Source organism: Rhodovulum kholense, assembly GCF_003053725.1.
Lineage (GTDB): Bacteria > Pseudomonadota > Alphaproteobacteria > Rhodobacterales > Rhodobacteraceae > Rhodovulum > Rhodovulum kholense.
On the sequence record NZ_QAYC01000004.1, the window covers coordinates 55307 to 281980 of the forward strand.

The window sequence follows — 226674 nt, forward strand, 5'->3', positions numbered from 1 at the left end:
GCATAAAGCAGGATCACCAGCAGGTAGGCCATGGCTGCGGCGGTGCCGTCGAACCGTTCGGCCATCGCGCCGAAGATGCCCGAGGACACGCCCTGTTCCTCGGCAGCGAGCGCCTGATCGTCGACATCGCCGATGTTCAGGCCCAGCGGGTCCGCGAGGCTTCCGGCCGCATCGGCGATATTGGCAGGGATCGAGGCCAGCGCCTCGCCGATCCCGGCCATCACGCTGAATGGTTCGTCCTCGGCGCCCGCGTCTTCGGCCATCTGGCCGTAAAGCGCGTTCAGCGTGCCGACCACGGCCTCCTTGGCGAAGATCCCGGTGAACAGACCGACCGTGGCGGGCCAGTTTTCCTCATGGATGCCCATGGGCTCGACCACCGGGGTGATCGCCTTGCCGATCGAGGACAGCACGGACTGGTCGCTGTCCTCGTTGCCAAAGCTGCCATCCGTCCCCAGCGAATTGAGGAAGCCCAGCACCACGACGACCGCGACGATCATCTTGCCCGCCTTGAACAGGAACGCCTTGAGCCGATCCCAACTGGTGCGCAGCACCGATTTCAGGGTCGGGATGTGATAGGGCGGCAGTTCCATGATCAGCGGCGAGGTCGTGCCGCGCAGCAACGTGTTCTTCAGCACCAGCCCGGTCAGGATCGCGGCGAGGATGCCGATGACATACAGCAGGAACACGATGTTCTGCCCGCCCACCGGGAAGAAGGCCGCCGCGAACAGCGCATAGACCGGCAGCCGCGCGCCGCAGGACATGAAGGGCGCCATCATCACCGTCATCAGGCGGTCGCGCCGGTTGTCGAGCGTGCGTGTTGCCATCACCGCAGGCACGGTGCAGCCAAAGCCCAGGATCATCGGAATGAAGGACTTGCCCGGCAGGCCGATGGCCCGCATCGAGCGGTCCATCACGAAGGCAGCCCGCGCCATGTAGCCCGAATCCTCGAGGAAGGTCAGGAACAGGAAGAGGAACCCGATCACCGGAATGAAGGTCGCGACGGTCTGGATCCCGGCGCCGACCCCGCCCGGCAGGACCGCGATCAGCCAGTCGGGCGCGCCGATGGTCGCCATGACCTCGGAGGGCCAGTCGACCAGCAGCGTGCCCGCCAGAATGTCGAAGAAGTCGATGAACGCGCTCGCGAAATTGATCGCGAAGAGGAACATCACATACATGATCAAGAGGAAGATCGGGATGCCCAGCACCCGGTTCAGCACCACGCCGTCGATCCGGTCCGACAGGCTGCGAGAAATCCGGCTGGTGCGGCGGACCCCGCTGCGCGCCAGCCCGTTGGCAAAGCCATAGCGGGAATCGGCCAGCAGGATGTCGATATCCTCGTCCAGCAGGTCCTCGACCTTCAGCCGGGCCTCTTCGGCCTCGGCCGCCAGCGCGGGCGGCACCATCGCCAGAGCGGCGGCATCGCCGTCCAGCAGCTTGACCGCCAGCCAGCGCGCATCGACACCCTTGTCGGCCGCAGCCTGCGCGGTCGCGGGAACAAGCTCGGCCAAGGCCTCCTCGACCGCGGGCGGATGGGTGACCGTGGCTTTCGGCGGCTCGGGGGCTGCGGCAGCCGCGACGATGGCATCCTTCAGCGCCTCGACGCCCTTCTTCCGGGCCGCGACCAGCGGGATCACCGGACAGCCCAGCCGCTTGGCCAGCGCTTCGGGGTCGATCCTCAGGCCGTTTTCCTCGGCCATGTCCATCATGTTCAGCGCGATGATCATCGGCACCCGCATCTCGACCAGCTGGGCGGTCAGATAGAGGTTCCGTTCCAGGTTCGAGGCATCGACGATGTTGATGACCAGATCGGGCTCGCCCGACAGGATATAGTCGCGGGCGATGGATTCATCGAGCCCGGTATCCGAGATGCTGCCCAGCGAATAGGTGCCTGGCAGGTCGACCACGGTGACATCGGCGCCCTTGTGCGAGAAGGCGCCTTCCTTGCGGTCGACGGTGACACCCGCCCAGTTGCCGACGCGCTGGCGCGACCCGGTCAGGGCATTGAACAGCGTGGTCTTGCCGCAGTTCGGGTTGCCCGCAGTGGCGATGGTAAAGGATTTCATCAGTCAACGGCCTCCAGCGTGAGCAGCGCGAATTCGTCCCTGCGCAGCGACAGAGCGAAGCCGCGGACGCGGATCTCGATCGGATCGCCCATCGGGGCCACCCGGGTCACGGTCAGTTCGGTGCCGGGGGTCAGGCCCATGGTCAGCAGCCGCTCGCGCCCCGCCCGGTCGCCCCGCGCGAAGCTTTTGACGCGAACCGTCGTACCCATCTTCGGCAGTGTGTTTTCCATTCGCCCGTGTCTTTCGTTTTAGTGGTCGTCATTGGCCGGTTCGACCAGGATCTTCCCGGCAAGGCCCTGCCCCAGCGCCAGACGCGTCTCGCCCACCCCGATCAGCATCGGGCAGCCGCCGCCCCGCTGCAGGATGCGCACCCGCGCGCCTACCGTCAGGCCAAGATCGATCAGCCGGTGATGCACGCCGCGCCCGGGGCGCAGCGCCACGACGCGCAGCCAGACGCCCTCGTCGGCCAGCGCCAGCGGACAGGCATTCGGCCCCAGGACGCAATCGGCGGCCCGGGCCTCCGGCGAGGTGCAGGGCTGCCCGGTCGCGTGGCAGCATTCGCCCGTCCCGAGACCGTCATGCCCATGCCGGTGCCGATGCCCGCCGCGATGCCGATGCTCATGCCCGTGTCCGTTCATCAGTCCCTCGTCCGCCAGACCGGGTGCCTCGGAAGATTGCAGGTCGCCGGAGTCCCGGTCGTCAAAAGCGTCTTGATCGTGTATGGCTGGCGACATGTCCTGAGACCTTTCCTGAGGCAAGCGGCATAGCCGAGTATTATCGTCGGGAATTCCGCGGTTCCAGTTTCGTTTCGTTGATCTGAATCAAGAGACACGGATTCTTGAGGGAATTTCTCAAGAAAACAGGGCAAAACCGGGAAACCCCGTGGCGGAATGCCGCAAAATCGGAAGGCTGGAAAGCCTGAAAAGACGGCGTTTTGCAGAGACAGGCCAGTTGATGCCGGTCGCGTGGCTCAGGTGGGCGCAGGGCCCCGGGCCGGGGCCACCGACCCGCGCTCGACCAGATCGACCGCGATGGCCCGGTGCGAGACAGCCGCATCCGCCGGGCTTAGAATCGCCTCGAGCGTCGCCGCAGTCAGCGCCCGAAGCGACTGGCGCACCGTGGTCAGCCGATGCGAGGACCAGCCTGAGATCGGCGCGTCGTCGAACCCGATCACCGACAGGCGTTCCGGCACCGCCAGCCCCAGCTCGTGCCGCGCCGTGTTCATCGCGCCCAGTGCGATTTCGTCGGTGACGCCGAAGATCCCGTCGATCCGGGCCGGATCGCCTTCCGCCAGAAGGCTCCGCGCCGCCGCGACGCCGGTCTCGTAGCTGTTGGGGCCCTGCGTCCAGCGCCGGACCGTCAGGCCCGCGCGCGCGGCCTCGGCGCAAAAGGCATCGGCCCGCGCCAGCTTGGCGCTGGTGCGCGACTCCGACAGCACCACCGCCAGCTGACGGCAGCCCGCCGCGATCAGCCGCCGCGCGGCCAGCCGCCCGCCGCCCGCCGCATCCGAGTCGATCACATCGGCCAGCGCCCCGGCGGCCGGTGCGGGCCGGTTGATCAGCACCATCCGCACCCCGTTCGCCGCACAGAGTCGCACCAGCTCGTCGGGCGCCGCGCCCGACAGCAACACCACAGTGCGCACCCGGTATTCCAGCAACCGCTCGACCGCGCGGCCGAGGTCGGGCGCCTCGGCGCCGGGGCGCGGATCGGGGCGGAGATTGACCAGAAGCGTCTGCAGCCCCTCGGCCTGAAGTGCTGCGGACAGCGCGTCGAACTGCGCCGAGATATAGGGATTGCCCAGATTGGCGCCGATGATGCCGACCAGATCGGACCGGTCGCGATGCAGCGTCCGCGCCAGCCGGTTGACGCGGTAGCCCAGCGCCTCGGCCGCCTCCAGAACCCGCGCGCGGGTTTCCGGCGCGACGCTTGCCCCCGGTGTGAAGGCGCGCGACACCGCCGAGCGCGAGACGCCCGCGCGCCGCGCCACATCGGCCGCTGTGACGAATCTAGGCTCCATGCGCGCGCCCTGCCAGATCGCGCGCGATCACCTCGCGCGCCAGATCCAGCATCGGCGGCAAGGGATGCGTCGTGTCGAGCCCCCGCAGCCGCCGCAGATGCGCCAGCGCCGCGTCGAGGTCCGGGAACGCCTGCGGATGGCAAAGCGTCAGCCAGACCGCCAGCACCGTGACCGACCGTGACCGCCCGCCCCGGCAATGCACCAGAAGATGGCCCGGACGGTGGGGCGGATAATGCGGCTTGCCCGGACCATAGGCCCCCATCAGACCCCTGACCGTCACGACTGCGGCGGCCAGCAGATGCGGGTCGTTGCCGGGGCCGTCGATCAGCCCGATCTGATAGCGCCGCACCTGCGTGCCGTCGCCCAGGGCCAGCGGCCCGGGACAGAGGTTGAGCCCCAGATTGAGCGTCTCGGTGATACCCGCCGCCGTCAGCGCCGCCGCATCCTCGGCCCCTGCCAGATTGCCCAGAAAGACCCGCTTGCCGGGCTGCGCCGAGGCAGAAGCGACCGGGCCGAGCACGTCGATCAGCAGCGGCCGGGCGTCCTCGCGGGCCTCTGCGGCGGGCACATCCTTCGGGATAGCGTGACGGCCGGGGGCATCCATGTCTCAGATCTCCGTTTCGGGATGGGTCCAGAGCCGCGCGCCCAGCCCCTCTGCCAGACGCGGGGCGGTTGCGATGTCAAGAAAGGCGGGCAGAACCCGGCGCGCGCGGGTCGTTCGCACCAGCGCCAGAAGGTCGGGCAGGGTCGGATGCACGTTCCAGGGCAGCCAGACCGCCTGACCCGCGTCCAGCATGCGCCGCGCGGGCGTGCCTTCGGGCACATGGCTGGAAAAGACGAAACGGAACCCCTCACGCGCCAGAAGCTCGGCCGCCAGCCCGCGTTCGGCATTCGAGCTGACGCAGACGATGGCCCGGTCGGGACGGGCGGTTTCGGCATCGACGATCTCGGGCGGGGTGCCGGTGGCCGCGGCCACTTCGCGCCCGATCGCGGCATCGGTGGCCACGCCAAGCCCGGCCCCGGCCAGGGCCGCCACCATGTCGGCCCCGCGCCCCGCCGCCGGGCAGCACAGCACAGCACCCGCCTCGGCCGCTTGCGCCATGGCGGCGATCTGATCGCCAAGCCTGCCCTCGCGGTCGCCATAAGAGGCGTCAAGCACCAGCGTCGCGGCCTCAGGCAGCGGATCGACCGGCAGGCGCGGCGCCTCTGGGCAGATATCGCCGGTATAGATCAGCCCGCCCGCGGGCGTGGCCAGATGCAGCCAGATCCCGCCCGGCGCATGGCCCGTGCGTCCCAGGGTCAGCTCAAGCCCCAAGAGGTCGACGCGGCCCTGTTCGGGCAGCACCCGCGCCCGGCCGGGCCGCAGCCGTTCGGGCAGAAAGCCCAGTGTGCGCGCGGTCGCCAGAACCGGCGGGTCGCCGACCTCGTCTAGCCGGTCGAGCGCGCCCGCATGGTCCTCATGGGCATGGCTGAGCACGACCGCATCGACCCGGCCGATGCCGGTCAGGTCGGGATGATCGCCCGGTTCCAGCCCGTCGCCCAGATCGAACAGGACCCGCCGCCCGGCGATCTCGATCAGGAAGATCGCGGCGCTTTTCCGGCCGAGCCCGCTGATCGCGGTCAGTCGCGCCATGGCAGCACCCCCTCTGGCAGGCGGCTGCCGAAGGCAAGGCTTGCCAGCATCAGCCCCAGCACGACCGCCACCATCAGGCAGCCCACCGCGGCGGCCAGCGTCGAGGACCCGGCCTCGTCGAGAAAGATGATGGTGGGCCCGATGGTCTGCGCCCGCGACGACACCAGCAGGACCGAGGTCTGGATTTCGTTGATCGCCGACATGAAGACCAGGATCGCCGAGGCCGCGGCGGCGGGCGCCAGCGACGGCAGCACGATGTCCCTGAGCCGCGCGATCAGCCCCGCCCCCGCGACCTGTCCCGCCTCGTCCAGCGCCCGGTCGATCTGGGCATAACCGCCAAGGTTCGGCCGCAGCGCCAGCGCCAGGTAGTTCGCCAGATAGGCCGCAAGGATCACCCAGACGGTGCCGTAAAGGCTGGTGCCGATCAGCGGCATCGGGCGCAGGAAGAACAGGATCATCGCCACGCCGATGATGATGCCGGGCAAGGCATAGGCCAGTTCCGAGGCCAGTTGCAGAAGGCGCGCCACCGGCCCGCTGCGCCAGCTCAGCACATAGCCCAGCGCGACCGAGACCGGCACCAGAACCGCGACCGCCAGAGCCGTCAGCCAGAGGCTGGTCAGGAACGCCTTGCGGATGCCCTCATGGTGAAACAGCGCATTGGCGAAATTCTCAAAGGTGATCGTGTCGGGCCCCAGCGGCTGGCCGTAGCCGCGCACCAGCGCCGTGCCCAGCAAGGCCGACAGCGGCAGCAGCAGGCAGGCCACGAGATAACCCCAGGCCAGCAGCCCGACCGGTCCGTGCCAGCGCCCCAGCGGCAGGCGCAGCCGCCGCGCGGCCCCTTCGACGCGCTGGTCGCCCCGGCGGCCCAGCCAGCCGGTCAGCCCCATGCCGACCACCGTCAGCCCGGCCAGCATCAGCGCCATCAGCGCCATGTCATTCAGCGCCGAGGGACCGTAGGCGTTGAGGCGGCGATAGATCAGGGTGATCAGCGTCGGCACCCGGGCCGGGATACCCAGCATCGCCTGGATCCCGAAATTCCCGATCGACGAGACGAAGGCCAGCGCGGCCCCGGCAAAGACCGCCCCGCGCACCAGCGGCAAAACGATGTCCCGGCTGAGCGCCAGAGGCCCGGCCCCGGCCGCCTGCGCCGCCTCGACCAGATCGGCGGGCAACCGGCGCAGTCCGGCACGCACCGACAGGAAGACCAGCGGCGCGTTGCAGAACCCCAGCAGCAGAACGATGCCCCAGGCGGAATACAGCGGATGCCGCATCCCCGGCGGCAGCGACAGGCCCAAGGGCCCCAACAGGGGGCTGGTCGGCGAAAACGCCTGTACCCAGGCCAGCGCGGTCACCTGCGGCGGGATCATCAGCGGCAGCACGAAGCAGAAGACCCAGAGCGTGCGCCCGCGCAGGTCGGTCAGCCCCGCCAGCAGGGCCGCCAGCGTCCCCATCACCGTGGCCAGCGCCGTCGCGGCACAGGAAATCCAGATGGTGTTGACCGTCGCCTCGGCGACCCGGCGGCCGCCCAGTACCTCGGCGATCCGGGCGGCATCGAACGTGCCTCCCGGGAACAGCGCCGCCTGCACCAGCCGCGCCAGCGGCAGGATCGACAGCGCCCCCACGAACAGGACGAGCCCGGCCAGCACCAGCCACTCCCCCGGCACCCGGGGCAGGAGCGCCCGTCGCGGGCGCGCCCCGGTCTCGACCGAAAGGCTCACGCGGTCAAAGCCCGAAGATCTCGGCGAATTTCGCGCGGACCGCCGCGTCGGTCCGGACCGCCTCGTCGGCATTCAGCGGCAAAAGCGTCATCGAGGCGAGATCGGGGAACCCCTTGGGCCCCGCGACGCCCGGCAGGATCGGCAGGTTGCCCTGTTTCGCCACCAGTTCTTGGCCCTCTTCGGACAGCAGGAAATCGACGAAGGTCTTCGCGGCCTCGGGCTGGTCGGTGGTCGACAGGATCGCCACCGGTTCGGTGATGACCGAGACGCCATCCTTCGGCACGATATAGTCGATGGGCGAGCCGTCGGCCTTGGCGCGCAGCGCGTTCGCATCGACCAGGATCGCGTATTTCGCCATCCCCGAGGCCACCGCCTTGGTCGCCGGGCCGTTGCCGCCCTCGGGAACGATGTCCAGATCGTTGAGGCCCTCGTAGAAGGCCCAGCCAATCCCGGGGGCGTCGATCAGCGTGTGCAGATGGCAAAGTGCGGCCCCCGAATACAGCGGGCTCGGCACCGCGATCTGGCCGCGGTTTTCCTCTTTCAGCAGATCGGCCCAGGTCTCGACCGGCTCGGCGATCTCGGTGTTCCAGGCGATGCCGGTGGTGATCGCCTTGGTGCCGAAGAAGGTCATGTCGGGGTCGTACATGGTCGCGTCATAGGCCGCGACCGGAGCATCGGTGTAGGGCAGCAGGTGACCGCCCGCCTTCAGTTCGCCCAGGTTGATGACATCGGCCACCAGCAGCACGTCGGGCTGGACCTGACCGGCCTCGATTTCCGCGCGCAGCACGTTCATCAGCGCCGAGGTGCCGTTGCGGGTCCATTCGACCTTGATGTCGGGATGCGCGGCCTCGAAGGCATCGACGGTTTCCTGCGCCTGTTCGGGCGCCTGGCTGGTGTAAAGCGTGATCGTGGTTTCGGCCGAGGCGGCGGTCGCCATCAGACCGGCGGTGGCAAGGGCAAGAAGACGCATCGTTACAGTCCTTGAGTGGGGAGGGAGGAGAGAGAGGGATCGGGAAGCACCCAGCCGTCGGTCAGCGCGACGGTCACGCGCTGGCCCCGCTCGATCCGGGCGGGGGCGGCGACGTTGAGGCACAGCGAGACGCCGCCATCGGGCCCCGCCGCCAGTTCGGCGCGCAGGTGATGGCCGCGAAAGGTGGCGCGGGTGACGGTGGCGGGGACGCCCTCGCCCTCGGTCAGACGCAGATCTCCGGGATGAAGCGCGATCCGGGCGCGCGGCCGGGGCCGTTCGCCGGGATCGCAGCGCAGACGCACCGGCGCGCCCAGCAGCCGCGCCTCGGCCCGGCCATCGCCCAGGGGCGCAAGGTCGGTCACCTCGACCACCCGGCCGTCGCCGATGAAGCCCGCGACCATGGCGCAGGCCGGTTCGCGAAACAGCCGCTCGGGCGGGGCGAATTGCACGATCCGGCCCGCCTCCATCACCGCGACGCGGTCGGCCAGCGCCAGCGCCTCGGCCTGATCGTGGGTGACATAGACCATCGTCGCGCCGGAGCGGCGGTGGAAATCGGCGAATTCAGCTTCCAGCGTGTCGCGCAGATGCACGTCGAGATTGGCCAGCGGCTCGTCCAGCAGCACGACGCGGGCCTCCATCGCCAGACAGCGCGCCAGCGCGACCCGCTGACGTTGCCCGCCCGACAGATCGGCGGGCCGCCGCGCGGCCATCTCGCCCAGTCCGACCGTTTCCAGCACCGCCCGGGTGCGCGCCTCGCGCGGGGCCCGGCCCATGCCGCCGACCTTCAGCCCATAGGACACGTTGCCCGCCACGCTCATATGCGGCCAGAGCGCATAGGTCTGGAACACCACGCCGACGCCCCGGCCTTCGGGCGGCAGATGCACACCCGGCCCCGAAACCAGCCGCCCGCCCATCCGGATGCTGCCCGCATCCGGCCGCTCGAATCCGGCCAGCAGCCGCAGCAACGTCGTCTTGCCGCAGCCCGAGGGACCGAGGATCGCCACGAATTCGCCCGCCCCGACCGCCAGGGACACCCCGCCCAGAACTTCGGTCCGGCCGAAGGACTTGCCGAGGTTCTGGATGTCGATGGCACTCATCACGGGCTCCGGACGCGGGATTGCACAGCATTGCAACCACGCGCCCTTCCTGCCGCCCGAATGAAACGGTTTTGTGTATCCGCCCTGACAGACCGATGAAATCTGCCCGGATCGGCCGCCGCGCCTGCAACCGCGCGTTGCGAATTGCAGTTTGCGAACGCCTTCGCGCCCCATTAAGATCGCACTCGAATACCGGGCACAAAACGTGCCGGGCTGAAGGAAACAGCCTTGCGGATCTACCTGATCGCCCCCGCCCCGGACGATGCGTCCGACACCACTGCCGAGATCAGCATGGCTGGCGTCAAGACGCCCTACACGCTGTCGGCCGCTGCCGGGATCGTGTCGGTGGCAGCCCTCCTGCCGCAGGAGGCCCGGATCCGGCTGTGCGACGAGGTCGTGCAGGAGGTCGATCTGGAGGCCGAGGCCGATCTGGTGGGGCTGTCGATCAATGTCTCGCAGGTCGCGCGCGGGCTCGAACTGGCCGCCGCCTTCCGCCGCCGCGGCATTCCGGTGGTGCTGGGCGGAGCGCATGTGTCGCTGGCGCCCGAGCTTTTCCGCGGCAAGGCAGATGCCATCGTGATCGGCGAGTTCGAGACCGCCGCGCCGCGCTTTGCCGCCGATCTGAAGGCGGGCGGATTGCAGCCCGAATACCGCTGCGGCCAGGCCGACATGGCCGACACGCCGCTGCCGCGCTGGGATCTTTACCCCAATGACCGGGCGATTTCGGGCGTGGTGCAGACCTCGCGCGGCTGCCCGTTCGATTGCACCTTCTGCGACGTCATCCAGTATGTCGGCCGCAAGCAGCGTCACAAGCCGCCCGAACGCGTGCTGGCCGAGCTGCGGCAGCTTTACGATCTGGGCTATCGCGAAATCTCGCTGAGCGACGACAATTTCACCGTCTACCGCCAGCGGACCCGCGCGCTTCTTGAGGCGCTGATCGCCTGGAACGGGACCGACGGGCGCGACCCGGTGCGGTTCTCGACCCAGATCTCGATCGACGCGGCGCGCGATCCGGACCTTCTCGCGATGTGCAACCGGGCCGGGCTGCGCCAGGTCTTCGTCGGGATCGAGACCGGCAACCCCGAATCGCTGGCCGAGGCCAACAAGCGGCAGAACCTCAGGATCGACCTCGGCGACGCCTGCCGGACGGTGGTCGGGGCGGGCCTGACGATCCGGGCCGGGCTGATCGTCGGCTTCGACCATGACGGGCTCGACTGTTTCGAGCGGCAGTTCGCCTTTGCCCAGAGCCTGCCCATCGTGGGCTTCAATGTCAGCGCGCTGGTCGCGCCCTACGCCACGCCGCTTTATGCCGAGATGAAACGCGCGGGCCGGATCGTCGATGAAGACACCCACCGGCTGGCGGCAGGCACCCGGATGACCAACCTGATCCCCGCCCGGATGACCCGCGAACAGCTGACCGAGGGGCGCGACTGGCTGAAGGCCGCGCTGCTGGCCCCCGACGCCGCGATGGCGCGGTTCGAAAACTATGCCCGCACGCTTGGCAGCCCCTGCCAGGACATGAGCCGGTCCGCCTGGGCTAAGGCCTCGGCGCGCCGCCATCCGCTGCACGAGCTGGTGCCGCTGATGATGAAGGACAAGGGCGCGCGCCGGGTGATCGAGGGCGTGCGCGACCTGATCGCCGCGCGCCCCGAGATCGGCTATGACCTGACCTCGATCCTGACCCTGCACCTGTCGGAATGCGCCCGCGCGGCGGGGCACCGGCCGAGGATCGGCCGGCAACTCGAGGCCGTTCCATGACCGGCGCCGCCGGAAATTCCCCCGAAACCGGTCTGGCCCGGGCGCTGGTCCGGACCTTTGCCGACCGCCCCGGGCGCGAACGGATCGTGATCCGGTCCCGGCAGGGCGCGCGCGATGTCTTCACCGGGGACCGGCTTGCCGCCGAGGCCGGGGCGGTCGCCGCCGCGCTCAGGGGCTGGCTGGGGCCGGGGGCGCACAGTCTGGTGCTGGCGCTGCCCGCCGGGGCCGAGTTCGTCGTGACCCTTCTGGGCGGGCTTCTGGCCGGCGTGACCCTGGTGCCCGTGCCCGTGCCGCGCCCGGGCAGCCATTCCGACCGCTTCCGCCATATCGCCGCCGACAGCAGGGCCGCCGCCGTGCTATGCCCGCCCGCCCATGCCGAGGCGGTCGCGGCCGCGCTGGCGCTGGACGGGACGCCGCCCTGCCCGGTCGCGACCCTGCCGCTCGACCCCGCCCGGCTGCCCGACCCGGTGCGGCCCGCCGCCGCGCCGGATCTGCCGGTGGCGGTGATCCAGTATACCTCGGGCTCAACCCGGCTGCCGCGCGGGGTGCGGGTGACCCCGGACAACATCCTGGCCAATGCCGCGCTGGTCGCCCGCTGCTGGGGCATGGACGAGCAGGCCCGGTTCGTGAACTGGCTGCCGCACTATCACGACATGGGGCTGATGGGGGGCATCCTCTATCCGCTGCTCTGTGGCGGGTTCTCGGCGCAGATGTCGCCTCTGGACTTCATCCGCCGCCCCGCCCTGTGGCTCGAGGCCATCGCAGCCGAGCGCGCCGGTTTCAGCGGCGGACCGGCCTTCGCCTTCGCCGACTGCCTGCGCCGGATCTCGCCCGACGCCGCCGCCGCGCTGGACCTGACCTGCTGGCGCCGCGCCTTCATCGGGGCCGAGCCCGTGCCCGCCGGGCTGCCCGCGGCCTTCCACGCCCATTTCGCCGCCGCCGGGCTGGCCCACGAGGCGGTCTTTGCCTGCTACGGCATGGCCGAGATGACCCTCTTCGCGGCCGGGCTGCCGGGCGCCGACCGCCCGCCGCCCGCGCCCCCCGCCGCGCGGGCCGTGGCGCCCTGCCGCCTGACGCCCGAACTTGGCGCGGGCCTCGCCATCGTCGACCCCATCGCCCGGACCCGCCGCCCGGAGGGTGCCGAGGGCGAAATCTGGCTGCGCGGCCCGTCCCTGGGCGCGGGCTATCTGGGCCTGCCCGGCGACACCGCCGAAACCTTCGGCGCGGCGCTGGACGACCCGTCCGACGGCTCGGGCTGGCTCCGCACCGGCGATCTGGGCGTGATCGCGGAGGATGCGCTTTATGTGACCGGGCGGATCAAGGATGTGGTCTTCTGCAATGGCCGCACCCTCGCAGCACCGGAAATCGAGTGGCTGGCCTGCGGCAGCTCGGACGTCCTGAACCCGATGGCCGCCGCGGTCTTCATGCCCGACCCGGCCCGGGGCGGGCAGGCGGTGCTGCTTGCCGAACTGCGCCTCGGCGAGACCCCGCCCGACCCCGACACGCTGCGCCAGACGATCCGGCGGGCCGTGACCGGGGAATGGGGGCTCGATCTGGTCGAGATCCTGTTCCTGCCGCGCGGACGGCTGCCACGCACCAGCAGCGGCAAGATCCGCCGCCGCGCCGCGGCCGAGCTGTGGCGGGACGGCGCCTGGCCCCCCGAGACTGTCCCATCCGTGAAGGAAATGCCCGAATGCCCGTCGTGAACAGTTCTGCCTGGGACACCCCCGACCGGTTCGTGACCGACCCCGATGACGTCGCCGCGCTGTTGCGCGACCCGCGCTTTACCGTGGGCCAGCTGGCCACCCATCTGGACCAGATCGCGGCACGCGGCGGGCCGCGCTTTCCGCATCTGACCGAGATGGCGCGCCACGCCTTCGCCTTCCAGACGGGCGAGGCCCATCTGGCAGCGCGCCGCGCCACCGCCGCCTTCTTCGCGGCCCCCGCCCTGACCGCCTGGGCACCGGTCGCCGACCGCGCCTTCGCTAGTGCCCTCGACCGGCTGGAGGCCGCCGAGGCGCCCGACGTCATGCGCGACTATTGCGAGGCGGCGTTTCTCGACTTCGTCCGCGCCTTCGCCGGGTGTCCGGGCGGCGACGACGAGCGGGTGCTGGAGCTGATCCGGCTGGCCAACAACACCACCCAGCCGATGCTGTCGCTGAAGACGCTGGGCCGGATCGACGCCGCGCTGGGCGAATTGCTGGGCTATCTTTCGACCGATCCGATGCCGGGGGTCGACCCTTCTCTCGAAGGCTTCCCCGCCTTTCTTGCACGCCGCAAGGACCGGCTGTCCGATCCCGCGGCCGCGCCCTATATCGCGCTGTCCGCGCTGGTCGGCAGCCACACCGTCGCCCAGTCGCTGGCGCTGGCGCTGTACGGCCTGCTGCTGGGCGATGCCGAGCACTGGCGCGCCGCGGCCGAACCGGGCTGGACCGACACCGCGCTCGACCGGGTGATGTCGCTGTACCCCTCGACGCTGACCCTGGTCAGGATGGCCGAGGACGAGGTCAACCTCGGCGGCTGTCCGTTCCACAAGGGCGAGGCTGCGGTGATGGACGTGGTCGCAGCCAATGCCGAACTGCGCCGCCGGGTCCCCGACGGATCGGCCCATCTGTCCTTCGGCGCGGGGCCGCATAAATGCCCCGGCGCGCCGCTTTCGCAGCTTTTCCTCGGCCGGGCGATCCCGGCGCTGGCGCGGCGCTTCCCGCAGCTTGCGCTGCATCGGGACGGCGTGCGGTTCCACGTGACGCCGCTGGTGCAGTATCCCGTGGCACTGCCGGTGACGCGTGACGCGCAGTCGCGGCGGCTGACCGGGCGGATGGTCGAGATCCGCGATCTGGACGAGGCCCGCGCCATCGTCAACGACGACGAGACCTGGTCGCCGCCCCGGATGGAGCCCTATCTGACCGCCCTGGCAGACCGCAGCGGCCGCGACTTCGGGCCGGCCCGACTGGTGGCCCGGAACGCGATGTTCTTCATGTCGGGCGAACGCCATGCCGCGATCCGCCGCGCGGTGGCCGACAGCCTCGGCGGCAACCGGCTGGCGCGCTGGCAACCGCTGATCGAGGCCGAGACCCAGGCCGCGCTGGCCCGGCTGGCCGCGGCCCCCGAACCCGACCTGATCGCCGATTATGCCGATCCGATCTTTCGCGGCATCGCCGGGCCGGTCCTTGGCATTGCCCCGGCCGATCCCGAACGGTTCGACGTGCTCGCGCCGATCCTGCAGGACGTGCTGGAACCCTGGCTGCCGATCCGCGAACTCGACCGGCTGCAGGCGGTGATCGCCGAGATCCTCGACGGGCTGCGCCCGCCCGCGACCGACGGCCTGCCCGGCACGCCGCTCTTGACCCGGCTGATGGACGAGGACCTGCCCGACACCGACGAGACCGACATCAAGGCGCTGGTGCTGGTGATGTATGGCGCAAGTTTCAACATGGCCCATACGCTGGGCAACATCCTGCACCATCTGCTGACCCTGCCGCCCGAAGACCGCAAGGGCGCCGCCGATCCGGCCTGGATCGATGCCGAGCTTGAACGCCTGATCTCGCTCTGCGCCTCGCCCAAATACATCTATCGCATGGCCCGCGGCCCGGCCCGGATCGGCGAGATCGAAATCCGGCCGGACGAGACGCTGCGGCTGCAACTGCTGTCGATCGACCGGGGCGTCGGCACCGGCAATCTGGCCTTCGGCCACGGGCTGCACCGCTGCGTTGGCGCGGCGCTGTCCAAGCGGATGCTGCGGACCGCCCTGCCCGCGCTTTTCGCGCGCTTTCCGGGGCTTGCGCTCAAGCCCCAGCGCCATCGCTATTTCGAGATGACCCAGACCGTGGCACTGGCAACGCTGCCTTGCCGGCTGGGCTCCACAGGAAAGGACCGACCGTGACCAGAACCCTGACGCCCCCCGCCCCGGAAGTCGTCGACTTCCTGACCGCCGGCATCGCCCGCTTTACCAAGCAGGACCCGGCCGCGATCCGCCCGGATTCGGTGCTGGTCGATCTGGGGCTGCAATCCATCGACGCGGTGCTTCTGTCGGGCGAGGTCGAGGATCATTTCCAGATCGAGCTCGATCCCGCCACGATCTTCTCGCACGAAACGGTCGGCAGTTTCGCCTCGGACATCACCAAGCGCCTCGGGGCGCGATGACGACCTGGTATCTGGGCCTCTCGACCTCGGGCCACGATCCGGCGCTGGCGCTTGTCGACGAGACCGGGCGCGTGGTCTTCGCCGAGGCGACCGAGCGCTTCTTGCAGGACAAGCGCGCCTGGGGCGTGGTACCCGACCATGTGCCGCATCTGGCGGCGGCGCTGGCGGCCGTGGGCGCCGCGCCGGGCGACCGGATCGTTCCCGCCACCAGCTGGGCCTCGGTCAAGGCCGATCTGGGGCTCAAGGTGCATGACGCGCTGCTGCCCGCCTCGGACACGATCTGGATGCAGGGATTGCAGGCGCAGATGCAGCAAAACGCGGGTGCCTCGCTTCTGCGGCTGGGCCTTGCCCGCGAGCGGCCCGAGCCCATGCGGTTCGATCATCACCTCTGCCATGCCGTCGCCGCCTGCCATTTCGCACCGGTCGCGGACGCCGTCTGTCTGGTGATCGACGGCGAGGGCGATGTCGGTGCGGTGTCGCATTTCCGGCTGACCGACCGGCGGCTGTCACGCGGCTGGCGGTCCTGGGGGCCGGGCAGCCTGGGCACTTTCTATGGCTGGCTCACCGGGCTGTGCGGCTTCGACTGGCGCGAGGGCGAAGAGTGGAAGGTGATGGGCCTTGCCGCCTGCGGCCGCGCCGATCCGGCGCTGGTCGAGACCCTGACCGGACTGCTGTCGGCCGATCGCGGGCGGTTGCGCTTTGCCGACGACGCCGCCATCGCGGCAATCCGCGCCGCGGTCGAGCCGCTGGCCCGCCGCCCGGACGCGCCGGTGACCGACGCGGCCGATCTGGCGGCAGCCGGGCAGGCTGCCTATGCGCGTCTGGCCGATCAGGTGCTTGAGGCCATCGCCGAAGACGGCCCGACGCTGATCCTGTCGGGCGGCTGCGCGCTGAACTCGTCCTACAACGGCACCATCGCGGGCCGGACCGGGTTCGAGAGGGTTTTCGTGCCGCCCTGCCCGGCCGATGACGGCAATGCCATCGGCGCGGCCCTTCTGGCCTGGATGGCCGATACCGGGGCCGAGCGCATCGCCTTCGGCGGCGGCACGCCCTTCCTCGGATCGGCGCCCCGTGCGAAGACGCTGGAGGCCGCCCGCCGCGCCGCCGCCGCGGGCCACGCGGTGACCGATGTCGCCGGGCGGTCCGCCGAGGTAGTGGCCGGGCTCCTGGCACAGGGCCGCATCCTGGGCGTAATGCGCGGCCGGGCCGAATTCGGGCCGCGCGCGCTGGGCAACCGATCCATCCTGGCCGATCCGAGGCCCGCGGGCATGAAGGACGCGATCAATGCGCGGGTGAAGGGGCGCGAGCCCTACCGGCCCTTCGCCCCGGTTCTGGCCGAGGCCGATCTGGCCGACTGGTTCGACCGCCCGCAACCCTCGCCCTACATGTCGATGACGCTGCCCTGGCGGGCCGGGGTCCGCGACCGGGTGCCCGCTGTCGTCCATGACGACGGCACCGGGCGGGTGCAGACGGTCGGCCCCGACAGCGCGCCGTGGATGGCCGATCTGGTCGCGGCCTTCGGGCGCGAGACCGGCGTGCCGGTGGTGCTGAACACCAGCTTCAACATCATGGGCAAGCCGATCCTGCATTCGGTCGAGGATGCACTGGGGATGCTGGCGACGACCGGGCTCGACGCGGTGCTGATCGAGGATGTCCTGATCGAGAAGCCCGCGCACCCCTGAGCGGGGGCCCCCTCAGTGCCGCACCGCCACGATCAATCCGTCGGGCTGGTGCGCGGGCGCCGGGTCGCTGTGCACCACCTGCCAGTGCTGACCCATGAGTGCGCAGCACTCGGCGAAGAGATCGTCGCCATGGGTGCCGACGATCCAGCGCCGCACCCTCTCGGCCTGCCCGGCCTCGACGATCCGGCGCAACAGCGCCAGTTCGGCGCCCTGCACGTCGAGCTTGGCCAGATCGACCGGCCGGGCCTCGGCCGCGATCAGCGCCGCGATGTCGTGGGCCGCAACCCGCAAGCCCCCTTCGTCCGCCACATGGGACGAGAAATCGGCCGCCTCGAAGCAGACGTCGCCCTCGGCGACATGGGCGGCCGCCTCGATCAGCCGCACCCGGTCGGGCGCGATGCCGTTCAGCGCCAGATTCTCGCGGATCGCGGCGACATGCTCGGGCAGCGGCTCGAAGGCCACCGCCTCGGCGCCGGGCCGCTCATGCAGCAACAGCAATGTGTAATATCCGATGCCGCAGCCGATATCGTAGACCAGCGGATCGGCGGCCGGGATCTCGCCCAGAAGCGTCAGGAACCAGTGTTCCTCGACCGGCTCGTGCAGATTGCCCGCATTCGCCTTGACGTAGCGGTTGACCTGATGATCGAGCACATGGTGCCGGTGGACCCGCACGCCATTGCCGAAGCGGTAGATGTCGTCCTGCATGCGGATCTTCCTCGCGGTTCGGGCCCGGTCCGGGGTCAGAGCGGCGGCAGCGAAAACGTCACGACCTCGGAATGCGGCCAGTGAAAGGCGTTGTAGATCGTGACGTTCTCTGCCCCCACTGCGTCGAGGAAAGTCTCGTCGAAGCTGTGCAGATGTGCCGGGATCCGGGTTTCGGGATTTTCCCGGAACGGGGTCGAGATCACCACATGCTCGCGCGCCAGACGGCGCAGCTGCGTCAGGAAGGGTTCGGGTTCGGGCACATGCTCGATGCAATGCGAACAGATGACGATGTCCCATTGCCGGTCGTCGATCTCGAAGATGTCGGCGACGAGGTATTCCATCTCGGGGCGCAGGACATGCGAGATCCTGGCCATCGCCGGATCGATGTCGAGCGCGGTCACCGTGCATTTCAGCCGCGCATAGCTCGCGGGGTTCAGCACCGTCGCAAGAAAGGCGCTGCCCGACCCGGTCCGCGCGCCGACATCGAGCACCGTCTTGGTGTGGTAGCGGGCGGGGTAAAGCCTTTCCAGAAGCGGTAGCAGCTCGGCCATGAAGGCGATGCTCTGCGGGTTCTGCTTCTTGCTGTAGAAGTCGTAATCGATGCCGGCTTCCGCAAACAGCCGCTCGAGCTCGGTTCTTTCAAGGGTCTCTTCCATGTCGGTCATTTCCTTTCCAATGTCGGCCGGGCGCCACATCCGGGACGGGGCATGCGGCCAGGCCCGTGATCTGGAATCTAGGCAGGGTCAGGCGGTCGATGGTGCGCGGGTCTCCTCCTTGGCGACGGGCCGCGAGCGGTGGGCCTCCAGCGCCGCCAGTTCGTGATAGGCCCCGACGATGTGATAAAGGCTGCTGGTGCGCGCCGGTTCGGATCGTGGCGCGCCGCCGGGGGCGAGGTTCTCCCACCAGCTGCCGCGCAGCGGATGCACGAAGAAGCGCATCAGCCCCTGGCAGGCCTCGACCGCCTTCGCCTCGGCAAGGGTCGCGTCGGCAGGCCCGGTCGCCAGCCGCGCCCGAAGCGCCCAGGCCTTGATCCGCTCGGTCTGCGGCCAGAGCCGGGCGGTCGCATCGTCGATGGCAAGCGCGGGTGTCAGGAGGCTGGCCGCCAGCCCGTCAGCAGTCAGGCCATGCGCCTCGGCAAGGTCGATCAGCCGCCGCCCCGCAGCCTGCGCCAGAGCATTGTCGCGAAGCACGCCCCAGCGCAGGAGCAGCCAGCCCCATTCGTACTGGTGGCCCGGTTCGACCGCGTTGCCGGGACCGGCCGCGATCCGCCAGTCGCTGTCGAAAAGCTCGCGCTGCGCGCCGGTCCCGGGGTCGATGAAGCGCGCCAGGCAAAGCTCGGCAATCTCGTCGGCAAGCGCCTGAAAGCGCGGATCGCAGGGGCCCGAGACGATCCATTCGAGACAGGCCTCCAGCAGATGCATATGGGGGTTTGCGCGCAGCGGCAGCCGACGCGGCCGGGCCTCCTCGAACCCCGCCTCGGGGTGGCGATATAGCACGTCGAGCCGGGTCAGGATCCGGTCTGCCAGCGTCTCGGCGCGGGCGCGCGGCAAGACCGCTTCCGGGGCGGCGGCCAGCGCAAAGAGGCAGAAGGCGACGTCGTAAAGGCTGAACGCGGAGCCTCCCCCGGCAATGGGCAGCACCGCGCCATCGGGAGCCAGATGTTCGGCCAGAAGGACATCGCGGGCGTGGTTGGCAAGAAGCTCGGGCCAGGCGCCGCCCAGACCCGCCCCCATCAGGCGGGAAAAGGCGAAAAGCTGGCGTGCGGCCACCATCGCCCGGCGTGGCAGATCGACCGGGTCGCCCTCCGGTGAAAGACGTTCGCAGAACCCCGCCTCGTCGCGCACCAGCGCGGCCTGGACCGGCAGAACCTCCACCTCCAGCCAGAGCCGGAAGGCAGCCGTCGTCTCGGACAGATCTGTCATGGCACTCCTCTCCGTTCCCGCAAAAGTCGTTGCACCAGCGCATCGAGATCGCCGCCCTGAAACAGCACGGCCTCCAGACCCGCTGCGCGGGCCGCTTCGATGTCGCTTGGCTTGTCGCCGATCATCACGCTCTGCGCCCAGTCGATCGGCCAGCGGTCTTTCAGTTCCAGCAACATGCCCGGGCCGGGCTTGCGCCGGTCCGACACCTGGCGCAACTCGGGATGCACCGCCTCGGGATGGGTCGGGCAATAGCGTTCGTCGTCGATATGCGCGCCCGCCGCCGCCAGATCGCGCGCCATATGCGCCCGAAGCGCCAGATAGTCGGCCTCGGTGTAATAGCCCTTGGCGATGCCTGCCTGATTGGTGGCGACAAAGGCGTACCAGCCCGCCTCGTTCACTCGCCGGACGGCGGCAATGGCGCCCTCTGTCCATTCCAGCCGGTCGGGATGGCCGACATGGCCGTGGTCGAGATTGAGCACGCCGTCGCGGTCGAAGACGATGGCCGGACGCCGCCGTTGCGCCGGAACGAGGTCCTGCGCCGCCCCGAAATCCTCGGGCACGCCGATATCGAGGAAGAAGCCCGCGCGCTCGACCCCCGCGAGCCGCCCCTCGGCCGCAAGCCGCGGCAGCACCTCGGCCTCGAGCGAACCGTCCTCGACCAGATGGGGAACGATCCCGCGCGACAGGCAATAGACGCCGCCATTGATCAGCGCCGGGCCGGTCTCTGCCCCACGCGGCTCGAAGGCCGTCAGCAAACCGCCCGCGACCCTGACCGTGCCAAAGCGGCCGCCGTCGGGCACCCGGCGGAGCGCCAATGCGCCCAGAAGCTCTGGCCGGGCGAGCTGCGCCGCCGCCACATCGGCCAGCAGGATATCGAACCAGCTGTCGCCATTGAGCAACAGGAACCGCTCGTCCAGCCTATCGCGCGCCTGCCAGAGCGCGCCCGAGGTCCCGGCGGGCCGGGCCTCGCGCGCGACCTCGATCCCGACCGGACGGGGCAGCGTCGCGGGCAGGTCGCGGGCGAAGGCCTCGATTTGATCGGCCTCGAAGGCGGCCAGCAAGAGGATGCGCTCGATCCCCTGCCGCGCCAGTTCGCCGATCAGTACCGACAGGAACGGCGCACCGCCGACCGGCAGCAGGGGCTTGGGACAGCGCGCGGTCAGCGGGCCGAGCCGGGTGCCCAGCCCGCCGCAGAGGATCACTGCCTGACGCGGCAGCAGGGGCTTTGCCCGGGCGGTGGCCGCCTCCGGCCCGGAGAGCGTCAGCGCGGACATGGCAGCCGCCAGCTCTGGCACCCGGACTCGGCGAAGACGACCGGCTCGGCATCGCCGCCGATCGCGCGCAGCGCCTCGATCAGCGCGAACCGGCGCGGCGGGTCGACGAGGAAGAACATGAACCCGCCGCCGCCCGCGCCCGACACCTTGCCCGCCTCGGCGCCATGGGCCAGCGCATGGGCGAACATCTCTTCGATATGGGGCGAGCTGACGGTCGCGGCGGTGGCCTTCTTGGCTGCCCAGGAATGGTGCAGGATCGCCGCGAGCCCGTCGAAATCGCCGGTCATCAGCGCGCGCTTCATCTCGATGCTGTCGGATTTCAGGCTGTGCATCGCCTCGACCGCGGCGCGGTCCGACCCGCGCACGCTGGCGGTCTGCCGCTCGATGATGTCGGCGGAATGGCGCGAGACGCCGGAAAAGCAGGTCACCAGACGGCATTCCATCTCGTTCAGGATGTCGCGCGGGATGCGCAGAGGGTTCACGATCACCCGGTCGCCCGCGAGGAATTCGATGAAGTTTACACCGCCGAAGGCCGCCGCGTACTGGTCCTGCTTGCCGCCCGCGAGGCCCAGATCGAGGCGCTCGATCTCGTAGGCCAGATGCGCCACGTCATAGGGACCGAGCGGCGCGCCCAGATGCGTGCGGAACGCATCGACCAGCGCCACCACCAGCGCCGAGGAAGACCCGAGCCCCGACCCCGCCGGCGCCTCGACATTGGTTTGGATGGTGGCGCCGAAGCGGTTGCCGCCGTTGAACTCGGCCACCATGCGGTCATAGACGCCCCGGTGCAGCGCCAGCGCCGCGCCCGACAAATCGTCGTCGATGCCGAAGCTTTCGGTCCGGTCCAGATCGTTGGCGGCAAAGACGATGCGGCCGTCGTCGCGGGCCTCGATCGAGGCAAAGGCGAAACGGTTGATCGTCACGTTCAGCACCGCGCCGCCGTAAAGGTCGCAATAGGGCGACAGATCGGTGCCGCCCCCGGCAAGGCCGAGGCGCAGCGGCGCCCGTGCCCGGGTCGTCAGGCGCCGGTCGGACATGAGGCCTGCTCCTGGAAAGCGGCGAAGATCGGATGCGCGCGCACGCGCGGCAGGCTGTCGAGCGCGCCGAGGATCTGGCCCAGATCGGCCGCGAAGCCGGGGCTTTCGAAGGGCAGCGCTCCGGCCGAGAGGTCGGTCAGACCGACCTCGCCCACCAGTGCCTCAAGCGTCGCGTTATAGTCGCGCCGGGCGCGCAGATCCGCCTGCCGCTCGGGGCCGATGCGCCAGGGCGCCCGGAAGGCGGGGCGGCTTGCGGCCAGCGGGTCCAGCGCGCGCGCCAGCGGCAGAGAATGCAGCCCCGCCCCGTTCGCCATCAGCTTGAAGCCCAGCAGGCTGCCGCCGAGCCGCGGGTTTTCGCTTTGAAACCGGTCGCCGCCAAAATCGGGCAGATCGGCCGTCGTCAGGAAATCCTGCACCACATCGCCCTCGGCCAGCCGGGTGCGGTCGTAAAGCCGCCAGTGGCACCGATTGGCGAATTCCTCCCAGCGGGTGACGAACCGCGCCAGTTGCGGATTGAACCCGCGCTCGAACTCGAAGAAGCCCGAATAAAGCCCGACTTTCTTGACCTCCTGCGCATAGGCGCTGAGCGCATAGTCGAGATATTCGCGCAGGTAGCAGACGACCTCGACATAATGGTCGCGGCAAAGCGCGCGAAGCGCCCCGAAATCGGAACAGTTCTGGAACGCCTCGCTGGACAGGACCAGCGTATGCCCGCCCTCGGCCGCCTCGGCCAGCCGGGCGTGCCAGTCCGCCCGCGTTTCGGGCGGGGCGGCGGGCCCCGATCCGCAGTCGAGCGCGATCCGGTGATGCGCAGCGCGGTCGGCGGGCTCGGCCTCGGGATCGTCATATCCGCCGAAATCGGGCACCACGATCCCGGCCGCGGCGTAAGAGGCGCGATGCGCCGCCAGATAGCGCTGGACCGCCGAGGTCCCGGTCTTGTGCCGACCGATATGAAGGATCAGGCGCCGGATCATCGCGCTTTCCGGAACCACATCATGGTGCGTTTCATACCTGTGCCCGCAAGCACGCCGACCTCGAAACTGTCGACCTCCTGGCCCTCGGTGCAGCCGAATTCGGCGAACATGTAGCGGATCGTCTCGGGGCTCAGCGCCCAGAAATTGTTGTACCCCTTGGCGTGCCAGTTCATGAACTTGCAGTCGAACTTGTCGGCGCCCTCGTAGGTCGTCGTCTCCAGCAGCACCTCGCCGCCGGGCTTCAGCGACAGGCAGGTGTTGCGCACCGAACTCCAGACATCGGGCAGGTGATAAAGCAGGCCGCAATGCAGGATCACGTCATAGGTGGCGGGCGCCGAGAAGGTGTTGGCATCGGCGGTCCAGAAATTGCAGGGCGCGCCGCAGAATTCGGCGATGGCCGACGTCCGTTTGACCGCAGCATCGTAGAACTCGATCCCGTCGACCTTGCAGCCCAGGTATTTCGACAGGAAGATCGAGTTGTAGCCCTCGTTGAACCCCAGATCGAGCACGCGCTTTCCGGCCAGCCGGGACAGGTCGATCTTGGCGTGGAACCGCCGCAGCTTGGCCAGGCAGCGCGCATTGGGCACGTTCTCCGAGCGCTCGAAGCTTTCGGTCGTGACCCCGTTCGAGAAGCGGTAGACCGACCGCCAGGGCGCATGCAGGGCGCAGAAGGACTCGGTCTCTTCGACCGAGCGGTCCGTCTCGATATAGAGAACATCGTTCTTCAACCGTTCAGAGATCTCGTCGGCAAGGGTGTCGGCCAGGTCTGTCATGTCGTCCAATGCTCCAAAAGGCGCCGGGGGCGGCACGGGGAAAATCAACGATAACGGTCGTAAAGTGCGTAATCCGACGCGTTCGCCATCACGGCGCGCGCCAGCAGATCGGCCGGAAGCGAGCGTTCGAGCGCGGCCAGCTCGTCCTGCCAGCTGTCCACCTGCTTGGTCTGGTTGGCCACCGCGCCGGACAGGCGGAAGCCGGGGACGTAGCGGCCGACGGCGGCCTCGATCCGGCGGGCGGAGCGGTCGAACTGTTCGACGATGCCGACCCCGGTCAGGCTGTTCACCTCGTCCAGCCGTTCCGCCGCGACGCGGATGTCGCCGATATGGCGGGGATGGCCGTTGGTGAAGGGGCTGTGGGAACCGTCCTCCATCATCGACAGTACGCAGGTCTGATAGTTCTTGCCGTTATGCGACGTCAGGAAAGCATCGAGCCATTCGGGAAAGGGCAAACTTGCGGCCAGCCGACCCATTGGCGTGTCCCGGTGCGCTTTCGATGTCGGTTCGTAGCGGTAGATCGAGGCCAGCCGCAGCAACGGGTGGCGCAGGAAGACGATAGGCAGCACGGAAAAATCGCCGGCCCGGTGCGCCGTCGCGACGAAGGTGTGGCAGGAAAAGCCGCGCATGCCGGGATGGGCGCGCAGGATCTGCCTGATCAGCGCGGTGTTGAATGCAGGAGCCCTGCGAAACCGGCGATCCTTGTCGAGTTCAATGAAATTGTCGGCACCCACCGCTTCGCGGATCGCCCGGTCGACGCTGCTGCCTGCATTCTTGTAGAGGTGGTAATGGGCCAGGATAACCGGTTTAGGGTCGGTCCTGTTGCGGCCGGACCGAAGTGGGACCGACCAGGGTTGCCCCGCGCGCGTCATACCGCCATCCTGACGGAATCTAACTGCCCTCGTGCCAAGGAAGCAATGAACGGATGGCTGATGACCCGTTCGAATGCAGAGAATTCCGACAGAATCGTCTTCATGTCTTGCTCCAGAGAGGCCGGATCGAATATCCGGTTCCCTGCCTCGAAGTCGAATTCCGAAACATCGCTGAACAGCTCTGTCAAAACTCGGTTGCAGGAATTGCGGCTTCGCAGTTTCTGTTGCGTTGCGCTGTCCAGGAAGATCGGACCGCCGAAACCCGGATGCGCCAGAACCAAGGCGTTCATCGGAGGCCCGAATTCCGGCTGGTGCAGACCCAGCATGTTCAGAAGCAGCTTGAAGCCGAGCAAATTGCCCGAGATCGACAAGTTTGAATCGACCACGGCCCGCGAAGGCGCCAGTGGCAAACCTGCCGTGCTGACGAAATCCGCGATCACATTGCCATCGACCAATCTCCTGCGGTCGTAGAGTCGCCAGTGGCAGCGCTTTGCCATATGTCTCCAGCGCGCAATGAAATCCGGTAAATTGAGACCAAAGCGCTCCTCGAAGAAAAAGAAATCCGAAGCCAGCCGCGACCCCTTGATTTCCTGAGCATAGGCGCTGGTCACATAGGCCAGATACTCGCGCAGATAGCCGACCACCTCGATCTCGAACCCGTCGAGAAACTCGGCAAGCAGGTCGAGATGCAGCACATTCTGGAACCCTTCGCTGCTGAGGATCACGGTATGGGCGTCCTTGACCTCATCAAGAAACAAAGGGCGCAATGCACTCAACCTCTGGCGCACGACGTCGCGCGGTCCGATCAGGGCACGGGCAAACCCATGATGCGCGGCGCGGTCTTCGCGGGACTGCCCCGGCGACTGGTCGCGCCCTGCCAAGGGATAGCAGAACCCTGACTTGGCCAGTTCCAAGCTCCCGCTTTCCAGAAAGAGCTGAAGACCTGTGGTCCCGGTCTTGTGCCGCCCGATATGCAGAATGACTTTTTTCGCCACGTTCCCAATCTCCCTACTTACCGCACCAGCCGGACCGCGCCGTCGGCGACGCGGCCGCGCCAGTAGTCCAGGAGGTCGCGCATCGTCGTCTCGAAAGGTATTTCGGGCGCCCAGCCGGTATGGGCGCGGAACTTCGACGTGTCCGGTACCTGCAGATCGGCGTCGATGGGGCGCAGGCGGTCGGGGTCGGTCTCGACCCGGATGCTGTCGCGTGCCGGAGACAGCCCGATCAGATGGTCCAGCATCTCGCGGATGGTGCAGGTATGCTCGCCCCCGATATTGTAATAGGCGGCGGGCTGGGGGTTCACCGTCACCAGCATGTAATAGGCCCGCACCGCGTCGCGCACATCGGCGAAGGTGCGCAGGCTGTCGAGATTGCCGACCCGGATCACCGGCGGAATGGCATTGGCCTCGATCAGCGCGATCTGCTTGGCGAAGGAGGATTCCGCGAAGACGTCGCCCCGGCGCGGGCCGGTATGGGTGAACATCCGCGTGGTCATGACCTTCATGCCATAGGCCTCGCCGTAGAACCGGCCGATGAGATCGGTGCCGACCTTCGAGATCGCGTAGGGCGAAGCGGGGTGGAAGGTGCATTCCTCGTCGATGGGCAGCTTGTCGCGCGGGACCCGGCCGAAGACCTCGGAGGAGGCGCAGACATGCACGACGGCCTCGGGCACCGTGCGCTTGATCGCCTCCAGCAGGCGCGAGGTGCCCTCGACATTGGTGTCGTAGGTTTCCAGCGGCGCCTCGAACGAGGTCTTGGGATAGGATTGCGCGGCGAGGTGAAAGACGTAGTCGGGCCGGGCCTCTTCGACCGCGTGCAGCAGCGACAGGGAATCGCGCAGGTCGCCATGCACCAGCCGCAGCCGGTCGCGCTGGTTGATGCGGTCGGTCAGGTGAGCGATGTTGTCCATCGGGCTGCGCCAGCGGGCCATGCCGACGATATCCCAGTCGGTCCGGTCCAGCAGGAAATCGGTCAGGTGAGAGCCGACCATTCCGGTGATCCCGGTTATCAGGGCGCGTTTGGGCATTCAGGGCAACCTTCTTTCGACTGGTTCGGGAACGGAACGGGTGGCGGCGTCGAGCATCCAGCCCAGCGTGTCGGCCAGATCGTGGCGCGGCACATGGCCGAGACTTCTGGCGCGGGCGGTGTCGCAGGCCTGAAACCGCATGTCGCCCGCGCGGATGAACCGTTCGTCGCGACGGATCTCGGGGGCGTGGCCGCTGATGCGGGTCAGGGTGTCGAGGATCTCGGCAATGGGCGTGGCGCGGCCGCTGGAGACATTGATGGCCTCAAGGCTCCGGGCAGGCGCCTCCAGCGCGCGGGCAAGGATGTCGGCGGCATCGCGGATATCGACGAAATCGCGGGCGATGGCGGTGTCGCCCATGGCGATCTCGGGGGCGCGCTCGGCAAAGGCCCGGACCAGTTTCGGCACCAGATAGCGCGGGTTCTGCCCCGCCCCCATGCAGTTCGAGGGCCGCGCGATCGTGATGTCGAGCCGGTCGCGATACCAGCCCGCGATCACCTCGGCCAGAAGCTTGGAGGCCCCGTAATGGTTGGGCGGGCGTTTCGGGTCGTCCTCGCGCTGGGGCGCGGGCCCGCTGTCGCCATAGACGCTGGTGGCGCTGACCAGCAGGAACCGCCCCGGCAGACCGGCCGTCGCGGCGGCCTGCAGCAGCCGTTCGGTCAGGAAGGCGTTGGTTTCGTAGAAGGCGCGGGTGTCGCCGCCGGCGGGGTTCGATTCCGCGGCCAGATGCACGATGTCGGTGACGCCATGGCGGGCAAGCCATCCGGCCAGCGCCTCGGGGTCCGAGAAATCGGCATCGGCGCGGCCCATCGGCAAGGTCTGCCAGCCCCGCGCCGCCAGAACCGGCATGAGATAGCCGCCGACGAACCCGCCGGGGCCGGTCACGGCACAGACCCGCTTGCCCTCCGCCCCGCTCATCTGGGCTTTTCGGCCACGAAGAGGGCCTGACCGGGCCCGAAATAGCCGAACTCGCGCGACCAGTAATGGAACAGGAAGGGCCGCTGGAACCCGGCCTCGCGCAGCATGTCCATGAGGTCCCAACCGAAATAGCGGAAGCACAACGCCCCGCCTTCCGGATCGACCGGGTTGCCATGGTATTCGGCGGGCAGGTTATGGATGATCCGGCCATCGGGCGCGAGCTCGGCGCGGATCGTGCTGGGGTAGCGGTCGAGATGGGCGGGCACGCTGAACATCAGGCGGCCGCCCGGTTCGAGCACCCGGAAAGCCTCGGCGAAGGCCCGCTCGGGATGGGGGACGTGTTCAAGCACGTCGAAGCTGAGCAGGAATTCGAAGCTCTCCGACTGGAAGCTCAGGTCTTCGAAATTCTCGTTGCGGACACCCTCGAACAGGCCGCCTTTCGGCACGCGGTTGCCGAAATATTCCGATCCGGTCAGGTTCGGGAAGCGGCCCGAGAGCCAGCCGAACAGCCGTGTCTTCTGTTCGGTGATATAGATCCGGCTGTCGGGCCTTGGCTCGAATTCCTGCAAGAACAGATGCATCGACGCGCGCACCCGGTTCGGCAGGCCGCAGGACATGCAGGCGACATGCTCGCGCCAGTTCGGAACCGGGGTGCCGTCGGGATAGGCCTCGCCGCTGTAGAGGAAACTGGTCACCATCGAATGGCGGCCGCCGCAGACGGCGCAATAGGCGGTGAACTCGAAGCCGTTGCGACCGTCCTCGCCCCTCGGCACCAGCGCGGCCTCGGTCGCGCGCCGGTTCTCGATCTCGCTCGCCTCGGCCGTCAGGAAGCCCAGATACTGCTCCATGGTGAAGGCCTGCCGGGCCAGCAGGAAGGTTTCGGGCCGACTCCAGGCGGTTTCGGCCTCGGCGCCCGGGCTGTGCGCGTTCTTGCCCCGCGCGCCGTTCCAGAAAAAGGCATAGGGCAGGCTTCGAAGCCGCCGGTTCTCGGGCGCGGTCAGACGCGCGCGATAGCGCTGCACCAGCGGTCCGTAGCCGAACGAGTTTGACACGTGGAACACGCCGCTATGCCGTGACAGCTGGTCGGTATCCTCGAGGATGATGCCGCTGTAGTGGACGAAGCGCAGCGGCTGGCCGTTGCATTGCAGCGCGCCTTCGGGACCGTGGATGCGCCGTTCGTGGAGGTTCCAGTAGGCGATATTGTAGCCCGGATGCCGGAGCACATGCACATCGTCCAGAAACGCCGGCAGCAGGTCCATCCATTTCTGGTCGACGAAGATCCCGCGCGGCAGGTCGATGATGCACTGATCGACCAGACGCCGCCCCCACCAGCGCATGACCTCGGCCACTTCCGGCGTGTTGCGAAGCGCGATGAAGCCCAGATTGTAGGCGCCGAAGCGCAGGAAATGGTCGTCCTCGAATTCCGCGCGTTCTGCCGGATGCAGGACATGCGGGGTCAGCACCGCCTGGGCGCCCGCATCCAGCGCCTCGGCGACCTCGTTCAGCGGGCTGAACACCTCGATATCGGGATCGAGATAGATCACATGCGGCGTCGGATCCTCGCCCCCCGCCTGCGCGAATTCCCGCAGGAAGCAGTAGGGTTTGATCGCGGTGCACAGCTCGGTGATGTTGTAGCTGCGGATCATCCGCTCGAGCGCGGGGATACCGAGCGCCTCGAGCGGTTCGATGCGCATCCCGAGCGGCACCGGATCGTACCCCATGTCCCGGTCGCAGAGATAGACGGTGAAGACCGCGTCGGGATGGGCCTGGCGCAGGCTTTCGCAAAGAAGCCGGGCGCTTGGCAGGAAGTTCCGGGCGCAGATGGTGAAAAAGCGCAGGGCGGTCGCCTTGCCCGCGACGACACGCAGATGCGAGGCGGGAGCGGTCTCGTGTTTCATGCCGGCACCCCGTCGAGGAGCGCGTTCAGCCGGGCGGCAACCGCCCGGCGGGAATAGCGGGCCTCGCAGAACTCGTACCCTGCCCGGCTCATCCGGGTCCAGAGCACCTCGTCGTCATGCAGTCTCAGAACCGCATCGGCAAAGGCCTCGGGGCCGTCGGCGACCAGCAGGTCGCGGCCGTCCACAAGCCCCATGCCCTCGGCGGCGAGCGGGGTCGCGACGCAGGGCACGCCATGGGCGAGGCTGGTGCCGATCTTGCCCTTGATCCCCGCGCCATAGCGCAAGGGCGCCACGGTCAGGCGCACCCCTTCGAGTGCCGCGCCCAGATCGGGCACGAAGCCCAGCGCCTCGACCCCTTCGGGCAGCCGCGCCCGCAGCCGGTCGGGAAAGTGCGGTCCGACGATTTTCAGCACCATGTCCGGCGCCCGCGCCCGGATCGGCGCCCAAAGCTCGTCGATGATGTATTCGACCGCGTCGATATTGGGGGTGTGGCCGAAGCCGCCCACGAACATCAGTCCGGTACGTTCCGTAAAACCCGCGCGCGGTGGGCGGAACTCGTTGACCATCGGAATCAGGCGCAGGTCGGCATGGCCGAGCGTCGGCGACAACACCGCAATCTCGGCCTCGGAAAGCAGGATCGTCGAGTCGCAGCGCTGGATGATGTCGCGTTCGCGGGCGAAGGTCGCATGCGCCGAAAACTCGCGCGCGGCGCTGCCCGCTCTCCGCGCCTCGCGCAGTTCGCGCAGGCCGTGCAGATCGACGGTGTTGAAGACCAGCCGGGCCCGGGGAAAGCGCGCGCGGGTGCGCTCTACAAAGGCACCCCCGGCATAGACCCGTGTCAGCAGGAAGGTCAGCCGGTCGTATCCGGCCGAGGCGATCCGGTCGCAGGCGCTGTCGTAGCCCTGCACCGCAGGATCGGCCAGGCACACCACGCCCCGCGCGGCCAGCGCCAGGGCATAGGGATCGGTCCAGGCACGCCGGGTGGTGCTGTAGAACAGAACCTCGGCGCCACGTTCAAGAAAGATATCGATGAAGTTCGACGCGGTGACCGAGCCGGCATCCTGGTCGGGCATCGGCGGCACGCTGTCGACGAAGACCACGGCCTCGACCGGGCCCGGATGGGCGGGAAGGCCCGCATCCTCGGGGGCGGCGGCCTGCGGCGGCTGGGCGGGCTCGCTCTCCGACAGGACCACCGCGCACCCCTGCGTGGCAAAGACCGGCTGGCCGTCGCCGGCCAGAAGCGGCGCGAGCCCGGCCAGCGCCGCGACCAGATCCGGCGCACCGGTCGGCCGGGCCCGGGAGGCGGCCGCAGCCGCGCGCAAGGGCGCGACGCGCGCCAGACCGAAGACCGGGTCCAGAGCGACCGACGGCTTCAGGCGGAACTGGAAGGGATCGAGAAAATGGACGTCGCGGCCGATCTCGGCCAGGGTCGTCTCGCCCGCGCGGTGGCGCCAGCCCGACCGCCAGAGCCGTCCGTCGGGCCGCGCGAGCGCCGCGCCGACATGGGCGAGACCGGGATCGCGGACCATCGCCGCCTCGAGAAACAGCCAGGCCGACAGTGCAGGAGACAGCGAGACCTCCCAGAACCCCGCCAGTTCGGCGTCTAGCCCCTTGAGCAAGGCCCTGAGATCGTCCAGAGCCGTTTCGCCCTCCGCAGGCCAGACCCGCACCCGATCGTTGGCCGGGGCGGACCGCCGCGCACGGCCGCGACCGTCCCAACCCAGAACATGCACCTCGCCAGAGGTCATGGCCAGCGCCTGCTCGACACGCGCGACCGGAACCGCGCCCCCGCCATCCCGGAACAGAACGATCGGAAAGTCGACCGGCCCGGCCCGCATGCCATAGGGAAAACCGCGCCCAAGAACCGTGTCTGGCAAAGCCGCAAGGTCGAGCCGCCCCAGGACCGGCGCAGGAAGGTGATCCAGAGGCGTAAAGATCCCCGAAAAATCCATCACCGGCGGCGTGACGGCGCCAGAGCCCACCCCTCCCGCGCCGGCATCGCGCGCCGAAACGCAGATCCGGCCTTCGGCGCGGCCGAAACGGATCCAGTGATAGAACGGGTTCATTCCGGCGGCGCGGACATCCGGATTGATCTCGAGATAGCTCACGCCATCAAAGTCGGACCGCGGGTTTCGGCCCTCTTGCGCCCCATAGCGAATGTAATGGGTCAGCGGGTCCACACCGGCCTGGGCGACATCGGTGTAATGCGACAGATACCACCCCGCATCGAAGGCGGGCGCGATGACACGCTTTATGTGAAGACCACGGATCTCCGCTGCGACGCGGCCGAATAATGACGCCATCCTTCGTTCCCAGACGGCAGACGTCGCACTCCCGTGCCCCCGTCCCTGCCACCCCCGGCACACCGGCCGCGGATAAACCAAATAGACTTCTGAAAAGCAGGGTGAACTGTCTGCATTTTTACCATCTTCTTCAACTCTCGTACACCTTGATGTTCACAAGTTCAACCTCTAGGTGCCCACGCCCCAGGCCTTTGCGATCTTCCGCCATCTCATTGATGAAACAGGCTGAAACCCGACGCCTTCCGGTTCTGAAATCGGATATGGGCCAGGGTCGGCGCAACGGCGTCCGCCGCCATACGGGGCTTGCCAGGGTCGCTGCAACGCATGACATTATACCCGAAGGGCCAGTACGGCCCAGACGTGGAACAGACGAACAGGATGCAGAACGCAGACGCAGAGATCGCGACGACCGCCGCCGCCCGCGAGGCGTCCGGCCAGGCGCTGACCCGCCCGCCGCAGGATAGGGCGCTGCGGCTACGAGAGGGCGTTCTGCTGCGCGAGGCGGGCAGGATCGAGGAGAGCCTCGCCCATCTTCTCAGGCTTGCCGCCGACGCGCCCGGGGCCCCATGGGTCGCCATCGAACTGGCCGCGACCCAGCGGCGCGCCTGGGCCTATGACGCGGCGGCCGAAACCCTTGCCGGGTTGCTTGCGACCGATCCCCGCCAGCGTCAGGCGCTTTTGGCCCGGATCGACGCGGCGGCGCAGGAGTTGCGTCTCGACCTGGCGCTCGAGGCGGTCGAGGCCGCGCTGGACGTGCTGCCCGGCGATGCGGGTCTTGCGCTGCGCCGCTGCAACCTGACCCTTCAGCGCGGCCATGTGCGCGCGGCGCGGGACCTTCTGGACGCGCTGGCCGCCGACCGGCCCGACGATCCGGGCGTAGATCTGGCCCGCGGCCAGAGCTTGCTGGCCGAAGACCCCGAAACCGCGCTGGCGCTAGCCGGGGACGTGGTGGCCCGCGCGCCCGGCCTCGTCTGGGCCTGGCCCCTGCGGATCGCTGCGGCGCGCACCCTGTGGCGGTTCGACGACGCCGAGGCGTGGGGCCGCGAGGCCGAAACCCGCTTTCCCGGTCAGGCGCCGGTGCTGCAAGCCCGCGTCGCCACCCGGATGGCCCTGGAGGACCCTCAGGGGGCGCTGGCGCTGCTGCCCATGGCCACCGACACCCCGGCAATCTGGATCCTGCGCGGCACGACGCTGCTGGCCTTGGGTCGCCCCGAAGAGGCCGATGCCGCCTTCGCCACAGCGCTGGACACCGGCGGGCTGCTGCCCGGGGCCGCCATCGGCCGGATCGGCGCCGCGCTCGAGCTGGACCGGGTCGACGAGACCCGCGCCGGGCTGAGCGCGCTGATTGCCTGGCACGAGGCCCGCGGACACCGGAACGGCGACCGCATCCGGGCCGAGATCGCCGGCAGGCTTGGCGACTGGCCCGAGGCCGAGCGGCTTTCGACCCGGCTTCTGGACCGGCAGGGCCCCGACAGGGCGCTGCTTTATCTGCAGGCGCGCGCCCGGTTCGGCCTTGGCCGGATCGAAGGCGCCGAGACCGCGCTGGACACGCTTGGCGCGCTCGACCCCGACCATTCCGCGAGTGCGGAGCTGCGGGGCGAGCTGCATCTCGCCGCCGGACGCCCGGACGCCTATGTCGCCCACCGCCGCGCCCTGTCCCTGCGCCCCGAAAGTGCCCGCGCCCGGACCGATATCGACTTCGGGCGCGATCTCGATGCGCTGGGCCTGCACGACGAGGCCTCGGCGCGGCTGCAACACCTGCTGGACCGGAACGGCAGCGCGCCGAACCTTTTCCTGTCTCAGGCGCTGATGACCCGGGGCCGGGTCGAGGAGGCAACCGCGATCCTGCCCCGCTTTGTGCGCGGACGGCGCAATATCGCCGGCGGGGCCGACGAGGCGATCACCCGCGCGGCGGACCTGGAGCGGCTTTTCGATTTCGAGACGGCCCGGCCGATCCCGACGATGAGCATCTCACCGGCCGCATCGCTGGCCTGGCGGATGGCCCGCGACCGCAGTCTTGGTCAGGCCGAATGGACGCGGCGGGCGGAACGCGCCAGTGCCATCCGGCGCTGGCTGACCGCCGCCCCGGCAGAGCCCGAGGCGCTGCTGCCCTGGCTGCATCCGGGCGAGGCCGACAAGCTGCGCGCCCTGCCCCGGCCCTGCATCGTGGCGACGACCCATTTCGGCCCGCTGGTCTATTCGGTCCTGAGCGGGCTGAATGTCGGCTATCACTACCTGGCCGCCCGGTCGGCGGCCAATCCGGCCGCACGCGGGCTCGGCCCGATGATCGCCGCCGCGACCGCCCCGCGCGAGGCGGCGGCCGAGGCCTTCCGCGTGCTGCGCGGCAACGGCATCCTGATGGCCACGCATGACTCTCCGGCGCGGGTGATGCGGCAAGGCGGCCCCGGCGATGTCGCGCGCGGGCGGCTTTTCGGACGGCCGTTCGAGCTGATCGACACCCTGCCCAAGCTGGCAGCCGGGCTGCGCGTGCCCAGCCTGACGCTGCAGGCGCATTGGCGCGACGGGCGCATCGCCTTCGAGATCGCGCCGCTTCCCACGCCCGAGGATGGCGAGCCGACGCAGCTTTGGCTCGACCGCTGGGCGCAGGCCTATCTCGACCGGATCGAATGGATCATGAGCGGGCCGCCCGAGAACCAGAACCTCGACGCCTTGAACTGGCGCGTGCTGCTGCTGGACCCGCCGCCCGCCTGACCGGACGACTGGCGCTCAGGCCTTGCCCGCGTGCGTATCGAGATAGATCCGCACGGCTTCCTGCACATGGCGGAACCGGTCGCCGCCAAGCGGCTTGCCGCCATACCAGCGGGTGACTACCACGATATGGTCGCGCAGATCGGCCCGTTCGAGCATGCGCAGGATGATCGCCCCCGCCCCGGCCTCGCCACCGTCGGTCTTCACCGGCCCTCCGGCGCCGAGAAAGGCCCAGCTGTGATGGGTGGCGCGGGCGAATTTCTTGCCGCGTCGCAGCTCGGCCAGAAAGGCCCGGGCCTCTGCCGCGCTGTGGCAGGGCCCGCCCGAGACCGCATAGCGCGAGCCCCGGTCGGTTAGGATATTTTCGAGAATGCGCATGGCGCACCCTGGGCCGGGCGGGACGCGGGCGCAAGCCCGGCCGCGCTCAGGCCAATGCGCAAAGCGCGTCGGGGTCCCGGACCGGAGCCCCGAGCCAGTCCAAAACCGCGCCCGCATCGGGAACAAGCGGCCGGGCGAGCCCCCCGGCGAACGTCTCGAAGGCCGCGAGGTTCAGGCCGTTGACGCCGGTCAGAACCGGCAGCCCCCGGTCGAGCGACTCGGCGATCAGCGGCACGAAGCCGTGGCCCGCCGCCTCGAGCTTGCCGAACTTGTTCACGATCAAGACCGACGCGCCGTCGAGATGGCGCGCGGCCTCGGCCGCTGCGGCCTCGACCGCGCCCGACTCCATCCGGCAGCCGCGCGAGCCCGAGCCCAGCGCCTGCGATATTCGCAGCACCGGCCCGTCGGGCAGGACTTGCAGATCGGTATCGCAGGGATGGGCGTTGGGTGCGGCGGCGGCGCAGGGCACCACACCGGCTGGGCGCAGACCCTGCCCCTGAAGCAGCCGCGCCACCTCGGCCAGCACCGTGCTGGCCGCGCTGCGGTCCTCGGAAAGAAGATAGCCAAATCGCATGGGCTGGCCTCCGCAAGAAAAAGGGAGGACAGGCCCGTCGGGGGGAGTGGGTGACGGACCTGTCCATCCGCCCGGACCCGGATCAGGGTCTGGGTCAGGCGGGCTGGCTGAAGACCGTCACCGGCGGCAACGGACCTTCGAAACGTTCGACATCGGCCATCGCCGTCTGGCCGCAATTGCCCTGCGCCAGCCGCGAGGTCGCGATGCCGGTGGTCAGGTTGTTGACGTCGCCATAGGCACAGAGGCTGCCGATCTGGCGCGGATCGACCGGGTCGAACCAGCCGCCCTCGCTGACCCGGATCACCCCGGGCCGGATCACGTCGGTGATGACGAGCCCGGCAAGGATCTGTCCCCGGTCATTGAAGACACGCACCACATCGCCTTCCGACAGGCCGCGCGCGGCCGCATCGGCGGGGTTCATCCAGCAGGGCTCGCGCCCCTTGACCTCGTAGCCCTCGCGGATCTTGGTGCCGCAAAGCTGCGAGTGCAGCCGCATGTCCGGGTGGTTGGCGGCAATCGCCAGCGGATAGGTCGTGGTCGCCCCGCCCAGACGCTCGATCGGTTCCATCCAGGTGGCATGGGGCGGACAGTCGTCATAGCCGTATTTCTCGATGGCGTTCGAATAAAGCTCGAACTTGCCCGAGGCCGTGCCCAGCGCGTTCAACAGCGGATCGGCCCGGAAATCGGCATGGCGCACCCAGTCCTTCTGGACGTCGCTCAGCGGGAATGCCAGCGGCTCGTCGCTGTCCCAGAAGGACTCGAACACCGGCATTTCCATGCCCTTGCCTCGCGCCTCGATCCGGGCGCCTTCGTAAAAGCCGCGGATCCAGTCCATTTCCGACAGGCCCTGGGTGAACTCGTGGCCCTTGCCCAGACTGGCGGCGATGTCGGCGAAGATGTCGTAATCGCTGCGCGCCTCGAAGACCGGATCGACGATCTTCTTCATCGGCAGGATGTGGCTGAGAGCATAGTCGCCCACCTGCGCGATGTCGTTTCGTTCATAGGAGGTCGTCGCGGGCAGCACGATATCGGCATGGCGCGCCGAGGCGGTCCACTGGATGTCATGCACGATGAAGGTGTCGAGCTGGCGCCAGGCGCGCAGCATCTCGTTGCGGTCCTGATGGTGCGAGAACGGATTGCCGCCGACCCAGTAGGCCAGCTTGATCTCGGGCAGTTCGATCTCGTGGCCGTTGAACTGCATGGTCTTGCCGGGGTTCAGCAGGGTTTCGACCAGCCGCGAGACCGGGATCGACACCGCGCCGCTTTTGGCAAGCCAGGCCGCGCCCTCGACCACCACGCCGGAGGCATCGTCGATGGCCTTCAGGATCGGCGAGGTATGGGTCGGCGCGCCGCCCGAGGCATAGTGATAGCTGAGCCCGTAGCCGCCGCCCGGCAGACCGATCTGGCCCAGCATCGAGGCCAGCGTGATCAGCGCCCAGTGGATCTGTTCGCCATGGTGCTGGCGCTGGGTCGAATAGCCAAGCGCCAGCATCGTCCGTTTCGACGAGAAGCGCCGGGCCAGGTCGCGCAGCTTGTCGGCCGGAACCCCGCAGATTTCGGCAGCCCATTCCGGCGTCTTCGGCGTGCCGTCGCTGTCGCCCAGCAGATAGGGCAGGAACTTGTCGAAGCCGACCGTGTAGCGGTCGAGGAAGGCCTGGTCGTGCAGCCCTTCGTCATAAAGCGCATGCATGATGCCCAGCATCATCGCCACGTCGGTCTGCGGTGCGGGGGCGATCCATTCGCTGTCCAGCGCCTGCGCCGTCTCGGTGCGGATCGGGTCGATGCAGATCGACTCGGTGCCCGCCTCCTTCAGCAGATCGACGCCCCGGAACGACCCGTGATCGGCCACCGACCAGCAGATTTCCGAGTTGTTCAGCGGGTTCGCGCCCCAGAACACCATCAGCTCGCAATTGGCAGCGAGGTTGTCCCAGGTGGTGCACTGTTCGTAGACCTCGATGGACCCGGAAACGTAAGGCAGGATCACCTGCGCCGCGCCGGTGGAATAGTCGCCGGTCGAGTTGGTGTAACTGCCCGTCAGGTTCAGCATCCGCCGCAGAAGGGTCTGGCAGTTATGCAGGTTGCCCGGACTCTTCCAGCCATAGGACCCGGCAAAGACCGCCGGATGGCCATAGGTGTCGCGCACCCGGGTGATCTCGTTCGCGACCAGTTCGATGGCCTGTTCCCAGCTCACGCGGACGAAGTCGCCCGAGCCGCGGCCGTCGGGATCGGCGCCGGGACCCTGTTCCAGCCAGGCGCGGCGCACCATCGGGTAGCGGATGCGCGATTCGGAATAGAGCGAGTCGAGCACGCCCGGCAGCTGCGGCGAGGGCGCGGGGTCGCCGGCCCAGGGCTTGAACTCGACGGCGCGGCCGTCCTCGACGATGCCGTGGAAGACGCCCCAGTGGCAGCCGGAAAGGATGCCGCCGCTCGCGCCTTCGGCTGCGGCCCCGCGGCCCAGCAGGGGCAGCCCGGCAAGGCCGAGCCCGGCGGCGATGGACCCCTTGAGGAAGCTGCGCTTGGACAGGGTCGGAGTGGTCATGGAATTCGCGGTCATAGCCTGTCCTTTCAGATCTGAGCCGTCACGGCACGTGTCAGGGGTTCGGGACCGGGGTCCGTGGCGGCGGCCGCATCGGCCGCCAGCCGGGTTCTCAGCGCCAGCACCAGCCGGGCCAGCGCGCCGTAAAAGCCGGTGCGGTCCGCCCCGGTCAGGGCCGCCGCGAACCGGTCGGTCCAGCGCAATTCGTCCAGCACCCGCGCCGCGATGTCGGACCGGTCCTGGCGCAAGGCCTCGGCCAGCGCCGCCAGTTGCACCGCCAGGTGGTCGGCGGGTTCGCCGGTGACGTCCAGATGGACGTCGAGATCGCGCAGGATGGCCTGGGCGCGGCCCGCCGCGGGGCCGCAGAGCCGGCCGGTCCCGTCCCAGGCACTGGCATAGGGCGGCAGGCTCCGCTGCCGGAAGATCCCCTCGAAGAGCGCGGTATGCCGACGCCCGAGGGCGGTGACGACCTCCTCGGCGGGGCCATCCGCCAGGATCTGGCGCAGGGCATCTACCTCGGATCCGGCACCAAGGATCTCTCCGATCCGGCCCAGCGCCACCTGACCCGGCATGCTGCGCAGGGCCTGCACCGTTTCAAGGTCCGGCGGGGCGAGGAAGAGGGAGGCCAGAGCCTCGGCCGTCTGGGCCAGATCGGCCATCTCGGCGGCGGTCAGTCTTTGGGAAAAGCTGCTCACTCGACCACTCCCGCGCTGGTGTTGAGATCCTTCGAATGGTTCTGCAGATAGGCGAGGATCAGGCGGTACTGGTCGTCGGTGAAGGACGTGAAGCGCCGCATCGCCTTCAGCGTGCCGATCCACTGGTTCGCGGTGAAATGGGTCTGCTGCGGCAGCACGTGGCAGGCGGCGCAAGCCTTCTGGAAGGTGTCTTGCCCATAGGCCCAGACCGCCGCGCGGTCGGTGTTCAGGCCATTGGCATCGGACCACAGCGTGATCTCGGCCGGAACCCAGCTTTGCCCGGTCTCGGGATCGGTTTCGGGCGCGCCACGGGTCACGGTCGCGGCCGCGGCATCGTCGAGAACCGCCATCATCACCCGCTGGCCGCGCGCCTGATAAAGGATCGAGGACGCCTCTTCGAGCTGCCAGCCCTTCAGCACCAGCTCGACCTTGTCGCCATTACGCCCGGCGACCTCGACCGCAGCCCCGCCCAGCAGCTTGCCTTCGGGTTCGTTCTCGGTCCCGACCATGTCGGCGCCCAGCCAGACATCCTTGGTTTCGACCACGGTGGCCGCCGTGCCCTTGACGATGGCGGAGGGGGACGAGACCGGCAGTTGCGGTGCGACCCCGATCGCCTGATCCAGCATCACCACGTGATTGCTGTAGTTCGGCTCGGGCAGGCCCGGCGCGCGATTATCGATCGGCGGCAGGGTCTTGAGATAGACGGCCATCGCCTGCACGTCCTCGAAAGGCAGCTGCGAGGTGTTCCGCACGACCTCGGCCATGTCGCCATCGGCCGTCCGCCCGACCGGGTTGACGCCGGTATGCAGGTAATTGGCGATCCGCGCCGCGGACCAGTAACCGATGCCGGTCTGATCGGGCGAGATGTTGGGGAACCAGCCGGTGCCCTCGGGGTTCGGGCCGCCGCCATAGCGCTTGGAGGCGACGACATCGCCCATCGGCCCGCGCGGCGAGTGGCATTCGGCGCAGTGGCCCGGGCCTTCCACCAGGTATTCGCCGCGATGATACAGATCGGCATCGACGCCCTCGGGCACCGGACCGGGCGTGTAGCCGTCGCCGCCGAGGAAGGCCAGACGCCAGACGCCCACGCCGCGGCGCAGGTTGTAGGGGAAGTTCAGCTCATGCGCGGGCACCTCGTTCGACACTGCGGGCAGCGACATCATGTAGGCGTAAAGATCGCGCACATCGGTCCCGGTCAGCTTGCGGTACGAGGTGTAGGGGAAGGCGGGATAGAGGTTCTGCCCGTCGGGCAGAGCGCCGTCGGGGCCGACCCCTTCGCGCAGCGCCCGGTCGAACTCGGCCAGGGTCCAGCGGCCGATGCCGGTCGCCTCGTCGGGCGAGATGTTGGGCATGTGGAAGGTGCCGAAAGCCGTCTCGAGGCTGCGGCCGCCGCCCAGATGGGTGTCGTCTTCAAGGCCGGGGGTCTCGTGGCAGGTGGCGCAGTCTGACGCCACGAAGACCGTGCGCCCGTTTGCGAGATCCGCGCCGTCGAGCGCGGGCAGATCCTGGCTGCCGTGAATCGCGGACCAGGTCCAGGGAGATGTCACGAGCAGAAAGCCTGCAACGCCCAGAAGCAGCGCGCCGCCCCCGAGTTTCAGCCACGAAGTTCCGTTCGATGTCATGGTAAGTGCCTCCGATCCGCTCGGACTTGGGGAATGGACCGGCAGACCATACCCCGGCGGAAAGGCGCAAAGGCTTCGGGTTTGTAAGAATTTGTAAACGCGACGTAAACGAAGCCCGCGGCAAACTGGCGGCGGGCCGCCACCCGCAGCGAAGCCCGATTGCCAATTTGTCGCAGTTATGGTCGATTGCCGCCATGCCCCCGCCCCCGGACTCCCCCGCCGGGCCGCCACGTTGGCCCGTCGACAGACTGACAGATCACCTCGCGCGCGAAAGCGACGCCCTGGTCGACGAGATCCTGCGCCTTGCCGCAGCAGCCGGTTACACCGACCAGACCAGCTCGATGCGCGCTGCCTGGGTCGAGTCGGTCGAGCGCGTCACCGCCTGCCTTGGCGCCAGCCTCGGCGACCCGAACCATACGGGCGGCGCGAACGGGCACCACGATTATGGCAGCGATCCGCGCTTTGCCGGGCTGCGCGATGTCGCCTGGCGGCACCGGCGGTCGGGCGTGCCGCTGGCGCTGAACCACGGCCTTCTGAAATATTACCGCCGCGCCTATCTGGATCTTTGCGGCGTATTGTATCGCGATCCCGCGATCGCGGCCGGGCTTCCGCCGCGCGACCCGCTTATGGCGCGGCTCGATCTCTTCTTCGACGAGGTCGAACTGGTGATGCTGTCGCCCTGGTCCGAGACCGGCACCGAAGAGGCCGCGATGGCCGACCGCCTGCGGCGACTGGCGCGCGAGCGCGACCAGTTGTTCGGCGTGCTCGAAAGCCTGCGCGGCCCGGTCTTCATCGCCGACGAGGAGGGGGTGCTGATCAGCGCCAACCGCGCCGCGCTGCAGACCTTCCTCGGGCTCGACGAGGCCGGAGCGCTGTTCTACCGGCTCGCGCTGCAATCGCGCCGCACCGAGTTGCAGCCCATCGTCGACGAGATCCTGGCCACCGAGGGCGCGCAATGGAGCGCGATCTGGCTGCAGACCCATGCGGGCAGCCGCTGCTTCGACATCCGCCTGCGGATGGTCGAGGACACGGTCTACAAGCTCGACCGCTGGCGCATCGTGCTGATGAACGACGTCACCGACCACCAGCGCGCGATCGAACAGGCGCGCGAGGCCGAACGGATGATGTCGCTGTTCCTGGCGGCGATGAGCCACGAGATCCGCACACCGCTGCACAGCGTGCTGGGCGCCGCCGAGCTGTTGCGCGACCTGCCCCCCGGCGAGTTCGAAGAGCGTCGGCGGCTCAGCGAGCTGCTGGACATCTCGGCCCGCGGCCTGAGTGCGACGCTGGAAAACGTGCTCAGCTTTTCGCGGTTCGAACATCAGGCCCCGAAACCGCGCCCGGCCCCGGTGGCGCTGGCCGAGGCGCTGGAAAACCTCGTGCGCAGCCGCGAGATCCTCGCCCGCCAGCAGGGCGTGCCGCTGATGCTGTCGATGCCCGCCGACCTGCCCGACCCGGTCAGTCTCGACTGGTCGATGGTCCAGCAGATCCTCGGCAACCTGATCCAGAACGCGATCCGGCACGATGACGGGCGCGGCGTGGGGCTGGATGTGGCGCGGCAGGGGGACCGTCTGGTCTTTTCGGTGACCGATCACGGGCCCGGCCTGCCCGACCAGATCCGCGACATGCTGGCCGCGCCCCCGGCCGCCCTGCGCCCACGCCCGACCGGGCAGTCGGGGTCGGGGCTGGGCCTGGCCATCGCCCAGCGGATGACGCTGGCGCTTGGCGGCGAGATCGCCGTCGCCGGATCGAAGGGCGACGGCGCGCGCCTCGAGGTCCGGCTGCCGCTGATCGAGGCGGCGGTTCCCGTCCTGCCGGCCGCGCCGTCCCGGCCCGATGGCGCCTTGGCCAGCCAGAGCTGCCTGCTGATCGACGACGACCCGGTGGGCGTGCTGGTAACCGTGGCGATGCTGGAACGGATGGGTCTGAGCGTCGACCATGCCCGTTCGCTGGGGCAGGCTGCGGCGCTGTGCCAGGCGCATCCCGAGAATTACGACCTCTTCGTCGTCGATTACCGCCTGCCCGACGGCAATGGCGTCGATTTCGCCCGCAGCCTGCAGAACAATCCGGCGCTGGCCGGACGACCGGTCTTTCTGCTCAGCGCCAATGTCGATCTCGTGCGCCACGCCGAGGGTCAGGCCAGTCTGTTCGCAGCGCTTCTGGAAAAGCCGCTCGATGCCGGGGCTCTGGGCCGGGCGATCCGCAGCGGCACCCGCCCGGTGCGGCCCAGCGCGCTGCTGGACGGGATCTCGCCCGCCGCGCAGGCCCGTATGGCCGAGGCCTTCGCCGCGGGCTGGCAGGCGTTTCAGACGCGGCTGGCCGCGACCGGCGATGCCGACCCCGATGCCGCACTGGCGGGACAGGCGCACAAGCTGGCCAACGGCGCCGCGATCTTCGGCCGGACCGAGCTTCACGCCGCCCTGCGCAGGTTCGAGCAGATCTTCGAGGAGCCCGCCGCCACGCCGCAGATGCGCGCCAGCGCCCGGGCCCGGGTGCTGGCCGCCGCGCCGCCGACCGAACCGCCGCCTCCCCCTGCCGGAACCGGCCCATGATGCCCCCCGTCAAGGGCCGCGGGCCGGACCCCGCCGATATCCTGCTGATCGACGACGACATTCTGGTCCAGGTGATGGTCGAGGACATCGTCACCCAGCTTGGCCACCGCTTCCATGCCGCGGGCGACGGCGACAGCGCCCGCGAGGCGCTGCTGCGGACCGGCTTCGATCTGGTGATCCTCGACCGCCGCCTCCCCGATACCGACGGGCTCTTGCTGGCGCCGCTCCTGCAGCAGGACCGCAAGATCCCGTTCATCGTGTTCTCGAGCCTCGACGCCCCCACCGACCAGGTCCTGGGTCTGGGCATGGGAGCCAGCGACTATGTCGGCAAGCCGGTCGAACCTGCGGTGCTCCGCGCCCGCATCCAGGCGCGGCTGAGCGCGCGCCGGGCGCCCGAGGAACAAACGACCTTCCGGCTGGGCGGATCGCTGCGGCTCGACACCCTGTCCCGCCGGTTGTGGGTCGCCGACCGGCTGGAGGTGCTGTCGCCCGCCGAGGCGCGGCTGCTGATCTGCCTGATCCGCAATCTCGGCAAGCCGCGCGACCGCATGCAGATCAGCATGACCATCTGCGGCCGGGAATGGGTCTATGGCGACCGCACCATCGACGTTCTGGTCTCGCGCCTGCGGCGGCGCCTGAAGGGCAGCGACGTGCATATCACCACGGTGCACGGGCTGGGCTATGTGCTGACCGTCGGCGACTGACCGAAAGGGCGGCGCGCGGCCGCACGGCCCCTGTTCGCGGATCGGCGATGCCGGGCCGCCGCCCATCCCCTAGATCAGCGGCAACCGGCACGGGACATGCCGTCCCTGCCCATTCCGTATACCGGCCCTTTCCCAACGGAGGATATCGCCGCCATGAAAAAGATCGGATTCCTCTCTTTCGGCCATTGGTCGCCCGATCCGGGCTCGGCCACCCGTTCGGCCGCCGACACGCTTCTGCAATCCATCGACCTGGCGCAGGCCGCCGAGGACCTGGGCGCGGACGGCGCCTATTTCCGGGTCCATCACTTCGCCCGGCAACTGGCCTCGCCTTTCCCGCTGCTGGCCGCCGTCGGGGCGAAGACCAGCCGGATCGAGATCGGCACCGGCGTCATCGACATGCGCTATGAGAACCCGTTCTACATGGCCGAGGATGCCGGGGCCGCCGACCTGATTTCCGGCGGTCGGCTGCAGCTTGGCATCAGCCGCGGGTCGCCCGAACAGGTGATCGAGGGCTGGCGCCATTTCGGCTATGCCCCCGCCGAGGGGCAAGGCGACGCCGATATGGGCCGCGAGCACGGGCGGATCTTCTTCGAGCTTCTGAAGGGCGAGGGCTTCGCCCAGCCGAACCCCTACCCGATGTTCCCGAACCCGCCCGGTCTTCTGCGGATCGAGCCCCATTCCGAGGGGCTGCGCGACCGGATCTGGTGGGGGTCGGGGTCCAACGCCACCGCGATCTGGGCCGCCGAGATGGGGATGAACCTGCAAAGCTCGACCCTGAAGGACGACGAGACCGGCGAGCCGTTCCATGTCCAGCAGGCCAAGCAGATCCAGGCCTATCGCGCAGCCTGGGCGGCGGCGGGTCACGAACGCACGCCCCGGGTGTCGGTCAGCCGCTCGATCTTCGCGCTCGTCGACGACCGCGACCGGGCCTATTTCGGGCGCGGCGTGCAAAGCCGCGACTCGGTCGGCCAGCTTGACGAGACGACGCGGGCGATCTTCGGGCGCAGCTATGCCGCCGAGCCCGACCGGCTGGTCGCGGAGCTGGCAAAGGACGAGGCCATCGCCGCGGCCGACACGCTGCTGCTGACCGTGCCGAACCAGCTTGGGGTCGATTACAACGCCCATGTGATCGAGGCGATCCTGACGCATGTCGCCCCCGCGCTGGGCTGGCGCTGAATCCTGCCTCCGAGGCCCCGATCCCGGCGGATCGGGGCCTCTTCGCGTCGGTCTACCGCCATCGAAGCGGCGATCCCCGGCCTGAAGGCGCGCCCGGCGGCTCTCGCCTGCACTGGCGCCGCGGCGGTTCGCGTCCGCCCCGGCCCTGGCCGCCTTCGGAAGGTTGCGCCGAAGCCGCGCGCGGTTCTCGGGTCTTTCGAAATCACACTGTCGAAGTCGGGCCGGCCCGCGGCGCGCTTGTCCGAGGGTCGGAGACGGACGGCCGCCAACAGCGGAAGGGCCCGCGCCATTGATGACCCCCGGTCATGAACGCTTGTTTGCCCGTCCCTCTAATCGCATGGGCCCGGCGAGGATATCTGTCGAGGGTCCCTGAAATGCGAGCCCCTCCCGGCAGGCCCCGTGCCCCGGGTGCCGCTCGTCCAGACAGAAAGCCCCGCCATGACCGCGCAAGCGCCCTTTCCCGCCACGTTGACCGATTGGGAGCAAGAAGGCGAACGCCCGCTTTTGCGCGTCATGACATGGTGCTGGACGGGCTGCGGATCGGTCCGGGCGAATCCGCCCTCAAGCATGGACGCACCCTGCGTGTTCGCAACGCGGACATTGGCGGGAAGTATCCGTTCTGGCATTGCGACGACGTCACGGTGGAAACCAGCCTGTTCCGTCCCGCCGCCCTCGCGGCGATCTGGTATTCCGAACGGATGACGATGCGCGACTGCGCCTTCACCGATGCCGCCGAAACGTTGTGGAACTGCGAGGCTGCGCCGTCGAGGAAAACGCGCTGATCCTGCGCGACGGCCGCTACGAGATGGATTTCGACGATCTCGAACGGCGGGCCGCGCATCGCGACTGCCGCGCGCTTCTGCTGTGCACCCCGCACAATCCGGTGGGCCGGGTCTGGACCGCGGCCGAGCCGCGGCGCCTGCACGAGATCTGCGCCCGCCATGGCGTGACCGTCGTCTGCGACGAGTTCCACGCCGGCCTGACCCTGCCGGGCCATCGCCACCAGTGCTACGCCGCGCTGTCGCCCGACGTAGCGGCGGGCTCGGTCACCTGCCTTTCCGCCGCCAGCAAGGCTTTCAACCTTGCCGGGCTGCAGATCGCCACCATCGCGGCGCCGGACTCCGAACTGCGCGGGCGGATCGACAAGGCGCTGAACGTGCACGAGGTCTGCGACCTTAACCCGTTCGGAATCGTGGCCACCATCGCCGCCTGTACCGAGGGGGCGGACTGTCACGCGGCGCTGATCGACTATCTGGCCGGGAACAGCCGCCTTGCGGCGGCCCGTCTGGCCGACACCCGTCCCGATGCGGGCTTCACCCCGCCCGAGGCCACTTACCTGGCCTGGCTCGACCTGCGGGCCTTCGGTCAAAGCGCCGAGGCGCTGGTCGCCCAAGTGCGGGACACGGGGCGGCTGATCGCAGGCACCGCCTATGGCGCGGCAGGCGAAGGGTTCCTGCGCCTCAACATGGCCTGCCCGCGCGCGCGGCTGGAAGACGGGCTGAACCGGCTCGCCATGGCGCTGCGCTGACACTTCACCACAAGGAAAGGAAAGATCATGACAGCATCTCCCGTTTGGTTCATCACCGGTTGTTCGACCGGTTTCGGGCGCGAAATCGCCAAGCTCGTGCTGGCGAAAGGCTGGCCCGTGGTCATGACCGCGCGGCGCATGGAAACGCTGATCGACCGGCTCGGTCGAGGGCGCCGTGATGCTGGTGCACTTGTCCGAGAATTCAGGCATCTCGCCGCCGCCCTCCTGCTCGCCCGCCGCCCAGGCGCGGACGGCATCGGTCTCGGTCACACCCGGCGCGATCGCGTTGCAGCGGATCTTCGTGTTTGACAGCCGGATCGCGATGTTCTTCGTCATCGTGTCGATTGCGCCCTTGGTCGACGTATGGGCGACGCCGCAGATCGGCAGGCCCCCGGCGCCAGCGGAAGCGATGCCAGGACCGGGCTGAGCGCCACGCCGGCCCCCAGACCCGCCGCCCAGATCGCCGCGGCCCGCGCCCGCGCGGCGCCGTGATACACCTGCCCCAGAAGCCCCAGCCCGCGGCCATGATGTCGGCGCTACCGAGGCCCTGCAGGATGCGCATGGCGATCCGCATCGGCCCGTCGCCCGACACCGTCGACCGACAGGGCCGCTCCGACCGATGCTGCGGCAGTCAGCCAGAGCCCGCCCAGAAAGGTGCGCCTGCGCCCGGTGGTGTCGCCCAGCGCCCCGGGGCCGCAGGCCGCGTCCAGGCGAGGCGTCGCCCGAGTCAGCAAGCAGTGCTGCGATGCGGGGAAACTCGCCGATCGTGCGGCAAGTCGGGGCATGCCGACAGGACAAGCGGGTCGCTATTCCATGAGACATCTCTCTGAGTGCGGGATGACACGCGACAGACCACTCAGGAAATTCACGCAGGCTCTGAGATAACAGCGCCTTGCCGCCAGCTATGGCGCTCTCAAGAAAAGCCTTGTTTCCCGGTTTGTTGCCGCATAGACAGATCGGCGGAGACGTGGCCGAGTGGTCGAAGGCGCTCCCCTGCTAAGGGAGTAGACGGGAAACCGTCTCGTGGGTTCGAATCCCATCGTCTCCGCCACTGGCCCCAGCGAAAGCGTTCTCCCGATCCGGCTGCGGCCGGATTTTTCCGTTTTATTTTAGGGTTATGCGGGAGGGGCTGAGCACCGTCCCTGTCGGCGGGAGGCCCGAAAGCGGTCTCTCAGGGCCGATATTCTCCGGACCTGTTGCCTTTGCCCTTTTGGTGAATTTCCTGCAAGCCACTAACAAGCAATCATTTATACGTCCGTGCAGGCTGTTGCCTTTGAACCGTCCAATTGCATGCCGACCGGAACCCGGATCGAACGACCCTCAGCCAATGAACGGGTCACACTGCCCACTGCGATGAGAGCGCTTCGGCCTGCCGGAGGACAGTTTGCACAGCGGCATCCTGTAGGTCTGACGGGAAGCCGTGCTTGCGCAATATGCGTTTCACGAGCACACGCATTCGTGCCCTAGCACTCTCGCGGTGTGACCAATCCACCGAAGCGCTGCCCTTGAGGCTGACCAAGAGCTCGTGCGCGATCACCTTGCGCGCCGCGATGATGGCCTGAGCCTTCCGAAACTGTTTCGGCCCGACGATGGCATCGAAGGCGCCGTCCGAACGGATCCACATCTCAGGACCGTTGGCGGCCGGCTTGTGTTTCAGTTTGAACGAGCGGCGGTTGTAGACGTTGTTGCCGGTGTAGTTCTCATTGGTCAGGATCTGATGGACGGTCGCACGGTTCCAAGCCCGCCCGAGATCGGTGAGGATGCCGCGTTCAGTCAGTTCTGCCGCAATTTCGCTTTCCGACAGCCCCTTCTTCAGAAACTGGCTGTAGATCCAGCGCACCGTCCGGGCCTCCTCGTCTGGTCCGGGCACAAGGACGACCCGATCCGTCTGCAAGCTCTTGTGCTCGCCCCGCTTCAGTTCGGTTTTCACTTCGCCCCGTTCATTGAGAAGGGCGCGACGCAACCCGAAGCCCGCCGGGCCGCCCTGACGGTAGCCGAGCTTAGTCAGACGGCATTGGCCCGCGAAGACCTTAACTGAAAGCTCACGGCTGTATTCGCCCGCCATTGCCCGCTTGACGCTTTTCACGATGGTGGAGGCCGGAGCACCATCGTTCTCGAATTGCTCGGCGCAATAGGCGACCTGCATTCCCGCCTTTCGGCAGCGATATTCGTAAAAGGCAGATTCGTCGGTGTCCTGAAAACGTCCCCAGCGGAAGACGTCGTAGACCAGAATCACGCTGAATTCGGCCACGCCGGATTCGACATCGGCGATCATCTGCTGCAATGCCATCCTGCCGCCGATGACCAGCCCGCTTTTCGCGCCGTCCGAATAGGTTTTGACAATCCTGATGCCGCGACGTTCGGCGTATTCGCGGATCGTCTGCGCCTAGTTCTGGGTTGAGTACTGTTGATGCTCGGTCGACATCCGGACGTACTCCGCAGCCAGCAGCTGCTTGGACGGCTCGGCTTCTCCTTCGGATAATAGTGCTTTTCCCCGAGCCACGCCCGCCTCCCAAGAAATCATGTGGGCTGCTTCGAGCTGATGGCCCTCCACCGCAGATTGGGCGCAAATGCGAACTGCCGCTCTTCATGTCCTTCCCAGAGTATTATCGAAGGAGGACGCAGAGATGCGGACCAAGACGGGCACATTTGTGCCGAAAACGGGCACAAATTTGTACCTTGAAGCCAATGTCGCCGACTACCGGGCAGCCATTGCCGCGGCGGTTCGGGACGAGCTCGGCTTGACACATCGAGCAGTCAAGACGGCGATGCGCTGGACGGGTGCCAGCGAGCGGACCGTGAAGTACTGGATCGCGGGCGAGCGTGGGCCGAGTGGCGAGCATCTGATCGCGCTGGCCAGGCACTCGGATATCGTGTTCCACGTGGTCCTGCTGCTCGCCGATCGCACAACGACGCGGATGCCGAGTAAGGTCAAGCCGTCACAGAGGCGGCGGGGCGTCCAAATTGGTTCACCGCCGCCAGACTCGATGCGTAGTATTTTTTGGTTATATTGAATACACGCCACGCCGCAGGAGCCTGCCATGTCCCGCACCACGACCATGACTGTCCGCCTTAGCGGCGCGCTCAGCGACTTCGTTGCGGCCAATGTCGGCGAAAACGGCTCCTACGAGAACATCCGCGAATACGTGCGCGACCTGATCCGGCGAGACAAGGAGCGGGCCGAGCAGGAGACTTTTGATCGGTTGAAAGCCGAACTGACCCGCGCCTTCGCCGCGCCCGAAACCAGCTACAAGCCGCTGACGGCCGCCGAAGTCATCGCTCGCAATCGAGCCTGACCAGATGGCGATCCGCGTTCAGGAGGCGGTGTCACTCCGCCTCGATGACATCTACCGCTATACGCGCGACCGATGGGGCGAGGACCAACCTGATCGCCACATTACCGGCATGTTCCAAGCGTTCGAACGGATCGAGGCGAATGACGTCGCCTCAAAGCCGATCCCGGCAGAGTTCGGCGTCGAAGGGTTCTTCTTCCGGTACGAGCATCACTTCGTCTATTGGCGCCGACTATCCGACGGCGATATCGGTATCGTCGCGATCCTGCATCAGCGCATGCATCAGATCGACAGGTTCAGGGAAGATTTTCGCGACTGAATTGGCGGGCTGAACCGCCCCGGGTCTGTGACGTTGCCAGTCACTGAGGGGTCCGACGGGGGTTTGCCCCTTCAGGACTGATTGCGGGAGCTGCTTGTTGTAGAGGGGGACGTAGCGCAGGAGGGTCTGCTCAAGGTCCTCGCCACTCTGGACGCGATGGCTCTGCAGGACATCCTCGATCCTGCCGTTGAACCGCTCGACCATGCCGTTCGTCTGCGACCGCATCGGCGGCGCGAGACGATGCTCGATCCCGAGGTCCGCACAGAGGAGGTCAACTCGTGTTATCCGGTTGCAGCGCGTTTGCGCAGGCCGAAGAGGCGGTCGGTGAAAGCCTTGCCGTTATCGGTCAACACGCGGGCGATCTTCATCGGGGCCGCGCCCTCCAGATCGCGAAGGAAACGGCGGGCGTTGGCCGCGGTTTGTGCGGGATAGATGCGCGGCGGCGACCCGCCGCGTCGCTCGGTCAATGGCAGCGAAGAGATCGCGGCGGCGGTCCTCGTCGGCCATCTGGGGCAGATACGTGATGTCGATGTGCAGATAGCCAGGCTCGTGGGCCATGAAGCTGCCATGCGCGGGCCTGGAGTCCTTGGGCTTCAGCGCCCGCAGGTTGCCCACGCCGTGGCGCCGGAAGCAGCGGTCGAGGCCCGAGCGCGAGACATGCGGGTTGCGGAATTCGCGCACCACGGCGAGCAGATCGTCGAGCGGCAGGACAAGCGCCTTGCGCCGCACCACGGCGACGTTCTTCGCCACGATCGATCCACCGGATCGATCGTTAACCCTGCGCCGGCGTCAGCGTCGTCTGCAAGCGGTGCGGCGGCTGGCTCCGGTCGTGGACGTCGTCGCGACCCCGCCACTTCCAGACCGTCTGCCCGGAGATCCCGCAGCGCTCGGCAACCAACCTCGCCGGTTCGCTGCTCGCCTGGATCGCTCCCCGGATCTTCGGTGTCGTGCTGGCCTGCTTGCGCAGAGAGAAGAGAGATCAGCATGCTCCCGTCCCTTCCCGAACCTCGCGCAGGATCGACCTTGCCATGAACAGGGCAGACCGGCGAGGGGCTATGTGATCATCCGGGATGGAACAGTTAGCTTACAAAAGCTTGAAATAACTTGTTGGTTTTCGACCGAGTTCCGAACACGTCGACGACCGGGGTGTTCGTGAGATGGAGCTGAAATCAAACCCGTCCCAGCGCGATGCAAACGCATGATACCAAGCGCGCGGGCGGGATCGAGCCGACCGATGCCGCCCCGAGCCAGGCTAAAGCAGGTCCTGCAGCACCGGGATCAGCGGCAGGTCGGCGGGTGGCATCGGGAAATCGCGCAGATCCCGCGCATGCGCCCATTTCAGCACCTGACCCTCGCGGGGCTGGGGCTGGCCTTGCCATTTGCGGCAAGCAAACAGCGGCATCAGCAGATGAAAGTCGTCATAGGAATGGCTCGCGAAGCTCAGCGGCGCGAGACAGCTTTCCCAGGTGTCGATGCCAAGCTCTTCCTTCAGTTCGCGTTTCAGCGCGGCCTCGGGGGTCTCGCCCGGCTCGATCTTGCCGCCGGGAAATTCCCAGAGGCCCGCCATGGACTTGCCGACGGGGCGTTGGGCGAGCAGAACCCGCCCATCCACGTCGATCAGGGCCACCGCGGCCACCAGAACGATCTTCATGACCGGTAGTCGGCGTTGATCTCGATGTAGCGCTTGGTGAAGTCGCAGGTCCAGACCGTCGCGGCGCCCTTGCCAAGCCCCAGATCGACGCGGATCGCCAGCTCTTCGCGCTTCATGTAGGCCGCCCCCACCTCTTCGGCATAGTTTTCGGCCACCCAGCCCTTTTCGGCGACGAGGATGTCGCCAAAGCGGATCGAGATCAGGTCGCGGTCGGCCCTGGCGCCCGACTTGCCGATGGCCATCACGATCCGGCCCCAGTTCGGGTCCTCGCCCGCGACCGCGGTCTTGACCAGCGGCGAATTGGCGATGGCCATGGCCACCTTGCGCGCATCGGCCGGGCTGGCCGCGCCGGTCACAGCGACCTCGACGAACTTGGTCGCGCCTTCGCCGTCCTTCACCACCTGATGCGCCAGATCCAGCATCACGCCCTTCAGCGCCTCCTGGAATGCGCGCCCGGCCGAGCTGCGCAGATCGGTGATCTCGGGCACCTTCGACTTGCCGGTCGCGGCCACGATCAGCGTGTCCGAGGTCGAGGTGTCGCCATCGACGGTGATGCAGTTGAAGGTCTCGTCGGTCAGCTTGCCCAGCATCTTCTGCAGAAGCGGCTGGCCGATCTTCGCATCGGTGAAGATGTAGACCAGCATCGTCGCCATGTCGGGCGCGATCATGCCGGACCCCTTGGCGATGCCAGCAATGCGGATCTGCTGTCCGTCGATCTCGACCGTGGCGGTCGCGCCCTTGGGGAAAGTGTCGGTGGTCATGATCGCGCGCGCGGCCAGCGGCAGCGCCTCGGGCGACAGCCGCGCCGCCAGATCGCCCAGAACCGCCGAGATCCGCTCATGCGGCAGCGGCTCGCCGATCACGCCGGTCGAGGCGGTGAAGACCCGCGTCTCGGGCACGCCGGAAGCCGCGGCCGCGGCCGTGCAGAGCGCCGAGACCGCCTCGGCCCCGGCGGCTCCGGTGAAGGCGTTCGAATTGCCCGAGTTCACCAGAATCGCCGCACCCTGTTTCGGCGCGGGCTTGGCCGCGATCTTGGCCTCGCAGTCCAGAACCGGCGCCGAGCGCGTCGCCGACCGGGTAAAGACGCCGGCCACGGCCGTGCCGGGCGCAAGCCGGGCCAGCATCACGTCAAGCCGACCCTTGTAGCGGACACCGGCCTCGGCCGCCGCGAATTCGGCGCCCTCGATCACCGGCAGCGCCGGAAACCCTGCCTCGGGAGCCAGAGGCGAGATCACCGGCTGCTTGGCGGGGACCTTTTCGGACACCGCCACCAGCTGCGCCCGCAGGCGTTCGATCTCGCGCTTCAGCGGCTTGATCTTGGCCTTTTTCTTCTTGGTCTCGCCCGTATCGACCTTTTTCTTCTTGTCCTTGGCCATCTGTCCCTCTTGGATTGGCACTTACTGGTCGAGCAGCGACTGGTCTTTCAGGATCGCGGGATCGACCTCGATCTCGGTCCGGGTGACGTCGGCCTCTTCGGTGTATTTTTCAAGCGCCTGCTCCATCGCGTCGCGCTGGATCTTCTGCACCAGATCGCCGCGGACATCGTCCAGCGCCGGGGCGTCCTTCAACCGGCTTTCGTAAAGCTTGATCACGTGCCAGCCGAACTGGGTCTGCACCGGGGCCGAGACCTCGCCGGGTTTCATCGCAACCACGGCCTCCTCGAAGGGCTGGACCATCATGCCTTCCGAGAACCAGCCCAGATCGCCGCCATTCGGGCCCGACGGACCGGTGGATTTCTCCTTGGCGAGTTCGGCGAAATCGGCACCGTTCGCCAGCTCGGTCTCGATCGCCTTCGCCTCGTCCTCGGTTTCCACCAGGATATGCGCGGCATGGTATTCGTTGATCGGATGCGCGGCGCCATAGGCCGCGTCATAGGCGGCCTGCACCGCCTCGTCGGTCACGGCCTCTTCGGCGACGCGCGACAGCGCCTCGCCCGCCACGAAGGACCGGCGTTCGTTTTCAAGCGCGAGGCTCGCGCCCTTCGACAGGTCGGTCCCGATGGCCTCGCCCACCGCGGTCTGGCGGATCAGCTGGTCCAGCACCGCCTGATACAGCACGTCGTCGGGAAGCTGCTGATATTCGGCCGGAAGCTGGGCGCGCAGTACGACCATGTGCCCGATGGTGATCTCCTGATTGCCCACCCGCGCAACGACCGTGTCGGGGCCGATATCCTCGGCCAGCGCGGGCAGCGCCATCCCCGCCGCGAGGGTCAGCGCGGCAAGCGGTTTGAGGGCAAATGTCATGGGGCTCTCCTTCTCGCCGGGCACTTGGCGGCGTTGACACCATTCCGGCCTCCCCTTACATCGCAACTGGTTCTCGGGGTCGGCCTTATTTCCTTGGCCACTTCTATTGCCGCATTCTCAGGCGGGCAAGCGGTCCGTCGTACAAGATCCTGTCAGATACGCATCCGCGCGGAGAGAACATGCTGGGCATCGGAACACTCACCCGTAAGATCTTCGGGACCCGGAACGACCGGCTGGTCAAGAAGGTGCGCCCGCTGGTCGCCCGGATCAACGCGCTGGAGCCAGAGTTCCAGGCGCTGGACGACGACGGGCTCAAGGCCAAGACGGCCGAATTCCGCCGCCGGATCGCCGAGGGCGAGGCGCTGGACGACCTCCTGCCCGAGGCCTTCGCCAACTGCCGCGAGGGCGCGCGCCGGGCGCTGGGGCTGCGGGCCTTCGATGTGCAGCTGGTGGGCGGGATCTTCCTGCACCGGGGCAATATCGCCGAGATGAAGACCGGCGAGGGCAAGACGCTGGTCGCGACCTTCCCGGCCTATCTGAACGCGCTGACCGGCAAGGGCGTGCATATCGTCACCGTCAACGATTACCTCGCCAAGCGCGACGCCGAATGGATGGGCAAGGTCTATGCCATGCTCGGCATGACCACCGGCGTCGTCTATCCCTGGCAGCCCGAACCCGAAAAGCGCGCGGCCTACCGGGCCGACATCACCTACGGCACGAACAACGAGCTGGGCTTCGACTACCTGCGCGACAACATGAAGTCCGAGCTGAAGGACATGGCCCAGCGCGGGCATTATTACGCCATCGTCGACGAGGTCGACTCGATCCTGATCGACGAGGCGCGGACGCCCCTGATCATCTCGGGGCCAAGCCAGGACCGGTCCGAGCTGTACATGACCCTCGACAAGGTCGTGCCCGAGCTGACCGACGAGCATTACAAGCTCGACGAAAAGATGCGCAACGTGACCTTCACCGAGGAAGGCAACGAGTTCATGGAGAAGCGGCTCCATGAGATGGGCATCCTGCCCGAGGGGCAGTCGATGTACGACCCCGAAAGCACGACCATCGTCCACCACGCCCAGCAGGCGCTGAAGGCGCACAAGATGTTCCTGAAGGACAAGGAATACATCGTGCGCGACGGCGAGGTGATGCTGATCGACGAATTCACCGGCCGGATGATGCGCGGGCGGCGGCTGTCGGACGGGCTGCACCAGGCCATCGAGGCCAAGGAAGGCGTGCAGATCCAGCCCGAGAACGTGACCCTGGCCTCGGTCACCTTCCAGAACTATTTCCGGCTTTACGACAAGCTTGCGGGCATGACCGGCACGGCGGCGACCGAGGCCGAGGAATTCATGCAGATCTACGGGCTTGGCGTGGTCGAGATCCCGACCAACCGCCCTATCGCCCGGATCGACGAGCATGACGCCGTCTACCGCACCGCAACCGAGAAATACGCGGCCATCGTCGAGTCGATCAAGGAAGCCCATGGCCGGGGACAGCCGGTTCTGGTCGGCACCACCTCGATCGAGAAATCCGAGATGCTGTCGGAGATGCTCAAGACACAGGGCATTCCGCATAACGTCCTGAACGCGCGTCACCACGAACAGGAAGCCCAGATCGTGGCCGATGCGGGCCGCTTCGGCGCGGTCACCATCGCCACCAACATGGCAGGGCGCGGCACCGACATCCAGCTGGGCGGCAATGCCGAGATCAAGGTGATGGAGGCGCTCGAGGCCGACCCGACCGCCCATCCCGACGCGGTGCGTGCGCGCATCGAGGCCGAGCATGCCGAGGAAAAACAGAAGGTGCTCGAGGCCGGCGGTCTTTACGTGCTGGGCACCGAACGTCACGAATCCCGCCGGATCGACAACCAGTTGCGCGGCCGGTCTGGCCGTCAGGGCGACCCGGGCCGGTCCTATTTCTTCCTGTCGCTGGAAGACGACCTGATGCGGATCTTCGGGTCCGAGCGCCTGGACAAGGTGCTGTCGACGCTGGGAATGAAGGACGGCGAGGCGATCATCCACCCCTGGGTGAACAAGTCGCTCGAAAAGGCGCAGGCCAAGGTCGAGGGGCGCAACTTCGACATCCGCAAGCAGCTTCTGAAATTCGACGACGTGATGAACGACCAGCGCAAGGTCATCTTCGGCCAGCGCCGCGAGATCATGGAATCGGACGACCTGTCGGACATCGTGCAGGACATGCGCCACGAGGTGATCGACGATCTGGTCGAGACGCATATCCCGCCCCGGTCCTATGCCGACCAGTGGGACAACGAGGGGCTGCAACGCGCGGTGGCCCAGTCGCTGAACCTCGATCTGCCGATCGTGGACTGGGCCGAGGAAGAGGGCGTCGACGACGAGACCATCGCCGAACGGATCGCCGACGCCTCGGACGAGGCGATGGCCTCGAAGGCGGCGCAGTTCGGCCCCGAGGCGATGCGCAACATCGAAAAACAGATGCTGCTGCAAACCATCGACACCAAGTGGCGCGAACATCTGCTGAAACTCGAACACTTGCGCTCGGTCATCGGCTTCCGCGGCTACGCCCAGCGCGACCCGCTGAACGAATACAAGACCGAAAGCTTCGCGCTGTTCGAATCGATGCTGAACAGCCTGCGCGAGGATGTGACCCAGAAACTGGGACAGATCCGGCCGCTGACCGAAGACGAGCGGAACGAGATGATCCGCCAGCTGGCCGAACAGCAGGCCCGGCTGGCCGAGGCGACGGCACAGGCCCAGCCCTCGCATGCCGACGCGCCCGCGGACGGGACCGAACCCGCCCCGGCGGCGCTGGCCTCTGCGGCCCCCGGTTTCGACGAGAGCCGGCCCGAAACCTGGGGCAACCCGAACCGCAACGACCCCTGCCCCTGCGGGTCGGGCAAGAAGTTCAAGCATTGCCACGGCCAGCTGGTCTAGGACCGGCAGCCGTCCGCCCGGCCGGTTGAAACCCGACCGGTTGAAATCGGCGCTGACAGATCGGACACTCTGGCCCGACAACGGCAATCCGGTCCGGTTGAACATGCGCTGTCTGCCTGGCGCCCTGCTTTGCGCGGCGCTGTCCCTTCTGGCCGCCCGGCCCGCCCCGGCCGAGGAGGTGACGCTGATCTCGCGCGACGGCACGGTCGAGATTGGCGGCCGCCTGCTGGAGTTTGACGACGGGATCTATCGGCTCGACACGATCTATGGCCCGCTCGCGGTCAATGCCGATGCCGTGACCTGCGAGGGCGCCGCCTGTCCCGGCGCCGAGGCGCGTGTCGCCCGGTTCGCGCTTTCGGGGACGCCAGCGCTGGGCGATGTCGCGATGCCCGCCCTGATCGAGGGCTTTGCCGCCGCACGCGGGATGACGGTCGAGCGGGCTGTCGACGGGCGGCGGGGTCTGTTCCGGCTGCGCGCCCCGGACGACGGGACGCTGCGTGCCGAAATCGCCCTGACCACCGGCAGCACCGGCGAGGGCTTTGCCGATCTTCTGACCGGCGGCGCCGATATCGCAATGTCCGACCGCGCCATCCTGCCCGACGAGGTCGCCCATGGACGCGAAGCCGGGCTTGGAGACCTTTCCGCAAGCCACCGCCGCCGGCTGATCGCGCTCGACGCCATCGTGCCGGTGGTGGCTCCCGACACCCGAATGGGGGACCCGGGGCGCGGTCTTCCCTATGCGACCGTCCTGAGCCTGCTGACCGGCGAAATCGTCGACTGGTCCCGGATCGGCGGGACGAAGGCCCCGGTCACGGTGCATCTGCCGCGACCGGACGGGGGGCTCGGTCAAAGCCCCGAGACACGGCTTCTGGAGGGACGGGCGGCGGTCCCCTCGGCGCGCCAGCATGCCGATGCGGCGGCGGTTTCGGCGGCGGTCGCGGCCGACCCGATGGGACTCGGGCTGACCCGGTTCTCGACGCTCGGCGGCGCGGTTCAGGTGCCGCTGGCCGCCGGATGCGGCACCCGTCTGCTGGCCTCGCGCCAAGGCATCAAGACCGGCGACTACCCCTTCGTGGTGCCGCTTTTCCTTTATGTGGGCGCGCCGCAGCTGCCGCCGCTTGCCCGGGCCTTCCTCGACTATCTCGCGACGCCCGCGGCCCAGATCGCGATCCGCCGGGCAGGCTTTGCCGATCTCATGCGCGAGGAGATTCCACTGGCCCGTCAGGGCGACCGACTGGCGCTCGCCATCGCCGAGGCCGCTCCGGAGTCCGGTCTGGCAGAGTTGCAGCGGATGGTCACGGTTCTGCGCGGCGCGGTGCGCCTGACCGAAACCGTCCGCCACGGCCCAGAAACGGACCAAGCCCTGTCGCAGGCAGGGATCGAGCCTCTGGCGCGGGCGCTGGAAACCGGAACCTTCGATGGTCGCACCCTGATCCTTGCGGGCTTTGCCGATGACGCGGACGGTCCCGATGCCGACCGCGCGCTGGCCCGGAAGGACGCCGAGGCCGTGCGGGACGCCCTGCGTGCCGCGGCAACGGCCGCCGATTTCGGCCGGGTCCGGCTGGAGGTTGTCGCGTTCGGCGCCCTGCTGCCGCTGGCCTGTACGGGCGCGCACGCCGACGACGCGCTCCCCGAAGCGGTGGCACACCGGCTCAACCGCCGGGTCGAGATCTGGCTGCGCTAGGGCAATCCCTCAGGCCGCATGGCGGCGATTCCGCCGCAGGCCGACGCGGGCCCACGTCACATGGATGTTGCACGAACCGGGTATCCCAATCCGAATAGAATCTACATTATGGGTCCAGCCATGGAATGTCGCACCATATTTATTTCTGACATCCATCTGGGAACGCGCGGATGCCAGGTCGGGATGCTTCTCGATTTCCTGTCGCATCACAGCGCCGAACGGATCTTTCTGGTGGGCGACATTGTCGATGGCTGGCGGCTCGAACGCACCTGGCACTGGCCCCAGACCCATAACGACCTGGTGCAGGAAATCCTCGCCCGGGCCCAGAGCGGGGTCGAGATCGTCTACATCCCGGGCAATCACGACGAGATGCTGCGCGCCTATCTGGGCACCCATTTCGGCGGGATCGAGGTCAAACGCCAGGCGGTGCATGTGGCGGCCGACGGGCGGCGCTATCTGATCACCCATGGCGACCAGTTCGATTCGATCGTCGTGCATGCCAAGTGGCTGGCGCATCTGGGCGACCGCGCCTACGGCGCCGCGCTGGGGCTGAACACCCTGCTGAACCGGGCACGGCGGATCTGGGGCGGGCCCTACTGGTCGCTGTCGAACTGGGCCAAGCAGCAGGTCAAGCAGGCCGTCAACTACATCAGCGAATACGAAAACGTGCTAGCCGCCGAGGCCCGCCGGGGCGGCTATGACGGCATCGTTTGCGGCCATATCCACAAAGCCGAGCTGTCGGCCATCGACGGGCTCGCCTATGTCAATTGCGGCGACTGGGTCGAAAGCTGCACCGCCGTGATCGAGCATCCGGACGGACGGTTCGAGCTGATCGACTGGGCGGCCGAGATGCGGGCCCGGGCATTCCGCCGCGACCGGCTGCGCCTGCTGGGCGGGCGCCGCCGCGGCCAGGACCGCGAGGCGGCATGAGCGATATCTCTGTTCCCCCCGCATCGGTCGAGGCGCAGCTTGGCGCGGCCGTCCACCAGAACCACGCCCTGAGCGCGACCGGCCTGCTGGAACGGGCCTTCTCGCGGCTCTTTCAGGGTCTGGTCTATGTACAGATCTGGGAAGACCCGGTCGCCGACATGGCGGCGCTGGATCTGGCCGAGGGCGACCGGGTGGTCTGCATCGCCTCGGGCGGCTGCAACGTGATGTCCTATCTCACCCGCCGCCCGGCCGAAGTGGCCGCGGTCGACCTGTCGCCTGCCCATGTCGCACTTCTGAACCTCAAGCGCGCGGCGGCGCTTTACCTGCCGGATCAGGCGTCCTTCTTCGCCTTCTTCGGCGAGGCCGACCGCCAGTCGAACGTCAGGGCCTATGACCGGTATCTGGCGCCGCGGCTCGACGCAGCTTCCCGGGACTGGTGGGAGGGCCGCCTGTTCGGCCGCCGCCGGATCGAGATCTTTGCGCGCGGCGCCTATCGCCATGGGCTGCTGGGCCGGTTCCTGAGCGCGGCCGGGCTGGTGGCGCGGCTGGGCGGGGTCGATTTCGACCGGCTGCTGGCGGCCCAAAGCCTCGACGAGCAGCGCCGCTTCTTCGAAACTGAGGTCGGCCCGCTTTTCGACCGGCCGCTGGTCCGCGCGCTGGCACGCCGTCGGGCGGCGCTCTTCGGGCTGGGGATTCCGCCCGCACAGCACGACAAGCTGGCCGCCGATGGCGGCGGCGACGTGATCCCGGTGCTGCGCGAACGGGTGCGCAAGCTTTTCTGCGACTTTCCCGTGGCCGAGAATTATTTCGTCTGGCAGGCCTGCAAGCGGCGCTATGGCGGGGTCGCGGGCGGCGCGGTGCCGCCCTATCTGGACCCTTCAGCCTTCGAGACTCTGCGGGCAATGGCCGGGCGCGTTTCGGTCAGGAACCGATCTGTCACCGACTATCTGGCGGACCGGCCGGCGGGGTCGGTCGACTGCACGGTGTTGCTCGATGCGCAGGACTGGATGACCGATGCCCAGCTGACCGCGCTCTGGTCAGAACTGACCCGGGTCGCCGCGCCGGGCGCGCGGGTGCTGTTCCGCACCGGCGGCGAACCCGACATCCTGCCCGGCCGGGTGCCCGACGCGATCCTGGGGCGCTGGACCTATGACACCGAAGCCTCGCGCCGCGCCTCGGCCGAAGACCGGTCGGCGATCTACGGGGCGGTCCATCTTTACCGCTTGCGGGGCTGAGGCCATGACCGACACGACCGAGCACGCGGCGCTGATGGATGCCACCTACCGGCATCAGCGGCTGATCTACGATGCGACCCGGGCCTGGTTCCTGCTGGGCCGCGACCGGCTGATCGCCGATCTCGACCCGCCCGCGCAGGGCCGGGTGCTGGAGATTGCCTGCGGCACCGGCCGGAACCTCGCCCGGATCGGCGCGCGCTATCCCGGCCGCCGGCTGTTCGGGCTCGACATCTCGCGCGAGATGCTGCGCACCGCCTCGGCTCGCCTGAACGGTCGGGCGCTGCTGGCCGAGGGCGACGCGCGCCGCTTCGACCCCAACGCGCTGTTCGGCACCGGCGCATTCGACCGGATCGCAATTTCCTACGCGCTTTCGATGATGCCCGACTGGCCCGAGGCGATCCGCGAAGCAGTGCGCCATCTGGCCCCGGGCGGCACGCTGCACATCGTCGATTTTCACGATCAGGCGGAACTGCCGGAGGCTTTCGGAAGGGGGCTTCGGGCTTGGCTTGCGCGGTTCCATGTGGAGCCCCGCACCGACCTCGCCGGGGTCGTAGGTCGCGTCGCGGCAGAGACCGGCGGCGCGGCGAGCCATCGCGTGCTCTTCCGCGGCTATGCCCAGATCGCCGTCATCCGGCAAACGTCCCGGGGCCTTCGCTGAGGATCGGCGCCGCCTTCTTCGCGCTGTCCTCTCGACGCCGGCGTCAAGGCGCAGGAATGGTCGCACCGATGGGCGATCATTCCGTCATCGGCCTGCTTGCCGTGACATCCCGATCAAGCCGGCCCGCACCGAGCATCACGGCCAAAACCAGCGCCAAATGCAGAACGCCACGGGACAGGATCACGATACTGGGATCACCGGACGACAAAATCCGCATGCAAAGCCCCAGCCGCCTTGATGCTCTTGAGAATGTCGATCATGTCGCGCGGAGAAACCCCCAAGGCGTTCAGCCCCGCGACCACTTCTGACAAAGATGTTCCTTCGTTGATCTCGGCCAGACCCGTTCCCGGATCTTCTTCAAGGGACGCCCTGGTCCGCGGGACGACGACGGTCTGCCCTTGCGCGAAGGGGTTCGGCTGAATGACCAGTGGCTCTTCCTGCACACGCAACGTAAGATTGCCTTGAGACACCGCCACGCGAGAAATGCGTACGTCTTCCCCCATCACGATGGTACCCGATCGTTGGTCGACCACGACCGTCGCCTTCTGCTGGGGCTCGACCATGATCCCCTCGATGCGTTGCAGAGCATGCGCAGGCGACGCCGCGCGGGTTGCACCAATGTCAAGCACGACGGTGCCCGAATCGACCATGCGTGCAACACCGCGGCCGTAATCATTGTTGATCGCGGCTTCGATCCGCCCCGCCGTGGTAAAGTCGGGGTTGCGCAGCGCCAAGCGCAGGCGATTGAGCGACCCGAAATCGAAATCGATTTCACGCTCGACCCGCGCCCCGGACGGGATAACGCCCGATGTCGGAACGCCTTCGACGACCTTCGCGCCGTCGCCCTCTGCCGAAGCGCCGCCAGCGATCACGGCGCCCTGCGACACCGCATAGATCTGACCGTCGGCCGCGTTCAGCGGCGTCATCACCAGAGTGCCGCCCAGAAGGCTTTTGGCATCGCCGATGGCTGAAACGGTCACGTCGATCTGAGACCCGGCGCGGGCAAAGGGCGGCAGGCTCGCAGTGACCAGAACAGCCGCAACGTTCTTGGGCCGGAATTGCTCTCCGGTAACGTTAACGCCAAGCCGTTCGAGAATGTTGGACATGATCTCTTCGGTGAAGGGCGCATTCCGGATCCCGTCGCCGGTCCCGTTGAGACCGACGACAAGGCCGTATCCGACCAGATCGTTGCCCCGAACCCCATCGAACTCCACCAGATCCTTGATACGGATCGGCGCCGAAAAGGCCGGAAAGGCGAGGATAAGGGCGGCAAGCAGAAGGGTCAGGCGGCTGATCATGACATGTAGTTCGTGAAGCTGAGGCGCGCCAGACGCGCCGTGACCGTATAGAGCGCATCGATCTGGGATTCGACGGCTTCCATCTGGGTGGCGGTTTCGTACGGATCGAGGCCAATCACACCATCGCGGGCAAGCAAAAGCGTCTTCCGGTTGGCACTGTTTTCGGTCTCGATCGACTCAATCTTTTCCTGGCGGACCCCAAGCAGCGCCCGAACGTCGGTCAGGGCGCTGTCGGCGGTCAGAAGACCTTCGCCTGCAGATTCGGCCAGAAGCGACCTCAGCACGGGGTTCCCTGAAAGAAGCGCCGGGTCTGCCAGAAGCGCACCTGTCGCCAAGGACTTCAGCACATCGCGGATGGCCGGGTCCATGGCGGTGACGTCAAGGCGGATGGTTTCTGTCTCGTTGAGGCGAACCGTCCCGACTGCCGTTGTGGAGCCCTGATAGGCAACGGTGTCGAAACCTCCGGGGGAGTTGAACCAGTTGTCAATCGCGGTTTCGATGTCGGTGACACTGGTCAGGCCGCTGATCGCACTCCCGATCGAAGACAGGATCGTATCGGCGCTTGCCAGCGCCGGTGCATCGGTCGCATCGCCGGCGAACAACGACCGCCCGGCAAACCGCGTGTTCAGGGCGGCAACGACCTGGCGGAATTGTTCATCCGCCTCCTGGCCCGCCGCGGCGATCATGTTCTCATGCTGCCCCGACGAACCGTTGATCAGGGTCGAACCGATGTCCTTCGCCGTATCGCTGAGAACGCCCAGCGCCGCTTGCATGACCTCCGCCGTCGATTTGGTTTCGGATGTCGCAAGGTCATAGGCGTCGAGCATCGTCAAGCTGCGCTCGATCGCGCCGAGAGGGCGGAAATCGCCCCGCACACGAGCGGCCGGATCAGAGGTCACCCCGCTGACCATTTCCTCTGTCAGGCGTGTGAATTGCGCCTTGACCTCGGCATTGCGCGTGCGAAGCCCGAGGCTCTGCGCCAGATCTCCCATAGAGATTAAGGACATGACTCAAAGCTCCATCAACATGTTGATCAGTTCGTCAATCGTTTGCATGACCTTCGCGTTGGCGGCGTACGCCTCTTCGAAGACCATCAGCATCTGCAGTTCGTAATCTGTGTCGACACCGTCCGCGAGTTCGGCCTCCCGAAGCGTCGCGGCGCGGGCAGTGCTGAACGTGGACTGGTCGATGGCCGATTGCGCGCGAACCGAGATGCCCGAAACCACTTCGGACGCGAGGTCGGCCATGGTGAAGGCCTGGGTCGTGTAGGAACCGGAGCTTGGGGTGCGGCTGGCCGTCAACGCATCGGACATGGAATTGAGCAGGCTCGCATCGCCAACCGAACCCGCCGACCCGGCCATCAACCCGCTGCGGAGCCGCCAGAGCGCGCCGCCCTGATCGGGGTCGACGAGTGCGTTCACGCCGATCCGCGTGGACAGGCCGGTTTCCGCATTGGGATCGGACACAAGATCGAAAGCGGCGCCGAAGTTGGTGAAGAGACCTGCATCGGTCGCCCCGAGCGAGGAGTCGACGGCCGGATCCTGGAAACGTTCGATCAGGTCGCGCGTGAGCGCATCCAGATCGGTCTGCGCCTGAACCGCCGTGATGTCACGTTGTTCGAACAGGGCTTCGAGACTTCCGCCGCCCATCGCCGCGTAGGTGCCCGACACCTTGACGGGTTTGCCGTTCATGTAGAGGCCATTGAGGGCCCCGCCTTCGACCGTCATTTGGGGAACGATCACGCCGGCGCTCGAGAAGGAGAATTCGGCCGGAGGGCCGTCGATCAGGGCAGCGCCGTTCTCGGTGTAAAGAGCCACCATACCATTGTCGCGCGGGATCTCCCGGATCGGGACGATTTCGGCGAGCTTGTCGATCAGGATCTGGCGTTGATCGACAAGCGCATTGGCGTCGTTGTTGTAGGAATATTGCTTGCAGATCTCGGTGTTGAGTTCGGAGATCTGCTGAAGCGTATCGTTCAGGGTCTGAACGCTCGATGCGATGCCGGATTCAGCATCCATCCGCGATTGCTGGATGGCATCGGCCGCATCGTTGATCCTGTCGGTGAGGCTTTGTGCCGCCGACAGCACCGTGGCAAGCCGAGCGTCGCTGTCGGGTCTGCTGGCCGCCGCGGCGAGGGCCGATTCGAAGGCGGCAATGCTGCTGGAAATCGAATCGGCGCTGTCAGCCGTTCCGAGCGCAGCCTCAAGCTTCGAGAGACCGTCGGCGCGGGCTTCGGCCTCGGCCGAGGCCGCATCTGCGAGGCGCCGGTCGCCGATCAGCTGCTGGTTCACATCGCGGCGCACCCCGACGATCTTCACACCGCTGCCCGACGTCGAGACGGTGTTGGGCGTGGTTTCCAGAACGCGCCGGCCATAGCCTTCGGTCAGCGCGTTCGATACGTTCGACGAAACGACCTGGGCACCGCGGGAAGCGGCATTGAGGCCGGATAGGGCGTTGGCTAGGCTCGCGCTCAGGCTCATGTGTCACCTCCTCTTCCCGCCGCCGGGACAGATTACCGTTTGATGTTGGTCGTTTCCTGGAGCATCTCGTCGACGGTCTGGATGACCTTCGCGTTCGATGAATAGGCCCGCTGAGTCTGGATCAGATCGGTCAGTTCTCCGGCAACGTCCGTCGCCGATTCTTCGAGCGCGAAGCTCACCACATCCCCGGTCGGCCCGTCGCCGGCATCCCACATGAAGAACGAGCCGCTGGTGTCAGACGGGCTGTAGCACTGGTTGTCATGGGCATAGAGACCGTTCGGGTTCGACACGTCGACGATCGGCACCTGATAGAGCGTGCGGGTAATCCCGGTGTCGAAGTTCGCCCTGACCATGCCGTTCGCGTCGATCTCGATCGAGGTCATATTGCCGACCGGGAAGCCGTTCTTGGTAATCGTGGTGGGACCGTAGCTGTCCGAGAGCTGGACCGTGACCGAACGGCTGTGCTGGGCGCCGATATTGATCGACATCGTGTCCCCGTTGGGACCCACCTGCACCGTCAGCACCCCGGTCGCCGGATCCCAGGCGCCGCCCGTATTGGCAGTAACGCTTTCCAGCGTCCCGCCATATTGCTGGGTATCGGAGAAGACGAGATCGTAATCGCCTACGACGGCCCCGGTCGCCGAGTCGGTCAACGTCACGTTCCAGCTGTTCGACAGGCCCGCGACCGAGGTATCGGGAGTATAATTGATCTCGATGCTCTGCGACGTACCAAGGTTGTCGAAATACTCGACCGACAACGGCAGCGGCGTGCCGGTGGGCGAAGCCGAATCGTAGGCCGTCTCGGTGGCGGGCAAGTTCACGCCAATCGTCATTTCGGTCGTCGGTTCGGTCGCGAACTGGTTGGTCTGGATCTGGATCGGCTGCAGATCGTCGGTGGTATCGCGCGAATAGGACGGGATCGAGCCATCGGCATCGGCGGGCCAGCCCATGAGGACAAGCCCGGTCGACGTCTTCAGATATCCATCCTCGTCGGTGCGGAACGACCCGGTGGTGGTCATGTACATGGTGTAGTTGCCCGATTTCGAGATCAGCTCGGACTGGGTCATCACCGGCAGGAAACCGCGGCCGCGGACCGCGAGGTCGGTGGCATTCGCGGTAGTCAGGAGCGCACCCGGCTGATCGATCATCCGCGTCGTCGTCGTGCGGACACCGCCGGCGGAATAGGTCCCGCGCGACGAGTTGATCACCATCGAATGGAAATCGGCATTGGCCGTCTTGTAGCCGTAGGTCGATGAGTTCGCGATGTTGTCGGAGATCGTCGCCAAGCGAGTGGCGTTCGCCGCGAGACCGGCGACACTTGCGTTGAGCGAGGAAGAAATCGTCATTTGGGTGCGCCTCTTTGCTGCTGTTCCCGTTAGGCCAGAGGTACGACCCTTGTCTTTAACGCGGCCCTAACATTCAAAATTTTCCTTAGTTTCTCAGATCCGACCGGAGCAGGGTCAGTTCGATCCGGTTGTTGCGCACCGCCATCGGCCGCGAAACCGCGGGTTTCCGGTCGGCAAAGCCCGTGACACGCTCGATCCGGGCCGGGGCCACGCCGTGGTCCTCCAGCATCTTGCGCACCGTCTGCGCACGGAGAGTCGAGATGTCCCAGACCGGGTTGTCCAGCAGAACGACGGGGCGCGCGCTGACATGACCGGCGACCGACACCTTGTTGCGCACCACGCCAAAGGCGCCGCCGATCACCTCGGTCAGCTGTTCGAGGATCTCGGTAGGCCGGTCGTTCGCATCGAAGAGCGGGACCCCCTCGATATCGAACAGCTCGATGATCAGACCCTCATCGGTGAGTCGCGTCACGACGTGCCGCATCATCTGCTCGCTCAGGATCGTCTCGCCGCTTTTGCCGTTGATCATGTCCTCAAGCTTCTTGAGAGCCTGGGTCTCGGCCTCGGCATCGGCGGAATTGGTTCCCTTGTCGTCCTTCTGCTCGACCGGACCGCTGCCGATCTCGCCCTTCGCCTGACGGTCGGGCGAGGGGCTGGGCTGGGTCGCCCCCGTGCCCCGCTGGATCAGGGTTTCCTCGGAAAAGATCGAATCGCCGCCGAAAGCGCCTTCGCCGCCCCCGGACACACGGTTCACCGGAATTGTCGGATTGAAGTAATCCGCAATGCCCTTTCGCTGTTTCTCTGTCGTCGCGTTCAACAGCCACATCAGCAGAAAGAAGGCCATCATCGCCGTGACGAAATCCGCATACGCGACCTTCCAGGCACCGCCATGATGCCCGTCGCCACCGACAACCTTCTTTCGTTTGATGATGACCGGCGCGTTGGTTCCAACGGCCATAGCACCACCTCGATTCACCCGCCCCCAGCTTTAGAACGCGGACATGAACAGGGGCTTAACCCGCAAAAATGGCATAAATCGGGTAAGAGAAACCGCGGCGTCGGGAATTGCGAAACAACCGCCGGGGCATTCCGCGCGACGCTCCCGAAGCACCGGATCGCAGGGGCGGGGGCAGCTTTGGGACGTGCGGGACGAACTCCGGCCCGCGAGCGCTCTGCCGGGTGGGCGGGAACCGGAGGGCCCTGCCGACTATCGGGCGATTTCGATGCGGACCGGAACGCGGCCGCTTTTGAGAAGGGCGCCGAAGTCCCCGTCGAAGGCGCCAAGCCGGACAAGCCCCGGGGTGGCGCCGAAGGGTTTGACGAAGATCGCGAGATTGCCCCACGGAGCATGGGTCGCGATGTCGCCTGCGCGCGCGGCATAGCGCGCGGGTGGCTTCTCGGTCCGGAGCTTTCGCGGCAGATCCGACACCCTCTCGATGCCGTGATAGTCGCCCAGCGTCACCTCCATTGGCAGCAGCGACGCGAAGTCGTCGGCCCAGGGCGTGTCGTCCAGCGTGGCGGAAAGCACCGCGTCTCCGGTAATGAAAGTGATCCTGGTCATGTCTCGGCACTCGCCTTCCTGCGGGATGTGGAACCGGGGCAGGCCTGAACCTCGGACGGTGCCAGCGCCGCGCCTCCGGTCTCCTGGGCACGGGCCGGACCGGCGAAGACGGCGGCGGCCAGCGGCGCGGTGGCCATCGCGGTGCCGGTTCGCAGGAAGGTGCGGCGGCTTTCGCCGCTTCAGGTCAGCAGTTCAGCCTTCGCATTGCAGGAATCGCACATTTTGGCTCCCTTGATGCAGTTTCGGTGACGTCGCACGCTGCCGAGGTCTGCAATGCGGACCACATACAGGGCGAAGACGGCGAAGATGCTGCCGCATTCCGGCACCAAGGATAATCGCGCAGGCGCTCAAGCCGCTCATGACCGGCTGTCATGAATATGCCGGTGCGGCATTTACGAGATCCAGTCGTGAAGCCTGCTAATGACCGGATTTGGCCCGCCGGGAATTATCCCGCGCGCCCGCCCCATGTCCGGGACACCGGCCTGACCGGTCGCCCCGAGCACAGCGAGGAGAGACCCAAGATGAAACGGACCCTGGCAACTCTGGCGCTCGTCCTCGCCGCCCCCGCGGCCCTTTCGCAATCGATGCAGATCACCCCTGCGGAAAGCCGCGCCGGCCAGGTCGGCAGCGCCGAGACCTTCTCGGGGACCGTTTATGTCGCCCCGGTCTTCGGTCCCGACATGGCCTCGGTCAGCGCCGGCGAGGTCACCTTCCTGCCCGGCGCGGGGTCGGCCTGACACCCCCATCCGGGCGGTCGGATGCTGATCGTGACCGCGGGCACCGGCTGGATGCAGGAACGCGGCAAGGACAAGCAGGTCATGCAGCCCGGCGACGTGGTCCGGTGCCCGCCGGGCGTCGAACACCGGCATGGCGCGACCGCGACGACCTCTGTGACCCATTATGCGGTGCAGGAGAACGTCGACGGGTCGGCGGTGACCTGCGGCGAGCGCGCCACCGACGTCGAAGGCGGTTTGCCTCCCACGACCGCCTTCGACGACCCCGATGGCAGGATAATGATTGGCCCCATGAGCAGAGGCCATATATCGCGAGAACATCCGTCATGATCCAAGATCCGGTCCTCTCACATGCTTCGCGAAAACATCACCGACCTCATCGCGCTTGCCGCTGTCGCGGAAGAGCGCAGCTTCACCAAGGCCGCCGCGCGCCTGAACGTTTCGCAATCGGCGCTGAGCCACACCATCAAGGGGCTGGAACAGCGGCTGGGCCTGCGGCTTCTGACCCGCACGACGCGGTCGGTGGCGCCGACGCTCGAGGGCGAAGACCTGCTGGCGACGCTGAACCCGTGTTTCGAGAAGATCGAGGCGCGGCTGATGGCGCTGAACGAGTCCCGCGACACGCCGACCGGCACCGTGCGCATCGTCGCCGTCGAATATGCCATCGAGTCGCTGCTCTGGCCCAAGCTGTCGCCGCTTCTGAAGAAATACCCCTCGGTCAATATCGAGCTGGTGATGGACTACGGCTATACCGACCTCGCCAGCTCGCAATGTGACGCGGGCGTGCGCTATGGCGAGCAGGTCAGCGAGGGCATGATCTCGATGCGGATCGGTCCCGACGAACGGATGGTCTGCGTCGGTGCGCCCGACTATTTCGCCGAGGCCGGGGTGCCGGAAACCCCGCAGGACCTGACCGGGCATCGCTGCGTGAACCTGCGGCTGTCGACCCATGGCGCGCTTTATGCCTGGGAATTCGAGGATGCCGACGGCACCGAGATCCGGGTCAAGGTCCAGGGCCAGGTCTGCTTCAACACCGTCAACCCGGTGCTGCGCGCCGCGGTCGACGGGCACGGGCTGGCGCTGGTGCCCGAACGGCTGGCGGCCGAACATCTGGCGGCGGGGCGGCTGGCCGTTTGTCTCGAAAGCTACTCACCCTATTTTCCCGGTTTCCATCTCTACTACCCCAGCCGCCAGCGGCCGTCTTCGGCCTTCGAGGCGGTTCTGGAGGCCCTGCGGGACCGGAGATGACGGTCTGCCTATGAGTGTGTTGCATAAGTGGCGTGAAGAGTCCGGGTATTAAGCCCGGCCCGGATGGCGCCACATCTGCCGGGTAAACTGAAAATTCCCGACAGGAGCGCCCCATGAAGACCCATATCCCGGTCTCGGGCCTTTCCCTGATCTCGTCCGTAGCCGCCGCCCAGGATGTCGACCGCGTTTCTCCCGCGCTCGAGGCCTATTCGAAGAACGATCTCTTCGGGTCGGTCTGGACCGGCGAAAAGCTTTCGGTCCGCGACCGCGCGCTGGTCACCTTCGCGGCGCTGATGACCCGGCACGAGACCGACACCCTGCAACGCCGTATCGAACTGGCGCTCGACGCGGGCGTGACCCCGGCCGAGCTGTCCGAGACGATCACCCATCTGGCCTTCTACACCGGCTTGGACAACGCCACCGCCGCCGCCGAGGCCGCCGCGCAACCGCAGGAGGGGTCCATGAGAATCGGCATTCTCGGATCGGGGCATATGGGGGCCGCTCGCGGCCACGAGGTCACCCTTGCCTGGCCCCGCGACCCCGACCGGCTTGCCGCCATGGCCCGCGACTGCGGGGCAGCGTGGCCGAGGCCGTGGTTGGCGCCGCTGCGATCCAGCTGGCCCTGCCCTGGGCCTGCATCCCCGAAGTCCTGGATCAGGCCGGCGACCTGGCGGACCGGGTCGTGCTAAGCTGTTCGGTCCCGGACGAAAGAGCGATGCTTTTCGGCCCGACCGCCTCGGGCGCCGAAGAGCTGGCCCGGATGCGGCCCCACGCCCGCTGGGTCGCCTGCTTCAACACCAGCCCGTCGGAAAGCCTGCGGCCGGTCTTCGCCCGCAAGGGGCAGGCCCCGGCCCCGCATCTGCCGGTCTATGGCGACGATGCCGGGGCCAAGGACATCGCCGCCAGCCTGGTCCGCGACATCGGCTTCGAGCCGCCCGATGCGGGCGGATTGCGGACCGGCCGGTTCGCCGAGCCCTTTGCCATGGTGACCGCGGAACTGGCCTGCAACCAACCCGGCGGTCCGGCCCTGACCTACCGTTTCGACAAGCTGCGCGGCTGAGCCCGCGCCCAACCAAAGGAGAACGACCATGAAGATCATCCGTTCGGGCAGCAATGCCTCGATGAAAGGTCCCGACGACTGGTTCACCGGCACCGTCCGTGTCGACATGCTGTTCCAGGCCGAAGAGCCCGGCCGCACCGGCGGCAGCCATGTGACCTTCGAACCCGGCGCACGCACCGCCTGGCACACCCATCCGGCCGGTCAGACCATCATCATCACCTTCGGCCGCGGCCGCGTCCAGCGCGAGGGCGGCCCGGTCGAAGAGGTCAGCCAGGGCGACATCGTCTGGTTCCCGGCCGGCGAAAAGCACTGGCACGGCGCCTCGGCGGAAACCGCGATGAGCCATATCGCCATTCAGGAAAGCATCGACGGATCGCCGGTCACCTGGATGGAGAAGGTCGCCGACGCCGACTACAACGGCTGACCAGATCGCGGCCGGGCGCCCCGAAGGCGCCCCCCGCCCCGTCCGCACCGCGCCCCGCCCCCCCTAAGCGTCCGGCGGCGCGCAGGGCGGCGCCTCGCGACGGCGCGGGCACGCGTCGGTGACTGGCACCCGGGTGGGCGCAAGGCCGATCCAGTCGGCCACCGCCGCTTGATCGAACCCGGCCATCCGCACCTCTCCGACCTGCATCAGCGGCTGGCGGATCAGCAGCGGATCGGCCAGCATCAGGTCCATCGCCTCGGCCTCGGTCAGCGCCTCGGGCCGGATCTCGCCCGACTTGACGCGCGGCGCGCTGGCGTTGACCCATTCGCGGACCGGCCGGTCGCCGAAGAAGGGGCGCAGGGTTTCGGCTGTCCACCCGGCGCTCAGGATGTCGCGACGGTCGAGCGCGTGTCCCGAGGCCGTCAGAACCGCCCGTTGCCGCGCATTGCCGACGCAACCCGGCTTTTCATAGAAGATCACCTGGGCCATCGCCGTCTCCCATCCCTTCGCCTCACGCCATGCTCCGCCGCCGGAAGGCCAGCTGCCGCAGCGCGGGAGGCAGGAACAGCGCCAGTCCGACCACGGTCGCCCCGGTATCGGGCGCGACCAGCAGCAGCGCCGCGATGACCAGCAGGATCCTTTCGGCCCAATGGAGCGGCGCGAACAGCCAGTTCGACACCGCCGCCGCCAGCGCCCAGATCCCCATCACCGCCCCGAAGGCGGCCAGGAAGAAGGCCGACCAGGTGAAACCGTCGGTCACCAGCAACAGCGCGGGCTGGAAGGCGAAGACGAAGGGCACCAGCACCTTGCCCATGCCCAGCCGGAACGCGGTGTTCCCGGCCTTGAAGGCATTGGCCCCGGCGATCCCGGCCGCGGCATAGGCGGCCATCGCCACAGGTGGCGTGATGTCGGCCAGAACGCCGTAATAGAAGACGAAGAAATGCGCCACCAGCGGCTGCACGCCCAGCAGGCCGAGGATCGGCGCAGCCACCGCCACCATGATGATGTAATTGGCCGTCGTGGGAATGCCGCAGCCCATCAGGATGCAGACCACCGCCGTCAGCATCAGCGTGAACAAGAGCGTCAGCGTCGGCACCGTCATCAGCTCGATCGGCAACACCGCCAGCCAGCCATGGACGTCATTGGCCCAGCCGCTGGCGACACCGGTCACCATATAGGCGATCTTGAAGCCGACGCCGGTCAGGGTCACCACCCCGATCACCACGCCCACCAGCGCCGCCGCGGCGGTGACCGCCAACGACTGGCGCGCGCCCAGCACGAAGCCTTCCCAGACCTCGTAGGCGGCGCCCTTCAGCCCGTCCAGCAGGCCGCCCTCGGAAATCTTCTGGATCAGCAGCACCCCGATGCAGGCGGTGATCGACCAGAAGGCAGCGGCAAAGGGCGTGCGCCCGGACAGCAGGATCGCGATCAGCAGGATCAGCGGCAGCACCGACAGCCAGCCCTTGCGGAACACCCGCCACGCATTGGGCAGCTCGGACGGGTGCAGGCCCCGCAGGCCGAGGCGGCGCGCCTCAAGATGGACCTGCACCAGCACGCCGAAGAAATGCATGAAGGCGGGCACCAGAGCTGCGGTCAGGATCGTGGTCAGCGGCACGCCCAGATACTCGATCATCAGGAAAGCGACCGCCCCCATCACCGGCGGCGTGATCTGCCCGCCGGTGGACGAGGCGGCTTCGACCGCCGCCGCGAAATGCCGGGGATAGCCGATCCGGATCATCGCCGGAATGGTCAGCGCGCCGGTGGTCACCGTATTGGCGATGGACGAGCCCGAAATCGACCCCAACAGGGCCGAGGACACAACCGAGACTTTGGCCGGACCGCCCGCATAGCGCCCGGCCAGCGCCGAGGCGATGTCGATGAACAACTGCCCCAGCCCGATCCGAGAGGCCATCACGCCGAACAGAACGAAGTGGAACACATAGGTCGCGATGACGCCCAGCGCGGTGCCGTAGATCCCCTGCGAGGTCAGGTACAGATGGTTGACGATGTTCGACCAGCTGGCGCCGGGATGCACAAGAATGCCCGGCATCGAGCGCCCGAAATAGGCATAGGCGATGAACAGGATCGCGATCACCGGCAAGGGCCAACCCATCGAGCGGCGCACCGCCTCCAAAAGAACGACGATCAGGATCGTCCCCATCGCGATATCGACGGGCAACGGGTTGCCCACCCGGAATGCCAGATCGGCATAGATCCAGGGCACGTACAGCGCCGCGACCAGACCGGCACCGGCCAGGACCCAGTCGATCAGCGGCATGCCCCAGGGCGCCAGCGGGCCCGGGCGCACCTCTTTCCCGCCGAAGGCCGAGAAACTGAGGAAGACCAGCAGCAGCGTCACCCCCATATGCAACCCGCGATGGGTCGTCGCCGGGGGAATGCCGAAACCGGCCGTGTAATAGTGATAGCAGGACAGCAGGAACATGATCGCCGCAGCCAGCATCGCCAGCGGCCGCGCCACTGTCCGGAACCGCATCTCGGGATCGAACTTCTCTTCCAGCGCCTTCAGATCCTCGGCGCTGAGCGTCTCGGTTGCCGTGCCTTGCGCCGTTTCAGTCCGGTTCTCGGTCATGCTTGCCCACCCTGTCGTTTAAACGGAAAGGGCCGCGAGCGTGCCGCGGCCCCACCCCGATCAGACGCGCCGCGCAAATCGCGCCGCGCGGTTCGCGATCACTGGATCAGACCCGCTTCGCGATAGAAGCGTTCCGCACCCGGATGAAGCGGGATGCCGACACCGTCAAGCGCGGTATCCGCGGTGATCAGCTTGCCCTTGGAATGGCCCGCATCCAGAAGCTTGCGGGTGTTCTCGTTCCACAGCGCCTTGGTGATGCCGTAGATCAGGTCGTCGGGCTGGCTGGCGCTGGTCACCCATTGCGCGCCCACCGACAGGGTGGTCGTGTCCTCGTCCACGCCCTCATAGGTGCCGCCCGGCACCGTATTGGACGCGAAGAAGCTGTAGGTTTCGCAGATCGCCGGCACTTCTTCGCAGGAGATCGGCACCAGGGTCACGTCATGCTGGCTGGCCAGCTCGGCGATCGCACCCGCCGGATAGCCGCCGACGAAGAAGAAGGCGTCCATCGCGCCGTCGCGCATGCGGTCCGCGGCCTGATCGGGTTTCAGGAACTCGGCGGTGACGTCGCTTTCCGACAGGCCGTAGCCTTCGAGGATGATCCGCGCGTCGACCAGCGTGCCCGAGCCCGGCTCGTCCAGCGACACCCGCTTGCCCTTCAGGTCGGCGACGCTCTTGATGCCAGAGGCGGCGTCAGCCACCAGGTGGATGCTTTCGGGATAGAGGTTGGCGATGGCGCGCAGGCTTTCGACCGCGGGCTTGCCTTCCCAGATCCCGGTGCCGGAATAGGCCCAGGTGGCAACGTCGGACTGGGCGAAACCCGATTCCAGCGTGCCCCCGGCGATGCCGTTGATGTTCGCGACCGAGCCGTTCGAGGAGAGCGCCGAGGCCACCAGGCCCGGCACGCCGCACGAGCCGCCCTCTTCGCACGACCGCGACCCGGGCGGGTTCGAGATGGCATTCGCCAGAAGCCCGCCGATCGGATAATAGGTGCCCGCCGTGCCGCCCGTACCGATCCGGAAGAACGACATGTCCTGCGCGGAGGCAGCCGCCGCCGTCACCGTCAGCGCGACCGAGGCGCCTGCAAGGAGTGTACTGAATTTCATGATGTGGCCCTTTCTTTCCCTGATGGCATTGCGTTGGCCATAGTGCACTCTATCCGCCGCAGGGTCTTTGGCAACTGCCGATCCGCGCGAAATCCGGCAGCCAAGGCCTCGATGCGGCCGGGGCGATCAGCCCCCGTCCGCCTTGACCCGATGCCGGAACGCCCGTCTCGTCCTCGAAGTCAGATTTTCCGACTCAAGGCGGTGGGCGGGCAAGGCTCATGGTGATTCCTGCAAAATCCCCGCCTGATTTGCCCGTATTTTGCGCAGGTCCCAGCGGCTTACTGAAAAAACAGGCGGACTGCGCCGGCCGCCCCGAAACGCGATCAGCCGGTGCGCCAAACGCGGGGTCTCTGTCGAGTGACGCCGACAGGCACAGTCAGATCGGGACCAACGCGGTGCCCGGGCAGAGCCGCGCACCGCGCGAATGGGGCTTCCGGACACGAACCAGAATTCCGGCGGACCGATCCGAGCCTTGAGCGGACGGTGCAACCGGACCCGGAACCGGTAGAACGCCTGAGGTCGCTGCTGGAAAAGCTGGCGCAGACTTGAGCCGTCATGCGGGCGCCTCGTCGTCACGCGAACATGCTGTGGGCAGGGCCTTTGCGAACGAACCCTGTGGGCGCACACCTTGTTGGCAACGGCGCTGTCGGCAAGGGGGGCGGTCAGCGCGGCCTCGTCCTCAAACACCTCGACCGTGCCCAGCGCACGCACAAGGGATGCGACCGTGGCGGATCCGGCTTGGGTCGGCACCACGGCTGCGGTCAGATCCAAAAGCCTCGCCTCGTCCAGCCTTCCCGGATCGCTTTGACCAGCTCGTTGCCAATGAACAGGTTCGGCGTCTTCGCCGCCTGACGATGGACCGGACGCAGGCAGACAAGGGCCTCCGCGGCGGTTTCCGTCCGTTTCCGACAGGCACCAAGGCTTTCCATCCTTTGGCTCTGTTTCCCGGGTCGATGGCCGTTCAGCCTTTGGGCAAGCCCTGGCCCGGGTCGTCAAGCCGGTCCAGCCACGACCGCCGCTCTGCCTCGACCTTGGCAAGGAAGCCACGGTTTTCCCTGCGGAACCGCTCCGCATAGTCGAGGTTCTGTGCGGTCCCGATCTTTTCATGCCGGGACGATAGCGGTGCATCGTCAGGCAGGTCCGGATACCTGCACCAATTGGCCATCAGCTCGACCAACTGACGCGGCGGGATCGTGGTGATCCGCTCGTAGGACAGCCTGAGGGGCGCGATCCGGTAGGCCCTGAGATAGTCCTCGGTGCGTCTCTCGGCGGCCAGGATGTGCTTCAGCCAGCGTTCAATCGCACTCCGGTCATAGGCAAAGTCAGCCTCGGTCCTGCGCCGCGTCTCGGCATCGGAATTCGCCGCATGGCCCACCTGCGTCTGCACCATCTTAGTCAGAGACACCGCCTGGGCCACGATATCCTCGCGGATCAACCAGACGCTCGCGGCATCGGCAAAAGCGGCAAAGAACTGATCAGGATCGTCAAAAACCGCATGCAACTGGTGCGAGGTGATCTCGAAGCTCAAGCTGCCCTTGCGCACGGGGAAGCGGCGCGCCATCTCGACATATTCGGTCAGAGTCCGGGCTCCGAAATGCCGCGCGATCTGCGGCATGAAGTTCGGATTGAAAAGCTCGAGCCCCATCCCCAGGCACCCGGTCGCATCGAGCAGCGAGCCCAGCCAGCTCGACCCAGAGCGCGGCGTGAAGTGAATGAGCAGCGTGCGTTCCGCCGGCACTCGGCGAGCGCCCGCGTTACGGCGTCGGGCGCTTTCCTCGTCATCGGGCGCGAAGATGTCCGACAGGGCCGGTTTCGCACTTATGCACATGGGCCCCGCAGGGGCGGAGTGGGTCGTCGTTCCGGTCGGTCCGATGGTCATGCAGTCAGTTCTTTCCTCTCTGCGGGCCTGTCGCTCAGCGGCGGCGCGAGAAGTCGCGCGGCAAGCTCCGTCGGGGTAATATCGCGCGGCAGAAGATATCCGTTCGGGACCCCGCGCAGCGCATCGGCCTGCCCGCCGAGATCAAAGGCAAAGACCGAAAGTCCGGTGGCCAGGCATTCGCGGATCGCATAGGAGAAGGTCTCGGGACAAATCGACGGGATGAGCCAGCGCCCGACCCCGTATACTTCTGCCAGATCCGAAATCTCGTCGCGCCGGTAGTGGCCATGGACCCGGATGTCGGGATGGGCATAAGTCTCATCCATCTCGCCGATCACCACAATGTCCATCCTTGTGCCGGCGGCCGCAGCCAGGTCGCGCAAGACAGCGGCTCCCTTCTCGAATCCGATGCCGCCAAGCACGCCCAGAACGGGGCGCGCGCGCGGTTCGAGGCGCACCGGTCGGGGCAGGACGGCGAGCCGGTGCGGGCGAAGTGCAATCCGCGGGGCCAGCTCGGGCCAGACACGGGCGACCAGCCTTTGCGACGAGGGCGAGAACACCTCGATCGTCTCCGCCCGGGCGGCCAGCGCGTGCCAGCGGGCACGCCAGTCGGCGATGCGCGGCGGATGCGCCTCGGTGATCGCGGCAAGCCGCTCGTAGCAGGCCTGGCACCGCTCGGGTCCGGGCAGATCGCAGAACCGGCCGTCATGGCCCAGGAGATTGTAGGACGGGCACAGCGGAAAATAGTCGTGAAAGAGGATCCGGAAGCCGTCCTGTGCGCCAAGCGACCGGGCGGCCGCCTCAGCCAGATCCAGCGGCGCGCGCGCGCCGACAAGGCAGGAATAGAACAGGGTCTTGCGGCCCGCAGCGCCAAGATAACCGCCCAGTTCGGCCAGCAGAAGGACGGCCTGGGTCTGACCCGCCGCACGATAAAGCTCGACCGCCACGGTTTCCGGTTCGGGGCCGTCCCGCAAAACCAGTGCCGAACCGCCCTCGTCCAGATCGCGGGCGATCCGGTCCTGCAGCCAGTGTTCGGCCCCCCCGCCCAGGCGATGACCCAGATAGACCGGCAGCGGCGCCTCGGTCCCCGCGCGGGCAAGGCCCAGCGCAAGCCTCGGACCGATCAACGGGTCCGTGCGTATGAAATCCGCCACGGACGCATCATAGGCCGGATACCGGTCATTGATCAGCCGCGATGCCGCCGCGATACGTGCCGCCTTTTCGGGTCCGAAACTGCCGCCGCCGCGATGTTCGACAAAAAGATCGCCGATCAGAAGGTGGCGGGCCCCCCGTTCGCCCACCCGGCGGCACCAGTCGACCTCTTCGCCATAGCCGCGCCCGAAGGCCGTGTCGAACCGGGGCACCTCGTCCAGCCAGCGCCGGGACATCGCCATGCAGAACCCGACCCCGGTCGGGCTCTCGGCCCGGGCGGCCGCAGGGTTCAGCCGCTGGGCGATGGCATCCATGGCCTCGGCCTGGCCCTCGGCCAAGGGCTCGGGGCAGCAGATCACCGGCGCGGTCGCGATTTCGGCCTCGTTGCTCATCGGCGTGACCGAGGCGATCAGCGCATCGTCGAGGATCGGCCGCATCAGCCGGTCGATCCAGCCCGGCGGGACGAAGGCATCGCTGTTCAGCAGCACCACATGGCCACGGGATTCCGCGAGGCCCCGGTTCACGCTGGCAATGAAACCGCCATTCTCGGCATTGCGCACCAGAAGGGTGCCGGGCCGGGCGTCCGCGAAGGCCTCCAGCATCGGCGCGATGGCCGGGTCTGTCGAGGCGTCGTCGATCACGATCACCCGGTGCTCTGGCAGCGTGTTCCGCGCCAGACGCTCCAGACAGACGCGCAGATCGTCCGCGGCATTGAAGACCGGCAGAACGATATCGGCGGGCGGCGCAGGCTTGGGCGGCGCGGCCGCTGCGAAAAGCCCCGGCACGACCTCTGGCACGGCCTCTGAGGCCGGGCGGAGACGCAGCAAAAACGCCTCGATCGGATCGCCCGCCTTGGCATCGCCCCGGAAAAGAAACCCGGCAAGGTTGCCGCCAAAAAGAAACGGGACACGGCAGAAATCGACAACGGTGCGCACCGTCGCCAATGGCGAGAACCGGGGCGCGGGCAGACGGATCGCCAGAAGCGGCAGACCGGCGCCCTCCACCCAAAGCAGCCTGTGTCCTGTCAGCCGCAGGTCGAACGCCCGATCTTCCATATCGCTTTTGGCCAGGTCGGCACGGGCGGTCTCGCTTCGGATCGTGACCGGCACCCTCGAGCGGCCGCGCACATGCAGCACGCCGTCGCGCAACGCCACCGTCTCGATCACGCCCTCGCCGTCCCCAAATGGACGGTTCACCGAAAATTCCGTGCGCAACCGGCAAAGATAGGCCGCGCGGAGGGTCCGCGACACAAGCGTCACCCGCCGACCTGCCCGCACCGTCTTGCCACCAGGCAAATGCAGCTTCGCGAAAGGCCGCGTTTCGCCCGCGACGCGCAGATGTACCGTCCGGCGGCCGATGGCCGCGGCGGTTCCGCCGTCCAGACGGAACTCGAACGCGCAAGGCAAACCCGATGGCGCCGGACGGTCCGCCGTTGCGGTCATCAGCACCCGGCCGCCAGACACAAGCTCCAGGTCCAGCGGTTCGCCGCCGCCTGCCGTCCGCCACGCCCGGCCTGCGATCCGTTTGACCGTCACCGCGTCCATCGCGAAATCTATCGGATCGTCGGTCCCACCGACACGCCGTCGCAAGGAGATCACCAGCGGCCCTGCCGAGGAAAACGCAGTGCGGCCACGCACTCCAGATCAGATCGAGCCCGCAGGTCCATGCACGCGCCTTCCGCATAAGATTAGCGACCTATGCACGTTTCTATTGTTGCGAAATCGACCCTGTCAACCATGGGTCCGGCTTGGCGCGGGCCGGTCACGCGTTCCCCCTCGAACACATGGGTCTGGCCTGCGGTTTCTGGCGGCACGCTGGCCAAGTCCATATCGCATAAGATAGATTGGCCGCATGGCTACCTCGCGAATGGCCGCCGCGCGGCGGGTATTGCTGCATCTTCTCTGGTCCAGACTGCAGGGCCGGCGAGGCATGCGCCGTATTCGGGTCGCGCCAATGGAAACGATCCGCATCGCAACCCAGGCTTGCGACGGGATCGTCAGCCTCGAGGCGCAAGCCACATGCCCGGCCCGCATCGGCACCGAGACCGCGACCCGGCGCGTCGAGCCCGGCGATGGCCCCGTACGGCTCGCCCTGCCCGGCCGGCGGCATCTGGTCTGGCAGGTCGACGGCGCGCCCGCAGTCACGATTTCGCTTTATCGTCCCGACCAACGTGTGCTCGGGGCGCTCTCGGCGGCCACGGCGCTGGCGTTGTTGCCCCTGCGCCATGCGGGCGACATCGCGGCCTATTTCCTGCGCGGCGACAGCGGGGCCGGAACCCGGCTGGAACGCGCGCTGATCCCCGGAGCCGAGGCCGCGTTGCAGAACACCCCCGCCGCCGGGTCCGAAACGCCGCTGGCGGTGCGCCTTGCCGGGCTGGGAAGTGCCAAGCCGGTGCCGGTTTTCCTGGGGCACCGGTTGGGCGGCGGGGCCGAAATGTGGCTGGCCGACCGCATCGCGGCCGAGCGGGCGCAAGGCAACGTGGCTCTGGTGCTACGCGACGACCCCGCCGGGGTACTGGCCGAGCTTCACGACAGCGGCCCGCCCCTGCATCAACGCCTGTCGCGGGCCGGGGCCGCGGATCTGCTGTCACGGCCCGCCCGCATCCGGCTGATCTATTCCAACCTGGTGGGCGCGGCCGACCCGCTTGGGCTGCTGAACGACATGCTTGACCGACTGCGGCCGCAGGACCGTTTCGAGCTGATCTTCCACGACTTTCTGCCGCTCTGCCCATCCCACACGCTGATCGGGTCGGCGGGCCGTTTCTGCGGCCTGCCGGGCCCCGTTCCCTGTCAGTCCTGTTACCGGAAACTGGCGGTGACCTCGGGCGCACGGCCGCCCCGGATCGAAACCTGGCGACAGGCCTGGCACCGCGCGGCAACCCGCGCCGACGAGATCGTCGTCTTTTCCGCCGACAGCGCACGGCGCGTGGCGCGGGTCTGGCCCGATCTCGCCCCGCATCTGGTGCTGCGCCCTCACCATGTCGGCCACCTGCCGCCGCGACTGGCACCGCCCTCGGGCCCTGCGCGGCTGGGGATTCTTGGGCGGATCGGGTATGCCAAGGGGGCCGCTGTGCTGAAGGCGCTGGCCGCATTGCCGGACAGGGGATTTGAGATCGTTGTTCTGGGCGAGCTTGACCCCGCCTTCGCCCATCCCGGGATGACCGTTCACGGGCGCTACCGCCGGGACGAGATCGCGACCCTGTCCGCGTCCCACACCATCGGCGCCTGGTTCGTGCCCGCCATCTGGCCCGAAACCTTTTCCTATACGGTGCATGAATGCCTGGCGACGGGGCTGCCGGTGCTGACCTTCGACATCGGCGCCCAGGGCGAAACCGCCGCCGCGCGCCCGAACGGACAGGTGCTGCCGCTGGACGCCAGCCCCCGGGATCTGGCCGACCGGCTGGCCGCCGCCCTTGCCGGGACCGCTCAGTCTTCGGCCGCGTCCAGCAATGAGGCCCAGAGCCTCCGCTGATGCCCCTCGGCATCGGCGGCGATCAGCGCCTCGCGGTTCTTGGCGGCCATCGCGCGGGCCGAGGCGGGGTCGTCGATCAGCCGGTCGATGGCCGCGATCCAGGCCGCCGGATCGGCGCCCAGCGCCAGACAGCGGCCGCACATCGCACCGCGCGCCGCTTCGTGCCAGCTGTCGGACCCGATCACCGCAGCGCCCGCTATCGCGTATTCGCCAAGCTTGCTGGCCGAGCGCGCGGCATTGAACCGTCGCGACGCCAGATGCGGCGCCAGCCCCAGATCCAGCCGCGCCTGCCGGAGCCAACCCAGATAGGCCGCCCAGTCGAGCGCGGGCAGCACGTCTACCGCCGGATGGCGGGCGACGACGCGCGGCAGGTCGAGATTGCCCGAAACCGTCAGCGCGAGCCCAGGCCTGCGATCCAGCACCCGCAGAAGCGGCGCCCAAAGCGGCGCCGCGTCGCGGGCATGGCTTCGCCCCATCAGCAGCCCGATCCGCCGGATCGGCGCCACGGGGTCCGGCACCGGCATCTGGGCAACGGGCCAGGCGGGCGCGATCTCTTCCACCCGGGCACCGGGCCGGCGCGCGCGCAGCGTCGCGGCCAGTGCGGAGCTTGTGGCCAGGATCGCGGCGGCCGCGGGTTCGAACCGGCGCGCCTCGGGCCATTCCAGCAGCGCCAGCTTGGCCCGATAGATCGGCGGCAGCGCCCGGTCGGCGATCCCGGCACGGATGTCGTCGTCGATCACATAGACCAGCCGTCGATGCGGCGGCAGCGTCCGCATCCCGGCCGCATGGCGGATCACGATCAGCGTCTCGCCGGCCGCGAAGACGGTCGGGGAAAGCTGGCGAAGCGCGCCGCGGGCGAGGCGGTCGCGGCAGGCAAAGCCCAGATAAAGATCGGCGGTCGGCGAAAACCGTCCGGCCAGAAAGGCGGGCGGCGCAACGCCCAACGGCCTGAGGCTCATGCCCTCAGCGTCTCGCGATAGGCAGCAAGCCCGTCTTCGAGATCGTCGAAGAACCAGGCGTGCCCGTCCTGAAGAAACAGCGCGGCATTGCAGTATTTCCGGAGCGTATCATCGGAATGCGAGACCATGATGATCTGCACCCGGTCCAGCCGTGCGGCAAAGGCGGCCTCGGCCTTGCGGCGGAACGCGACGTCGCCGACGGCGGTGATTTCATCGACCAGGTAGCAGTCGAAATTCGTGGCAAGGCTCACCCCCAGCGCCAGCCGGGCCTTCATCCCGGAAGAATAGGTTTCGAACGGTGCGTCGAAATAGGGGCCAAGCTCGCAGAATTCGGAGACCTCCTCGACCAGCGCATCGGAATCGGCGCCATAGATCCGGGCCACGAAGCGGGCGTTCTGGCGCCCGGTCAGCGCCGAATGGAAGCCGCCCGAAAAGCCCATCGGCCAGCTGACCCGGCCGATCCGCCGGATCTCGCCCCGGTCGGGCCGGTGGGTGCCCGCGATCATCCGCAGGAAGGTCGACTTGCCGGCCCCGTTGCGCCCGATGATCGCGACCCGGTACTGGCGCGGAAGATCGAGGGTAAGCCCCCGCAGGATATGGCGCCGCCCCCCGCCCGGCAGGCGGAAGGACTTTTCGACGCCCCGGAATTCCAGCATCGCTCAGCCCCGGTCGCGGACGTTGTAATAGATCAGCAGACCCGTGAAATAGACCGCCAGCGAGCAGATCAGGACCAGCAGGATCAGCAGCCCCCGCTGCGGATAAAGACTGTCCTCGGCCAGGGTCGGCGGGATGTGCACGGCCAGATAGCGGCTGATGCGGCGCGCTTCGGCGCGGGCCTGTTCCGAGGCGGCCAGCGCGGCGGTGTAGGCGCGCTGGGCAAATTCCAGATCGACCAGCAATTCCTCGTAGGACCCGATGGCATCGACCAGAGAGGACGGCCCCGAGGTCGGCTTGCCGATCCGGCGACGTTCCTGGTCGATCTGGCTGCGCACCGCCTCGATGCGCCGGTCGATCCTCTTGACCCGCTGGTCCTCTTCGCCCGCGAAGCTGGTGATTGTCTCGCGTTCCACAAGCGCGCTGGCCAGTTCCCCTTCCAGCGCCGCGATCACGCCCATCTGCGATTCCGCCGCCTCGGTCGGGTCGATGATGTCGTTTTCCAGCCGGAACACCCGGACCTTGCGGCGCACGTCGCGCAAAAGGACCTCGGCCTCGCCCAGATCCTCCAGCGCGAAACGGATCGCATCCTGGCGCGCGATCCGGCTGAGATCGTCGACCATGCGTCCGCTCTGGTTCAGGATCGACTGCGCGATCGCCTCTGCGTCTTCCGGGGTGAAGGCCCGGACCTGAAGCGTCAGGACCCCCGTCAGCGGATCGACCGCGACCTTCACCATGCGCTGCCAGTAGTCCAGCATGTCTTCGCGCGAGGCGTCGCCCTCAAGCGAAAAGACAAAATCCGAGGGATGCTTGCCGAACAGGGCCTTGAGGTCGAGATCGGCGTCGACCTGCTGCATCAGCGGCTGCGAGCGGATGAAATCGTACAGGATCTGCGAGTCGGACCCGGAGGACGACCCGACCTGGGTAAAGACGCTGAGCGCCTCGAGCGGGTTCGAGTATTCCTCCGAACGGACCGAGAATGCGGCCTCGGAATGATACTGATCAGCCGCGACCAGCCAGAGATAGAGTGCCGCGATCAGGGTCGGCAACACCACGACCACGGCAAAGCCGAAGCGCATCACCCGGTGGCGCAAGCGTGCGCGATTCGTATCGGTCTCGGAGACCTCATGGGTGACGGAGTGGCCACCCTGGATTTTCGGCACGACTTGCACGACGGCTTCCATCTGTCGGAGATTTTCGTGCAATGGTAAGCATATCTGCCCCGTGCGCAATGCCGTAGGTTGAGTCGTCGCCACTCAGGACATCACATGAAATTTCAGCGTCCCGCCGCAAAACCGTCCCGAACCAATCCGTTGCAGGGGGCGCTGCGCGTCTTTGGAGCACTGGTGATCCGCGAAATGATCACCCGCTATGGCCGGTCTCCGGGCGGATATGTCTGGGCCGTTCTGGAGCCGGCAGGGATGATCGCGATTTTGGCGCTGGCCTTCTCGCAGTTCATCCACACCCCGCCGCTGGGCGAAAGCTTCATCCTGTTCTATGCGACGGGCTACATCCCCTTCCACGCCTATTCCGAAATCGCGGCGGTGGTCAGCACCTCCATCGCGGTGAACCGGCAACTGATGCATTTCCCGATGGTCACGCCGCTCGACGCGGTTCTGGCGCGCTTCTTCCTGTCCTTCCTGACGGTGATCGTGGTCAGCTTTCTCGTGTTCACGACGCTTCTGGTCGTGACCGACGACCCGGTGCGGCTGTCACTGGGGCCGCTTTTCGTGGCACTCGGGGCGGCGGCCTTTCTGGGGCTGGGGGTCGGGACACTGAACGCGGTGCTCTTTTCCTTCTTCCCGCTCTGGCAGCGGGTCTGGGGCATCATCAACCGCCCGCTTTTCATTCTGTCGGCCATCTTCTTCACCTTCGAGAGCCTGCCGCGTCAGGCCCGCGAGGTCCTGTGGTGGAACCCGATCATCCATCTGGTCGGAGAGGCCCGCCGCGCCTTCTATCCGATCTATCGCGGCGACTACATAATGCTGGCCTATCCGCTGGGAATCGCCGGGTTCTGCCTTCTGGTCGGGGGCTTCCTGCTGCTGCGCAACCGAAGCGCGATCATCGAGGTCTGACACCCCAGCTCGCCCGAGTCGCGCCTGTCGAGGCACGTGGCCCCGGAGCCCGAATCGATGCGGTCAAACGGTTTGCCGGGCGGAGGGGCCCTGCACCCCGGGCGACACTATCCGCCCGAGCGCACCAGCCCACGCGCCGCATGACCCCACGTCCGGGCGGAAACCGGCGCATACTCATCAAATTTCTGTTTATTGGTTAATAAAATCGCGCAAAGCTTCGAATTGTTGCTGATCGAGGATAGCGCAATGATACGAACCATCCGCTTGGGAAGCTGCGTTTCGGTGCAGGGCGCCTTCGTGCTCTGCCGGGCGAATGGGCGGATCGTGGTCCGCGTCGGAACCCGCCTGTTCGAAGGCTTGCCGATCGAGGCGGCGGCGTAAGCGACCCCATTCCCCCACCCCACTCACCAGAACGAAAAGGGGCGCTCGCAGCGCCCCTTCCATTTCCAATGTCGACATCTGATCCGATCAGGCCCGATCAGGACAGCGTGCGCACGACTTCCTGGCGTTCGAAGATCTCGATGACATCGCCTGCGCGAACGTCGTCGTAATTCTCGAAGGCCATGCCGCATTCCTGGCCCGACTGGACCTCGGCGACTTCGTCCTTGAAGCGTTTCAGCGTCTTCAGCGTGCCTTCGTGGATCACCACGTCGTCGCGCAGCAGGCGCACCCCGGCCGACCGGCGGGCAACGCCCTCGGTGACCAGACAGCCCGCGACCTTGCCGACGCCCGAAACCTTGAAGACTTCCTTGATCTGCGCGTAGCCGATGAAGTTCTCGCGGATCTCGTTCGACAACAGGCCCGAGGCCGCCGCTTTCACGTCGTCCACCAGATCGTAGATCACGCTGTAATAGCGCAGCTCCACGCCCTTCTGGTTCGCGGCGTTCCGCGCCGGCGCGTTGGCCCGGACGTTGAAGCCGATGATCGGCGCGCCCGAGGCTTCGGCCAGACCCACATCGGTTTCGGTGATCGCACCGACACCGGCATGCAGCACGCGCACGCGCACCTCGTCGTTGCCGATCTTTTCCATCGCCTGAACGATAGCCTCGGCAGAGCCCTGCACGTCGGCCTTCACCAGGATCGGCAGTTCGGCCACGTTGGCGTCTTCCTTGGCCTTGGCCAGAAGCTGGTCGAGCGTGGTCGCGGCCCCCGCAGCGGCGCGCTTGTCCTTGGCGGCCTGCTGACGGTATTCGGCGATCTCGCGGGCCTGGGCCTCGGTCTCGACCACGTTCAGCACGTCGCCCGCTTCGGGCGTGCCGTTCAGGCCCAGCACCTCGACCGGAACCGACGGACCGGCGGATTTCACGCGCTCGCCCTTGTCGTTGACCAGCGCGCGGACCTTGCCCCACTGTTCGCCGGCAACGAAGATGTCGCCCTGCTTCAGCGTGCCGTTCTGCACCAGAACGGTCGCAACCGGGCCGCGACCCACGTCAAGCTGCGCCTCGATCACCGCGCCCATGGCCTGGCGTTCGGGGTTGGCCTTCAGCTCGAGGATCTCGGCCTGCAGCGCGATGGCCTCAAGCAGCTCGTCGAGCCCCTTGCCGGTCAGCGCCGAAACCTCGACATCCTGCACATCGCCCGACATCTCTTCGACGACGACCTCATGCTGCAGAAGGTCGGTCCGGACCTTTTGCGGGTTGGCCGAAGGCTTGTCGCATTTGTTGATCGCCACGATCATCGGCACACCGGCGGCCTTGGCGTGGTTGATCGCCTCGACCGTCTGCGGCATGACCGCGTCGTCGGCCGCGACCACCAGAACCACGATATCCGTGACCTGCGCGCCACGTGCCCGCATCGAGGTGAAGGCCGCGTGGCCGGGCGTGTCGAGGAAGCTCAGCACCGCGCCGCTATCGGTGGTCACCTGATAGGCGCCGATATGCTGGGTGATGCCGCCAGCCTCGCCCGCGACCACCTTGGCATCGCGGATCGCGTCCAGAAGCGAGGTCTTGCCGTGGTCGACATGGCCCATGATGGTGATGACCGGCGGGCGCGGCTGAAGGTCTTCGGCCTTGTCCTCGACGGTGTCGATCACCTGTTCCACGTCGGCATCCGACACGCGGACGACCTTGTGGCCGAATTCCTCGACGATCAGTTCCGCGGTATCCGCGTCGATCGACTGGTTCTGGGTGACCATCATGCCCATCTGCATGAGCGACTTGACCACGTCGGCGGCACGTTCCGCCATCCGGTTGGCCAGTTCCTGCACCACGATGGTTTCCGGCACCTGCACGTCGCGCACGACCTTCTCGTGCTTGTCGGCACCGCCCATCGCCTTCTGGCGCATGCGCTCCTGCTTGCGTTTCATCGCGGCGAGCGAGCGTTGACGTCCGCCCTCGCCGCCGGTCAGCGCCTGGCTGACAGTCAGCTTGCCAGAGCGGCGGTCGCCCTTGGCGGCCGTGGTCTTGCCGCGACCCGGACGGTCGTCGGCGCCTTCGCGCTCGCGGTCGACCTTGCGGGGCGACGCGGTCTTGGCGGCCGCGCGCTGCGCATCGCCATCGGCAGCGGGCGCGGCAGCACCGGCCGCAGCGGGCTTGGCCGACGCAGCCGGTGCTGCGGCCGCGCGTTCGGCGGCCGCAGCCTTGACCTTGGCGGCTTCCTCTTCCTCGCGCTTCCGGCGCTCTTCCTCTTCGACCTTGCGGCGCGCGGCCTCTTCGATCTCGCGCTGTTCGCGCTCCTTCGCCTCGGCCTCCTCGCGGCGGCGCTGGCGCTCTTCCTCGCGCTGACGCTCGTCTTCCGCGCGTTGGCGGGCCTCGTCAGCCTCGCGCGCCTTGGCAGCCTGAAGCGCCTTCAGCCGACGCTCCATCTCGGCGTCGGAAATCCCGGCCGGGCGCCTGGACGGATCGCCTCCGGCATGTCCGCCCCCGGCCCCGCCGCCAGATTTGGCGGCTCCCGGCTTGGGCACGACGACGCGCTTGCGCTTGGTCTCGACGACCACGTTCTTGGTGCGGCCATGCGAGAAGCTCTGCTTCACCTGGCCGGACCGCGAACTCCCGCGCAAACCCAATGTCTTCTTGCCGTCAGTATCGTCCATAAGGTCTTCAACCCTTTCCGGGGGTCCCTCCCCCGTCTTTCTTGCGTACGCCCGAAAGCTTGGCGGCATCCTCTACTACACGTTCCGTGAGTCCGCCAGCCGCAAGCGCGCCATGTATCACATGTTCCCGACCGAAAGCCAAACCCAATTCCCGGGCCGTCAGACAGCCAATGAATCCACCCTCATCGCGGGGCGGGCGAAGCTTGGTCTTGCCCCGCTCCGACCCGTCGCTGGCCTGGATCAGGACAATTGCCTGCCCACTGTCCAGCCAGCCTTTCGCCTTCTCGAACCCCGCCACCGCAAGCCCGGCCTTGCGGGCCAGCGACAGGCTGTCGACCACCCGGCGCAGCAATCCCGCCTCGACCTGCTCCAGCAGATCCCCGGGCACCGCCACCTGCCGTTTCGCCGCACGCGAGAACAGGCGCTTCTTCGCCGCCTTTTCCAATGCGTCACGGTCGGCCGCGACCCACATGCCGCGGCCCGGAAGCTTGCCCAGCAAATCGGGCACCGCCTCGTCTTCGGGGCCGACCACGAACCGGATCAGCCCGGCCTTCGGCGCCACCTCGCCCGTGGCGATGCACCGCCGCTCCGGCTCGTCGGCCGATCTGCCTGCACCGCCTCGGGCCATGTCCGGTCTCCGGGGCCGGGCCTCAGGCCTCGGCCTCCTCCTCGCCGGCGTCCTCTTCGGGGTCGGCGTCCGGCTCCAGCTCGGACGGATCGACCCAGCCAAGCTGGACACGCGCCGTCATCACCAGGGTCTGGGCTTCTTCCAGAGAGACGTCGAATTTTTCGAGGATCCCCTCGTCCTTGACCCGCTCGCCATTGACCGAGGTCCAGCCACCGGCAAGTTCCCAGTCGGCGCAGGTCGCGAAATCCTCAAGCGTCTTGACGCCGTCGAGAGCCAAGGCCTCGATCATCTGGGGTGTCAGGCCCTCAAAGTCAACCAGGCTGTCCTCGACACCCAGTTCGCGGGCATGTTCCAGCGCCTTGCGGTTCATCTCTTCCAGATGGTCGCGGGCCCGGGCCTGAAGCTCGCCCGCGGTATCCTCGTCGACGCCGTCGATCACCAGAAGCTCGTCGAGATCGACATAGGCGACCTCTTCGAGATTGGTGAAGCCTTCGGACACCAGCAGCTGGGCAAAGAACTCGTCCAGATCCAGCGTGTCCATGAACAACCGGGTGCGTTCCTCGAACTCGGCCTGACGGCGCTGGCTTTCCTCGGCCTCGGTCATGATGTCGATGTCGAGCCCGGTCAGCTGGCTGGCCAGACGCACGTTCTGGCCGCGACGCCCGATGGCGAGGCTCAGCTGTTCGTCGGGCACCACCACCTCGATCTTGCCGGCCTCTTCGTCGATCACGACTTTCGAGACCTCGGCCGGCTGCAGCGCGTTCACGAGGAACGTCGCCTGATCTTCATTCCACGGAATGATGTCGATTTTCTCACCCTGGAGTTCGTTCACCACCGCCTGAACGCGGCTGCCGCGCATCCCGACGCAGGCGCCCACGGGGTCGATCGAGTTGTCATAAGAGATGACGGCGATCTTGGCGCGCGAGCCCGGGTCGCGGGCCACGGCCTTGATCTCGATGATGCCGTCGTAGATTTCCGGCACTTCCATCTTGAACAGCTCGGCCATGAATTCCGGCGCGGTGCGGCTGAGGAAGACCTGCGGGCCGCGGGTCTCGCGGCGCACGTCCTTGATGTAGCAGCGGATGCGGTCGTTCGGGCGATAGCTTTCGCGGCCGATCTTCTCGTTGCGGCGCAGGATGCCCTCGCCCCGGCCAATATCGACGATGACGTTGCCGTATTCCTCGCGCTTGACCTGACCGTTGATGATGGTGCCCGCGCGGTCCTTGAATTCGTCGTATTGACGGTCGCGCTCGGCCTCGCGGACCTTCTGCAGGATGACCTGCTTGGCCGATTGCGCGGCGATCCGGCCCAGCTCGACCGGCGGCACCTCGTCAACGACCGTGTCACCGATCTGCGGGTCGGCCAGATACTGCTTGGCCTGCTTGACGGTCAGCTCGGCCTGATAGTTTTCCAGCGCCTCGTCCTCGACCACGGTGCGGACCCGGGTGAAGGTGGCGCGGCCGGTCTTGCGGTCGATCGACACGCGAATGTCCATTTCCGAGCCGTAGCGCGACTTGGCGGCCCGGGCGAGCGACTCTTCCATCGCCTGCACGACCAGATCGGGGTCGATCATCTTCTCGCGCGCCACCGCCTCGGCGGTCTGCAACAGTTCGAGCTGGTTGGCAGAGGTAATCGCCATGTCTCAGTCCTCCTGCGGGACGGACCCGTCGTCCGTCTCGATCTCGTCAAAGTCGCTCTCGTCGATGAGGCCCGCATCCTTGCGCGCCTTCAGCATCTCGCGGATCAGTTCGTCGGTCAGCACCAGCTTGGCATCCGAAAGCCAGCCATATTGCAGTCCGATGATCACCGGCTCGCCTTCGGGGCCGTCGATCTCGATCAGAACCTCGCCGTCCTCGACGCCCTGCAGCATGCCCTTGAAGCGGCGGCGGCCGTCGATCATCTCGGCGGTCTCCAGCTTGGCCTCGTAGCCGTCCCAGGTCTCGAAGTCCTTGAGCCGGGTCAAGGGCCGGTCGATGCCCGGCGAGGACACCTCCAGCGTATAGGCTTCCTCGATCGGGTCCTCGACGTCGAGCACGGCCGAAATCGCGGTCGAGATCTTGGCGCAATCGTCGACCTCGATCCCGCCATCTGGCCGCTCGGCCATCACCTGCAGGGTCTTGGTCTTGCCGCCCATCAGGCGGACGCGCACCAGCTCGAAGCCCATCCCCTCGATCACCGGGGTCAGGATCTCGGCCAGGCGCCGATCGATGGCGGTCTTGGCGATGAGGTCGGACATGGGCAGCGTTCCAGAAACAAAAAAGCGGGCCAACGGCCCGCACAAACTCATCCGGAGGAGGTTCGGGTTTGGACGCCGAACCACCGTTGTTGAGTGGCGATATACGCCTCCGGCGCCCGAAAGGCAAGAGACTGTCGCGTGCCCATTGAGGCGAACGCGTCAGGCGGGCTTGCGCGCGATCAGGAACAGCACCGGCGCGCGGCCCCCTTCGGGGCGCCAGTCCTCGACGATCTCGAACCCCGCCGCCGCGATCTCGGCCCGCAGCCCGTCGGCGGTCAGCAGGTTGAAAAGCGGCAAGAGCCCCAGCGCATGGCCCGCTTTCGCCACCCAGCGGAAGAGCCGCGGCGCCCCCGCCGCGCAGGCGGTCGAGGACACGAACACCCCACCGGGTTTCAGCATTCGGCGCACGCGGGCCAGCGCGCCCGACCGATCCGGCAGCAGATGCAACACGTTATGGGCCATCACCATGTCGTAGGCGCCGGGGCTGTCGGGCATGTCGGCCAGATCGCCGACCCGGAACTCGACATTGCCGATGCCGGCTTCGGCCGCCTTCTGCCGGGCGATCCCGATCATCGCGGGGGCGCAGTCGATGGCGGTGACATGGCCCGCATGGCGGGCGTGCTTCAACGCCGTCGTGCCGGTGCCGCAGCCGAATTCGAAGACCTGCGCCTCGGGGCCAAGGAAGGCCCGCGTCATCGCCAGCTTGCGTTCATAGGCATCGGGGTCGCGGACCTGCATCCGGGCATAGCGGGGCGCCAGACGGTCCCAGAAACGGGCATTCACATGCATGCGCTACAGCCCCAGAAGCCCGGCCTGCCGCTGGACGCCGCGCATCGTGCGCACCAGTTCGGCACTGATTCCCGGCTCGGACAGGGCGTGCCCGGCCATCGGCACCATCTTGAGATCGGCCCGGCTCCAGCGTTCGGCCAGCCGGAAGGCCGAGGTGGGCGGGCAGACCATGTCATAGCGGCCCTGCACGATCGTCGCCGGGATATGCGAAATCAGCGGCACGTCGTCCAGCAACTGCCCGTCGCGGTCGAGAAAGCCGCGATTCATGAAATAGTGGTTCTCGAGACGCGCGAAAGCGCGGGCGTAGTCGGCGGGCGCCTCGCCGGCGGGGCCTTCATGCTCGATCGAGGCCAGCGCGTTTTCCCAGGCGGCCCAGGCCCGCGCATGCCGGGTTTCCATCATCATGTCGCCGGAAAAGAGGCGACGGTGATAGGCGGCGATCATGTCGGACCGCTCATCGGCCGGGATAAGGTCGGAAAACCGCGCCCAGAGATCGGGCCAGAACTGCCCGGCGCCGCCGCCATAGAACCAGTCAAGCTCGGCCTGAGTCATCAGGAAGACGCCGCGCAGGGCCATATACGCGACCTGTGCGGGATGGGTCTGGGCATAAGCCAGCGCCAGCGTCGCGCCCCAGCTGCCGCCAAACAGCACCCAGCGGTCGATCCCCAGTTCGGCGCGGATCTTCTCGATATCCGCGATCAGATGCCAGGTGGTGTTCGAGGTCACGCTGGCATGGGGCCGAGACCGTCCGCAGCCGCGCTGATCGAACAGGACGATCCGGAATTCGGCGGGATCGAAATAGCGTCGCATCGCCGGGCTGCAGCCGCCGCCGGGTCCGCCATGCAGCACGATCACGGGAATGCCCCTCGGGTGCCCGCATTGTTCCACATAGATCCGGTGCCCTTCGCCAACCTCCAGCATCCGCTGATCGAACGGGTCGATCGGCGGGTAAAGATGCTGCGATGCGCGCTTTTGGCCTGCGGATTTGTCCATGACCCGTCTATATAACCCCGGGAACCGACCCCCCAAGGGGGGTGCAGACAGAAGACAGGAACGGAGCCCGCGATGCAAGCTGCAGAGACAACCGTCGACCCTTCAGAAGTCGCGAAATTCGAGGCCATGGCCGCCGAATGGTGGGACCCGGCCGGAAAATTCAAGCCGCTGCACATGCTGAACCCCTGCCGGCTGGACTACATCACGCGCCAGATCGCCGCGGAATTCGACCGCGATCTGAGCCTTGAGGCGCCGTTCAAGGGGCTCCGGCTGCTCGATATCGGCTGCGGCGGCGGGCTTCTGTCCGAACCGATGGCGCGTCTCGGCGCCGAGGTCGTGGGCGCCGATGCCGCCGAACGCAACATCCCCGTCGCGCGGATTCATGCCGAACAGTCGGGGCTGACCATCGATTACCGCCACACCACCGCCGAGGCGCTGGCCGCCGCGGGCGAACGCTTCGACGTGGTCCTGAACATGGAAGTGGTGGAACACGTGGCCGATCCGCTGGCCTATCTGACCGCCTGCCGCGAGCTTCTGAAACCGGGCGGGCTGCATCTTTGCTCGACCATCAACCGCAACCCCAAGGCCTTCGTGATGACCATTCTGGGCGCCGAGTACGTGATGCGCTGGCTGCCGAAAGGCACCCATGAATACCAGAAGTTCATCACCCCTGACGAACTGTGCGGGCTGCTGGAGCGGGCCGGGCTGAAGGTGCTGGACCGCAGCGGCTTCGTCTTCAACCCGCTGACCTGGGACTGGTCGATTTCAAGCCGCGACCTGTCGGTGAACTACGTCACCGCCGCGCGCAAACCGGCCTGACGCCTTCCAGGGGGCGGCCCGGGCCGCCCCTAGCCTTCCAGCTTCTGCCGAAGCATCCTCAGGACCGGCAGCGCCGCCTTCAGCCGGTCCTCGCCGATATCGGCCACCGCCTCGGCCAGAACCGGCGCCACCGCCTGGATCGCCGCCTCACGCGCCGACCGGCCGGACGGGCTGATCGATACCATCTTGCGCCGCGCATCGTCCCAGTCGGGCCGGATATGCACATGCCCGGCCCAGTCCAGCCGGGTCAGCGTGTTGGTCATCGCCCCCCGGGTGACGTGAAACGCGGCCGCCAGCTGCGCCGGGCTGCGTTCCTCATTCAGCCGCGCCAGATGGTTCAGCACCGAAAAATGGCTGATTTCCATGCCCTTGGGCAAGGCCTTCGAGATCCGGTTCCGGGCCAGCTGATCTGCCATGAAGATCTCGCTGAACAGCGTCACGACCAGGCTCTCGCTGATCTCGCTCACGGCGCCTCGAAGTCCCGGTCGTGGAAGATCGAGGGCACCCGCGCCCGGGCCCGGGCGACCTCTTCGCGGTCGAGATCGACATAGACGATGCCCGGCGCCTCGCCGCCATCGGCCAGCACCTCGCCCCAGGGCGACACCGCCAGGCTGTGCCCGTGGGTGCGCCGGGGCCGCCCCTCGGCCGCCGGATGCACACCGCATTGCGCGGGCGCCAGCACGTAACAGCCATTCTCGATGGCCCGGGCGCGCAACAGCGGCTCCCAATGGGCGGCGCCGGTCACCGGCGAAAAGGCGGCAGGCACGGTCAGGATCTCGGCCCCGGCATGGGCCAGCGCGCGGAAGAGATGCGGAAAGCGCAGGTCGTAGCAGATCGCCAGACCCATCGTGCCGAAGGGCGTCGGCGCCACCACCGCGCGCGCGCCGGGCCGGTAGCCGTCGGATTCGCGGAAGGTCTCGGTCTCGCTGATCTCGACATCGAACATGTGGATCTTGTCGTAGCGCGCCGCGATGGCGCCGCCCGGCCCGATCAGGAAGGACCGGTTGGCAAAGCGGCCGTCAGGGTCCGACGTCTTAAGCCCGAGCGACCCGATCAGCAGCCAGATCCCAAGCGACGCGGCCTCTTGCCGCAGCGCCGCCAGCATCGGGTCGTCTGCCTCTTCTTTCAGCACCTCGTTCTGCCGGGCCCGGCTGGGCGACAGGCAGTTGGTCACTTCGGGGGTCAGGATCAGATCGGCGCCGCCCGCGACCGCCTCGCGCATCAGCTCGCGCACCAGACCGATATTCTCGTCCGGCAGGTCCGAGGAGGTCAGCTGGATCAGTGCCGCGCGCATCGGCCTATCCTGCCAGAAGCGGGTCGAGCTTGCCCGCCCGGTCGAGCTCGTAAAGATCGTCGCAGCCGCCGACATGGGTCGCGCCGACGAAGATCTGCGGCACGGTATAGCCGCCATTGGCGCGTTCCATCATCTCCTGGCGGAGGCCCGGATCGGCGGTCACGTCGATCTCGGCGTAGGACACGCCCTTGCTGTCCAGCAGCCGCTTGGCGGCATGGCAGTACCCGCAGCTGGACGTCGTGTAGATTTCAACCGGTTGCATCGCGGCTCCTGACGTTTTGCCGAGACTATAGGTCTTTACTCGGCTTTCGCAACGCGGGCCAGGACCAGCACCCGGACCTCGGCCGCCCCGGCGGCCAGACAGGCCCCGGCCGCAGCGCCGAGCGTCGCGCCCGATGTCATCACATCGTCGATCAACAAAACCGTCCGGCCCGGAACCCGTCCGCGATGCCGCGGCTCGACCGCCATCGCCCCGGCCTGGTTCGCGGCGCGGGCTTCGGCACTCATGCCTTCCTGCGGGCGGGTGGCGCGAATGCGGACCAGAAGGTCGGGGCAATGCTCGGCCCCCGCCCCCTCGGCCACGCCGCGCGACAGCAGCGCCGACTGGTTGTAGCGCCGCCGCAGCAGCCGCCAGCGATGCAGCGGCACCGGCGCGACCAGCATCCCCGAACCGAGGATCGGCCGCCCCGCGCGCAGCATCCAGCCCGCCGCGGCCCGGGCCAGGTCGGTCCGGTCGCCATGCTTGAACGCCAGCACCAGACCGCGTGCGCGCCCCCGATACAACAGTGCCGCCCGCCCCCGGCTCCAGGGCCGGGGCCCGGCCAGACAGTCGTCGCACCAGACCGGATCGCCCGTATCCTCGCCGGGCAAGGGCACCCCGCAGGCATCGCAGACCAGACCCGTCACGAAGTCGAGCTCGCCCCAGCATCGGGCGCACAGTGCATGGTCGCTTTCGACCGGCTCGCCGCAGGCAACGCAGCGCGGCGGGTAGATGAGTCGCAGGGCGCTTTGCAACATCGGCCTCGTCCCCTACATAGCGCCGGGCAACCTGCCGGAGCCAAGATGACCCGACCGCCCGACCTGACCGACCGCCATGCCCTGGCGCTGCACCGCGCCCGGGCCCTCAGGGCGGGGCCCGCGCTGTTCCTGCACGAGGCAGCGGCCGCCGAGATCAAGGAGAGGCTGAACGAGGTTAACAGAACCTTTACAGCCCCGGCCGTCGTGACCCCGTTCGAAATGCCCTGGGCCGAAATCCTGCCTTCGGCGCGGCTGGTGGCCGCCGACGAGACCCTGACGCTGGACCCCGGCGCGCACGATCTCGTGATTCATGCCCTCGCGCTGCACTGGTCCGACGACCCGGTCGGCCAGCTGATCCAGTGCCGCCGTGCGCTGAAACCCGACGGGCTGTTCCTGGGGGTCCTGTTCGGCGGCCGCAGCCTGCACGAGCTGCGCAGCGCTTTGGCCGAGGCCGAGACCGCCACCCTGGGCGGGCTCTCGCCCCGGGTGCTGCCGATGGCCGAAATCCGCGACGCGGGCGGGCTGTTGCAGCGCGCCGGGCTGGCCCTGCCTGTGGCGGATTGCGCTGAGATGTCGGTAACTTACGCCAATCTCAACGCGCTTCTGCACGACTTGCGCGCGATGGGCGAGACCAATGCTCTGGCCGCCCGCCACCGTCGGCCCGCGCCGCGACGGCTGTTCGACGAGGCCGCCCGGCGCTATGCGGAAATCCATACCATGCCGGATGGCCGCATCCCCGCGACGGTCGAAATGATCTACCTTGCCGGGTGGGCGCCTGCAGAAACCCAACCGCAGGCATTGAAACCCGGCTCGGCGCGCATGCGCCTGGCCGACGCACTGGGCGCGCACACGCCGCGCCCGGGCTCCGGCGACAGCGGCAGTTCCGATTGACCTGCGTTCAAATCTGTATATTTCCGGGAGGATTCAGAGTTTGAGGCTCGACAGACGCGATACCGGGACCAAGGCGATGTTCGATTCCAACCAGGACGGGCGGAAACCCGCGGCTTCCGGTCTGACTGAAACACGGCCCCTGCACGGGCCCGACGACCACCCGCTGGTGCCGCCGGCGCGAGTCGGTGTGCTGCTGGCCAATCTGGGCACACCGGACGGCTATGACTACTGGTCGATGCGCCGGTATCTGAACGAATTCCTGTCCGACAAGCGGGTGATCGACTATTCGCCCTGGGTCTGGCAACCGCTCCTGCAGCTGGTGGTGCTGACCAAGCGGCCCTTCGCGTCGGGCGAGAACTACCGGTCGATCTGGAATCACGAGGCCGACGAAAGCCCGCTGATGACGATCACCAAATCGCAGACCGCCAAGCTGGCCGCCGAGCTGAAGGCGACCTATGGCGACCGCGTCGTGGTCGATTTCTGCATGCGCTACGGCAACCCCTCGACCCGCGCCCGGGTCCGGTCGCTGCTGGAAAAGGGCTGTCAGAAGATCCTGTTCTTCCCGCTTTACCCGCAATATTCCGGCACCACCTCGGCCACCGCCTGCGACAGCTTCTTCAAGGCGCTGATGGACGAGAAATGGCAGCCGGACGTGCGCACCGTCAGCACCTATTTCGACAACCCGCTTTACATTTCGGCGCTGGCCGCCTCGGTCGAGCGGGCCTATGCCGCGGCCGAGCACGAACCCGACATCCTGGTCTGTTCCTATCACGGGGTGCCGCAGCGCTATCTGACCGAGGGCGACCCCTATCACTGCCATTGCCTCAAGACGACGCGGCTGCTGAAAGAACGGCTCGGATGGGATGACAGCCGCATCACCACGACCTTCCAGTCGCGCTTCGGCCCCGAGGAATGGCTGCAGCCCTACACCGTCGAAGAGGTCGCGCGGCTGGCACAGGCCGGCAAAAAGCGGATCGCGGTGATCGCGCCGGCCTTCTCGGCCGACTGCATCGAGACGCTCGAGGAGATCAACGAAGAGATCTGCGAGAGCTTCGAGGAGGCGGGCGGCGAGAAGTTCACCTACATTCCCTGCCTCAACGACGACGACGCCCATATCCGGGCGCTGGGCGAGATCGTGAAGGCCAATCTGCGCGGCTGGGCCGACTGAGTCGACCTGCCGCCGCCGCGGCTACGCCCCGGTCGCCTGGACAGCAGACAACAAAAAAGGCGGTGGCTCCCGGCCACCGCCTTTTTCGTGTCCTTGCGGACGGATCTCAGTTCGACGCGACGGCGGCGATGAGGATCAGGGCCAGAACCGGCACCAGGATGCCTTGGGCCGAGGACGAGGTGTCCTGAGCGATCACTTCCGGCTCGATCATCGGCTCGGAGTAGCCGCCGGCGAAGGCGGAGGTGGCGGCAACCGCGAAGGCGGCGGCAAGGGCGATTTTCTTCATCTGTCTCTCCTGTAACAGCAGCGCAGGGACTCTCCCCTTCGCGGCATCCTACACATGTAATTTCTCTGTAAGGGATGGCCCCGGATTCTTGCAATCGACCGGAACGGCTTGACCCAAAGACGTCCCGGATGTCGTCAAATTAGCAACACCTGTGTGCCCACCTTGGCCAGGCCGAAAAGCTCGGCGATGTGCTCGTTGTAAAGGCCTATGCAGCCGTTCGACGACCGGCGTCCGATCTTGCGGGTGTCATGGGTGCCATGGATCCGGTAGTAGGTCCACCCCAGATAAAGCGCGTGGGTTCCCAGCGGGTTGTCCGGTCCCGGCGGCACATAGTCCGGCCATTCGGGGTTGCGCTGTTTCATCGCCGGCGTCGGCCGCCATTCAGGCCCCTCGACCTTGCGCACGACGCTGGTGCGGCCGCGCCGGGTCAGGTCTTCGGACAGCGGCACAGAGGTCGGGTACAGCTTGTAGATCGAACCGTCCTCCGACCAGAAATGCAGCGCGCGCGAGGTGGTGTCCACCAGGATCGCGCCGTTCTTCAGGTTCGAGAAATAGGGATGCCAGTCGAGCGCCCGAAAGCTCGAGATGTTGCGCCGCACCATGTCGGTCAGATCGGGCTCCATCTCGGTGGTGTTGGCGAGGGCAGGTCCGGCAGTGACGGCAAGGGCCGTGCCGGCGAGGAAATGGCGGCGGGTCAGGCCGCGGGTCGAACGGGTCGTCATATTGCGCTCCGAATGTCGCGTCTTTTCTGGAAGTTCGGGCTGACCATAAGGTTACCGATCGGGCGGAGCAATTCAAACCGGCGTCACTCCCGGCGGATCGCCGCGCGAAGGGTTTGAACACGCCTGCACAAGCGGCTAAAGACCAAAAGACCGACTCTTGGGGTTTTTCTTATGATACGACCGGCTTTGGGCCTCGTGGCCGTACTTTTCGCGCTCTCCGCCTGCTCGACCGGAGGAGAGGTTCGCATCGGTCCCGACGGCAAGCCTCTGCCGACGGTCTACCGGATCTCGCGTTCCGACCAGGGCAAGATCCAGTACCGCATGCTCGACTCGATCAATGCGCTGCGCCAGGCGCGGGGCCTCGCGCCGCTCGAGCTCGATTCGCGGCTGAACGCGGCGGCCGCCACCCATTCGCGCGACATGTCGGTGCAGAACCGCCCATGGCATTTCGGCTCGGACGGGTCGTCGCCGCTCGACCGGGTGGCCCGTGCGGGCTATCAGGGCCAGCTGCGCGGCGAGGACATCTCGGAAACCTACGAGACCGAGCTGGAGACGCTGGCCGCCTGGATGGAGGAATCCGATACCCGGAACATCATCCTCGATCCGCAGGCGACCGATCTGGGCTTCGCCTTCTATCAGGAAATGAACGGCAAGATCTGGTGGACGCTGGTCACCGGACAGCGCACCACGGCCGGGTCCGGCGCCTGACCCCGGCGTCGGCGGGGCCGCAAGGTCCCGTCTCGCGGCGCGACGATCAGGGGAAGATGTCGATCACCGTGCCATCGCGGACCATCGCATAGATGTCCTCCATCTCGGCATCGGTGACCGAGATGCACCCGGCCGTCCAGTCGCCCTTGCGGCGCCGGTTCTTGCGGGCGCGTCCGTGAATGAAGATGTCGCCGCCCGGTTTCTTGCCCAGCGCCTTGGCCTCTTCGATATCGGCCTCGTTCGGATAGGAAATCCCGATCGACAGGTGGAACTCGCTGTTGGGATTGCGGCGGTCTATGTAATAGCGCCCCTCCGGGGTCTTGCCGTCGCCCTCGATCTGCTTGTCGCCGACCGGGGCATAGCCCAGCGAAATGCGGTAGGCCTTCAGCACCTGATCGTGGTGCAGCAGGTACAGCATCCGCTGCCCCTTCATGACCACGACCCGGGTGACCTCGGGCCCGTCATAGGTCTTGAACTTCGAACTGCAGCCCGCAAGGGCCGCCATGGCGGTCAGCGTCAGAAACGCACGTCGGTCGATCATTGGGGTCTGCTCGCGCCCTTGATGTTTCGAACCAGTCTAGCGCAAGCGGCGAACGGCCAAAAGCGCGATCAGCGCGAGAACTGCGCCGCCAGCTCGACATGGCCCGACCAGCGGAACTGGTCGACCGGCTGCACCCAGTCCAGCCGGAATCCGCCGGAACAGAGCCGTTTCGCATCGCGTGCGAAGGTCACCGGATTGCACGAGACCATCGCCACACGCCCCAGATCCGACCGGGCGATCTCGGCGCATTGCGCCTCGGCCCCGGCACGCGGCGGGTCGATGACCACGGCCTCGACCCGGGCCAGCTCGACCGGCAGCAGCGGGCGGCGGAACAGGTCGCGCGCCTCGGTCGTCACCCGTTTCAGCCCCGGGGCACCGCGCCAGCCCCGGTCGAGCGCGGCCAGCATCGCCGCCGATCCCTCGACCGCCTGCACCTCGGCGCTCTCGGCCAGCGGCAGCGCGAAGGTGCCCGCCCCGGCGAACAGGTCCGCGACCCGGCGCGCGCCGCCCAGCGCCTCACGCACCGCCTCGGTCAGCGCCGCCTGACCCGCCTCGGTCGCCTGCAGGAAGGCACCCGCAGGCGGCACCACATGAGCCCGCCCCATGGCCTGACGCGGCGGGCGGCGTTCGGCCAGTTGCTCGCCGTTCCAGCTCAACCGCGCCAGATCGTGGGTCTCGGCCAGCGCCGCCAGGTCGATCCGAAGCGCGGTGTCCAGCGGCTTGGCCTCGGCCACCGCCATGTCGACGCCATCCTCCGACCGGGTCACCGTGATCGCCAGCGCCCCCTTGCGCGAGGCGCCCAGAAGGGTCGCGGCGGCAGCGGCCGGCAACGCCGCCATCAGGTCGGGATGCAGCAACCGGCAATCGGGGATCTCGGTCACCACGTCCGAGGCGCGGGCGTGAAAGCCCACAAGAACGCCCTTCTTGGTGCGCCGCCCGGCCAGCACCGCCCGGCGGCGGCTGGCGGGCGGCGAGGTCAGGATCGGCCGCACCGGCGCCGCAAGCCCCTGCCCCGCGAGCGCCCGTTCGACGACCTGAGTCTTCCAGCTTGCCACGAAGGCGTCGGACCCGTGCTGCAGCGCGCAGCCGCCGCAAGAGGCGAAATGGCGGCAGGGCGGCCGCACCCGGTCGGCGACCGGCGTCACGATCCGCGGCCGGGCAATGCGGCCGCCTTCGGCTTCGCCCTCGACCTCTTCTCCGGGCAGCGCCAAGGCCACCGTCAGACCGTCGCCGGTCAGCCCCTCGCCCTTCAGCGACAGCCGTTCGACCAGATGGCTCACTCGGCCGCCTCCGTTCCGATGAAACCGCCCGACTGCCGCGCCCAGAACCGCGCGTAAAGCCCGTCCTTCGCCAGCAAGGCGGCATGGGTCCCGTCCTCGGCGATGTGGCCACCGTCCAGAACCACGATCCGGTCCATATGCGCGATGGTCGACAGCCGGTGCGCGATGGCGATCACGGTCTTGCCCTCCATCACCCCGTAAAGCGTCTTCTGGATCACCGCCTCGACCTCGGAATCGAGCGCCGAGGTCGCCTCGTCCAGCACCAGGATCGGCGCGTCCTTCAGGATCACCCGGGCCAGCGCCACCCGCTGCCGCTGACCGCCCGATAGCTTGACCCCCCGTTCGCCGACATGGGCGTCATAGCCGCGCCGCCCGTCGGGGTCCTGCAGATCGAGGATGAAGTCATGCGCCTCGGCGCGCTTCGCCGCCGCGATCATCTCGTCCTCGCTGGCCTCGGGGCGGCCGTAAAGGATGTTGTCGCGCACCGACCGGTGCATCAGGCTGGAGTCCTGGCTGACCATTCCGATCTGGCGGCGCAGGCTTTCCTGGGTGACACAGGTGATGTCCTGCCCGTCGATCAGGATCTGCCCGCCCTCGGGGTCGTAGAACCGCAACAGCAGCTTGACGAGGGTCGATTTCCCGGCGCCCGAGCGCCCGACCAGCCCCACCTTCTCGCCCGGTTTCAGCACCAGATCGATCCGGTCGAGCCCGCCCGACCCGCGCCCGTAATGATGCGTCAGCGCCCGCATCTCGATCCGGCCCTCGCGGAATTCAAGCGCGGTCGCGTCCGGCGCATCGACCAGCTCGATCGGCTGGGCGATGGTCTCCATCCCTTCCGAGATCACCCCGAGCGACCGGAAGAAGCTCGACAGCGCCCACATGATCCAGCCGGTCATCGCGTTCAGCCTCAGCGTCAGCGCGGTCGCCGCCGCCACCACGCCGACGCTGGCCTGACCCTGCATCCACAGCGCGATGGCCCAGCCGACAACGCCGACGATCAGGAACCCGTTCAGCGCGGTCAGCGCCACATCCATCTTGGTGATGATCCGCATCTCGGCGCCGAAGGCCTTGCGCAGATCCTCGATCGCCTCCTTGGCATAGCCAAGCTCGCTGTCGTGATGGGCGAACAGCTTGACCGAATGGATGTTGGTATAAGCGTCGACCACCCGGCCGGTGACGGTGCTGCGCGCATCGGACGAAGCCTTCGAGGCCACGGCAATGTTCTTCATCGTCCAGCGCACCAGCACCGCATAAAGCGCAAGCCAGGCCAGAAGCGGCAGCATCAGCCGCGGGTCGGCCTGCCCCAGCAGCACCAGCGCGCCGCCGACATAGGCCACGGCAAAGGCGATGGCATCGAAGATCTGGAACACCGCCTCGCCCGCGGCGGGAGGCGTCTGCATCTGGCGGTTGGCGATGCGCCCGGCAAAGTCGTTCTCGAACCAGCCGACCGACTGGCGCAGCACATGGGCATGGGCGCGCCAGCGGATCAGGGTGCCGAAATTGGGCATGATCGCATTGTTCAGCACCGCCACGTCCAGCGCCTGCAGCGCGGGCCGGAGGATCAGGATGAAGACCGCCAGCCCGATCAGCGACAGGCCGTGATCCTGCCAGACCTGCCCGGGCGTGCCCGAGGACAGCATGTCGACCAGCCGGCCCATGACGTCGATCAGCCAGATCTCGACAATGGCCACCAGCAGAGCCAGCACCGCGGCGACCGCGAAGACCTTGCGGAACGGGCGCATATAGGCCGCCAGGAACGGCCAGAGCCGGTTCGGCGGCGTATCGGTCTGCGCATAGGGCGCATAGGGGTCGATCAGGTTTTCGAAGTGGCGGAACATGGCGGGATCTCGTGCGGTACGGGCAGAGCTTACAGGGGGCGCCGGGCAAGAGGAACACCCGGCGAACGCGACGGGCCTATCCCCGCCGGGCGCGGGCGATCAGTTCCGCCGCGCTCAGCCGGAAGCCCGAGGCGATCCAGTCGGCCTCGAGCCGCTTGAGCGCAGCGCCCAGCGCCGCGCCGTCGTACCCTGGCATCAAGTCGGCCGCGCTCAGCGGAAACCGGGCGGCGGCGCCGCGCGCCAGCTCGGACGTCAGATCGCGGGGCAGCGGCTGGCCCAGCGCGGCAGAGCGCAACGCCACGGCCTCCCGCGCTATGTCCGGGCCCAACCGGTAGGCCAGCTCGGCGGCACCCGCCATCTGCCCCGCAGCACCCGTCAACCGCTCCAGGCGCCGGGCCTCGGCCTTGCTCAGGCGCAACCGCCTGGCCGGGGCCTCACCGCCCAGCGCTGCCAGCCGCCGCACCGGATCGGGGGGCAGCCCCTCGGCCTGTTCAAGGGCAACGAGAACCGGCAGGGCGCGCGGGTCGGCCCCGGGCAGGGTTCGCGCCAGAACGCCCGCCGCCGCCATCGCCGCGACGCTGGGCGCTGGGTCGGGCGCCGCCAGCAGCTTGCGGATCTCGGCGCCGATCCGTTCCTTCGAAAGCGTCTCGATTCCGGCCGAATTCGCGGCCGCGGCCGCCAGACCGTCAGGGTCGAGCCCGGCGTCGGGATCGCCATACCAGGCATGAAACCGGAAGAAGCGCAGGATGCGCAGGTAGTCCTCGCGGATCCGCGCATCTGCATCGTCGATGAACCTGACCCGCCGCGCCGCAAGATCCGAAAGACCGCCAAGGGGGTCGATCACCGCGCCCTCGGGCGTCGCGTAGATCGCGTTCATGGTGAAGTCGCGGCGGCGCGCGTCTTCCTCGGGGCTGTCGGCGAAGGCCACGACGGCGCGGCGGCCAAAGGTCTCGACGTCGCGACGGAAGGTGGTGACCTCATGGGGCAGATGCCCCGCCACCACCGTCACCGTGCCATGGTCGAACCCGGTCGGCACCGCCTTCAGCCCGGCGGCCTCGGCCAGCGCCATCACGGTTTCGGGCCGGGCATCGGTCGCGATGTCGATATCGGTCACCGGCACGCCCAGAAGCGCGTTGCGCACGCAGCCGCCGACGAAAAGCGCCCGGTATCCGGCGCGGGTCAGCACCGCGCAGACCGACTGGGTGTGGTCGGCAAAGAACCAGTCGCCGAAGACCCGGGTCATGCCCCCACCCGGTCGGCCAGCGCGCGCAGGATGCGGGCGGTCGCGCCCCAGATGTAATAGGGTCCATAGGGGACGGTGTAGTAATAGCGCCGCTGGCCCCGCCAGATCCGGTACTGGATCGAAAACCGGGCGGGGTCGCGGACATGCTCGAAGGGCACGTCGAAGACCTCGTCGACCTCGCCGGCCTCGGGCACCCGCAGGAAATCCGGCCGCAGCCGGGCCAGCACGGGCGTCACGGTGAACCCGGTCACCGTCTCGTGCGGCGGCATCGTGCCCAGCACCTCGACATGGCTTTCGGGCAGGCCGATTTCCTCGCGCGCCTCGCGCAGCGCCGCCGCGACCGGCTGTTCGTCCGCTTCCAGCTTGCCGCCCGGAAAGGCGATCTGGCCGGGATGATGGGTCAGCCGCGACGACCGTTTGGTCAGGATCAGCTGCAGCCCGGCCGGTCCCGGCGCGAGGCCGACCAGCACCGCGGCCGGACGCAGCACCCGCCCCTCGGGCAGCACGAAGTCCGGGTTCAGGTCGTGGTCCGAGGTTTCGCGCCCGGGCCGGGCCAGCGCCGCCGCCAGCGCCTCGAACGGGTCACTCGGCATCGGGGTCCTTCTCCGCCTCGAAGCCCAGCGTCGCCGGATCGAGCACGTAATGCGCGCCGCAGAACTGGCAATCGGCAGTCACCACCCCCTCGGGCGTCGTCATGTGGCCGATATCCTTGGCCGAGTAGATCGACAGGCTCTGCCGAACCCGCGCCTCGGAACAGGTGCAGCCGAACTGCACCGGCTGCGGATCGAAGACCCGCGGGCGCTCTTCGTGAAAGAGCCGCACCAGAAGGTCGGTCGGCTGCACGCGCGGCCCCACCAGTTCGATTTCCTCGACGGTATCGAGCAGGATGTTGGCGCGATTCCAGTGTTCGGCCTGGGCGCCCTCCAGCATGTCCTCGGCCTGCAAGAGCCCCTCTTCGCCGCTGCCGCCCTCGGGGCTTTGCGGGATCGAGGCCCTGGGCATCAGCTGCAGCATCACCCCGCCCGCGCGCCAGTGCTCGCCCTTGCCCGACCCGGGCAGCATCGCCCGCCCGAAGCTCAGCGCGAAGCGGGTCGGCAACTGTTCGGACTGGGCGAAATATGTCTCTGCACAGGCCGAAAGCGCGCCTCCGGCAATGGGTGTGATGCCCTGATAGGGCACCGTGCCCGGCCCCTGGTCGAGAAGCACGGCGAAATAACCCTGCCCGATCTGCGAGAACGGGTCGGCCGCGGGGTCCAGCCGGTCCTTGTCGAAGCTGGCATAGGCACGGATGCGGGCCGGGGCGCCATCCTCGGACGGCGCATAGTAGTCGGTCGCGATCAGCCGCGCCGGGCCGTCGCCGCGAACCTGCAGGCTGAGCTTCCAGCGCAGCTTGATGGTCTGCCCGATCAGCGCGGTCAGCAGTGCCATCTCGGCCACCAGCGCCTCGATCGCGGGCGGGTAGTCGTGCTGCGCCAGCACATGGTCGAGCACGCCGTCCAGTCGGGCGACCCGCCCGCGAACGTCGCTGCGGTCAAGCTGGAAGGGAAGGACGGTATCGTCCCAGGCGATCTTCGATCCGATGGACATGGGGTTTCCTTGGGCTCTGGGCCTTGGCATACCCGCCTTATATAGACGCGGCAACGAAAGCACAAAGAGGCGGCAATGATCCGGCGATTCGGAGAGGCGGTCAGGGCGGACCAGCGGTACCGGCTGAGACCGGGCGCCTATGCCCTTCTGGAACGCGACGGGCTGCTGCTGGTCACCCATCAGCAGGCGCCGGTGCCCGAATACCAGCTGCCCGGCGGAGGCATCGACCCGGGCGAATCGCCCCTGCAGGCGCTGCATCGCGAGGTGTTCGAGGAAACCGGCTGGAAGATCGAGTTGCGGCGGCGGCTGGGGGCATTCCGGCGCTTCACCTACATGCCCGAATACGACATCTGGGCGGAAAAGCTCTGCACCATCTATCTGGGCCGTCCGGTCCGCCCCTACGGTCCGCCCAGCGAACCCGGGCATACCGCGCTGTGGATGCCGGCAGACGTGGCCGCGCGGCAGCTCGGCAATGCTGGCGACCGCCATGCGGTGCGGCGCTGGCTGGGGCTGGCGCGCTAGCCGAACTCGAACAGCACGGCCGAAACATCGTCGGGAAAATCGCTGCGTCCGCCGGTAAAGGCGGTCAGCCCGGCCTGGATCGCATCGAGAAAGGCCGGGCCGCGAGCCGCGGCATTGGCCTGGATCAGGCGGCGCAGGCCGTCGTCGCCCAGCTGGGTGCCGTCCGGCGCGGGGCATTCGGTGATGCCGTCCGACACCAGCAGGACCCGGTCGCCCGGCGCAAGCCGGACCTCGCAGCAGTCGAAGCTGGCGCCGGGGATCAGCCCCAGCGGCAGCCCGCCCTCGCCCAGATAGTCGAGGCGCCCGTCCGCGCGCTGCACGACCGGATGCGGATGCCCGGCCTGAACGAACCGCATCTGCCCGGTGTCCAGCGCCACGAAGGCCAGCAGCAGCGTGAAGTAATGTTCGGTCTCGATATCCTCGAGAAAAAGCCGGTTGAGATGCGCGGCGACCTCGGCGGGCGGGCGGGCGCGATAGGTGCCGCCGGGCCCGGGTTCCAGCGCGATGTTCTGGTCGGGCGAGCGCGAGCCCAGAAGCCCCGCAAGACGCGCGGTCAGCATGGCCGAACTGATCCCGTGGCCCGACACATCGGCCGAGAATACCCCGAGCTCGCCCGGCCCGGCGGGAAAGAAGCCGACCAGATCGCCGCCGACATGGCCGCAGGGGCGCAGCAGCAGCGACACCTCGGACCCGCCGAACCGGCGGTGGCGTTCGGGCACCAGAGATTGCTGAAGCTTGCGTGCCTCGACCAGATCGCGGTCGAGCGCGTCGTAAAGCGTGCGCAATTCGCCCAAGGCATCGGTCAGCAGGCGGTTCTTGTCGCGCAGCTGATGTTCCATCCGGAGGATGCGTTCGCCCGAAGCGATCCGGGCGCGCAACTCGCTGGCATTGACCGGCTTGGTCAGGAATTCGTCGGCCCCGACATCAAGCCCGTGGATCATCTCCACCGTTTCGGATTTCGAGGTCAGCAGGATGAAATAGCCATAGCTTTCGCGCGGCAAATCGCGAAAAGCCTGGCAGAATTCGGGGCCGTTCATGCCCGGCATCATCCAGTCGCTGATGATCAGGTCGACCGGCCGGTCGCGGCAGATATCCAAAGCCTCTTCGGCCGAGCCGCATTCGGCGACCTCATATCCCCAGCGTTCCAGCGACGCGCGCAGGATCCGCCGTTGCAGGCGGCTGTCATCGACCAGAAGAACCAGTCGTACGAGGCCGGTCTTCGCAGGGTCGAGATGCGTCGGGTCTGGCTGGGCGTTCACGGGGGTCCCGGTCCTGATCTGGCTTTAGTTCATAAAGCCGCCGACTTAACGCCCCATGAACGCGCGAATTAGACCCATCTGACCGGGTATGGAATAAGACCCCGTTAAGCGGTCTCCGCTAGCGTCCGGACTGGGTGGATATGCAAGGCGATGGAGTATGTGCGATGATCGAGTGGACTCGTGTTGAAGAGTTGCGGGACGAAGTCGGTGAAGACGCGTTCGACGAGGTGCTCGATCTTTTTCTCGAAGAGGTCGACGAGGTGATCGAGCGTGTGGCCCCGGGGCGCGACCCGGCCGATCTGGCCGCCGATCTGCATTTCGTGCGGGGCTCTGCGCTCAATCTGGGGTTCAAGGATTTCTGCGTGCTCTGCCAGGGCATCGAACGCCAGTTGGCCCAGGGCCAGAGCGTCGATCTGGTGCCCTTGACCGCGGCCTATGCCAGTTCGAAGGTCGAGCTTCTGGGCAAGGTCCGCACGCGCCGCGACGTTGCCTGACGGGCCTCGGACCTGACGGGCACGCCCGTCAGATCAGGAAATCGGCGAGCGTCGGGTCCTCGGTGATGTCGCGATAGGTCAGGCCCTGCGCCTCCATCCGCGCGAAAAGGGCCGCGAAATTGCGCGCCTCCGTCGTTTCGATCCCGATCAGGACAGTGCCGAAATTGCGCGCCGATTTCTTCAGATATTCGAACCGGGCAATGTCGTCCTCGGGCCCCAGAAGATCGAGGAAATCGCGCAATGCACCGGGACGCTGCGGCATCCGCAGGATGAAATACTTCTTCACCCCCGAAAACCGCTGGGCACGTTCCTTCACTTCGGGCAGCCGCTCGAAATCGAAATTGCCGCCCGAGGTGACGCAGACCACCGACTTGCCCTCGATTTCCTCGGCCAGCCCCGGCAGCACGTCTACCGACATCGCGCCGGCGGGTTCCAGCACGATCCCCTCGACATTCAGCAGATCGAGAATGGTGGTGCAGATCCGGTCCTCGGGCGCCAGCAGCACATGCGCAGGATCGATCCCGCGCAACCGCTCGAAGGTGCGCGCGCCGATCCGGGCCACCGCCGCCCCGTCGACGAAGGTGTCGACCTTAGGCAGGGTCACTGGCCCGCCCTGGGCCAGCGCCGCGGTCAGCGAGGCGCCGCCCACGGGCTCGACGAACCGGAAGCCGATGCCGGGCGCGGTCTCGCGCAGGAAGGATACGACCCCGGCCGCCAGACCGCCGCCGCCCACCGGCAGGATCACCAGATCGGGGGTGTGATACAGCACCGACATCAGCTCGACAGCGACCGAGGCCTGACCCTCGATCACATCCTCGTCGTCGAAGGGCGCAAGGAAATGCCCGCCCACCTCGCGGCAATAGGCCTGGGCCGAGGCCAGCGTGTTGTCGAAATAGTCGCCGGTCAGGCGGATCTCGATATTGTCGCCGCCGAAGATCCGGGTCTTGCCGATCTTCTGGTCGGGCGTCGTCACCGGCATGAAGATCACGCCCCGGACCCCGAAATGGCGGCAGGCGAAGGCCACGCCCTGGGCGTGGTTGCCCGCGCTGGCCGCGACGAAGACCGGCGGCTCGGCCCCGCCCGCCAGCACCTTGCGCATGGCGTTGAAGGCGCCGCGCAGCTTGTAGGACCGCACCGGGCTGAGATCCTCGCGCTTGAGCCAGATATCGGCCTTGTAGCGTTCGGAGAGGTGCACGTTGCGTTGCAGCGGTGTGGGCGGGAACAGCGCGCGCATCGCCTTTTCGGCGGCGCGGGCCTTTTCGGCAAACTCGGTCATGCCGCAGCAATGGCGCGTTCGCCCTGCGCGCGCAAGCGTCCCGTTGCGCGCGGGTTCCCTTGCTCTGGCCCCGGAAAAGAGCTATCCGCCGCCCGATATCCGAATGACGAAAGGTCGCCCCATGTCTGCGCCCAAGTCCGCGCCCAAGAAAGTCGTCCTGGCCTATTCCGGGGGTCTCGACACCTCGATCATCCTGAAATGGCTGCAAACCGAATACGGCTGCGAGGTGGTGACCTTCACCGCCGATCTGGGCCAGGGCGAGGAACTCGAGCCCGCCCGCAAGAAGGCCGAGATGATGGGCGCCAAGGAGATCTTCATCGAGGATCTGCGCGAGGAATTCGTGCGCGACTTCGTCTTCCCGATGTTCCGCGCCAATGCGGTCTACGAGGGGCTCTACCTGCTGGGCACCTCGATCGCGCGGCCGCTGATTTCCAAGCGCCTGATCGAGATCGCCGAGGCAACCGGCGCCGATGCCGTCGCCCATGGCGCCACCGGCAAGGGCAACGACCAGGTCCGGTTCGAGCTGTCGGCCTATGCGCTGAACCCGGAAATCAAGGTGATCGCACCCTGGCGGGAATGGTCGCTGACCAGCCGGACCAAGCTGCTGGCCTTCGCCGAGGAAAACCAGATCCCGATCGCCAAGGACAAGCGCGGCGAGGCGCCCTTCTCGGTCGATGCGAACCTGCTGCACACCTCCTCCGAGGGCAAGGTTCTGGAAAACCCCGCCGAAGAGGCGCCCGACTATGTCTATCAGCGCACGGTCGACCCCGAAAAGGCGCCGAACGAGCCCGAATATGTCGAGATCACCTTCGAGAAGGGCGACGCGGTCGCGATCAACGGCGAGGCGATGTCGCCCGCAACGGTCCTGACCAGGCTCAATGAACTGGGCGGCAAGCACGGCATCGGCCGGCTCGATCTGGTCGAGGGGCGCTTCGTCGGCATGAAGTCGCGCGGCATCTACGAAACGCCCGGTGGCACGATCCTTCTCGAAGCGCATCGTGGCATCGAGCAGATCACGCTCGACCGCGGGGCGGCGCATCTGAAAGACGAGCTGATGCCGAAATATGCCGAGCTGATCTATAACGGCTTCTGGTTCAGCCCCGAACGCGAGATGCTGCAGGCGCTGATCGACAAGAGCCAGGAGCACGTCTCGGGCACGGTCCGGCTGAAGCTCTACAAGGGCTCGGTCCGCACCGTCGGACGCTGGTCAGACGCGTCGCTTTATTCGGAAAGCCATGTCACCTTCGAGGACGACGCCGGCGCCTACGACCAGAAGGACGCGGCGGGCTTCATCAAGCTGAACGCCCTGCGCCTGCGCCTGCTGGCGACGCGGAACCGCAAGCTGAAGGGCTGAGCCCTGTCGGGATCGGCCGATGGCGCGGCCGGTCCCGCCTTCGTGATCTCACGGGCTTTTGGGTTTCGCGCGATTTCGCGCGGAGCCTATCCTTTTCCGGGAACCCGACCGGGAAAGGGAGGTCGATCATGGGTGTTTTTCTGGGCAGGGTCAAACCGGCGCTGTTGATTGCCGCCATCCTTCTGGGGCATCTGGCGCAGAGCCATCGCGCGCAGGCCGCCGAACCGGAAACGGCCATTTTTGCGGGCGGCTGCTTCTGGTGCGTCGAGGCCGATTTCGAGAAGGTCCGGGGCGTCAGCGAGGTCGTTTCGGGCTACACCGGCGGCCATGTCGATCATCCCGCCTATCGCCAGGTGGCGCGCGGGGGTACCGGCCATGTCGAGGCGGTCGAGATTACCTACGACCCGGACGTGGTGAGCTATGAAAAGCTGGTCGCGCTGTTCTTCCGTTCGGTCGATCCGACCGATGCGGGCGGCCAGTTCTGCGACCGGGGCGAAACCTACCGGACCGCGATTTTCGTCTCTGATCCGGCCGAACGGCGCGTGGCAGAGGCCGAAAAGGGGAAGGTCGGGCGGGCCCTCGGGTCCGAGATCGCGACCGAGATATTGCCCGCCGCAACCTTCTGGCCGGCTGAGGCCTATCACCAGGACTATTACAAGAGCCGCGACCTGATCCTGACCCGGTTCGGGCCCAAGACCAAGGCCGAGGCCTACAAGCTGTATCGCGCGGGCTGCGGCCGCGACGAAAGGGTGCGGGCGCTTTGGGGCGACGCCGCGCCCTTTGCCGGAGGCTCGTGACCCGCGCTTAGCCGACCTCGCAGGCCGCAAGCAGCGCCATGTTCAGGATGTCGTTGACGGTCGAGACCGTGGAACAGATCTGGATCGGCTTGTCGACGCCCGCAAGGATCGGACCGATCACCGTGGCACCGGCCATTTCCTGCATCAGCTTGACCGAGATCGAGGCCGAGTGCCGGGCCGGAACCACCAGCACGTTCGCAGGCCCCGACAGCCGGCAGAACGGATAGCGCGCCATCGCCACCGGGTTCAGCGCCACATCGACCGTCATCTCGCCGTCGAACTCGAAATCGACCCCGCGCTTGGCCAGCACCTCCGAGGCGCGATGCATCTTGGTCGCGCGCTCGCTGACCGGATAGCCGAAGGTCGAGAAGCTGAGGAAGGCCACGCGCGGTTCGATCCCCAAACCGCGCGCGACATTGGCCGCGTGCACGGCGATATTGGCCAGATCCTCTTCCTCGGGCCATTCATGCACCAGCGTGTCGGCGATGAAGACGATCTTGCCCTTGTGCAGCAGAGCGGTCACGCCGACCGCGCCGTCCTGGGCACGGGCGTCGAAGACGTGGTTGATCAGCTCCAGCACATGGGCCGATTTCCGGGTCGCCCCGGTCACCAGCGCGTCGCCATGGCCATTGGCCAGCATCAGCGCCGAGAAAACGTGCCGGTCGCGCGCGGCCAGCCGGTTGATGTCGTGGGTATCGTAGCCCTTGCGCTGCAGGCGCTGGTAAAGGAACGACCGATAGGCCTCGAGATGGCCGGTATTGGCCGCGTTCACCACCTCGAGCTCGCGATAGGCGTCGGCAAGCCCCGCCTGTTGCAGCTTTTCCTTCACCTCGGCCTCGCGGCCGACGACGATGGCCTGGCCATAGCCCGCGCGGTGATAGCTGACGGCGGCGCGCAGCACGCGTTCGTCATCGCCCTCGGCAAAGATCATCCGCGCCTGCGCCGCCTTGGCCCGCGCCGCGATCCCCGACAGAACCGAAGCCGTCGGGTCCATCCGCGCCTTCAGCCGCTGTTCGTACTCGTCCATGTCGACGATCGGCCGCCGCGCCACGCCGGTATCCATCCCGGCCCGGGCCACCGCCGGCGGAATGGTGTAGATCAGGCGCGGGTCGAAGGGCGTCGGGATGATATAGTCGCGCCCGAAGGTCAGCTTGGTGCCATAGGCCATCGCGACCTCGTCGGGCACGTCCTCGCGGGCGAGTGCGGCCAGCGCATCGGCGCAGGCGATCTTCATCTCGTCATTGATCGCCCGGGCGTGGATATCGAGCGCGCCGCGAAAGAGATAGGGAAAGCCGAGGACGTTGTTGACCTGGTTCGGATAGTCCGACCGCCCGGTCGCGACGATGGCGTCGGGCCGCACCTCCTGCGCCTCTTCGGGCGTGATCTCGGGATCGGGGTTCGCCATCGCGAAGATGACCGGGTTCTCGGCCATCGAGGCCACCATCTCGGGCGTCACCGCGCCCTTGGCGCTGACGCCCAAGAACACGTCGGCACCGACCATCGCGTCTTCCAGCGTGCGCGCATCGGTCTTGGCCGCGTGGGCCGATTTCCACTGGTTCATGCCCTCGGTGCGGCCCTGGTAGATCACGCCCTTGGTGTCGCAGGCGATGCAGTTGTCATGCTTCGCCCCCATCGCCTTGATCAGTTCCAGACAGGCGATCCCGGCCGCGCCCGCGCCGTTCAGGACGATCTTGCAGTCCTCGATCTTCTTGCCCGACAGATGCAGCGCGTTGATCAGCCCCGCCGCGCAGATCACCGCCGTGCCGTGCTGGTCGTCATGGAAGACCGGAATGTCCATCTCTTCCTTGAGCCGCTGCTCGATGATGAAACACTCGGGCGCCTTGATGTCCTCGAGGTTGATGCCGCCGAAGGTCGGCCCCATCAGCCGCACTGCCCGGATGATCTCTTCGGGGTCTTCGGTATCCAGCTCGATATCGACCGCGTTCACATCGGCAAAGCGCTTGAACAGGACCGACTTGCCCTCCATCACCGGCTTCGAGGCCAGCGCGCCCAGATTGCCCATGCCGAGGATCGCGGTCCCGTTCGAGATGACGGCCACCATGTTGCCCTTGGTGGTGTAGTCATAGGCCGTCTCCGGCGCATCGGCGATGGCCTGCACCGGCACCGCGACCCCCGGGCTGTAGGCCAGGCTGAGATCGCGCTGGGTGGTCATGGGCTTGGTCGCCACGATCTCGTATTTCCCCGGCACGGGCTCGATGTGATAGCTCAGCGCTTCTTCCGGTGTGATCTTGGATTTCTCGGCCATTGTCGGGGCTCTCCTCCTAGGTGAAAAGCGTCTTAACCCTCCGACGCCCGCGTCTCAATAGACTTGAAAATCGACATGGATTTACCGCTTTTCGCCGCAGGGGCGGATTTGTAAGGTCCGCGGACCAGCGACAGGGGGGTTCCGTGACCGAAGCCGGCGCATCCGTCACACCGATGATGGCGCAATATCTGGAAATCAAGGCCGCCCATCCCGGCGCGCTGCTGTTCTACCGGATGGGCGATTTCTACGAGATGTTCTTCGACGACGCCGTGGCGGCGGCCGAGGCGCTGGACATCGCGCTGACCAAGCGCGGCAAGCATCTGGGCGAGGACATCCCGATGTGCGGCGTGCCGGTCCATGCCGCCGAAAGCTATCTGCTGACGCTGATCCGCAAGGGCTTTCGCGTCGCGGTCTGCGAACAGATGGAAGACCCGGCCGAGGCGAAGAAGCGCGGGTCGAAATCGGTCGTGAAACGCGATGTGGTCAGGCTGGTCACGCCCGGCACCCTGACCGAGGAAAGCCTGCTCGAGGCCCGGCGCCACAACTTCCTGGCCGCCTTTGCCGAGGTCCGGGGCGAGGCCGCCCTGGCCTGGGTCGACATCTCGACCGGGGCGTTCCGGGTGATCGGTTGCCCGGGCGTGCGGCTGGGCGCGGAACTGGCCCGGCTTGCCCCGCGCGAAGTGCTGCTGAGCGAGGCCACCGAACGCGATTGGGCCGAGGCGGTCTCTGATGCGGGCGCCGCCGTGACCCTGCTGTCGCGCATGAGCTTCGACAGCGCCTCGGCCGAAAAACGGCTGACCGCGCTGTTCTCGGTCGGCACGCTCGAAGGCTTCGGCAGCTTCGGCCGGGCCGAGCTGTCGGCGATGGGCGCGCTGGTCGACTATCTGGAGATCACCCAGAAGGGCAAGCTGCCGCTCTTGCGCCCGCCGATACGCGAGGCGATGGGCGGCACCATGCAGATCGACGCCGCGACCCGGCGCAATCTGGAACTGACGGCCAGCCTTTCGGGCGGGCGCGAAGGCAGCCTGCTGGCCGCCATCGACCGCACCGTCACCGCCTCAGGCGCGCGGCTGCTGGAACGGCGGCTTTCCAGCCCCTCGCGCGATCTGCCGACGATCCGCGCGCGGCTCGACGCGGTGCGCGCGCTGGTCGAGGATTCCGGGCTGCGCGACGCGCTGCGCGACGAGTTGCGGAAATGCCCGGACATGGACCGGGCGCTGTCGCGGCTTGGGCTCGACCGGGGCGGGCCGCGCGATCTGGCCGCGATCCGAGCCGGGCTGACCCAGGCGGGCGCGCTGGCCGACCGGCTGGACGGCGATCTGCCGTCCCTGATCGCCGAGGCGCGTCGCGCGCTGACCGGGCATGACGCGCTGGTCGATCTGCTCGACCGGGCGCTGGTGGCCGAACCGCCGCTGCTGGCCCGGGACGGCGGCTTTATCGCCACCGGTTATGACGAGGGTCTCGACGAGGCACGGACGCTGCGCGACGAGGGCCGGGGCGTGATCGCGCGGATGCAGGCGGGCTTTGTCGACGAGACCGGCATCTCGTCGCTGAAGATCAAGCACAACAACGTGCTGGGCTATTTCATCGAGGTGACGGCCACCCATGCCGACCGGATGCTGTCGCCTCCGCTGTCGGAAACCTTCATCCACCGGCAGACCACGGCCAATGCGCTGCGCTTTACCACGGTCGAACTGTCGGAACTTGAAACCCGCATCCTGAATGCGGGCAACCGGGCGCTGGAAATCGAAAAGCGGCTGTTCGAGACCCTCCGGGCCGCGATCCTCGACGAGGCCGGGCCGGTCGGACAGGCCGCCGCCGCGCTGGCCGAGATCGACCTTGCGACAGGGCTTGCCGATCTGGCCCGGGGCGAGGACTGGTGCGAGCCGCTGGTCGATGACAGCCGCGCCTTTGCCGTGACCGCAGGCCGGCATCCGGTGGTGGAACGCGCGCTGAGGCGCCAGGGCGGCGCGCCCTTCATCGCCAACGATTGCGACCTGGCCCAAGGCGGGCAAGGCGCCGCGATCTGGCTTTTGACCGGGCCCAACATGGCCGGCAAATCGACCTTCCTGCGCCAGAACGCGCTGATCGCGCTGCTGGCACAGGCGGGCAGCTTCGTGCCCGCCGCCTCGGCCCATATCGGGCTGGTGTCGCAACTCTTCAGCCGGGTCGGCGCCTCGGACGATCTGGCGCGGGGCCGGTCCACCTTCATGGTCGAGATGGTCGAGACCGCCGCGATCCTCAATCAGGCCGACGACCGGGCACTGGTGATCCTCGACGAGATCGGGCGCGGTACCGCCACCTATGACGGGCTTTCGATCGCCTGGGCGACGCTGGAACATCTGCACGACATGAACCGCTGCCGCGCGCTTTTCGCCACCCATTACCACGAGATGACCGCGCTGGCGCAAAAGCTTTCGGGCGTCGAGAACGCGACCGTGGCGGTCAAGGAATGGGAAGGCGACGTGATCTTCCTGCACGAGGTCCGCAAGGGCGCGGCCGACCGGTCCTACGGGGTGCAGGTGGCGCGCCTGGCGGGCCTGCCCGACAGCGTGGTCGAGCGCGCGCGCGTCGTGCTGGACGCGCTGGAACGCGGCGAACGCGAGGGCGGGCGGTCACATGCGACGCTGATCGACGATCTGCCGCTGTTCTCGGCCGCCGCGATCCCGCAGCGCCCTGCCCCCGCGCCCGCTGGCCCCTCGCCGGTGGAAGATCGAATGTCGGCCATCCACCCCGACGAGCTGAGCCCACGCGAGGCGCTGGAACTGCTTTACGAGCTGAAGGCCCTGTCCCGGCCGGGCTAGGGCCAGCCCCAAAGAAAAACGCCCGGCCGCGGGGCCAGGCGTTTCCCGTGAAACACTGAGGTCTCAGGAGGCCGGGGTCGACGAGACGCCCACCTGCGCCGGGCGCAGCAGCCGGTCATGCAGCATGAAGCCCGAGGCCATCACCTGGATGATGTCGCCCGCCTTCGTGCCGGGCACCGGGGCCTCGAACATCGCCTGATGCAGCTGCGGGTCGAACTTGTCGCCTGCCTCGGGCGCCAGCCGCACGATCCCGTGCTTGGAGAAGACGTTCAGAAGCTCGCGCAGGGTCAGCTCGACCCCTTCCAGCAGCGCGGCATTCGCCTCGCGCTGTTCGTCGGTCACGACCTCAAGCGCCCGCGAGAGGTTGTCATAGACCGGCAGCATGTCGCGCGCGAGTTTCGAGCCGCCGTAGTTCTCGGCCTCGCGGCGGTCGCGGTCGGCCCGCTTGCGGGCGTTCTCGGCATCGGCCAGCGCCCGCATGAACCGGTCGCGAAGCTCGTCACGCTCGGCCCTCAGCGCCTCGACCTCCTCCGGGGTGATCTCGGGGGCTTCGGTTTCGCCTGCGGTCTCGGTCGCAAGGTCTTCGGGTTCGGTCTTTTCAGGTTCTGCCATCTTTCATCCCTTGCCGCGGTCGGCGATCAGCTTGCCCACCAGCTGGGCGGTGTAGTCCACGATCGGCACGATCCGCCCGTAGTTCAGCCGGGTCGGTCCGATCACCCCCACGGCGCCAATGATCTTACGGTCCGCGTTCATATATGGAGAGACCACCAAAGAGGAACCCGAAAGTGAAAAAAGCTTGTTCTCGGAGCCGATGAAGATGCGCACACCTTCGCCCTCTTCGGCCAGTTCAAGGAATTCGGCGATGTCGCGCTTGCGTTCCAGATCGTCGAACAGGCTGCGGATCCGGTCCAGATCGGCGGCCTCGGCCGGATCGGACAGCAGGTTCGCCCGGCCGCGCACGATCAGCCGCGCCTGGTCCTGACCCTCGTTCTCCCAGACCGCCAGCCCCGCCTCGACCATGGTCCGCGCCAGCTCGTCCAGTTCCTGCCGGCGCCGCGCGATCTCGACCTTCATCGCCTCGCGCAGTTCGCTGAGCGTGCGGCCCTCGGCCAGCGCGTTCAGAAAATTCGCGGCCTCCCGCATCGAGGACGGCGTCTGCCCCGGCGCGGGCTGGAACAGGCGGTTCTCGACATGGCCATCGGCAAAGACCAGCACCGTCAGCGCCCGGTCGGCGCCGAGGCTGACGAATTCGATATGCTTGATCGGTGCCTCGTGCTTGGGCGCCAGGACGAGGCTGGCACCATGGGTCACGCCCGACAGCGCCGCCCCCACCCGGTCCAGTAAGGCCCCCACATCGGACGTGTTCGACCCAAGCGTGGCGTCGATCTTTTCGCGGTCTTCCTCCTTGAGGTCGCGCACCTCCAGAAGCCCGTCGACGAACATCCTCAGCCCCAGCTGCGTCGGCACCCGCCCGGCCGAGACATGCGGACTGTTCAGAAGGCCGAGGAATTCGAGATCCTGCATCACGTTGCGAATCGTGGCCGCGCTGACCTTCTCGCTCATGGTACGGGTCAGCGTGCGCGAGCCCACCGGGTCGCCGGTTTCCAGATAGCCCTCGACCACCCGCCGGAACACCTCGCGCGAGCGGTCGTTCATTTCTTCGAAAATGCCTTGGGTACTCACCTGCCGCGCCTCCGTCGAAGCGGTGCCATTAAAAAGAAGATCCCGATCCCGTCAATCGGTCCGATCAAACAGGGTTGCATCGGCCTCCGGCTCATGGGAGCAAAGCGCCAACGCCAAGAAAGGACAGTCCGATGCGCCCATCCGGTCGTGATGTAAGCGAACTCCGCCCCGTTTCAATCGAGACCGGCGTGACCAAGCATGCCGAAGGCTCCTGCCTGATCCGCATGGGCGACACCCATGTGCTGTGCACCGCGACGCTGGAAGAGCGCGTTCCGCCCTTCCTCAAGAACAGCGGCCTCGGCTGGGTCACCGCCGAATACGGCATGCTGCCGCGCGCCACGACCACCCGGATGCGCCGCGAAGCCGCCCAGGGCAAGCAGGGCGGCCGCACCGTCGAGATCCAGCGCCTGATCGGCCGCGCGCTGCGGGCGGGCGTCGACCGCGTGGCCCTTGGCGAACGCCAGATCACCATCGACTGCGACGTGATCCAGGCCGATGGCGGCACCCGCTGCGCCTCGATCACCGGCGGCTGGGTCGCGCTGCGTCTGGCCGTCAACAAGCTGATGAAGACCGGCGAGGTCATTTCCGATCCGCTGGTCGACCCGGTCGCCGCCGTGTCCTGCGGGATCTATGCCGGCCAGCCAGTGCTGGACCTCGACTATCCCGAAGACAGCGAGGCCGGCGTCGACGGCAATTTCGTGATGACCGGGTCCGGCAAGCTGATCGAGGTGCAGATGTCGGCCGAAGGTTCGACCTATACCCGGGCGCAGATGAACGCCCTGCTCGATCTGGCCGAAAAGGGCGTGGCCGAGCTGGTCGCCGCCCAGAAGGCCGCTGTGGGGGCCTGAGCCCATGCGCCGGTTTGACGGAAAGACGCTCCTGGTCGCGACCCATAACAGCGGCAAGCTCGAAGAAATCGCCGATCTTCTGAAGCCTTTCGGCATTTCCGTCACCGGCGCCGCCGACCACGCCCTGCCCGAACCGGACGAGACCGAGGATACATTCGTCGGCAATGCGCGGATCAAGGCGCATGCGGCGGCGAAGGCCACCGGCCTGCCCGCTTTGGCCGACGATAGCGGCCTTGCGATCGATGCCCTGGACGGTGCCCCGGGCGTCTATACCGCCGATTGGGCCGAAACAGGCTCTGGCCGCGACTTCCCGATGGCCATGGAGAAGGTCTGGACCAAGCTTCAGCAGGCGAAAGCCCCCGAGCCCCGGACCGCGCAATTCTGCTGCACATTCGTGCTGGCCTGGCCCGACGGCCATGACGAGGTGTTCGAGGGCCGCATGCCCGGCCGCATCGTCTGGCCGATGCGCGGCGATCAGGGCCACGGCTTCGACCCGATCTTTCAGCCCGAGGGCTACGACATCACCTTCGGCGAGATGGACCGCTGGGAAAAGAACAGGATCAGCCACCGCGCCCGCGCGTTCGAGAAACTGGTGAGCCTGTTTGACCGCTGAAGACTGGCAGGAGGGCGGGTTCGGGCTTTACGTCCACTGGCCGTTCTGCCTGTCGAAATGCCCCTATTGCGACTTCAACAGCCATGTGTCGGCCGAGATCGACACGAAACGCTGGCAGGACGCCTATCTTTCCGAAATCCGCCGCCTCGGCGCCGAAACCGGCCCGCGTGTGCTGAACACCGTCTTTTTCGGCGGCGGCACTCCCAGCCTGATGCCCCCGGATCTGGTCGGTGCGATCCTCGAGACCGCCCGATCGGTCTGGACGCCCGCGAACGACATGGAAATCACGCTCGAGGCCAATCCGACCTCGGTCGAGGCCGGACGCTTCACGGGATTTGCCGAGGCCGGCGTCAACCGCGTCTCGCTGGGTGTCCAGGCCCTGAACGATGCCGACCTGAGGCGGCTCGGCCGGATGCACAGCGTGGCCGAGGCCCGCGCCGCCTTCGAGATCGCCCGCGCCCGCTTTCCCCGCGTCAGTTTCGACCTGATCTATGCCCGGCAGGCCCAGTCCCTCGCCGCCTGGCGCGAGGAATTGACCGAAGCACTGGCCATGGCCGCCGATCACCTGTCGATGTACCAGCTGACCGTCGAACCCGGCACCGCCTTCGGGGACCGGCTGGCGCGCGGCGGTCTGAAGGGTCTGCCCGACGAGGATCTCGGCGCCGATCTTTACGCCCTGACGCAAGAGATCTGCGACGCCGCTGGGATGCCCGCCTATGAGGTCTCGAATCACGCCCGTCCCGGCGCCGAATCGCGTCACAACCTGATTTACTGGCAGGCGGGCGACTATGCCGGGATCGGCCCTGGCGCCCATGGCCGCCTGACCCTTGGCGGCGTGCGGCTTGCGACCGAAACGCCGCTGGCGCCCACCGCGTGGCTCGACCGGGTCGACCGCACCGGCACGGGCGAGCTGTCGCGAAGCCCGATCTCCCCTGCCGATCAGGGTGTCGAGTATCTTATGATGGGGCTGCGCCTCGCCCATGGACTGTCGTTGGCACGTTACGAAAGCCTGGCGGGCGTGCCGTTAGATTCATTGCGAATCAATGAGTTGTCCGAACTTGGCCTGGTCGGGGTCGAGGCGGGAGTCCTGCGCGCCACGACCGCAGGCCGCGCTGTGCTGAATGCGGTGATCCGCGCGCTGCTGCCCGATTGACCCTCAGTCGAAGCCGCCCCCGGGCGAGCTCAGCGCCGCACAAAGCCTGTCCAGCTCTTCAAGCGAGGCATAGGACAGGACAAGATCGCCCGATCCGTCGGTGCGATGCTCGATCGAGACACCAACGCCAAGATTGGTCGCCAGATCCTGCTCGAGCGCGCGGGTATCGGCATCTTTCGCAAGCGGTGGCGGCACCCGACGCGGTTGCGGCGCAGAGCCCGCCTTGGCCAGTTTCTCCGTCGCACGCACCGAGAGCTGCCCCTTGATCACCTGCCGCGCCAGTTTGGCCGGGTCTTCGGTCGTGATCAGCGCGCGGGCGTGGCCCGCGCTCAACCGCCCTTCTCGCAGATAGCCCTGCACCTCTTCCGGCAATTGCAGCAGACGCAACAGGTTGGCGATGTGGCTGCGGCTTTTCCCGAGCGCCTCTGCTACCTTATCTTGTGTGTGGCCGAAGCGATCCATCAACTGGCGGTAGCCCATCGCCTCTTCCAACGGGTTCAGATCGGCCCGCTGGATGTTCTCGATGATGGCGATTTCCAGCACTTCGATATCGTCCAGCTCGCGGACGATAACTGGCACTTCGTGTTGCTGGGCCAGTTGCGAGGCGCGCCAGCGGCGTTCGCCCGCGACGATTTCGTACCGCCCTGCGCTGCGCTTGCTGGGCCGCACGATCAGGGGCTGAATCACGCCCTTTTCCCGAATCGAGTCCGAGAGTTCTTTCAGCGCCTCTTCGGCAAACATCCGCCGCGGCTGATCGGGATTTGGCTCCAGCAGATCCAGCGCTATCATCAGATCGGCCTTGCCACGCGGCGCCTCGCCCCGCTCGGTCTCTGGTTCGATCTTGACGTCCGCCATCAGCGCCGACAGGCCGCGTCCGAGCCCGCGTTTTTCCGGTTGTCTCATGTCAGTCCCCCCTGCCTCAGGCGCCCACCGGCACCTTCGGCTCCAGCATTTCCAGTGCCAGCGCCCGATAGGCCTCGGCCCCGCGCGAATTCGGGTCATAATCGAGCACCGGCATCGCGTAGGACGGCGCCTCGCTGACGCGCACGTTGCGCGGAATCACGGTCTGGAAGACCAGGTCGCCCAGATAGGCCCGCGCGTCGTTCTCGACCTGTTGCGACAGATTGTTCCGCCGGTCGGCCATGGTCAGAACCACGCCCTCGATGCGAAGCGTCGGGTTTGCGGTCTGGCGCAACTCGCGGATGGTCAGCATCAGTTGTGACAGCCCTTCCAGCGCGAAAAATTCGCTTTGCAGCGGCACCAGCACCGAATGGGCCGCGACCATTGCGTTGACGGTCAGAAGGCTCAGTGCCGGCGGGCAATCGATCAGCACGAAATCGAACGCGTAGGCGTCAATTGCGGGCTGGCGCAAGGCATCGTGCAGCAGAAAGCTGCGCCGCTCGTTCGCCACCATTTCGATATCGGCCGAACTCAGATCCGTGGTCGACGGCGCGATATATAGCCTTTCAGACTTCGTCTTCACCAAGATATCGGACAAAGGAGCATCGCCGAGGATCAGATCATAAGTGGTTCTGGCCCGCGCGTCTGGGTCTATTCCCAGTCCGGTCGAGGCATTTCCCTGCGGATCGATGTCGACAATCAGCACGGTCTTGCCAAGCTCGACCAAAGCCGCGGCCACATTGATGGCGGTGGTGGTCTTGCCTACCCCACCCTTCTGGTTTGCCACAGCGATGATTTTCGGCCCCTTGGGGCGCGTAGGATCAGACACGGGCGATGCCTCCGAGTTTCAGAACGACGGCCTGCGGATCGGTCTTGCTGGGATGGTTTTGAACGTCGAACCGCCAGGATGCAAGCGCCGCGTCGATCTCGTCGGCGAAACGCGCGCCCTTTGGGAAAAGTGCTGTGCCGCCGGGGGCAAGATGCCGCTCCGCGTAGTCCAGAAGGCGGGGCAAGGGCGCCAAAGCACGCGCCGACAGGACATCCGCACCCTGCGGCTCGGCCAATTCGATTCGCGTGTCGATCACGTTTGTTGTAGCAAGACCGAGATCCCGGCATACCGTACGGAGGAACGTCGCCTTTCGCTGATCGCTTTCTACCAGCGTCACGCGCAGATCCGAAACCGAATCAGCCGCGAGAATCGCAATCACAAGCCCCGGAAAGCCTGCGCCGCTTCCCAGATCGACCCAATGGCGAGCATCGGGCGGACAAAGCGCGAAAAGCTGCGCTGAATCGTCGAAATGGCGGGTCTGCAGATCATCCAGCGTCGAGCGCGCCACGAGGTTGATCGCGGGGTTCCACTTGCGCAAAAGCACGGCATAGGCGGACAGTCGCCCGGATGTTTCACGTGAAACATCGCCGGCCGCCGGGATGGACTCCCTCATGCGGACCGCCGTTCGATCTGCCGCAGCCGCGCAAGAATGAGCGTGGCCGCCGCCGGGGTCATGCCGTCGATTCGCCCGGCCTGGGCCAGCGTTTCGGGGCGAGCCCTTGAAAGCTTGCCCTTCAGTTCGGTCGACAGGCCCTCCAGTTGATCGTACGGGAAGTCCGACGGGATCTTCTGAGCCTCATCCCGACGCATCGCCTCTACATCTTGGGCCTGCCGGTCGATATAATGCGCATATAGTGCGTCGCGTGCCAGTTGCGTGCGAATCTCCTGATCGACATCCTCAAGCCCGGGATCGAGCGGAATCAGGTCTTCGAACGTCACATCCGGGAAGGCGAGAAGGTCGATGCCGTTTCGACGAGCGCCGTCCGCGTTGACCTTGATTCCGGCACTCGTGATCTGCTTCGGCGTCAGCGAGAGGGATTCGAGCCGGTCGCGCGCCGCGGTCAACCGCTCCATCTTGTCGCCAAAGGCGCTCCTGCGCGCTTCCCCCACGCAGCCAAGGTCAAGACCAACCGGCGTCAGCCGTTGATCGGCGTTGTCGGCGCGGAGCGAGAGACGGAATTCGGCCCGCGAGGTGAACATGCGATAGGGTTCGCTGACGCCACGCGTCACCAAATCGTCGATCATCACGCCGATATAGCTTGTCGTCCGCGTGAACGTCGCCGGCCCCTGCCCCGCCACCTGCAGCGCGGCGTTGAGCCCGGCGACCAGCCCCTGGGCGGCCGCCTCTTCATAGCCCGTCGTCCCGTTGATCTGCCCGGCGAGGAAGAGACCGGGCACCTCGCGCAATTCCAAAGACGCGCGCAGCGCACGCGGATCGACATAGTCGTACTCGATGGCATAGCCAGGCTGCAGGATACGTGCCGATTCGAGCCCCTCGATGGAGTGGACGTAAGCCTCCTGCACGTCCTCGGGCAGCGAGGTCGAAACGCCGTTCGGATAGACGGTCGGATCGTCGAGGCCCTCGGGCTCGAGAAATATCTGATGCGACCCCTTGTCGGCGAAGCGCACGACCTTGTCCTCGATAGAGGGGCAGTAGCGCGGGCCGACGCCTTCGATATGGCCGCCGTACATCGCAGAGCGCGACAGATTTTCCCTTATTATTTCATGCGTTTGCGAATTCGTATGCGTGATCCCGCAGGCAACTTGCCGAGCCTCGACCCCGTTCGACAGAAACGAAAACAACACCGGATCCTCATCGCCCGGCTGGCTATCGAGCCGGTCCCAGTCGATGGTCCTTCCGTCAAGGCGGGGCGGTGTGCCGGTCTTCAGCCGACCGAGTGGAAGGCCGAAACTGTCGATCCTTTCGGCCAGACGCACCGAGGGCCGGTCACCGATGCGGCCCCCGGGGCTTTGCCGGTCACCGATATGGATGACACCCCGCAGGAACGTCCCGGTCGTCAGAACCACGGCGCCCGCCGTGATCTCAACCCCGTCGGCCAGAACGATTCCCGCAATTCGGCCATCACGTTCGATCAGATCGGCGGCCTCGCCTTCGATGATCTCTAGACCGGGCGTGGCGGTCAGCATCGCTTGCACGGCCTCGCGGTACAATTTGCGGTCGGCCTGGGCGCGCGGACCTTGCACGGCAGGCCCCTTCCGGCGGTTGAGAAGACGAAACTGGATCCCGGCGCGGTCGGCCGCCCGCCCCATCAGCCCGTCAAGCGCATCCACCTCGCGTACCAAGTGACCTTTTCCAAGCCCGCCAATGGCCGGGTTGCAGGACATCACGCCGATCCCGTCGCGGCGGAGCGTCACGAGGGCCACCCGCGCGCCCAGACGGGCGGCGGCATGGGCCGCTTCGGCGCCGGCATGGCCGCCGCCAACCACGACGACATCGAAGCTGCAATGTTTCACGTGAAACACTCCTCACTTTCCCAGGCAGAAACGCGCGAAGATCTCGTCGAGCAGGGTTTCAACATCGATCCTGCCAAGCAGAGACTCAAGCGCCCGCGCTGCGCGACGGATATCCTCGGCCGCCAGCTCTGTCGAGCCCATGCCGTGAGATAGCTGATTCTGCGCCTCCGCGATAGCGCCTCGCGCGCGCCGCATCGCTTCGGCATGCCGTTCTCGCGTGGCCGTGACCGCACGCGAGGCCCGGCTGTTGAGGATGGCCGCGATCCTTTCCACCAGCTCGGCGACGCCCTGCCCGGTTCGGCCGGACACCCCGGTTGTCCCATCGCCCAGATCGGCCTTGCCCCGCAGCACAATGTCATCCGGACCCTGCGCCAGGCCCTCGGTCCGGCCGCTGTCGTCCAGCAGGAACACCCGAAGGTCGGCCGCAGTCGCCCGCTCGATGGCCCGCGCAATGCCGATGGTTTCCACGTCGTCGGCGCTGTCGCGCAGACCCGCGGTATCGAGAAATGTCACCGGAAGGCCGCGCAAATCCATCCGCACTTCGATCACGTCGCGCGTGGTGCCGGCGTGTTCAGAGGTGATTGCCGCCTCGCGGCCCGCCAAGTGGTTCAAAAGCGTGGATTTTCCTGCGTTCGGCGGCCCAACGATGGCGATCTCGAAGCCGTCGCGTATCCGCTCGGCCATCGCAACGCCCTCGATCTCTGTCTGAAGCGCGGTTGAAACCCCGGAAAGAAGGGCCGTGACCTCGGGAGTCACGTCGACCGGCACGTCCTCGTCGGCGAAATCAATCGTGGCCTCCAGCAACGCGGCCGCGCGGATGAGAGACTCGCGCCACAGCGCAACCTTTTCCCCCAAAGCGCCCGAAAGAACGCGCAGGGCCTGACGTCTCTGCGCCTCAGTCTCGGCCTCCAGCAGATCTCCCAGCCCCTCGACCTGCGCCAGATCCAGAACGCCGTTTTCCAGAGCGCGCCGGGTGAATTCTCCGGGCTCGGCCAGCCGCAGCCCATCCTGTTCGCCAAGGGCGCGCAACACGGCAGCAACGGTGGCGGGGCTGCCATGGCATTGAAGTTCAACGACATCCTCGCCGGTGAAGCTCGCGCCTTTCGCAAAGCACAGCACCAGCGCCTCGTCCAGCAGCACGCCTTCGGCATTCGTCAGCCGACGCAAGCCCGCCTGCCGAGGTGCGGGCAGCGACCCGGCCAGGGCGCGCGCGGCCGTCATGGCCCGCGGACCGGAAATGCGGATCACGGCGACGCCCGCCTTTCCGCGTGCCGTCGCCTGGGCGAAAATCGTGTCCAGGGATCACCTCCGGGCGAAGCCGCCTCAGGTGTTCATCGAATCGAAGAATTCCGAATTCGTCTTGGTCTGCTTGAGCTTGGAAATCAGGAACTCGATGGCATCGGTCGTGCCCATCGGGTTGAGGATCCGGCGCAGGACGAAGGTTTTCTGCAGATCGGACTTGTCGACCAGCAGATCCTCTTTCCGGGTGCCCGATTTGAGGATGTCCATCGCCGGGAAGACCCGCTTGTCGGCCACCTTCCGGTCGAGCACGATCTCGGAGTTGCCCGTGCCCTTGAATTCCTCGAAAATCACCTCGTCCATGCGCGAGCCGGTGTCGATCAGGGCGGTCGCGATGATGGTCAGCGACCCGCCCTCTTCGATGTTCCGCGCGGCCCCGAAGAACCGTTTCGGCCGTTGCAGCGCGTTGGCGTCCACACCGCCGGTCAGCACCTTGCCCGAGGACGGCACAACGGTGTTATAAGCCCGCCCAAGTCTTGTGATCGAATCGAGAAGGATCACAACATCTCGTTTATGCTCGACCAGGCGCTTGGCCTTTTCGATGACCATCTCGGCCACCGCGACGTGGCGCGTCGCCGGTTCGTCGAAGGTCGAGGAAATGACCTCGCCCTTCACAGACCGCTGCATGTCGGTGACCTCTTCGGGCCGTTCGTCGATCAACAGGACGATCAGATAGGTCTCGGGGTGGTTGGTTTCGATCGAATTGGCAATGTTCTGCAGCAGGACCGTCTTGCCGGTCCGCGGCGGCGCGACAATCAGCGCGCGCTGGCCCTTCCCGATCGGCGCCACAAGATCGATGATCCGGGCCGACCGGTCGCGGATCGTCGGGTCCTCGATTTCCATTTTCAGCCGCTCGTCCGGATAAAGCGGCGTCAGGTTGTCGAAGTTGATCTTGTGCCGGGCCTGCTCGGGGTCCTGGAAGTTGATCTTCGTGACCTTGGTGATCGCGAAGTAACGCTCGTTCTCGCGCGGCGCCTGCATCACGCCCTCGACCGTGTCGCCGGTCCTGAGCGAATGCATGCGGATCATGTCGGGCGAGACATAGATGTCGTCCGGACCCGGCAGGTAGTTCGCCTCGGGCGAGCGCAGGAAGCCAAAGCCGTCCTGCAGCACCTCAAGGACGCCATCGCCCGAGATTTCCCAGCCATCCTCGGCGCGCTCTTTCAGGATCGAGAACATCATCTCGCCCTTGCGCATCGCCGACGCGTTCTCGATCTCAAGCTCTTCCGCCATGGCAAGAAGATCCTTGGGGCTCTGGGCCTTGAGATCGGCGAGGTTCAGACAGTCTTGGGTCATGGGAGAGCTTTGCGGATGACGGCGCCGGGCAGGCTGCGCACACGTTATACGGGAATCCCCGGACCGGACGGCCCGAGTTAAGGACGCTGCATAGTCCGGTGCGGGCCCCGAGTCAACTCGGAGCAGACCGGCCTAGAACTTGACCACCACCGAAAACACGATGACCAGCATCAGAAGCGTCGGCACTTCGTTCATCATGCGGAAGGTCCGGCCAGTCCGGGTGTTGCGGCCCGCGATGAAATCCTTGCGCCGCGCGCCCAGCCACATGTGAAACCAGGTCATCGCGATGACGCAGGCGCCCTTGGTATAGGGCCAGATCGAGTCCCAGTATACCACATTTGGTGTAAGCACCAAAGCCAGCCCGAAGACCCAGACCGCGATGATCGAAGGGTTCATGATGTAGCGGTAAAGCTTCATCTCCATGACCTGAAACAGCGCGTCCGTCTCGTGGCCCGGGGTCACCTTCTCGGTGTGATAGACGAAGATCCTCGGCAGATAGAACAACCCGGCCATCCAGGTCAGCACCGCAATGATGTGGAGCGACTTGGTCCACGGATACATGTTGGCCAGAAATTCCGACATTGTCTGCCTCGCTACGCTCGGTCGCCTACCGCGCCTCTTCTAGAGCAATAGGAAAAGAAAAGAAAAGATGATGTTTTTGTAGGGCCTGTGGACGGTGTGGATTACCTGTCCCTCCCCGGCTTCATCCACAGTTCTCGAGCCTGTGGAAGAAAGTGAAGATAACTCGTCACGATTTCTGCGAAAATCCTGCAACGATATGCAAAAAAAGGAGATTTTTGTCCTCATCTGACCTTCCGGCCTGTGGATAACTTCTGTGTATCTTGAGCGCGGCGATTCGCTAACAGGCGCCGTCGGCTATCATCCACGGTGGATTTGGACAGCCGGATTCTTGACATTTCCCCATCCGACCGGCACCCCAGCAGGCAGGCACCACTTATCCTGAAACCGTGCGACCGTCTCTCCTGGGTTTATCCACAGGGTTGCCCCGAATGCCCGAACCAATGTCCCGACCGATGCCCGAACCGACATCCGACCGCGTGATCCTTGCCTCCGGCTCGTCCATCCGCCGCCAGCTTCTGACCCGGGCGGGGCTTGTCTTCGAAACCTTGCCCGCGCGCGTCGACGAAGACGCGATCCGCGCCGCGATGGAGGCCGAGGGCGCCGGGCCGGGCGACATCGCCGAGGAACTGGCGGCCTTCAAGGCCAAGCGGGTGGCCGAAAAGCACCCCGGCACCCTGGTGATCGGCTGCGACCAGGTGCTGGCCCATCGCGGCAAGGTGCTGGCCAAGGCCGAAACTCACGAGGCGGTGCGCCAGCAGCTGCGCAGCCTGCGCGGCGGCAAGCATCAGCTTCTGTCGGCGGTGGTGGTCTATGACGACATGCGCCCGCTTTGGCGCCATGTCGGCGAGGTCTCGCTGACGATGCGGCCGTTTTCCGACCACTACCTGGACGAGTATCTTGACCGCAACTGGCCCGCCGTGCGCGATGCGGTGGGCGGCTACAAGCTGGAAGAAGAAGGCGTGCGTCTGTTTTCTACCATCGAGGGTGACTATTTTGATGTTCTGGGTTTGCCCTTGCTACCGCTGCTGACCTTCCTGACGACCCGAGGAGTTTTGATGGCATGAGTGACAAGATCCCCCTGGCCGGTGTCATCGGCTCGCCCATCGCGCATTCGAAATCGCCCCTGCTGCACCGCCACTGGCTGGAACGCTACGGCATTCGCGGATTCTACATTCCGATGGATGTGGCCCATGCCGACCTGAAGCAGGTGCTCGAGGCGCTGCCGCGCATGGGATTCGTGGGCATCAACGTCACGATTCCGCACAAGGAAACCATCCTCAGCCTTGCCGATTCCGTGTCGGACCGCGCCGCCCTGATCGGGTCGGCCAACACGCTGATCTTCCGCGCCGACGGCAAGGTCTATGCCGACAATACCGACGGGATCGGCTTCATCGAGAACCTGCGTCAGGGCGCCCCGGGCTGGGACCCGACCGCTGGACCCGCCGCCGTGCTGGGCGCGGGCGGTGCCGCGCGGGCGGTGGTGGCCGCGCTGTCGGAACAGGGCGTGCGCGAAATCCGCGTCTCGAACCGCACCCGGTCGCGCGCCGAGGCGCTGCGGGCCGAGTTCGGCCCCAAGATCGTGGTGCATGACTGGGTGCAGGCGGCGGCGATGATCGACGGCGCCGCGACGGTGGTGAACACCACTTCGCTGGGCATGGTCGGCAAGGCCGAGTTCAAGGTGCCGCTCGACGCGCTTTCGCCCGATGCGGTGGTCAGCGACCTGGTCTATGTGCCGCTGGAAACGGCTTTCCTGCGCGAGGCGCGGGCGCGTGGCTGTGTCGCTGTCGACGGGCTGGGGATGCTGCTGCATCAGGCCGCGCCGGGCTTCGAGCGCTGGTTCGGCCGCCGTCCCGAGGTCGACGAGGCCGCCCGCGCGGTTCTTCTCGACGCATGAGCCGGCCGTTTCTTCTGGGCCTGACCGGGTCCATCGGCATGGGCAAGTCGACCACCGCCGCACTGTTTCGCGAGCGGGCCGTGCCGGTCTGGGATGCCGATGCCGCCGTGCACGGCCTTTATGCCGAGGGCGGCGCCGCGGTTGGACCCATCGGCGGCCTTTGCCCCGAGGCGGTCCGCCGGGGCGCGGTCGACCGTGCGGCGCTGAAGGACTGGATCGCCCGCGAGCCCGAGGCGCTGATGCGGATCGAGGCCGTGGTGCATCCGCTGGTCGCGGCCGACCGTCAGGCCTTCATCGACCGGCACCGCGACGCGCCGCTTCTGGTGCTGGACATCCCGCTTCTGTTCGAGACCGGGGCCGATAAATGGCTCGACGCGGTGCTGGTGGTGACCGCGACGCCGGAGGTTCAGCGCGCCCGGGTGCTGGACCGTCCGGGCATGACCGAGGCGCAGCTGGACGCCATCCTGGCCCGCCAGATGCCCGATGCCGAAAAACGCGCCCGCGCCGATCATGTGATCGAGACGCTGACGCCGGACCATGCCCGGGCCGAGGTCGTGGCGCTGATCGAAAAGCTGGGGGCCGCCGATGCGTGAGATCGTTCTCGACACCGAAACCACGGGCTTCGAGCCCGAAACCGGCGACCGGATCGTCGAGATCGGCGCCGTCGCGCTCTGGAACCATCTGCCCACCGGCGAGACGTTTCACGTCTATATCAACCCCGGCCGCGACATGCCGGACGAGGCCTTCGGTGTGCACGGGATCGGGCCGGATATTCTGGCCAACCCGCGACCGGCCAAGCCCGGCGAGGTCACCCTGCGCGACAAGCCGCCGTTTTCCGAGGTCGGGCAGAAATTCCTCGATTTCGTGCAGGATTCGAAACTGGTGATCCATAATGCCAGCTTCGACATGAAGTTCCTGAATGCCGAGCTTGGTTGGCTGGGTCTGCCCAAACTGCCGATGGGCCAGGCGATCGACACGCTGGCCATGGCGCGCAAGAAGTTTCCGGGTTCGCCCGCGACGCTGGATGCGCTCTGCCGTCGCTTCGGCATCGACAACACGATGCGCGAAAAGCACGGCGCGCTGCTCGATTCCGAGATCCTGGCCGAGGTCTATCTGGAACTGATCGGCGGCCGACAGCCCGATTTCATGCTGGCCACCCGGTCCCGGGCCGCAAGCGCCGGGTCCGAGGCCGAGGCGGCGGCCTGGCGTCCGCGTCCGCGGCCGACCCCCCTGCCCCCGCGCCTTACAGACGAAGAAGCCGCCGCCCATCGGGCCTTTGTCGAGGCGATGGGCGACGGCGCGCTTTGGAAAAGCTACGACTGAGTGGGTTTAGGCGGTCCCGCTCGGCGTCTGTTCGTTCTGAACGGCGGCGGCGCGGCGCGCGATTTCCTGACGGTACAGCGCCACGAAATCGACCGGCTCGAGGTTCAGCGACGGGAAGCCGCCGTCACGCGTCACGTCCGACACGATGCGCCGCACGAAGGGGAACAGCATCCGCGGGCATTCGATCAGCAGGAAGGGATGCAGCTGGTCCTCGGGCACGTTCTCGATATGGAAGAGCCCGGCATAGTCCAGTTCCATCAGGAAAAGCTGGCTTTGGTCGGCCTTGTTCTTCGACGAGACGGTGAACTTGGTGATGATCTCGTATTGATGCTCGGCCGGACGCTTGCGCGCGTCGAGTGCCACCTGCACCGTCACGTCAGGAGTCACCTCGCCCGAGGCGCCCTTCTGGACCAGAATGTTTTCGAAGGACATGTCCCGGATATACTGGCCCAGGATCTGCATTCTCACTTGCGGCTGCTGCGCGGCGGCGCCGTTGCCCTCGGTCTCGCTCATGGCGTGCTCCTGCGAAGGGTTGCGTTGCGCCTTCGCTTAGCAGGTCGGCCCCCGTCGCTCAATGCCGCGTCCAGCCCGAAGGCGGCAGCGAGTCACGGTCTTCCGGAACGTCTTGCGATGACAGGTCCTCGAAATCGCCGTCGATGATGTCTTCGCGGGCCGGGCGCGGCCGGGCATGGGCCGTGCCGCCGCGCGGCGGGGCGCCGAAGCCGACCGATTGCACCACCACGCGTTTGGACAGCCAGCGATAGGCCGCCGCCCGAACCGGCGGGATCAGCAGCAGAAGACCCATCGTGTCGGTGAAAAAGCCCGGCGTCAGCAGCATCGCCCCGGCAAAAAGGATCATCGCGCCATGGGCCAGGGGCTCGGTCGGGTCGCGCAACTCGTTGAACGAACTGCGCACCTGCGACAGCGCCAGCGCGCCCTGCTGGCGCATCAGCCAGGTGCCCGCCACGGCGGTCGCCAGCACGATGCCCAGCGTCGGCCAAAGCCCGATCAGCCCGCCCACCTGGATGAAAAGCGCGATTTCGATCAGCGGGATCGACAGGAACAGCAGGAAAAGCCACATTGCATCACCTCATTCTGCTTCGGGCGGCCCGGTGGACTTGATCGAAGGCGTGCCTTACATATGTGCGGTAACGCTTCGATACAAACGCTTCCCGCGACCCGCGAGGTTTTCATGAGCTCTGCCATCATCCAGCTTCTGGTTCTCGCCGGGATCGCCGTGTTCCTGATCCTGCGGCTTCGGTCCGTTCTTGGCACGCGCGAAGGGTTTGAAAAGCCGCCCGTGCAGATGCCCGATCCCGCGGCGCGCCGGGCCGACAACCGCCGGTCCTTCGAGGTGATCGAGGGCGGTCCCGATACCGACATCACCGATCATGTCGAAGATGGCAGCCCGGCCGCGAAGGCGCTTGCGGCGATGAAGCTGGCCGAACCGGGCTTTTCGGTCGGCGAATTCCTCCATGGTGCGCGCGGCGCCTATGAGATGATCCTGATGGCGTTCGAACATGGCACCATCGAGGATGTCGCGGCGTTTCTGGCCCCCGATGTCCGCGACAGCTTTGCCGAGGTGATCCGGCTTCGCGAGGAACAGGGGCTGTCGGTCGATGCCAATTTCGTCGGCGTGCGCGAGCTGTCGCTGAAGGATGCGACCTATGACCGCGACACCGGCGAGGCCGAACTGATGGTGCGGTTTGTTGGCGAACTGACCTCTGTCGTGCGCAACGAGGCGGGCGAGATCGTCGAGGGCAGCCCCAGCGAAATCAAGCGTCAGCGCGATGTCTGGACCTTTGCCCGCGTGATGGGCTCGGACGATCCGAACTGGCAGCTCGTCGCGACCGACGAGTGACGCGCCACGCCCCGCTGCGGCGGCACGCCTAAAGGGCCCCCTCATTCCCCGTTCAGCGCCTCGGCCTTCAGCCAGGCGGCAAAGCAGGTCATTTCCGGCGTCAGCGCCCGGTCTGCCGGATAGGTCAGGTAATAGCGCCCCGCGGGCAGCTCGACCGCGAAGGGCTGGACCAGCGTGCCCGCAGCGATCTGCCGCGCGAACATCGGCACCGGCAACAGCGCTACGCCCGCGCCTTCGGCGGCCAGATCGGCCAGCGCGATCGAGGAATCGAAGACCGGGCCGGTCAGCGGCGGACAGGGATGGCCTGCGGCGGCGAACCAGCGCGGCCACTCGTCGCTGCGATAGCTGCGCAGCAGCGGCGCGCGCGCCAGATCGGCCGGGCTTTTCAGGCGCGCCGCCAGACCGGGCGCGCAAAGCGGCGCCAGCGGGGCCTCGACCAGCGGCTCGGCTGCGATCCCGGTCCAGAGCCCGCTGCCGAAGCGGATCGCCAAGTCGAGCCCCTCGCGCAGGATCTCGACCCGGTTGTTGTTGGTCGAGATCCGCAGGTCGATCCGGGGATGCGCCCGGGTGAAGGCGGGCAGGCGTGGCATCAGCCAGCCAAGCGCGAAGGTCGTGACCACGCCCACCTTCAGCACCTCGATATGGTGCCGCCCCGCGATCCGGTCCAGCGCCCGCGCCATCGCGTCGAACCCCTGTTCCAGCACCGGAAACAGCATTCGCCCCTCGTCGGTCGGCACCAGCCCGCCGGGCGTGCGCAGCAACAGCGCGGTGCCCAGCAGATCCTCGAGCCGCGCGATCTGATGGCTGACCGCTGCCTGTGTCACCCGTAGTTCGACCGCCGCCCGGGTAAAGCTGCCCTGCCGCACCGCGACTTCGAAGACGCGCAGGGCGTTCAGCGGAATGTCGGGCCGGTCCATCGCCATTACCTCAGCTCATGCGGCGCGTGACGATTTCTCGTTGGTCCCGGACGGGGCGCCTCGCTATCAGATCTACAGGACAACGCGCGCTGTCTGAACATCCTCGATCCCCATGACCGGCCCTTTCGGGCCCGGACCCGGCCCGCCGGTCGCAGCCAAGGAGTGTCCTTCGCGATGTCCTATCCCCTTCGACTGCCCCGCCTTCTGGCGGGACTTGCCCTCGGCCTTGCGCTGTGCGGCCCCGCCCTTGCCCGCACTGCGGAAGACGACGCGGCCCGGGCCCTGACCGACACCATCGCCCGGCTTGAAACCGCCCTGCCCGCGCGGATCGGCGTCGCGATCCGCGACAACGGGTCCGACTGGGGCTGGAGCCACCGCGACTCCGAACGGTTCCTGATGGCCAGCACCTTCAAGTCGGTGCTGTGCGGCGCCGTGCTCGATCGCGCCGACCGGGGGCTGCTGTCGCTGGGCGATGCGGTGGCGATCCCGCCCGAGGCGATCCTTGACTATGCCCCGGTGGCCGAGACCCATGTCGGCGGGACGATGACGCTTGGCGATCTCTGCCTCGCCACTCTCGACATGAGCGACAACACCGCCGCTAATCTGCTGATCGACCGGCTGGGCGGCCCGCAGGAGGTGACGGCCTTCCTGCGCCGGATCGGCGATCCGGTGACGCGGCTCGACCGCACCGAACCCGGCCTGAACCTGTTCGACCCGGCCGATCCGCGCGACACCACCAGCCCGGCGGCGATGGCGGCGACCTGGCAGAGGCTGTTGCTGGGGGATGTGCTGTCGCCCGCCTCTCGGGCCCGCCTTGCGGACTGGATGAGCCATGGCTCGGTCACCGCGTCCCTGATCCGTGCCAGTACGCCGCCGGACTGGACGGTCTCGGACAAGTCGGGCGGCGGCAGGGACTATACCCGCAATCTGGTGGCGATGATCCAGGCCCCGGGCCGGGCGCCGGTCGTCGTGGCGATCTATCTGTCCGATTGTCCCGCCGACTGGGCCACGCGCAACGCCGCAGTGGCCGAGATCGGAGCGGCGGTGATCGCGCTTCTGAAGACGCGCTAGGCGTCCTCGGGTCCGGCCGCGCGGCAGGCGGCCGGACATCCCGCCCGCATCAGTCCTTCGAGCGTTCGACGTAGGTGTTGTCGGCGGTGTTGATCACGATCCGGGTGCCGACATCGATATGGGGGGGGACCATCACCCGCACGCCGATATCGGTCATGGCGGGCTTGTAGCTCGACGAGGCGGTCTGCCCCTTCACCACCGGTTCTGTCTCGGCGACCTCGACCACCATCTTCTGCGGCAGTTCGATCGAGATCGGGTTGCCCTCGAAGGTCTGCAGGAAGACCCGCATCCCGGGCTGCAGGTAGGCCGCCGAGTCGCCGACCACGTCGGGATGCGCCGCCACCTGGTCGAAGCTCTCGGGGTTCATGAAGTGGAACCCTTCCGCGTCGTCGTAAAGGAAGTCGTATTCGCGCTCGTCGACATTGGCCTTTTCCACCTGTTCGGTGGTCTTCCAGCGCTCGGTGGTCTTCACGCCGTCCGAAATCCGGCGCATGTCGACCGACGTGGTGGGCGTGCCCTTGCCGGGATGGAAGTTCTCGGCCTTGAGAACGACGTAGAGCTGGCCATCCTTTTCGACGACGTTGCCCTTGCGGAGCGAGGAGGCGATGACTTTCACGGGGGTTTCCTTGTGGACGGTCTTGCTGCGGTATATCCGGCTGATCGGACACGGCCCTAGCCGAACTTGGCGCGAAATTCCAGAAGAAAGAAAGGCGCAGCGCATGACCGACACGCCCTGGTGGACCCCGACCCGGCATGCCGACCGCCGCCCGGCGCTGTTGGCGCGCAACCGCGTGCAGGCCGCGATCCGGGGTTGGCTGGCGGATCAGGATTTCGTCGAGGTCGACCCGCCGGCGCTGGTCATCAGCCCCGGCAACGAGGCGCATCTGCATGCCTTCGCGACCGAAGCCATCGGCACGGACGGGGGGACGCGGCGGATGTATCTGCACACCTCGCCCGAATTCGCGATGAAAAAGCTGCTGGCCGCGGGCGAAACCCGGATCGCGGCCTTCGCCCATGTCTGGCGCAACCGCGAAAGCGGGCCGCGCCACAGCCCCGAATTCACCATGCTGGAATGGTATCGCGCGGGTGAGGATTACACCCGGCTGATGGAGGACACCGCCCGCATGCTGCAACTGGCCTGCGAGGCGGCGGGCACAAGGCGGCTTTGCCATGACGGGCAGAACTGCGACCCCTTCGCGCCTGTCGAGCGGCTGTCGGTCGCGCAGGCCTTTGCCGATCATGCCGGGATCGACCTTCTGGCGACGCTTGCGCCCGGGGGCGGCACCGACCGCGACGGGCTTGCCGCCCAGACCGCTGCTGCCGGCATCGCCTTTGGCGCGGAGGACAGCTGGTCGGACATCTTCAGCCGGGTTCTGGTCGAGAGGATCGAGCCGCATCTGGGGCGCGGCCGGATCACCGTGCTCGACCGCTATCCGGCCGCCGAGGCGGCGCTGGCGCGGGCCTGCGCTGACGACCCGCGCGAGGCCGAGCGGTTCGAGGTCTATGCCTGCGGGGTCGAACTGGCCAATGGCTTCGGCGAGCTGACCGACCCCGCCGAACAGCGCCGCCGTTTCGAGGCCGAGATGGACGAGAAAGAGCGCGTCTATGGCGAGCGCTATCCGCTGGACGAGGATTTTCTTGCGGCGCTGGCGCTGATGCCGCCCGCCTCGGGCATCGCGCTTGGCTTTGACCGGCTGGCGATGCTGGCCACGGCCGCGCCGCGGATCGAGGACGTGCTCTGGGCTCCGGTGTCCTGACCCCCTCCGCTCGGTGCCGCGGTTCCAAACGCTGCGTCAAATTTTCTCCCGGCGCGAAACGGCTGGCCTTTTCATTCCGGGAAGCTATTCACCCTTTCGTGATGAGTTCCATTTTTTGAGGTCGCTGCAGTGAAATTTCGTTTCGTCGGACTGTTGTCCTGTGCCCTGGTCTTGTCGGTTTCCGCCTGTGCCAAACGCCCCGACGCCATCGCCCCCGCCCCGATGCCCGCCGGTATGTACGACAAGATGAGCTGCGCGAAGGCGCGCGACGAGCTGATGAAGGTCAATGCCGAGGTCGAAGAGCTGTCGCGCAAGCAATCGGGAGCCGCGACGGCCGATGCGATCGGCGTCTTCCTGATCCTGGTGCCGATGTCGACCCTTTCGGGCGGCGACAAGGCGGGCGATCTCGCGGCCGCCAAGGGCCGGAAACTGGCGCTGGAAGCGCGGCTCGAAAACTGCCGCTGACCGGCTGCCCGGCCCGGCGGACTGCGGCCTGCCGGGTCAGCCTGTCTTTCGATCATTCCGCCGATCCGGGCCGGTTTCGGCACATCCGGTCTGGGACCGGGCGGCGTTTGGCGCTATCACGGGGCTTGGCCCCGACCTGCGCCCGGGGCGCGCGCCTGCGCCCGGCCGGACCCGGGTCGGGCGGAACGCGGCGCAGCGGATCGCGACAGCAGGGCCCCGTGGAAAAGCGCAGCGCAGCACCCTCCCCGACCGGCGACGCGGCGCCGACGCGCGCGCTTCGCGGCTTCGGGGCCGCGATCTGTCTGGCGATGGCCCTGGGCGGCGCCGGCCCGGGCACGGCGGCGCCGTCGGTCGAGATGCTCTCCTTTGCCGATCTCAAGGGCTGGGACACCGACGACCATGCCCAGGCGCTGGCCGCTTTCCGCGAAACCTGCCCCGACCTGCCAGATCCGCCCTGGACCGCGCTGTGTGCCCTGTCCGAACGGCAATCGAGCGCCCGGAGCTTCTTCGAGCTGTTTTTCCGGCCGGTCCTGATCGGCGGCGACAACCCGGCGCTGTTCACCGGCTATTTCGAGCCCGTGCTAAAGGCCGCCCGCGCCCCAGATGCCCGGTTCCGGTACCCGATCTACCGCCTGCCGCCCGACCTTCCCGCCGACCGGCCCTGGTTCTCGCGCCGCGAGATCACCGAAGGCGGGGTGCTTGACGGGCGCGGGCTGGAAATCGCCTGGCTTGAAGACCCGGTCGATGTGTTCTTTCTTCAGGTGCAGGGATCGGGTCGGCTGACCCTGCCCGACGGTGCCCTGCTGCGCGTCGGCTATGGCGGCAAGAACGGCCACGACTACCGCTCGATCGGCAAGGAGCTGGTCCGGCGCGGGGTCTATGAGGCGCATCAGGTCTCGGCCCGGGTGATCCGCGCCTGGGTCCGGCGCCATCCCGAGGCGGGGGCGGACCTTCTTCTGCACAACCCGTCCTTCGTCTTCTTCCGCGAACTCGACGCGCTGCCGCCGGGCAAGGGGCCGCTCGGGGCGATGAACCGGCCGGTCACGCCGATGCGCAGCCTTGCGGTCGACCCCGCCTACGTGCCGCTGGGCGCGCCGGTCTGGATCGAAAAGGGCGGGCGGTATCCCTTGCACCGGCTGATGGTCGCGCAGGACACCGGCTCGGCGATCAAGGGGGCGCAGCGGGCCGACATCTTCTATGGCACCGGCGCGGGTGCCGGGCGGCTGGCGGGCGAAGTGCGCGATCCGGGCCGGATGGTGGTGCTGCTGCCGATCGACCTGGCGCTTGCGCTGCTGCCCGGAGGCTGAGCGTTGCGTCGTCGCCGCCTCAGCCGCGAGGACCGCGCAGTTTGGGACGAGGTCGCGCGCCGGGTTCGCCCGATGCGCGATGCGCCCCCCGAGCCCCTGCCCGATGCGCCGCCCGCCCCGGCCCCGCCCCTCAAGGCGCCCGCGCCGCCGCTGGCACCGTTCCGGCTGGGCGCGAAGGCGCCGCCCCCGGCCGCCGCGCCCGACCCGGCCCCGGCCGCGATCCGCATGGACCGCAAGGCGTTTTTGCGGATGAAGGGCGGCAAGCTCGACCCCGAGGCGCGGATCGACCTGCATGGCATGACGCTCGCCGAGGCGCATCCGGCGCTGATCGGGTTCATTCTGCGCAGCCAGGCCGACGGGCGGCGGCTGGTTCTGGTGATTACCGGCAAGGGGCGCGGCACGGAATGGGAGCCGGCCTTTGTCGACCGGCGCGGGGTCTTGCGGCGGCAGGTGCCGCACTGGCTGCAGCAGGCGCCGCTGACCGGCGCGGTGCTGCAGGTGACCCCCGCCCACCGCAAGCATGGCGGCGAGGGCGCCTTCTACGTCTATCTGCGGCGCCCCCGCTAGGCGGGATCAGAGGATATAGCGGGTCATGTCGGCTGATCTGGTCAGCTCGCCCAGGTTCTTCTCGACGAAATCCGCATCGACCCGCACGCTGTCGCCGCCCCGGTCGGGCGCGGTGAAGCTGAGTTCCTCGAAGACCCGTTCCATCACCGTGTAAAGCCGCCGCGCGCCGATATTCTCGACGCTCTCATTGACCTCGGCTGCGACCTTGGCCAGCGCCGCGATGCCGTCCTCGGTGAACTCGACGGCGACATTCTCGGTACCCATCAGCGCTGTGTATTGCCGGGTCAGGGCGTTGTCGGTCTCGGTCAGGATGCGGACGAAATCGCCCTCGGTCAGCGCCCTCAGCTCGACCCGGATCGGCAGGCGCCCCTGCAATTCGGGCAGCAGGTCCGAGGGCTTGGCGATATGGAACGCACCCGAGGCGATGAACAGGATATGGTCGGTCTTCACCGGCCCGTATTTGGTCGAAACGGTCGTGCCCTCGATCAACGGCAAGAGGTCGCGCTGCACGCCCTCGCGGCTGACATCGGCGCCGCGCATGTCGGAGCGGGCGCAGACCTTGTCGATCTCGTCGAGGAAGACGATGCCGTTTTCCTGCACCGCCTCCAGCGCGGTCCGGTTCACCGTCTCGTCGTCGAGAAGCTTGTCGGCCTCTTCCGAAATCAGGATCTCGTAGCTCTCGGCGACGGTCATCCGCTTCTTGACGGTGCGCCCGCCGAAGGCCTTGCCGAAGAGATCGCCCAGCGACATCATCCCCTGCTGTCCCTGCCCCGGCGCCATGCCCGGAAGCTCCATCCCCTGCAGGGGGTTCGAGGTGTCCGCGATCTCGAGCTCGATCATCGTGTCGTCAAGCTCGCCCTTCTTCAGCTTGGTGCGGAACATCTCGCGGGTTTGCTGGCGTGCGTCCGATCCGGCGATGGCGGCGATCACCCGGTCCTCGGCAGCCTTGTAGGCGGCGGCCTTGACGTCCTCGCGCATCCAGTCGCGGGTCTGCACCAGCGCGATATCGACCAGATCGCGAACGATCTGTTCCACATCGCGGCCGACATAGCCGACCTCGGTGAACTTGGTCGCCTCGACCTTGATGAAGGGCGCCCGGGCCAGCCTGGCCAGACGGCGCGAGATCTCGGTCTTGCCGACGCCGGTCGGGCCGATCATCAGGATGTTCTTGGGATAGACCTCCTCGCGGAGGTCGTCGGCCAGCTGCTTGCGCCGCCAGCGGTTTCGCAGCGCGACCGCGACCGCGCGCTTGGCATCGCTCTGACCGATGATGAACCGGTCGAGTTCCGAGACGATTTCGCGGGGGGTCAGGTCGGTCATCGGGAAATGGTCTCCACCGTCAGGTTGCCGTTCGTGTAGACGCAGATATCGGCCGCGATCGCCATCGCCCTGCGGGCGACGTCTTCGGCCGAAAGCTCGGTATTTTCCATCAGCCCCCGGGCCGCGGCCAGCGCGTAGTTGCCGCCCGATCCGATGGCGGCCACGTCGAATTCGGGGGCAAGCACGTCGCCCGCGCCGGTGATCACGTAAAGCTCGGCCCCGTCGCTGACGATCAGCATGGCCTCGAGCTTCTGCAGATACTTGTCGGTGCGCCAGTCCTTGGCCAGCTCGACCGCGGCGCGCTGAAGCTGGCCCGGGGTTGCCTGCAGCTTGGCCTCCAGCCGTTCCAAGAGTGTGAAGGCATCGGCCGTCGATCCGGCGAACCCCGCGACGACGTCATAGCCGCCGGGCGACAGGCGGCGCACCTTTCGGGCGGTGCCCTTGATGACGGTCTGGCCCAGGCTGACCTGACCGTCGCCGGCGATCACCACCTGTCCGCCGCGGCGGACGCCGATGATGGTGGTCCCGTGCCATCCGGGAAACTCGGTTTTCGACATGCCGTTCTCCTGCGATTTCCGGGTCCGATATATGCGCCCGATGCTGCCCCACAAGCCGGGCACGAAAAAGGGGCGCCGGGGCGCCCCTTTGTCTCAGTCGGGATCTGGCGGATCAGACCGACTCGTGGATCCAGTTCTGCAGCGCGGCCTTGGGCGCGGCGCCGATCTTGCTGGAAATGACTTGCCCGTCCTTGAACAGGAAGAGCGCGGGGATGCCGCGCACGCCCAGCTGGGCCGGGCTGGTCGGGTTGTCGTCGACATTGACCTTGACGATCTTCACCTTGCCTTCCAGTTCGACCGACAGCTCTTCCAGGGCCGGGCCGATCTGCTTGCAGGGGCCGCACCATTCGGCCCAGAAATCGACGACGACGGGAATGTCGGACTGGCGCACCTCGGCGTCGAAGGTGTCGTCCGTGACGGCATGGGTGGGCATCTGGGTCTCTCCTTGGAACCTGGGATCGAGGCCGGAAGGTAAGGACCGCGACCCTGAGCGTCAAGCCAGCCCCGCCCTGGCCAGCGCCGCCTGGCCCAGCTCTCGCGGGATCGTCATCAGCCTGCCCGTCCCGGTCCACAGAACCGCCGTCTCGATCTCGCGCCCGGGATAGATCTGCGCCAGCGCCACGGCATAGGCGCCCAGCTGGCGCAGGATGCCCTCGGGCGTGTCCTCGGGCCGGTCCGGCACGATGGCGTTGGTCTTGAAATCGACCGCCGTGACCCGGCCGGGCGCAAGGATCAGCCGGTCGACCGTGCCGCTCAGCCGCCCCTGGCCCAGCGGCGCGGTCAGCGGAACCTCGGCCAGCGTGCCGGGCGCAAAGACCGGCGCCAGATCGGGCCGCGCCATCAGGGCTCCGGCCTCGGCGGCGAGGGCTGGAACCATGGCCTCGGGCGCGGGCGGGTCGGCCACGGTCAGAAGCGCGCGGGCCAGCGCCGGGCGGTCGGCCGGATCGGTGCCCGGCAGATGTTCCAGCAGAAGGTGCATCCAGGTGCCCCGGGCGCGGACATCCTCGGCCTCGGCGGGCGCCAGCGGATCGCCCGGCAGGGCCTTGGCGCCACCCAGATCCGAGGGCGACAGCGGCTGCGGCGGCCGGTCGGGGCGCGGGGCCTCGCGGAGCGCCCAGTCGGGCAGCGCGGTCTCGGGCGGGGCCGTCTCGGGCGCGACCGCGATCCGCTCTCCGGGCCAGAGCCCGCGTTCATAGCGCAGCCCCTCGCCGAAACCGAAATCATGCGGCACCGGCCCCAGCGCCTCGGTGCCGCGACGGATGCGGCTGTACCAGTCGCTGCCATCCTTCGCGAGCTTTCCGGCAGCGGCGACGATCAGCCATTGTTCGGCCCGGGTCATCGCGACGTAAAGCAGGCGCGAGCGTTCCTCTTCCTCGCGCTGCACCCGCGCGGCATGGGCGGTCGCCAGCGCCTCTGGCCGCTCCTCCGATCCGGTCTTCCAGGCGGGCAGGCCGTTTTCCAGCGGATAGATCTGGTCGCGGATGGTGACGGTGCGCTGCGCCGTATGCGGCAGGATCACCACCGGCGCTTCGAGCCCCTTGGCGCCATGCACCGTCATCACCCGGATCCGCCGCCCCGCCGCATCGAGCTGGCGCTTGATCTCGACCTCGCCACTCGACAGCCAGGCCAGGAAGCCGGTCAGCGAGGGCACCTCGGTCGTCTCATAGGCCAGGGCCTGGGTCAGCAGCGCATCGATGCCGTCCTCGGCTTCCTGCCCGAGCCGCGCCACCAGCCTGCGGCGCCCGTCATGGCGCGTGAGGATGCGTTCGAGAAGGTCGTAGGGGCGCAGGAAATCGGCCTCGTCCAGCAGCGCCTGCAGCATCGGAACCGTCTCTGTTCCGGCCTGATCCGCGTTTCGAAGGGCCTGCCAGAGATAGCCCTTGCGGGGCGCCGCCAGCCGGAAGAGCGCATCCTCCGACCAGCCGAACAGCGGTGAGCGCAGCGCCGAGGCCAGCGACAGGTCATCCTCGGGCAGCGCCAGAAAGGACAAAAGCGCGGTCAGGTCGCGCACCGCAAGTTCGCCGCCGATCTTCAGCCGGTCGGCGCCCGCCACCTCCAGCCCCTCTGCCTTGCAGGCGCGGATGATCTCGTGAAACAGATCCGTCCGGCTTTGCACCAGGATCAGGATGTCGCCCTCATGCATCGGACGGCGCCCCCCGCCCTTGGCGGCGACGGTCTCGCCCCGGTCGATCATCGCACGGATTTCCGAGGCCACCTGACGCGCCAGCCGTACGCTGTGATGCGAGGCGCCCAGCATGTCGACCGGATCGGCCCAATGCCCAAGATCGGCGGCCTCGCTATCCTCGACCACGGGCCAGATATCGACCCGGCCGGGAAGATCGGCATGGAAGGCGCGGTGCCGCATCTCGCGGTCGAGACCCGCCCGCGCGCCTTCGGGAAAGGTCCGGTCGACCACGCCAAGGATCGCCTCGGACGAGCGGAACGAGTATTCCAGCGTCAGGCTCAGAAGGCCCCGGTCGACATTTTCCAGCCGGTCGCGGAACAGCGCGCGCATCCGGTCGAAGCCCTCGGGATCGGCGCCCTGGAAGGAATAGATCGACTGCTTCTTGTCGCCGACGACGAAGATCGTGCGCTCGACCCCGCTGCGCGCGCCCTCGCCCGCGGTGAATTCCTGTGCCAGCAGTTCGATCACCTGCCATTGAACCGGGCTCGTGTCCTGCGCCTCGTCGACCAGGATATGATCGAGCCCGCCATCGAGCCGGAACAGCACCCATTGCGCGACGCCCGGATCGGTCAGCAGATCGCGCGCCTTCAGGATCAGGTCGTCGAAATCGAGCCAGCCCTGCAGTTGTTTGCGCGCCGCATAGGCGGGCAGGAAGGCTTCGGCAAAGCGGTGGAGCGCCAGCGTCCGCTCGGCCGCATCCAGCGCCAGTCGCCGGGGCCGCGCGGTCTCGACCCGGATCATAAGGTCTTCCAGCGGCGCCAGATCCGGGCCAAGCGCCATCCGGACCGCCTTGGTAGGAAAAGACCCTGTCTTGGCCGAAAACGGCTGTTTCGCGGCGGCGCCGGTCAGCAGGATATCCTCCAGCCCGATCAGCAGGGCACGGTCGGCGCCGCCGAGATTCAGCGCGTCAAGCTTGGCGGCGGCGGTCTGATCGGTCTTGCCGCCTCCGGCCAGCGCGGATTTCAGCCGGGTCAGCAGCCCCTCTTCGGTCCCGGTGAAGACGCCGCGCAGCAGGACTGCGCTGTCCTCATCGGCGGAAAGGCCGAAGCTTTTCCAGATCGCGCCCGGGTCGGCGGTGCCCGGAAACCGGTCGCGATGGCTGGCGATCTCGGCGGTCAGCGCATCGAGCTCGGCATCGGTGTGAAACCGCGCCAGATCGGCAAAGCGCCCGGCCTCGGGGCCGTCGGCCAGCGCATCGACCAGCTCGGCCCGCAGGCGGCGGGCGCTGCGGTCGTCCATCTCGACGAATTGCGGCGAGACCCCGGCCTCGAGCGGAAACCGCCTCAGAAGCCCCGCGCAGAAGGAATGGATGGTCTGGATCTTCAGCCCGCCCGGCGCTTCGATGGCGCGGGCAAACAGGCGCCTCGCCTCACGCAGGGTGTCCTCGCCGATGGCGGTCTCGACGCCCAGCTCGTGCAGCGCCTGCCGCAGGTCGGCATCGGCCAGCATCGCCCAGCCGCCCAGCCGGTCGAACAAACGGTTCTGCATCTCGCCCGCGGCGGCCTTGGTATAGGTCAGGCACAGGATGCGCTGCGGCGGCACCCCCGCCAGCAGAAGCCGTGCCACCCGGTCGGTCAGAACCCGGGTCTTGCCAGAGCCCGCATTGGCCGACAGCCAGACCGAGCCCGCCGGGTCGGCGGCCTGGATCTGCCGTTCGCTCGCCTCGTTCCGGGTCATCCCACATCCTCCGGTTCCGGCGGATCGGTCTCGTCCCATTCGCCAAAGCGCGACAGCAGGTCGTAATCGGTGATGTCGCTGCGTTTCTGGATCCGGTTGCGGGCGGTATAGCCCTGGTCCGGGCGGGCATAACGGTCGATCAGGCGCCCGAGCTCGGCCCAGCTGCGCGCCACCAGATCGTCGTCAAGCCAGTTGGTCACGGTCTTCGGCGGCTGGCCGAGGCCGATATAGGTGACGTGATCGACGGGCGCGGCCGGGATCTCCTCGAAGCCGCCGCGTTCGGCGATGCAGGCCTCCAGCAGCAGCTGCTTGTCGAAGGCTTCCATCGCCTTCAGGCTGGGCGGCGTCCCGGTCTTGTAATCATAGACGATGAGACGCCCATCGGGGCGGCGGTCGATCCGGTCGGCCTGCGCGGTGAGGGTGAAGCCGCTGTCCAGCCGCGCCGCGCCCGAGCGTTCGCGGGCGATGCAGGCGGCCTCGGCCTGACGCCGCGCCTCGTCGCGCAGGAAGCTCTCGGCCGCGCGCCCGAGCCGCGCCCGCCAAAGCGCGCGGGCCGCGGGCCAGGGCGCCTCGGTCGCGAGAACCTCATCGGCGATGGCCATCAGATCTGCCCGGGCGCGGGCCGGATCGGGGTCGATGGGCCGGTCCAGAAACCGCTCCATCACCTTGTGCAGGACCGTGCCCCGCAGCGGCGCATCGGCGCTGCGCACCAGCGGATCGAGCCGCTTCAGCCGCAGGATATGGCGGGCATAGACGGCATAGGGGTCGCGGATCAGCCGTTCGACCGCGGTCACGGACAGCCGCTCGGGGCGGCGGTCGAGCGGTGGCCGGGGCGAGGGCCGGCGCACGGCGGGCAGTGGCGCCGCGGGCCGGTCGAGCGCCTGCGCCATGTCAAGCCAGTTCCGGCCCCGCGCGCGCATTGCGGCCAGCGCCTCGGGGCCGCCATTGCCGCCCAGTCCGTCCATCAGGTTGGTCAGCCGGTTCAGCCAGCGCGCGGGCACGGTCTGGGCCTCGGCCGTGCGGATCGCGCGCGAGATCATCACTTCGGGGGCGCAGATCGCCTGCTGGAAGTCATGCGCGGCCAGCCCGATCTGGCGTTCGGGCAGCAACAGGCCCGCCTCGGCCCGCATCTGCCGGTTCAGCCAGGGGTCGGGCGGCGGGGTCTCGGGCCAGGTGCCCTCGTTCAGCCCGCCGAGGATCACCAGATCGGCGCCCTGAACGCGGGCCTCGAGCGTGCCCCAGATCATCACCCCGGGATGCGGCTCGACCGCGCTGCGCACGGTGCCGTCGCGCAGGACCGAGTCGAGCAGCGCCGAAAAATCGCCGGGGGACATCTCGCCGCCCGCGTCGGCCTCGTCGGCCAGCAGGTCCAGCGCGGCGCGTGACTGCGCACCCGCCTCCTCCAGCCAAAGCGCGCCGGGGTCGGTGCTGCCGGGACCAGCGGCGAGGGTTTCGCAGGCCGCACGGTGGCGCGCGACATGGGCCGAAAGCGGCTCTGTTCCGGCCCGATCCACGTCCTCCAGCGCTGCGGAAAGCCAGTTGGCCCAGGCCTCGCGCCCGTCCTCGCTGCCCGCCGCCCAACCGATCAGCGCGTGACCATCTGGGAAGGCCGGACCATTCCGGCGCAGATGAAGTTCAAGTTCGCGGGTCCAGCGCAGGTGATCGGCGCGCAGGCCAGGGCTTGAGGCGGTCAGCGGATGCTTGAGCAGCGCCAGCAGCGTCTCGACCGTCAGCGGCCGCCCGAACAGCGCCGCGACCTGTCGCAGGAACCGCCCCGGCGGCGACAGCGGCAGCGGCATGCCCGCACTGTCGTCGGGCCGGATGCCCCAGCGGTCGAGCGCGGCGGTCACCTGCCGGGTCAGGGTCCGGTCGGGGGTGACCAGTGCTGCGTTTTGCCCGTCCTCGGCGGCCCGGCGCAGCCGCAACGCGATGGCCAGCGCCTCGGCGCGCGGTGAAGGCGCCTCGATCAGGGTCAGCCCCCCTGTGGCCCGGTCGATGCCGGTCAGCCGGGGCCCGTCTTCCATCCACTGATCGGTAACGGGGGCGGGTCGAAGCGCGAGGGACACCAGACGATTGCGCGGCGGGCACGGGGCGGGCGTGCCGACCCAGGGCGCGACTGCCTCGGGGGCCAGCCCCATGTCATCGAGAATTCGGCGAAAGCGGAACTGGGGATGGTCCTCGGCGGCCAGCGCGTCGTCAAGGCCTTCCCAGATCGCGGCGGGCATGTCGAAGTCGAAGCCCGGCAACACGGCGGCACCCTGGGGCAGACCGGCGACCGTCCTGAGGAACAGCGCGGTCGCGCCGCGCGACCCGGTGGTGCCGGCGACGATGACGGGATGGCGGGGCGGATCGGCGCGCCAGCGCGCGGCAAGCCGTTCGACCGCCAGCCGTTGGCGGGCGCCGGTGCCGGGCCGGTCCGAAAGGTCGGCGCCAAGCCAGTCCTCGACCAGCGTCAGGAATTGCCGCGCCCGCGCCCAATGCGCCGAGAGGTTCCCGACATCGAGCTGGTGCAGGACGCGGGGCGGCACGCCCTCGGTTTGCATTTCGTCCAGCAGCGCGGCCAGACTGTCGGCCAGATCGAAGGCCGAACTGCGCGCGGCCAGATCAGGGGCGCGGTCCAGCAGGGCGCGGACCAGTTGCGCCAGTTCCAGCCGCCGCCGAAGCGGCGAAACGGGCGCGGGCAGATCGGCGAGGATCGGATGGCGGGACAGCTCGGCCACCAGCCGGATGCGCGGCAGCAGACGCGGCGGCCCGGCCTGGAAAAGGGCGGTCAGACGCCGCCGCATGCGTTCGGTATTGACCCAGATCTCGACCTCGGCCCAGGCCTCGGGCGAGGCACCGGACAGTCTCTGTTCCAGCCCGATCAGAAGGTCGCGCGGGAAGTCCGCGCCGGGCGGCAGGCCATAGAGGCGGGGCCCGGCTCCCTCAAGCATCGCCCTGCCCCGCCAGCAGCGCCTCGGCCTCGGCGATGCCGTCCGGATGGCCCACGTCGCACCAGCCGCCGGGATGCAGAACGCCGAAAAGCCGCCCCTCGGCCAGCATCCGGTCCCAGAGCCGGTTCAGCGAAAAGACCGGCTCGGGGATCTCGGCCAGCCCGTCGGTCCTGAGGATCTGAGCGCCCGAATAAACGGCGCCCGGGCCACGGGTCAGGCGGCCGTCGGCATCGGTCAGGAAATCGCCCGTCCCGGCGTGACCGGTCGCGCGGCCGCGCGGGATCAGCAGCAAAAGCCCGTCCATCCGGGCCGGGTCCCAGGCGGCGGCCAGCGTGGCCAGCGGGTTCGGCCCGGTCCAGACCGCGTCGCTGTTCAGCGTGAAGACGGGGCCCTCGCCCAGCAACGGCAGCGCATGGCGCAGCCCGCCGCCGGTATCGAGGATCTGAGGGTCCTCGCGCAAGACCGCAATGCCGTGGCGTCCGGCCAGATGGCTCTCGATCTGCCCGGCGCGGTAATGCGCGTTCACGACGATGCGGTTCAGCCCGGCGCCTTCGGCCAGCGCCAGCGCATGGTCGATCAGCGGCCGCCCTGCCACCTCGATCAGCGGCTTGGGCCGGTCGTCGGTCAACGGCCGCATCCGGGTGCCGAACCCGGCGGCGAACAGCATCAGGGCCGTCGGGCGCATTGGCTTTCGATCCTGGCAAGGCGGTCGGGGTCGGGCGGCGGCAGCAGCTGAAGCGTGCGGTCGCGCAGTTCGGCCAGCGCCGGGTGGTCGAGATCGGTCATCAGATGCGCCCAGACCCGGGGCATCAGCCGCAGATAGCCGGGCTTTCCGTCGCGCAGGCACAGCCGTGCGAAAACGCCCAGGATGCGCAGGTTGCGCTGGGCGCCGGTCAGGGCGTAGGCGCGGGCGAAGGCGTCGGGGTCGCTTCCGGTGCGGGAGACATAGCGCGCGCGCATCCGGGCCTGAAGCGCCGAGGGCACGTCGCGGCGCGCGTCTTCCAGAAGCGACACCAGATCGTAGGCAGGATGGCCCACGCGCGCGTCCTGAAAATCGAGAAGCCCGACCCGGGCGGCGCCGCTGCGGTCGGGCAGCCAGATCAGGTTTTCCGCGTGATAGTCCCGCAGGATCAGAACCGAGGGCGGCGCGGTGGACTCCAGCAGGGTCCTGATCGTCGCGCGAAAGGCCGCGATGTCGGCCTCGGTCGCGGGCCTGCCAAGCCCGGTCAGGTACCACTGGAACGGGAGGCAGGCCAGATCGGCCATGGTCTCGGCGTCATAGGCGGCGAGGCCCGCAGGCGGGGCCGCGCGGTGCAGATCGGCCAGCAGGTCGGTGGCGGCGGCGTAAAGCGTGTCTTCCGGTCCCGGATCCTTCGCCAGCACCCGGGCGAACAGGGCGTCGCCCAGATCCTCGAGCAGCAAAAAGCCCTGCGCCGCGTCCTCGGCCAGGATTGCGGGGGCGGAAAGGCCAAGCCAGGTCAGGTGGCGCGCGATGGCGATGAAGGGGCGCACATCTTCGCCGCGCGCCGGATCGGCATCCATCAGCACGGCGGTCTCTGTCCCGCGCGTCAGCCGCTCGTAACGGCGGTTCGAGGCATCGCCCGCAAGGGGCGCGCGGCGGGCCTCGGCCCATCCGGTGCGGGCGAGGAAGTCGGCGCAGGCAGTGTCACGCATCGGGGTCGTCTTTTGCGGCAAGGAAGGACAGGCGGTCGGCCCAGGACGGGTCGGCCGAAACGAGATCGAGCGTCCGGGCGGTGTCGGACGGGCCGGGGCCGAAGGTCAGGCGCAGGGCGTCTGTCGGGGCCAGATCGCCCAGCCGGTCGGGCCATTCGATCAGGCAAAGTGCCAGGTCGAACGCCTCGTCAAGCCCAAGTTCCAGCACCTCGTGGGGATGGCCCAGCCGGTAAAGATCGGCATGCCAGATCTCGAACGGCCCGGCGTCGTAGGTCTGGACCAGGGTGAAGGTCGGCGAGGGCACGTCTTCGGGCGGCAGTCCGGCGCGGGCCTGCGCCGCCTGGATCAGCGCGCGGGCGAAGGCGGTCTTGCCCGCCCCGATCGGCCCGTCGAGCAGCAGCGTGTCGCCCGCCCCCAGAACCGCCGCCAGCCGGTCGGCCAGGGCGCGGGTCTGGGCCTCGGCGGCCAGCGAAAGGGAAAGACGGGTTCCGGACATGGGCGCATGTTTAACGCCTGCCCGAGGCCCCGCAAGTCGGATCAGCCCATCGAGGCGCGCGGCACCGGGCGGGCGCCCGCCGTATCGGCCTGGCTCGCGGCGCGGAACTCGACCATCATGCAGCCGCCCGCGACCGGTTTGAGGAAACAGTCGAGCCGCCGGCCGTCGCGGCGGATCAGCTCGCAGCTCCAGGCTTCGCGCTGGCGGATGCGGTGCGACAGGTCGGCCGCGGCCTCGGATTGAGTCAGCAGGCATTGCGCCTGCCATTTCGCCGTGGCTCCGGCGATATCGGTGGTACCCATCACCAGGCGCGGGTCCTCGCCCCAAAGCTCGGCATAGGCGCTGTTCGACAGGGTCAGGACCCCGGCGCTGGAAAACACCACGATGGCCTCGGGTAGCGAGTCGATGACCGCCTGCCCGGTCTCGATCTCGCCGCGGAAGCGGCGGGTCATCGACATTTCGGTGCTGATATCCTCGAACAGGAAGGCCACGGCGCCATCGGGATGCGGCCGTCCGGTGACCCGGTAGACCTGACCGCCGGGCAGGGTCCAGGTGTCGGAATAGACGCCGTCGCTGGCATCGCGTTCCAGCCGCAGGATCTGTTCGCGCCAGGACCGGTAATTCTTGGGCTCGGGCATCATCCGGGTCTCGCGGAGCCGGTCGAGCACGTTCAGAAGCGTGGGCCGTCCGGTCAGGAATTCGGGCTCGAGGTTGAAAAGCTCGGACATGGCGGGGTTGAACAGCACCAGTTCGCGCTTGCGGTTGAAGACGGCCAGACCGATGGGCAGTTCGGCGAAGGTCTTTGTCAGGGTCTGAACGAAATTCCGCAGCGCGGTCTCGGCCCGGACGGTGGCATCGGCCGGAAGTGCGAAATGCAGCGAGGCGCCATGGGCCTCGACGGCCACACAGTCGAACCAGCGCTCGCGGCCAGTCCCGGTGCCAGTGTCGATGGCCTGACGGTGCGGCGCGCCCGGTTCCCCCTTGGGTTGTGAAAACAGGACCGGCAGCGGCCAGACGATCTGGCCCTTGTCATGGCGGCTGCGCACGATGTCGAGATAGGCGCTGTTGGCCCAGGCCACGCCCCCCTTGTCGTCCTGCTGCCAGGCCGGGGTCGGCATCGCTTCGACCACATCGCGGAGAGTGGCCAGTTCCGCGGTCAGCGCGGCCAGGCTCTGGGCGTCGGTCAGGCCCGCATCCTCGTTGAAGCGCGGCATCTGCAGGGTCAGGCGGATCACCCCGTCAAGCCAGGTCGCGGTCAGCTGCGCCTCGCCCCCGGCTTCGGTCAGAAGCGCCGAGCCGTCCTTGGGCAACCGCTCCATTCGTTCGGGAAAACCGGGGAAACGCGGCACGATCAGGGCGCAGAACCGCTGCCAGTCGGTCAGGCCCTTGGGGCCGCCTGCCAGAAACCGGCGCCCGTCCGGCGTGGCATCCACCAGATGTTCTCCATCGAAGAGAAACACCATGCTGTTTCTGGACTCGGCGCCCGGGGACGGGGACCGGCGGGGAATGAGTGGCAAAAGGAACACCGCCACCAGTGCGCTGATCAGGGATACGCCCGCAAGAACCAGCGCAGAGTTCAAGTCGATGTCCATGGTGCGGGCGGCGCTCCTTTAGCCAGTTTGTTCAGTAAAACGTCATCTTGGTTAAATTCCAGTTAACTCAACGTATGCGTGTTCGGGGTGTGGCGGTCTCAGGCTTCGATCGGAGTGTTCTCGCCCAGAGCCGCCAGCTGTGCCTCGGCGCTGACGCCGATCTTGGAGGCGGACCATTCGACCTCGACCACTGCGCCGCGCTGATCGGACCGTTCCGAGGTCAGCATCGGGTCGCGCCCGTTGGCAAAGCTCAGCCTCGCGCCCGAGCGTTCCAGCAGCGTCTTGGCGATGAAAAGCCCAAGCCCCATGCCTTCGTATTCGGGGCGCTTCTTCTGATGCTCGGAGCTTTTGCGCATCCGCACGAAGGGATCGCCGATGCGGCCCAGCAGATGCGAGGGATAGCCCGGCCCGTCATCCATGATCCGGACGCTGATTTCGTCCTGGGTCCATTGCGCCACGACCCAGACCCGGCTTTCGGCGAAATCGACGGCGTTCTGGATGAGGTTCCTCAGCCCGTGGATCACTTCGGGGCGGCGGTAGATCACCGGCATCCGCGGGCTGCCGCCATGAATCGGATCGAAACTGAAGATGATCTCCTTGCCGCGATCCAGATGCGGTTCGGCCGCCTCGTCGATCACCGCCTTCAGCGGCGCGGTATGCATGTGCAGGTCGTCCTTGCCCGCGCGGCCCATCGAGCGCAGGATATCGCGGCAGCGGTCGGCCTGTTCGCGCAGCGTCTCGATGTCCTCGCGCAGGCCCGGCTTGTCCTCGACCTCGTCCAGCAGTTCCGAACTGATCAGCTTGATCGTCGCCAGCGGCGTGCCCAGCTCATGCGCGGCGGCGGCAACCACGCCGCCCAGATCTGTCAGCTTCTGCTCGCGCGCCAGTGCCATCTGGGTGGCCACCAGCGCATCGGTCATCTTGTTCATCTCGGATGTCACGCGGTCGGCATAAAGCCCGAGGAAGGAAATCCCGATCACCAGCGCGGCCCAGAAGCCGAACAGGAAAAGATGCGGCAGCCGCTGGATTTCGCCCGACGCATCGATCAGGGGCACATGGTAGAAGGTCATCAGCGTGATCAGCGCGAAGGCGGTATGGGCGATGAACAGCGTCGACATCCGCCCCAGCGCCGTGGCCGAGATGGTGACCGGCGTCAGCAGCATCAGCGCGAAGGGATTGTTCAGCCCGCCGGTCAGGAACAGCAGGGCCGACAGCTGCACCACGTCGAACAGCAGGGTCAGCATCGCCTCGTTTTCCGACAGGCGCCGGTTCTCGGGATAGATCGCAACTGCGATCACGTTGGCCAGCACGCTGGCGCCGACGACCAGCAGGCACAGCCCCAGATCCAGCTGGATGTGGAAATAGAGAATGGCCACCGCGATGGCGACGACTTGGCCCGCGATGGCGGCCCAGCGCAGAAGGATCAGGGTCCGCAGGCGGATCCAGTTGCTGCGCTCGGTCGGCGGCAGCAGGCCGGTTGCGATATCGGACATCGGACCCCCAGATTCAGGCTTTCCCCTTGTTAATCGCGGCACGAGGGCCGATCAATGCGCTAACCGCAGGGGGACGGACGGCAAGGGAGGCACGCATGAGACGCTACATTCTGGCAGGCGCGGCCGTGGCGCTTCTGGCGGCGGTCGCGGTGCCCGCCCTGTTCATCTGGGGGCCCTGGGCGCCCGAGGACCGGTTCGCGGCCTGCCGCAGCGGCGGTCCCCGGCCCGGCCTGTCGGAACTGGGCGGCCCCCTTGCCCTGACCGACCAGACCGGCGCCCTCCGGACCGAAGCCGACGTGATCGAAGGCCCGACGCTGATCTATTTCGGCTATACCTTCTGCCCGGATGTCTGCCCGTTCGACAATGCCCGCAATGCCGATGCGGTCGATTTGCTGGAAACCCGCGGCTATGACGTGCGGCCGGTCTTCATTTCGGTCGACCCTGCCCGCGACACGCCCGAGGCGCTGGCGGCTTTCGCCGCGATGATGCATCCGCGGATGCTGGCCCTGACCGGCACGCCCGATCAGGTGCAGGCGGCCAGCCGCGCCTACCGCACCTTCTTTCGGATCCGCGACCCCGAGGACCCCTATTACCTGATCGACCATTCGACCTTCACCTACCTCGCCTTCCCGGAAACGGGCGTGGTCGAGGTTTTCGACCGGGATACCACGCCCGAGGACATGGCCGCGCGGGTCGCGTGCTTTGTCGACAACGGCGCGGGAAAGCCATGACAGGGAACGAGTTAAATTGACCCTGCCCTGTTAACATTCTAGAACGTCCGGAATATTACGCTCACCAGGAGGGTGTCGCATGGCTGAGCAGGAGTATGAAATCGGGGACGACCCGTCGCTGTTGATCGTTGACGACGACGAACCGTTTCTCCGGCGTCTCGCGCGGGCAATGGAAAAGAGGGGGTTCCAGCCCGAAATGGCCGAGACGGTCGCTGCCGGAAAGGCCATCGCCTCGGCGCGGCCCCCGGCCTATGCCGTGGTCGACCTGCGGCTGGAGGATGGCAGCGGGCTCGACGTGGTCGAGACCCTTCGCGAAAAGCGTCCCGATGCCAAGATCGTGGTGCTGACCGGCTATGGCGCCATCGCCACCGCCGTCGCCGCGGTCAAGATCGGTGCGACCGACTACCTGTCGAAACCGGCCGATGCCAATGACGTCACCGCCGCCCTTCTGTCGAATGGCGAGGCGCTGCCGCCGCCGCCCGACAATCCGATGTCGGCCGACCGCGTGCGCTGGGAGCATATCCAGCGGGTCTACGAGCAATGCGACCGCAACGTTTCGGAAACCGCGCGGCGGCTGAACATGCACCGCCGGACGCTGCAGCGGATCCTGGCCAAGCGCAGCCCGCGGTAAGACCGGCGGCTCGGGTCGGGCTCAGATCCCGACCTGCGGCCCCGCCGCGTGCCGCAGCCAATTGATGAAGGCGCGCAGCCGCGGGGCATGGTGTCCCGGCCGGGTCACGATGTGATAGCCGAGCCCCTGAGAGTCCTGCTCGAACAGCGCGGCCAGCCTGCCTGCGGCCAGATCGTCCTCGACCAGGGTGATCGGCTGGATCGACAGCCCGTACCCGGCGCGCGTCGCCGCCAGCGACAGGCCGGTCGTCGGGAAGGACGTCGCGCGCACCCGCTTCCAGCTCAACCCCGCGCTTTCCGCCCAGAGCGCCTGTTCCGGGGAATCCTGCGCCGTCAGCCAGGTGAAGCGGGTCAGCTCGGCGAAGCTTCCGGGCCGGGGATCGCCCGCCAGCTCGGGCGTTCCGACGACCACGAACCGGGTACTTGTCAGCGGGTTGGCCTCAAGCCCCGGCCATGCGCCGGACCCGTAGCGGATCGCCAGGTCATAGCCTCCAGTCCGCAGATCGACCAGCGCGGTCGAGGGGATCAGGGCCAGCTCGATATCGGGATGCGCCGCCCAGAAGGTGCCAAGCCGCGGCATCAGCCAGTTTTCGGCAAAGGCAGGTGTCAGCGAGATCTTCAGCGGGCTTGCATCTTCCGTCGCCCGGACCGCGTCGATCCCGTCCTGGATCTTCCGGAACGCCTCGCCCAGAGCCTCGGCCAGCCGGGCGCCCTCGGGCGTTGCTGTCATGCCGCGGCTGTCGCGGCGGACCAGAGCCAGCTGCAGATGATCCTCCAACGCCCGCACCTGCTGGGCGACGGCCGCATGGGTCACGTTCAAGGACCGCGCCGCCGCCGAAAAGCTTTCCAGCCGCGCCGTCGCCTCGAAGGCGCGCAGCGCCGTCAGGGGCGGCAGGCGGGTCCAGTCGATATCGGCCATCTGTTAGATTAGCTCACAGGGCGAAAGAATTCCTGACTCTCGGATCTTCCCGTCACAGCTTAACAATACGATGGAGAGCTTTGAAAGGGAGGAGCCCCCGATGTTCGCCATACTGTCAGATATGCTTCTGCTGGCCTCGCGTCAGGAGCACCGGATCAATCACCGCCTGCCCGACCGTCCGGTGGTGCCCGAGGTTCATCTGCCGCGCCGCCGTCCCATCGGGCAGAAGCGCTAGAGACGCGCCATCAGCGCGGCATGGCGGGCGGTATAGGCCGCGCGTACCTCGACCGGGGGACGCAGCCGGATTTCGAGCCCCTCGATCAGCTCGGGCCGGGGACGGCCGAAGAACCGGTTCGCCTCGGTCGCGTCGAACCCCGCGATCTGGGTCGCCTCAAGCCAGGCCGACAGGCTGTCAGCCCGCTTGATCGCCTTCTTGATCCGGTCGGGCACCGCCGCGGGCAGGCCAAAGCGGATATGGATCGCCGAGGCCAGCCGCTTGTCGAGTTCGCCATAACTCGGGCCCACGGCGGCCTTCACCGGCGAGATCATGTCGCCGATCACGTATTCGGGCGCATCGTGCAAAAGAGCGGCCAGCCGCCAGCGGACCGGCGCCTCGGGCTGCATCCGGCCGAAGATTTCCTCGACCAGCAGCGAATGCTCGGCCACTGAATAGGGGTAATCGCCCCGGGTCTGCCCGTTCCAGCGCGCCACGAAGGCAAGGCCATGGGCGATGTCCTCGATCTCGATATCGAAGGGCGTCGGGTCCAGCAGGTCGAGCCTGCGCCCCGACAGCATCCTCTGCCATGCGCGTGCTTGTTTCATAGCGATCCGTTTCCCTTGGGACGCCCGATTGCCACGGCGCAGCCGCATTGTCGAGCCATCCGCGTGATGGTATGTGCCCTTCGAGCCGACAATTACGAGGAGAGTTGCGCCATGGCGCCGGACTACATCGTCAAGGACATCGCGCTGGCCGAGTTCGGCCGCAAGGAACTGGACATCGCTGAAACCGAAATGCCCGGCCTGATGGCGCTCCGCGAGGAATACGGCGAGGCCAGGCCGCTGAAAGGCGCGCGTATCGCCGGGTCGCTGCACATGACGGTCCAGACTGCCGTGCTGATCGAGACGCTGGTCGCGCTGGGGGCCGATGTGCGCTGGGCGTCCTGCAACATCTTCTCGACCCAGGACCACGCCGCCGCCGCGATCGCCAAGGCCGGGGTCCCGGTCTTCGCCATCAAGGGCGAGACGCTGCCCGAGTACTGGGCCTATACCGACAAGATCTTCCAGTTCGCCGAGGGCACGGCCAACATGATCCTCGACGATGGCGGCGACGCCACGCTTTACGTGCTGCTGGGCGCGCGGGTCGAGAATGGCGAGGAAGACCTGATCGCCGTCCCGACCTCGGAAGAGGAAGAGGCGCTGTTTGCCCAGATCCGCAAGCGGCTGGCCGAAACTCCCGGCTGGTTCACCAAGCAGCGCGACGCGATCAAGGGCGTCTCGGAAGAGACCACCACGGGCGTGCACCGGCTTTATGATCTGCACAAGAACGGCCTGCTGCCCTTCCCGGCCTTCAACGTCAATGACAGCGTCACCAAGTCGAAATTCGACAACAAGTATGGCTGCAAGGAAAGCCTGGTCGACGGTATCCGCCGCGCCACCGACGTGATGATGGCCGGCAAGGTCGCCGTGGTCTGCGGCTATGGCGATGTCGGCAAGGGCTCGGCCGCCTCGCTGCGCGGCGCTGGCGCCCGGGTAAAGGTGACCGAGGTCGACCCGATCTGCGCGCTGCAGGCCGCGATGGACGGCTTCGAGGTGGTCGTGCTGGAAGACGTGGTCGCCTCGGCCGACATCTTCATCACCACCACCGGCAACAGGGACGTGATCCGCATCGAGCATATGCGCGAGATGAAGGACATGGCCATCGTCGGCAATATCGGCCATTTCGACAATGAAATTCAGGTGGCCGCGCTGAAGAACCACAAATGGACCAACATCAAGGACCAGGTGGACATGATCGAGATGCCCTCGGGCGCCCGCATCATCCTGCTGTCCGAAGGCCGCCTGCTGAACCTCGGCAACGCGACCGGCCACCCGTCCTTCGTGATGTCGGCCTCCTTCACCAACCAGGTGCTGGCGCAGATCGAGCTGTTCACCAAGGAGGGCGACTATCCGCCCGGCGTCTACATCCTGCCCAAGCATCTGGATGAAAAGGTTGCCCGGCTGCATCTGGCCAAGATCGGCGTCAAGCTGTCGACCCTGTCGCCCGAGCAGGCTGCCTATATCGGCGTGACGCCCGAAGGCCCCTTCAAGCCCGAGCATTACCGCTACTGAACCCCGCGCGATCCGCGAGGCTGGCGCCGTCCGGATTTCCGGGCGGCGCCTTGCTTTATGCAGGTCCGGCCGCGCGGCTCAGAGAGCCTCGCCGAAGCCGAAGGTCTCGGTCACATAGTCGATATCCTTGTCGCCGCGCCCCGACAGGTTGACGAGGATCGACTTGCCCGGATTGGCCCGGGCCTCGCGCATCGCGAAGGCCACGGCATGGGCGCTTTCCAGCGCGGGAATGATGCCCTCGCGGCGCGACAACTCGAAGAACGCCTTAAGCGCTTCGGTATCGTCGGCCGTGGTGTAGGTGACCCGTCCGCTGCGGTGCAGATGCGCGTGCTCCGGCCCGACGCCGGGATAATCGAGCCCCGAGGCGACGGTGTGCACCGGTGCCGGTTCGCCCTTCGCGTCCTTCAGCACGATGGTGCGGAACCCGTGGATGTCGCCATCCTCGCCATAGGCGATTGACGCGGCGTGATCGCCCAGATTGGACGAGGTGCCCGCGGGCTCGACCCCGTAAAGCGCCACGTCATCCTCGATGAAGCCCGAGAAGATCCCCATCGCGTTCGACCCGCCGCCGACGCAGGCCGCGACCATGTCGGGCAACTCGCCGGTCATGTCCAGGAACTGCTCGCGCGCCTCGACGCCCACCACATGCTGGAAGTTGCGCACCATCATCGGGAAGGGATGCGGCCCCACCACCGACCCGATGGCGAAAAGCGCATGATCGGCCTGGGCGATATAGCTTTCAAAGCAGCTGTCGACCGCCTCTTTCAGCGACCGACCGCCGAAGGAAACCGGCACCACCGTCGCGCCCAGAAGCTTCATTCGGGTGACGTTGGGCGCTTCCTTGGCGATATCGATCTCGCCCATGTGAATCTCGCACTCCATGCCGAAATAGGCCGCGGCGGTGGCCAGCGCCACGCCATGCTGACCCGCGCCGGTTTCGGCCATCAGCTTGGTCTTGCCCATGAATTTCGCCAAGAGGCCTTCGGCCATGCAATGGTTCAGCTTGTGCGCGCCGGTATGGTTCAGATCCTCGCGCTTGGCATAGATCTGCGCGCCGCCGCAAAGATCGCTGAGGTTCCTCAGGTACGAGACCGGCGTCGGCCGCCCCTGAAAATGGGTGCGGATATAGCGCAGCTCGCGGATGAAATCGGCAGATTTCGAGATCCGGTCGTAGGCCTCGCGGATTTCGGCGAAATGCGGTTCCAGCGGCGGCGGCAACACCGCGCCGCCATAGCTGCCGAAGAAGCCCTCGCGGGTCGGTGTGGTCTTCAGGTAGGTCATGTCTTTTTTCCCCTCTGTCCTGGCCCCTCTGTCCTAGGCTGGGCGCGATCTGACACCCTGCGCCCGCCGGTCTCAAGACGCGAAAGCGACACATCGGCCGGCGCTGCGTCCGGATTTTACTTGCCCGACGGTCCGGTGCGCCTAGGCTCGATCCCGGCGAGGAGGCCTCAGGACAAAGGAGGAGGAAGAAAGATGGGAAAGCGCGATCAGCTGATCGAGAAATACGCGCAGGATCTCAAGACCAAATGCGGGATGGCGCCCGACATGGATCTGCTGACCAAGGTCACCATCGGCTGCGGCCCGGCGATCTACGATGCCGATGCCGAGGTCGTGGCAGCCACCCAGCCGGGTGAGATCGAAACCGTGCGCACCAATTTCCTGATCCGCAAGCTGGGCCTGCCCGACAGTCCAGATCTGGACGAGGCGATCCAGGCCGCGATCGAGACCTATGGCGTGTCGAACCCGCACAAGTACCGTGCCGTGCTGTATTACATGCTGGTCCGGCATTTCGGTAAGGAACACATTTACGGCTAGGTCCGGCCGAACGAACCGCAACAGAGTCCGCCCTGCCCCGGAACTGTTTCCAGCAAGTCGTATAAAATGCCGGGAACATTGGGTTTGTGCAAAGGGCGTGGTCGGCGTATGGTCAATTCATGCCCGCCAGGACGGCAGGGCCCTCATAGAATTCACGTGTGGTGCGCTAGGGTGCACGTGGGGTGATGGAGGGTTCTGCACTTGCGGAACCCTCCATTCATAACCTCCCGCTCCGGCTCTGCCGCATCGCCTCCGGCGGAACTGTCCGCCATGCCGGTTGTTCTCGTCCAGGGGGATAACGATCCCCCGGACGCTTAAACGACCGGAGAATTTCCCATGACAGCTTCGCCCGTAGTGACATCGTTCCACGATGAGGCCACAGGCAGCATGCAATACGTGGTCCACGACCCCGCCACCCGCGAGGGCGTCGTGATCGACCCGGTGCTCGATTTCGACCCGGCCGAGGCCCGGGTCACGACCGCCAATGCCGACAGGATTCTCGACCATGTCCGGTCCGAGGGGCTGAGGATCGGCTGGGTGCTCGACACCCATCCCCATGCCGACCATTTCTCGGCGGCGCATTACCTCGGCTACGCGCTGGGCGCGCGGCGGGGCATCGGCGCGCGGGTGACCGAGGTGCAGGCGCTCTGGCGCAACCTTTACAACCTGCCCGAGGCTTTCCCTGCCGACGGCCGCGACTGGGACCGACTGTTTCGCGAGGGTGACGAGATCACGCTGGGCAACCTGACGCTGCGGGTGCTGGCGACGCCGGGCCACACGCTGGCCTCTGTCAGCTATCTGGCAGGCGATGCCGCCTTCGTCGCCGATACCTTCATGCGGCCCGATGCCGGAACCGCACGGGCGGATTTTCCGGGCGGCAGCGCCTCGGTCCTGTACGACTCGCTCGGGCGGCTCTTGTCCCTGCCGGACGAGACGCGGCTGTTCATCGGCCATGACTATCCCGACGAGGGTGCCGAGGTGCAGCCGATGGCGACGGTGGCCGAGCAACGCCGGAACGTGCATCTCGACGGCGCGACGCGCGAGGACTTCCTGAAGACCCGGCAGGCGCGCGATGCGACCTTGTCTCTGCCCGACCGCATGCTGGCCGCGCTGCAGGTCAACCTGCGCGGCGGTCGCTTGCCCGAGCCCGAGGATGACGGGCGGTCCTATCTCAAGATCCCGCTGAACCGGTTCTGAGCGGCGGCCCCTCAGAGACCGCCCATCTCGCAGACGATCCGCCATTCCTCGTCGGTCACCGGCTGCACCGAAAGGCGCGAATTGTTGACCAGGACCATGTCCTTCAGCCGCGGCTCGGCCTTGCACATGTCCAGCGTGACGGGCCGGGGCAAAGGCATGACCGCCTTGATATCGACGCACTCCCAGCGCGGATCGTCGGCCTTGCTGTCGGGATGGGCCTCGGCGATCACCTCGACGATGCCGACCACGGCCTTTTCGCTGAGCGAATGGTAGAAGAAGCCCCGATCGCCGGTCTTCATGGCCCGCATGTTGTTGCGGGCCTGATAGTTGCGCACGCCGTCCCATTCCTCGCCGGCCGCGCCTTTCGCGACCTGATCGTCCCAGCCCCAGGTGTTGGGCTCGGACTTGAACAGCCAGAAGGCCATCAGCCGACGACCTTCTTCCAGGCCTGCACAGAGACGCTTTCGAACAGGCCCGCCCCGGCATAGGGGTCGTTCGCGGCCCAGGCCTCGGCCGCCGCCTTGTCCGCGACATCTAGGATCACCAGCGAGCCGCACATCTCGCCCGCCTCATCCAGGAACGGCCCCGCCTGCGCCACCACACCGGTCTCGGCGACATAGGCCAGATGCGCGTCGCGATTGGCCTTGCGAGTCTCCAGATGGCCGGGCTTATCCCGGCAGATCAGCGCGAAATACATGGTCATTCCTCCTTCAGGGGGCGGCTCAGCAGGATCTTGACCGCCTCTTCGATGCTGCGGCGTCCGTCGATGACCTGGGCGACGCTTTGGGTCACCGGCATGTCGATGCCACGCGCCTTGGCGATGGCGGCGACGGCGCGGGCAGTCGCCGCACCCTCGACGGTCACATCGGGGTCGAACCAGGCGTTCTGTCCCAGCGCCACGCCATAGCCGAAATTGCGCGATTGCTGCGAGGTGCAGGTCAGCACCAGATCGCCAAAGCCCGACAGGCCCGCCAGCGTTTCCGGCTCGGCGCCATAGCTTTGGGCAAAGCGCTGCATCTCGGCAAAGCCCCGGGTGATCAGCGCGGCCCTTGCGCTTTCGCCAAGCCCGGTGCCGATGACGATGCCCGCGGCAATGGCCATCACGTTCTTCAGCGCGCCGCCCAGCTCGGCGCCCACGGTATCGGTGCTGCGATACAGCCGCAGCGTCGGCGTCGAAAGCCGTTCCTGCAACGCGACGCCCGCCTCGGGATCGGCGCAGGCCAGCGTCAGCGCGGTCGGCAGCCCTCGGGCGATGTCGGCGGCAAAGCTGGGGCCCGTCAGCACGGCCGGGACCACCCCGGGGCAGGTCTCGGCGATGATCGCGCTCGGCCCCCGGCCCGTGGCCAGATCGACGCCCTTGCAGCAGGCGACCATGTGCCGGGTCTTCAGCACCGGCCCGTAAGTGTCGAGAACGCTGGACAGCACCTGCATCGGCGTCGTCAGCAGGATCAGGTCGCACTCGGCGATATCAGCGATCCGGGCCGAAACAGAGACGTTTTCGGGCAGCTGAACCCCCGGCAGGCGCGGGTTTTCGTTGCGGCTGCGGATCTCGTCGGCAAAGGCGGCCTCATGCGCCCAGATCGTCGCCTTGCGCCCGGATTGCGCCAGCACGACACCCAGCGCCGTGCCGAAGGCCCCTGCCCCCGCAATTCCGATCCTTGTCATGCCTTGGCTCCTTTCTTGCCGGCCCCGATCAGCGCGGGGCTTCTTCTGTCAAGCGGCCAGCGCGGCCGGGCGGCCAGCGCCATGTCGTCGCGGGCGCCAAGGCGAAAGCGTTCAAGCCCGGCCCAGGCGATCATTGCGGCATTGTCCGTGCAAAGCGAAAGCGGCGGCGCGACGAAGGGCAGCCCGGCCCTGTCGGCCAGATCCTCCAGCGCAGCCCGGATCGCGCGGTTCGCCGCGACCCCGCCCGCGACGGCCAGCGCGGTCGCCTCGGGACAGGCGGCCAGCGCCCGGGCGGCCTTGCCGGCCAGCACGTCGCGCACCGCCGCCTGAAAGCCCGCGCAAAGATCGGCGCGGTCCTGCACCGTGATCCCGCCCTTTTCGGCGATGATCCGGTCGCGGGCACGCAGAAGGGCTGTCTTGAGGCCCGAGAACGACATGTCGCAGCCCGGCCGGTCCATCAGCGGGCGCGGAAAGGCAAAGCGCGCCGGATCGCCGGTCTCGGCGGCGCGCTCGACCGCCGGACCGCCCGGCTGGGACAGCGCCAGCAGCTTGGCGGTCTTGTCGAAGGCCTCGCCCGGCGCGTCGTCGATGGTGCCGCCGATCCGGGCAAACTCCTCGGGCCCCGATACCGCCAGAAACTGGCAATGCCCGCCCGAGGCCAGCAGCATCAGATAGGGAAAGTCCAGCCCGTCGGTCAGCCTGGGCGTCAGCGCATGCCCGGCCAGATGGTTGACGCCGACCAGCGGCAGCCCGGTCGCGGCGGCGATGCCCTTGGCGACCATCACCCCCGACAGCACGCCGCCGATCAGCCCGGGTCCGGCAGTCACCGCCACGGCATCGAGATCGCCAAACCCCAGCCCGGCCTCGGCCATTGCGCGTTCGACGCAAAGATCCAGCCGTTCGGCATGGGCGCGGGCGGCAATCTCAGGCACTACGCCGCCGTAGGCCGCGTGCAGCGCGGTCTGGCCCTCGACCACCGAGGCCAGAATTTCGGGCCTTTCGCCTGCACGCAGGCGCACCAGGGCCGCGGCCGTATCGTCGCAGCTGCTCTCCAGCCCCAGGATCGTCAGTGTCTCGGCCATGGCTCTGCCGTTGCGTACCCGTCGGTCGGCAGGTAACACCACGGGGACCACAGGCACAATCCCGCGAGGAGGCACGCCTTGCCCCAGCATCCCACGCTGCTTCTCATGACCCGGCCCCGGGCCCAGTCGGACCGCTTTGCCGACGCGTTCGTCCAGAGGTTCGGCACGGACATCGCGATCCGCACCGCGCCGGTGCTGGACATCGTGCCGCGGACAGAACCGATTTCGCTCGAGGGCTTCGCGGGGCTTCTGTTTACCTCGGAAAACGGCGTCGCCGCGCTGGCGGCCGTCAATGACGACCGGAGCCTGCCCGCCTATTGCGTGGGCGAACGCACCGCCGATGCCGCGCGGTCCGCCGGGTTCCGGGCCAGCGCGGCCGAGGGCACCGCGGCCTCGATGATCGCGCATTTCACCGCCGACCGGCCGAAGGGGCGGCTTTTGCACCTGCGCGGCGAACATGCCCGGGTCGAACTGGCCGAGGCGCTCAGCGCCATCGGCATCCCCACCGAAGAGCGTATCGTCTATGCGCAGGAGGCCCTGCCCTTCCCGCCCGGGATCCTGGCTGAAATCGAGGCCGCGCCGCTGACTTTGCTGCCGCTGTTCTCACCCCGGTCGGCCCGGCTGGTCGCCGAGCGGCTGAAGGGATCGGGGGGGCGTCTGGCTTTGGTGAGCATGAGCGCGGCGGTCACGGCCTCCTGGGACGGGCCGGACCCGGTGGCCCTGATCGAGGCTGTTCGGCCCGACGGCCCGGCGATGATGGACGGTCTGGCTGCGGTAATGGGCGCCGTGGGGGTGCCTTGAGGCCGTAACGGCGAGTCTTTAATGTGTGAGGCGGTGCGCGACGCGCGGTCTGAGACGAAGCGAATCGAAAGGCGGGTTCCCGTGGCTAAAACCGAAGACGAAACCGATTCCCAGGATACCAAGCCGTCGCATCCCGAAGGCGGACAAGAGCCCGGCGAAGGTCGGCTGGAGGCGGCCATCCGCACGGCGCGCGACCGTGACGACGTGGACGAGCCGGGTGCCGACACCCCCGAGCCTGCCGCGGCGGGCCCGGCTGAACCCGTTCAGGACGAGGCGCCGGTCGAAACGACGCCCGAGCCCGAGGCTCCGGCGGCAAGGCCCGCTGCTGCCCCAGCTCCGGCGAAGGCCCGACCGGGCCTCATCGGGGCGGTTTCCCCGGTTCTGGGCGGCATTCTGGCCGCGGGCATCGGCTTCGTCACCGCGCAATACATCCAGCCCGAGGGCTGGTCCTTCCCGGGCACCAGCGCCGGTCTGGGCGAGGCGGGCATGGCGGCCCTGACCGCCAATGCCGACCGGCTCGACCGGATCGAGACCGCGCTGAACGGCCTTTCCACGGACGGCGGCAGCGAGGCGCTGGCCGGGCAGATCGACGCGCTTCAGACCGAGATCGGCAAGATCGCCGAGCAGGTCGCCGGGATCGACGCGCGCGTGACCGAGCTCGCCAATTCCCCGGCCGCGGCGGCCAGCGGCGAGGCGGCGGCCGCGCTCAAGGCCTATGAGGATCAGATCGCGCAGATGCGCGAGCAGAATGCCGAGCTCAGCGCTTCGGTGCAGCAGGTGGCCGAAAAGGCCCAGGCCGATATCGGCGCGGCGATGGACCGGGCCGCCCAGGTCGAGGCGCGCGGTGCGCTGATGCGGATCGACGCGGCGCTGGCCGACGGCTCGCCCTTTGCGCCCGCGCTGGGCCAGTTCGGGTCGATCGAGGTGCCCGAGGCGCTGACGGCGGTGGCCGATACCGGCGTCGCCACCCTGCCCGAGCTGCAATCAGAATTTCCGGCGGCGGCCCGTGCCGCACTCGAGACCTCGCTCAAGGAGCAGGCCGCGGGTGGCGTGGGCGACAGGTTCAAGGCCTTCGTGCGCAGCCAGCTGGGCGTGCGGTCGCTGACGCCCAAGGAGGGCGACGATGCCGACGCGATCCTGTCGCGGGCCGAGGCGGCGCTGCGCAAGGACGATCTGGGGACGGTGCTGTCCGAACTCGACGGGCTTGATGCCGAGGCCAAGGCCGAGATGTCGGACTGGATCGACGCCGCCCGTGCCCGCGCCAATGCCGTGGAGGCCGCGCAGAGCCTCGAGCAAACGCTGAACAGCAACTGAGGACGCGCGAAACATGCTCTGGTCCCTTCTCAAGATCCTTTTCTTCGTGATCCTTGTCGCCGCGCTCGCCTACGGGGCCGGCATCCTGATGGAGACGGGACCGGGCCTCCGGGTCGCGGTCGCGGACATGGAATTCGTGCTGGGCCCGCTGCAGGCGGTGATCCTGGCGCTCCTGACCGTGGTCGGCGTCTGGCTGCTGCTGCGCGTTGCCGGGTTCCTGGTGGCGCTGGTGCGGTTCCTGAACGGCGACGAAACTGCGATCAGCCGCTATTTCAGCCGCTCGCGCGAACGCCGCGGGTTCCAGGCGCTGGCCGACGGCATGCTGGCGCTTGCGTCTGGCGAGGCGCGGCTGGCGATGTCGAACGCCGCCAAGGCCGAACGCTTTCTGCGTCGGCCGGACCTGACCAACCTGCTCTCGGCCCAGGCGGCCGAGATGCTGGGCGACAAGGGCCGGGCCCGCGACATCTACAAGAAGCTTCTGGGCGACGACCGCACCCGTTTCGTGGGCGTGCGCGGCCTGATGAAGCAGAAGCTTGCCGAGGGCGACACGGAAACCGCGATCAAGCTGGCGGAAAAGGCCTTCGTGCTGAAGCCGCGCCATGCCGAGACCCAGACCACGCTGCTGCAGCTGCAGGCCAATGCCGAGGACTGGAAGGGCGCGCGCAAGACGCTGAACGCGAAACTCCGGCACGGCAATATCCCGCGCGATCTGCACCGGCGCCGCGACGCGGTGCTGGCGGTTTGCGAGGCGCGCGACCTGATGGTCGATGGCGACGAGCCGCGCGCCCGCGACCTGTCGATCGAGGCCAACAAGCTGTCGCCCGACCTGGTGCCCGCCGCCGTGATGGCGGCCCGGGCCTATCACGCGCAGGGCCGCGAAAAGCAGGCTGTGCGGGTGCTGCGCCGCGCCTGGGAGGCCCAGCCCCATCCCGACATCGCCGCGGCCTTCGCCGAACTGGTGCCCGACGAGACCCCGCAGGACCGGATGCTGCGCTTTGCCCAGCTGACCGATGTCCGGCCCGACGATCCCGAAACCCGGATGCTGACGGCCGAACTGGCCATCGCCGCCGAGGATTTCCCGGCCGCCCGCAAGGCGCTGGGCGATCTGGCCGACACCGCGCAGACGGTGCGCGCCCTGACCCTGATGGCGGCGGTCGAGCGCGGTCTGGGCTCTGACGACGAGGTCGTGCGCGGCTTCCTGGCCAAGGCGCTCAGCGCTCCGCGCGGGCCCCAATGGGTCTGCGACAGCTGCGCCACGATCCAGCCGGCCTGGGCGCCGGTCTGCGGCCATTGCGGCGGGTTCGACACGCTGGCCTGGAAGCCTGCGCCCGCGAACCAGGCGGCGCTGGCCGGGGCGTCGGACATGCTGCCGCTGCTGGTTGGCGGCGGTCTGGAAAAGTCGGCGGACTAGGACAAAAAGGGTCTACACACCCTCCCGCGAGGGTGCTAAAGACCCCGCCACAGTGCCGGTGTAGCTCAGCTGGTAGAGCACGTCATTCGTAAGTAGCGGGTCCGCCCGTGAATGGCGTTCAAAACCAGTCGCTTACAAGCGGCGTGAAGTAACTAGTAGGGCCATAGTAGGGCCCTGAAATGGAAGCGTGCCGGTGTAGCTCAGCTGGTAGAGCACGTCATTCGTAATGATGGGGTCGGGGGTTCGAGTCCCTTCACCGGCACCACGCTTCCGAAACTAGCATCTAAATTCCAGTAGCTTAAACGGTTCGACGCCGAGTGCGGCGGCGAGCTTGGCCACGATGAGCACGGTCGGATTCCTGATGCCGCGCTCTACGCCGCTGACATAGGTGCGGTGAAGGTCCGCGTCGAAGGCAAGCTCCTCCTGCGAGATGCCTTTCAGCTCCCGGAAGTGCCTTACGTTCTTGCCCACGACCGCCTTGATGTCCATGCGGCCATAGCGCAGTCATGTAGACTATTGTTCTACAGACTATAAGTCTCATTTTGGGTTGCTCGCGATTCCGTCGATGTGCACACTATAAGTCTCAGTTCTTGTGGAGGCTTCCCCGTGCGTCACCTGATTGCAGCCATCGAGCTTACAGCCTTACTGGTGGCGCTTGTGGTCGTCGCCAATGTGCATGTCGTAGCCGCGCTGTGGTTGTCGCTGTTCATTTTGGCGGTTGCGCTGGTGGCGCTCGTTTTCGGATGGCGTCCGCCGCGCATCCGCAGCCGGGGCAAGGCGTTGATGGTTGTCATCATAAGCCTCGCGTCGTTTGGCGCCATCGCGCCCATCCTTAAGGCACAGCAGGACGCGGAACTTGCCCAGCTGCGGTCGTCCGATATCGACGGCTACTTGGCGCGGCTGAAGGGGGTAGACGAGAAACGCTGGCTGGCCGAACTAGGCAAACTTCGACCCGACGATTACAAGGCGGAATTGGCCCGCCAGAAGGCTGTAGCAGCAGCCCAGCGCCTCGCTCAGTGTACGGACAAGAAGGCGGGCGAAGCCTATGTAATGATCCAGAGCGATGTGCTGCGGCAGTTGCGCGCGCCCTCCACCGCCAAGTTCCCGTCGCGGTATGGCGCGGGTACCCGGCATATCGGCGACTGCGTCTATCAAGTCTTCGGCCAGTTCGATGCCCAGAACGGGTTCGGCGCCATGCTGCGCGGGGGGGTCTCCGGCACGATCCGCCACTTCCCCGAAAGCGGAAGCTGGCAAACCCAGAAGTTGGACGTGCAGGGGTGATACCCGTACGCGCGCTGGGCGGGCCACTGGCGGCCTTTAGCGCGGGCGGTTGGGGTGTGGTGTGCACGGCGGGCCGGGGTTGCGCCCGGCGGGCCCCATGGCCCCAGCGCGGCCCATGGGGCGCAGCATGGCTACCGCCTTGCCTATGGCGTCCTTCCCGCACAAGTGGCGCAGTTTTTGTAAACCGTTCGAGGAACTTGGCTGCGCACGGGTTTGACCGGTTTGCCGGGTTTATATAGCGCGCGCCGCGCCAGCAGCAGCGCAAAACCCGGTAAACCCCTCAAACCCGTAGGGCGGGCACATGCCCGCCCCTGGGATTCTTGAATGCGCACGACTCAGAAAGGCACCTCGCTCGGCTCGCCGGACCCGACGACCTCCATCCGACATCGCTTCACGCCGGAGGGATCGTCGATGCACCTCAGCACTCGGTCCGCCACCAAGCGGTCCTTGTGCCGCGCGAGATATCTCCCGACACTTCTCGCATTGAAGGTTCCCTTGGGCGTGCGCTCCGCCAGCGCTTGGACAAGATCAGCGACCCGGCCGCGAGACTGCCCAGATACCCGCTCCCCGATTTCCGAGAGCGTCACCGCAACCCCGCCCACAGCCTCGGACCAGAGCGCCAGCAGTTCCGCAAGGTCGCCCTTTCTCGGATCTTCGGCTATGACTCGCTCGCGCGTGATGGTGGGGTCATCTTCTCCCAACCAGACCAATGCCTCGCGCACCAAGTTCCAGTCCTCGAAGGAGCCCATGGGGGTCAGCGGCTGCGGCTTGCCCGCCACGACATAGGCTCGAAGAACGGTTAGGGCGGCGACCAAGAGATGCGCCCGCATCCTTGTCGCCTCCTCGGTCGGGCTGAAACTGTGCACTTCCTGATCCGGCCGTTCCTTCCCGGTGTCGATCCGGCAGACGAGGGTTCTACGCCCGAGGTCGCCGATCACTTCCAGATTGTTGCCGGTTGCCATGACAAGTGCATTCGTCGGAAGGCGCTTCACCTCCGACTTGCCGAGCACCCGTGAGGATATGATTTCCTGGGTCAGCATCGAGCACAGCGTATCGCCGCCCAGCGCCCGTTCGCAGTTGTCGATCACCAGCACGGCATCGCCGGTCATCAGGACGCTTGCCAGAAGCTTCTCATCCTCCTCGGGGTTCTTGCCCTGCGACATGATCGTAGGTTTGTAACCTGCCGCGATGATGCCCACAGTCTCGCAGAGCAGGGTTTTCCCGGAACCTGCCGTCGGCGCGTCAACGGCGATCAAGGGGGCGGATGGAAGGATGCGGCGAATGACCGCCGTCAAACATGCCGAAAGCAGGTCCGCACGGTCGCCGCGATCAGAGAACCGATATTCGCGGAACGGGGCGTAGAGACTTGCAAGCGCGGCTTCTGCGTCCGCCTTCGTGGGAGCATCTGGAACGGCAGGAAACAGCGTTGTTCCGGGCTCATAGAGCAGACCCGACACCCTGTCTTAGCCCGGCTCCTGCAAAATAGTGCCGTCCTTGCGCATCGTCGGGCAGGAAACCACGCCCACGAGCACCGGCGCCCTCCATTCACCGACGCGCGCCAGGTAAGCCGAGGCATGTTCCGAAGGCGGATTGATCGGGATCGGCATTTCCTTTCCCGGTTTGAACCAGTCCGCCGCCAGCGCAAATTTTTCGCGGACCCAAGGCGCCGTGACGGGGTGGATCAAGAGCGCTCCGCTCGGTCGCTGGACGCCATCCTCACCCTCGCTTTGCGGCAAACGCACGACGCGCACCAAGCTCTCGCCACGCTGATAGACGCCGAGGTTCGCGGCTAGGAGCGCCTCCTCGGCCTGATCGACCTCGGAATGAAGCTGCCCCCCGCTGACGTAAATGGCGGGTCTGCCGGTAACTTTCGGACCGGACATGACGCCCTTCTGCCCTAGCCAGCTGCGCAGCGTCTTCTCTAGGTCTTGCAAGCCGAGACGTTCGCAGAGTTCGAGCAGTCCCCAGACCGGCTCCTTGGCATGAAGGCGAAGACGGGTGGCCGCGGCCTTGCCCGTGCGCTTCGAGGCCTCCTCGTCACCCGCCAGCGTCGCCACTTGTTCCGTCAGGCCATCAACAGCACTGTCAGTCAGCCCGGCGCGGACAAGTATACCAGCGAGCATCATGCAGATCTCGTCGCGCTGCCCCGCGCCGCCGGGGTAGAAGGCCACGACCGCAGAAAGAAATGCGATCAGGCCGCATTTGCTCTGCAACTCATCGGCCACGATGGTAGGAGCAGCGGTCGGATCATCGCACCACGCCACCTGTTCGCCGGACGGATGGGTAGAGGGTGGAAACATGGTCTGATGCCCCGCGCCGCGTATTTCCAGCAGCACAGAACGTGCAAGCGGCGATCGCTTGGCGATCTCGTCGGGCAGCTGGAAAACGACGCGGTTCTTCTTCAGGTCACTATACGCGGTCCGGTGGCTGGCAGGCGAACCGGCGCGGCCAAAAGCAGGTAGATCGGGAAGCAGTACCCGTCCGAACTCCGCAGCTTCACGACAATCGAAATCAATGTCGATGAGGCCGCCCGAGCGTTCACCGAGTGCAATCCCGATATTCGCATCGCCGGAGAAGGCGCCGCTGAGCGCTTCCACCGTCCACACGCGGGGTTCTTTCCACGAGCTTTTCGGGCGCTTCTCCAAAGCTGGGAGCCGAAGCGGCTCCCAGCCTATATTGAAATAAGCAACGGCGGCTTCTGCTGTGCTCAGCGATGTCGCGTTGGTCCGTTCCACCCGATCAGACATGGCGCGCCACCTCCGGGTCGCATTCCTGCGACGCCAGCCATGCCTCTACATCCGCGCGGCGATACAGAATCTTGCCGTTGCGGCCCGCGCCGCCGCCGCGGAGGAATTTGGGGCCGTACGCATATATGCGGCCCTTCTCGAAGTAGGAGGTGCTGAACCCGGTAAGGGTTGCGACCTCCTTGGTGGTCAGCAGCTCCTTGCTGCCAGTTTTGGGGGGAAATGTTCCAAGTGCGCGCGCACCATCGGCGCGTATTTGATCGGCGCTAATCATAGCTATCCCTTCCGAACGGAGCGATGGCGTTCTGGGTTAGAAACGCCGAACAAAAGACGGTGCCAACTCAGCCGTCTTGTCCTTCCGGCTCTAGACCACGGACGGGACTACCCGCTTGTGGGGGCCACTTTCGTGGATTATCCCCACCCACCGAATGCGGACTTGCACCGCCCCCACGACCGTCACGTCGCTTTTGGGATTTCTTCCGGTAAAACCATGCCTGCTATCACTTGGCGTTCAGGTCAAGCAAAGTTTGTTGCGATTCCAACGCCGTCCAACGCTGGGAGACGACGTGCGTGCGCGCGAGGGGTGCAGCGCCGAGATCACCCGCTTCAGAGGTAGCGCCCGGCACACCCCAAAGGTCCTAAATCAGTCGCCAGACGGCATGGACTTCGAACGGCCCGGCAGCGTGGGAGCCTTGATGCCATGCTTGGGGTGGGGTGGGGCCAGCGTCAGGCCGCTTGGCCAGCGTCCTTGAGTTCAAGGATGCGCTGCGCGACTTTCTCGACCGGGCCGCGCAGGCGCTCTGCATTGATGACGATGTAGCCGCCGGTGACATCCCCGCTCGACCGGTGGTTCAGCAGCCGCTTCAAGGCGTAGTGCGGCACGTCAAGACTCTCTGCGATGGTGATGTAGGTGCGGCGAAGGTCGTGCAGCGTGAAGCTAACGCCCGAGCCAGCGGTGACGCGCGCCAGGAACTTCTTGGTTTCGATCAGGTGCCCCGCCTTGCCCAGCCCGGTAAACACCCAAGGCGAGGCCACGCCGCCCTCGGCGCGCTTGGTGAACAGGTCGTGCAGGAAATCGGACAGAGGCAGCGTCAGCGGGTCGCCGTTCTTGGTGCTGGGCAAGTGCAAGGTCTTGGCCCGGAGGTCGATATTCTCCCAGCGCAGCCCGAGCACTTCGCTACGGCGCATACCCGTGAACAGGACGGTCAGCAGGAAGTCGCGGGAATAATCCGGTTCCGCCATCACCGCCTTCCACCACATGGGAAGGTCCAGCGCAGTGACCACGGTCTGCCGACGCCTTTCCCGATACCATGCCCGCGCCTGCGACAGGATCAGCACGGGGTTCGGCGGAAAGTCGTCCTGTGCCGCCGATACGAAATTGCAGACAGAGCGCAGGTGCCGCATCACGTTGTTGGCCGTCACCTCGCCCCGTGCCTTGGCGATCTCCTGATGCTTGGCGAGAACCATCTGGCGGGTGATTTCATGCAGCGGCTTGGTGCGCCACGCCTTGAGGTAGAGATTGGCGGTGCGCTTGTAGCTGCCAACCGTTATGGGCGACAGCTTGTCGCGCGCGGCGAAGAACTGGTCGAAGGCAGCGGTCAAGGTGATGCGCTCAACCTTACCTCTCCGCTTTTCGTCGGTGGGGTTGCGGCCCTCGGACATCTCGCCCAGCAAGGCCAGAGCCTTCTTGCGGGCGACTTCGGGGGCGAACAGATCCGCGCGGCCGATGGTGGCGCGCCGGGTTTTTCCGCTGACCTGACCTTCAACGAAGTAAACCTTGGAGCGCGCGCCGACCCGGAGGCCGAAGCCGGTAAGCATGGTGTCGCGGTAGAGAACTTGACCGCTGGACGCATAGGGAATGTCGTCAACGGCGCGGCGGGTGAGACGTAGGTTAGGCATGTGACCTCCTGATGGCCACGACCCATTATAGGAACGTCGAGAACAAAAGCTCGACTTTTCATCATGTTATGATGGTCCGTACAAGCCGAAGCGAATCAAGGCAGCCCGAAGAGAAACCATCCAATACCACAAGGTTGCCGCCAGCACCTAAGCTCGGTGGCATTGCGTGGGCCAGATCGGCCCTAGGACCATAGCCGCATCGCGACATCTTTCGCCTGCGCGCTGCATGACCTCAGAATGCCGTGGTCAAAGTGATGATATCTCGCTACAAATAACGTGCATGACCACGTGGAAGAAAACAGCCGATCAATGAGCAGAGCAGCCAAAACCTACAGCGTACTGACCTCCAACCCAAAGGGGCACTACAAGAATATTACAGTGCGTGGAGGCGACGAGTCGTCAGTAACGGTTCGTGTGCATCGTTTCGCGGTTGTAGGAAAAGGCGATCAGGTCCGTTTCGGACTGGCGGGAAGCAATAAGGTCTTCGTGGTCGCCAAGAATGAGGGTGAGCCAGATATCCCGCTGACACCGCTGTTCAGTGTCGATGAAACTATTTCCATCGGAAAAGAGAAGTATGACCTGCGCATTCGGGAAATAAATTCCGAAGTCGATATGCGCGCGCTAGAATTCCTTGAACAATTCCATTATAAAACAAATAATTCTCTCGGCGAACAGACCCAGGAAGAAAATTCTAGAGGTTCGACGACTTCTATCGGGGGGCGCCGCGCGGTTCTATATGCGTCAATCAAAATTGGCGCGCGCTGGATACCCGCTGGTTACATTGATCTTCAAATGCCACTCATGATGTGTAAACCGCGCCATGAGCTTTTTAATCACCCATTCAAACACCCCGAACGTCCCATCCGGTGGGAGCGTTGGGATACTCACGCGATGAAGGACTATCTTAATTCCATAGTACGGATAGGCCGGATTGTGGTTAGCCCCGAACTGCGCGGCCTCGGGATAACACGACGCATTATCAAGGCGGCCAAGACGTTTTCTGCTGAACGTTGGCACATTGGCGGTATGCGGCCGATTTTTATGGAAATCTCAGCCGAGATGTTGAGCCACATAGATTTCGTGACATCGGCTGGTTTTAAATATATCGGAAAGACCGAGGGCAACATAACCCGCGTCCTTAAGGACATGCAGTCTATGTCGCGGGCGCCCGGCGGTGAGTTTGGAATGATGAGCTTGCAGCGCAAATATTTCCGTGCGCTTGAGGACTATTGCAAGACACTTCAGATCACGTTTGAAGAGGGTCTTGAAGTTCTGCGCCGAAAAATCGAGCAGAATCAAGATGCGCTGACAACGGGTGAGTGGGCAGTCCTGCGCTCAGTAATTCGCAATCCGATACCCTACTATCTCTGCCCACTCGATGATTATTCCGAAAAATATCTTTGCGCAGCCCTGAAAGCACTTCCATCGGCGGAAGAGGCTAAAACAACACGCTCTGAATTCTCCGTCAAGAATACACAGATCAGCATAGAGAATCTTTCTATTCGTGCCTCTTATCGTGTACCAGAGACGCGCTCGACCAAAATCATCATGGATGCTTTCGGTCTCAAAGGAGATACCGTCTATGCTGATATTGTGCAGAATGTGTCGGTCAAGGCTTCCAATGGCAACATCATTTTTGTGGTGGGCACCAGTGGGAGTGGCAAGAGTGTTTTCTTGAACGCGCTCGACCCCGACAAGACGATAGATGGCAACTTGATGGTGAAGCGCACGGGCGGCTTGAAACATTCAGCAGGCTGGCTGCGGCCCCTACGGAACGACGTTCCGATATTTGAGGTCTTGGCGGAAAAATTCACGCCGGAGAAGGCGTTCGTTTCTCTAAGTCGTGTTGGTTTGTCCGAAGCGCTGGCTTTCATCAAACCTTTCTGGATGCTAAGCCGTGGGCAGCAGTATCGCGCAATGATCGCCGACCTCCTCTTGAGGGACGAAGAGGTTTGGCTTCTTGACGAATTTTGCAGTGATCTCGATCCAATCACGGCGAAGATTGTTGCCCACAACTTGCGTAAACAGATTATTGCGACGGGTCGGATCGCTTTTATCGCTGCGGCGAACCACACCCATTATCTTGACGCCCTGCGTCCGACGAAAGTGCTGATGCTTCGCTCGGGCGATGAACCGGCTTGGTTGTCTTACAAGGAATATCAGAATGACTTTCTCGACCAAGTCGGCTGAACGGTTTGGGAACGTTATCGACAAGAGCTCCTATGCCGTCGAAGACCCACTGGTAAAGCTCCAATACGTCTCGAGGGGCCAGAACGTCGTCTTTGGACGTGCGCTCAAGGGGGAGAACTACGACAATCTTCTTTATGTTGGGAAGATTTTGGAGAGCACCAAAGGCAAGAGTTATCTTGGCGCGGATGCCTGGCTGGATACGACGTTTCCTCATGTGATCTACATCACCGGCACGCGCGGAAGTGGCAAGAGTTTCGATCTCGGTGTGCTGGTAGAAGGCATATCCGAGTTGGCCAAGGCCTCGCCGATCCAGAACGAAGTCAAGCCTATCACATCAATCATAATAGATACACAAAGCCAATTTTGGACTCTTGGCTATGCGCCACGAGAGACCATTGAAGCGAACAAGATTCAGCTTGATGAACTGAAGCGCTGGAACTTAGAGCCTAACAACCTTGCTGCGGCAAAGGTATACGTTCCGCCCGGATCGACAACATTCCTCGGCGCCGAGAAGACACTCCAAATCAGGCCAAGGGATGTGCGAGCCGAAGAATGGTGCGCGCTGCTTGGTCAAGAGGTCTATAGCCCGCAGGGACACATCATCACCGCAACGCTTGAAGCTCTTGGCGACAACGACTTTGAGATAGCCGATATGCTCACCTATATCGGAGATGACACCAATTGGCCGACCGTGGCGGAGTCCTCACGTAATGCTATCACGTACAAGCTGGATGACTATCGCCGGACCAACCTGTTTTCGGCAAGCGGCTTGAGTGTCAAAGACTTACTAGAGGATGGGACATGCAACATCCTATCGCTGCGCGAGTTACGCAATGAGGACAAGTCGCTCATCACAGCGGTGATTGCCCGCAACCTCTTCGATATTCTTGGGCGGCATCACAACAGGAAGAAGACGGCGAGCTTCTTCCAGAAACCCTTCGACGCGGACGGGACACCGGACCGCGTTTGGCTGGTGATTGATGAAGCCCATGTGGTGGCCCCGAAAGACCAGATTTCTCCGGCGCGCAGTGCCCTAGTCGAGTACGTAAAGCGGGGGCGCGATGCTGGGCTATCCCTAGTTCTGGCCACCCAGCAGCCGTCGGCCCTTGATGACCGCATCCTGAGCCAAGTCAACGTCACATTCAGCCACCGGCTGAGCTTCCAGAGTGATATCAACGCAGCCGTGGACCGCATCCCGACCAAGTCGGTCAAGACCATGAAGTTTGCGGGCACGAACCTGACAGATTTCGGGGACATGGTGCGTGTCCTCGATGCGGGTCAGTGTTTTTTAGGAGATCAAGCGAGCAGCCGCACCGTTCTTGTCCAAATCCGTCCCAGAGTGAGCGCACATGGCGGCTACAGCCCATTCTGATCCTTACGCCATCTTCATGCGAAAGATTGGCTACTCGGCAGGCTTGGAGGATACCGCCAAGCGGGTCGAGGATTTGGTCACAATATACCTCCATGACCGGGATATCACGACAGCGAGTTGGCATGAACTGGTCACAGGTAGCAAGGAAGAGGGGAAATGGGGCCGCGACAAGACCGCAGAGAAGGACTTCGGCGACTTCTTTTTTTCATTACGTCTGATACAACGAACCTCAGGCGATGTGCTTGCCCTAGAAAATCTTGATGCCATGGCGATCACCGCCGAACTGCTTCGTGATGAAGCAGAAAGCCGTGCGGCACGGGACTTCCTTCTTATTTGGGCCATTCTTGTTAATGACGGTGAAATATTCGTCAATCTGTTGCTGGCAGGTTTTGAAGAGCAAGCGATTAAAGACACACTTAGAACGATGATGCGAAGCAAACGTAGTGAAGCGCTTGAACACTTGAAAGGCAAAGCGCCTGCTAAGCGTATCAACCGGATCATTACGATTGAACGCCAAGAGAAAAACAAAGGGAGTGCGGGCGGCGGCCAGTCAGTAGCTTCGCTGAAGCGCACAGAACCACTTCAATCGCAGCGAACAAGTGATTTAGGCGCGCAAGAGGACGATGAGATTGAGTTCTCAGATGACTACTTTCGCAAAGTGCCGCCGCGCAGACGCTATTGGGCCATATCACTCGGTCTATGGAATGACGAAAAGGGTCTGACCCAGCGCGGCCAAGACTTCCTCGACGGCCTTCGCCAGAGCGGCTATGTGGATGCACGGGATTGTTTCATCTATTGGCCGATGGACTATGAGCTGGTGCGCTCCGGTTTCCGGCCCGATCTGTTCGGTGAGCAAACGAAAACCCTATGGGCGTGCCTTGTGGACTTTGCCGAAGCCTATGGAGGTCTGCGCGTCAAGCCGAGCGCGGAGAACGACTCGGATTGCGCTGTCAAACTCATCGGCGAGATGATCGAGGTGTTTCGCAGCCTACACGGGCGAAAGGCGATGTTGCGCCGAGAGCTGCCGATCACGATTGCCTTCCCATCAGCTATCGCTGTGTCGCTCGCGCGTGGGAATGCCGTACTCGACCTTCCTTCTGCCATCTTGGCAGAGCAAAAGGGAGAGCAACGCCGCCTTGCCTTCAGGCAATCCAGACACACCGGCGGTGCGTTGAGTATCAAGAGATAAGTATGCCAGTATTCCTGCTTCCCGATTTCATTGCCGACCTGCAAGAGCACAACGACGCACATTTTGCGAGGCGGGTTCTGCAAAAGACGATCCGGCATGACGGCGGTTTTAGGCCCGATACCGACGACCATCCCTATGAGGGGATCGAAGATGCGTGGATTCGCTACGTAAGCCGTAAGCGCACGGCTTACCGCGTTATCTTCCTCCGCAAGGGCGAGAACATCTACCTGTTCCGCGCTGGAGAGCACAGTGTCGAGGACAATCTGACTGGCCCTGCGGCTGGAGCTATGGAAGCCGCCGTGGCTGTTGATGATGGCGGGCCAGAGGTGGCAGCGGCCCTGGCAGGAATGCCAGCGCGTGAGAGACCGGCGGCGGCCCCTCCGCCCGTGAACCGCTTCAAGCGCAACATCCCGAACCCCCAGATACACCGCGAGATATTCTCGCGGCGCAATCTGCCCCACAAGGACATCTGGCTGGTGGCTCCGTTTGTGAATGGAGACCTGTTCGCGCCGACAAAACCCTTTGGGAAGCTCTTGCTCGACCAGGTCGAAGACGGAGCAAGTGTTGCGCTGATTACTGCCCCACCAAAAGACAAGAACATCGAATGGATGGAAACGCTAGCCGAGCGCAAGGTCGGCATCTTCGTCTATCCGCGTTTGCACTCAAAGCTTTATTGCTTTGTCTTTGACGAAAACCGGCGGTATGAGCGAGGCCTGCGCGAGGGTGATCAATATTCATCTCTGATTCTTGTCGGCTCTTCCAATCTGACATCCATGGGCATGGCTCTTGGGGAACGGCAATGCAACGAAGAACTCTGCTACTCGGTGCCGGAGAATGAGATCGGCTTCATCGAAGAGTATGTGGCGGAGCTGATGATGCAGGGATACGAGCTGCCTGATGTGCGTCGGTTTCTGGCGCGAGGGCAGTGGCAAAAACTGGAGAATAGAAAATGGTGATGCAGCCTGGCGAATACTACGAAAAGGCAAACTTGAGGGATAATCCATTTCGGTCTAACCCCAACTTCGCTGCTGACCCGCGTGCAAGCATCTGGGTTGGTTATGAGAATCAAAAAAAGCAACTCGATAAGTACCTGCGACGATCGCTGGCAGATCAGGTTGGCAATGCCAATTTCATCATGCTCTATGGCAACTACGGAACGGGTAAGTCCCACGCCCTTCTCTGGGCGCAAAACCGTATCCTGCACGATGAAAAGAAGACCTTTGAGTCCGTCTGCTACTTCATACCGACCCTTCGCAAAGACAAGGGTAAGTTGACCTTTGCTGGTGCATTCCTCGATGACATTGTCGCAAAATCCGATCTCATGGACAATGTACAAGCCTATCATAACTTTCTGACCGAGTGCATTGCGCTTTGCCGTACGGCGCATGGTCTTGACCATCAAGTATCCGCCGAGAAAATTATCGAGATATTGATCCCGCCAGTCGAGTTGAATAATTTTGCGAAGGAAATTTATCACTGCCAGAAGGAGGATGATTTTCTTAAATTGATCGCCCCTAAAACGTTGACTGATTATCAGGCAATGATGATCTTCACCCGTTTGGTAAACCTGTTCGTACACGATATGGAAATTTCCGACACAAGCAGGAAGCGCTTTAAGAAAGGGGCGTATCTCTTTATTGATGAGCTGGATGATCTTGAGCGCGCCAGCGTGAAGGAAGCGCGCGAGGTTAATGACATCCTGCGTCACATCTACGACAATTGTCCGAACTGCTTCTGCATGGTCATTGCACTTTCAGCAGAGATTTCACAACTTGCTGTGCTGTTTTTCGATTACATCCTAAGCCGCATTCACCGACAGATTGAGCTACTAGTGCTCGACAAGGATGATGCCGTAGCGTTCGTGCGAGAGATACTGAATAGCAACCGGGTCGATCAGGATGGCAAAGGAGGATTTTTTCCTTTTGAGGAGGCCGCAGTCGACACTATCGCATCGCAACTCACGGAAATTACCCCTCGCAAGATCGTTACTACAATGCAGCAGATCATCGAGGAAGTTCGTCTAGCGGGGCACGACCCATCGGAAGGCCCCGTTTCAGTTGAATTTCTTGATGACGAGGAAATCTTAGATGAAGTTCTGGGGGAAGGTGGTGTCGCATAGTTACGGTAAGCGGGTTTAGGCCCATCTGCATGCACTCTGCTTGCTTTCGGCTAGGTGTTCGGTCCCGGCATATAAGGCGATGACCTCCTGCGTCAGCGCGTTCTAGCTACCCCGATAAGAGGACCTACGGGTCGAGCCGTCGATGAGTTTAGTAGGGCGAAGCCAAAGTTGTAGGGTTTTTGTATGGGAGCCGGGTGAGACACCGTCCAAGCCGGTGCACTGGCGCCCAACCAATCGGCCAAAGAAAACCGAATCGAGGCAACACGTTGTGCTAGTAGAGCAAACGCAGTACACTGCGATGCAACACAATGATACAGAACAGAAAAACAATTCGTAATGATGGGGTCGGGGGTTCGAGTCCCTTCACCGGCACCACTGATCGCAAAGAAGGTCGGCAGGTTTGGTCCCGCCGGCCTTCTTTTCGTTTTCGCGGTCGCGCCGGGACTTGCCCCGTCCAGGGCAACCGCCCGGCCTTGCTGCTGCGATGTTGCCGAGGCAGAGGATGCAGAGGCCGCCGCGCATTGTGCCGCGCGGCTGGGCGGAACGGAGGCGCGGCCATGAGCGATAGGGCAGGAATGCAGGACGCTGCGCCGGAGCAGGCGGCCGAACGGCTTCCCGCGCTGGTCGTGGGCGCGGGTCCGGCCGGTCTGATGGCGGCCGAGGCGCTGGGCGCGGCGGGCGTGCCGGTCGTCATTGCCGAGGCGCTGGCCGCGCCCGCGCGCAAGTTCCTGATGGCGGGCAAATCGGGGTTGAACCTGACCAAGGCCGAACTGTTCGAGCCCTTCCTGGCCGCCTATGCCGAGGCTGGTCCACGACTTCGGCCTATGCTTGAGGCCTTCGGCCCGGACGAGGTCTGTCGCTGGGCCGAGGGACTGGGCCAGCCGGTCTTTGCGGGCAGCACCGGTCGGGTCTTTCCGACCGCGATGAAGGCCTCGCCGCTTTTGCGGGCCTGGCTTGGGCGGCTCGCGGGGCAGGGCGCGCAGCTCAGGCGGCGCTGGCGCTGGGCTGGCTGGGACCAGGATACCTCGGTCTTCGAGACGCCCGAAGGGCCGCGCCGGGTCGCGGCCGGGGTCACCATTCTGGCTTTCGGAGGGGCGAGTTGGGCAAGGTTAGGGTCAACCGGGGCCTGGGCCGGGCCGCTCATCCAGGCCGGACTGCCGCTGGCGCCCTTCGCGCCCGCCAATGTCGGGCTCAAGGTCGACTGGTCGGGGCCGATGGCCCGCCATTTCGGCCTGCCGGTCAAGGGCGTGGCGCTGCGGGCAGGCGCCGGGCCCTGGCACCGGGGCGAGTTCGTGATCTCGGCGCGCGGGCTCGAGGGCGGGGGGATCTATGCGCTGTCCCGGCCGTTGCGCGACGGGGCGCCGCTGGTCGCCGACCTGCTGCCTGACCGGACGCCCGACTGGGTGGCGGACCGGCTGTCGCGGCCACGCGGCAAGGCGAGCCTTTCGAACCATCTGCGCAAGGCGCTGGGGCTCGACCCGGCGCGGCTGGCGCTGCTGATGGAATTCGGCCGCCCGCTGCCCGAAGGGCCCGCGCTGGCGGCGCGGATCAAGGCGCTGCCCATCGCCCATGCCGGGCCGCGATCGATCGACGAGGCGATCTCGACCGCGGGCGGGCTGATGTGGGAGGCGCTCGATCCCGACCTGATGCTGACCGCGCGGCCCGGGACCTTCGCGGCCGGAGAGATGCTGGACTGGGAGGCGCCGACCGGCGGCTATCTGCTGACCGCTTGTCTGGCGACAGGCCGCTGGGCCGGGCAGGCGGCGGTCCGTCGGCTGGCGCGCTAGCCCTCAGGCGGCCTGGGCGCGCCGGTAGGCGGGGCGGGTGCGCATCCGGGCCAGATACTCGGCCAGCCGGGGCTGGGTGATCGGGAAATGCGCGGCCTCGGCCCAGTCGCCGCAATGGGTCAGGATGATGTCGGGCACGGTCATTTCGGGGCCCAGCAGGAACGGCCCGGGACCCATGCGCCCGACCAGAACCTCCTGGCTGCGGGTGAATTCCCATTTCAGGCTGTCCTTGATCGCCGATTGTCGCAGCTCTTCGGGCAGCACGAAACTGTGCCGCGCCGCCATCCACAGCGCCGAGTCGAACTCGTCCAGCAGGAACTGGGTCATGCTGTCCTGAATGGCGCGCGCGATGGTGCCCCCCTGCTGGGTCAGCTGCCCGTGCCGGTCGGCCAGAAAGGTCAGGATCGCGGTCGAATCGAGGATCGGCACCCCGTCGGCGATCAGCACCGGCACCTTCCCCGCGGGATTGAGCGCCACCACATCCTCGGACCGGGGCAGCGCGGGCACATGCTCGTAATCGAGCCCCAGTTCCTCCATCATCCACAGCACCCGCCGCGCGCGACTGTTGCCGCTGCCAATGACCCGATACATCGCCACATCCCCCTTGGCACGTTCCTCAGGGGTTCCAGCAAATCGCGGCGCGGTCAAGGGCGCCGCGATGCCAGAACCGCCAGCTTGACGAGGCTGCGTTCGATCAGGGCCATCTGCGGGGCGCGCTGGGACGAACGCAGCTGCAGGTCGGTGTCAAGCAGCAGCCCCAGCGCCTGTTCCAGCCGGTGCATGCCCCAGCCCTGCGCCTGCCGCACCATCCGGTCGCGCGCCTTGAAATGGACCGGCGGGCGCAGCCGGTTGATGCCCGAGGCGGCGCCATCGGGATCGGCGGCGGCGGCGTGCAACTGGCGGAAATGCCGCGTCGCTGCAATGCAGAGCGTGACCGGCGTCATGCCCTGCGCCTGCAACCGGCGCAGCAGCGGGCCGATCTCGGCGGTCTTCGCCTCGGCCACCGCATGGATCAGCGCATCGGCCTCGGCCTCGGTCGAACGTGGCGCGCAGGCGGCCACGTCCTCGGGCGTCAGCGGTGCGGGATCGTCCAGCTTGTAAAGCGCGACCTTCTCGACGGTCTGGCGAAAGTCGCCGGGGTCGAGCGCGGTGGCCAGGTCCAGCAGAGTGCCCATCGCCGCGCGGTCGACCGTTCCCAGCCCGGCCTCGGCCAGCATCGCCTCGATCTCGGGGCGGCCGGGCGGATCGTCGTAGATGCCGATGGCATAGGCGTCGGGATGCGCCTCGAAGGCCTTTCGCAACGCCGATTTGGGCGGCAGCTGGCGCGCGGTCAGCACGATCTGCGCGTCGCCCTTCTGCCAGTCGGCCAGCGCCCCGAGGATCCGGTCGGCCAGCGCATCGGTCGCCTCGTCCAGAAACACAACGCGAGGCCCGGGAAAGAAGCCGCGCGCCTTGACCGCATCGGTCAGCGCCGCCGGGTCGCTGCGCAGGTCGGCGGCGGACAGCCGGGTCAGCCGCATTTCTTCCTCGGCATTCGGGCCCAGAAGGGCGGCGATTGCCTGCTGGCGCTTCAGCGCCACGCGCATCGCGTCATTGCCATAGATCAGAAGCCCCGCGCGGTCCGGTTCGGGCCGCGCGAAATACCCCGTGGCCTCCCGCGGGGAAAGCTTCATTGCGCCCAGGCGCCGGAGCTGGCGAGAAGCCGCGTCACCATCTCGTCGGCGAGAATCACCATCAGCCGCCGGTAGGCGTCCTGTTCTGCGGCGCGGGTCGCGACCGTGCTGCCGGTCGCCGAATAGGCCGTGAAGGACGCGACCTCGCCCGACTGCACCACCTGCCCACTGTCGAGATCGCGCAACTGGAAGCTGACCCGCCCGGTGATGTTGTAGCGCGTGGTGTCCTGCGCGGCGGTGACGCCCAGGCCCTCGCTGTCGGTGTCGATGCCGTAGGCCAGCCGCCAGCGCGGCGCCTCGGCCCGGCCAAGCCGGGTCTCGAGCTCTTCGACCAGCATGAAGCCCACCACCGAGTCGGGCGCATCGACGGCAATCTTGCCGCGCAGCCCTTCGGCCGGGCCGCCGGTCCCGTAGACCGGGCGAAAGCCGCAGCCCGCCAGCGCGAGCCCCGCGGCGGTCAGCCCGGATATCAAAAAGGCGCGGCGGTCAGACGACGACATTGACGATGCGGCCCGGGACGACGATCAGCTTTTTCGGGGCGCCGCCATTCAGCGCCTTGATCACAGCATCGTCGGCAAGCACCAGCTTTTCAACCTCTTCCTTGGGCATGTCCTTGGCCACCTGGATCTCGGACCGGCGCTTGCCGTTGATCTGGATCGGCAGCGTCACCGTATCCTCGACCAGCATCGCCGGATCGGCCTTGGGCCAGGGCGCCTCGGCCACCAGCCCGGGATTGCCCAGCGCCTCCCAGACCTCTTCGGCCAGGTGCGGGGTCATGGGCGCCATCAGCTGCGCCATGACCGTCGCGGCCTCTCGTCGCGCGGCAAGGGAGGCCGTGGATTTGGCCAGGGTATTGGTAAAGGCGTAAAGTTTTGCCACCGAGGTATTGAAGCCGAAACTTTCGATACCCATTGTCACATCGTGGATGGTTTTGTGCAGGGCGCGGCGGAGGGCCAGGTCGTCTCCCCCCCTTTCGGCCGCGCCCGGACCGTTCGCATCGGCTGACGCCGTCGCTGGCGCCTCTTCCTCATAGGCCGCGATCCCGCCGCCGTTCAGCTCCTCGACAAGACCTTCGGCGATGCGCCAGACCCGGCCCAGATGCCGGAACGCCGCCTCGGCGCCCGCCGCCGTCCATTCGACATCGCGTTCGGGCGGGCTGTCGGACAGCACGAACCAGCGCGCGGTATCGGCCCCGAAGGCCTGGATGATGTTGACCGGATCGACGACGTTCTTCTTCGATTTCGACATCTTGGCCGAGGGGATGATGTCGACCTGAGTTCTACCGAAGACGTCGATGTAGTCCCTAACCTGTTGAGGGTTGTTGGGATCACGGTCATCCTTTTCCATCTCTGATCGCAGAATTGCATATCGAGTGCCTTCGCGCTCTGCGATCACAACATCCTCGGGAAGATGATAGCAATCAAACAGCCTGATCGCCGAGGAGCCATCGGGAGCGACGGTAGGCCTTTGACCAAGACTGCGGTAAATCTCGTGCGTGACCATGCCCTGGGTGAACAGCGCGTCGAAGGGCTCGATCGCCTTTTTCGGCAGGTGGCCGGTGATCTGCATCGCCCGGGCGAAGAAGCGCGAATAGAGCAGATGCAGGATCGCATGCTCGATCCCGCCGATATACTGGTCGACATTCATCCAGTAGTCGGCATCGGCCATCTGGGTCGGGGTGGCCGCATGGGGGGCTGTGAAGCGCGCGAAATACCAGGACGAATCGACGAAGGTGTCCATCGTGTCGGTTTCGCGCTTCGCCGGTTTGCCGCAGGCCGGGCAGGCGCAATCGCGCCAGGTCGGGTGCCGGTTCAGCGGGTTGCCGGGCTGGTCGAAGGTCACGTCATCGGGCAGGCGGACCGGCAGGTTTTCCTTCTTCTCGGGCACCACGCCGCACTCGGGGCAATGCACCACCGGGATCGGGCAACCCCAGTAGCGTTGCCGCGACAGGCCCCAGTCGCGCAGGCGGAACTTGGTCACGCCCCGGCCGATGCCCTTCCCTTCGCAATGGCGAATCGCGGCCTCGATGGCCTCTTCGCCGCTGGCGATCTCGTCCCAGGCGAAGGCTTTCAGCCAGCGGACCTTTTCCGGCTTCGGCGGCACGAAAGCCTCGGTGCCGACCGGCGTGCCACCGTCCAGCGCCACGAAGGTGTCGATCACCGGAAGCCCGTATTTCCGCGCGAAATCGAGGTCGCGCTGGTCATGGGCCGGGCAGCCGAAGATGGCGCCGGTGCCGTAATCCATCAGGATGAAGTTGGCGATGTAGACCGGCAGTTCCCACGTCTCATCAAAGGGATGGCGCACGGTCAGCCCGGTGTCGAAGCCCTTCTTCTCGGCCTTTTCCAGCTCTTCTTCCGAGGTGCCCATGCGGCGGCACTCGGCGCAGAAGGAAGCGACCTCGGGGTTCTCGGCCTCAAGCGCCTTCGCCAGCGGGTGATCGGGCGAGATGCCCAGAAAGCTTGCGCCCATCAGCGTGTCGGGCCGGGTGGTATAGACCTCGACCCGGTCAAAGCCCGAAGGCGCCGCGACCAGATCGAAGCCCATCTGCAGCCCGCGGCTGCGGCCGATCCAGTTGCGCTGCATCAGCTTGACCTTCTCGGGCCAGTTGTCGAGCCCGTCCAGCGCCTCCAGCAGCTCCTCGGCGAAATCCGAGATCTTGAAGAACCATTGCGTCAGCTCGCGCCGTTCCACCGGCGCGCCCGACCGCCAGCCCTTGCCCTCGATCACCTGCTCGTTGGCCAGCACGGTCATGTCGACCGGGTCCCAGTTCACGGTCGCGTTCTTGCGGTAGACCAGCCCCGCGCCCAGCATGTCGATGAACATCGCCTGTTGCTGGCCGTAATATTCCGGATCGCAGGTCGCGAATTCGCGCGACCAGTCGATGCTGAGGCCCAGCGGCTTCATCTGCGCGCGCATGTCAGCGATGTTGCCATAGGTCCAGTCCTTCGGGTGGCCGCCCCGCTCCATCGCGGCGTTTTCGGCGGGCATCCCGAAGGCGTCCCAGCCCATCGGGTGCAACACGCTGAACCCGCAGGACATCTTGTAGCGCGCCACCACATCGCCCATCGTGTAGTTGCGCACATGACCCATGTGGATGCGCCCCGAGGGATAGGGGAACATCTCGAGCACGTAGTATTTCGGCCGGGCTTCGTCGCGGGTGGCGGCGAAGGTGCCGCCCGCCTCCCATGCGGATTGCCATTTCGGCTCGATCTCGGCTGGGGTGTAGCGCGCCATGTCTTGCGGTCCTCGGTGCTTCGTTGCGGGCGGTCGGTGCGGGGTACGGCGATGTCAATAGTCGCGCAGGCGCAAGGCGTCCAGAGCCGCCTGCGCCGCGTGGCCGTATCAAGCCCGCACGTCCGGGCGGGCTTCGGGAGAAGGCTAGAGTCGGCTGTCGCGGACGCGAAGCTGGCGGGCGCGGGTCAGGATCGCGTCCTCGACGGCGCGCACGGTTTCCTGGCTGACAGCGCCGCCCTTCGATTGCAGCGACACTTTCAGCGACCGCGCATCCAGCGCCGGGTCCTGCACATAGACGGTGGCGCGGTAGGCCCGACCGCCGCCGGGCGGCGTGCCGTAATCGGTCGCGATCACGCCGGTAAAGGGATCGACCGACCGAATCGGCAGGAAGTTCAGCACTTCCAGCGAGGCCTGCCAGAGGTACTTGTTGACCTCGACCGTCACATTGGGGTCGTCGCTGTTGAACAGGTCCCAGACGGTCGATTTCGAGCGGCGCTCGCGCTCGACCTCGGCCATGGGGGTGTTCTGGTACTGCGCATCCAGGTTGGCCTGCCGCGCCTCGGGGTCCGAGCTGCCGCCGAACCATCCGCCGCCGCAGCCCGAAAGACCGGCCGTTGCCACGGCGATCAGCGCCACGCGCGAGAAGCTGGAAACGGTCATTCTCACTATCCCCTTCGATCCTTTTCGGGTCTTTACCGGAGGCACGGAAAGCCGACAAGGTTTTTCCCTTTTCAAAGGCTCGTTTGCGCGCGCGTCCCGGAGCAAGGCCGACAGCGGGTGCGGCAGGCTGTCCCGCGGCCTGCCGGGGCAGGACCCGCTGTGTGGCATCGCTGCATCAATCGGGCGGAGCGTTCGCGGCCCCGGACCGTGTTCCTTGCAATTCAGGGGGGGAGGAGCGACACCACGAACATACTCAGTTCGGGGCTCCGGCCTGAGGTGCATCTAGAAACGAATGAGGGAAAACCATGAAAAAGGTTCTCTTCGCGACCACCGCGCTGGTTGCCTCGGCCGGCTTCGCTGCGGCTGACATCACCTTCTCGGGCTCGGCGGAAATGGGTATCGTCGGCGGCGGCAAAGACGCCCCGGGCGTCAGCACCTATGTCGGCAACACCCGTGACTCGAGCGTCGAATTCAACAACGACTTCACCCTGACGGTCGTCGGCTCGGGCCAGACCGACAGCGGCCTGTCCTTCGGGATCTCGGTCGACTTCTCGACCGACGCCGAGCCGAACGCAAACGGCAACGTGTCGCTCGACAACGAAGCCGTCTTCATCTCGGGCGACTTCGGCACCCTGACCCTGGGTGAAATCGACGGCGCCGTCGACAAGCGCCTGACCGAAGCCCACAACGCTGTCGGCCAGTACAGCATCGGCGACGACGAAACGGTCCACGCCGGCTACCAGGGTTCGTATGGCGACGGCGCCTACGACAACCAGATCCTGCGCTACGACTACACCTTCGGCGACTTCGGCTTCTCGGCGTCGATGGAACTGAACGACGACAAAGGGACCACTCCCGCCACCGCTGACGACGCCGACAACGGCTACGCCCTGGCGATCAGCTACAACACCGACATGGGCGGCGTTGGCCTCGGCTTCGGCCTCGGCTACCAATACCTGGAAGCCGGCATCGGCGGCTGGGCTCCGGGCAACCTGAGCGACTATGGCTTCGCGGGCTGGGCTGCCGGCACCGAAGTCGACATCATTGCCGCGACCGTGTCGGCCGACTTCAACAACGGCTTCAAAGCCGGGTTCGAATACTCGAACTACGATCCGAGCGGCGCTGGCAACTCGGACGTCGATCACTACGCGATCGGCCTGGGCTACACCATGGACGCGCTGTCCGTGGGCGCCAGCTACGGCAAGTTCGACACCTCGGGCGACGATGCTGACGGTTGGGCTCTGACCGCGGCCTACGATCTGGGCGGCGGTGCCGCGATCGTCGCCGGCTACAGCGACTCGGACGTCGACAACAACGACGGCGACTACGAGACCTACTCGCTCGGCGTTGCGATGTCCTTCTAAGTCCACCCGGACTTCGAATTGGGAAGAGCGGACCTTCGGGTCCGCTCTTTTCATTTGCGGGGAGGCGTTCGGCGCCCGGCGCGAAATCGACAAGGCGGCGGCGGCGTGCTACCCCGGCCTCGACACCGCCCCGGAAGGAGTTCGACCATGCTGCCGCTGAGCCAGACCGAGACGAAGCGCCGCTTCGACGAGGCGCAGCGCCTGCAGCGCGCGGGCCGGATCGAGGCGGCCGAAGCGGCCTATCGCGCGCTTCTCGACGGCCAGCCCGGACTGGCCGAGGCCGCGGTCCAGCTTGGCCGGATCGCTCTGGCACGCGGCGCCGCAGCCGAGGCCGCGGCCCGGTTCGAAACGGCGCGCAAGGCCCGGCCCGCCGAGGCCGCGATCTGGCAGATGGAGGCCGAGGCGCTGGCCCGGCTTGGCGATCCCGCCCGGACCACGCGCTTTCTGAAGGCCGCGCGCAAAGCGGGGCTGCCCGCGGCACTGCTCTCGACGCTCGAGGCCCGGCTTGCCCCCGCGAAAGGCGGCCCCCGCGCCCCGCTTGGGTCGGCGCCGCCGCAGGCGGCCGAGGCGGTGCTGGCCGCGTTGCGGGCGGGCCGCCCCGGCGAAGCCGAACGGCGCGCCGAGGCCTTGACCCGGGCGCATCCCGATTCGGCCGTGGCCTTTGCGCTGTTGGCCGCGGCTCAGACAGACCTGGGCAAGACCGCCGCCGCCCGTACGAGCTTCGAGGCGGGGCTGGCGCTGGCGCCCGACTACCCCGAATTGCGCGGAGGGCTCGGTCGGCTTCTGGTCCGGACCGGCGAAGTGGCGGCGGGCGTCCGGCACCTGGAGGCCGCACTGGTGCGCGCGCCGAAGAACCCGCTGACGCTGGCCGCGCTGGGCGAGGGGCTCGCCCGGCTCGGGCGGAAGGCCGAGGCCGAGGCGGCGCTTCGCCGGGCGGTAGCAGCCGAGCCCCGTTATCTCGACGGGCATCTGGCACTGGCGCATCTGCTGATGGAGACGGGCGACCCGGCGGCGGCCGAGACGGTCCTGGAGGCGGCGATCGACGCCGGGCATGACCGCGCCATCGTCCGTGTCCGTCTGGCCGAGGCGCAGGCCAAGCAGGGCCGGACCGACACCGCGCGGGAAAGCTATGACGCCGCGATTGCCACCGAGCCGGGCCTGGCGCTTGCCTACAGTCTGCGCGGCATGCTGCTGCAATCGTTGGGCGAGTTTGCCGCCGCCGAAGCCGATTTCCGGCAGGCCATCGCGCTGGAGCCCCGCAACGGCGAGCATTACCGGACCATGCTGGCCACGTACAAGGTGACGCCCGAAGATCCTCTGCTGGCCCAGATGGAGGCGCTGTTCGCCGATCCGGCGCTGGGCGATGAAAGCCGGATGCATCTGGGATTCGCGCTGTCGGCGGCGATGGAGCAGATCAAGGCGCATGACCGGGTCTTTGGCTATCTGAGGCCCGCCAACGACCTGATGCGGGCGCGGCATCCCTATGACATCGCCGAACGCCGGGCCGAGATCGACGCGGTGATGGCCGCCTTCGAGGACACCGATTTTTCTGAGCGAAAAATCGAGGGCGCCGCGGAGTACGCGCCGATCTTCATCACCGGCATGCCCCGCTCGGGCACCACACTGGTCGAGCAGATCGTGGCCAGTCATTCGCGGGTCACGGGCGGCGGTGAAATCGCCTATGTGGCGGCCGAGACGATGAAGCTGCTGCAGGGGGCGGACGGATTGCGGCCGCTCGACCGGATCGGCGATGCCGAGATCGCGGCGCTGGGCCATCGCATCGAGACGGAGTTCCGGAGCCGGTTTCCGGGGTCGGATCTGGTGAGCGACAAGTCGATCCAGACCTATATGGTGGCCGGGCTGGTCCGGCTGGCGCTGCCCCGCGCGCGGATCGTGATCGTGCATCGCGATCCGCGCGACATCTGCCTGTCGATCTACAAGAACATGTTTGCCGAAGGCACGCACCGCTACGCGACGAACCTGCGCGATCTGGGGCTTTACTACCGGATGTTCCGCGAGATGATCGATTTCTGGCGCAGGAAGCTGCCCGGCGGTCTTTACGAAATCCGCTATGAGGACCTGATCGCCGATCCCGAAACCCAGGCCCGGGCGCTGGTCGCGGCCTGCGGACTGGACTGGCAGGACAATTGCCTGAATTTCCACAAGACCGAGCGCCGGGTTGCGACGCTGAGCCTCGCCCAGGTGCGGCAGCCGATCTATGCCACCTCGATGAAGGCCTGGCAGCGGCATGCCGACGAACTGGCCGAGCTGACGGAGGCGCTGGGCGATGCGATCGGAGACGACAATGGGGCTTGAGGACATTCGCGCGCGGTTGGCGAACGCGGAACGGACGGCCGGGCGCGCACCCGGGTCGGTGACGTTGATCGCCGTCTCGAAGGTGCAGCCGCTGGAGCGGGTCGAGGCGGTTCTGGAAGAGGGGCAGCGCATCTTCGGCGAGAACAAAGTGCAGGAAGCGGCGGGCAAGTGGCCAGCCTTCCGCGAGCGATTCGGAGAGGTCGAGCTGCACCTGATCGGTCCGCTGCAAAGCAACAAGTCGCGACAGGCGGTAGAGCTTTTCGATGCGATCCACTCGCTCGACCGGCCCAAGCTGGCCCGGCGTCTGGCCGATCACGCGCAGGAGCGGGGAGCCTGCCCGGATCTCTTCATCCAGGTGAACACCGGGGAAGAGGTGCAGAAGGCCGGGGTGCTGCCCGCGGAGGTGGATGCCTTCATCGCGGAATGCCGGGGTATGGATCTGCCTGTGCGGGGGCTGATGTGCATTCCACCGGTCGAGGAAACGCCGTCCCTGCATTTCGCGCTTCTGGCGAAGATCGCGGCGCGGAACGGGCTGGCCGGTCTTTCCATGGGTATGAGCGACGATTTCGAGCAGGCCGTGGCGCTGGGGGCGACGCATGTGCGCGTCGGCAGCGCGATCTTCGGCACCCGCAGCTACGGCTGAGCAGGCGCCCGATTTTTCTGCGAAAAATCGCACTCGGCGCGGTTTCGCACCGCTGCCCATCCTGTCCCGATCCTGGCGACGGGCGCATCGGTCGCTTGCTTCTGAATCTATGTTATACTATCACATATGATATAGTATAACAAACAGGTGCCGCATGGCCGACCGCCTTCCCGTAACCGTCCTTTCCGGCTTTCTCGGCGCCGGAAAGACGACGCTGCTGACCCATGTGCTCAACAACCGAGAGGGGCGCCGGGTCGCGGTGATCGTCAACGACATGTCGGAGGTCAACATCGACGCCGATCTCGTCCGGGCCGGTGGCGCGCTGACCCGGGGCGAAGAGCGGCTGGTCGAGATGACCAATGGCTGCATCTGCTGCACGTTGCGCGACGACCTGCTGGTCGAGGTTCGGCGGCTGGCGGAAGAGGGCCGCTTCGATCACCTGCTGATCGAAAGCACCGGGGTGTCCGAGCCGCTGCCGGTCGCGGCCACATTCGAGTTTCGCGACGGCGAAGGCCGGTCTCTGTCGGACATTGCGCGGCTCGACACCATGGTCACTGTGGTCGATGCCGCCAACCTGCTTCGCGACTTCTCGTCTCGCGATTTCCTGGCCGACCGCGGTGAGGACCTCGGCGCTGAGGATGACCGCAGCCTGGTCGACCTTCTGACCGACCAGATCGAGTTTGCCGACGTGATCGTGCTGAACAAGGTCTCTGCCGCCTCGGCCATGGATCTGGCCGCCGCCCGGACGATCCTGCGTGCGCTGAACGCCGATGCCCGGATCGTCGAAACCGATTTCGGCCGCGTCGCGACGACCGACATCCTCGGCACCGGGCGGTTCAGCTTCGAGGCCGCCCACCGCCACCCGACCTGGGTCAAGGAGCTTTACGGCTTTGCCGATCACGTCCCGGAGGATGCGGAATACGGCATCACCAGCTTCGTCTACCGGACCGAGCGGCCGTTCGACCCGACCCGGCTGGCCACGTTCTTCGACACCCCGCTGCCGGGCGTGATCCGGGCAAAGGGGCATTTCTGGATCGCGACGCGGCCGCACTGGGCGGGCGAATTCTCGATGGCGGGTCCGATGGTCGAGGTGCGCGGGCTGGGGCTTTGGTGGGCGGCCGTGCCCGAGGCCCATTGGCCACCCGAAGAGCGCGCGCGCATGGCCGAACGCGTCGCCGGGGAATTCGGCGACCGTCGCCAGGAGCTGGTCTTCATCGGCACGCTCGGGACAATGAACCGTGCCCGTATCACGGCCATGCTCGACCGGTGCCTGGTGCCCGAGACGCGGTTCGAGCCCGAGGCCTGGGCGCGGCTGGCAGACCCGTTTCCGAATTGGGGTCACGGGGCGTGACCGGCAACGCCCGAAGTTCGCTTCGGTCCCGGCGGCGGCTCTGCCCGATGGCGGCGCATGACCGTCTGCCTGCCCCGGCCCGGGCCTGGGCGGCCCGGGCGGTGCTGCCCTGGAGCGCGGCCTCGGTCGCGCGGATCTGGGTCCGCGCGCTGGCCGAGACCGGGTCGGAAGCCGGAGCGCTGGCGCGTCTGGACGCGGCTGAACGGGCAACGCTCGACCGCGAAGCGGGCGCCCGGCGGCGCTGACCTCGCCCCTCGTTGTCGAGACTTCGTGATCCGGACCTGCTTGCCTCCGCCGGGCGAAACCTTATCCTCCTAATCATTAGCAGGGTAATTAAAAGGCGATCCGGGGATGCAGGCCGTTCAGAAGACGTTTCTGCCCGAGGTGTTCCGGCTGGTGCGGGGGATCCGCAAGCGGTTCAATGCGCGCGCCACCGCGCTTGACATGACCTATGCGCGGGCACAGGCGCTGGTCACCATCGCCGGTTGCGAGGGTCTGACCCAGGTAGAACTGGCCGAGCGGCTGGATATCCGGACGCCCTCGATGAACCGCACCCTCGATGCGCTCGAGGCGGCGGGTCTGGTCGAACGTCGCTTCTCGGCCGAGGACAAGCGGGTGCGCTGCCTCTATCTGACGGCGGACGCCCGTCGGCAGGCGCGAGATGTCACGGAGTTCACCGACGATCTGCGGCGTGAGGTCTATCGCGGCATCGATCCGGACGAGCTTGACCGGGCGCTGGCGACGATCCGCAAGATCCAGCGGAACCTCGATGCGATGGGCGTCCGATGAGCGAGACGCCGCCTTCCGCTCCCCCCGTGCCAAAACCTCCGCCTTTCGTGCCGAAACCGCTGCCGCTGGCCCTGGCCTATATCGGCGCCTCGCTTTTCATCGGCGTCTCGCAATCGCTGGGGCAGGGCTTTCTGGCAGCCAATATCCCGACGCTGGCCGGCGAGCTTGGTGCCACCCAAAGCCAGACTTCCTGGCTGATCGTGGCCTTCATGGCGCCGCGCGCCTCGTTGCCACTGATGCTGATCAAGATCCGGGCGCAATACGGGCTGCGCCGCTTTGCGGAAGTGTCCATCGCGCTTTATGCGGCGGTGGCGCTTCTGAGCCTGCTGACCGTCGATCTGCGCTCGGCGCTGGTGGTCGAGCTGCTGTCGGGGATCTCGGCGGCGCCCTTGTCGACGCTGGCCATCCTCTATGCGCTGGAACCGCTGCCGCAGCGGCTGAAGATGAGGCTGGGCCTGCCATGCGCGCTGACCTTCATGTCGCTCGGCATGCCGCTGGCGCGGGCGCTCAGCCCAGAGATCCTCACCGATGGCAGCTGGACCAGCATCCTGCTGCTCAAGCTTGGCATGTCGATGGTCTGCCTGTTTCTGGTGTTCCGTCTGCCGCTGCCGCATGGCGACCGGGTCCGGGTGATCCGGGGGCTCGATCTGATCTCGTTCGGACTGATCGCCGCTGCGTTCGGCGGGCTCGTGTCCTGCTTTACCACCGGCTACATCTATTGGTGGACCGCCGCGCCCTGGATCGGACCGGTGCTGGCGCTGTCGATTGCCGGGGTGGTGGCGGCGCTGGTGATCGAGCTGCACCGCAAGGCGCCGCTTCTGGACGTGCGCTGGATCACGACGCCCGAGATCCTGCATCTCAGCGCGGCGCTGCTGGTCTTCCGGATCATCCTGTCCGAACAGACCGCCGGGGCGCCCGGCCTGTTTCAGGCGCTGGGCTACGCGCCCGAACAGATCGCCCCGCTGTTCTGGGTGATCTCGCTGGCCACCGTGGCCGGCGGCGTCGCCTGCGCGCTGGTGATGAAGATCGAGCGCGTACCGGCGATCCATGTGGTGGCGCTTCTGCTGATCGCGGTCGGCTCGGCGCTGGAGGCCCATGCCAATTCCGATGTCAGCCCGGCCCAGCGGATGCTGAGCCAGGGCATGGTCGGCTTTGCCGCGGCGCTGTTCCTGCCGTCGGCGATGGCGACCGGGCTGGTCAAGGCGTTCAGCAAGGGCCCGCAATATCTGCTGAGCTTCGTCATCGTCTTTCTGTCGAGCCAGATCCTTGGCGGCACGATCGGCGCGGGGCTCTACCGGACCTTCGTGGCCGCCCGGACCACGGCCCATGCGCAATGGATCGACGCCCAGCTTCAGGTCGGCGACCCGCTGGTGGCCGCCCGGCTGGCCCGGATCCGGGCGCAGCTGTCATCCAGCGTCGCCGATCCGGGCCAGCTGCAGACCCAGGCGGTCGCCCGGCTGGCCTCGGATGTCACCCGCGAGGCGACGGTGTCCGCCTATAACGATGTCTCTGCCTTGATCTCGACGCTTGCCTTCTGCGCGCTTGCCGCGCTTCTGGGGCATATAGCGCGCGACTGGCTGCGGGCGCGGATGGCCGGACCCGGCCCCGCCGCCAAATGAGGTTTCTCACGTGCATATCCTGAAACACCACATCCCCACCTTTCTGATCGTGCTGATCGGCCTTCTCGGCGTCGTCGTCGTTCTTTACGCGTGGCATCTGCCGCCCTTTGCCGGGGACGAGATCCGTACCGAGAACGCCTATGTGCGGGGCAATGTCGCGACGCTGTCGCCGCAGATCGCGGGCTATGTGACCGAAGTGCCGGTGTCGGACTTCCAGACCGTGGCGACCGGCGACGTGCTGGTGCGGCTCGACGACCGGACCGCCCGGCAGACCCTTGCGCGGGCCGAGGCCGAACTGGCCAGCGCCCGGGCCGCGCTGAAGGCCAACGACCAGGACATCAACTCTGCCCGCGCCACGCTCGACTCGCGCAAGGCCGCGGCCGAGGCCGCCCGTGCCGCGGTCGACACCGCCCGGGCCGAATGGAACCGGCAGGACCGGCTGCGCGAAAAGGGCGTGATCTCGGCTGCCGATGCCGAGGATTCCCAGCTCAAGCTGCGTCAGGCCGAGGCGGCACTGACCGAGGCGCTCAGCGATGTCGATGTGGCACGCGAGGATCTGGGCACCGCCAAGGTGCGCACCGACACGCTCAGCGCCAGCGTCACTGCCGAACTGGCGGCGGTCGAGCTGGCCAAGATCGACCTTGAACATACCGCGATCCGTGCGCCCGAAAACGGTCGGCTGGGCCAGATCAATGTGCGGGTGGGGCAATACGTGACCGCGGGCAGTGCGCTGATGTCGCTGGTGTCCGACCGGATCTGGGTGATCGCCAACGTCAAGGAAACCGACCTGTCCGGGCTGCATCCGGGGCAGGCTGTCCGCTTCGATGTCGATGCGCTGGGCCACCGGCCGTTCGCGGGCACCGTGTCGATGCTGTCGCCCGCCACCGCCTCGGAATTCAGCGTGCTCGGCAATTCGACCGCGACCGGGAACTTCACCAAGATCGCCCAGCGGCTTCCGGTCCGGATCGAGATCGATCCCGGCCAGACCGGCGAGGACCGTCTGGCGCCGGGCATGTCGGTCGTCGTGCACGCCCGGCGCGATGGAAATCCGGCCCGGCCGTGACGACCGGGCGGCGCGTCAGTCGCGGTCGAAGCGGCTGCCTTTGGTGATCGCCTCGCGCTCGGCCGCCCGTGCCTCGGCGCCCTCGCAGATCGGGCCGTAATCTCCAGGCTCGCGGTGCAGCGCGAAGTTGAAGATGTTCTTGCGCAGCTCGCTGCAGCGGTCGAGGTCGATCTCGGCGGTCACCACCTCGTCGCCCCGGGTCTGGGCCATCGCCACGATCTCGCCCGTCGGGGCCACGATGCAGCTGCCGCCGATCAGTTCGCAACCTTCCTCGAGCCCGGCCTTGGCGGTGCCGATCACCCAGCAGCCATTGGCATAGGCCCCCGCCTGCAGGCTGAGATGGTTGTGGAAATCCTGCAGATGGTCGTGTTCGGGCGCCTGCGGATAGTGCTGCGGCGTGTTGTAGCCCAGCATGACCAGTTCGGCGCCCCTCAGCGCCAGAACCCGGAAGGTTTCGGGCCAGCGGCGGTCGTTGCACAGGCACATGCCCGCCTTGCCGCCCATGAAGTCGTAGACCGGAAAGCCCAGATCGCCATGTTCGAAATAGCGCTTTTCCAGGTGCTGAAAGCGGCGCCAGTCCTCGGGATGGTAATGCCCCGGCAGGTGAACCTTGCGGTAGCGGCCCGCGATCCGGCCCTCGGGATCGACGAGGATCGAGGCGTTGAAGCGCCGCTTGACCCCGCCCTCTGTCAGCAGTTCGGCAAAGCCCAGATAGAACCCGATGCCCAGTCGCGCCGCGGCATCGAAAAGCGGCCGGGTATCGGCGTTCGGCATCTCGGTTTCATAAAAGGCGTCGAGCGCGGCCTCGTCCTCGATCAGCCAGCGCGGAAAGAAGCTGGTCAGCGCCAGTTCGGGGAAGACGACGAGGCGGGCGCCGCGCCGGTGCGCCTCTTCCATCAGCGCCAGCATGCGCGCAACGGCCGAGCTGCGCGGCTCGGTCCGGGCGATGGGGCCCAGCTGGGCGGCGGCTGCGACGATCTTGCGGCTCATTCGGTCTGTCCTTTCTGGTCGACCCGGCCCGCGCGGGCCAGCGCCACCTGCGCCAGCAGGCGGACGCCCGGCGCGATCTGCGCGGGCGCGGTGTATTCGCGGATGTTGTGGCTGATGCCGTCTTGCGAGGGCACGAAGATCATCGCCGAGGGGCAGCGCGGCGCGAACATCTGCGCGTCATGGCCCGCCCCCGAGGGCATGCGCCGGTGTGTCAGCCCCAGCGCCGCGGCCCCCGCCTCGACGGCGTCGACCAGCGTTGCGTCGAAGGCCACCGGTTCGAACCGGGCCAGCGTGCGGCGCGACAGGCGGCAGCCCTCGGCGGCGGCGAAAGCCTCGGCTTGCGCGAAAAGACGGGCCTCGGCCGCTTGCAGCCGGGCCTCGTCGGTGTTGCGCAGATCGACGGTCAGCACGGCGCGTTCGGGGATCACGTTGACCAGATCGGGTGTCAGCGCGATCCGGCCCACGGTCGCGACCTGCGGCGGACCGAACGCGTCGGCGATGGCCCGCGCCTCGGCCGCGATCCGCGCCGCCACCAGCCCCGCGTCATGGCGCAGCGCCATCGGCGTGGTGCCGGCATGGGCGGCCTGCCCCTCGACCGTGATCTCGCTCCAGGAAATTCCCTGCACCCCGGTCACGACCCCGATGGCAAGCCCTTCGGCCTCAAGCACCGGGCCCTGCTCGATATGCAGCTCCAGATAGGTGTCGGGTGCCAGCGCACCCACCGGGTGGGACCCGGCGGCGCCGATGGCTGCCAGCGCCTCGGCCACGCTGACCCCGTCGATCCCGACCTTGGCCAGCATCTCGTCCAGGTCGAGCCCGCCCTGCGCGACGCCCGATCCCATCATGTCGGGGGCGAAGCGCGCGCCTTCCTCATTGGTGAAGAAGGCCACGGCCAGCGGCCTTTCAGTCTCTATTCCGGCTTGGATCGCGCTTTCGATGACCTCGAGCCCGCCCAGAACGCCCAGCACCCCGTCATAGAGCCCGCCGGTCGCGACCGTGTCGATATGCGAGCCCATCACCACCGGCGCGCCACCCGACCGCCCCGGCCGGATCGCCCAGCAATTGCCGATCACGTCGGTATGGACGTCAAGCCCGAGGTCGCGGAACCAGCCGGTGACCAGCGCGCGGCCCTCGGCATCCTCGGGGGTCAGGGCCAGCCGCTTGCAGCCGCCGCCGGGCAGGGCGCCGATCCGGCCCAGTGCGGCGATCCGGCCCATCAGCCGGTCGAGGTCGATCGTCAGGTCCGCTGTCATGCCTCGGCCCTCACCTCGGCGGCCGGGCGCCCGGCCAGTTTCTCGTAAAGCGCGGGGTCGGTGTCGCCCTCGGTCCCGAAGAGCAGCACCCGCGAGTCCGGCCCCAGACCCAGCGCCGCCGCGGCCTCGGGGTTGGCGGCGGCAGCCATCAGCGCGGCCAGTCCTGCGACGGCGGATTCGCCCGCGACGATGGCCGGATCGCCCGGCAGGGGACGCGCGAGCCGCCGCATCATCGCCACCGCATCCGCGTCCGCGACCGAGACCGCGGCAAAGGCCAGCGGCTTCAGCACCTCCCAGGCCAGAAGCGAGACCTCGCCGCAGGCAAGCCCCGCCATCAGCGTGTCGAGATCGCCGGTGACGGCGGTGGGCCTGCCCGCGCGGATCGTCTCGACCCAGCAGGCGGAGGCCTCGGGATCGGCCAGGATCGCCTTCGGCGCGGCCGCGCCATGGCGGCGGCGGAAATGGGCTGCCGCCGCCGCCGCGACGCCGCCGACGCCCGTTTGAACGAAGATATGGGTGGGGGCGGCACCAAGCTGGTCTGCGGCCTCGGCCGCCATCAGTTCATAGCCCTGCATCACGTCCTTCGGGACCTCGGTATAGCCCGGATAGGAGGTGTCAGAGACCACGAACCAACCCTCGCGGGTGGCGGTCTGCTGCGCCTCGCGGACGCTGTCGTCGTAATTTCCGGCACAGCGGCGGACCTCGGCGCCATAGGCTTCGATGGCGGCCTTGCGGCCCTCGGACACGGTCGCGTGGATGAAGATCGTACAGCGGCAGCCGAACGTGCGCGCGCCCCAGGCGACCGACCGGCCGTGATTGCCGTCGGTAGCGCAGCAGACGGTGATGGCGGAGACGGTCGCGGCATGATCGCCCGCGAGGATCGCCTCTGCCGTCGGTTCGGCGATGCCCTCGCGGGCCGCGATCTCGCGCGCGAGAAGCCGCAGCACCGCATAGGCCCCGCCCAGTGCCTTGAAGCTGCCAAGCCCGAAGCGCCCGGCCTCGTCCTTGTAGTGAAGCCTGGCGATCCCGGCCTCGGCCGCAAGCCCGGGCAGGCTCAGCAGCGGCGTCGGCGCATAGCCAGGCCAGGCGGCGATGGTGGCGCGGGCGCGGGCGAAGGCGGCGTCGTTCAGAACGGCCTCTTGCGCGGGGCCGTAGCCGGGCGCGCAGTGAGGGTTCAGGACGATCTCGGTCCGGGCGCCCTGGCCCAGCGTGTTGGAGAAGGAAAGCGTCTGGGTCATGGTCCCCTGCATGGTCAGTTGAGCCGCCCCGCGCGGTGGCGGATCGCCTCGGCGATCACCACGAGGGCGATGTTGCCCAGCACGATCAGCACGGCGAGCGCGTTGAGGCTGGGAGAAAGGTCGAAGCGGAAATCGGACGCCACCAGCACCGACAGCGCCTGCTGGCGGCCCGACAGGAACGCGGTCAGCACGTATTCCGACGAGGACAGCACGAAGGCGATGACCCAGGCGGCCATCAGCCCGTTGCCCATCAGCGGCAGCACCACCCGGCGAAAGCTGCACCAGCCCGAGGCGCCCAGATCGGCGGCGGCCTCGATCAGGCGGCGGTCGATGCGGATCAGGACCGAGGCGACGATGACCGTGGTGAAGGGCAGGATGATGACCGACTGCCCCGCGATCACTGTCAGGAGCGAGCGCGACACGCCCAGTTCCTTGAAGAGGATCAGTTGCGCCACGGCAAGGATCAGCCGCGGCACCAGGAAGGGCAGCAGCAGAAGCGCCGCGAAGAGCACGCGGAAGCGGGTGGCGTAGAAGGTCAGGGCCAGTGCCGCTGCGGCGCCCAGAAGGGTGGTCAGCAGCGCCACCGGAAAGGCCACCGCCAGCGTGGTCAGGAAGCCGCCTCCCAGACGGCCGTCGCCGAGGATCTCGGCAAACCACTGGCCGGTGACGCCGGTCAGCGGAAAGGCCATGACATCCGAGGCATTGACCGAGAAGAGCGCGATCATGGCGATCGGCAGATACATGAAGCCGAAGACGAGGCAGACCCAGAGCGTTCCGAGACGGGACATTCAGGCGCCCTCCGCCACGAGGCTCGACCGCCGGATCAGGGTGGCGCCCGCGCCGAAGCACAGCATCAGGATCGCCAGCATGGTCCAGGCGATGGCCGAGCCCAGCGGCCAGTCGAAGGCGGTGCCAAAGAGGTCGTTGATGGCCGAGATCACGGTCACGCCCGAGGCCCCGCCCAGAAGCTGCGGCGTCAGATAGTCGCCCACCACCATCACGAAGACCATCAGCCCGCCCGCGATCAGCCCGGGCGCGGTCAGCGGCAGCGTCACCCGCCGAAATCGGTCCCGCCCGGGGGCGCCCAGGTCGGCTGCGGCCTCCAGCCAGGCGTCGTCGAGGCTTTCGAAGGCCAGCCACAGCCCGATCACCATGAAGGGCAGGTAGTTGTAGGTCAGCGCGATATGGGTGGCGAGCGGGCTGAACAGCAGCCCCTGCAGCGGCGCGTCGATGGCGCCAAGCCAAATCAGGCTGCGGTTGATCGCGCCCTCGGCGCCCAGCAGCACCCGCCAGGCGAAGATGCGCAGCAGGTCCCCGGAATAAAGCGGCACCAGCAAGAGCGTCAGCAGCATGGTCTTGGCCGCGCCCGCCCGCTTGGCCAGGAACCAGGCGACGGGATAGCCGATCACGGCGGTGATCGCGGCAACCAGCAGCCCCGATCCGAAGGCACGCGCGATCAGCCCGCGATAGGTCTCGGACTGCAGGATGCGGGCGTAGTTCTTCAGGCTCGGATCGTGCGAGATTGTGACGAAATCGACCGAGAAGAAGGAATAGGCAAAGAGGATCGCAAGCGGCGCGAGGCAAAGCGCACCCAGCGCCGCGACCACGGGCAGGGCCAGCCAGTTTCCGGCGGATTGCGGGCGCATCATGCGGCCTCCCGCGCGATCCAGACCCGGTCGGGGTCGAAGGACAGCCGCACCGTCTCGCCCGGGGCGGGGGGCGGCCCGGCATGGGCAACCTGAAAGAGCTGCCCGCCCGCCACGCATTCCAGAAGCCAGTCGGCGCCGCGATAGACCGCGTGGGTCACTTCGGCGGGCGTGCCGGTGTCCCCCAGCGCCACCTGTTCTGACCGCAGGCACAGCACCGCCCGCGCCCCCACGCTCAGCCCGGCCACCCCGGGCACGACATGCCGACCCAGCGCGGTCTCGATGGCATAACCCTTGCCGGCGGGACCGAGGATCCGCCCCGGCAGGCAGGAGGCGCCGCCGATGAAATCGGCCACATAGGCGGTGGCGGGGCGGGTGTAGATGTCGCCCGGCGCGCCCTGCTGTTCGATCCGGCCGTCGCGCATCACGACGATCCGGTCCGACAGGGCAAAGGCCTCTTCCTGGTCGTGGGTCACATGCAGGAAGGTCATGCCCAGCCGCCGTTGCAGGTCCTTCAGCTCGATCTGCATGTCCTTGCGCATCCGGCGGTCGAGCGCCGACAGCGGCTCGTCCAGCAACAGAAGCCGCGGTTCGTTGACGATGGCGCGGGCTAGCGCCACGCGCTGTTGCTGGCCGCCCGACAGCTGGCGCGGCCGCCGGTCGGCCATGGCCTCCATCCGGACGGTCGCCAGCGCCTCGCGGGCGCGGGCCTTGATCCTGTCCTTGGGGACCGCCCGATAGCTGAGCCCGAAGGCCACGTTTTCCAGAACCGACAGATGCGGGAACAGCGCGTAGCTTTGAAAGACGGTGTTGATCGGACGCCGGTTCGCGGGCAGATCGTCCAGCCGCATCCCGTCCAGCATCAGCGTGCCCGATCCGATGGCCTCGAAGCCCCCGACCATGCGCAGGAGCGTGGTCTTGCCGCAGCCCGAGGGCCCCAGCAGGGTCACATAGCTTTCATTGGCCAGCGACAGGTCGATCCCCCGCACCGCCTGAACGGACCCGTAGGACTTGTGCAGCGCGATGACCTCCAGCAGCGGGCGCGTCCGGCGCCCGGCTGCGGTTTTTGCGGCAACAGCCATTCTCAGCTGGCCTTCACTTCGTTCCAGAGGGCGACCCAGTCGCCATAGCGGGGCGGGTTCTGCTTCCAGACAAAGCTGTCCATCACCGACAGGTCCTTGACGAAGATCTTGTCCTGCTGCTCGTCGCTCAGCAGGTCGCGCGCGGCCGAGGTCGATTGCGCATAGGGGCCGCCCACCGCCAGCATCTTGCCGTAATCGGGGCCCAGCAGGTAGTCGACCAGCGCGAAGGCCGCGTCGAGCCGCGCGCCCTCGACGCCCTTCGGTACCGCGATGGTATCGCACCAGCCGATGACGCCTTCCTTCGGCTTGGCCATGCCCATGTCGATGCCCTTGGCGCGAAGCTCGTAATAGGGCGGCACCCAGGAGAAGGCGCAAACCACCTCGCCGGTGGCAAAGAGGTTGGTCAGGTCGCCGATCGAGTTCCAGTAGGTGCGGAGCTTCGATTTCTGGATCTTCAGAACCTTCTTCACCTCGGCCAGCTGGCGGTCGTCCATGGTGAACATCTCGGATTCGGGGATGCCCAGATACATCGCCGCGATCATGATGCCTTCCAGCGCATAGTCGCGCATCGCCAGCTTGCCGTTATAGGCGTCGCCCTCGAAGAAGACCGACCAGTCGGGCTCGGCTTCCATCAGATCGGCGCGGTAGACGATGGGGTTGATGCCCCAATAGAACGGGATGCCGTAGGTCTGTCCGTCGACCTTGCCCAGCGGCGTCTGCTTGAAGGTGTCGTAAAGCTTGGCGGCGTTCGGCACCCTGGCAAAGTCGATGGGCTGCAGCAGGTCCGAGGCGGTGTAATATTCCACCTTGTCGAGCCCGGGCGTGATCAGGTCGACGGAATCGGCGCCGCCCGCGCGCAGCTTGGCGAACTGTTCGTCATCGGTGCCGATGAAGGTCTTGGTCAGGGAGATGTCGTTGGCGGCGATGAACGGGGCGAGGTAGTCGTCCTTGGCGAGGTTCTCCCAGGTCATCCACAGGATGCCGGTGGCGGCATCGGCCCGGAAAGCGGGACCGAAGGCGCCGAGCGCCGTCCCGGCCAGGGCCGTCTTCAGAAGGTCTCTGCGGTTCATGCGGTGTCCTTTCGTAGCGGAACGGGAAGGGGCAGGCCGTCCTGGCGTCAGACTGGAAATGAAAATGAATTTTCGCAAAATATAAAATAGAGAAACTATGATTTCATCCCTCATCTGCCGCACGAATGGGCGTCTCGCATCGGGATGCGCCTCGAAATCAAGCGCAAGATGTTTGCCGGGCCGTCCGGACAGGAGCGCCAGAGGTGGAGTGAAAACAGATTTGCGCCTGAGTCGGTTCTGTGAAAACGTCGCGCCATGACCATGCCCGGCGCGCAAATGGAAGACGGGGCCGAACCGGCCGGATCGCTGCTCAAGCGGATCCACCGGGCCTATGACGGCCTGCCGGGGGGCGAACGCAAGGTGGCCGACGCGATCCTGTCGGCGCCGCACGAAATGGCGGTCTGGACCGCCTCGGAGCTGGCAGCGCAGGCGGGCGTGTCGAACGCCACGGTCAGCCGGATCGTGCAGCGGCTTGGCTATCGCAATTTCGAAAGCGCCCGGCTCGATGCGCGCAAGCTGCGCGAGACCGGCTCGCCCCTGTTCATGACCGAAGAGACCGAGCCGGGGCAGGAGGGGCGACCCTTTGCCCGTCTGATCCGGGCCGAGGCCGACCTGATCGAGGCGACGCTGACACGGGTCGATCCGGCGCTGCTGCGCGAGGCGGCCGGGGCTTTGGGTCAGGCGCGGCGGGTGCGGGTCATGGGCTTTCGCAACAGCCGGTTTCTGGCCGACTACCTGACAGCCCAGCTGGCCCAGATCCGGCCCGATGTCGCGCCGCTGCTTCTTGATGGGCAGACCGCGGCCGAGGGTATTGCCGGGCTCGGCCCCGAGGATGTGGCAGTGATCGTCGGGCTCAGGCGGCGCCCGGCGCGGTTCTCGCGGCTGGTGCAGGCGGTGGCCGCGCGCGGCGCGCGGGTGCTGCTGGTCTGCGATGCCAGCCTGCGCGGCGCCCCGGCCCATGCCGTCTGGACCTTCACCTGCGCGGTGGAAACCCGCACGCCGCGCGATTCCTATGCGGGCGCGCTGGCGCTGATGCGGCTTCTGGCGACGGACTGCGCTGCTGCGCTGGGCGAGGCGGGCCTTTCGTACCTGAACGAGGTCGAGACCCTGCGCGAGGATCTCGACGAGCTGGAACTGTCCGACCCGGGCACCTGAGCCGCCTCAGATGTCGAAGACGACGCCCTGGGCCAGCGGCAGCTCGCGCGAATAGTTGATGGTGTTGGTGGCGCGGCGCATGTAGCCCTTCCAGGCGTCCGACCCGCTTTCGCGCCCGCCGCCGGTTTCCTTCTCGCCACCGAAGGCCCCGCCGATCTCGGCGCCCGACGTGCCGATATTGACGTTGGCGATGCCGCAATCGGACCCGCGGGCCGACAGGAACAGCTCCATCTCGCGCAGATCGGTGGTGAAGATCGAGGACGACAGCCCGGCGCCCACCGCGTTATGCGCCTCGATCGCCGCGTCGAGGTCGCTGTATTTCATCACGTAGAGGATGGGCGCGAAGGTTTCTTCCAGAACCGGGCCGGTCTGGTCGGGCATCTCGACCAGCGCGGGGCGGGCGTAGAAGGCGGTGTCGGGGCCGATGGCCACGCGCTCGCCGCCATGAACGGTTCCGCCCGCCGCGCGCGCGGCTTCCAGCGCGGACTGCATCGCCCGATAGGCGGCGCCGTCGATCAGGGGCCCGACCAGCGCCGCGGTCTCCAGCGGGTTGCCGACGGTGACCGAGCCATAGGCCCGGATCAGGCCGGGCACGAGCGTGTCATAGACATCCTCATGCACGAAAAGCCGCCGCATCGTGGTGCAGCGCTGCCCGGCCGTGCCCATCGCCCCAAAGGCCACCGCCCTCAGCGCCATGTCGAGATCGGCCGAGGGGCAGACGATGCCCGCATTGTTGCCCCCCAGTTCCAGGATCGCGCGGCCGAAGCGGGCGGCCACCTTCGGCCCGACGATCCGCCCCATCCGGGTCGAGCCGGTTGCCGAGACCAGCGCCACATCGGGGCTGTCGACCAGCGCCGCGCCGACCTCGGCGCCGCCGATCAGCACCTGTGCCAGCCCCTCGGGCGCCTCGCCGAACCGTGCAAGCGCGCGGTCGAGGATCGCCATCGAGGCCAGCGCGGTCAGCGGGGTCTTTTCCGAGGGTTTCCAGATCACCGGATCGCCGCAGACCAGCGCCAGCGCCGTGTTCCAGGACCAGACCGCGACCGGAAAGTTGAAGGCCGAGATCACGCCGACCACCCCCAGCGGGTGCCAGGTTTCCATCATCCGGTGGCCGGGGCGCTCGGTCGCGATGGTCAGCCCGTAAAGCTGGCGCGAGAGGCCCACCGCGAAATCGCAGATGTCGATCATCTCCTGCACCTCGCCCGCGCCTTCCGAGGGGCTCTTGCCCGCCTCGATCGACACCAGACGGCCAAGCTCGGCCTTGGCCGCGCGCAATTCCTCGCCGAAAAGCCGGATCAGTTCGCCCCGCCTGGGCGCGGGCACCATGCGCCAGACCCGGAAGGCCGCCTTGGCGCGGGCGATGGCGGCGGCGGCCTCGTCTGCGGTCGCGGGTGCGGGATCGGCAATCGCTTCGCCGGTGATGGGCGAAAAGCTGGCCATGCCGCCGCCGGTAAAGGCGCCGCGCGCGACGCCAAGCTGTGCCAGAAGCGCGTCGGTTTCGGTTTTCAGGGTCATTTGCGATCCTTCCTGCTGGGCTTGGGCCAAGGCCCCGGACCGGGGCACCGGGCCGGGCCTATTCGACGACATAGACAAGGGCGGTCATCGCCAGGGCGAGCGACATGGCGACCAGCGTGAAGCCCCGGTTGACCCTGAACGTCACATGATGGGGCGGGCGGTTCAATTGCCGACCGGTGATGATCGACATGGCCGAGATCGGCGAGGCCGAGATCGCCAGCGCCCAGGCCAGGCACAGCGCAAGCCCCAGCGCATAGGGGTGCTGGGCGCCGACCGGGCTGGCGCCGAACAGTTGCGCGGCCATCACCATGACGATGGAATGGGGGATCATCAGCGCGCCCGCGGCCGGGATCGCCAGCAGACAGGCGAGGATCACCGCAAGCGGCGGCAGGGACCCGCGCTCGATCAGCGCGTTGATGCCCATCGCCTGCGCCCCTTGGGCGACTGCCGCGCCGATCACGGCGGCGGCCAGGAAAATGGTGCTTTCGGTCGCCATGCCCTCGGAGGCGGCCGAGACGCGGGCCAGCGTGCCGCCGCCGGATCGGGGCAGGCCGCGCTCGATCCGGGGCCAGATCACGGCCAGAAGCGGCAGCACGATGCAGGCGGCAACGAGGAAGCTGATGTCCAGCAGGCGGTGCAGGAGGATCGTCACCGCCACCAGACCCGCCACGGCCGCCAGCACCGCGACCAGCGCGGCGGCCGATCCGGGCGGAGGGGCCTCGGCTGCCTGACCCGACGGCGCGGGGGCCTTCCGCGCGTCGAGAAGCGCGGTGCTGACCGCGATGGTCAGGGCCGCGGCCAGGGCCAGCGCCAGGAACAGCACCGGGTCGAGCGTGGGGATCGAACTGGTGACGATGGCAAAGCCCAGCCCGATGGGCGACCAGACCGTCATCATCAGCGTGCCGCGCAGCGCGGCCAGCGTCATCGCCCCGGTGTCGATCCGCCGCCGCCCCTCGGCCGCGCGGCGGGCATCGTGATCGGCTGCGATATCCGAGATCATGCCGATGGTGCCGATATTGAACAGCACCGAAATGGCTTGCGCGCCCAGACTGACCGCGAGGATCCGCACCCGCGCGGTATGGGCAAACAGCGCCTCGGCCGCCCGTCCGATGGCCTTCGAGCCGCGCACCGGCGCCCGGATCAGCGCCAGCGCCGTCAGGAAAGCCGAAAAGGCCGTGCCCTGCATCAGCGCGTGCCGCATTGCGGGCATCGCCTCGGGCAGCGCCATCGCCACCAGCGCGACCGACAGTGCGGCGGCGGCAAGAAAGATCCGCGCGATCCGCGACACCCGGTCCAGCCGCAACAGCGCCAGCGCCACCGCCGCGATGGCCGCGATGTCCAGAAGCGCGCCCGCGCCGGTCAGCCGTCCGCTGGCAAGCGTCCCCGCGATCAGCGCAGACAGCAGCAGGATCGAGAGGCTCCCCGCGGCGCGGGACAGAAGTTGGGGCGGGACCTGATGGGTCAGGTGCAGGCTTGGCATGTCTGGGTCTCGTCAGTGGTCGGATAGAAGGTGCAGGGCCATGGCCCCGGCGCGGAAGACCAGCTCGCGCCCCCGGCGAAGCGGCGCGGGCGCGAGCCTCGAGACGGGCAGCGGCATCGCCTCGAGCGGCAGATCGCCCGCGACATGGGCGGCGATGGCCTTGCCGAAGACGGTGCCGGGCGCAATGCCCCGGCCGTTATAGCCAGCCATGGCGATTGCATTCTCGCCCGGCAGGTGCAGGCGTGGCAGGTGATCGCCGGTCATGCCGATCCAGCCGAACCAGTGCGTTGCAAAGCCGATGCCCCTCAGCTGCGGAAAGATCCGGTGCATGGCGCGCAGCGCCCAGGCGCGATGGACCGCGAAATCGGGCGTGGCAAGCTGCCCGACCGACCCGAAGACCAGCCGCCCGGCGGCATCGAGCCGGAACGAGGACAGCACCTGCCGCGTATCCCAGCAGCCCTCGCCCCCCGGCAGGATCGTCGCGCGGATCTCGGGCGGCAGGGGCGGCGTTGCCATGTTGAAATAGGGCAGTCCCACCTGTTCGCGGCGCAGCCCGGCCGCGACCTGCCGGGTATAGACGTCGGTCGCCAGCACCAGCCATTTCGCGCGGACCTGCCCGGACGGGCTTCGGGCCACCCAGTCGCCCCCCTCGCGGACAATTCCGGTCGCCGGGCTTCGGGCATGGATCGCCGCGCCTGCGGCCATTGCGGCCCGGGCGAGCGCGCGCGCATAGGCCAGCGGCTGCACCGTGCCCGCGCGCCGGTCCCAAAGCGCCCCGGCATAGGACCCGCCGCCGATCCGGTGGTACGCCTCGGCGGCATCCAGCAGCTCGACGGGGGCGCCGCGTGCGCGCCATTGCCGGGCGCGCTCGGTCAGCTCTGCCAGCCCGGCCGCGCCGACCCCGCAATGCAGCGTGCCGTTCCGCACCGCCTCGCAGGCGATCCCGTGCCGCGCGATCAGGGCAAAGACCTCGGCCGGGGCGGACCCCAGAAGCTCCAGCAGCCGGGGGCCGTAGAGGGGACCCAGCGCCTTCGGCATCTGGTCGGGCAGGGTCCACATCCCGGCATTGACCAGCCCGACATTCCGGCCCGAGGCGCCAAAGCCGACCTCTGCCGCCTCAAGCACCACGGCCCGCAGGCCCGCCTCGGCCAGATGCAGCGCGGCCGACAGCCCGGTATAGCCCGCGCCGACGATGACGCAATCGGCCTCGGCGGGCCCTGTCAGCGGGGGCGTGTCCGCCAAGGCGAGCGCGGGTGCGGTCTCTTGCCAAAGGCCATGGGAACGGGGGTCGTTCAGCATCTCGGGCTCCGGTCGAACGGCGCGGCGGGCAACCTCGTCCCCTCCGACATGCCCCAGCCGCGCGCGCGTTGCCAGTGCCGGATGCGCCAGAAGCGGCTTTGTCGCCGATCCGGGCCGGTGCCGCTCCGGCATGCGCCGGGTCGGCTTTCCGTTGACAGCGGCGCCCGGCGGGCGGTCCTATCGCGGGGATTGCCCGCAGGGAGACCCCGCATGACCGACGAGCCCGCGTTGATGTCCTTGGCCCATGGCGGCGGCTGCGGCTGCAAGATCGCGCCCGGGGTGCTGAGCGAGTTGCTGGCGAAAATGCCCGGCCTGCCGGTGCCGCCCGATCTGCTGATCGGCACCGCCAGTTCCGACGATGCCGCAGTCTACCGGCTGAACGACAGCCAGGCGCTGGTCGCGACCACGGATTTCTTCATGCCGGTGGTGAACGACCCCTATGATTTCGGCCGCATCGCCGCGACCAACGCGTTAAGCGACGTCTATGCCATGGGCGGGCGGCCGATCCTGGCGCTGGCGCTTCTCGGCATGCCCATCGCCAAGCTTTCGACCAATACCATCGGCCGTATCCTCGAAGGCGGCGCGGCGGCCTGTGCGGCGGCGGGCATTCCGGTTGCGGGCGGGCACAGCATCGATTCGGTCGAGCCGATCTACGGGCTGGTGGCGCTGGGCCTCGTCCATCCCGACCGGGTCCGGGCCAATACCGGCGCACGGCCGGGCGATCTGCTGATCCTCGGCAAGCCGCTTGGCACCGGGGTCATGTCGGCCGCGCTGAAGAAGGGGCTGCTTGATGCGGGCGGCTATGCCCGGATGATCGACACGACGACGCGGCTGAACACGCCCGGCCCCGATCTGGCCGCGCTTGACGGCGTGCATGCGCTGACCGACGTGACCGGGTTCGGGCTGGCGGGCCATGCGCTGGAACTGGCGCGCGGTGCGGGCTGCCGGGCGGTGCTGGACTGGGGCGCCGTGCCGGTGATGGACGGCGTGCGCGCGCTGCTGGCGGCGGGTTGCGCGACCGGTGCCTCGGGCCGGAACTGGCAGAGCTATGGCACAAGCGTCCTGTTGCCCGACGGGTTCGCCGAGGACGACCGCGCGCTTCTGACCGACCCGCAGACCAGCGGCGGGCTTCTGGTCAGCACGGCCCCCGAGGCCGAAGACGCGGTGCTGGAGATCTTCGCCCGGCACGGCTTCGAGGCGGCCAGGCGGATCGGGCGGATCGAGGCCGCGGATGGCGCAGCCCCGGGGGTCGCGCTGACCTGAGCGTCACAGATAGCTGGTCGGCACGGCGGTGGTGAATTTCAGCTCTTCCATCGAGATCGAGGAATTGATCTGCGAGAAATCGAGCCGCTCGATCATCGTCTTGTAGACCCGGTCATAGGTCGAGATATCGGGCACCACGACCTTGAGGATGTAGTCCGTTGCCCCGGTCAGCCGGTAAGCCTCGACGATCTCGGGGATGTCGTCGATCAGCGCCCGGAAGCTGTTCAGCCATGAGGCTTCGTGCCGGGGCGCGGTGATGCCGATGAAGACCGTCATGCCGACATTGGCGCGGGCATGATCGACGACCGCGACCCGACCCTTGATCACGCCCGCCTCTTCCAGCCGCTTGATCCGCCGCCAGCAGGGGGTGGGGCTGAGCCCCACGATATCGGCCAGCGCGTTCACCGCCAGATCGGCGTCGCGCTGCAGGATCTCGAGGATCTTGCGGTCGATCTCGTCGAAATCGGGCATCTCGGCCGATTTCCGGTCCGCCCCGCGGGTCTTGCGGCCGGTGCTCATGCGGGAACGAACTCCAGCACTGCCCCGGCGCAATCGGCGGGCGCCAAAGCCAGACCGTCGGCGGTTTCGACCGGCGCGAGTCCGGCCCCGGCCAGGCAGGCTGCCGTCGCCGCCATGTCGTCGGACTTGAGCGCAAGCCCGGCAAATCCCTCGGCGGGCGCCGCGGACAGGTCGAGCCCGGGGAAGCGCGCGGCCAGAGCGGCCCCGGTCAGGCAGAGGATCGGCGCCGAGTTCAAGCCGGTCTCGACCCTGGCCCCGCCTTCGATGGGCAGAACCGCTCCGGCGGCGAACAGCCGGGCCAGCCGGGTTGCCGCGGCCTCGGGATCGGCGCTTTGGGCGAATATCGCGGCCAGACCGCAAGCGCGGTTCGGATGAGTCAGAAGCTCGGGCAGCCAGACGGTTTCGCGGGTCTTGTGCTGACACATGAAGACCAGCCCGAAGGGCAGCTCGGCCTCGGCGTAGGGCAGGGTGGCGAAGGCCGCGGGCGCGGTGCCGCCGCCCGGCAACGGCACCGGACGTTCGAAATGGCCAACCTCGCCGGTCGCGATCCCCAGCGCGTCCAGCGCGGTCTTGGCGGCGTCGGCATCGTCGATCCGGCAGGCGACCGCGCGCAGCCCCTCGCCCTCGCGCGCCAGAGCCTCGCGCCGGGGCGCGTTGCCCTTGGTGGGCGTCACGATGCCCAGCAGCTCCATGTAATCGGCGGGGAACATGAGGGTGTAGTTCGCGGTGCCCTTGGCCGCGCTGTGCAGGCCCTTCGGCGACAGCGTGAAGCCCAGGCGGCGGTAGGCCTCGGCCGACCGGTCGAGATCCTCGACCAGCAGGAAGACGTGATCGACGCCTTTTACGGGATGGCTCATCGGAAGCTCCTTCAGTTCAACGGGCGGGTCAGCGGGGCGCGCGCAGCACCGGCGCAAAGGTGATTTCATGGATCGCGACATTGGGGTTCATGCCCGCGACCTGCAGCGCCAGTGCCGCCACATCCTCGGGCTGGATCACCTCGGCCGCGCGGGCCGGGTCGAAGCCGGGCCGTCCGTTCAGCAGGGGCGTTGCCACCTCGCCGGGACACAGCGCGGTCGAGCGAATGCCGTTTTCGCCCTCCTGCGCGTTGAGGCTGGCGCTGAGATCGGTCAGCGCGTGTTTCGAGGCGCCATAGGGCACGCCCGCGACCGGCGCATGGAACCGCCCGGCCCAGGACGAGGTATGGATCATCACGCCGGATTTCTGCCGCCGCATCGGCCCCAGCGCCGCGGCGATGACATTCAGCGCGCCGGTCAGGTTGGTGGCGATCACCCGGTCCCAGCTGTCCCAGTCAAGCTCGTCCCAGCGCCGGAGCGGCACGTTCAGCCCTGCATTGTTGCACAGCACGTCGATCCGCCCCGCCCACTGGACGATCTCTTCGGCAATTGACAGAATGCGCGCCCGGTCGGTGACATCGCCGGCAAGGACCCGCAGCCGGTCGCCGGAGCCGCCAAGTTCCTCGGCCAGCGCGGTCAGGCGGTCCTCCGAACGCGCGGTCAGCGCGATGCGGTAGCCCGCCCCGGCGAAAGCCCGCGCCATGGCCGCGCCAATTCCGGAACCGGCGCCCGTGATCCAGACACAGTTCTGCATATTTGTTCACCCTCTCTGCGAATATGGGGGAATGTTTTCGCGCAGTATAGCCAAAAAGGTAGGATGTCCTTCCGAAAATCATCGTTGGGGCGCAAAATTTGCATTGACGTTGCTGTCGGGTTGCCGCTTTTTGGTCGGGCGGACGCTTCCGGGGCGCATGCCCGGATGGCAAGACCATAACAACAGGGATTTCGACATGATCACGACCAGCAGATCGGCCTGCGGATCGGCATGGGGCTGGCTTCTGGCCGGGGCTGCCGTCTCGGCCCTGGCGGGACCCGCCGCGGCACAGGAGCCGCGGCACGGCGGCACCGCCATCATCCACATGCCCTCGGAACAGCGCATCCTGAACCCCGCGCTGCGGGCCTCGACCGGGGTCTACAACATCACCGGCAAGATCATGGAGCCGCTGATCGACAAGTCCTATGACGGCCCCGTGGGGGTGCTGGCGACGGACTGGTCCTCGACCGAGGACGGGCTGCACATCACGGTCAAGCTGCGCGAGGGCGTCAACTGGCACGACGGCGAGCCCTTCACCTGCGACGACGTCGCCTTTTCGGCGATGGAGCTTTGGAAGCCGCTGCTCAACTATTCCTCGACGCTGCAGCAGTACCTCGAGTCGGTCGACTGCACCGATCCCCATACGGCCGTGTTCAACTATTCCCAGCCGATGCCGCTGGACCTGTTCGTCGCTGCAATGCCCGATCTTGGCCATCCGGTGCCCAAGCATCTTTACGAGGGCACCGACATCATGCGGAACGAGCACAATACCGCGCCGGTCGGCACCGGGCCGTTCAAGTTCGTCGAGTACAAGCGCGGGCAATACGTGATCGCCGAGCGCAACGACGATTACTGGCGCGGCAAGGAATACCCCTATCTCGACCGCATCGTCTGGCGCTTCATCCCCGACAAGTCGGCGGCGGCGGCGGCCATCGAGGCGGGCGAGATCCACGAATCCGGCTTCAACGGCGTCTCGATGGCCGATATCGAGCGGTTCTCGAAGATGGACGGCTTCGATGTCGGGACCCAAGGCTACGAGAACAACGTCGCCCACTCGACCGTCGAGTTCAATCACCGCAACCCGATCCTCGCCGATCTTAAGGTGCGGCAGGCGATCTATCACGGGCTCGACATCGACTATGCGATCAAGACCATCATGCGCGGCTATGCCAAGCCGGGCCGGGGTCCGATCCCGTCCGCGGGCGGCGCGAACTACACCGATGACGTGACCACCTATGCCTACGATCCCGAGCTGGCCAAGAAGATGCTGGACGAGGCCGGCTATCCCGAAGGGCCCGACGGCATCCGGTTCAAGCTGCGCCACCGGCCTGCGCCCTGGGGCGAATATACCCAGCTCTGGGCCGAGTATTTCGCCCAGGCGATGAAGGAGATCGGCATCGAGGTCGAGATCCTGACCAATGACGCGCCGGGCTTCTTGAATGGGGTCTATCGCGACCACGATTTCGACACCGCGAACGGCTGGCACCAGTTCCGGTCGGACCCGGCGGTGTCGACCATGGTCTGGCTGCGCTCGGGCTCGCCCGCGGGAACGCCCTGGTCGAACCAGTTCGGCTGGCAGTCCGACGAGATGGACCGGATGATCGACGAGGCCCAGGCGGAGCTCGACCCCGACCAGCGGGCCGCGGACTATCACGCGATCCAGAAGCTCGCGATGGAAGAGATCCCGGTGATCTTCGCGATCGAGCATCCCTTCATCTCGGTCACCTCGCAGAAGCTGCACAACCACCACAACACCCCGCGCTGGAACTCGTCGAGCTGGTACGATCTCTGGCTCGAGAAGTGATCCGATGACCCCGGGTCCGGGCGGCGCGACCGTCCGGGCCTGGCCCCCTTCCGGAACCCCCGACATGCAACTGACCCAAGTCCTTTCCTATGCGCTGCGGCGGCTTTTGCAGGCCGTGCCGGTGGTGATCCTGATCATGGTGGGCACCTTCCTGCTGCTGAAGCTGGCGCCCGGCGATACCGTCGATGCGCTGGTCGGCGACATGGGCGGGGCCGATGCCGCCTATATCGCGCGGCTGCGCGCCGAATACGGGCTGGACCAACCGGTCTGGGTCCAGCTCGGACGCTACATGGCCAAGCTGATCCAGTTCGATTTCGGCTGGTCCTTCGTCTACGAACAGCCGGTAGCGGCGATCCTGTGGGAACGGCTGGGCACCACGCTGATGCTGATGGGCACCTCCCTTTCGCTGGCGTTCTCGATCGGCGTGGGCCTCGGCGCCATCGCCGCCCGGCGCGCCTATTCGCTGACCGACAACGCGATCTCGACGCTGGGGCTGATCTTCTACGCGACGCCCAGCTTCTTTCTGTCGCTGATGATGATCCTCTTGTTCTCGGTCAAGCTGGGCTGGCTGCCGGTCAGCGGGCTGAGCGATGTCGCGGCCTTCTATACCGGCTGGGACCATGTGCTTGACGTCGCGCTGCACCTGATCATGCCCACGGCGGCGCTGTCGCTGATCTACCTGTCCTTCTATCTGCGGCTGATGCGGGCCAGCGTGCTTGAGGTTGCCGATCTGGACTTCGTGCGGACCGCGCGGGCCAAGGGTGCGGGCGAGACCCGGCTGATGATCCATCACATCATGCGCAACGCGCTTCTGCCGGTGGTCACGCTGCTGGGGCTGCAATTCTCGACCGTGCTGGGCGGCTCGGTGGTGGTCGAGACCATCTTCGCGCTGCCGGGCCTTGGCCAGCTGGCCTATCAGTCGGTGATCCAGCGCGACATGAACATGCTGATGGGCATCATCTTCCTCTGTGCGATCATCGTCGTCATCGTGAACTTCCTCACCGACCTGCTGTACGCCCGCCTCGATTCAAGGATCGCCCTGAAATGACCGCCGCGACCACAGACCTGCCGCGCGCCGAACCCGCACCCGCCGTCGCGCTCTGGCGCCGTTTCGCCCGCAACCGCGCCGCCCTGCTGGGGCTGGTGCTGTTCGGGGCCGTGCTCGTGATGGCCGCGACGGCCGGGCTGATCGAGCCCACCGACCCGCTCCGCCGCGCGGGAGACCCGCTGACGAAGCCCTTCACCGACTGGGCCGTGCCGCTTGGCACCGATCAGCTCGGCCGCGATATCCTGGCCCAGCTGTTCCACGGGGCGCGGATCTCGCTGCTGGTGGGCGTTCTGGCGACACTGCTGTCGATTGCCATCGGGGTTGTCGTGGGCGCGCTGGCGGGCTTTTTCGGCGGCTGGGTCGACGACGTGCTGATGCGCGTGACCGAGGCCTTCCAGACCATCCCCAACTTCGTGCTTTTGCTGGCGCTGGTGGCGATCCTGGGGTCATCCATCGAGTATATCACGCTGGCCATCGCCATCGTGTCCTGGACCGCGCCCGCGCGGATGGTGCGGGCCGAGTTCCTGTCGCTGCGAAGCCGCGAATTCGTCGATGCGGCGCGCAATCTGGGCGTCTCGAACGGGGCGCTGATCTTTCGCGAGATCCTGCCCAACGCGCTGCCGCCGGTGATCGTCTACGCCTCGGTCATCATGGCGCTGTCGATCCTTCTGGAAAGCGCGCTGGCCTTTCTGGGGCTCGGCGATCCCAACCATGCCAGCTGGGGCAACATGATCGGGCAGGGCCGCGCGGTGTTGCGCACCGACTGGTACTGCGCCGTCATTCCCGGCATCGCCATCGTGCTGACGGTGCTGTCCTTCTCGCTTCTGGGCGAGGGGCTGAACGACGCGCTCAATCCGAGGCAGAAGAAACAATGACCGATCCCGTTCTCGACATCCGTGGCCTCAGGATCGCCCTGCCCAAGGGGGCAGACCGGCCCTTTGCGCTGTCGGGCCTGGACCTGAGCGTGAACCCCGGCGAGATCGTCTGTCTCGTCGGCGAAAGCGGGTCCGGCAAGTCGCTGACCGCGGGCGCGATCATGCGGCTTCTGCCCGAACCCCATGTCCGCGTCGCCGACGGTTCGATCCGCTTCGAGGGGCAGGACCTGCTGGCGCTGTCCGAGCGCGAGATGAAGCAGATCCGCGGCGACCGCATCGCCCAGATCTTCCAGGAGCCGATGACCGCGCTGAACCCGCAGAAGACCGTGGGCTGGCAGATCGACGAGGTGCTGCGGCTGCACACCGGGCTGGGCCGCAAGGCGCGGCGCGCCCGCGTGCTGGAACTGCTCGATCTGGTGCATATCCCGGACCCCCGGTCGGTCTATCATGCCTATCCGCATCAGGTTTCGGGCGGGCAGCGGCAGCGGGTGATGATCGCCATGGCGCTGGCCTGCGAGCCGAAACTGATCATCGCCGACGAGCCGACCACGGCGCTCGATGTCACCACGCAGCTGCAGATCCTCAAGCTGATCCGCGAGCTGCAGGAAAAGGAAGGCGCGGGCATTCTGTTCATCACCCACGATTTCGGCGTGGTGGCCGAGATTGCCGACCGGGTGGTGGTGCTGAGCAAGGGCGAGATGGTCGAACAGGGCACCGCGGCCGAGGTGCTGAACCGGCCGAAACATCCCTATACCCGCGCGCTGATCGGCGCGATCCCGGCACTGGTGCCGCCGCGCCCGCGCGATTTCCGGGATGCGCCGGTGGTCCTGAGGGCCGAGGGACTGGTCAAGACCTTCGCCGCGCGCGGCAGCCTGATCTCGGGCAAGCGCGCGCCGGTGACGGCGGTCGACAACCTGTCCTTCACCTTGCGCCGGGGCGAGACGCTGGGCGTCGTCGGAGAAAGCGGCTCGGGCAAGACCACCGTGTCGCGGATCGTGACCCGGCTGCTGGAATCCGATTGCGGCGCGGTCGAGGTCGACGGCACCGACCTGCTGGCCTGTTCGCCGCGCGAGCTGCGCGAGATGCGGCGCCATATCCAGATGGTGTTCCAGGACCCTATGGCCTCGCTGAACCCGCGCAAGCGGGTCGAAGATCTGATCGCCCAGGGGCCCATCGTCCATGGCGCCGACCCCAAGGCCGCCCGCGCCCGCGCGCGCGAATTGCTGGAACTCGTGGAACTCTCGCCCGCCGCCGCCACGCGCTATCCGCATGAATTCTCGGGCGGGCAGCGCCAGCGGATCGGCATCGCAAGGGCGCTGGCGATGGAGCCCAAGGTGATCGTTGCCGACGAACCCGTCTCGGCGCTTGACGTCTCGGTGCAGGCGCAGGTGCTGAAGCTTCTGGCCGACCTGCGCGACCGGCTCGACCTGTCGGTTCTGTTCGTGACCCACGATCTGAGGGTGGCGGCCCAGCTGTGCGACCGGGTGATCGTGATGCAGAAGGGCCGGATCGTCGAGACCGGCGTCACTGCCGAGCTTTTTGCCGCGCCGAGCCATCCCTATACGCAACAGCTTCTGGCCTCGATCCCGGGTCGCGGCTGGACGCCGCCCGACCTGGCAACGGACGCCGCCTGAAGGACTATCCCATGTCACTGCATTTCGAAGACATCCGCCGTGCCCTGATCGGGGAGGGCGCCGCCATTCCCGGCCCGTTCGGCCCGCGCGCCCTGATCTATGCCGATTATGTCGCCTCGGGCCGGGCGCTGGGCTTTGTCGAGGACGCGATCCGGCGCCATGTGCTGCCGGCCTACGGCAACACCCACACCGAAACCTCCTATACCGGCCGCCGGACCACCGAGCTGCGTGAACTGGCGCGCGCGGCGGTGCGCGAGGGCATGGGCGCGGACGAGGCCCATGCCGTTATCTTCTGCGGTGCGGGCAGTACCGGCGCCGCCGACAAGCTGGTCCGGGCGCTGCAGATGGGCGGGCGCGCCGGGCAGCTCGGCCCCGAGGCGGTGGTCTTCGTCGGTCCCTATGAGCATCACTCGAACGACCTGCCCTGGCGCGAAAGCGGGGCGAAGCTGGTCCGTATTCCGCTGGATGCGGCGGGGGCGCTCTGCCTCGGGACGCTGGAACGCGAAATCGCGGCCCATGCTGATGCGGCCCTTATGGTGGGGGCCTTCTCGGCTGCCTCGAACGTGACCGGTATCCGCACCGATATCCGCGCGGTCGCACGGCTCTTGCACGCGGCGGGCGGCTGGTGCGTGATCGACTTTGCCGCCGCCGCCCCCTATGTCGCGATCCGGATGGCCGAAAGCGCACCCGGCGCGGGCGACCGGATCGACGCGGCGCTGGTCTCGCCGCACAAGTTTCCGGGCGGACCGGGGGCCTCGGGCCTGCTGATCGCCGACCGGGCGCTGCTGAGCACGCCCCGGCCCACGGTGGTCGGCGGCGGCACGGTCAGCTTCGTCAGCGCGGCCGAGCAATGCTATGTCGAGGCGGTCGAGGCGCGCGAAGAGGCGGGCACGCCCTCGATCGTCGGCAATATCCGCGCGGGCATGGTGCTGGCGCTGAAGACCGAGCTTGGCGCCGAGGCCATCGAGGCCCGCGAAGGCGAATTGCGCGTGCGCCTCGAGGCCGCGCTGGCCGCCGAGCCGGGGATCGAGCTTCTGGGGCCGCGGAACGCGCCCCGGCTGGGGATCTTCTCGTTCAACATCCGGATCGGCGCACGGCATCTGCATCACGGGTTCGTCGTGGCGCTGCTGAACGATCTTTTCGGCATCCAGGCGCGCGGCGGCTGTTCCTGCGCCGGGCCCTACGGCCACCATCTGCTGGAGATCGACGACGCCCGCAGCCACCGCTTTTCCGAGGCCGTCGCACGCGGCCATACCGCGTTCCGACCCGGCTGGGTGCGGCTTGGCGTGAACTATTTCTTCTCGGACGAGGATATCGACCGGTTGGCCCGGGCGCTGGTCTTCATTGCGCAAAACGGGCTGGCGCTCTTGCCGCTGTACCGGCTGGACGTTGCGCATGGGGTCTGGCGCGCGCTGGGCGCCGAGCCCGCGCCGCCGCCCGGCAACCTTTCGGACCTCTGGGCGCTGCCCGAGGACGACGCGGCCGCCCCCGATTTCGAGACCTGCCTTGCCGAGGCGGCCCGTCTGGCCGAAAACGGCCGGGCCGCGGCCCCCACCGCCGCCGGCACCGCTCTTGATGCCGATGACGAGGCCTTGCGCTGGTTCTGGCTGCCCGACGAGGCCCATGCCGCGCTGACCGACGAGGAGACCCCTGCATGACCGATCCCGTGACCTTCCCGCCCTCGCTCTGGGCCGATACCGCGCCCGCCCGGACCCCGGCGCCCCCGCTCTCGGGCAGTGTCGAGGCGGATACCGTCATCATCGGCGGCGGGTTCACCGGGCTGTCGGCGGCGCTCCATCTGGCGCGCGAGGGCAAGCGGGTCGTGCTGCTGGAAGGTCAGGCCGTGGGTTGGGGCGCCTCGGGGCGCAACAATGGCCAGGTGATCCCGACCCTGACCGCGGCCGAGCCCGATGCCTGGGTCGCGCGGTTCGGCGAGACCGGGCGGCGCTTTGCCGAACTGATCGGCGGCTCGGCCGGGCTGCTCTTCGACATCGTCCGCCGCGAAGGTCTGAAGGCCGAGGCCGAACAGACCGGCTGGTTCCAGCCCGCCCATTCGCCGGGCCGCGTCAAGCTGAGCGAAAAGCGGGTCGAGGCCTGGCAAAGGTTCGGCTTCGACGTCTCGCTGAAGGACGCAAGGGAAACCGCCGAGATCCTGGGCACCGACTTCTGGCATGGCGGGATGTATGCGCCCTCGGGCGGGCATATCAACCCGCTGGCGCTGGCCCGCGAACTGGCCCGCGCGGCCGAAAGCCATGGCGCGGTGATCCATGAACAAAGCCCGGTGATATGGTTCGAGCGGCAGGGCGCCGAATGGGTCGCGGCGACCGCGACCGGCAAGGTCCGGGCGCGCGCGCTGATCCTAGCCAGCAACGCCTATACGGGCAAGCTGGCGGGCGGGCTGGCGCCGAAGATCGCGCGCAGCTTCATTCCCGTCCATTCCTGGCAGATGGCGACCGAACCGCTGGGCGAGAACCTGCGTGCAAGGATCCTGCCCGGGCGGCAGGCGGTGTCGGACACGCGGGGCGATCTGCGCTTCTTCCGCTACGACGCCCGCAACCGGCTGATCACCGGTGCCGCGATCATTCCGGGCTGGAACGATGCCGGGCGGGCCGAGGCCAAGGCCGCGCAGAACCTGGCCGAGGCTTTCCCCGAGCTTGGCGTGCCGCAGATGACCCATGTCTGGTCGGGCTATCTGTCGATGAACTGGGACCGCTTCCCGCGCATCCACCGGCTTGGCCCCGACGGCTGGGCCTGGGTCGGCTGCAACGGGCGCGGCGTCGCGCTGGGCACCGCGCTTGGCCGCGAGATGGCGCGCGCCGTCGCGGGCGAGGACCCGCGCGGGCTGGCGCTGCCGGTGACCGAGCCGCAGGCCTTCCCCTATCACGCGCTGCTGACCCGCATGGCCCCGGCCTATCTGGCCTGGCTGCGCCGCAAGGACCTGACCGAACCCGATCTCTGAGCGAGGAGCCAAGAGAATGAACGACCTGCCGATCCTCGAACGCCGCCGCATCGAGGCGATGATCCTGAAACATGTCTTCGACGTGATCTCGGAACGCGCGGGCCGGGCCGAGGCCGAGGCGGTGATCGGCGAGACCTGCTCGCGCTCGGCGATCGAGCAGGGCCGGGCGCTGGCCGCCGGTCTCGACCACGCCCCGGATCTGGTGGACTACGCCGCGATCCTGCCGAACTGGACGAAGGAAGACGCGCTGGAAATCGAGCCGCTGGAGATGTCGTCGGAAAAGATGGATTTCAACGTCACCCGCTGCCGCTATGCCGAGATGTATCGCGAGATGGGGATCGGCGATATCGGCCATCTCTTGTCCTGCAACCGCGATGGCGATTTTTGCATCGGCTACAATCCCGAGATCGAGATGACCCGCACCCAGACGATCATGAAGGGCGCGACCCACTGCGATTTCCGGTATCGCATGAAGAAGAAGGACTGAAGGATGGCCGTCGAGAACTGGGTCGCAAAGCATATCTCGGAACTGGTCGAATTCCGCCACGACCTGCACCGCCATCCCGAGCTTCTGTACGATCTGCCGCGCACCTCGGCGAAGGTGGCCGAGGCGCTGCGCGCGGCGGGAGTCGACGAGGTGCATGAAGGGATCGGCAGCACCGGCGTCGTCGGCGTGATCCGGGGCCAGAGCAATGCCTCGGGGCGCATGATCGGGCTGCGCTCGGACATGGACGCGCTGCCGATCCGCGAGGAAACCGGCGCCGACTGGGCTTCGACCGTGCCGGGCAAGATGCATGCCTGCGGCCATGACGGGCACACCACCATGCTGCTGGGCGCGGCGCGGCATCTGGCCGACAGCCGGGCCTTCGACGGCACCGTGATCGTGATCTTCCAGCCCGCCGAAGAGGGGGGCGCGGGCGCGAAGGCGATGATCGAGGACGGGCTTTTCGCCCGCTGGCCCTGCGACGAGGTCTACGGGATGCACAACCGCCCCGGCCTGCCGGTCGGGCAGTTCACCATCGCGCCGGGGCCGATCATGGCCTCGGTCGACGAGGTCAGGATCACCGTTTCGGGCCGGGGCGGCCATGCCGGGCGGCCGAACACCACCATCGACCCGATGCCGGTCGCGGCGGCGGTGATCCAGGCGGTGCAGACCCTGACCTCGCGCACCATCGACCCGATCGACAGCGCGGCGGTGTCGCTGTGTTCGATCCACGGGGGCGATGCGTTCAACGTGATCCCGCAGGACATCTCGATCACCGGCACCGTGCGCAACCTGCGCGAGGAGGTGCGCAACCATATCGAGGCGCGGCTCAAGCAGATGGTCGAGGGCATCGCCGCGGCCTGCGATGCGACCGGCCGGGTCGAGTATATCCGCCACTATCCGGTGACGGTGAACCACGCGGCCCAGACCGATCTGGCCGCCACCGCCGCGCGTGCGGTCGCGGGCGAGGGCGCGGTCACGACCGACATGCCGCCGACCCTCGGGGGCGAGGATTTCTCGTTCATGCTGAACGAGGTGCCGGGCGCGCTGATCAATATCGGCAACGGGCCGAGCGAGGGCCTGCACCACCCGCGCTACGATTTCAACGACGAGGCCATCGGCTGGGGCTGTTCCTACTGGACCACGCTGGTCCGCCAGCGCCTGCCGGTCGCGGGCTGATCTCCCTTCGGCGAACGGGCGTCTGGGCAATCCCTCTGTCCGGGCTAGATCCCGCCGCATAGGCCCCCGCTTTGGCCGAGCCGGGGCCCCGGATCGGCAGGGAGGGACCTTTGCCATGACGATGAAGAGACGGGCGGTGTTGACTGCAGGGGCTGCGATGGCGCTTGGGATGGCGCTGCCGCGCCCGGCTGCGGCCCGGTTCGCCCCCGAGCCCTCGGGCTGGCGCCGGTTCGAAATCACGACCCGGCTGGCGATCCCGCGGGTGGGAAAACCGGTCCGCGCCTGGGTGCCGGTGCCCGCGATGACCGAGGGCGACTGGATGCAGGCGGGCGCCGCGCGATGGACCACCAATGCCCAGCGCGCGGGCCTCAAGACCGACGGCGCCACCGGCGCACGGTTTGTCGAGGCGGTGTGGCCCGCCGCCGACGCGCCTGCCGACCTGGTGGTCACGGCCGTTGCCTCGGCGCAGGACCGGGCCGTCGATCTGTCGCGCCCGCGGGATCTTCCGCCCCTGTCCGAGGCCGAACGCGCCCGCCACACCGCCCCGACCGCGCTGATCCCGACCGACGGCATCGTCCACGAGACGGCGATGGACATCGTCGGCGACGCGGACAGCGATCTGGAAAAGGCGCGGCGGATCTACGACTGGGTGGTCGACAGCACCGAACGCAATCCCAAGACCCGGGGCTGCGGGCTGGGCGACGTGGCATCGATGCTGAAAAGCGGCGACCTGACCGGGAAATGCGCCGATCTCAACGCGCTTTTCGTGGGGCTCGCCCGGGCCGCCGGGCTGCCGGCGCGCGATCTTTACGGCCTTCGCGTGGCGCCCTCGGCCTTTGGCTACAAGAGCCTCGGCGCGGGGTCGTCCGATGTGACCAAGGCCCAGCATTGCCGGGCGGATGTCTATCTGGACGGCTTCGGCTGGGTGCCCGCCGATCCGGCCGATGTGCGCAAGGTCGTGCTCGAGGAGCCGCCAAAGACCCTGACGCTGGCCGATCCGGAAGTGCAGGCGGTGCGTGCCGGTCTGTTCGGTGCCTGGGAGGGCAACTGGATCGCCCTCAACGCCGCCCATGACGTGACGCTGCCCGGATCGGCGAACGGGCCGCTGCCGTTCCTGATGTATCCGCAGGCCGAATCCGCCGGGCGGCGGCGCGACGAGCTGGAGCCGTCAGGCTTTGCCTATACCATCACCGTGCGCGAACTCGGCGCCTGAGGCTTCCGCGACGCGCACTACCGATGCGAAACGGGGCGGCGCGTTGCACCGCCCCGTGGGCTTGTCCGTCTTGGCCCGGACGCAGGGTCCGGGCGGGCGGTCTTCCCCGCCTCGCGCCGTCTTACGCGGCGACGAGGGATTCGAAGGCCGGGATCTCGAGCCCCGGGCTGACCAGGAAGCCCTGGCCGAAACCGCAGCCGTTCTGGGCCAGCCAGGCCAGTTGGTCTTCGTTCTCGATGCCCTCGGCCACGGTCGTCAGCTGCAGGCTTTCGGCCAGCGCCAGCATGGCGCGCACGATGCTGTCCGAGGCTCCGTCGCGGGCGTTCAGCTGGGCGATGAAGCTGCGGTCGATCTTCAGTTCGCTCGGGCGCAGCTTCTGCAGATAGGCCAGCGACGAATAGCCGGTGCCGAAATCGTCGATCGAGATCCGCACGCCCGCATCGGCCAGATTGGCGAGGTTCCGGGTGGCCTCGGTGGTGCAGTTCATCAGCCCGGTTTCGGTGATTTCCAGCAGCAGAAGCTCGGGCGGGATGTCGTGATAGTCGAGCAGCGCCAGAACCGTCGGCACCAGTTCGGTGGTCTGCAGCGACCGCGCCGAGATGTTGACCGAAATCGGAACCTGCAGGCCCCGCCGGATCCAGTCGCCCTGTTGCCGGGCGAAAAGCTTGAGCACCCGCAGGTCGAGCGCATTGTAAAGCCCGTTGGCCTCGGCCAGCGGCACGAATTCGGCCGGAGAGATGTCTCCAAGCTGCGGATCGCGCCAGCGCAAGAGCGCCTCGGCACCGACGATCCGGCCGCGGTCGGCAATGTCGAACTTGGGCTGGAACACCAGACGGAAGCTGTCCTCGCACAGGGCCTTGCGCAGCGCGCTGAACACCTGAAGGCGACGCTCGCTGGTAAAGCGGAGGCTTTCCTTGAAATGGAAGACCCGGTCGCGGCCATTCGATTTCGCGGAATACAGCGCCATGTCGGCGGCCCGCAGAAGATCCTCGGCAGTGCCTGCGTCGCGCGGATAATGGCTGAGCCCGATGCTGCAGGTCAGCAGCACGCGGGTGCCCCCGATTTCATAGGGCGAGCGGATTTCGCCCAGCGTCCGGTGCAGGATCTGTTCGGCCTCTTCCGGCGCGGCGTCGGACATGAACAGCAGGAATTCGTCGCCGCCGAACCGGCCGACGCAGGCCCGGTCGCCCATCGCCTCTTCGAGGCGGCCGGCAAAGGCCGACAGGATGGCATCGCCCACCTCGTGGCCCATGCCGTCATTGATGTCCTTGAAGGCGTCGATATCGAGAAAGCCCAGCACCAGCCCCTTGCTCGTCGGGTCGAGCTGCGCCATGGCCGAGCGCAGATGCTCGAGGAAGCACTGGCGATTGTTGAGCCCGGTCAGCGGGTCGCGATTGGCCAGGTCGTTGGCGATGCTGAACGCGGCGAACAGTTCGTTATGGCCGGCCATCAGCGCGCTGACATCGGTCGAGGTGCCGCCGACGGCAAAGACCTTGCCGCTTTCGTCGCGCAGCGGGAATTTCTGGATCAGGAAGCTGCGCCGGTTGTCCGGGGTCGGGGCGAAACTGCCATGGTTGCTGGCCGGTTTGCCCGAGATCAGCACCTCGATATCGAGCGCACGCGAGCCCAGAAGCCCGTCGAAATCGCGCCGCTGGTCGACCGACAGGCCCTTGCGGTTGCCGATCAGGGCACTGGTCGCCTGGTTGCTGAAGATCAGGTTCCCGGTCAGGTCGAAGGCGTGGAAGAGCGTCGAGGTCGCGTCGCTCAGCATCTGCCGACAGCGCAGATCGCGTTCCTGGCGGTCGTCGGCATGGCGGTCGACCAGCAGCATTTGAACCCGGTCGCCGTCATGGGCGCAGGACGGCAGCCGCGCCAGATGGGCGTGATAGGACAGATGCACCCCGTCGCCGGGGCGTCCGACATGGACGGGCACGATCGCCGTGGGCTGGGGGAAGGCTTCGGTCCGGGACTGGCTCCCGGAGAGGTAGGCATGCACGCGGCTGCGGGAATCCTGGTCCAGCATCCGGTAGATCGAGCGGTTGTAGAGGTGATCGACGGAGGGAAAGCCGAAGACCGCAGCGGCCGAGTCGTTGGCCTCGCGGACCACCCCGGCCCGGTCCAGCACGACCGCGGGCAGCGGCAGGTGTTCGAAAAGGGCGAGGTATTTCTGACGCTCCCTCTCCGAGGCGGCATGCGCCTCGAGCAACTCCTGGTTCTGAAGTTCAAGTTCGGCCTGCACCAGTTCCAGATGGTCAGCGCTGGTCTGCACGCTGCCCGGTGCCAGAATGCTCCAGTCTTCGGCCGCCGCCCGGCGCCGAACGCGGGACGGCGGCTCGGAGGGCTGGGGGGAA

The 226674-nt window shown here is 67.1% G+C and carries 205 protein-coding genes, 2 tRNA genes and 3 pseudogenes (1 of these 210 running past the window's edge); 88 read left to right on the forward strand and 122 right to left on the reverse strand.

All coding sequences use genetic code 11. The features are described 5' to 3' along the window. From feoB to C8N38_RS06835, 9 genes are all read right to left on the reverse strand, one after another. A protein-coding gene (gene feoB, locus C8N38_RS06795) for a Fe(2+) transporter permease subunit FeoB (RefSeq protein WP_108025197.1) crosses the window boundary here: on the reverse strand, window positions 1–2063 show its 5' portion. 256 nt of this gene lie to the left of the window's left edge; the window shows 2063 of its 2319 coding nt (coding positions 1–2063); its start codon is at window positions 2061–2063; the stop codon falls past the left edge of the window. Then, window positions 2063–2293, reverse strand: coding sequence for a FeoA family protein (locus C8N38_RS06800; protein ID WP_108025199.1), 231 nt, complete (start codon window positions 2291–2293; stop codon window positions 2063–2065). Before C8N38_RS06800 ends, feoB begins: the two co-directional genes overlap by 1 nt. 18 nt (window positions 2294–2311) lie before the next feature. Continuing rightward, window positions 2312–2701 carry a FeoA family protein gene (locus C8N38_RS06805; protein WP_108025201.1) on the reverse strand — a complete coding sequence of 130 codons (390 nt, stop codon included), beginning with the start codon at window positions 2699–2701 and terminating at the stop codon, window positions 2312–2314. 332 nt (window positions 2702–3033) lie between these two features. Further along, a complete protein-coding gene (locus C8N38_RS06810; RefSeq protein WP_108025202.1) occupies window positions 3034–4080 on the reverse strand; it encodes a LacI family DNA-binding transcriptional regulator in 1047 nt (348 codons plus the stop codon). After that, window positions 4070–4684, reverse strand: coding sequence for a protein phosphatase (locus C8N38_RS06815; RefSeq protein WP_108025204.1), 615 nt, complete (start codon window positions 4682–4684; stop codon window positions 4070–4072). Before C8N38_RS06815 ends, C8N38_RS06810 begins: the two co-directional genes overlap by 11 nt. 3 nt (window positions 4685–4687) lie before the next feature. Continuing rightward, window positions 4688–5713 (reverse strand): MBL fold metallo-hydrolase, encoded by a 1026-nt coding sequence (locus C8N38_RS06820; RefSeq protein ID WP_108025206.1) that lies wholly within the window; start codon window positions 5711–5713, stop codon window positions 4688–4690. Beyond that, on the reverse strand, window positions 5701–7431 hold the full coding sequence (locus C8N38_RS06825; protein ID WP_215731105.1) for an ABC transporter permease: 1731 nt from the start codon (window positions 7429–7431) through the stop codon (window positions 5701–5703). The genes C8N38_RS06820 and C8N38_RS06825 overlap by 13 nt, the downstream gene beginning before the upstream one ends. A 4-nt stretch (window positions 7432–7435) precedes the next feature. Further along, on the reverse strand, window positions 7436–8401 hold the full coding sequence (locus tag C8N38_RS06830) for an ABC transporter substrate-binding protein (RefSeq protein ID WP_108025210.1): 966 nt from the start codon (window positions 8399–8401) through the stop codon (window positions 7436–7438). Window positions 8402–8403: 2 nt separating this feature from the next. After that, complete coding sequence (locus C8N38_RS06835) at window positions 8404–9498, reverse strand: ABC transporter ATP-binding protein (RefSeq protein ID WP_108025212.1); 1095 nt, start codon at window positions 9496–9498, stop codon at window positions 8404–8406. Between the two features lie 228 nt (window positions 9499–9726). On the opposite strand from C8N38_RS06835, the gene C8N38_RS06840 reads away from it, so the two are divergent. The 5 genes from C8N38_RS06840 to C8N38_RS06855 are packed head-to-tail and all read left to right on the forward strand — an operon-like array spanning window position 9727 to window position 17081. Continuing rightward, complete coding sequence (locus C8N38_RS06840) at window positions 9727–11256, forward strand: B12-binding domain-containing radical SAM protein (RefSeq protein ID WP_108025214.1); 1530 nt, start codon at window positions 9727–9729, stop codon at window positions 11254–11256. Then, complete coding sequence (locus C8N38_RS06845) at window positions 11253–12962, forward strand: AMP-binding protein (RefSeq protein ID WP_158272316.1); 1710 nt, start codon at window positions 11253–11255, stop codon at window positions 12960–12962. Before C8N38_RS06840 ends, C8N38_RS06845 begins: the two co-directional genes overlap by 4 nt. After that, window positions 12950–15139, forward strand: coding sequence for a cytochrome P450 family protein (locus tag C8N38_RS21380; protein WP_158272317.1), 2190 nt, complete (start codon window positions 12950–12952; stop codon window positions 15137–15139). Before C8N38_RS06845 ends, C8N38_RS21380 begins: the two co-directional genes overlap by 13 nt. Next, a complete protein-coding gene (locus tag C8N38_RS21385; RefSeq protein ID WP_075784252.1) occupies window positions 15136–15399 on the forward strand; it encodes an acyl carrier protein in 264 nt (87 codons plus the stop codon). Before C8N38_RS21380 ends, C8N38_RS21385 begins: the two co-directional genes overlap by 4 nt. Continuing rightward, window positions 15396–17081 carry a carbamoyltransferase family protein gene (locus C8N38_RS06855; protein ID WP_108025220.1) on the forward strand — a complete coding sequence of 562 codons (1686 nt, stop codon included), beginning with the start codon at window positions 15396–15398 and terminating at the stop codon, window positions 17079–17081. Before C8N38_RS21385 ends, C8N38_RS06855 begins: the two co-directional genes overlap by 4 nt. 12 nt (window positions 17082–17093) lie before the next feature. Here C8N38_RS06855 and C8N38_RS06860 read toward each other — a convergent pair whose 3' ends face one another. The 13 genes from C8N38_RS06860 to C8N38_RS06920 all read right to left on the reverse strand — a co-directional run bounded on the left by C8N38_RS06860 (window position 17094) and on the right by C8N38_RS06920 (window position 31780). Beyond that, on the reverse strand, window positions 17094–17786 hold the full coding sequence (locus C8N38_RS06860; RefSeq protein ID WP_108025222.1) for an FkbM family methyltransferase: 693 nt from the start codon (window positions 17784–17786) through the stop codon (window positions 17094–17096). 35 nt (window positions 17787–17821) lie between these two features. Next, window positions 17822–18442, reverse strand: coding sequence for a class I SAM-dependent methyltransferase (locus C8N38_RS06865; RefSeq protein ID WP_158272318.1), 621 nt, complete (start codon window positions 18440–18442; stop codon window positions 17822–17824). Between the two features lie 87 nt (window positions 18443–18529). Beyond that, complete coding sequence (locus C8N38_RS06870; RefSeq protein WP_108025226.1) at window positions 18530–19708, reverse strand: AGE family epimerase/isomerase; 1179 nt, start codon at window positions 19706–19708, stop codon at window positions 18530–18532. Further along, window positions 19705–20982 (reverse strand): HAD-IIIA family hydrolase, encoded by a 1278-nt coding sequence (locus tag C8N38_RS06875; protein WP_215731107.1) that lies wholly within the window; start codon window positions 20980–20982, stop codon window positions 19705–19707. The genes C8N38_RS06870 and C8N38_RS06875 overlap by 4 nt, the downstream gene beginning before the upstream one ends. Further along, window positions 20970–22019: a GHMP family kinase ATP-binding protein gene (locus tag C8N38_RS06880; RefSeq protein ID WP_108025228.1), complete on the reverse strand. Its 1050-nt coding sequence runs from the start codon at window positions 22017–22019 to the stop codon at window positions 20970–20972. Before C8N38_RS06880 ends, C8N38_RS06875 begins: the two co-directional genes overlap by 13 nt. Further along, on the reverse strand, window positions 22001–22993 hold the full coding sequence (locus C8N38_RS06885; protein ID WP_108025230.1) for a hypothetical protein: 993 nt from the start codon (window positions 22991–22993) through the stop codon (window positions 22001–22003). Before C8N38_RS06885 ends, C8N38_RS06880 begins: the two co-directional genes overlap by 19 nt. Then, the gene (locus C8N38_RS06890; protein WP_108025232.1) at window positions 22990–23766 is read right to left on the reverse strand and encodes a class I SAM-dependent methyltransferase; all 777 of its coding nucleotides are present in this window, start codon (window positions 23764–23766) and stop codon (window positions 22990–22992) included. The genes C8N38_RS06885 and C8N38_RS06890 overlap by 4 nt, the downstream gene beginning before the upstream one ends. A 44-nt stretch (window positions 23767–23810) precedes the next feature. Next, window positions 23811–24638 (reverse strand): hypothetical protein, encoded by an 828-nt coding sequence (locus tag C8N38_RS06895; protein ID WP_108025234.1) that lies wholly within the window; start codon window positions 24636–24638, stop codon window positions 23811–23813. After that, window positions 24635–25633, reverse strand: a complete 999-nt coding sequence (locus C8N38_RS06900; protein ID WP_108025236.1) for a hypothetical protein — start codon at window positions 25631–25633, stop codon at window positions 24635–24637. Before C8N38_RS06900 ends, C8N38_RS06895 begins: the two co-directional genes overlap by 4 nt. A 17-nt stretch (window positions 25634–25650) precedes the next feature. Then, complete coding sequence (locus C8N38_RS06905; RefSeq protein ID WP_108025238.1) at window positions 25651–26664, reverse strand: GDP-mannose 4,6-dehydratase; 1014 nt, start codon at window positions 26662–26664, stop codon at window positions 25651–25653. Beyond that, window positions 26665–27579: an NAD-dependent epimerase/dehydratase family protein gene (locus C8N38_RS06910; protein ID WP_108025240.1), complete on the reverse strand. Its 915-nt coding sequence runs from the start codon at window positions 27577–27579 to the stop codon at window positions 26665–26667. It abuts the gene before it with no gap. After that, entirely contained in the window at window positions 27576–29477 is a 1902-nt protein-coding gene (locus tag C8N38_RS06915) for a class I SAM-dependent methyltransferase (protein WP_108025242.1), read from the reverse strand. Before C8N38_RS06915 ends, C8N38_RS06910 begins: the two co-directional genes overlap by 4 nt. Continuing rightward, a complete protein-coding gene (locus tag C8N38_RS06920) occupies window positions 29474–31780 on the reverse strand; it encodes a glycosyltransferase (RefSeq protein ID WP_108025244.1) in 2307 nt (768 codons plus the stop codon). Before C8N38_RS06920 ends, C8N38_RS06915 begins: the two co-directional genes overlap by 4 nt. Before the next feature lie 378 nt (window positions 31781–32158). Here C8N38_RS06920 and C8N38_RS06925 point away from each other — a divergent pair, with 378 nt between their 5' ends. After that, window positions 32159–34492 carry a tetratricopeptide repeat protein gene (locus C8N38_RS06925; RefSeq protein ID WP_146176237.1) on the forward strand — a complete coding sequence of 778 codons (2334 nt, stop codon included), beginning with the start codon at window positions 32159–32161 and terminating at the stop codon, window positions 34490–34492. A 15-nt stretch (window positions 34493–34507) separates the two neighbouring features. On the opposite strand, the gene C8N38_RS06930 is transcribed toward C8N38_RS06925, so the two are convergent. From C8N38_RS06930 to C8N38_RS06950, 5 genes are all read right to left on the reverse strand, one after another. Next, the gene (locus C8N38_RS06930) at window positions 34508–34867 is read right to left on the reverse strand and encodes a YigZ family protein (protein ID WP_108025247.1); all 360 of its coding nucleotides are present in this window, start codon (window positions 34865–34867) and stop codon (window positions 34508–34510) included. Window positions 34868–34913: 46 nt separating this feature from the next. After that, window positions 34914–35441 (reverse strand): DUF2478 domain-containing protein, encoded by a 528-nt coding sequence (locus C8N38_RS06935; RefSeq protein ID WP_108025249.1) that lies wholly within the window; start codon window positions 35439–35441, stop codon window positions 34914–34916. 94 nt (window positions 35442–35535) lie between these two features. Next, complete coding sequence (gene torA / locus C8N38_RS06940; protein ID WP_108025251.1) at window positions 35536–37995, reverse strand: trimethylamine-N-oxide reductase TorA; 2460 nt, start codon at window positions 37993–37995, stop codon at window positions 35536–35538. Between the two features lie 11 nt (window positions 37996–38006). Continuing rightward, entirely contained in the window at window positions 38007–38672 is a 666-nt protein-coding gene (locus tag C8N38_RS06945; protein WP_108025253.1) for a TorD/DmsD family molecular chaperone, read from the reverse strand. Continuing rightward, entirely contained in the window at window positions 38669–40294 is a 1626-nt protein-coding gene (locus C8N38_RS06950) for a c-type cytochrome (protein WP_108025255.1), read from the reverse strand. The genes C8N38_RS06945 and C8N38_RS06950 overlap by 4 nt, the downstream gene beginning before the upstream one ends. A gap of 194 nt (window positions 40295–40488) precedes the next feature. On the opposite strand from C8N38_RS06950, the gene C8N38_RS06955 reads away from it, so the two are divergent. The 6 genes from C8N38_RS06955 (at window position 40489) to C8N38_RS21835 (ending at window position 46563) form a co-directional block, all read left to right on the forward strand. Beyond that, the gene (locus C8N38_RS06955; protein WP_245895574.1) at window positions 40489–42846 is read left to right on the forward strand and encodes an ATP-binding protein; all 2358 of its coding nucleotides are present in this window, start codon (window positions 40489–40491) and stop codon (window positions 42844–42846) included. Continuing rightward, window positions 42843–43550, forward strand: a complete 708-nt coding sequence (locus tag C8N38_RS06960) for a response regulator transcription factor (RefSeq protein WP_108025257.1) — start codon at window positions 42843–42845, stop codon at window positions 43548–43550. Before C8N38_RS06955 ends, C8N38_RS06960 begins: the two co-directional genes overlap by 4 nt. Window positions 43551–43703: 153 nt before the next feature. Continuing rightward, a complete protein-coding gene (locus C8N38_RS06965; RefSeq protein WP_108025259.1) occupies window positions 43704–44726 on the forward strand; it encodes an LLM class flavin-dependent oxidoreductase in 1023 nt (340 codons plus the stop codon). 518 nt (window positions 44727–45244) lie between these two features. Then, window positions 45245–45508 (forward strand): DUF3737 family protein, encoded by a 264-nt coding sequence (locus tag C8N38_RS21390; RefSeq protein WP_158272319.1) that lies wholly within the window; start codon window positions 45245–45247, stop codon window positions 45506–45508. Continuing rightward, window positions 45469–46254 carry a MalY/PatB family protein gene (locus C8N38_RS06975; RefSeq protein ID WP_108025567.1) on the forward strand — a complete coding sequence of 262 codons (786 nt, stop codon included), beginning with the start codon at window positions 45469–45471 and terminating at the stop codon, window positions 46252–46254. The genes C8N38_RS21390 and C8N38_RS06975 overlap by 40 nt, the downstream gene beginning before the upstream one ends. A gap of 27 nt (window positions 46255–46281) precedes the next feature. After that, window positions 46282–46563: a hypothetical protein gene (locus C8N38_RS21835; protein ID WP_245895576.1), complete on the forward strand. Its 282-nt coding sequence runs from the start codon at window positions 46282–46284 to the stop codon at window positions 46561–46563. Here the strand turns inward: C8N38_RS21835 and C8N38_RS22210 are convergent. After that, a pseudogene (locus C8N38_RS22210) lies at window positions 46549–47076 on the reverse strand (hypothetical protein); the annotation flags it as partial. The gene C8N38_RS21835 and the pseudogene C8N38_RS22210 sit on opposite strands and share 15 nt — an antisense overlap. A gap of 139 nt (window positions 47077–47215) precedes the next feature. Between C8N38_RS22210 and C8N38_RS06990 the strand changes: the two are divergent. Next, window positions 47216–47305 (forward strand) — tRNA-Ser (locus tag C8N38_RS06990). Between the two features lie 285 nt (window positions 47306–47590). Here the strand turns inward: C8N38_RS06990 and C8N38_RS06995 are convergent. Continuing rightward, entirely contained in the window at window positions 47591–48631 is a 1041-nt protein-coding gene (locus C8N38_RS06995; protein WP_342750291.1) for a recombinase family protein, read from the reverse strand. Between the two features lie 250 nt (window positions 48632–48881). Between C8N38_RS06995 and C8N38_RS07000 the strand changes: the two genes are divergently transcribed. The 3 genes from C8N38_RS07000 to C8N38_RS07010 are packed head-to-tail and all read left to right on the forward strand — an operon-like array spanning window position 48882 to window position 49866. Then, window positions 48882–49268, forward strand: coding sequence for a helix-turn-helix domain-containing protein (locus tag C8N38_RS07000; RefSeq protein WP_245895578.1), 387 nt, complete (start codon window positions 48882–48884; stop codon window positions 49266–49268). Window positions 49269–49295: 27 nt separating this feature from the next. Further along, window positions 49296–49550 carry a ribbon-helix-helix domain-containing protein gene (locus C8N38_RS07005; RefSeq protein WP_108025569.1) on the forward strand — a complete coding sequence of 85 codons (255 nt, stop codon included), beginning with the start codon at window positions 49296–49298 and terminating at the stop codon, window positions 49548–49550. Between the two features lie 4 nt (window positions 49551–49554). Continuing rightward, window positions 49555–49866, forward strand: coding sequence for a type II toxin-antitoxin system RelE/ParE family toxin (locus C8N38_RS07010; protein ID WP_108025570.1), 312 nt, complete (start codon window positions 49555–49557; stop codon window positions 49864–49866). A gap of 21 nt (window positions 49867–49887) precedes the next feature. Here the strand turns inward: C8N38_RS07010 and C8N38_RS07015 are convergent. The 4 genes and pseudogenes from C8N38_RS07015 to C8N38_RS07030 form a co-directional block, all read right to left on the reverse strand. Beyond that, window positions 49888–50833 (reverse strand): annotated as a pseudogene (locus C8N38_RS07015) (DDE-type integrase/transposase/recombinase); the annotation flags it as partial. Window positions 50834–51118: 285 nt separating this feature from the next. Then, complete coding sequence (mutT, locus tag C8N38_RS07020; protein ID WP_108025572.1) at window positions 51119–51517, reverse strand: 8-oxo-dGTP diphosphatase MutT; 399 nt, start codon at window positions 51515–51517, stop codon at window positions 51119–51121. Beyond that, a complete protein-coding gene (gene argJ / locus C8N38_RS07025; protein ID WP_108025574.1) occupies window positions 51514–52893 on the reverse strand; it encodes a bifunctional glutamate N-acetyltransferase/amino-acid acetyltransferase ArgJ in 1380 nt (459 codons plus the stop codon). Before argJ ends, mutT begins: the two co-directional genes overlap by 4 nt. Window positions 52894–52914: 21 nt before the next feature. After that, on the reverse strand, window positions 52915–53760 hold the full coding sequence (locus C8N38_RS07030) for a peptidylprolyl isomerase (protein ID WP_108025576.1): 846 nt from the start codon (window positions 53758–53760) through the stop codon (window positions 52915–52917). Between the two features lie 179 nt (window positions 53761–53939). Here C8N38_RS07030 and secA point away from each other — a divergent pair, with 179 nt between their 5' ends. The 5 genes from secA to C8N38_RS07055 all read left to right on the forward strand — a co-directional run bounded on the left by secA (window position 53940) and on the right by C8N38_RS07055 (window position 61182). Beyond that, on the forward strand, window positions 53940–56675 hold the full coding sequence (gene secA, locus C8N38_RS07035) for a preprotein translocase subunit SecA (protein WP_108025578.1): 2736 nt from the start codon (window positions 53940–53942) through the stop codon (window positions 56673–56675). A gap of 103 nt (window positions 56676–56778) precedes the next feature. Then, entirely contained in the window at window positions 56779–58359 is a 1581-nt protein-coding gene (locus C8N38_RS07040; protein ID WP_146176238.1) for a substrate-binding domain-containing protein, read from the forward strand. A gap of 120 nt (window positions 58360–58479) precedes the next feature. Then, a complete protein-coding gene (locus tag C8N38_RS07045; RefSeq protein ID WP_108025582.1) occupies window positions 58480–59289 on the forward strand; it encodes a UDP-2,3-diacylglucosamine diphosphatase in 810 nt (269 codons plus the stop codon). Next, the gene (locus tag C8N38_RS07050) at window positions 59286–60524 is read left to right on the forward strand and encodes a BtaA family protein (protein WP_108025584.1); all 1239 of its coding nucleotides are present in this window, start codon (window positions 59286–59288) and stop codon (window positions 60522–60524) included. Before C8N38_RS07045 ends, C8N38_RS07050 begins: the two co-directional genes overlap by 4 nt. A 4-nt stretch (window positions 60525–60528) precedes the next feature. Then, complete coding sequence (locus C8N38_RS07055; protein ID WP_108025585.1) at window positions 60529–61182, forward strand: class I SAM-dependent methyltransferase; 654 nt, start codon at window positions 60529–60531, stop codon at window positions 61180–61182. Between the two features lie 194 nt (window positions 61183–61376). Here C8N38_RS07055 and C8N38_RS07060 read toward each other — a convergent pair whose 3' ends face one another. From C8N38_RS07060 to C8N38_RS07085, 6 genes are all read right to left on the reverse strand, one after another. Next, window positions 61377–62480 carry a flagellar basal body P-ring protein FlgI gene (locus C8N38_RS07060; protein WP_108025587.1) on the reverse strand — a complete coding sequence of 368 codons (1104 nt, stop codon included), beginning with the start codon at window positions 62478–62480 and terminating at the stop codon, window positions 61377–61379. Then, complete coding sequence (locus C8N38_RS07065) at window positions 62477–63487, reverse strand: flagellin (protein WP_108025589.1); 1011 nt, start codon at window positions 63485–63487, stop codon at window positions 62477–62479. The genes C8N38_RS07060 and C8N38_RS07065 overlap by 4 nt, the downstream gene beginning before the upstream one ends. Before the next feature lie 3 nt (window positions 63488–63490). Then, window positions 63491–64960: a flagellar hook-associated protein FlgK gene (gene flgK, locus C8N38_RS07070; protein ID WP_108025591.1), complete on the reverse strand. Its 1470-nt coding sequence runs from the start codon at window positions 64958–64960 to the stop codon at window positions 63491–63493. A gap of 32 nt (window positions 64961–64992) precedes the next feature. Next, entirely contained in the window at window positions 64993–66306 is a 1314-nt protein-coding gene (locus C8N38_RS07075) for a flagellar hook protein FlgE (RefSeq protein WP_108025593.1), read from the reverse strand. Between the two features lie 85 nt (window positions 66307–66391). Continuing rightward, window positions 66392–67264, reverse strand: coding sequence for a flagellar motor protein MotB (locus tag C8N38_RS07080; RefSeq protein WP_108025595.1), 873 nt, complete (start codon window positions 67262–67264; stop codon window positions 66392–66394). Window positions 67265–67513: 249 nt separating this feature from the next. After that, complete coding sequence (locus C8N38_RS07085; protein WP_108025597.1) at window positions 67514–67867, reverse strand: cyclophilin-like fold protein; 354 nt, start codon at window positions 67865–67867, stop codon at window positions 67514–67516. Window positions 67868–68388: 521 nt separating this feature from the next. Between C8N38_RS07085 and C8N38_RS21845 the strand changes: the two genes are divergently transcribed. The 6 genes and pseudogenes from C8N38_RS21845 (at window position 68389) to C8N38_RS07110 (ending at window position 71333) form a co-directional block, all read left to right on the forward strand. Further along, the gene (locus C8N38_RS21845) at window positions 68389–68604 is read left to right on the forward strand and encodes a cupin domain-containing protein (RefSeq protein ID WP_245895581.1); all 216 of its coding nucleotides are present in this window, start codon (window positions 68389–68391) and stop codon (window positions 68602–68604) included. Window positions 68605–68616: 12 nt separating this feature from the next. Next, a pseudogene (locus C8N38_RS21850) lies at window positions 68617–68931 on the forward strand (cupin domain-containing protein); the annotation flags it as partial. A 21-nt stretch (window positions 68932–68952) separates the two neighbouring features. Continuing rightward, window positions 68953–69849 carry a LysR family transcriptional regulator gene (locus C8N38_RS07095; protein ID WP_108025598.1) on the forward strand — a complete coding sequence of 299 codons (897 nt, stop codon included), beginning with the start codon at window positions 68953–68955 and terminating at the stop codon, window positions 69847–69849. A 113-nt stretch (window positions 69850–69962) separates the two neighbouring features. Then, on the forward strand, window positions 69963–70538 hold the full coding sequence (locus C8N38_RS21855) for a carboxymuconolactone decarboxylase family protein (protein WP_245895585.1): 576 nt from the start codon (window positions 69963–69965) through the stop codon (window positions 70536–70538). 26 nt (window positions 70539–70564) lie between these two features. Next, a complete protein-coding gene (locus tag C8N38_RS21620) occupies window positions 70565–70909 on the forward strand; it encodes an NAD(P)-binding domain-containing protein (RefSeq protein ID WP_215731108.1) in 345 nt (114 codons plus the stop codon). 28 nt (window positions 70910–70937) lie between these two features. Next, entirely contained in the window at window positions 70938–71333 is a 396-nt protein-coding gene (locus C8N38_RS07110) for a (R)-mandelonitrile lyase (RefSeq protein ID WP_108025600.1), read from the forward strand. Between the two features lie 63 nt (window positions 71334–71396). On the opposite strand, the gene C8N38_RS07115 is transcribed toward C8N38_RS07110, so the two are convergent. The 5 genes from C8N38_RS07115 to C8N38_RS07135 all read right to left on the reverse strand — a co-directional run bounded on the left by C8N38_RS07115 (window position 71397) and on the right by C8N38_RS07135 (window position 79250). Further along, a complete protein-coding gene (locus C8N38_RS07115; RefSeq protein WP_108025602.1) occupies window positions 71397–71822 on the reverse strand; it encodes an ArsC/Spx/MgsR family protein in 426 nt (141 codons plus the stop codon). A gap of 22 nt (window positions 71823–71844) precedes the next feature. Then, the gene (locus tag C8N38_RS07120; protein ID WP_108025604.1) at window positions 71845–73923 is read right to left on the reverse strand and encodes a TRAP transporter permease; all 2079 of its coding nucleotides are present in this window, start codon (window positions 73921–73923) and stop codon (window positions 71845–71847) included. Between the two features lie 98 nt (window positions 73924–74021). Next, the gene (locus tag C8N38_RS07125) at window positions 74022–75026 is read right to left on the reverse strand and encodes a TAXI family TRAP transporter solute-binding subunit (RefSeq protein ID WP_108025606.1); all 1005 of its coding nucleotides are present in this window, start codon (window positions 75024–75026) and stop codon (window positions 74022–74024) included. Window positions 75027–75987: 961 nt separating this feature from the next. Then, window positions 75988–76905 carry a Stf0 family sulfotransferase gene (locus C8N38_RS07130; RefSeq protein WP_108025607.1) on the reverse strand — a complete coding sequence of 306 codons (918 nt, stop codon included), beginning with the start codon at window positions 76903–76905 and terminating at the stop codon, window positions 75988–75990. Then, window positions 76902–79250, reverse strand: coding sequence for a glycosyltransferase family 2 protein (locus C8N38_RS07135; RefSeq protein ID WP_158272320.1), 2349 nt, complete (start codon window positions 79248–79250; stop codon window positions 76902–76904). The genes C8N38_RS07130 and C8N38_RS07135 overlap by 4 nt, the downstream gene beginning before the upstream one ends. A 733-nt stretch (window positions 79251–79983) precedes the next feature. Between C8N38_RS07135 and C8N38_RS07140 the strand changes: the two genes are divergently transcribed. Next, entirely contained in the window at window positions 79984–81525 is a 1542-nt protein-coding gene (locus C8N38_RS07140; protein WP_158272321.1) for a glycosyltransferase family protein, read from the forward strand. Here C8N38_RS07140 and C8N38_RS07145 read toward each other — a convergent pair. Genes C8N38_RS07145 through C8N38_RS07155 form a run of 3 tightly spaced genes read right to left on the reverse strand, consistent with a single transcriptional unit; the run spans window position 81480 to window position 84310 of the window. After that, window positions 81480–82484, reverse strand: coding sequence for a glycosyltransferase family protein (locus tag C8N38_RS07145; protein WP_146176240.1), 1005 nt, complete (start codon window positions 82482–82484; stop codon window positions 81480–81482). The two genes, C8N38_RS07140 and C8N38_RS07145, sit on opposite strands and share 46 nt — an antisense overlap. Then, the gene (locus C8N38_RS07150; protein WP_108025615.1) at window positions 82481–83140 is read right to left on the reverse strand and encodes an ABC transporter ATP-binding protein; all 660 of its coding nucleotides are present in this window, start codon (window positions 83138–83140) and stop codon (window positions 82481–82483) included. The genes C8N38_RS07145 and C8N38_RS07150 overlap by 4 nt, the downstream gene beginning before the upstream one ends. A gap of 3 nt (window positions 83141–83143) precedes the next feature. Beyond that, window positions 83144–84310: a KpsE/RkpR family capsule polysaccharide export protein gene (locus C8N38_RS07155; protein WP_158272322.1), complete on the reverse strand. Its 1167-nt coding sequence runs from the start codon at window positions 84308–84310 to the stop codon at window positions 83144–83146. 96 nt (window positions 84311–84406) lie between these two features. Here C8N38_RS07155 and C8N38_RS07160 point away from each other — a divergent pair, with 96 nt between their 5' ends. After that, window positions 84407–85213: an ABC transporter permease gene (locus tag C8N38_RS07160; RefSeq protein ID WP_108025618.1), complete on the forward strand. Its 807-nt coding sequence runs from the start codon at window positions 84407–84409 to the stop codon at window positions 85211–85213. 246 nt (window positions 85214–85459) lie between these two features. Further along, the gene (locus C8N38_RS22115) at window positions 85460–85594 is read left to right on the forward strand and encodes a hypothetical protein (protein WP_281258214.1); all 135 of its coding nucleotides are present in this window, start codon (window positions 85460–85462) and stop codon (window positions 85592–85594) included. A 97-nt stretch (window positions 85595–85691) separates the two neighbouring features. On the opposite strand, the gene infB is transcribed toward C8N38_RS22115, so the two are convergent. The 6 genes from infB to pip form a co-directional block, all read right to left on the reverse strand. After that, window positions 85692–88244, reverse strand: a complete 2553-nt coding sequence (gene infB / locus C8N38_RS07165; protein ID WP_108025620.1) for a translation initiation factor IF-2 — start codon at window positions 88242–88244, stop codon at window positions 85692–85694. A gap of 7 nt (window positions 88245–88251) precedes the next feature. Beyond that, window positions 88252–88872: an RNA-binding protein gene (locus C8N38_RS07170; protein WP_108025622.1), complete on the reverse strand. Its 621-nt coding sequence runs from the start codon at window positions 88870–88872 to the stop codon at window positions 88252–88254. Between the two features lie 22 nt (window positions 88873–88894). Continuing rightward, window positions 88895–90511: a transcription termination factor NusA gene (nusA, locus tag C8N38_RS07175; protein ID WP_108025624.1), complete on the reverse strand. Its 1617-nt coding sequence runs from the start codon at window positions 90509–90511 to the stop codon at window positions 88895–88897. Between the two features lie 3 nt (window positions 90512–90514). Beyond that, window positions 90515–91108, reverse strand: coding sequence for a ribosome maturation factor RimP (gene rimP / locus C8N38_RS07180; protein WP_108025626.1), 594 nt, complete (start codon window positions 91106–91108; stop codon window positions 90515–90517). Window positions 91109–91267: 159 nt separating this feature from the next. Beyond that, window positions 91268–91897, reverse strand: a complete 630-nt coding sequence (locus tag C8N38_RS07185; protein ID WP_108025628.1) for a class I SAM-dependent methyltransferase — start codon at window positions 91895–91897, stop codon at window positions 91268–91270. A gap of 3 nt (window positions 91898–91900) precedes the next feature. Continuing rightward, complete coding sequence (gene pip, locus C8N38_RS07190) at window positions 91901–92890, reverse strand: prolyl aminopeptidase (protein WP_108025630.1); 990 nt, start codon at window positions 92888–92890, stop codon at window positions 91901–91903. A 72-nt stretch (window positions 92891–92962) separates the two neighbouring features. On the opposite strand from pip, the gene ubiG reads away from it, so the two are divergent. Then, the gene (gene ubiG / locus C8N38_RS07195; RefSeq protein ID WP_108025632.1) at window positions 92963–93709 is read left to right on the forward strand and encodes a bifunctional 2-polyprenyl-6-hydroxyphenol methylase/3-demethylubiquinol 3-O-methyltransferase UbiG; all 747 of its coding nucleotides are present in this window, start codon (window positions 92963–92965) and stop codon (window positions 93707–93709) included. Window positions 93710–93738: 29 nt separating this feature from the next. Here ubiG and C8N38_RS07200 read toward each other — a convergent pair whose 3' ends face one another. From C8N38_RS07200 to C8N38_RS07215, 4 genes are read right to left on the reverse strand one after another with little or no spacing between them, the layout of a single operon-like run. Then, complete coding sequence (locus tag C8N38_RS07200; protein ID WP_425440027.1) at window positions 93739–94125, reverse strand: MarR family winged helix-turn-helix transcriptional regulator; 387 nt, start codon at window positions 94123–94125, stop codon at window positions 93739–93741. A 47-nt stretch (window positions 94126–94172) separates the two neighbouring features. Then, a complete protein-coding gene (locus C8N38_RS07205) occupies window positions 94173–95003 on the reverse strand; it encodes a carbon-nitrogen hydrolase family protein (RefSeq protein WP_108025636.1) in 831 nt (276 codons plus the stop codon). 4 nt (window positions 95004–95007) lie between these two features. After that, entirely contained in the window at window positions 95008–95265 is a 258-nt protein-coding gene (gene grxC / locus C8N38_RS07210) for a glutaredoxin 3 (protein ID WP_108025638.1), read from the reverse strand. A gap of 35 nt (window positions 95266–95300) precedes the next feature. After that, a complete protein-coding gene (locus C8N38_RS07215) occupies window positions 95301–96020 on the reverse strand; it encodes a double zinc ribbon domain-containing protein (RefSeq protein ID WP_108025640.1) in 720 nt (239 codons plus the stop codon). A 45-nt stretch (window positions 96021–96065) separates the two neighbouring features. On the opposite strand from C8N38_RS07215, the gene C8N38_RS07220 reads away from it, so the two are divergent. Next, complete coding sequence (locus tag C8N38_RS07220; protein WP_108025642.1) at window positions 96066–96911, forward strand: methyltransferase domain-containing protein; 846 nt, start codon at window positions 96066–96068, stop codon at window positions 96909–96911. A 76-nt stretch (window positions 96912–96987) separates the two neighbouring features. Then, window positions 96988–98079, forward strand: a complete 1092-nt coding sequence (gene hemH, locus C8N38_RS07225; RefSeq protein ID WP_215731114.1) for a ferrochelatase — start codon at window positions 96988–96990, stop codon at window positions 98077–98079. A 106-nt stretch (window positions 98080–98185) separates the two neighbouring features. Here hemH and C8N38_RS07230 read toward each other — a convergent pair whose 3' ends face one another. Beyond that, window positions 98186–98365 (reverse strand): hypothetical protein, encoded by a 180-nt coding sequence (locus C8N38_RS07230; RefSeq protein WP_075784163.1) that lies wholly within the window; start codon window positions 98363–98365, stop codon window positions 98186–98188. A gap of 134 nt (window positions 98366–98499) precedes the next feature. Next, window positions 98500–99087, reverse strand: coding sequence for a L,D-transpeptidase (locus C8N38_RS07235; protein WP_108025644.1), 588 nt, complete (start codon window positions 99085–99087; stop codon window positions 98500–98502). A gap of 171 nt (window positions 99088–99258) precedes the next feature. Here C8N38_RS07235 and dalA point away from each other — a divergent pair, with 171 nt between their 5' ends. Then, window positions 99259–99795: a divisome-associated lipoprotein DalA gene (dalA, locus tag C8N38_RS07240; protein ID WP_108025646.1), complete on the forward strand. Its 537-nt coding sequence runs from the start codon at window positions 99259–99261 to the stop codon at window positions 99793–99795. Window positions 99796–99841: 46 nt separating this feature from the next. On the opposite strand, the gene C8N38_RS07245 is transcribed toward dalA, so the two are convergent. From C8N38_RS07245 to hslO, 6 genes are all read right to left on the reverse strand, one after another. After that, complete coding sequence (locus C8N38_RS07245; RefSeq protein WP_108025648.1) at window positions 99842–100336, reverse strand: L,D-transpeptidase family protein; 495 nt, start codon at window positions 100334–100336, stop codon at window positions 99842–99844. Window positions 100337–100404: 68 nt separating this feature from the next. After that, window positions 100405–101616: a class I SAM-dependent RNA methyltransferase gene (locus tag C8N38_RS07250; RefSeq protein ID WP_108025651.1), complete on the reverse strand. Its 1212-nt coding sequence runs from the start codon at window positions 101614–101616 to the stop codon at window positions 100405–100407. Further along, window positions 101613–103454 carry an ABC transporter ATP-binding protein gene (locus tag C8N38_RS07255; RefSeq protein WP_108025653.1) on the reverse strand — a complete coding sequence of 614 codons (1842 nt, stop codon included), beginning with the start codon at window positions 103452–103454 and terminating at the stop codon, window positions 101613–101615. The genes C8N38_RS07250 and C8N38_RS07255 overlap by 4 nt, the downstream gene beginning before the upstream one ends. Window positions 103455–103530: 76 nt before the next feature. Further along, window positions 103531–104697, reverse strand: a complete 1167-nt coding sequence (locus C8N38_RS07260; RefSeq protein WP_108025655.1) for a CCA tRNA nucleotidyltransferase — start codon at window positions 104695–104697, stop codon at window positions 103531–103533. After that, complete coding sequence (locus C8N38_RS07265) at window positions 104694–105290, reverse strand: NUDIX hydrolase (RefSeq protein ID WP_108025657.1); 597 nt, start codon at window positions 105288–105290, stop codon at window positions 104694–104696. Before C8N38_RS07265 ends, C8N38_RS07260 begins: the two co-directional genes overlap by 4 nt. Further along, complete coding sequence (gene hslO / locus C8N38_RS07270; protein ID WP_108025658.1) at window positions 105280–106284, reverse strand: Hsp33 family molecular chaperone HslO; 1005 nt, start codon at window positions 106282–106284, stop codon at window positions 105280–105282. Before hslO ends, C8N38_RS07265 begins: the two co-directional genes overlap by 11 nt. 75 nt (window positions 106285–106359) lie before the next feature. On the opposite strand from hslO, the gene C8N38_RS07275 reads away from it, so the two are divergent. Next, complete coding sequence (locus C8N38_RS07275) at window positions 106360–106806, forward strand: NUDIX hydrolase (protein ID WP_108025660.1); 447 nt, start codon at window positions 106360–106362, stop codon at window positions 106804–106806. Here the strand turns inward: C8N38_RS07275 and C8N38_RS07280 are convergent. Next, a complete protein-coding gene (locus C8N38_RS07280) occupies window positions 106803–108065 on the reverse strand; it encodes a PP2C family protein-serine/threonine phosphatase (protein ID WP_245895587.1) in 1263 nt (420 codons plus the stop codon). The genes C8N38_RS07275 and C8N38_RS07280 overlap by 4 nt on opposite strands. Before the next feature lie 164 nt (window positions 108066–108229). On the opposite strand from C8N38_RS07280, the gene C8N38_RS07285 reads away from it, so the two are divergent. Continuing rightward, window positions 108230–108559 (forward strand): Hpt domain-containing protein, encoded by a 330-nt coding sequence (locus C8N38_RS07285; protein WP_108025662.1) that lies wholly within the window; start codon window positions 108230–108232, stop codon window positions 108557–108559. A 28-nt stretch (window positions 108560–108587) separates the two neighbouring features. Here the strand turns inward: C8N38_RS07285 and ilvA are convergent, their stop codons facing one another. Further along, window positions 108588–109835 carry a threonine ammonia-lyase IlvA gene (ilvA, locus tag C8N38_RS07290; RefSeq protein ID WP_108025664.1) on the reverse strand — a complete coding sequence of 416 codons (1248 nt, stop codon included), beginning with the start codon at window positions 109833–109835 and terminating at the stop codon, window positions 108588–108590. Window positions 109836–109956: 121 nt separating this feature from the next. On the opposite strand from ilvA, the gene C8N38_RS07295 reads away from it, so the two are divergent. Continuing rightward, complete coding sequence (locus C8N38_RS07295; RefSeq protein WP_108025666.1) at window positions 109957–111189, forward strand: argininosuccinate synthase; 1233 nt, start codon at window positions 109957–109959, stop codon at window positions 111187–111189. 128 nt (window positions 111190–111317) lie between these two features. Further along, complete coding sequence (gene msrA, locus C8N38_RS07300) at window positions 111318–111986, forward strand: peptide-methionine (S)-S-oxide reductase MsrA (protein ID WP_108025668.1); 669 nt, start codon at window positions 111318–111320, stop codon at window positions 111984–111986. Window positions 111987–111993: 7 nt separating this feature from the next. Here msrA and C8N38_RS07305 read toward each other — a convergent pair whose 3' ends face one another. After that, window positions 111994–114252: an NADP-dependent malic enzyme gene (locus C8N38_RS07305; RefSeq protein ID WP_108025670.1), complete on the reverse strand. Its 2259-nt coding sequence runs from the start codon at window positions 114250–114252 to the stop codon at window positions 111994–111996. 173 nt (window positions 114253–114425) lie between these two features. On the opposite strand from C8N38_RS07305, the gene mutS reads away from it, so the two are divergent. Then, window positions 114426–117056, forward strand: coding sequence for a DNA mismatch repair protein MutS (gene mutS / locus C8N38_RS07310; RefSeq protein ID WP_108025672.1), 2631 nt, complete (start codon window positions 114426–114428; stop codon window positions 117054–117056). A gap of 63 nt (window positions 117057–117119) precedes the next feature. Here mutS and C8N38_RS07315 read toward each other — a convergent pair whose 3' ends face one another. Continuing rightward, window positions 117120–117668, reverse strand: a complete 549-nt coding sequence (locus tag C8N38_RS07315; protein WP_108025674.1) for a nucleotide exchange factor GrpE — start codon at window positions 117666–117668, stop codon at window positions 117120–117122. A 3-nt stretch (window positions 117669–117671) separates the two neighbouring features. After that, window positions 117672–118712: a heat-inducible transcriptional repressor HrcA gene (hrcA, locus tag C8N38_RS07320; protein ID WP_215731116.1), complete on the reverse strand. Its 1041-nt coding sequence runs from the start codon at window positions 118710–118712 to the stop codon at window positions 117672–117674. Between the two features lie 158 nt (window positions 118713–118870). Here hrcA and rph point away from each other — a divergent pair, with 158 nt between their 5' ends. The 3 genes from rph to hemW are packed head-to-tail and all read left to right on the forward strand — an operon-like array spanning window position 118871 to window position 121353. After that, entirely contained in the window at window positions 118871–119587 is a 717-nt protein-coding gene (gene rph / locus C8N38_RS07325; RefSeq protein WP_108025676.1) for a ribonuclease PH, read from the forward strand. 4 nt (window positions 119588–119591) lie between these two features. Beyond that, window positions 119592–120200: an RdgB/HAM1 family non-canonical purine NTP pyrophosphatase gene (gene rdgB / locus C8N38_RS07330; RefSeq protein WP_108025678.1), complete on the forward strand. Its 609-nt coding sequence runs from the start codon at window positions 119592–119594 to the stop codon at window positions 120198–120200. Further along, window positions 120190–121353, forward strand: coding sequence for a radical SAM family heme chaperone HemW (hemW, locus tag C8N38_RS07335; protein WP_108025680.1), 1164 nt, complete (start codon window positions 120190–120192; stop codon window positions 121351–121353). The genes rdgB and hemW overlap by 11 nt, the downstream gene beginning before the upstream one ends. A gap of 3 nt (window positions 121354–121356) precedes the next feature. Here hemW and C8N38_RS07340 read toward each other — a convergent pair whose 3' ends face one another. The 7 genes from C8N38_RS07340 to C8N38_RS07370 all read right to left on the reverse strand — a co-directional run bounded on the left by C8N38_RS07340 (window position 121357) and on the right by C8N38_RS07370 (window position 128734). Further along, window positions 121357–122208 (reverse strand): ParB/RepB/Spo0J family partition protein, encoded by an 852-nt coding sequence (locus C8N38_RS07340; RefSeq protein ID WP_245895589.1) that lies wholly within the window; start codon window positions 122206–122208, stop codon window positions 121357–121359. A 64-nt stretch (window positions 122209–122272) separates the two neighbouring features. Then, window positions 122273–123082: a ParA family protein gene (locus C8N38_RS07345; protein WP_108025685.1), complete on the reverse strand. Its 810-nt coding sequence runs from the start codon at window positions 123080–123082 to the stop codon at window positions 122273–122275. Further along, entirely contained in the window at window positions 123075–123695 is a 621-nt protein-coding gene (gene rsmG, locus C8N38_RS07350) for a 16S rRNA (guanine(527)-N(7))-methyltransferase RsmG (RefSeq protein ID WP_108025687.1), read from the reverse strand. Before rsmG ends, C8N38_RS07345 begins: the two co-directional genes overlap by 8 nt. Further along, window positions 123692–125557 carry a tRNA uridine-5-carboxymethylaminomethyl(34) synthesis enzyme MnmG gene (gene mnmG, locus C8N38_RS07355; RefSeq protein WP_108025689.1) on the reverse strand — a complete coding sequence of 622 codons (1866 nt, stop codon included), beginning with the start codon at window positions 125555–125557 and terminating at the stop codon, window positions 123692–123694. Before mnmG ends, rsmG begins: the two co-directional genes overlap by 4 nt. A 12-nt stretch (window positions 125558–125569) precedes the next feature. After that, window positions 125570–126856 (reverse strand): tRNA uridine-5-carboxymethylaminomethyl(34) synthesis GTPase MnmE, encoded by a 1287-nt coding sequence (gene mnmE / locus C8N38_RS07360; RefSeq protein ID WP_108025691.1) that lies wholly within the window; start codon window positions 126854–126856, stop codon window positions 125570–125572. Window positions 126857–126880: 24 nt separating this feature from the next. Next, window positions 126881–128152: a transcription termination factor Rho gene (rho, locus tag C8N38_RS07365; protein WP_075784138.1), complete on the reverse strand. Its 1272-nt coding sequence runs from the start codon at window positions 128150–128152 to the stop codon at window positions 126881–126883. 132 nt (window positions 128153–128284) lie between these two features. Then, window positions 128285–128734: a CopD family protein gene (locus tag C8N38_RS07370; RefSeq protein ID WP_108025693.1), complete on the reverse strand. Its 450-nt coding sequence runs from the start codon at window positions 128732–128734 to the stop codon at window positions 128285–128287. 452 nt (window positions 128735–129186) lie between these two features. Between C8N38_RS07370 and C8N38_RS07375 the strand changes: the two genes are divergently transcribed. Genes C8N38_RS07375 through dnaQ form a run of 4 tightly spaced genes read left to right on the forward strand, consistent with a single transcriptional unit; the run spans window position 129187 to window position 131951 of the window. Further along, window positions 129187–129798 (forward strand): Maf family protein, encoded by a 612-nt coding sequence (locus C8N38_RS07375; protein ID WP_108025695.1) that lies wholly within the window; start codon window positions 129187–129189, stop codon window positions 129796–129798. Then, window positions 129795–130628 (forward strand): shikimate dehydrogenase, encoded by an 834-nt coding sequence (locus C8N38_RS07380; protein ID WP_108025696.1) that lies wholly within the window; start codon window positions 129795–129797, stop codon window positions 130626–130628. The genes C8N38_RS07375 and C8N38_RS07380 overlap by 4 nt, the downstream gene beginning before the upstream one ends. Beyond that, on the forward strand, window positions 130625–131221 hold the full coding sequence (coaE, locus tag C8N38_RS07385; RefSeq protein ID WP_108025698.1) for a dephospho-CoA kinase: 597 nt from the start codon (window positions 130625–130627) through the stop codon (window positions 131219–131221). The genes C8N38_RS07380 and coaE overlap by 4 nt, the downstream gene beginning before the upstream one ends. After that, window positions 131214–131951 (forward strand): DNA polymerase III subunit epsilon, encoded by a 738-nt coding sequence (dnaQ, locus tag C8N38_RS07390; RefSeq protein ID WP_108025700.1) that lies wholly within the window; start codon window positions 131214–131216, stop codon window positions 131949–131951. The genes coaE and dnaQ overlap by 8 nt, the downstream gene beginning before the upstream one ends. Window positions 131952–131957: 6 nt before the next feature. On the opposite strand, the gene secB is transcribed toward dnaQ, so the two are convergent. Both secB and C8N38_RS07400 read right to left on the reverse strand, forming a co-directional pair. After that, window positions 131958–132464 (reverse strand): protein-export chaperone SecB, encoded by a 507-nt coding sequence (gene secB / locus C8N38_RS07395; RefSeq protein ID WP_108025702.1) that lies wholly within the window; start codon window positions 132462–132464, stop codon window positions 131958–131960. Between the two features lie 58 nt (window positions 132465–132522). After that, on the reverse strand, window positions 132523–133032 hold the full coding sequence (locus tag C8N38_RS07400) for an FxsA family protein (RefSeq protein ID WP_108025704.1): 510 nt from the start codon (window positions 133030–133032) through the stop codon (window positions 132523–132525). Between the two features lie 111 nt (window positions 133033–133143). Between C8N38_RS07400 and C8N38_RS07405 the strand changes: the two genes are divergently transcribed. Continuing rightward, the gene (locus C8N38_RS07405) at window positions 133144–133812 is read left to right on the forward strand and encodes a Tim44/TimA family putative adaptor protein (RefSeq protein WP_108025939.1); all 669 of its coding nucleotides are present in this window, start codon (window positions 133144–133146) and stop codon (window positions 133810–133812) included. Window positions 133813–133853: 41 nt separating this feature from the next. Here the strand turns inward: C8N38_RS07405 and C8N38_RS07410 are convergent, their stop codons facing one another. Further along, the gene (locus tag C8N38_RS07410) at window positions 133854–134735 is read right to left on the reverse strand and encodes a LysR family transcriptional regulator (protein ID WP_281258216.1); all 882 of its coding nucleotides are present in this window, start codon (window positions 134733–134735) and stop codon (window positions 133854–133856) included. Window positions 134736–134903: 168 nt separating this feature from the next. On the opposite strand from C8N38_RS07410, the gene bla reads away from it, so the two are divergent. Further along, window positions 134904–135800: a class A beta-lactamase gene (gene bla / locus C8N38_RS07415; RefSeq protein ID WP_108025706.1), complete on the forward strand. Its 897-nt coding sequence runs from the start codon at window positions 134904–134906 to the stop codon at window positions 135798–135800. A gap of 49 nt (window positions 135801–135849) precedes the next feature. Here the strand turns inward: bla and efp are convergent, their stop codons facing one another. Further along, entirely contained in the window at window positions 135850–136416 is a 567-nt protein-coding gene (gene efp / locus C8N38_RS07420) for an elongation factor P (RefSeq protein WP_075784130.1), read from the reverse strand. A gap of 103 nt (window positions 136417–136519) precedes the next feature. Here efp and epmA point away from each other — a divergent pair, with 103 nt between their 5' ends. The 4 genes from epmA to C8N38_RS07440 all read left to right on the forward strand — a co-directional run bounded on the left by epmA (window position 136520) and on the right by C8N38_RS07440 (window position 139896). Further along, complete coding sequence (gene epmA, locus C8N38_RS07425) at window positions 136520–137557, forward strand: EF-P lysine aminoacylase EpmA (RefSeq protein WP_108025708.1); 1038 nt, start codon at window positions 136520–136522, stop codon at window positions 137555–137557. Between the two features lie 129 nt (window positions 137558–137686). Then, entirely contained in the window at window positions 137687–138022 is a 336-nt protein-coding gene (locus C8N38_RS07430) for a hypothetical protein (RefSeq protein WP_146176241.1), read from the forward strand. 308 nt (window positions 138023–138330) lie between these two features. Continuing rightward, window positions 138331–139329 carry a murein transglycosylase A gene (mltA, locus tag C8N38_RS07435; protein WP_108025943.1) on the forward strand — a complete coding sequence of 333 codons (999 nt, stop codon included), beginning with the start codon at window positions 138331–138333 and terminating at the stop codon, window positions 139327–139329. A 72-nt stretch (window positions 139330–139401) separates the two neighbouring features. Beyond that, entirely contained in the window at window positions 139402–139896 is a 495-nt protein-coding gene (locus C8N38_RS07440) for a Smr/MutS family protein (protein WP_108025712.1), read from the forward strand. A gap of 6 nt (window positions 139897–139902) precedes the next feature. On the opposite strand, the gene hslU is transcribed toward C8N38_RS07440, so the two are convergent. The 10 genes from hslU to regB all read right to left on the reverse strand — a co-directional run bounded on the left by hslU (window position 139903) and on the right by regB (window position 153823). Continuing rightward, complete coding sequence (hslU, locus tag C8N38_RS07445; RefSeq protein WP_108025714.1) at window positions 139903–141216, reverse strand: ATP-dependent protease ATPase subunit HslU; 1314 nt, start codon at window positions 141214–141216, stop codon at window positions 139903–139905. Beyond that, a complete protein-coding gene (gene hslV, locus C8N38_RS07450; protein ID WP_108025716.1) occupies window positions 141213–141773 on the reverse strand; it encodes an ATP-dependent protease subunit HslV in 561 nt (186 codons plus the stop codon). The genes hslU and hslV overlap by 4 nt, the downstream gene beginning before the upstream one ends. 112 nt (window positions 141774–141885) lie before the next feature. After that, entirely contained in the window at window positions 141886–142206 is a 321-nt protein-coding gene (gene trxA / locus C8N38_RS07455; RefSeq protein WP_075784124.1) for a thioredoxin, read from the reverse strand. A 60-nt stretch (window positions 142207–142266) separates the two neighbouring features. Next, entirely contained in the window at window positions 142267–145635 is a 3369-nt protein-coding gene (gene addA / locus C8N38_RS07460; RefSeq protein ID WP_108025718.1) for a double-strand break repair helicase AddA, read from the reverse strand. Continuing rightward, window positions 145632–148568 carry a double-strand break repair protein AddB gene (addB, locus tag C8N38_RS07465; RefSeq protein WP_108025720.1) on the reverse strand — a complete coding sequence of 979 codons (2937 nt, stop codon included), beginning with the start codon at window positions 148566–148568 and terminating at the stop codon, window positions 145632–145634. Before addB ends, addA begins: the two co-directional genes overlap by 4 nt. Next, window positions 148561–149253, reverse strand: a complete 693-nt coding sequence (locus C8N38_RS07470) for a nucleotidyltransferase family protein (RefSeq protein WP_108025722.1) — start codon at window positions 149251–149253, stop codon at window positions 148561–148563. Before C8N38_RS07470 ends, addB begins: the two co-directional genes overlap by 8 nt. Then, window positions 149235–150242: an aminoglycoside phosphotransferase family protein gene (locus C8N38_RS07475; RefSeq protein WP_108025724.1), complete on the reverse strand. Its 1008-nt coding sequence runs from the start codon at window positions 150240–150242 to the stop codon at window positions 149235–149237. The genes C8N38_RS07470 and C8N38_RS07475 overlap by 19 nt, the downstream gene beginning before the upstream one ends. Continuing rightward, entirely contained in the window at window positions 150235–150738 is a 504-nt protein-coding gene (tsaE, locus tag C8N38_RS07480; RefSeq protein ID WP_108025726.1) for a tRNA (adenosine(37)-N6)-threonylcarbamoyltransferase complex ATPase subunit type 1 TsaE, read from the reverse strand. Before tsaE ends, C8N38_RS07475 begins: the two co-directional genes overlap by 8 nt. A 41-nt stretch (window positions 150739–150779) precedes the next feature. Further along, a complete protein-coding gene (locus tag C8N38_RS07485; RefSeq protein WP_108025728.1) occupies window positions 150780–152330 on the reverse strand; it encodes a PAS-domain containing protein in 1551 nt (516 codons plus the stop codon). Between the two features lie 98 nt (window positions 152331–152428). Beyond that, window positions 152429–153823: a sensor histidine kinase RegB gene (gene regB, locus C8N38_RS07490; protein WP_108025730.1), complete on the reverse strand. Its 1395-nt coding sequence runs from the start codon at window positions 153821–153823 to the stop codon at window positions 152429–152431. A gap of 95 nt (window positions 153824–153918) precedes the next feature. On the opposite strand from regB, the gene C8N38_RS07495 reads away from it, so the two are divergent. After that, window positions 153919–154554, forward strand: coding sequence for an SCO family protein (locus C8N38_RS07495; RefSeq protein WP_108025732.1), 636 nt, complete (start codon window positions 153919–153921; stop codon window positions 154552–154554). Between the two features lie 79 nt (window positions 154555–154633). Continuing rightward, window positions 154634–155185 (forward strand): ActR/PrrA/RegA family redox response regulator transcription factor, encoded by a 552-nt coding sequence (locus C8N38_RS07500; protein WP_075784115.1) that lies wholly within the window; start codon window positions 154634–154636, stop codon window positions 155183–155185. Window positions 155186–155206: 21 nt separating this feature from the next. Here C8N38_RS07500 and C8N38_RS07505 read toward each other — a convergent pair whose 3' ends face one another. Then, a complete protein-coding gene (locus C8N38_RS07505; RefSeq protein ID WP_108025734.1) occupies window positions 155207–156103 on the reverse strand; it encodes a LysR family transcriptional regulator in 897 nt (298 codons plus the stop codon). 100 nt (window positions 156104–156203) lie between these two features. Here C8N38_RS07505 and C8N38_RS22120 point away from each other — a divergent pair, with 100 nt between their 5' ends. Continuing rightward, the gene (locus C8N38_RS22120) at window positions 156204–156338 is read left to right on the forward strand and encodes a hypothetical protein (RefSeq protein WP_281258217.1); all 135 of its coding nucleotides are present in this window, start codon (window positions 156204–156206) and stop codon (window positions 156336–156338) included. Here C8N38_RS22120 and C8N38_RS07510 read toward each other — a convergent pair. Continuing rightward, on the reverse strand, window positions 156335–156925 hold the full coding sequence (locus C8N38_RS07510) for an HD domain-containing protein (RefSeq protein WP_108025736.1): 591 nt from the start codon (window positions 156923–156925) through the stop codon (window positions 156335–156337). The genes C8N38_RS22120 and C8N38_RS07510 overlap by 4 nt on opposite strands. Window positions 156926–157036: 111 nt before the next feature. On the opposite strand from C8N38_RS07510, the gene ahcY reads away from it, so the two are divergent. Continuing rightward, window positions 157037–158431: an adenosylhomocysteinase gene (gene ahcY / locus C8N38_RS07515; RefSeq protein WP_108025738.1), complete on the forward strand. Its 1395-nt coding sequence runs from the start codon at window positions 157037–157039 to the stop codon at window positions 158429–158431. 78 nt (window positions 158432–158509) lie between these two features. Here the strand turns inward: ahcY and trpB are convergent, their stop codons facing one another. Continuing rightward, complete coding sequence (gene trpB / locus C8N38_RS07520) at window positions 158510–159712, reverse strand: tryptophan synthase subunit beta (protein WP_108025740.1); 1203 nt, start codon at window positions 159710–159712, stop codon at window positions 158510–158512. Between the two features lie 192 nt (window positions 159713–159904). On the opposite strand from trpB, the gene C8N38_RS07525 reads away from it, so the two are divergent. Together C8N38_RS07525 and C8N38_RS07530 are read left to right on the forward strand one after the other, a co-directional pair. Next, window positions 159905–160246, forward strand: coding sequence for a DUF2853 family protein (locus C8N38_RS07525; protein WP_108025742.1), 342 nt, complete (start codon window positions 159905–159907; stop codon window positions 160244–160246). 336 nt (window positions 160247–160582) lie between these two features. Further along, window positions 160583–161443, forward strand: a complete 861-nt coding sequence (locus tag C8N38_RS07530) for an MBL fold metallo-hydrolase (RefSeq protein WP_108025744.1) — start codon at window positions 160583–160585, stop codon at window positions 161441–161443. Window positions 161444–161454: 11 nt separating this feature from the next. Here C8N38_RS07530 and C8N38_RS07535 read toward each other — a convergent pair whose 3' ends face one another. Genes C8N38_RS07535 through tsaD form a run of 4 tightly spaced genes read right to left on the reverse strand, consistent with a single transcriptional unit; the run spans window position 161455 to window position 164190 of the window. After that, window positions 161455–161868 carry an EVE domain-containing protein gene (locus C8N38_RS07535; protein WP_108025746.1) on the reverse strand — a complete coding sequence of 138 codons (414 nt, stop codon included), beginning with the start codon at window positions 161866–161868 and terminating at the stop codon, window positions 161455–161457. Further along, window positions 161868–162140, reverse strand: a complete 273-nt coding sequence (locus tag C8N38_RS07540) for a YciI family protein (protein ID WP_108025748.1) — start codon at window positions 162138–162140, stop codon at window positions 161868–161870. Before C8N38_RS07540 ends, C8N38_RS07535 begins: the two co-directional genes overlap by 1 nt. A gap of 2 nt (window positions 162141–162142) precedes the next feature. Beyond that, window positions 162143–163108 carry an NAD(P)H-dependent glycerol-3-phosphate dehydrogenase gene (locus C8N38_RS07545; RefSeq protein ID WP_108025750.1) on the reverse strand — a complete coding sequence of 322 codons (966 nt, stop codon included), beginning with the start codon at window positions 163106–163108 and terminating at the stop codon, window positions 162143–162145. Further along, entirely contained in the window at window positions 163105–164190 is a 1086-nt protein-coding gene (gene tsaD, locus C8N38_RS07550) for a tRNA (adenosine(37)-N6)-threonylcarbamoyltransferase complex transferase subunit TsaD (protein WP_108025752.1), read from the reverse strand. The genes C8N38_RS07545 and tsaD overlap by 4 nt, the downstream gene beginning before the upstream one ends. Window positions 164191–164268: 78 nt before the next feature. Between tsaD and C8N38_RS07555 the strand changes: the two genes are divergently transcribed. From C8N38_RS07555 to C8N38_RS07570, 4 genes are all read left to right on the forward strand, one after another. Beyond that, the gene (locus C8N38_RS07555) at window positions 164269–164991 is read left to right on the forward strand and encodes a uroporphyrinogen-III synthase (RefSeq protein ID WP_108025754.1); all 723 of its coding nucleotides are present in this window, start codon (window positions 164269–164271) and stop codon (window positions 164989–164991) included. 81 nt (window positions 164992–165072) lie between these two features. Further along, entirely contained in the window at window positions 165073–166305 is a 1233-nt protein-coding gene (locus C8N38_RS07560; RefSeq protein WP_108025756.1) for a COG4223 family protein, read from the forward strand. 13 nt (window positions 166306–166318) lie between these two features. Beyond that, window positions 166319–167716, forward strand: a complete 1398-nt coding sequence (locus tag C8N38_RS07565) for a heme biosynthesis protein HemY (protein WP_108025758.1) — start codon at window positions 166319–166321, stop codon at window positions 167714–167716. Window positions 167717–167905: 189 nt separating this feature from the next. After that, window positions 167906–167981, forward strand: a tRNA-Thr gene (locus tag C8N38_RS07570). 11 nt (window positions 167982–167992) lie between these two features. On the opposite strand, the gene C8N38_RS07575 is transcribed toward C8N38_RS07570, so the two are convergent. After that, the gene (locus C8N38_RS07575; protein ID WP_108025760.1) at window positions 167993–168205 is read right to left on the reverse strand and encodes a helix-turn-helix domain-containing protein; all 213 of its coding nucleotides are present in this window, start codon (window positions 168203–168205) and stop codon (window positions 167993–167995) included. A 117-nt stretch (window positions 168206–168322) separates the two neighbouring features. On the opposite strand from C8N38_RS07575, the gene C8N38_RS07580 reads away from it, so the two are divergent. Further along, window positions 168323–168997: a hypothetical protein gene (locus C8N38_RS07580; protein ID WP_108025762.1), complete on the forward strand. Its 675-nt coding sequence runs from the start codon at window positions 168323–168325 to the stop codon at window positions 168995–168997. A 335-nt stretch (window positions 168998–169332) separates the two neighbouring features. Here the strand turns inward: C8N38_RS07580 and C8N38_RS07585 are convergent, their stop codons facing one another. The 4 genes from C8N38_RS07585 to C8N38_RS07600 all read right to left on the reverse strand — a co-directional run bounded on the left by C8N38_RS07585 (window position 169333) and on the right by C8N38_RS07600 (window position 173640). Continuing rightward, a complete protein-coding gene (locus tag C8N38_RS07585; protein ID WP_146176242.1) occupies window positions 169333–170454 on the reverse strand; it encodes a hypothetical protein in 1122 nt (373 codons plus the stop codon). Window positions 170455–170460: 6 nt separating this feature from the next. Beyond that, window positions 170461–171744: a bifunctional DNA primase/polymerase gene (locus C8N38_RS07590; RefSeq protein WP_108025766.1), complete on the reverse strand. Its 1284-nt coding sequence runs from the start codon at window positions 171742–171744 to the stop codon at window positions 170461–170463. After that, window positions 171737–172015: a helix-turn-helix transcriptional regulator gene (locus C8N38_RS07595; protein WP_108025768.1), complete on the reverse strand. Its 279-nt coding sequence runs from the start codon at window positions 172013–172015 to the stop codon at window positions 171737–171739. Before C8N38_RS07595 ends, C8N38_RS07590 begins: the two co-directional genes overlap by 8 nt. Window positions 172016–172467: 452 nt before the next feature. Beyond that, entirely contained in the window at window positions 172468–173640 is a 1173-nt protein-coding gene (locus C8N38_RS07600) for a tyrosine-type recombinase/integrase (protein WP_108025770.1), read from the reverse strand. A gap of 309 nt (window positions 173641–173949) precedes the next feature. Between C8N38_RS07600 and C8N38_RS07605 the strand changes: the two genes are divergently transcribed. From C8N38_RS07605 to C8N38_RS07630, 6 genes are all read left to right on the forward strand, one after another. Further along, the gene (locus tag C8N38_RS07605; RefSeq protein ID WP_108025772.1) at window positions 173950–175830 is read left to right on the forward strand and encodes an ATP-binding cassette domain-containing protein; all 1881 of its coding nucleotides are present in this window, start codon (window positions 173950–173952) and stop codon (window positions 175828–175830) included. After that, the gene (locus tag C8N38_RS07610; RefSeq protein ID WP_158272323.1) at window positions 175805–177202 is read left to right on the forward strand and encodes an ATP-binding protein; all 1398 of its coding nucleotides are present in this window, start codon (window positions 175805–175807) and stop codon (window positions 177200–177202) included. Before C8N38_RS07605 ends, C8N38_RS07610 begins: the two co-directional genes overlap by 26 nt. Beyond that, window positions 177180–178391, forward strand: a complete 1212-nt coding sequence (locus C8N38_RS21095; RefSeq protein ID WP_146176243.1) for a hypothetical protein — start codon at window positions 177180–177182, stop codon at window positions 178389–178391. The genes C8N38_RS07610 and C8N38_RS21095 overlap by 23 nt, the downstream gene beginning before the upstream one ends. 2 nt (window positions 178392–178393) lie before the next feature. Continuing rightward, window positions 178394–179347, forward strand: a complete 954-nt coding sequence (locus C8N38_RS07620) for a phospholipase D-like domain-containing protein (RefSeq protein WP_108025778.1) — start codon at window positions 178394–178396, stop codon at window positions 179345–179347. Then, entirely contained in the window at window positions 179341–180510 is a 1170-nt protein-coding gene (locus C8N38_RS07625) for a hypothetical protein (RefSeq protein WP_146176244.1), read from the forward strand. Before C8N38_RS07620 ends, C8N38_RS07625 begins: the two co-directional genes overlap by 7 nt. Before the next feature lie 557 nt (window positions 180511–181067). After that, window positions 181068–182297, forward strand: a complete 1230-nt coding sequence (locus tag C8N38_RS07630; protein WP_245895593.1) for a TIGR03862 family flavoprotein — start codon at window positions 181068–181070, stop codon at window positions 182295–182297. A 3-nt stretch (window positions 182298–182300) separates the two neighbouring features. On the opposite strand, the gene C8N38_RS07635 is transcribed toward C8N38_RS07630, so the two are convergent. The 5 genes from C8N38_RS07635 to C8N38_RS07655 form a co-directional block, all read right to left on the reverse strand. Further along, window positions 182301–182888 (reverse strand): glutathione S-transferase family protein, encoded by a 588-nt coding sequence (locus C8N38_RS07635; protein ID WP_108025783.1) that lies wholly within the window; start codon window positions 182886–182888, stop codon window positions 182301–182303. A gap of 53 nt (window positions 182889–182941) precedes the next feature. After that, window positions 182942–183970 (reverse strand): DNA polymerase III subunit delta, encoded by a 1029-nt coding sequence (holA, locus tag C8N38_RS07640; protein WP_108025785.1) that lies wholly within the window; start codon window positions 183968–183970, stop codon window positions 182942–182944. After that, window positions 183967–184470, reverse strand: coding sequence for an LPS assembly lipoprotein LptE (gene lptE, locus C8N38_RS07645; protein ID WP_108025787.1), 504 nt, complete (start codon window positions 184468–184470; stop codon window positions 183967–183969). Before lptE ends, holA begins: the two co-directional genes overlap by 4 nt. Next, window positions 184457–187204 carry a leucine--tRNA ligase gene (leuS, locus tag C8N38_RS07650; RefSeq protein ID WP_108025789.1) on the reverse strand — a complete coding sequence of 916 codons (2748 nt, stop codon included), beginning with the start codon at window positions 187202–187204 and terminating at the stop codon, window positions 184457–184459. The genes lptE and leuS overlap by 14 nt, the downstream gene beginning before the upstream one ends. Before the next feature lie 144 nt (window positions 187205–187348). Further along, on the reverse strand, window positions 187349–187864 hold the full coding sequence (locus C8N38_RS07655; protein ID WP_108025790.1) for a DUF3576 domain-containing protein: 516 nt from the start codon (window positions 187862–187864) through the stop codon (window positions 187349–187351). 305 nt (window positions 187865–188169) lie between these two features. Between C8N38_RS07655 and C8N38_RS07660 the strand changes: the two genes are divergently transcribed. The 8 genes from C8N38_RS07660 to C8N38_RS07695 all read left to right on the forward strand — a co-directional run bounded on the left by C8N38_RS07660 (window position 188170) and on the right by C8N38_RS07695 (window position 197009). After that, a complete protein-coding gene (locus tag C8N38_RS07660) occupies window positions 188170–189228 on the forward strand; it encodes a porin (RefSeq protein ID WP_108025792.1) in 1059 nt (352 codons plus the stop codon). A 147-nt stretch (window positions 189229–189375) separates the two neighbouring features. After that, the gene (locus tag C8N38_RS07665; RefSeq protein ID WP_108025793.1) at window positions 189376–191544 is read left to right on the forward strand and encodes a tetratricopeptide repeat-containing sulfotransferase family protein; all 2169 of its coding nucleotides are present in this window, start codon (window positions 189376–189378) and stop codon (window positions 191542–191544) included. Further along, window positions 191534–192187: a YggS family pyridoxal phosphate-dependent enzyme gene (locus tag C8N38_RS07670; protein ID WP_108025795.1), complete on the forward strand. Its 654-nt coding sequence runs from the start codon at window positions 191534–191536 to the stop codon at window positions 192185–192187. The genes C8N38_RS07665 and C8N38_RS07670 overlap by 11 nt, the downstream gene beginning before the upstream one ends. A gap of 154 nt (window positions 192188–192341) precedes the next feature. After that, complete coding sequence (locus C8N38_RS07675; protein ID WP_108025797.1) at window positions 192342–193538, forward strand: GTP-binding protein; 1197 nt, start codon at window positions 192342–192344, stop codon at window positions 193536–193538. Beyond that, complete coding sequence (locus C8N38_RS07680) at window positions 193535–193783, forward strand: DUF6525 family protein (RefSeq protein WP_220086793.1); 249 nt, start codon at window positions 193535–193537, stop codon at window positions 193781–193783. The genes C8N38_RS07675 and C8N38_RS07680 overlap by 4 nt, the downstream gene beginning before the upstream one ends. A 106-nt stretch (window positions 193784–193889) precedes the next feature. Beyond that, window positions 193890–194327, forward strand: a complete 438-nt coding sequence (locus C8N38_RS07685; RefSeq protein WP_108025801.1) for a MarR family winged helix-turn-helix transcriptional regulator — start codon at window positions 193890–193892, stop codon at window positions 194325–194327. A 47-nt stretch (window positions 194328–194374) separates the two neighbouring features. Further along, a complete protein-coding gene (locus C8N38_RS07690) occupies window positions 194375–195946 on the forward strand; it encodes an MFS transporter (RefSeq protein ID WP_245895594.1) in 1572 nt (523 codons plus the stop codon). 10 nt (window positions 195947–195956) lie between these two features. Beyond that, on the forward strand, window positions 195957–197009 hold the full coding sequence (locus C8N38_RS07695; protein ID WP_108025805.1) for an HlyD family secretion protein: 1053 nt from the start codon (window positions 195957–195959) through the stop codon (window positions 197007–197009). Between the two features lie 15 nt (window positions 197010–197024). On the opposite strand, the gene C8N38_RS07700 is transcribed toward C8N38_RS07695, so the two are convergent. Genes C8N38_RS07700 through C8N38_RS07730 form a run of 7 tightly spaced genes read right to left on the reverse strand, consistent with a single transcriptional unit; the run spans window position 197025 to window position 204288 of the window. Beyond that, a complete protein-coding gene (locus C8N38_RS07700; protein WP_108025807.1) occupies window positions 197025–197999 on the reverse strand; it encodes an N-carbamoyl-D-amino-acid hydrolase in 975 nt (324 codons plus the stop codon). Beyond that, the gene (locus C8N38_RS07705; protein WP_108025809.1) at window positions 197996–199252 is read right to left on the reverse strand and encodes a Zn-dependent hydrolase; all 1257 of its coding nucleotides are present in this window, start codon (window positions 199250–199252) and stop codon (window positions 197996–197998) included. Before C8N38_RS07705 ends, C8N38_RS07700 begins: the two co-directional genes overlap by 4 nt. Then, entirely contained in the window at window positions 199249–200490 is a 1242-nt protein-coding gene (locus C8N38_RS07710) for a diaminopropionate ammonia-lyase (RefSeq protein WP_108025945.1), read from the reverse strand. Before C8N38_RS07710 ends, C8N38_RS07705 begins: the two co-directional genes overlap by 4 nt. A 14-nt stretch (window positions 200491–200504) precedes the next feature. Next, complete coding sequence (locus tag C8N38_RS07715; protein ID WP_108025811.1) at window positions 200505–201278, reverse strand: ABC transporter permease; 774 nt, start codon at window positions 201276–201278, stop codon at window positions 200505–200507. After that, window positions 201279–202136, reverse strand: a complete 858-nt coding sequence (locus C8N38_RS07720; protein ID WP_108025947.1) for an ABC transporter permease — start codon at window positions 202134–202136, stop codon at window positions 201279–201281. It abuts the gene before it with no gap. Continuing rightward, window positions 202136–203218 (reverse strand): ABC transporter ATP-binding protein, encoded by a 1083-nt coding sequence (locus tag C8N38_RS07725; protein ID WP_108025813.1) that lies wholly within the window; start codon window positions 203216–203218, stop codon window positions 202136–202138. Before C8N38_RS07725 ends, C8N38_RS07720 begins: the two co-directional genes overlap by 1 nt. A gap of 2 nt (window positions 203219–203220) precedes the next feature. Further along, entirely contained in the window at window positions 203221–204288 is a 1068-nt protein-coding gene (locus tag C8N38_RS07730) for a substrate-binding domain-containing protein (protein ID WP_108025815.1), read from the reverse strand. Between the two features lie 255 nt (window positions 204289–204543). Between C8N38_RS07730 and C8N38_RS07735 the strand changes: the two genes are divergently transcribed. Beyond that, window positions 204544–205443: a MurR/RpiR family transcriptional regulator gene (locus C8N38_RS07735; RefSeq protein WP_245895596.1), complete on the forward strand. Its 900-nt coding sequence runs from the start codon at window positions 204544–204546 to the stop codon at window positions 205441–205443. A 6-nt stretch (window positions 205444–205449) separates the two neighbouring features. Here C8N38_RS07735 and amaB read toward each other — a convergent pair whose 3' ends face one another. The 3 genes from amaB to C8N38_RS07750 are packed head-to-tail and all read right to left on the reverse strand — an operon-like array spanning window position 205450 to window position 209737. Then, window positions 205450–206958, reverse strand: coding sequence for an L-piperidine-6-carboxylate dehydrogenase (gene amaB, locus C8N38_RS07740; RefSeq protein WP_170120306.1), 1509 nt, complete (start codon window positions 206956–206958; stop codon window positions 205450–205452). A gap of 58 nt (window positions 206959–207016) precedes the next feature. After that, window positions 207017–208438, reverse strand: coding sequence for a hypothetical protein (locus tag C8N38_RS07745; protein WP_108025819.1), 1422 nt, complete (start codon window positions 208436–208438; stop codon window positions 207017–207019). A 12-nt stretch (window positions 208439–208450) separates the two neighbouring features. Then, complete coding sequence (locus tag C8N38_RS07750) at window positions 208451–209737, reverse strand: NAD(P)/FAD-dependent oxidoreductase (protein WP_108025951.1); 1287 nt, start codon at window positions 209735–209737, stop codon at window positions 208451–208453. 210 nt (window positions 209738–209947) lie between these two features. Here C8N38_RS07750 and selD point away from each other — a divergent pair, with 210 nt between their 5' ends. Next, a complete protein-coding gene (gene selD / locus C8N38_RS07755) occupies window positions 209948–211000 on the forward strand; it encodes a selenide, water dikinase SelD (protein ID WP_108025821.1) in 1053 nt (350 codons plus the stop codon). Between the two features lie 3 nt (window positions 211001–211003). Here selD and C8N38_RS07760 read toward each other — a convergent pair whose 3' ends face one another. From C8N38_RS07760 to C8N38_RS07770, 3 genes are read right to left on the reverse strand one after another with little or no spacing between them, the layout of a single operon-like run. Further along, the gene (locus C8N38_RS07760; RefSeq protein ID WP_245895598.1) at window positions 211004–211519 is read right to left on the reverse strand and encodes an Lrp/AsnC family transcriptional regulator; all 516 of its coding nucleotides are present in this window, start codon (window positions 211517–211519) and stop codon (window positions 211004–211006) included. Further along, window positions 211516–212376, reverse strand: coding sequence for a VOC family protein (locus C8N38_RS07765; RefSeq protein ID WP_108025823.1), 861 nt, complete (start codon window positions 212374–212376; stop codon window positions 211516–211518). Before C8N38_RS07765 ends, C8N38_RS07760 begins: the two co-directional genes overlap by 4 nt. A 28-nt stretch (window positions 212377–212404) precedes the next feature. Beyond that, complete coding sequence (locus C8N38_RS07770; RefSeq protein WP_108025825.1) at window positions 212405–213127, reverse strand: SDR family oxidoreductase; 723 nt, start codon at window positions 213125–213127, stop codon at window positions 212405–212407. Window positions 213128–213323: 196 nt separating this feature from the next. Between C8N38_RS07770 and C8N38_RS07775 the strand changes: the two genes are divergently transcribed. From C8N38_RS07775 to C8N38_RS07815, 9 genes are all read left to right on the forward strand, one after another. Further along, window positions 213324–214931 carry an ABC transporter substrate-binding protein gene (locus C8N38_RS07775; RefSeq protein WP_108025955.1) on the forward strand — a complete coding sequence of 536 codons (1608 nt, stop codon included), beginning with the start codon at window positions 213324–213326 and terminating at the stop codon, window positions 214929–214931. A gap of 64 nt (window positions 214932–214995) precedes the next feature. Next, complete coding sequence (locus C8N38_RS07780; RefSeq protein WP_108025827.1) at window positions 214996–215979, forward strand: ABC transporter permease; 984 nt, start codon at window positions 214996–214998, stop codon at window positions 215977–215979. Then, window positions 215976–216854 (forward strand): ABC transporter permease, encoded by an 879-nt coding sequence (locus tag C8N38_RS07785; RefSeq protein ID WP_108025829.1) that lies wholly within the window; start codon window positions 215976–215978, stop codon window positions 216852–216854. The genes C8N38_RS07780 and C8N38_RS07785 overlap by 4 nt, the downstream gene beginning before the upstream one ends. Then, window positions 216851–218488 (forward strand): ABC transporter ATP-binding protein, encoded by a 1638-nt coding sequence (locus tag C8N38_RS07790; RefSeq protein ID WP_108025831.1) that lies wholly within the window; start codon window positions 216851–216853, stop codon window positions 218486–218488. Before C8N38_RS07785 ends, C8N38_RS07790 begins: the two co-directional genes overlap by 4 nt. Before the next feature lie 11 nt (window positions 218489–218499). After that, window positions 218500–220146 (forward strand): aminotransferase class V-fold PLP-dependent enzyme, encoded by a 1647-nt coding sequence (locus C8N38_RS07795; protein ID WP_108025834.1) that lies wholly within the window; start codon window positions 218500–218502, stop codon window positions 220144–220146. After that, complete coding sequence (locus tag C8N38_RS07800; RefSeq protein ID WP_108025835.1) at window positions 220143–221447, forward strand: NAD(P)/FAD-dependent oxidoreductase; 1305 nt, start codon at window positions 220143–220145, stop codon at window positions 221445–221447. Before C8N38_RS07795 ends, C8N38_RS07800 begins: the two co-directional genes overlap by 4 nt. 16 nt (window positions 221448–221463) lie before the next feature. Then, entirely contained in the window at window positions 221464–221934 is a 471-nt protein-coding gene (locus C8N38_RS07805; RefSeq protein ID WP_108025837.1) for an L-2-amino-thiazoline-4-carboxylic acid hydrolase, read from the forward strand. Between the two features lie 3 nt (window positions 221935–221937). Continuing rightward, the gene (locus tag C8N38_RS07810; protein WP_108025839.1) at window positions 221938–223110 is read left to right on the forward strand and encodes a M20 aminoacylase family protein; all 1173 of its coding nucleotides are present in this window, start codon (window positions 221938–221940) and stop codon (window positions 223108–223110) included. A 115-nt stretch (window positions 223111–223225) separates the two neighbouring features. Next, window positions 223226–224323 carry a transglutaminase-like domain-containing protein gene (locus C8N38_RS07815; RefSeq protein ID WP_108025840.1) on the forward strand — a complete coding sequence of 366 codons (1098 nt, stop codon included), beginning with the start codon at window positions 223226–223228 and terminating at the stop codon, window positions 224321–224323. Between the two features lie 121 nt (window positions 224324–224444). Here C8N38_RS07815 and C8N38_RS07820 read toward each other — a convergent pair whose 3' ends face one another. Then, on the reverse strand, window positions 224445–226592 hold the full coding sequence (locus C8N38_RS07820; protein ID WP_158272324.1) for a putative bifunctional diguanylate cyclase/phosphodiesterase: 2148 nt from the start codon (window positions 226590–226592) through the stop codon (window positions 224445–224447). Between the last annotated feature and the right edge of the window lie 82 nt (window positions 226593–226674).

Coding starts and splice junctions, on each gene's coding strand:
- C8N38_RS06800 (WP_108025199.1), bottom strand. CDS start 2,293: ATGGAAAACACACTGCCGAAGATGGGTACGACGGTTCGCGTCAAAAGC.
- C8N38_RS06805 (WP_108025201.1), bottom strand. CDS start 2,701: ATGAACGGACACGGGCATGAGCATCGGCATCGCGGCGGGCATCGGCAC.
- C8N38_RS06810 (WP_108025202.1), bottom strand. CDS start 4,080: ATGGAGCCTAGATTCGTCACAGCGGCCGATGTGGCGCGGCGCGCGGGC.
- C8N38_RS06815 (WP_108025204.1), bottom strand. CDS start 4,684: ATGGATGCCCCCGGCCGTCACGCTATCCCGAAGGATGTGCCCGCCGCA.
- C8N38_RS06820 (WP_108025206.1), bottom strand. CDS start 5,713: ATGGCGCGACTGACCGCGATCAGCGGGCTCGGCCGGAAAAGCGCCGCG.
- C8N38_RS06830 (WP_108025210.1), bottom strand. CDS start 8,401: ATGCGTCTTCTTGCCCTTGCCACCGCCGGTCTGATGGCGACCGCCGCC.
- C8N38_RS06835 (WP_108025212.1), bottom strand. CDS start 9,498: ATGAGTGCCATCGACATCCAGAACCTCGGCAAGTCCTTCGGCCGGACC.
- C8N38_RS06845 (WP_158272316.1), top strand. CDS start 11,253: ATGACCGGCGCCGCCGGAAATTCCCCCGAAACCGGTCTGGCCCGGGCG.
- C8N38_RS21380 (WP_158272317.1), top strand. CDS start 12,950: ATGCCCGTCGTGAACAGTTCTGCCTGGGACACCCCCGACCGGTTCGTG.
- C8N38_RS06855 (WP_108025220.1), top strand. CDS start 15,396: ATGACGACCTGGTATCTGGGCCTCTCGACCTCGGGCCACGATCCGGCG.
- C8N38_RS06860 (WP_108025222.1), bottom strand. CDS start 17,786: ATGCAGGACGACATCTACCGCTTCGGCAATGGCGTGCGGGTCCACCGG.
- C8N38_RS06865 (WP_158272318.1), bottom strand. CDS start 18,442: ATGGAAGAGACCCTTGAAAGAACCGAGCTCGAGCGGCTGTTTGCGGAA.
- C8N38_RS06870 (WP_108025226.1), bottom strand. CDS start 19,708: ATGACAGATCTGTCCGAGACGACGGCTGCCTTCCGGCTCTGGCTGGAG.
- C8N38_RS06875 (WP_215731107.1), bottom strand. CDS start 20,982: ATGTCCGCGCTGACGCTCTCCGGGCCGGAGGCGGCCACCGCCCGGGCA.
- C8N38_RS06880 (WP_108025228.1), bottom strand. CDS start 22,019: ATGTCCGACCGGCGCCTGACGACCCGGGCACGGGCGCCGCTGCGCCTC.
- C8N38_RS06885 (WP_108025230.1), bottom strand. CDS start 22,993: ATGATCCGGCGCCTGATCCTTCATATCGGTCGGCACAAGACCGGGACC.
- C8N38_RS06890 (WP_108025232.1), bottom strand. CDS start 23,766: ATGACAGACCTGGCCGACACCCTTGCCGACGAGATCTCTGAACGGTTG.
- C8N38_RS06895 (WP_108025234.1), bottom strand. CDS start 24,638: ATGACGCGCGCGGGGCAACCCTGGTCGGTCCCACTTCGGTCCGGCCGC.
- C8N38_RS06905 (WP_108025238.1), bottom strand. CDS start 26,664: ATGCCCAAACGCGCCCTGATAACCGGGATCACCGGAATGGTCGGCTCT.
- C8N38_RS06910 (WP_108025240.1), bottom strand. CDS start 27,579: ATGAGCGGGGCGGAGGGCAAGCGGGTCTGTGCCGTGACCGGCCCCGGC.
- C8N38_RS06915 (WP_108025242.1), bottom strand. CDS start 29,477: ATGAAACACGAGACCGCTCCCGCCTCGCATCTGCGTGTCGTCGCGGGC.
- C8N38_RS06920 (WP_108025244.1), bottom strand. CDS start 31,780: ATGGCGTCATTATTCGGCCGCGTCGCAGCGGAGATCCGTGGTCTTCAC.
- C8N38_RS06925 (WP_146176237.1), top strand. CDS start 32,159: ATGCAGAACGCAGACGCAGAGATCGCGACGACCGCCGCCGCCCGCGAG.
- C8N38_RS06930 (WP_108025247.1), bottom strand. CDS start 34,867: ATGCGCATTCTCGAAAATATCCTAACCGACCGGGGCTCGCGCTATGCG.
- C8N38_RS06935 (WP_108025249.1), bottom strand. CDS start 35,441: ATGCGATTTGGCTATCTTCTTTCCGAGGACCGCAGCGCGGCCAGCACG.
- torA (WP_108025251.1), bottom strand. CDS start 37,995: ATGACCGCGAATTCCATGACCACTCCGACCCTGTCCAAGCGCAGCTTC.
- C8N38_RS06950 (WP_108025255.1), bottom strand. CDS start 40,294: ATGACATCGAACGGAACTTCGTGGCTGAAACTCGGGGGCGGCGCGCTG.
- C8N38_RS06955 (WP_245895574.1), top strand. CDS start 40,489: ATGCCCCCGCCCCCGGACTCCCCCGCCGGGCCGCCACGTTGGCCCGTC.
- C8N38_RS06960 (WP_108025257.1), top strand. CDS start 42,843: ATGATGCCCCCCGTCAAGGGCCGCGGGCCGGACCCCGCCGATATCCTG.
- C8N38_RS06965 (WP_108025259.1), top strand. CDS start 43,704: ATGAAAAAGATCGGATTCCTCTCTTTCGGCCATTGGTCGCCCGATCCG.
- C8N38_RS21390 (WP_158272319.1), top strand. CDS start 45,245: ATGGTGCTGGACGGGCTGCGGATCGGTCCGGGCGAATCCGCCCTCAAG.
- C8N38_RS21835 (WP_245895576.1), top strand. CDS start 46,282: ATGACAGCATCTCCCGTTTGGTTCATCACCGGTTGTTCGACCGGTTTC.
- C8N38_RS07000 (WP_245895578.1), top strand. CDS start 48,882: ATGCGGACCAAGACGGGCACATTTGTGCCGAAAACGGGCACAAATTTG.
- C8N38_RS07005 (WP_108025569.1), top strand. CDS start 49,296: ATGTCCCGCACCACGACCATGACTGTCCGCCTTAGCGGCGCGCTCAGC.
- C8N38_RS07010 (WP_108025570.1), top strand. CDS start 49,555: ATGGCGATCCGCGTTCAGGAGGCGGTGTCACTCCGCCTCGATGACATC.
- mutT (WP_108025572.1), bottom strand. CDS start 51,517: ATGAAGATCGTTCTGGTGGCCGCGGTGGCCCTGATCGACGTGGATGGG.
- argJ (WP_108025574.1), bottom strand. CDS start 52,893: ATGGCCAAGGACAAGAAGAAAAAGGTCGATACGGGCGAGACCAAGAAG.
- C8N38_RS07030 (WP_108025576.1), bottom strand. CDS start 53,760: ATGACATTTGCCCTCAAACCGCTTGCCGCGCTGACCCTCGCGGCGGGG.
- secA (WP_108025578.1), top strand. CDS start 53,940: ATGCTGGGCATCGGAACACTCACCCGTAAGATCTTCGGGACCCGGAAC.
- C8N38_RS07040 (WP_146176238.1), top strand. CDS start 56,779: ATGCGCTGTCTGCCTGGCGCCCTGCTTTGCGCGGCGCTGTCCCTTCTG.
- C8N38_RS07045 (WP_108025582.1), top strand. CDS start 58,480: ATGGAATGTCGCACCATATTTATTTCTGACATCCATCTGGGAACGCGC.
- C8N38_RS07050 (WP_108025584.1), top strand. CDS start 59,286: ATGAGCGATATCTCTGTTCCCCCCGCATCGGTCGAGGCGCAGCTTGGC.
- C8N38_RS07055 (WP_108025585.1), top strand. CDS start 60,529: ATGACCGACACGACCGAGCACGCGGCGCTGATGGATGCCACCTACCGG.
- C8N38_RS07060 (WP_108025587.1), bottom strand. CDS start 62,480: ATGATCAGCCGCCTGACCCTTCTGCTTGCCGCCCTTATCCTCGCCTTT.
- C8N38_RS07065 (WP_108025589.1), bottom strand. CDS start 63,487: ATGTCCTTAATCTCTATGGGAGATCTGGCGCAGAGCCTCGGGCTTCGC.
- flgK (WP_108025591.1), bottom strand. CDS start 64,960: ATGAGCCTGAGCGCGAGCCTAGCCAACGCCCTATCCGGCCTCAATGCC.
- C8N38_RS07075 (WP_108025593.1), bottom strand. CDS start 66,306: ATGACGATTTCTTCCTCGCTCAACGCAAGTGTCGCCGGTCTCGCGGCG.
- C8N38_RS07080 (WP_108025595.1), bottom strand. CDS start 67,264: ATGGCCGTTGGAACCAACGCGCCGGTCATCATCAAACGAAAGAAGGTT.
- C8N38_RS07085 (WP_108025597.1), bottom strand. CDS start 67,867: ATGACCAGGATCACTTTCATTACCGGAGACGCGGTGCTTTCCGCCACG.
- C8N38_RS21845 (WP_245895581.1), top strand. CDS start 68,389: ATGAAACGGACCCTGGCAACTCTGGCGCTCGTCCTCGCCGCCCCCGCG.
- C8N38_RS07095 (WP_108025598.1), top strand. CDS start 68,953: ATGCTTCGCGAAAACATCACCGACCTCATCGCGCTTGCCGCTGTCGCG.
- C8N38_RS21855 (WP_245895585.1), top strand. CDS start 69,963: ATGAAGACCCATATCCCGGTCTCGGGCCTTTCCCTGATCTCGTCCGTA.
- C8N38_RS21620 (WP_215731108.1), top strand. CDS start 70,565: ATGCTTTTCGGCCCGACCGCCTCGGGCGCCGAAGAGCTGGCCCGGATG.
- C8N38_RS07110 (WP_108025600.1), top strand. CDS start 70,938: ATGAAGATCATCCGTTCGGGCAGCAATGCCTCGATGAAAGGTCCCGAC.
- C8N38_RS07115 (WP_108025602.1), bottom strand. CDS start 71,822: ATGGCCCAGGTGATCTTCTATGAAAAGCCGGGTTGCGTCGGCAATGCG.
- C8N38_RS07120 (WP_108025604.1), bottom strand. CDS start 73,923: ATGACCGAGAACCGGACTGAAACGGCGCAAGGCACGGCAACCGAGACG.
- C8N38_RS07125 (WP_108025606.1), bottom strand. CDS start 75,026: ATGAAATTCAGTACACTCCTTGCAGGCGCCTCGGTCGCGCTGACGGTG.
- C8N38_RS07130 (WP_108025607.1), bottom strand. CDS start 76,905: ATGACCATCGGACCGACCGGAACGACGACCCACTCCGCCCCTGCGGGG.
- C8N38_RS07140 (WP_158272321.1), top strand. CDS start 79,984: ATGCGCCGTATTCGGGTCGCGCCAATGGAAACGATCCGCATCGCAACC.
- C8N38_RS07145 (WP_146176240.1), bottom strand. CDS start 82,484: ATGAGCCTCAGGCCGTTGGGCGTTGCGCCGCCCGCCTTTCTGGCCGGA.
- C8N38_RS07150 (WP_108025615.1), bottom strand. CDS start 83,140: ATGCTGGAATTCCGGGGCGTCGAAAAGTCCTTCCGCCTGCCGGGCGGG.
- C8N38_RS07160 (WP_108025618.1), top strand. CDS start 84,407: ATGAAATTTCAGCGTCCCGCCGCAAAACCGTCCCGAACCAATCCGTTG.
- C8N38_RS22115 (WP_281258214.1), top strand. CDS start 85,460: ATGATACGAACCATCCGCTTGGGAAGCTGCGTTTCGGTGCAGGGCGCC.
- infB (WP_108025620.1), bottom strand. CDS start 88,244: ATGGACGATACTGACGGCAAGAAGACATTGGGTTTGCGCGGGAGTTCG.
- C8N38_RS07170 (WP_108025622.1), bottom strand. CDS start 88,872: ATGGCCCGAGGCGGTGCAGGCAGATCGGCCGACGAGCCGGAGCGGCGG.
- nusA (WP_108025624.1), bottom strand. CDS start 90,511: ATGGCGATTACCTCTGCCAACCAGCTCGAACTGTTGCAGACCGCCGAG.
- rimP (WP_108025626.1), bottom strand. CDS start 91,108: ATGTCCGACCTCATCGCCAAGACCGCCATCGATCGGCGCCTGGCCGAG.
- C8N38_RS07185 (WP_108025628.1), bottom strand. CDS start 91,897: ATGCATGTGAATGCCCGTTTCTGGGACCGTCTGGCGCCCCGCTATGCC.
- pip (WP_108025630.1), bottom strand. CDS start 92,890: ATGGACAAATCCGCAGGCCAAAAGCGCGCATCGCAGCATCTTTACCCG.
- ubiG (WP_108025632.1), top strand. CDS start 92,963: ATGCAAGCTGCAGAGACAACCGTCGACCCTTCAGAAGTCGCGAAATTC.
- C8N38_RS07200 (WP_425440027.1), bottom strand. CDS start 94,125: ATGGCAGATCAGCTGGCCCGGAACCGGATCTCGAAGGCCTTGCCCAAG.
- C8N38_RS07205 (WP_108025636.1), bottom strand. CDS start 95,003: ATGCGCGCGGCACTGATCCAGCTGACCTCCTCGGACCTGCCGGACGAG.
- grxC (WP_108025638.1), bottom strand. CDS start 95,265: ATGCAACCGGTTGAAATCTACACGACGTCCAGCTGCGGGTACTGCCAT.
- C8N38_RS07215 (WP_108025640.1), bottom strand. CDS start 96,020: ATGTTGCAAAGCGCCCTGCGACTCATCTACCCGCCGCGCTGCGTTGCC.
- C8N38_RS07220 (WP_108025642.1), top strand. CDS start 96,066: ATGACCCGACCGCCCGACCTGACCGACCGCCATGCCCTGGCGCTGCAC.
- hemH (WP_215731114.1), top strand. CDS start 96,988: ATGTTCGATTCCAACCAGGACGGGCGGAAACCCGCGGCTTCCGGTCTG.
- C8N38_RS07230 (WP_075784163.1), bottom strand. CDS start 98,365: ATGAAGAAAATCGCCCTTGCCGCCGCCTTCGCGGTTGCCGCCACCTCC.
- C8N38_RS07235 (WP_108025644.1), bottom strand. CDS start 99,087: ATGACGACCCGTTCGACCCGCGGCCTGACCCGCCGCCATTTCCTCGCC.
- dalA (WP_108025646.1), top strand. CDS start 99,259: ATGATACGACCGGCTTTGGGCCTCGTGGCCGTACTTTTCGCGCTCTCC.
- C8N38_RS07245 (WP_108025648.1), bottom strand. CDS start 100,336: ATGATCGACCGACGTGCGTTTCTGACGCTGACCGCCATGGCGGCCCTT.
- C8N38_RS07255 (WP_108025653.1), bottom strand. CDS start 103,454: ATGTTCCGCCACTTCGAAAACCTGATCGACCCCTATGCGCCCTATGCG.
- C8N38_RS07260 (WP_108025655.1), bottom strand. CDS start 104,697: ATGACCCGGGTCTTCGGCGACTGGTTCTTTGCCGACCACACCCAGTCG.
- C8N38_RS07265 (WP_108025657.1), bottom strand. CDS start 105,290: ATGCCGAGTGACCCGTTCGAGGCGCTGGCGGCGGCGCTGGCCCGGCCC.
- hslO (WP_108025658.1), bottom strand. CDS start 106,284: ATGTCCATCGGATCGAAGATCGCCTGGGACGATACCGTCCTTCCCTTC.
- C8N38_RS07275 (WP_108025660.1), top strand. CDS start 106,360: ATGATCCGGCGATTCGGAGAGGCGGTCAGGGCGGACCAGCGGTACCGG.
- C8N38_RS07285 (WP_108025662.1), top strand. CDS start 108,230: ATGATCGAGTGGACTCGTGTTGAAGAGTTGCGGGACGAAGTCGGTGAA.
- ilvA (WP_108025664.1), bottom strand. CDS start 109,835: ATGACCGAGTTTGCCGAAAAGGCCCGCGCCGCCGAAAAGGCGATGCGC.
- C8N38_RS07295 (WP_108025666.1), top strand. CDS start 109,957: ATGTCTGCGCCCAAGTCCGCGCCCAAGAAAGTCGTCCTGGCCTATTCC.
- msrA (WP_108025668.1), top strand. CDS start 111,318: ATGGGTGTTTTTCTGGGCAGGGTCAAACCGGCGCTGTTGATTGCCGCC.
- C8N38_RS07305 (WP_108025670.1), bottom strand. CDS start 114,252: ATGGCCGAGAAATCCAAGATCACACCGGAAGAAGCGCTGAGCTATCAC.
- mutS (WP_108025672.1), top strand. CDS start 114,426: ATGATGGCGCAATATCTGGAAATCAAGGCCGCCCATCCCGGCGCGCTG.
- C8N38_RS07315 (WP_108025674.1), bottom strand. CDS start 117,668: ATGGCAGAACCTGAAAAGACCGAACCCGAAGACCTTGCGACCGAGACC.
- hrcA (WP_215731116.1), bottom strand. CDS start 118,712: ATGAACGACCGCTCGCGCGAGGTGTTCCGGCGGGTGGTCGAGGGCTAT.
- rph (WP_108025676.1), top strand. CDS start 118,871: ATGCGCCCATCCGGTCGTGATGTAAGCGAACTCCGCCCCGTTTCAATC.
- rdgB (WP_108025678.1), top strand. CDS start 119,592: ATGCGCCGGTTTGACGGAAAGACGCTCCTGGTCGCGACCCATAACAGC.
- C8N38_RS07340 (WP_245895589.1), bottom strand. CDS start 122,208: ATGGCGGACGTCAAGATCGAACCAGAGACCGAGCGGGGCGAGGCGCCG.
- rsmG (WP_108025687.1), bottom strand. CDS start 123,695: ATGAGGGAGTCCATCCCGGCGGCCGGCGATGTTTCACGTGAAACATCC.
- rho (WP_075784138.1), bottom strand. CDS start 128,152: ATGACCCAAGACTGTCTGAACCTCGCCGATCTCAAGGCCCAGAGCCCC.
- C8N38_RS07370 (WP_108025693.1), bottom strand. CDS start 128,734: ATGTCGGAATTTCTGGCCAACATGTATCCGTGGACCAAGTCGCTCCAC.
- C8N38_RS07375 (WP_108025695.1), top strand. CDS start 129,187: ATGCCCGAACCGACATCCGACCGCGTGATCCTTGCCTCCGGCTCGTCC.
- C8N38_RS07380 (WP_108025696.1), top strand. CDS start 129,795: ATGAGTGACAAGATCCCCCTGGCCGGTGTCATCGGCTCGCCCATCGCG.
- coaE (WP_108025698.1), top strand. CDS start 130,625: ATGAGCCGGCCGTTTCTTCTGGGCCTGACCGGGTCCATCGGCATGGGC.
- dnaQ (WP_108025700.1), top strand. CDS start 131,214: ATGCGTGAGATCGTTCTCGACACCGAAACCACGGGCTTCGAGCCCGAA.
- secB (WP_108025702.1), bottom strand. CDS start 132,464: ATGAGCGAGACCGAGGGCAACGGCGCCGCCGCGCAGCAGCCGCAAGTG.
- C8N38_RS07400 (WP_108025704.1), bottom strand. CDS start 133,032: ATGTGGCTTTTCCTGCTGTTCCTGTCGATCCCGCTGATCGAAATCGCG.
- C8N38_RS07405 (WP_108025939.1), top strand. CDS start 133,144: ATGAGCTCTGCCATCATCCAGCTTCTGGTTCTCGCCGGGATCGCCGTG.
- C8N38_RS07410 (WP_281258216.1), bottom strand. CDS start 134,735: ATGGCGATGGACCGGCCCGACATTCCGCTGAACGCCCTGCGCGTCTTC.
- bla (WP_108025706.1), top strand. CDS start 134,904: ATGTCCTATCCCCTTCGACTGCCCCGCCTTCTGGCGGGACTTGCCCTC.
- epmA (WP_108025708.1), top strand. CDS start 136,520: ATGACCGACACGCCCTGGTGGACCCCGACCCGGCATGCCGACCGCCGC.
- mltA (WP_108025943.1), top strand. CDS start 138,331: ATGGCCCTGGGCGGCGCCGGCCCGGGCACGGCGGCGCCGTCGGTCGAG.
- C8N38_RS07440 (WP_108025712.1), top strand. CDS start 139,402: ATGCGCGATGCGCCCCCCGAGCCCCTGCCCGATGCGCCGCCCGCCCCG.
- hslU (WP_108025714.1), bottom strand. CDS start 141,216: ATGACCGACCTGACCCCCCGCGAAATCGTCTCGGAACTCGACCGGTTC.
- hslV (WP_108025716.1), bottom strand. CDS start 141,773: ATGTCGAAAACCGAGTTTCCCGGATGGCACGGGACCACCATCATCGGC.
- trxA (WP_075784124.1), bottom strand. CDS start 142,206: ATGCCCACCCATGCCGTCACGGACGACACCTTCGACGCCGAGGTGCGC.
- addA (WP_108025718.1), bottom strand. CDS start 145,635: ATGACCCGGAACGAGGCGAGCGAACGGCAGATCCAGGCCGCCGACCCG.
- addB (WP_108025720.1), bottom strand. CDS start 148,568: ATGCTTGAGGGAGCCGGGCCCCGCCTCTATGGCCTGCCGCCCGGCGCG.
- C8N38_RS07470 (WP_108025722.1), bottom strand. CDS start 149,253: ATGCGCCCGACGGCCCTGATGCTGTTCGCCGCCGGGTTCGGCACCCGG.
- C8N38_RS07475 (WP_108025724.1), bottom strand. CDS start 150,242: ATGCGTGACACTGCCTGCGCCGACTTCCTCGCCCGCACCGGATGGGCC.
- tsaE (WP_108025726.1), bottom strand. CDS start 150,738: ATGTCCGGAACCCGTCTTTCCCTTTCGCTGGCCGCCGAGGCCCAGACC.
- C8N38_RS07485 (WP_108025728.1), bottom strand. CDS start 152,330: ATGGACATCGACTTGAACTCTGCGCTGGTTCTTGCGGGCGTATCCCTG.
- regB (WP_108025730.1), bottom strand. CDS start 153,823: ATGTCCGATATCGCAACCGGCCTGCTGCCGCCGACCGAGCGCAGCAAC.
- C8N38_RS07495 (WP_108025732.1), top strand. CDS start 153,919: ATGAGACGCTACATTCTGGCAGGCGCGGCCGTGGCGCTTCTGGCGGCG.
- C8N38_RS07500 (WP_075784115.1), top strand. CDS start 154,634: ATGGCTGAGCAGGAGTATGAAATCGGGGACGACCCGTCGCTGTTGATC.
- C8N38_RS07505 (WP_108025734.1), bottom strand. CDS start 156,103: ATGGCCGATATCGACTGGACCCGCCTGCCGCCCCTGACGGCGCTGCGC.
- C8N38_RS22120 (WP_281258217.1), top strand. CDS start 156,204: ATGTTCGCCATACTGTCAGATATGCTTCTGCTGGCCTCGCGTCAGGAG.
- C8N38_RS07510 (WP_108025736.1), bottom strand. CDS start 156,925: ATGAAACAAGCACGCGCATGGCAGAGGATGCTGTCGGGGCGCAGGCTC.
- ahcY (WP_108025738.1), top strand. CDS start 157,037: ATGGCGCCGGACTACATCGTCAAGGACATCGCGCTGGCCGAGTTCGGC.
- trpB (WP_108025740.1), bottom strand. CDS start 159,712: ATGACCTACCTGAAGACCACACCGACCCGCGAGGGCTTCTTCGGCAGC.
- C8N38_RS07525 (WP_108025742.1), top strand. CDS start 159,905: ATGGGAAAGCGCGATCAGCTGATCGAGAAATACGCGCAGGATCTCAAG.
- C8N38_RS07530 (WP_108025744.1), top strand. CDS start 160,583: ATGACAGCTTCGCCCGTAGTGACATCGTTCCACGATGAGGCCACAGGC.
- C8N38_RS07535 (WP_108025746.1), bottom strand. CDS start 161,868: ATGGCCTTCTGGCTGTTCAAGTCCGAGCCCAACACCTGGGGCTGGGAC.
- C8N38_RS07540 (WP_108025748.1), bottom strand. CDS start 162,140: ATGTATTTCGCGCTGATCTGCCGGGATAAGCCCGGCCATCTGGAGACT.
- C8N38_RS07545 (WP_108025750.1), bottom strand. CDS start 163,108: ATGACAAGGATCGGAATTGCGGGGGCAGGGGCCTTCGGCACGGCGCTG.
- tsaD (WP_108025752.1), bottom strand. CDS start 164,190: ATGGCCGAGACACTGACGATCCTGGGGCTGGAGAGCAGCTGCGACGAT.
- C8N38_RS07565 (WP_108025758.1), top strand. CDS start 166,319: ATGCTCTGGTCCCTTCTCAAGATCCTTTTCTTCGTGATCCTTGTCGCC.
- C8N38_RS07575 (WP_108025760.1), bottom strand. CDS start 168,205: ATGGACATCAAGGCGGTCGTGGGCAAGAACGTAAGGCACTTCCGGGAG.
- C8N38_RS07590 (WP_108025766.1), bottom strand. CDS start 171,744: ATGTCTGATCGGGTGGAACGGACCAACGCGACATCGCTGAGCACAGCA.
- C8N38_RS07595 (WP_108025768.1), bottom strand. CDS start 172,015: ATGATTAGCGCCGATCAAATACGCGCCGATGGTGCGCGCGCACTTGGA.
- C8N38_RS07600 (WP_108025770.1), bottom strand. CDS start 173,640: ATGCCTAACCTACGTCTCACCCGCCGCGCCGTTGACGACATTCCCTAT.
- C8N38_RS07605 (WP_108025772.1), top strand. CDS start 173,950: ATGAGCAGAGCAGCCAAAACCTACAGCGTACTGACCTCCAACCCAAAG.
- C8N38_RS07610 (WP_158272323.1), top strand. CDS start 175,805: ATGACTTTCTCGACCAAGTCGGCTGAACGGTTTGGGAACGTTATCGAC.
- C8N38_RS21095 (WP_146176243.1), top strand. CDS start 177,180: ATGGCGGCTACAGCCCATTCTGATCCTTACGCCATCTTCATGCGAAAG.
- C8N38_RS07620 (WP_108025778.1), top strand. CDS start 178,394: ATGCCAGTATTCCTGCTTCCCGATTTCATTGCCGACCTGCAAGAGCAC.
- C8N38_RS07625 (WP_146176244.1), top strand. CDS start 179,341: ATGGTGATGCAGCCTGGCGAATACTACGAAAAGGCAAACTTGAGGGAT.
- C8N38_RS07630 (WP_245895593.1), top strand. CDS start 181,068: ATGAGCGATAGGGCAGGAATGCAGGACGCTGCGCCGGAGCAGGCGGCC.
- C8N38_RS07635 (WP_108025783.1), bottom strand. CDS start 182,888: ATGTATCGGGTCATTGGCAGCGGCAACAGTCGCGCGCGGCGGGTGCTG.
- holA (WP_108025785.1), bottom strand. CDS start 183,970: ATGAAGCTTTCCCCGCGGGAGGCCACGGGGTATTTCGCGCGGCCCGAA.
- lptE (WP_108025787.1), bottom strand. CDS start 184,470: ATGTCGTCGTCTGACCGCCGCGCCTTTTTGATATCCGGGCTGACCGCC.
- leuS (WP_108025789.1), bottom strand. CDS start 187,204: ATGGCGCGCTACACCCCAGCCGAGATCGAGCCGAAATGGCAATCCGCA.
- C8N38_RS07655 (WP_108025790.1), bottom strand. CDS start 187,864: ATGACCGTTTCCAGCTTCTCGCGCGTGGCGCTGATCGCCGTGGCAACG.
- C8N38_RS07660 (WP_108025792.1), top strand. CDS start 188,170: ATGAAAAAGGTTCTCTTCGCGACCACCGCGCTGGTTGCCTCGGCCGGC.
- C8N38_RS07665 (WP_108025793.1), top strand. CDS start 189,376: ATGCTGCCGCTGAGCCAGACCGAGACGAAGCGCCGCTTCGACGAGGCG.
- C8N38_RS07670 (WP_108025795.1), top strand. CDS start 191,534: ATGGGGCTTGAGGACATTCGCGCGCGGTTGGCGAACGCGGAACGGACG.
- C8N38_RS07675 (WP_108025797.1), top strand. CDS start 192,342: ATGGCCGACCGCCTTCCCGTAACCGTCCTTTCCGGCTTTCTCGGCGCC.
- C8N38_RS07685 (WP_108025801.1), top strand. CDS start 193,890: ATGCAGGCCGTTCAGAAGACGTTTCTGCCCGAGGTGTTCCGGCTGGTG.
- C8N38_RS07700 (WP_108025807.1), bottom strand. CDS start 197,999: ATGAGCCGCAAGATCGTCGCAGCCGCCGCCCAGCTGGGCCCCATCGCC.
- C8N38_RS07705 (WP_108025809.1), bottom strand. CDS start 199,252: ATGACAGCGGACCTGACGATCGACCTCGACCGGCTGATGGGCCGGATC.
- C8N38_RS07710 (WP_108025945.1), bottom strand. CDS start 200,490: ATGACCCAGACGCTTTCCTTCTCCAACACGCTGGGCCAGGGCGCCCGG.
- C8N38_RS07715 (WP_108025811.1), bottom strand. CDS start 201,278: ATGTCCCGTCTCGGAACGCTCTGGGTCTGCCTCGTCTTCGGCTTCATG.
- C8N38_RS07720 (WP_108025947.1), bottom strand. CDS start 202,136: ATGCGCCCGCAATCCGCCGGAAACTGGCTGGCCCTGCCCGTGGTCGCG.
- C8N38_RS07725 (WP_108025813.1), bottom strand. CDS start 203,218: ATGGCTGTTGCCGCAAAAACCGCAGCCGGGCGCCGGACGCGCCCGCTG.
- C8N38_RS07730 (WP_108025815.1), bottom strand. CDS start 204,288: ATGAACCGCAGAGACCTTCTGAAGACGGCCCTGGCCGGGACGGCGCTC.
- C8N38_RS07735 (WP_245895596.1), top strand. CDS start 204,544: ATGACCATGCCCGGCGCGCAAATGGAAGACGGGGCCGAACCGGCCGGA.
- amaB (WP_170120306.1), bottom strand. CDS start 206,958: ATGACCCTGAAAACCGAAACCGACGCGCTTCTGGCACAGCTTGGCGTC.
- C8N38_RS07745 (WP_108025819.1), bottom strand. CDS start 208,438: ATGCCAAGCCTGCACCTGACCCATCAGGTCCCGCCCCAACTTCTGTCC.
- C8N38_RS07750 (WP_108025951.1), bottom strand. CDS start 209,737: ATGCTGAACGACCCCCGTTCCCATGGCCTTTGGCAAGAGACCGCACCC.
- selD (WP_108025821.1), top strand. CDS start 209,948: ATGACCGACGAGCCCGCGTTGATGTCCTTGGCCCATGGCGGCGGCTGC.
- C8N38_RS07760 (WP_245895598.1), bottom strand. CDS start 211,519: ATGAGCACCGGCCGCAAGACCCGCGGGGCGGACCGGAAATCGGCCGAG.
- C8N38_RS07765 (WP_108025823.1), bottom strand. CDS start 212,376: ATGAGCCATCCCGTAAAAGGCGTCGATCACGTCTTCCTGCTGGTCGAG.
- C8N38_RS07770 (WP_108025825.1), bottom strand. CDS start 213,127: ATGCAGAACTGTGTCTGGATCACGGGCGCCGGTTCCGGAATTGGCGCG.
- C8N38_RS07775 (WP_108025955.1), top strand. CDS start 213,324: ATGATCACGACCAGCAGATCGGCCTGCGGATCGGCATGGGGCTGGCTT.
- C8N38_RS07780 (WP_108025827.1), top strand. CDS start 214,996: ATGCAACTGACCCAAGTCCTTTCCTATGCGCTGCGGCGGCTTTTGCAG.
- C8N38_RS07785 (WP_108025829.1), top strand. CDS start 215,976: ATGACCGCCGCGACCACAGACCTGCCGCGCGCCGAACCCGCACCCGCC.
- C8N38_RS07790 (WP_108025831.1), top strand. CDS start 216,851: ATGACCGATCCCGTTCTCGACATCCGTGGCCTCAGGATCGCCCTGCCC.
- C8N38_RS07795 (WP_108025834.1), top strand. CDS start 218,500: ATGTCACTGCATTTCGAAGACATCCGCCGTGCCCTGATCGGGGAGGGC.
- C8N38_RS07800 (WP_108025835.1), top strand. CDS start 220,143: ATGACCGATCCCGTGACCTTCCCGCCCTCGCTCTGGGCCGATACCGCG.
- C8N38_RS07805 (WP_108025837.1), top strand. CDS start 221,464: ATGAACGACCTGCCGATCCTCGAACGCCGCCGCATCGAGGCGATGATC.
- C8N38_RS07810 (WP_108025839.1), top strand. CDS start 221,938: ATGGCCGTCGAGAACTGGGTCGCAAAGCATATCTCGGAACTGGTCGAA.
- C8N38_RS07815 (WP_108025840.1), top strand. CDS start 223,226: ATGACGATGAAGAGACGGGCGGTGTTGACTGCAGGGGCTGCGATGGCG.